A 181860-nucleotide genomic window follows, 5' to 3' on the forward strand; every position below is an offset into this window, starting at 1 on the left:
TGCTGATGTTCGTCTTCTACTGGCTCTACCACGTCGAGTACGCCCGCCGGACCGGCCAGACGCTCGGCAAGAAGGTGATGAAGCTGCGCATCGTCCCGCTCGACCCGACCGCGCCCCTGACCCGGGGCGTGCTCGGCCGGCGGTACCTCGTGGAGTTCGTCGCCGGCTCCCTGGTGCCCTTCGCCAACTACCTCGACGGGTTCTGGCAGCTCTGGGACAAGCCCTGGCAGCAGACCCTGCACGACAAGGTCGCCGGAACGGTCGTCGTTAAGGTTGCACCGTGAAGCACAGCGAGGCACGGCCGTGAGTGTGCAACCCGGCTGGTACGTCGACCCCGCCGACACCGAGACCCGCCGGTACTGGGACGGCGAGGGGTGGATCGGCGCGCCGATCCCGGTCGACGCCACCCCACCTGACGGCCCACCGCCGCCCGAGCCGACCCCCGTCTCCGCACCGGCCGCCACCGCGGCCGCGCCGCAGTCGGGCCAGCCGGCCCCGGCGCCCGGCACGCACCCCGGCGCGCCGGCCCCCGGGCCGTACCCGGGCCCGCCGGCCGGTGGCCCGGGACAGGTGTGGCCGGGGCAGGGTGGCCCGTGGCCCGGACAACCGGGACAGCCCGGACAGGCGGGACAGCCGGGGCAGCCGGGACAGCCCGCCCCGTGGGCGGGACAGCCGGGCCAACCGGGCCCGCAGGGACCGCCGCCGGGCTGGCCGTACCCCGGCTGGCCGGGGCGGCCGCCGGCGCCGCGCCCGCACGGGCTGCCGCTCGCGTCGTACGGCGCCCGGCTGGTCGCCCGCCTGATCGACTTCGGCGTCGTGTTCCTGCTCAACGCCGTGGTCAACGGCTGGTTCGTCTGGCGCTACGTCGAGGAGATCTCGCCGTACCTGCGCGAGTCGCTGCGCCGGTCGCTGGCCGGGGACACCTCCACCGAGGGGCTGCCCCAGCCGGGCGAGCAGGCCGCCGGGCTCCAGATCGCCATCCTGCTCATCGCCACCGCGCTCTGGTTCGCCTACGAGGTGCCCTCGATGGCCGCCCGCGGGCAGACCTTCGGCAAGCGGCTCGTCGGCATCCGCGCCCTGCCGGTCGAGGCGGACCAGCCGCTCGGCTTCGGCCGGGCCACCCGGCGCTGGAGCACCCTCGGCCTGCCCACCCTGCTCTGGTACTGCTGCGGCCTGGGCCTGCTGCTCCAGTTCGTGGACGCGGCCTCACCGCTCTTCGACCAACCGCTGCGCCAGGCTCTGCACGACAAGCGGGCGCAGACCGTGGTGGTCCAGCTCCCCCGCGTCCGGCCCGACACCCGTACCACCACGCGCGACCGCGCCAACCCCCCGGGAGACACCCCATGACCGACACCGGACGTCACCAGCCTCCGCTGCGGCTCACCCGCGCCGACCTGGACGCGCTGCCCAACTACGTGCCCGGGCGCAGCCCGGCCGACCTGGCCCGTGAGCTGGGCCTGCCCGAGGCGATCAAGCTGGCCAGCAACGAGGTCCCGTACGGCCCGCTGCCCGGCGTCGTGGAGGCGGTCGCCGAGGCGGTCGCCGGTTCGCACCGCTACCCCGACATGGGCGTGGTGGCGCTGCGGCAGGCCCTCGCCGAGCGGTACGGCGTGGACGCCGACCGGATCGCCACCGGCTGCGGCTCGGTGGCGCTGGCCGAGCACCTGGTGCGGGCCACCTGCCTGCCCGGCGACGAGCTGCTCTACTCGTGGCGGTCCTTCGAGGCGTACCCGATCATCGCGGCGACCAGCGGCGCGACCAGCGTGCGGGTGCCGAACGACGCCGGCCACGGCCACGACCTGGCCTCGATGGCGGCGGCGGTGACCGACCGGACCCGGATGATCCTGGTCTGCAACCCGAACAACCCGACCGGCACCGCGGTACGGAAGGCCGAGCTGGACCGCTTCCTCGACGCGGTGCCGGACGACGTGCTCGTGGTGATCGACGAGGCGTACCGGGAGTTCGTCACCGACCCCGAGGTGCCGGACGGCCTGAGCTACCTGGACCGGCCGAACGTGGCCGTGCTGCGCACCCTGTCCAAGGCGTGGGGCCTGGCCGGCCTGCGGATCGGCTGGCTGGTCGCCGAGCCGACCGTGGCCGCCGCCGTGCGCAAGGTGGTCACCCCCTTCTCCACCAGCATGGCCGCCCAGGCGGGCGCGCTGGCCGCGCTCGCACAGGCCGACGAGGTCGAGCGGCGCTGCGCGCTGGTCGTCGCCGAGCGGGACCGGGTCACCGAGGCGCTGCGCAAGTTCGTCCCGGACGTGCCGGACAGCCAGGCCAACTTCGTCTGGCTGCCGCTGGGCGACCGGGCCGTCGAGTTCGGCCGGGCGTGCGAGGCGCGCGGCGTGATCGTGCGGCCGTTCCCCGGCGACGGGGTGCGGGTCACCATCGGCACGCCGGCCGAGAACGACGCCTTCCTGGCCGCCGCCGAGGCCGCGCTGGCCTGACGGCGCAGGTCCGGGGCCGGTCCGTCAACCCCCTACGGACCGGTCCCGGACACCTCACCCTTCGGTGATATGGTCACTCTAATACCGTTTTGTCCGTTTTGTTGCCTGTTTGCCGGTCAGGTACGCGCAAGGAGCACCGACTCGGCCATCAGGAAGTACCCCTGGTCGTCGTCGTCCGCGCGGGCCCCCTCGCGCAGCCGTTCCACCGCCACGTAACCGTCCGCCGCGTGCGCCCGGCCGGGTTGCCAGCCGACCCCGTCCCGGCCGATGTCCAGGACGAACCGGGACCGCTCCGCGCCGGTGGCCGGGTCCAGCGTGATCAGGTCCCGTCCCTCGGTCAGCAGGTACACCCGGCCCGGCTCGACCGCCAGGATCCGGACCGCACCGAGGTCGGCCCGGCGCCACAGCTCGGCGCCCGTCCGGGCGGACCGTCCGGTGACGACACCTCCGGCGGCGGACACCGCGTGCTCGCCGTCCAGCTCGGCGTCCGGGCCGTCCAGCGCGGGGGCGGCCACCGGCTCACCCTCGCCCGGGACCAGCCAGCCCCGGCCGGTGTCGTCGCCCCGCCCCGACGTACGCAGCCCACGGCAGGCCGAGTGGCCGTCCCGACAGCCGACCGGGGTCACCACGAGCTGCTCCGGGGCGTCCGGCGGTCGCCAGCGGGTCCGTACCGCGCCGGTCGCGGCGTCCCGGAGCTCGACAGTGGCCGGCCCGGCGCAGGAGTCCACCCCGACCAGTTCGCCGGCGGCCGTGGTGCCCACGTCGGCACGGCAGTCCCCTGCCACCTCCGCCCGCCACAGCCGGCGGCCGTCCGCCAGCTCGTACCCGCCGATCGCGTCGGGGCCCGCCGCGACCAGGACGGCACGGCCGTCGGCGGCCCGGGTGACGTGCAGGCCCGCCGGATCCCAGACCGTGGCGGCGTAGGTGCGGCGGGGCTTCGGCACCGCGCCCGGCTCCGGGCCCACGGCCCGCCAGGCGACCCGTCCGGTACGCGCGTCCAGCGCCACCAGCTTCCCGTCCGACCAGCGGCTGACCACCGTGGTCCCCTCGGCGAGCACCCCGACCAGCCTGGCCGGCCAGCGGCGGTACGACCAGAACGGGGTGACCCGGTGCTTCCCGGAGACGGGCTGGTCCGCGTACACCTGGCGGGTGCCCGCGTAGACGCGGAGGCGGCCGTCCACGACCAGCGGCGCCACCGGCAGCCGGCCGATCACGCCGACCGGCGGGGTCGGCGCGGCCGGGTACGCGCCCCGGGCGACCGTCTCGACCTCGGCGGGCGCGAGGACCCGGAGGACCACGGCGACCGACGCCGCGACGGCCAGCACCGCCACGACCGCCACCAGGATCCGCCGCCCCGCGGGCTTGCCCATGCCGCACCTCCGCCCGGCACCCTACCCAGCGGCGGCCCCCGTCGACCGCGCGGCGTCAGCCACGTCGGGGTGGAGTCGCGGCGGCCTGCGCGGGCGCCGACGGACGAGGCCCCGTTCCCGCTGCCCGGATCGGCTCAGGCGGCCTCGGCGGACCGGGTGGGCCCGACGGCCAGCGCCAGGTCGGCCAGGTCGCGGCGGATGGCGCCCTCCACCGCACGGGCGGCCAGGCCGCCGAGAATCAGGGCCAGCACCCGGCCGTACGGGCGGGTCGGCGCGGCCTCGTGCTCGACCGTGACCTCCGTGCAGCCGCGCCGCCGGCGCTCGACGGTGCGCAGCGTCCAGGTGATCCGGTAGTCCGCGCCCGCGCCCCGCGAGCTGAGCACCAGCCGGGCCGGGGCGGCCGCCTCGACCACCAGGAACTCCTCCGGCTCGGCGACGCCGTCGGGCCGGACCCGGGTCTCCCGCCAGGCGGTGCCGGGCCCGAAGTCGCCCGGGCTGAGAACGTCGACCGTGCCGACCGCGGAGAGCCAGTCGGCCCGCGCCGGGAGGTCGGTGAGGAGCCGCCAGACGTCGACGTCCTGCGCTTCGATGAATGCGGAAACCGTCACCGTCGACATGGGCACCTCCCGTGTCGTCCACGGTACGGGCCGTCACGGGGTAAGGGGAGCCTTGCGGTGACATTTCCACCACCGGTGCCCCGAACGGGGCACCGGGCGCCCGGTGAGCGGTCAGGAGCGGAAGGCGTCACCCCGGATCGCGGCGACGAACGCCGTCCAGCCCGGTGGGCTGACCGCGAGCGCCGGACCCTGTGGGTCCTTCGAGTCGCGTACGCCCACCACGCCGTGCGCGGCGACCACGTTGGTCGCCACCTCGACGCAGAGGCCCTGATCGTTGGAGCGGCTGCTGGTGCGCCAGACGGCGCCGGTCAACTCGGTCATCCTCGCGGTCCTTCCTGTTCCACTCGGGTGCGCCCCGGCCCGCACCGCCGGGGCGTACGTAATCCGCGACGATCAACGGCCAAGGAAACGTCCCCGGTCGCACAGCGGGTGCGACCGGGGACGGAGAGTGAGCAGAAGCGACTCAGCGCGCCGGCAGGATGGTGCCGGTGACCTCGCCGAGGGCGACCGTGGTGCCGTCCGGGCCGGGCGCGGTGGCGGTGATCGTCACCGTGTCGCCGTCCTCCAGGAAGGTGCGGGCGGCGCCGTCGGCGAACTTGACCGGCTCGGCCCCGCCCCAGGTCAGCTCCAGGAACGAGCCGACCTGCCCGCGCTCCCGACCGGAGACGGTGCCCGAGGCGTAGAGGTCGCCGGTCCGCAGCGAGGCGCCGTTGACGGTGAGGTGGGCGAGCTGCTGGGCCGGGGTCCAGTACATGGTGGCGAAGGGCGGTTCGGCGACCCGCTCGCCGTTCCACTCGACCGACAGGGTCAGGTCGAGCCCGAGGTGCGGGGTGTCGCGCAGGTAGTCCTGGACCGGCGGATCCTGGTCGGGCGCGGGCACGAAGGCGTCGGCCAGCGCGTCCAGCGGGGTGACCCAGGCCGAGACCGAGGTGGCGAAGGACTTGCCCAGGAACGGCCCGAGCGGCTGGTACTCCCAGGCCTGGATGTCCCGCGCCGACCAGTCGTTGACCAGCACCACGCCGAAGACGTGGTCGGCGAAGTCCGCGATCGGCACCCGGTCACCGAGCCGGCTCGGCACCCCGACCACGAAGCCGACCTCGGCCTCGATGTCCAGCCGGACGGAGGCGCCCGTGGTCGGGCCCTGCGCGGTGGCCCGCTGGCCGGTGGGGCGCACGACGGGGGTGCCCGAGACGACGACCGTGCCGGCCCGGCCGTGGTAGCCGATCGGCACGTGCTTCCAGTTCGGCAGCAGCGGCGGCTGACCGGGGCGGAAGATCTGCCCGACGTTCGACGCGTGGTGCTCGGACGAGTAGAAGTCGACGTAGTCGGCGACCTCGAACGGGAGCTGCAGCTCCACCTCGCGCAGCGGCACCAGCAGCGGCTCCACGGCCGGCCGGTGCGCCGGGTCGGTGAGCAGCTCGGTGACCCGCTGCCGCACGGCGGTCCACTGCGGACGGCCGAGCGCCATGAAGTCGTTGAGGGTGTGCCGGCCGAGCGCGCCGGCGGCCAGCACCAGCCCGGCGGCCTCCGCGCCGGCCAGGTCCAGCACGAAGTCGCCGATGCGTACGCCGATCCGCGGCTCGCGGTCGCCCTGCCGGAACACCCCGTACGGCAGGTTGGTCACCCCGTACGCGGAGCCCGCCGCACCCGTCACCCAACTCATTCCTCAAAGCCCCCGTTCACCAGCCCCAGCCGGATCAGATCGGTCAGTGGTTCGGAGATGCTGCACGAGCCGTAGCCGACCCAGAGCGGGCGCTCGGCCTCCTGGTGCGACCGGGCCGGCTCGACCAGCCGGAGCGGGTCCGTGGCGGCGAGCAGCTCGGCCACCCCGTCGACCTCGGCGCCCCCGGTCGCGGCCAGCGTCGCCGCCAGCACGTTGACGAACCCGTGGTGGGTGAAGCCGGTCTCCGGGTCCCGGTGCCGGATCGCCTGGTGCAGCCCGGCGGTCAGCTTGAACGGCAGCTCCCGGTCCCGGCAGGCGCAGATCACCGCGGCCAGCTCGACCGGGGTCGGGAAGAGTTCGGCGGCCAGCCCGCCGGTGCGGAACTTGGCGGCCACCGGCAGCCCGCCGGCCCGCGCCCCGGCGAGGGTGTCGAGCGCGCCCATCAGCCCGAAGGTCAGCGGGATCTCGGCGTAGACCGTGGTGCCGCCGAGGCGCTCGGCGAGCTTGAGCAGGTCGGCCAGGCCGGGCAGCGGGTCCTCGCCGCGCTTGGCGACGGGCGCCTCGACCTGGCGGACGGCCAGCCGGGCGTCCGCCTCGGCGAGGGCCGCCTCCAGCCGGCCGACCGGCACGTCGCCGATCACGCCGACCGCCAGGGTCGCCTCCGGGGCGAGCAGGTCGGGCAGGTCGGGCAGGGTCGAGGCGGGCAGCAGCAGCGGGCCGACCAGGTCGGCGTACCACCCGGTCCGGTGCTGGTGATGCGAGGTCACGGCGTCCGGCAGCGCGGCGCTGCCGGGCGGGAAGACCGCCGCGTCGTCGACCAGGCCGGCGAAGAGACGAGGCACCTGCGTTGACACGAGACAAGAATCTACGGGACGCTACAAGGAACGGACAACAGCGTCCGATTATCGGACGTCACCGGCCGGAGAACGGGACATAACGGGAGGCGAGATGCCGTACTACCGCAGCGTCGGCGAGGTGCCCCGCAAGCGCCACACCCAGTTCCGCCAGCCCGACGGCAGCCTCTACGCCGAGGAACTGGTCGGACAGGAGGGCTTCTCCTCCGACTCGTCGCTGCTCTACCACCGGCACGCGCCCACCGCGATCGTGGCCGCCGAGGAGTTCGCCCCGCCCGCCTTCACCCGGGTGCCCAACCTGCCGCTCAAGCCGCGGCACCTGCGCACCCACAAGCTCGACGGGCCCGGCGCCGACCCCGTGCTCGGCCGGCAGTACCTGCTCGCCAACGACGACGTCCGGATCGCCTACGTGCTGGCCGACCGGCCGTCGCCGCTGTTCCGGGATGCCACCGGCGACCACTGCCTCTACGTCGAGTCCGGGACGCTGCGGGTGGAGTCCCCGTTCGGCGTGCTGGAGGCGGTGGCCGGCGACTACGTCGTCATCCCCACCTCGACCATCCACCGCCTCGTGCCCACCGGCGACGAGCCGACCCGGCTGCTCGCCATCGAGGCCGCCGGCCACGTCGGCCCGCCCAAGCGCTACCTCTCGGTACGCGGGCAGTTCCTGGAGCACTCCCCCTACTGCGAGCGGGACGTCCGCGGGCCGGACACCCCGCTGCTGGTCGACGAGACCGACGTCGAGGTGCTGGTCCGGCACCGGCGGGGCTGGACCAGGTACGTGTACGCCAACCACCCGTTCGACGTGGTCGGCTGGGACGGGCACATGTACCCGTGGGCGTTCTCCATCCACGACTTCGAGCCGATCACCGGCCGGATCCACCAGCCGCCGCCCGTGCACCAGACCTTCCAGGGCCCGAACTTCGTGATCTGCTCGTTCGTGCCGCGCAAGGTGGACTACCACCCGGGCGCCATCCCGGTGCCGTACAACCACCACAACGTCGACTCCGACGAGATGCTCTTCTACACGGGCGGCAACTACGAGGCCCGGCGCGGCTCCGGCATCGAGCAGGGCTCGATCTCGCTGCACCCGTCCGGCTTCACCCACGGCCCCCAGCCGGGCGCCGCGGAGCGGTCGATCGGGGCGGAGTTCTTCGACGAGCTGGCGGTCATGGTGGACACCTTCCGCCCCCTGGACCTCTGCGACGCGGCGACCGCCTGCGAGGACGACGCGTACGCCTGGACCTGGGCGCGCCGCGCCTAACGCCGGGGGTGGTGGCCGGTCCGGGCGAGCACGATGAACTCGGCCACCACCGTCACGGTGATCCCGGCGACCAGCGGCCACGGGCCGCCGGCCAGCGCGTAGAGCACCAGCAGCGCCGGGGCGACGGCCACCACGCACACCGCCAGGGCCAGCCCGCGGTCGGTGCGGAACAGCCCGGGCAGGACGGTGTCCAGCAGGCCGGGCAGCCGGGCCGCCCGCCGCCAGGCCAGCAGGGCCCCGCCGAGCGCGGCCAGCACGGCGAGGACCCGGGACGGGCCCGGCGCGACCGGGGCCAGGAAGGCGACCAGCACGGTGGCCACCAGCGACCAGCCCGCCCCGTGGACGACCAGCTCGCGCAACCCGTCGCCGACGGTCCGGCGGGTGCCGCCGCCCGCCGGGTCCAGGGCCGCCGACTCGACCAGCTGCTCCAGCGCCGCCGCGTAGCGGCGCTGCTCCAGCCGGATCACGCCCATGTCGTGCCGCGCCCCGGCCAGCTCCGGGTCCAGCCGCAACGCCTCCCGGTAGGCCCGCTCGGCCAGGTCGTACAGCTCCAACCGGGCCGCGACCAGGCCGAGCACCAGATGCGCCTGGGCAGTCTCCGGAGCCAGTTCCACACCGCGCCAGGCGGCGTTGAGCGCCGGCTGCCCGTTGCGCGCGCCGGCCAGGATCGCGGCGGCGCTCCGCTGGGCGTACGCGTCGTCGGGGCCGCGCGCCAGGATGTCGTCACCGGCGCTCGCGGCGGCCTTCCACCGCCCCAGGTCGGTCAGGGCGAAACCGCGCGCCACCAGCGGCGACAGCGCCCCGGGGGCGGCGGCCACGGCGGCCTCGGCGACCGGCAGCGCCTCCGCCGGGCGGCCGGCGGCGAGGTGCACCCGGGCCAGCATGGTCAACGCCTCGGCGTTGCCCGGATCGGTGGCGAGCGCGCCGTCGAGCTCCTCGGCGGCCTCGTCGTACCGGCCCAGCTCGGCGAGGAGCTGCGCGCGCTGGACGTAGCCGTCGGCGGCGGACTGGTCGGGGGCGGCGTCGTTCGGCATCCCGGCGAGCGTAACCGCCGGCCGCCGCCCCCGCCGCCTGGCGCGAACGCCGGTCAGGCGCTGTGGCAGCGGGACCGGTCCAGCGAGCGTCCGCAGGTCCCCAGGCTGCACCAGCGCCGCAGCCCGCTCTCGTCCAGGAACAGCCAGCCGCACCGCTCGTCCGGGCAGGTCCGCAGGGTGAGCCGGCGCGGATCGGCGAGCAGTTGGGCGGCGCTCCACGCGACCGCGTGCAGGGGCATCCGGAGCCCGGCCGCGAGCTCCGGCCACCAGCGCCCGCGACCGTCGGTCTCGCGCCGGAACACCAGCTCCTTCGCGGCGGCCTCCGCGTGCCGGGCGACCACCTCGAACGCGGGCCGGTCGTCCGGGTCGGTCAGGCATCCGTACAGCGCCTGTCGCAGGCCCCGGGCCTCGGCGAGCACCGCCTCGGCCTCGCCGGGGCGCCGCCGGCCCAGGTGCAGCAGCCGGCTCACCGAGACGTCGTCGACAAGCCCCACGTGCCCGGCCCACACGGCCAGGGTGCGGTAGCCGCGCAGCCACTCGGCGCCCGGCAACGGCGGTTCGTGCCCCCACCCGGCGAAGGTGTTGCAGAAGTCCAACGCCGGGTGACCCCCGACGCTCCAGGGCAGGCACTCGTCGCGCACCCGGACCTCGTAGACGGGCCGCCCGGGCCGGTCCAGCCGGTCGTCGCCCCGCAGGATGCGGCGGTGCACCTCCCGCAGGCGCGGCCCCGGTTCGACGCCCAGCTCGTCCACGAGCAACTCCCGGGTGGTCCCGTACAGGCGCAGCGCGTCGGCCTGACGGGCACCCCGGTACAGCGCGGTCATCAGCACGGCGACGAGCTGTTCCCGGGCCGGATGCCGGGCGGCCAGGGGCATCAGCTCGGCGATCGCCCGGGCGTGCTGGCCCAGCGCGAGCTGCGCCTCGGCGCGCAGCTCGACAGCGACCAGCCGGAGCTCCTCGACGGTGCCGTGCAGCCGGTCCCGCAGTTCGCCGTCCGCCGCGTCGGCGAGCAGCGGCCCCCGCCAGAGGGCCAGCCCCCGGTCGAGCAGCCGCACCCGCTCGGCGGGGTCGGCGGCGGCGCCGGCAGCCCGCACCAGCTCGCCGAAATCGTCGACGTCGACGCGGTGCCCGTCCGCCTCGACGAGGTAACCCTCCCCCCGGGTGCTGATCCGCACCCCGTAGGGCGCCAACGCCCCCCGCAACCGACCGATGTACGTCTGCACGGCGCCGCGCGCCGACACCGGCGGCCGGCCGTTCCACAGCAGGTCGATGAGGCGGTCGGTGCGGACCACCCGTCCCGCGTCGAGCAGCAGCACACCGAGCAGGCAGCGCTCCTGGCGGCGGCTGCCGACCTCGACCGGCCGGCCCTGGTGGCGGGCCTCGAAGGGTCCGAGCAGGCGAAACTCCATACCGAACAGACAGCCTGGCGCGGGCCGCCGGTTGTCATCAGGGGGTGAGCGCATGGTGAGTGCCCGGGCGACCGGCCCGGCGACCGGGCGGGCTCGGCCCCGCCGGAGCGGGACGCGTGGTGAGTCCGTGGTGAGCGCGGCCGGCGATCCTGGTCCCGCCCTGACCAGAAGCACGGATGGAGTGACCATGCGTTTCAAGATGAGCGTCGCGGTGGCGTCGGTCGTGGCCGCGATCGTCACGGCCCTGCCCGGCCCGGCGTCCGCCGCGAGCGGCGGCGGCGCCCCCGGCGCCTGGGAACCGGCCCCGCAGGAGGCGTTCGAGCTGCCCGCCGGAGCCCGGTGCGACTTCGCGGTGCGGGTCGAACCGATCGTCGACGAGGTCCGGAAGCTGACCCTGGCGACCTACCCGGACGGCTCACCGAAGCGGGAGCTGTTCACCGGGGCCCTGATCGACCGGGTGACCAACCTGGAGACCGGAGCCACGTCCACGGCGGACGCGAGCGGCACGTCGCTGGTCGTCTACGGCACGGACGGCTCGATGACCTGGTACGTGACCGGGCCGGTGCTGCTCGGCTTCCGGGAGAACGCGGGCTCGCTGCCGAAGGGGCTGTGGATCGTCGACGGCCAGTTCGCCGTGGAGTTCACGCCCACCTTCGAGAAGACCATCACGATGCTCCACGGCACGACCCACAACGTCTGCACGGACGTCGACTGATCGGGCGCGGCGACCGGGCCACCCCGGTCGCCGCGTCACACCGCCGGCGCCTCGTACACCAGCGCCACCGCGATGCCGGTGAGCCCCTCGCCGCGTCCGGTGAAACCCAGGCCGTCGGTGGTGGCGGCGGAGACGGTGACCGGCGCCCCGACCGCCGCGGAGAGCACCCGCTGCGCCTCCTCCCGGCGCGGGCCGATCTTGGGCCGGTTGCCGACCACCTGGACCGACACGTTGCCGATCTCGAAGCCGGCCGCCCGGACCCGCCGGGCGCTCTCGGTCAGCAGGGCCACCCCGGACGCACCCGCCCACTCCGGCTGGTCCACCCCGAAGTTGGCGCCCAGATCGCCGAGGCCGGCCGCGGAGAGCAGGGCGTTGCAGGCGGCGTGCGCCGCCACGTCGGCGTCCGAGTGCCCGGCCAGGCCGTCCTGGTCGGGCCAGTGCAGGCCGGCCACCCAGCAGGGCCGCCCGGCCGCGAAGGCGTGCACGTCGGTGCCGATGGCCACCCGAGGAACGATCATGGCCCGAGGGTACGCGGCACGAGGCTGTCGGAGTCGTGCCGCGTCCTTGACTGCCCGGTCGAGCCGAGCTAACTTTCTGTCGTACGCCCCAGTGTCGCCTCTGCCTCGTGCACGCGCCTGGGGCTCCTTTCGTTGCGGCGTGTGCTGCCGCCATCACGCTCCGGCTGCGCCTAGCATCCCTCCGTGACGCTCCACCCCTACGCACGAACGATCCGCCACTGGCTCTCGCCGGGGCGCTTCCAGACCTACCTGGCAGCCGCGGGCGGCGACGACAGCAAGGCCTGCGAGCTCTACGAGTGGAGCGCCGCCCTGACCGCCGCTTCCTTCGAGGCCTTCCACTACGTCGAGGTGGTCACCCGCAACACGATCGACCGGGTGCTGCGGGAGCACCTGAACGAGGCCGAGCGCGGCATCCCGTGGTTCCTTCTGCCAATGGGCGGCAGAAAGGAGACGCAGGAGCGCATCGATCGGAACGTGAGCGAGGTCCGCACCCGGCTCCGCCGGGAACATCCCAGGAAGGAGACCCGCGACCAGATCATCGCGGGGCTGAGCTTCGGATTCTGGGTCGGCCTCTTCGGCTCGGAGCACGAACAGTTGTGGCGCGACGCGCTGCACCGCGCGTTTCCCCACTCCTCCGGCAAGCGACACGACGTCGCCAGCGCGCTGAACGCCCTCCGGGTGTTCCGCAACCGGCTCGCACACCATGACTCGCTCCTGGCGACGGACGTACCGTTCCGCCTGACCCAGATGCTCGACGTGGTGCGCTGGGCCGACCCGGATGCCGCCGCCTGGCTCGCGGCGAACGAGCGGGTCACCGAGGTGCACGGCCGTCGACCCGCCGCGCGGAACGACACCGTCGTGGTGCCCGCCCGGGACGCCTGGGGCCTCTACCAGTCGGCACGCGCCTACGTCTGCCAGCCGGGTCGGTCGTTCCAGCCGGTCGACCACCTGGCGTTCTACTCGCAGCGACAGATCCACCCCGAGGTTCCGAAGATCCTCTTCCGGTTGGACAACGTCGACTGGACGGCCGGTGAGGTGAACCGGCTACGCACCACCGGGCTGACCCGGGACGCGCAGTTGGCCGACATCATCGAGACCAGCTGGAAGCATGGTTGGACCGAGGGCCGGTACCAGGTGTTGGGACTCAGCGCGCCAGGCTCGGCCGGCCATCTCACCCTGCCCGCACCGGTCCCACACCACGCGCGAGGCAGGGGCAGCGCCTTCACGCAGGGACAGCGCTACGTCGTCCGGGACCGGCTGCGCCGGGCGTCCTCGACAGCCGACCTGTGAACGCCCGGGTACGCGTCAGGCGCCGGTGGCCAGCAGGTGCTCGGCCAGGGCCAGGTCGAACGGGCGGGTGATCTTCAGGGCCAGCTCCGACCCGGGTACGCAGACCACCGGGACGCCCAGCTTCTCGACGAGGCCGGCGTCGTCGGTGAGCGGATCGCCGGCCGCCTCGTGGGCGGCGGTCAGCACCGACCGGCGGAAGCCCTGCGGGGTCTGCACGGCGCGCAGGGCGGCCCGGTCAACCGTGCCGAGGACCCGCTCGCCCGCGTCGACCTCCTTGACGGTGTCGACCACCGGCAGCACCGGGATAACCCCGTCGTGGCCGCCGCGGACCGCCGCGGCCACCGACTCGACCAACTCGGGTGGGGTGAGCGCTCGCGCCGCGTCGTGCACGAGGACGATCTCCGGCCCGGCGGGGACGGCGGCCAGCGCGGCCGCCACCGAGGCCTGGCGCTCGGCGCCGCCGGGGACGACGGTCACCGGGGCAACCGGCGCGAGCAGCAGCCGGACCGACTCGACATCGGCGGCCGGGGCGGCCACCACGATCGTGTGCACCGAGGGTGCGGCGGCGACCCGGCGGACCGTGTGCACCAGCAGCGGCTCCCCGGCGAGCAGCCGGAGGGCCTTGGGAGCACCCGGGCCGAGGCGTACCCCGGCTCCGGCCGCAGGAACGAGGACCGCGACGTCACCGCGCGGGTTGAGCTGCGCGGTCACGTCGCGGTCCTCGGATTCGTTTGCTACGGGGTGGGTACGACGACTGCTGTGGATCAGGCCTCGGTCAGCACCTTGTCGAGCAGCGTCTCCGCCTCGTCCTTCGTGCTCTTCTCGGCCAGCGCGACCTCGCCGACGAGAATGTCGCGTGCCTTGGCCAGCATGCGCTTCTCACCCGCGGAGAGACCCCGCTCCCGCTCCCGGCGCCACAGGTCGCGGACGACCTCGGCCACCTTCAGCGGGTTACCGGAGGCCAGCTTCTCCAGATTCGCCTTGTAACGCCGCGACCAGTTGGTCGGCTCCTCGGTGTGCGGTGCACGGAGCACGTCGAAGACCTTGCCCAGGCCCTCTTCGCCGACCACCTCTCGCACACCCACGATCTCGGCGTTCTCGGCGGGCACCCGGACCGTCAGGTCACCCTGCGCGACCCTCAGGACGAGGTACTGCTTAGGCTCGCCCTTGATGACCCGAGTCTCGATTGCCTCGATGAGTGCGGCCCCGTGGTGGGGGTAAACAACGGTCTCGCCGACACTGAAAACCATAGGTTCGAAACCCCTTTCGCTGTGTCTAGGGTAACACGCTCAGGCACCGATGTCTCACCGCTGTCCTGACCGTTGGCGCAGCTCAGGGGCCCTGTGAGAGGTATTTCTTCAGCTTGACAGGCGGTCAAGCCGATGGTTTCGACACGCTCCGTGACCATCGGATGACAACCCGGTAAGAGTGACGGAAGCGTTCATATCTAGGGCTATGCGCTCCTTCCATGGTAGCTCCGGAATTCCACCTCCGCCCAGGTGTGGCGGTACGACGACCGGTGCGGGACCCTTGGAGTGGACTGACGTCCGCTCACCGAGACGGTTCCTGGGGGTCCGATGGGCATGCCTGACGCTGAGGGCCACGGGCCACCGGAAGGGCTTCCCGACCTGCCTCCGGAGTGGGGCCGGGTGGTCGTACCCGACGACGCCTCGGCGCTGGCCGAGGAGGCCCGCCAGGTCCGCCGCGAGCTGCGCCGGGCGGACCGCCGGGGCAGCCAGGGGCCACGCCTCGGTCCGGCCGTTCGGCCGTCGGTCGGGCTGCCGGTGCTGGCCCTCCTGGTCGCCGTGCTGATCACTCTCACCGGGCTGGCCGCCGTCACCTGGCCCCGGGCGAGCCGCTCCGGGGGCGCGCCCACCGTGCTGCCGTACCCGACGGCCCCCGTCGGGCCGCTGCCCGCGCTCGACCTGGTCGGCCCCGACGACGCACCGGTGCCGCTGCGCAGCCTGCTGCCCATCATGATCATCCTGGTGGACGCGTGCGCCTGCCCGGAGCAGGTCCGCACCGCGGCGGCCGCCGCGCCGCCGGGCGTGACCGTGGTCACCGTCACCGAGGACCGCGCCGCCGGGGCCGCCGCCGCACCGGGGGTACGCCCGCTCGCCGATCCGGCCGGCGGCCTCCGCTCCTACGTGCACCTGTCCGCCCATCCCGGCACGGCCGCCGCCCTGCTGGTGGACCGGCAGGGCGCCCTGGTGCGGGTGGTGCCCGAGCTGGGGCCGGTGACGGACTATCGCGACGACCTCGCCCGGTTGGCGGGCTGACCGCCGTTCAGCCCAGCGCGTCCAGCCGGGCGTCGAGGTCGACCTGGTCGCGGACGGCGACAAAGCGCACCAGGAGGGGCCCGCCGCGGGCGTCCACCACCGAGAACGAGACGGCGTCCGGCCCCTCGCAGTTCAGCATCCGCTCCGTCTCGTCGTCGGACGAGCCGGTGAACCGGACGGCGACCGCGCCCGAGCCGGAGCAGCGGACCGCGAGCAGGAACTGGGCGCCGTCCGACGCGCTCGCGCGGCGGGTCACCGGTGCGCCGTCCGGCATCAGGAGGGACTTTTCCCGCCACACCGTCTGCCAGACCTCGAGACGCCGCGCCACGCCGCCGGGATCCTCGTGGACGACCACCGGCGCGTCCGGATCCGCCTCGGGGCCCGGCAGCACCCGCCCGGTCTCCGCGTCGAGCGTCACCCGGAGGCCGGGTTGGCGGAAAGCGCCGGTGGACGGGGCGGGGTCCGGCCCGGTCCGCCCCAGCGCCGGCGCCGCCGCCCGCCACCAGGCCACGCCGGCCGCCAGCACCACCACCGTCAGGCCGGCCAGGACGGTGCGCCGGATCCGCTCGTCGGGAGCCACGCGCAGAGCGTATCGGCGCGGGGCGGCGGCCACCGTCCCGTCAGGCGGTGCGCTCCAGCAGGGCCGCGTAGAGGGTGAGGCCCGGCCCGAAGGCCAGCATCACCACCCGCTCCGGGGGCGTCTCCGCCCGGTGCAGCCGGTCCAGGATCAGCAACACCGTCGGCGACGAGCAGTTGCCGTGCTCGTCCAGCGTGGCGCGGGACGCCGCGAGCGCCGCCGGCGGCAGGGCCAGCTCCCGCTCCACCACGTTGAGGATGCGGGGGCCGCCCGGGTGCACCGCCCAGCCGTCCACCTCGTCGCGGTGCCACCCGTGCCGGGCCAGCAGGTCGTCCACCAGGCCCCGGACGTGGTGCGAGAGCACCTGCGGCACCTTCGGCGACAGGCCCATCCGGAAGCCGGTGTCGGTGACGTCCCAGGTCATGTGGTCGGCCGTGGAGGTGTCGGTGACCGAGGTGACCTCGCGCAGCGCGTACCCCCGGCCGCCGGGGACGACCACGGCGGCGACCGCGGCGTCCGAGAAGAGCGCGTGCGAGACGATCTGCTGGGTGTCCACCCGGGAGCCGGGCGGCTGGATGTGCAGGCTGGTCAGCTCCGCGCAGAGCAGCAGCGCGGGGCGGCCCCGGGCCGTGACGAAGTCGCTCGCCGCGCCCAGCCCCGGCAGGGCCGCGTAGCAGCCCATGTGCCCGACGAACATGCGCTGGGTGTCCGGGGCCATGCCCAGGTCCCGGGCGAGCAGGATGTCCAGCCCCGGGGTGGCGTACCCGGTGCAGGAGCAGACCACGAAGAGGCCGACGTCACCGGCGTCCAGGCCGGCGGCCGTCAGCGCCCGGCCGACCGCCTCCTTGCCCAGCGGCAGCGCCTCGACCTGGTAGCGCCGCATCCGGCGTTCGGTGGGCCACTCGGAGACGTCCTCCAGCAGCGGGTTCACCGCCGCCTGGCGCCGGGACACGCCGGAGTTGGCGAAGATCCGCTCGGCCAACGCCCGGGTGGTCCCCGAGAAGTGCTTCGCGAAGAAGCCCGCCCACAGCTCGTCCTGCGCGGCGGACGGCGGCTGCGCCGTACCCAGGCCCGCGATCACCGGCACGCCCATGTCCCCCACCTCTCGTCCCCAACCCCACGCTTCACCAACGAGCACCGTCCGTTCGCGACTGCGGGGCTCGTAAGCCGATTCACCAAACCGCCCGTCGTTCGCGACCGCGGGGCTCGCAAGACCGGCTCACTTCTCGCACTCACCAACGAGGCGTCGAGCCGTCGCGGTCCGGGTCGCCGCCGAGCGCGGCGATGCCGAGCCAGTCGGCGCAGACGTCGGAGGTGGCCGGGTGCAGCGAGCCGCACCGGGCGTCCCGGTAGAGCCGCTCCAGCGGATGCCCCCGCCGGGTGGCGGAGGTGCCGGCGGCCTCCAGCATGGACGCCGCCACGTCGGCCGCGGTGGTGCCGGCGAGCAGCTTCGCGCGCCACACCCAGCGGTTCGTCTCCGCGTCGCCGGGCGCCTCGTCGACCTGGCGCGCCGCCTCGGCCACCACCAATTCGGCCGCCGCGACGGCCGCGTCGGCCCGGCCCAGCCTCGCCCGGACCGCCGGCAGGCCGGCCAGGTTGCGGGCGTTCAGGTGCTCGGCGGCGGCGTCGATCGAGGCCCGGGCCACCCCGACGTAGACGGCCGCGTAGCTGGCCACCAGCCAGTGCGGCATGAGCTGGGCGACCACCAGGGCCAGCCCCTCCACCCCGCCGAGCAGCCGGTCGGCCGGCACGGTCACGTCCAGGTGCAGGTCGTGCGAGGAGGTGGCGCGCATGCCCAGCGAGTCCCAGGTGGGCTCGACCGTGATCCCCTCCCCGGCCGGGACCAGGAACTGGGAGACCACCGACTGGTCGGTGGCGCTGCGGGCGGCCACCAGGTAGCCGTCCGGGTGGCCGGCGCCGGAGCAGAACGTCTTGCTGCCCTTGAGGTGCCAGCCGCCCTCGGCCGCCTCGTAGACCGTGCTGAGCTGCGACAGCCGGGCACCGGCGCCGCGTTCGCTCATGGCCACGGCGTACCAGGCGCCCTCGGCCGCCGCGCGGAGCAGCCGGTCCCGGGCGGCCAGCGCCTCGTCCGGTACGCCCAGAGCCTCGGCCAGCTCCTCGGTCACCGCGCCCAGCGCGCCGGTGACCGAGGCGTGCATGTTGAACACCAGTGCCGTCGCGCCGTTGCCCCGGGCCAGCTCGGTGGCGACCGCCGCGTACTCGGCGAAGGTGGCTCCCAGGCCGCCCAGCTCGCGCGGCACCATCAGCCCGAAGAGGCCGGCCTCCCGGAGGTCGGCGAAGTCGTCGACCGGGAACGAGCCGTCCCGGTCGTGGTCGGCCGCGCGGGCGGCCAGTCGCGGCGCCAACCTGCGGGCCGCCTCCAGCGCGTGCACAGTCATGTAGCCCCCTTCTCGGCGTCCCCTTTACCCCGGGCGGCCCCCGCTACCCGCTCCGGTGCCCGCGGCCCTGGTAGAGCACCGCGGTCGACCAGGTCGGCACGATGCGCGGTTCCGTCCCCACGGGACGGTCACCGCCGCGCAGCCGACGCAGCAGCCACGTCAGCGTCCCACCCAGCTCGGGACGGACCCCGCGAAGCCGCAGCGCCACGCCGTGCCGGGCGCACTCGGCCACCAGTGCGCGGGCGTCCACGAACAACTGTGGATCGTGGATGCCGCGCGGCACGGTGGGCAGCCGCTCGCCGAGCTCCACGGCGATCAGCCGGGCCAGCAGGGTGTCGTTGAGGGTGTCGAGCACCAGCAGGCCGCCGGGCCGCAGCAGCCGGCAGGCCTCGGCCACCGCGCGCCGCCAGTCCGGCACGTGTTCCAGCAGCTCACCGGCCGAGACCACGGCCGCGCAGCCGTCCGCGAGCGGGACCGCCGTGGCGTCGCCCTGGACCACCGTCACGCCGTGCCCGGCGGCCTGGTCGAGGGCGGAGCGGGTCAGGTCCACCCCGACGTGCCGGTAGCCCTTGCCGGCCAGGTGCGGGGCGAGCAGCCCGGCGCCACAGCCCAGGTCGACCAGCAGTGCGTCCGGTTCGGACGCCGGTGGCACCAGGGCCGCGCGGGCCCGGGCCAACCAGTGCAGCATCGCGAACGCGCCGTCCGGTCGCCACCACTCGCCGGCCAGGTCGTCGTACTGGCGGGGATCGTTGGGCGGCAGCACCCGGGGCGGGGTGGACACCGCTGCCGCGTCTCGCATGGACCGAGCGTGGCACGACTCCCCGGTAACGACCAGACTTCCCTTATGTCGATGTCGGTGTTAGGGCTGGTCAGGGCGAGCCACCCGGAACCGGCCGCCGCGGTGACCGTGGTGGCCGGACTGCTCGCCCGGGCCGTCGGGCACGGTCCGGGCGGGATCGCCGCCGTGTCGCTCACGGTGCTGGCCAGCCAGCTCGCCGTGGGCTGGAGCAACGACCTGATCGACGCCGACCGGGACGCCACGGTGGGGCGTACCGACAAGCCGGTGACCACCGGCGTGGTCTCGCGGCGGGTCCTGGCCCGCGCCACCGTGCCGGCCGCCGCGGCCACCCCCCTGCTGGCGCTGACCGCCGGTCCGGCGGCGGCGCTCTGCGCCACGCTCGGCCTGGTCTCGGCACTGCTCTACAACTGGCCGTTGAAGTCGACCCCGGTCTCGGTGCTGCCCTACGCGGTCTCGTTCGGCGCCCTGCCGGCCTTCGTGGTGCTGGCGCTGCCGGGCGCGCCCGCGCCCCCGGTGTGGCTGGTCGCGGCCGCCGCGCTGCTGGGCGCCGGGGCGCACTTCGCCAACGTGCTGCCGGACCTGGCCGACGACGCGCGGACCGGGGTGCGGGGCCTGCCCCACCGGCTGGGGGCGGCGGGCAGCCGGGTGGCGGCCGCCGGGCTGCTCCTCGCGGCCACCGTCGCCCTGGTGGTCGGGCCGCCCGGGCCGCCGTCGTGGGCCGGCCTGTCGGCGATCGCCGCCGCCGTCGCGGTGCCGGCCCTGGGTTGGTACGCCGGCCGCGCCGCGACCCGGGCCGCCGCCCGGCCGGTGGCCGCCTTCCGGGCGGTGATGGTCGTGGCGCTGATCGATGTGGTGCTGCTGGTGGCGAGCGGTCGGGTGGTCTGACCGGTCCCCTCGTAGGTGGCATTACCGGGTCGGCGTGCGGCCCTCGATCAGCTCCAACTACCCTGGAGCGCGGTCTGCGCGGGTATGGCCACCCCGTGTCCGGCGTCCGGCCGGGTGGGGATCGTGACGAGGAGGACCGACGTGACGCGCTCGATCAGGGGTTCCCGGCGGGCGGCCCTGTTGCTGGCCGGTACGGCGGCGGCGGGCCTGCTGCTGAGCGGGTGTGGCGCCGGCCAGGTGGCCGAGACCGCCAACAAGATCCCGTCGGTGCAGGGCATCAACGTCCAGACCCCCGACAACCTCTACAAGGTGCGCGGCCTCTACCTGGAGTTCCCCGGCCCGGAGGGCTACAAGGCGGGCGCCGACGCGCGGGTCAACGTCGTGCTCTACAACGACAGCCAGCAGCCGGTGACCGTGACCGTCACCACCGACAGCGCCCGCGAGGTCCTGCTCAGCGGCGCCGGTGCGGGCAGCGACGGGGCCACCCCGACCGGCTCGCCGACCGAGCCGGCCTCCGCGTCGCCCACCGCGACCGACCCGAGCGCCTCGCCGAGCCAGTCGCTCGGCACCGAGGAGTCGCCGTCGGCCAGCGGCTCCGCCTCGGCCAGCGGCTCCGCCTCGGCCAACCCGTCGCCGTCCGCCAGCTCGGCCCCGGCCGGTCAGCCGGCGCGGTTCGAGATCCCGGCCCTGGGCTACGTGCAGCTCACCGGCTCCAGCCCGCGGTTCCTCCAGCTCGTGGGCCTGAACCAGGACCTGCGGGTCGGCGAGCCGGTCAACCTGACCTTCGACTTCGGCGACGGCAAGGTGATCAAGACCGGTGCGGCCGTCGGCGTCCCGCTGACCCCGGCCGCGCCGCCCTCGCCGGTGGTCCAGCCGCGCGAGGAGGGTGGCGCCGGGCACCCCGGTGGCCTCGAGGAGGGCGGCAACGAGGGCGGCGGCCACAGCTGACCGACCCCGCGATCGTCGTCGACACCGCCGCCGTGGCCAGCGCCACGCCGGCGGTGTCGCCGTTTCCGGGTGGGCTTTCGTCGTACCGTCCGGTTAGCGTCCTGGGGTGAGCACGCCCCGATCGACCTCGCCCCGCGCCGCCGCCGGCCGCGGCCGCGCCGCCGCCCGTGAGCCCCGCCCGGCCTACGAGTGCGACGCCTGCGGCCACCAGCCCCCCAAGTGGGTCGGCCGCTGCCCCGAGTGCGGCGAGTGGGGCTCGGTGGTCGAGTGCACGGTGAGCGGCCCGCTGGTCTCCGGCCGGGTGGTCAGCTCCCGGATGCCCGCCGAGCCGGCCCGCCCGATCGCCACCATCAGCGCCGCGCCCGCCCGGGCCCGGGCCACCGGGGTCAGCGAGCTCGACCGGGTGCTCGGCGGCGGCCTGGTCCCCGGCGCCGTGGTGCTGCTCGCCGGCGAGCCGGGGGTCGGCAAGTCCACCCTGCTGCTCGACGTCGCCCAGCAGTGGGCGGCCAACGCGGGCAGCCCGTCGCTGGTGGTCAGCGGTGAGGAGTCGGTCAGCCAGGTGCGGCTGCGCGCCGAGCGGATGGGCACCCTGCACGACCAGCTCTACCTCGCCGCCGAGAGCGACCTGTCGGCGGTGCTCGGCCACCTCGACGCGGTCAAGCCGGGTCTGCTGGTCCTCGACTCGGTGCAGACCATCTCGACGACCGGCACCGAGGGCGTTCCCGGCGGGGTCACCCAGGTCCGGGCGGTCACCGCGGCGCTGGTCGCGGTCGCCAAGGAGCGCGGCGTGGCCACCGTGCTGGTCGGGCACGTCACCAAGGACGGCCAGGTCGCCGGTCCCCGGGTGCTGGAGCACCTGGTCGACGTGGTGCTGCACTTCGAGGGCGACAAGCACTCCTCGCTGCGCATGGTCCGCGGGGTGAAGAACCGGTTCGGCGCGGCCGACGAGGTGGGCTGCTTCGAGATGCACGAGGGTGGCATCAGCAGCCTGGCCGACCCGTCCGGCCTCTTCCTGACCCGCTACTCCGAGCCGGTGCCGGGCACCTGCGTGACGGTTGCCATGGAGGGGCGGCGCGCCCTGGTCACCGAGGTGCAGGCGCTGATCGGCGCCACGGTCGCCGGCTCCCCCCGGCGCACCGTCTCCGGGCTGGACGGCGCCCGGCTGGCCATGGTGCTCGCGGTGCTCCAGCGGCGCACCGAGCGGCTGACCCTGCACGACCGCGAGGTCTTCGCCGCCACGGTGGGCGGCATCCGGGTGGTCGAGCCCGCGGCCGACCTGGCCGTGGCGCTGGCGGTCGCCTCCGGCGGGCTCAACCTGGCCCTCAACCCGCAGCTGGTGGCCATCGGCGAGGTCGGCCTCACCGGCGAGGTGCGCCGGGTCGGGGCGGTGCCCCGCCGGCTGGCCGAGGCGGCCCGGCTCGGCTTCCGGGTGGCCCTCGTGCCGCCCGGCTGCGGCCCGGGCAGCAGCGGAGTGGGCGCCCCGGAGAACATGCGGGTGACCGAGGTCACCGACGTGCGGGCGGCCCTCCAGGCTGCCGCGCGCGCGTCGGCGGAGTGACGGTCCGTAGGCGTGGGGCGGGACCGGCCGGGCGATTCCGGACAGCCGGCGCAACCGGTCGCCGATCGGGGGAGCCGGACATCGTGACACATCACAGTAACCACGAGAGCACCCACCGCACCGCAGTCCGTAGACTGTGCCCGTGCCGATCGACCGCGATGCCACCAAGCCCGCCGCGACGACGCCGCACGCCCGCACCGGCGCCGTGGGCTCCCCCGCCCGTGCCATCAGCGTGAGCGTCACCGGAAGCGTCGGCGGGGCCGGCGGCGACCCGTTGCGGGCCAACCTCGCCCTCATGGCGCCGGGCACCGCGCTGCGCGACGGCCTGGAGCGGATCCTGCGCGGCCGCACCGGCGCGCTGATCGTGCTCGGCTACGACAAGATCGTCGAGCAGATCTGCACCGGCGGCTTCCCGCTCGACGTCGAGTTCTCCGCGACCCGGGTCCGTGAGCTGTGCAAGATGGACGGCGCCGTGGTGCTCTCCAGCGACGGCACCCGGATCGTCCGGGCCGCGGTGCACCTCATGCCCGACCCGTCGATCCCCACCGAGGAGTCCGGCACCCGGCACCGCACCGCCGAGCGGGTGGCCCGGCAGACCGGCTACCCGGTGATCTCGGTCAGCCAGTCCATGCGGATCATCAGCCTCTACGTCAACGGCCAGCGGCACGTGCTGGACGACTCGGCGGCGATCCTCTCCCGGGCCAACCAGGCGCTGGCCACCCTCGAGCGTTACAAGCTCCGGCTGGACGAGGTCTCGGGCACGCTCTCCGCCCTGGAGATCGAGGACCTGGTCACCGTCCGCGACGCCGTGGCCGTGGTGCAGCGGCTGGAGATGGTCCGCCGGATCGCCGACGAGATCGCCGGCTACGTCGTGGAGCTGGGCACCGACGGCCGCCTGCTCGCCCTCCAGCTGGACGAGCTGATGGCGGGCGTCGACGCCGACCGCACCCTGGTCATCCGGGACTACCTGCCGGTGGGCCGGAAGTCACGCACCCTCGACGAGGCGCTGGTCGAGCTGGACCTGCTCAGCGCCACCGAGCTGATCGACCTGGTCGCGGTGGCCAAGGCGATCGGCTACCCGTCCGCCTCCGACGCGCTCGACGCCGCCGTGAGCCCGCGCGGCTTCCGCCTGCTGGCCAAGGTGCCGAGGCTTCCCGCGGCCGTGGTCGACCGGCTGGTGGTGCACTTCGGCAGCCTCCAGCGGCTGCTGGGCGCGACCGTGGAGGACCTCCAGGCGGTCGAGGGGGTGGGCGACGCCCGCGCCCGGGGCGTCCGCGAGGGGCTGTCCCGGCTCGCCGAGGCGTCCATCCTGGAGCGCTACGTCTGACCGCGGTCAGCCGGTGATGGTGAGCTTCACCGGCTCGCTGAGCTTGGTGCCCACCCGGGCGAAGAGCTGGTACGTGCCGATCGGGGCGTACGGGCCGGCGGCCACGCCGTTGGCGCAGCGACTCACGTCCCGCCCGTTCCAGCCCAGCTCGTAGGAGCGCTCGAAGTCCGGCGTGAACGACTGCGGGTCGGAGCCCTTGCCGGTGCCGCAGGTGTCCGAGGACCAGACCTTCGCCGCCCCGGCCTTGATGTAGAGCTCCTGCAGGTCGGCCCCGACGTCCCGGGTGCACGTGCGCTCCGAGATGTTCTTGACCTTGAGACGCAGGGTGACCACCGTGCCCCGCTGCGCGGAGGCCGGCAACGCCACCGGGGTCACCTGGAGCTCCGAATCGGCACAGGTGCCCTCGTCGACGACCGGGTTGACCGGCGCGCCACCGTCGTTCGTGCCGCCGCCGTTCTGGCCGCCGCCGTTGTCGGTGCCCGTGCCGCCGCCGTCGCTCGTCCCGCTGCCCCCACCCGAGTCACCCGGGGTGGGCGACGGGCTGGTGGACCGCGGAGTCAGCAGCGAACCGGTCGGGCCGGGAGCGGCCGCCGACGGCGAGCCGCCCGCATTGCCCCCCGACTTGCCCGACGGGCTGTCGTTGCGGTCCGTGCCGGTGCACGAATAGAGCAGGACAATCAGGAAAAGCAGCCCGGCTCCGAAGACGACGGCTCGACGCCGCCAGTACACGGCGGGAGGCAGCGGGCCGACCGTCATACGCATGATGCGTTCACCGTAACGGCGCGACGCCCGGCCCGCCGGTCCGACGCGCCGATGGCCCTTCGGCCCGCCGTCCCGCCGATCCACAGTGGACGCACCAGGTAACCGAGCGGCACCGCCGGACCACTTCCCGTCAGAGGTAGACCTTGCGCTGGTAGACGGCGTGCGCCCCGGCCACCCGGTCGAGGAAGAGCAGGCCGGCGCAGTGGTCGATCTCGTGCTGGAGCGCCCGCGCCTCGAACCCGTCGGTCACCAGCCGCACCGGGTCCCCGCTGCCCGGCAGCACACCCTCGACCACCAGGCGGCCGGCCCGCTTCACGTCACCGGTCAGGTCGGGCACCGACATGCAGCCCTCCCGCCCGGCCTTCCAACGGCTCGCCTCCACCACCGTGGCGTTGCAGAGCACGAAGGCGCCGTGCACGGTGACCGCCTTCGGGTGCCCGGTCACGTCCACCGCGAACACCTGGGCGCTCACCCCGACCTGCGGCGCGGCCAGACCGACGCAGCCCGGCGACACCCGCATGGTGGCGACCAGATCGGCGGCCAGCTGGACCACCTCGGCCGAGGTCGGGTCGACCGCCGGACCGGGCCGGCTGAGCACCGGGTCGGGCGCGGCCACGACCGGGCGTACCGCCCCGGGGAGGCCGAGCTTCTCCGGCGTCCAGCCGCCCAGGCCGGCGTACTCCTCCGCCGTCACAGCAGGTCCGTGTCCGCCGGGCGGAGGCTGACCCCCACGCCCAGCTCCGCGGCGGTACGGGCGAGCCGGCCGGCCACCTCGTCGGCGCTGCCCGGCGGCAACTCGACCTCGGCGACCACCACGTACAGCGAGCCGGTCAAGCGGGTGCTCAGGTCGGTCACGTTGCCGCCCGAGTCGGTCAGCACCCGGGTCATCGCCGCGACGATGCCCATCCGGTCCGCGCCGTGCACCGCCATCACGTACGGCTCGCCGCCGGGCGCGGCCTGCCCGTCGGGGGTGACCGCGCGTACGGTGGCCAGGAGCTGCCCCTCGGCGGCGAGCGGGGCCAGCGCGGCCTCGACGTCGGCGGCGGCCGGGCCCACGCAGATCAGGGTCATCGCGAAGTGTCCCCGCAACCGGGTCATCGTCGAGTCGGTGAGGTTCGCGCCGAGCCGCGCGAGGACCTCGGCGACGTCGGCCACGATGCCCGGCCGGTCCCGGCCGATGACGGTGATCGCGAGCTCGTTCATCCGGACATTCTGCCCCGTCACCGCCGGCCGGCCGCGGCGGCCCGCCCGCCCCGCCCAACCCGCGGGAAAGCCGCCCGTGACATCCTTGGCGGCGCGATGTCTGAGCCCACCTTCGCCACCCAGGTCAGCCGGTGGTACGAGCGCAACGCCCGCGACCTGCCCTGGCGCCAGCCGGGGATCGGCGCCTGGGCGATCCTGGTCAGTGAGGTCATGCTCCAGCAGACACCCGTGGTCCGGGTGCTGCCGGCCTGGGAGGCGTGGCTGTCCCGCTGGCCGACGCCGGCCGCGCTGGCGGAGGACACGCCCGCCGAGGCGATCCGGATGTGGGGCCGGCTCGGCTACCCCCGCCGGGCCGTACGCCTGCGCGACTGCGCGGTGGCCGTCGTGGAACGGCACGGCGGCGAGGTGCCGGAGCGGCTCGACCAGCTGTTGGCGCTGCCCGGGGTCGGTACGTACACGGCCCGGGCGGTGGCGGCCTTCGCGTACGGGCAGCGGCATCCGGTGGTCGACACCAACGTCCGGCGGGTGGTGTGCCGGGCGATCGCCGGCGAGCCGGACGCCGGGCCCGCCACCCGCCCCGCCGACCTGGTCGCCACCGAGGAGCTGCTGCCGATCGAGCCGGCCGCGGCGGCCCTGGCCAGTGCGGCGTTCATGGAACTCGGCGCGGTGGTCTGCACCGCCCGGGCCCCGCGCTGCGGGGTGTGCCCCGTCGAGTCGAGCTGCGCCTGGCGGGCCTCCGGCCAGGCGGCCCCGGCCGGCCCGACCCGCCGACCCCAGCGCTACGCCGGCACCGACCGTCAGGTGCGCGGCCTGCTCCTCGCGGTGCTCCGCGACGCCACCGGGCCGGTGCCGCACCAGCGGCTGGACCAGGTCTGGCACGACGACGTGCAGCGGGCCCGGGCGCTCGCCGGGCTGGTCACCGACGGCCTTGTAGAGCCGGTCGGCGAGGAGTCGTTCCGGCTCGCGGGCGACGGCCCTCCGGTCCCGCTGCCCCGCCCCTGACCCGGCCCCGCTGGGCACCAGCTCACCGAGGCGGTCGCCAGCTCGCCGACCTGGCGGTATCCCGGCCGCTCGGATACCGCCACTTCGCCGAGGCGGAGTCGATCCTGCACGGGAAAGGCGACGGCCCCGGCGGCTCTCGCCTGCCGGGGCCGTCGCCCTCGATCTGTTGCCCGAACCTACGCCGCGTCGTCCGCGCCCGTGGCGGCGGTGCCGCCGAGGTCCGCCGGGACCGCGTCCGGCACGGCCACCGGCCGGTCGGCGCCCCGGAAGACGAGCTTGGACTTGTCGATGTCGCTCGGGTCGCCCTCGCAGTCCACCACCACGATCTGACCCGGGGTCAGCTCGTTGAAGAGGATCCGCTCGGACAGGTTGTCCTCGATGTCGCGCTGGATCGTGCGACGCAGCGGCCGCGCGCCCAGCACCGGGTCGAAGCCCTTCTTCGCCAGGTACTTCTTGGCGTTGTCGGTCAGCTCCAGGCCCATGTCCTTGTTCCTCAGCTGCGTCTCGATCCGGGCGATCATGATGTCCACGATCTGGAGGATCTCGTTCTCACGCAGCTGGTGGAAGACGATGGTGTCGTCGATCCGGTTGAGGAACTCGGGCCGGAAGTGCTGCTTGAGCTCGTCGTTGACCTTCTGCTTCATCCGGTCGTAGTTCGACTCGGAGTCGTCAGAGGCCTGGAAGCCCAGCGACACCGCCTTGGCGACGTCCCGCGTGCCGAGGTTGGTGGTCAGGATGATGACCGTGTTCTTGAAGTCCACGATCCGGCCCTGGCCGTCGGTGAGACGCCCGTCCTCCAGGATCTGGAGGAGCGTGTTGAACACGTCCGGGTGGGCCTTCTCGATCTCGTCGAAGAGGACCACCGAGAACGGCCGACGGCGCACCTTCTCGGTCAGCTGCCCGCCCTCGTCGTAGCCGACGTAGCCGGGAGGGGCACCCACCAGCCGGGACACCGTGTACCGGTCGTGGAACTCGGACATGTCCAGCTGGATGAGGGCGTCCTCGCTGCCGAACAGGAACTCGGCGAGCGCCTTGGAGAGCTCGGTCTTACCGACGCCGGACGGGCCGGCGAAGATGAACGAGCCGGACGGGCGCTTCGGGTCCTTCAGGCCGGCCCGGGTGCGCCGGATCGCCTTCGAGACCGCCTTGACCGCGTCCTCCTGGCCGATGACGCGCTTGTGCAGCTCGTCCTCCATGCGCAGCAGGCGCGAGGTCTCCTCCTCGGTCAGCTTGTAGACCGGGATGCCGGTCCAGTTGCCGAGCACCTCGGCGATCTGCTCGTCGTCGACCTCGCTGACGACGTCCAGGTCACCGGCCTTCCACTCCTTCTCCCGCTGGGCCTTCTGCCCGAGGAGCTGCTTCTCCTTGTCACGGAGCTGCGCGGCCCGCTCGAAGTCCTGCGCGTCGATCGCGGACTCCTTGTCGCGGCGGACCTGGGCGATCCGCTCGTCGAAGTCACGCAGGTCTGGCGGCGCGGTCATCCGGCGGATGCGCATCCGGGCACCGGCCTCGTCGATCAGGTCGATCGCCTTGTCCGGCAGGAAGCGGTCGGAGATGTAACGGTCGGCCAGGGTGGCAGCAGCAACGAGAGCCGCGTCGGTGATGCTCACCCGGTGGTGCGCCTCGTAGCGGTCCCGCAGGCCCTTGAGGATCTCGATGGTGTGGGCCAGCGAGGGCTCACCCACCTGGATCGGCTGGAAGCGGCGCTCGAGAGCGGCGTCCTTCTCCAGGTGCTTGCGGTATTCGTCGAGGGTGGTGGCGCCGATGGTCTGCAGCTCGCCGCGGGCCAGCATCGGCTTGAGGATGCTGGCGGCGTCGATCGCGCCCTCGGCGGCACCCGCACCCACCAGGGTGTGGATCTCGTCGATGAACAGGATGATGTCGCCGCGGGTGCGGATCTCCTTGAGCACCTTCTTGAGGCGCTCCTCGAAGTCACCGCGGTAGCGGGAACCGGCGACCAGGGCACCGAGGTCGAGCGTGTAGAGCTGCTTGTCCTTCAGCGTCTCGGGCACCTCGCCCTTGATGATCTTCTGGGACAGCCCCTCCACCACGGCGGTCTTGCCGACGCCGGGCTCACCGATCAGGACCGGGTTGTTCTTGGTGCGGCGGGACAGCACCTGCATGACCCGCTCGATCTCCTTCTCGCGCCCGATGACCGGGTCGAGCTTGCCCTCGCGGGCGGCCTGGGTCAGGTTCCGGCCGAACTGGTCCAGCACGAGGCTGGTCGACGGCGCGGCCTCGCCCGGCGCGGCGCCCGCCGCGGCCGGCTCCTTGCCCTGGTAGCCGGAGAGCAGCTGGATCACCTGCTGGCGGACCCGGTTGAGGTCGGCGCCGAGCTTGACCAGCACCTGGGCGGCGACGCCCTCGCCCTCACGGATCAGGCCGAGCAGGATGTGCTCCGTGCCGATGTAGTTGTGGCCGAGCTGCAGCGCCTCGCGCAGCGACAGCTCCAGCACCTTCTTGGCCCGCGGCGTGAACGGGATGTGCCCGCTCGGCGCCTGCTGGCCCTGGCCGATGATCTCCTCGACCTGCTGACGGACGCCCTCGAGGGAGATGCCGAGGCTCTCCAGGGCCTTTGCCGCGACACCCTCACCCTCGTGGATCAGGCCCAGCAGGATGTGCTCCGTACCGATGTAGTTGTGGTTGAGCATCCGGGCCTCTTCTTGGGCCAGGACGACAACCCGTCGCGCTCGGTCGGTGAACCGCTCGAACATGCCCTCGTGCTCCTCACGTGCCGTGCGCCTTGATGGTCAGATCTCGGCGGGGCCGGTGCGCGGACGTCCGGGACGGGCGTCCGTGCCTCCTTACTCTATCGCCGCGGACCGACTCCGCTGAGGTCGTGTGTCCCCGCGAATGGCCGTTCACGCGTCGTTTCTGACAACCGTCCGCGCTCAGGAGGTGTTCCGGTACCCCTGCCTGTACGCGCAGAGCGAAATTCGACCGCCGGTGGAAAAGCCCGGTCGAGGGGCTGGAGCGGGGGCGTCGGCGCCCGGCCGCGGTCTTCCACAACCTGTGGACAGAATCTCCACCGCCTGTGGACAACGGCCCCGGGCGCCGGTTTCTTCCCGCGCCCGGCGGCGCCGCGCCACCCCCCGGGCGCGGACCGGACAGACGGCACAGGCGGGCGGAAACGGCGACGCCGGCCCGGAGTGGCACTCCGGTCCGGCGTCGTGTCGCCCGCTGCGGGGTCGTCGGGGTCAGTGCCCCGCCTTCGCGTGGTACTCGTCCACGATCTCCTGCGGGATGCGCCCCCGGTCGGAGATGTCCTTGCCGTTGTTCTTGGCCCAGGTCCGGATGGCCTTGTTCTGCTCGCGGTCGGCGGTCGCGCCGCCGCGACCGCGGGCCGCCCGGCCACCCACGACCACACCGCCACGGCCGACCTTCGTGCCGTTGGCGATGTACTGCGCGAATACGTCGCGCAATTTTTCAGCGTTGGAAGCCGAGAGGTCGATCTCGTACTGCACACCGTCGAGCGCGAACTTGACGGTCTCGTCAGCGTCCCCGCCGTCCAGGTCATCGACCAGCTTGTGAATGATCTGCTTGGCCACGTCCCACATTCCTTTCGAGCAGGGTTGTGCTCCTGCAATACAAGAGCACAATAGCCCGCCCGCCGCTCGCTCCGTCAATAGGACGCGGTAACGACCCGGAGAAGCTTGTGTGCTACTCGGGCCGGACCAACGGGAACAGGATGGTTTCCCGAATTCCCAGGCCGGTCAACGCCATCAGGAGCCGGTCGATTCCCATTCCCATACCGCCGGCCGGCGGCATTCCGTACTCCATCGCCCGGAGAAAGTCCTCGTCCAGCCGCATGGCCTCGTCGTCGCCCCGCGCCGCGAGCTGCGCCTGGGCCACCAGCCGCTCCCGCTGCACCACCGGGTCGACCAGCTCCGAGTACGCGGTGCCCAGCTCGAAACCGAGCACGTAGAGGTCCCACTTCTCGGCCAGGCCCGGCTCGCTGCGGTGGCTCCGGGTCAGCGGGCTGGTCTCCTCCGGGTAGTCGCGGACGAAGGTGGGCGCCTGGAGCGACGGGACCACCAGCTCCTCGAACAACTCCTCGGCCAGCTTGCCCGGGCCCCACTTCGGGTCGACCGAGAGGCCGACCTTGTCCGCGTACTCGACCAGGCGTGACCTTTCGGTGCGGACGGTGACCTCCTCACCGAGCGCTTCGGAAAGAACACCGAACAGCGTCACCGAGCGCCACTCGCCGCCCAGATCGAACTCGCGGCCGTCGGCGTGCGTGACCACCGTCGAGCCGGCGACGGCGAGAGCGGCCTGCTGGACGAGATTTTGGGTCAGCTCCGCCATGGTGTTGTAGTCGCCGTACGCCTGGTAGGTCTCGAGCATCGCGAACTCCGGCGAGTGCGAGGAGTCGATGCCCTCATTCCGGAAGTTGCGGTTGATCTCGAAGACCCGGTCGACGCCGCCGACGACGGCGCGCTTGAGAAACAGTTCCGGCGCGATTCGCAGATACAGATCGGTGTTCAACGCATTGCTGTGGGTCACGAATGGGCGGGCCGCCGCGCCGCCGTGCAGCAACTGGAGCATCGGCGTCTCGACCTCGATGAAGTCCTGCCCGTGCAGGGTGTCCCGGAGGCTCCGCACGGCGGCGGCGCGGGTGCGGACCATCTGCCGGGCCTGCGGGCGGACCACCAGATCCACGTAGCGCTGGCGGACCCGCGCCTCCTCGCTGAGCGGCTTGTGCGCCACCGGCAGCGGGCGCAGCGCCTTCGCGGTGACCGCCCACTCCTCGACGAGCACCGACAGCTCGCCGCGCCGGCTGGTGATCACCTCACCGGTCACCCCGACGTGGTCGCCGAGGTCAACCAGGCGCTTCCAGTCGTCCAGCCGCTCCGCGCCGACCCGGTCCAGCGAGAGCATCGCCTGGAGTTCGGTGCCGTCGCCGTCCCGCAGGGTGGCGAAGCAGAGCTTGCCCGTGTTGCGCACGAAGATCACCCGGCCGGTGACCGAGACCCGGTCGCCGGTGGCCGTGTCGGTGGGCAGCTCGGCGTACCGCTCGCGGATCTTCGCCAGCGTGCTGGTCCGCGGGAAGCCGATCGGATACGGCTCGACGCCCTCGGCGAGCATCCGGTCCCGCTTCTCCCGGCGGACCTTCATCTGCTCCGGAAGGTCGTCGGCGGGGTCTACTGGCAGGGCGTTCTGCTCGGTCACGGCACGCTTCCTCAGAAGGAGAATTCGGGCGGGGTCAGGCCCCGAGCGTACTCAAGGGGCTGCCGGGGCGTTACGGGATAACCTGCCCGCCATGACCGACCCCACTGAGGCCCTCTCGTTCGGCGCGGCCGCCGCCGACTACGACCGCTACCGGCCCCGCTATCCGGAGGCCGCGCTGCGCTGGGCGCTCGACGACCTCACCCCGCCGGCCCGCACCGTCGACCTGGGCGCCGGCACCGGGATCGTCAGCCGCGGCCTGCTCGCCCTCGGGCACGAGGTGACCGCCGTCGAGCCCGACCCGGGGATGCGCGCCCAGTTCGAGGCCGCCACGCCCGGCGTCGCCGCCCGGGCCGGCAGCGCCGAGTCGGTCCCGCTGCCCGACGGGTACGCGGACGCGGTGCTGGTCGGCCAGGCGTACCACTGGTTCGACCGGGAGCGGGCGCACCCGGAGCTGGCCCGGGTGCTGCGGGCCGGCGGGATCTTCGCGGCGGTGTGGAACCTCCGGGACGACCGGGTCGGCTGGGTGACCGAGCTGAACCGGATCGCCGAGATCGGCGACACCGTCGACCACCTGCGCGAGAGCGTGACCGGCTTCGGTACCCGGTTCGCGGCGCCCGAGTGGGCCGAGTTCGACCACGCCACGCCACTGACCCCGGACGAGCTGCTCGGCATGGTGCGCACCCGCTCGCACTACCTGACCGCCGGGCCGGACCGCCGCCGCGAGGTCGACGCGGAGCTGCGCGACCTCCTCGCCGGCCACCCGGACCTGGCCGGCCGGGACACGATCGCCCTCCCCTACCGCACGCTGGTCGCCCGGGCGCGACGTAGCTGACCCCTCGCGCGACCGGGCCGCCGCAGCGCCAGCGGAACGGGCAGGAGCACGTGCACCCTGGTCCGCCCGGTGCGGCGCCGCCGGCCCCCCGCGCGGCCGGCCGCCGCACTAGCCTCACCTCATGGCCGACGTCATCCCGGCACTCTCCTTCGGCAGCGCCGCCGCCGACTACGACCGGTTCCGCCCCCGCTATCCGCAGGAGGCGCTGCGCTGGGCCCTGGACGGGCTGGTCGCCCCGGCCCGGGTGGTGGACCTGGGCGCGGGCACCGGCATCCTCACCCGCGGGGTGCTCGCGCTCGGATGTCAGGTCGTACCCGTGGAGCCGGATCCGGGGATGCGGGCGCAACTGGCGGCCGCCACCCCGGGCACGACGGCGCTGGCCGGCAGCGCCGAGTCGCTGCCGCTGCCGGACGGGTCCGCCGACGCGGTGCTCGTGGGCCAGGCCTACCACTGGTTCGACCGGGAGCCGGCGCACGCCGAGATCGCCCGGGTGCTGCGGCCGGGCGGCACGTTCGCGCCGATCTGGAACGTCCGCGACGAGCGGGTGGCCTGGGTGGCGGAGCTGACCCGCATCGCCCGCCTCGGGGACAACGCCGGCGACGTGACCGAGAAGTACGGCGACTTCGGCCCCACCTTCGCGCCGGTCGAGCTGGGCGAGTTCGCCCACGCGACCACGCTCACGCCCGACGAGGTCATCGGCATGCTGCACACCCGCTCGTACTGGCTGACCGCCACGCCGGACGAGCGGGCGCGGATCGACGGTGAGCTGGGCGAACTCTTCGCCACCCACCCCGAGCTGGCCGGCCGGGCCACGGTCGAGCTGCCCTACCGCACCTTCGTCCTGCGCTCCCGGCGACGCTGAGGCTCAGGTGTTGCGCTCGTAGACCATCCGCAGGCCGATCAGGGTGATCATCGGCTCGTGGTGGGTGATGGTGTGGCACTCGCTGAGCACCAGCGAGGCCAGGCCGCCGGTGGCGATCACGGCCTTCACCTCGCCCAGCTCCTCGGTCATCCGCTCGACGATCCGGTCCACCTGACCGGCGAAGCCGAAGTAGAGGCCGGCCTGGAGGCACTCGACGGTGTTTTTGCCGATCACCGAGCGGGGCCGGGTGGCCTCCACCTTCCGGAGCTGGGCGGCGCGGGCGGCGAGCGCGTCGAAGGAGATCTCGATGCCCGGCGCGAACGCGCCGCCGAGGAACTCGCCCCGGTCGCTGATCACGTCGAAGTTGGTGGTGGTGCCGAAGTCCACCACGATCGACGGCCCGCCGTAGAGGGTGTACGCGGCCAGGGTGTTGACCACCCGGTCCGCGCCGACCTCCTTGGGGTTGTCGATGGCGAGCTGCACGCCGGTGCGCACGCCGGGCTCGACGATCACGCTGGGCAGGTCGGCGTAGTAGCGGGCCAGCATGGTGCGCAGCGAGCGCAGCGCGGCCGGCACGGTCGAGCAGGCGGCCACCCCGGTGATCTCCACGGCGTCGCCGGCCAGCAACCCGCGGAACATGAGACCCAGCTCGTCCGCGGTGGACCGGGCGTCGGTCTTGATCCGCCAGTTGTGCACCAGCTTGTCGCCGTCGAAGGTCGCCAGCACGGTGTTGGTGTTCCCGATGTCGATGCAGAGCAGCACGATCGCAGCCTAGACAACCGCCGTGCGGGCGGGCGCGCAGCGGCGGCCGAACCGTATCCTGAACACATCGCGGCATGAACATGGTTCTATCCACGGCACGGCCGGACGGGGAGCGGACATGTCGAGGACGTGGTGGGTCCGTCAACGCAGCGCCCTGCTGCGACGACGCCGGCACGTGCTGGTGCTCGCGGTGCTGGCGGGTGGGGCGCTCTGGATGATCGTCCAGGCCAGGCTGTCGTGGCAACGCCACGGGCAGACCTTCCGCGGCGACCTCTACCTCAACATCGGCGCCGCCCTGATCATGACGCTCCTGACCTATCTGGTGCTCAACCCGCTCTTCCGGGAGCTCAGGACCGCCACCATCATCGAGCACCCGCGGCTGGACCGGGACGCGCTCATCCAGCGGGTGGCGCAGTCCCGCGAGGTGGTCGCCATCCTGGAAACCTTCACCAGCATGTTGGAGGGCCCGTACACCACCCGGTTCCTCGCCGCGCTGCGCTTCGCCCTGGCCAACGGCGCCACGGTCAAGGTGCTGCTGCTCGACCCGGACTCCCCCGCCGTCCGGCTACGCGCCGAGGAACTCCGCCGCGCCGACACGGCCGTCGCGATCATGAACAACCTCTACCATTTCGGCTGGCTCCAGCAGCAGCTCGCGCCGGCCGCCCGCTCGCGCCTCCGGGTACGGATCTACGCCACCGCCCCGTCGGTCCAGATGTACCGGTGGGACGACAAGGCGTTCATCTCGTTCTTCCCCGTGCACGGCAAGACCTTCGACGCGCAGCAGCTGGAGGCCTTCGTCTCCACCCCGCTCGGGGAGTTCGTCGACGACCGGTTCGGCGAGCTGTGGGAGACCGCCCCCGTACGCGACCTCGACGCCTGCCTCACGCTCAACGTCTGCCTCCGCCGCGGCGACACCGAGCTGGAGTCCTGCGACGCCCGCTACGTCCGGCTGGACGGCACCTGGTACATCGCCGGCGGCGACCTGGTCCGCAACGTCGCCCGGCACGGGCTGGCCGGGCTGACCGTGGTGCTGCTGGACCGGCCGGAGACGGCCGGCCAGGCGTTCGCCCTCGCCGAGGCCGACGAGCTGGAGGCCGAGATCTACCACCGGGCGCTCCAGCTCTTCCGCGCCAAGTACGGGCTGGACGCCCGGGACGACACCGAGAGCCAGGTCATCTTCAACCTGGTGCCGGCCACCGCGCTCACCGCCCGGCTGGCCTGACCGTCACTCCTCCCGCAGGTCCAGCGCGACATCCAGGATCGGCGAGGAGTGGGTCAGCGCGCCGACCGAGAGGAAGTCGACGCCGGTCGCCCCGTACTCGGCGGCCACCGGCAGGGTGAGCCCGCCGGTCGCCTCCAGCTCCGCCCGGTCGCCCACCGCGGCCACCACCTCGCGCAGCTGCGCCGGGGTCATGTTGTCCAGCAGCAGGAACACGGCGCCCGCCTCGACCGCCTCCACCGCCTCGGCCAGGGTGTCCACCTCCACCTGGACCGGCACGTCCGGGAACGCCTCCCGGACCCGGCGGAAGGCGGCCCCGATCCCGCCCGCGGCCACCTTGTGGTTGTCCTTGATCATGGCGACGTCGTGCAGGCCCATCCGCTTGTTGGTGCCGCCGCCGGCGCGGACCGCGTACTTCTCCAGCGCGCGCAGGCCGGGGGTGGTCTTGCGGGTGTCGAGCACTGTCGCCTTGGTGCCGGCCAACGCGTCCGCCCAGGCCCGCGTGTGGGTGGCAACCCCGGACATCCGGGAGAGCAGGTTCAGCGCCGTCCGCTCGGCGGTGAGCAGCAGCCGGGTCGGGCCGGTCACCGTGGCCAGCACGTCGCCGCGCGCCACCCGCTGCCCGTCGTGGGCCACCAGCGACACCTCGACGGTACGGCCCGCCCCGGTCACCTCGCCCACCAGCTCGAACACGGCGGCGGCCACCGGCAGCCCGGCCACCACGCCGTCGGCGCGGGCGACCAGGTCGGCGGTGTCGTTCTGCGCGTCCGGGATGGTGGCCACACTCGTCACGTCGAGGAAGTCCGGGCCCAGGTCCTCGGTGAACGCGTCGACGATCACCCGCCGGACCTGCTCCGGGTCCAGGCCACCGTCCCGCAGCACCCGCTCCGTCGACTCCCTCACTGGTCCTCCTTCGTTCGCGACTGCGGGGCTCGCAGAACCGGCTCACTCCTCGCGCTCACTGCTGTTCCTCCCAGCGCTCGGTAAGCAAACCCTCCGCCCCGACCGCCGCCACGAGGTGGCCCCGCCACCGCTCGTCGGCCGTCGGGAAGTCCTCCCGCCAGTGGCAGCCCCGGGTCTCCCGGCGGGCGTACGCGGCGGCGACCAGCGTCGACGCCACGGTGATCAGGTTCGTCGCCTCCCAGTCGGCGGTGCGCGGCACGCCCCGGGCCTGGGCCAGCTCGATGAGGGCGCCGGCGGCCCCGGCGAGGGTCGGCGCCGACCGGAGCACGCCCGCGCCCCGGGTCATGGCCCGCTGCAGGGTCGGCGTGACCCCGGCCGGCACCAGCCAGCCCTGGCCGCCCACCCACGCGCCGACCTCGGCCGGCTTCGCCTGCTCGGGCAGCCCGGCGGCGATGTCCTCGGCGATCCGGCGGGAGAAGACCAGCCCTTCCAGCAGCGAGTTGCTGGCCAGCCGGTTGGCGCCGTGCACGCCGGTGCAGGCGACCTCGCCGCAGGCGTACAGGCCGGGGATCGAGGTGCGCCCGCGCAGGTCGGTCCGGACGCCGCCGGAGGCGTAGTGGGCGGCCGGGGCGACCGGGATCAGGTCGGTGGCCGGGTCCACCCCGATGGCCAGGCAGGAGGCCACGATGGTCGGGAAACGCCGGGCCAGGAAGTCGCCGCCCAGGTGGCGGGCGTCCAGCCAGACGTGATCGGCGCCGGTGGCCAGCAGCACCCGGTGGATGCCCTTGGCCACCACGTCGCGGGGAGCCAGCTCGGCCAGCTCGTGCTGGCCCACCATGAACCGCTTGCCGTCGCCGTCGACCAGGTACGCGCCCTCGCCGCGCAGCGCCTCGGAGACCAGCGGCTGCTGGGCGAGGCCCGCGCCCGGCTCACCCGCCGGCACGATCAGCGCGGTCGGGTGGAACTGCACGAACTCCAGGTCGGTGACCGCCGCGCCGGCCCGCAGCGCGAGCGCCACGCCGTCGCCGGTGGAGACCGCCGGGTTGGTGGTGGCCGCGAAGATCTGCCCCATCCCGCCGGTGGCCAGCACCACGGCCCGGCCCAGGATGGCCCCCACGCCGTCCTCGCTGCCCTCACCGAGCACGTGCAGGGTGATCCCGCAGGCCGGGCCGAGCCCGTCCGGCCCGTCACCGGGGGCGCGCAGCAGGTCCAGCACCAGGGCGTGCTCGACCAGCCGGATCCACGGGTCGCGCTGCACCGCGGCGTGCAGCGCCCGCTGCACCTCGGCCCCGGTGGCGTCGCCGCCGGCGTGCACGATCCGGTCGGCCCGGTGACCGCCCTCCCGGGTGAGCATCAGCGAGCCGTCGAGGTTGCGGTCGAACTCCGCTCCGATCCGCATGAGCTCGCGCAGCCGGGTCGGCCCCTCCTCCACCAGCACCCGGACCGCTGCCGGGTCGCAGAGGCCGACGCCGGCCACCTCGGTGTCGTACGCGTGCGCGGCCGGCGTGTCCGCCGGGTCGAGCACGGCCGCGATGCCGCCCTGCGCCCAGCGGGTCGAACCCTCGTCGATGTTGACCTTGGTGACCACGGTGACGTGCAGGCCGGCCTCGCGCAGGTGCAGCGCGGCGGTCAGCCCGGCGACCCCGGAGCCGACGACGATCACGTCGGTGGTCTCCACCCAGCCGGGTGCGGGCGCGGCGAGCAGCCTCGGCAGGGCCGGCAGGTCGAGGGTCGGAAGGTCCATGAGCACAGTCAACCCGAAGGGCTCTCGTCCCGGGCAGCGGGGGCGGGACGAGTGGTTTCGGCTACCTCGTCCGGACCGGGAGGCCCTTCGGGCCGGCCCCCTTGAGCGAGGCGGTCACCGTGCGGTCGCTGAGCCAGAGGTAGCAGCGCACGCCCCGGTCGCCGACCGCCCACCGGCCGGCACCGGGCGGGCGGACCACCACGCCGCTGCGGAACCGCAGCGTCGGGTCGTCGGGCACGCCGGCGTACGCCGCCAACACCGTGTTGCAGCCGGTGTAGAGGGGCGCCCAGTCGGCGTCCTTCCGGGGGTACGGGCGGTCCGGCGCCGCCCACACCCCGACGAACTCGGCGTCGTGCGCGGTGCGGCAGTCGACCGGGGTGAGCGTCTGCACCCGGCGCGCGTCCCGGCCGGTGCGCTGGCAGCCCAGCCGCAGCGGCGACGGGCCCTTGAGCGCGTCGCGCAGGCTGCCCGTCCGGGTCACCACGGTCGCCGCCGCCTCGACCGTGGTCACCTCGGTCAGGTCACAGCGGTACCAGCGGGAACCGGCCGCCCAGCCGGGCCCGGTGGGCAGCGCCACGGCCAGCCGCAGCCGGCCGGCCCGCCAGTTGTCGCCGACGTAGCCCCCGGCCCGGGTGTCGCAGTCGCCGAACGCGGTCCGCAGCTCGGGCGAACCGAGCGCCGGCGGGGTCGACCGCTCCACGGCGAACGTCCCCACGTGCACGGTCTCCACCCGGTGCGGCAGGTCGCAGCCGACCGGGTCGTAGCCGGACAGGCCCACGGTGGGGGTGAAGTCGGCGACCTGGCAGACCCCGGCGGCCGGGGTGAACGCGCCGGCCGGCGGCAGGGCGCCCCAGTCGTCGGTGAGATCCCCGTCCAGCCCGCCCGGCGGGGCACACCCGACCAGCGCCGCCCCCGCGACCAACACGGCGACGACGCTCCGCATCGCCCGGCCCATCGCGCCTCCCCCAGCCCGACGACCGTCGATTCCGACGGTCCGACCAGGGTAGCGGGAAATGACCTTCCGGTGACAGACCGTACGTGCGGCCCCGGGTCAGTTGAGGGCGGCGGCCAGCGGGTTCGGGACGGGGTCGCCGGCGGTGCCCGGGGCGGCCGTCGTCGGGTCCGCGTTCAGGTCGACGACCCGGTTGTCGGCGTCGACGTGCACCACCCGGGGCTGGTAGGCGCGCGCCTCGGCGTCGTCCATCTGCCCGTACGAGATGAGGATGACCAGGTCACCCGGGTGCACGAGATGCGCCGCGGCGCCGTTGATGCCGATCACGCCGCTGCCCCGCTGCCCCGGGATCACGTACGTCTCCAGCCGGGCGCCGTTGGTGATGTCCACGATCGCGACCTGCTCGCCGGGGATGAGATCGGCCGCGTCGAGCAGGTCCTCGTCCACGGTCACCGAGCCGACGTAGTGCAGGTCGGCCTGGGTCACCGTGGCCCGGTGGATCTTCGACTTGAGCATGGTGCGGAGCATCGGGGTGCCTTTCCGAGGGATCTGGTCGGGTCAGGAACGCGGGGCGAGGTGGATCGCCGTGTTGTCGATCAGGCGGGTGGCACCCACCCAGGCGGCGACCAGCAGCCGCGCCGCGCCGGAGACCGGGCCGGGCTCCAGGTCGGCGTCGGTGAGCACCAGGTAGTCCAGGCGGGCGCCGGGCGTACCCGAGTCGAAGGCCCGGTGGGCGGCGGCCAGCACCGCGCCGGCGTCCGCGCCCCGGTCGGCGGCCTCGACGCCGGCCCGCAGCGCGGCGGAGAGGCTCAGCGCGGCCCGCCGCTCTTCCGACGACAGGTAGCGGTTGCGGCTGGACAGGGCCAGCCCGTCCGGCTCGCGCACGGTCGGGACGCCGACGATCTCCGTCGGCACGTCCAGATCGCGGACCATCCGCCGGACCAGGGTGAGCTGCTGGTAGTCCTTCTCGCCGAAGAAGGCCAGGTCGGGGCGGGTGAGCTGGAGCAGCTTCATGACCACGGTCAGGACACCGTGGAAGAAGCCGGGCCGGCTCAACCCCTCCAGGTCCTCGCCGAGCGGGCCGGGGTTCAGCCGCACCTTCGGCTGGCCCTCCGGGTACATGTCCGCCACGGCGGGGGCGAAGACCACGTCCGCGCCGGCCCGCCGGCAGATCTCCAGGTCGGCGTCCAGCGTGCGCGGGTAGCGGTCGAAGTCCTCGTTCGGGCCGAACTGAAGCGGGTTCACGAAGATCGTCACGAGCACGTGGTCGGCCCGCTCCCGGGCGGCCCGCAGCAGGGTCTCGTGCCCCGAGTGCAACGCGCCCATGGTCATCACCACACCCACCGTGCCGGTGAGACCCTCGCGGGCCGCCGCCAGCTCCTTGCGGGTGTGCACCAGCTCCGTCATCAGTGCCTCCTCAGTTCGGGACTGCGGGGCTCGCGAAATCGGCTCACTCCTCGCCCTCACGCGGACACCTGCATCCCGTCCAGCACGTCCAGCAGCGGCGCCGCGTCGGCCGGCCGCAGCCGGCCCGACGCGATCGCCCGGTCCGCCGTCCGTCGGGCCAACGCCAGGTAGGGGGGTACGGATTCCGGGGCGGTCGCGGCCAGCCGCTCCAGGTGCCGGCGTACGGTGCCCGCGTCGCCCCGAGAGACCGGGCCGGTGAGCGCGTCGTCGCCGAGGTGCAGCGCGTTCTCCAGGGCGGCCCGGAGCAGCGGGGCCAGCACCTTCTCCGGCCGGTCCACCCCGGCGTCGCGCAGCCGGTCGGCGGCCTCGTTGACCAGGGTCACCAGGTGGTTCGCGCCGTGGGCCAGGGCCGCGTGGTAGAGCGGCCGGTCGCCCTCCGCCACCCACTCCGGCACGCCGCCCAGGTCGGCCACCAGCCGGGCGGCGAACGCGCGCAGCTCGGCCGGCGCGGTCACCCCGTAGGAGATGCCGGCGAGGCGGGTCAGGTCGTCCGGCGTACCCGTGAAGGTCATCGCCGGGTGCAGCGCGAGCGGCCGGGCGCCGGCGGCCGCGGCCGGCGCCAGGACGGCCAGCCCGTGCGCGCCGGACGTGTGCGCGACCACCTGGCCGGGGCGCAGCGCGCCGGCCTCGGCCAGGCCGGCCACCACGCCGGCGAGGGCGTCGTCGGGGACCGCCACGACCAGCAGGTCGGTGGCCGCGCGGGCCACGGCGGCGGCGGAGCGGGTCGGGGTCTGCGGCAGCAGCAGGGCCATCCGGGCCCTGGTCGCACCGGGGGCGCCGGCGGCGGCGACCACCCGGTGGCCGGCGGCGGCGAGGGCCGCGCCGAGCACGGCGCCGACCCGGCCGGCGCCGAGCACGCCGACCGTGAGGGTGCGCGGGGAGACGAGCGGGGCGTCGGCGGCCCGGGGCGGGGCTGCCGGACGCGAACGCAGGGGTGCGCTCATGGCAATCGATCCAGTCCTCGAAGGGGGTACCGGTCGATCGCAAGTATGCGCCGGGGCCACAGAGCCGAAACAAGGATGTGTGAAAACCTTCACCGACGGCGCGAAGGGGTCGCTCCGGCGGCGCCGAGCGGCCCCTTCTGGTACGCCGGCGCACGTCACCGGAGCGCCGACCGTAGGGTCGGCACGGTGACGCCCCCTGACCGTCCGCTCCGCTGGCGCGAGGCCATGTCTTCGGCCCTCTACGGCCCGGCCGGCTTCTTCGTCTCCGGCCCGGGGCCGGCCGCCCACTTCCGCACGAGCGTCCACGCCTCCCCGGTCTTCGCGTCGTGCCTGCTTCGGCTGCTGTCTTCTCTCGATGCCACCCTCGGCCATCCCGCCCGGCTCGACGTGGTGGACGTCGGCGCCGGTCGGGGTGAGCTGTTGCGGTCGTTCTCGGCCGCCGTGGGCGTTTCGGGGGAACCCGCCCGCTCCGGGCGGTCCGGCTTGATCCCTCCGCCGGCGGGCTCCCCCGAGACCCTGACCACCACGGCCGCCGCCCGCCCGTCGCCGGTTCCGCTGGCCGAGCGGGTACGCCTCATCGCGGTCGAGAAGGCGCCCCGGCCGGATGACCTGCCGACGGAGATCGAGTGGGTGGACGAGATCCCCCAGGGCGTCACGGGGCTGCTGGTGGGCACCGAGTGGCTGGACAACGTCCCACTGGACCTTGCGGAGTACACCCCCGCGGGCTGGCGGTACGTGCTGGTGGACCCGGCGACGGGTGAGGAGTCGACCGGTGAGCCGGTGTGCGACGAGGACGCCGAGTGGCTGGCCCGGTGGTGGTCTCCTGCCGATCCAGAGGCGACCACCGAGGGGTTACGGGCCGTCCGGCCGGCGGAGGGAGCACGCCTGACCGCCCGGAGCCGGTCGGGCCGCCCGGAACCCCCCACCGGCACAAGAGCCGAGATCGGCCGGACCCGCGACGACGCCTGGGCGGAGGCAGTGGGACAACTCGACCGAGGGCTCGCGTTGGCCGTGGACTACGGGCACCTGCGGGCGGACCGGCCGGTCGGCGGGACGTTGACCGGGTATCGGGACGGGCGGCAGGTGCCGCCGGTGCCGGACGGGTCGTGTGACGTGACGGCGCACGTGGCCATGGACTCGGTCGCCTCTGCCGGTGAGCGGGCCGCGCGGTGTGCGTACACCCTGGTGTCGCAGCGGGAGGGGCTGCGGGAACTCGGGGCCGACGGCGGGCGACCGCCGCTGAGCCTGGCCTCCCGGGACCCGGCCGGCTACGTGCGGGCGCTCGCCGCCGCGTCGGCGGTGGCCGAGCTGACCGACCCGGCCGGCCTCGGCGGGCACTGGTGGCTGCTGCAGCCGGTCGATGTGGGGCCGTGATCGTTGACGGACCGGCTGCGGCTCACGCGGCGTGTCGAGCCGCTGGGCTGCCAACGATCACCGCTGGGCCTGCCGGCGCGATCGCCGCCCGTGGCACGATGACGGACATGACCACCGACGCCGGCGACCTCCGCGAACTGACCGTCGGCACCGGGGCCGGCGGGGAGCAGCTCGGCACCGACATGGTGCTCAACATCGGGCCGCAGCACCCGTCGACGCACGGCGTGCTCCGGCTGAAGCTGGTGCTCGACGGCGAACGGGTCGTCTCGGCCGAACCGATCGTCGGCTACATGCACCGCGGCGCGGAGAAGCTCTTCGAGGTACGCGACTACCGGCAGATCATCGTGCTGGCCAACCGGCACGACTGGCTCTCCGCCTTCTCCAACGAGCTGGGCGTGGTGCTCGCCGTCGAACGGCTGATGGGCATGGAGGTGCCGGAGCGCGCGGTCTGGCTGCGGATGGCGCTCGCCGAGCTGAACCGGGTGCTCAACCACCTGATGTTCCTCGGCTCCTACCCGCTGGAGATCGGCGCGATCACGCCGATGTTCTACGCGTTCCGGGAGCGGGAGACCATCCAGGCGGTCATGGAGGAGGTCTCCGGCGGCCGGATCCACTACATGTTCAACCGGGTCGGCGGGCTCAAGGAGGAGGTGCCGGCCGGCTGGACCGGGCGGGCCCGGGCCGCGATCGGCGAGGTCCGCCGCCGGATGCCCGACCTGGACAACCTGATCCGGCGCAACGAGATCTTCCTGGCCCGCACCGTCGGCGTTGGCGTCCTGTCCGCGGCCGACGCCGCCGCGTTCGGCGCCTCCGGCCCGGTCGCCCGGGCCTCCGGGCTCGACCTGGACCTGCGCCGGGACGAGCCCTACCTGGCGTACGACCAGCTCGACGTGCCCGTGGTCACCAAGACCGCCGGGGACTGCCACGCCCGCTTCGAGGTGCTGCTCGACCAGGTGTACGCCTCGCTCGACCTCGCCGAGCAGTGCCTGGACCGGGTGGACCGCCTCAGCGGGCCGGTGAACACCCGGCTGCCCAAGGTGGTCAAGGCGCCCGAGGGGCACACCTACGCCTGGACCGAGAACCCGCTCGGCATCAACGGCTACTACCTGGTGTCGCGGGGCGAGAAGACCCCGTGGCGGCTCAAGCTGCGCACCGCCTCGTACGCCAACGTGCAGGCACTGGCGACCCTGCTCCCGGGCTGCCTGGTGCCGGACCTGATCGCCATCCTCGGCTCGATGTTCTTCGTGGTCGGCGACATCGACAAGTAGCCCGCGGGCTCAGCGCCAGCGGTCGGTGGCCCCGGCGCCCCCGGCCCGGGGGACGTCGTCGCGCGGCGGGTAGCCGTAGCGGGCCGGCTCGGGCTCGACCTGGCGCCACTCCGGCTGGCCGCTGCGCTGCGTCGGCGGCCGCCACTCGTCCGGCACCGGCACCCCGCCGGCCGGGAGCGCCGGCCGGCCCTCCTCCGCCCAGCCGCCGCCCACCTCGCCACCGGCCCCGCCGCGGACGGACGCCCAGCGGTCCTCGATCCGGTACTCGGTGCCGCCGCCGTCGGCGTGCACCGCGGCCCGGCGCTCCCCGACCCGGATCTCCCGGCCGTGCTCGTCGTCGCGGACCGCGGCCCACCGGTTGCCGGTGCGCAGCTCGGACCAGTAGTCACCGTCCGGGTCGTCGGCCACCGCCCGGCCGGGCTGCTCCGGCGCCCGGCCCGCATCCGTCCCCGCCCAGCCGTCGGCCGACCGCTCGCCGTAGCCGCTCCGGTCGCCCCGATCGGCCCAGGCGCCCGGCCCGGTCCGGTCGCCCTGGCCCGCCCAGCCGACCTGGCCGCTGCGGACGGCTTCGTCGCGCGGAGTGGCTCCCCAGCCCGCCTCCTCGCGGCCGCCGGGTACCGGCGGCCAGGACCGGTCGCCGGCCGGCCCCTCCTGGCCCGATCGCCAGGACCGGTCACCGGCCGGTCCGGACCGCTGCTCGCCCGGGCCTGCCGACCAGGACCGGTCGTCGGCCGGGTCACCGGACCAGCCCCGGTCGCCGGCTTCCCGCGCGGACCAACCACGGTCCTCGCCCTCCCGCGCCGACCAGCCACGGTCCTCGCCCTCGCGGGCGGAGCGGCCCCGGGAGTCGTCCTCCCGCGCGGACCTGCCACGGTCCTCGCCCTCGCGGGCGGAGCGGCCCCGGGAGTCGTCCTCCCGCGGGGACCAGCCACGGTCGTCGCCGGATGCGCGGCCGACACCCGCCCACGGGTGCTCGCCGCCCGGCGTCCCGGGCCAGGAGGCGTCGTCCCGGGAGCCGGTCGGCCCGGACCAGCCGGCGCCGGCCTGCCCGGATCGGGAGCGCTCGTCCCGACCGGGCCGGATGTGTTCGTCGTCGGCGTTCCGGTACCCGGCGCGGGGGCGCTCCTCCGGCTCCGCCCCGCTCCACGAACGCTCCTCCGGCGCCGGATTCCAGCGGCCGGCGTAGCCGCCGTAGCGGGTGCCGGCCGGGTCGGCGCCACCGTCGACGATGGTGTGGCGGGTGGTGACGTGCACGGTCTCGGTGTGGTGCACCACCCCGACCTGCCGGGGCTCGGCCCGGACCTCCGGCTCGGGAGCGCGGGGCGCACCGTAGACCCCGGCCTGGGGACGGTCGGCGCCGTAGACGCCCGCCTGGGGACGATCGGCGCCGTAGGCCCCGGCCTGCGGGCGGTCCGCGCCGTAGACACCCGCCTGCGGGCGGTCGGCTCCGTAGACCCCGCCCTGCGGGCGGTCGGCGGCAGGGCCGGGGTGGTCGTCGGCGGGGTCGGCGGCGTAGCGGGCGGCGGGCTGCGGGCGGCGGACCGCCTCGTCCTCGTCCCGGGCGGGCTGCGCCCGGCCCGGCTCGGTGCGGGCGCGCCCCTCGTCGTAGGCCTCGGTGGCCGGCACCCGGGCGCGGCCGCCGGCCGGCTCCTCGGCGGCGGCCGTGGTCAGGCCCGCGGCGGCGGCGATGCCGGCGGCCGCGGCGTCGAGCCGTCGGCGCATCGCGGCGACCGACTCCTGGGTCCGTTGGGCCTGGTCGAGCGCCTGGTTGCCGCGCTGGGCGGCGGCCACGATCTCGCCGCGCAGCTCCCGGCGGAGCTGCTCGATCTCGTCACGCAACTCCTCGGCGCCGGCCGCCCCGCCGCTGCTCTCCGCCCGCAGCGCCACGGAGAGGCCGATCAGCACCACGGCCAGGATGGCCAGCACGGCGCCGAACCGGAGCGGGCCGTTGCCGTCGGCGACCAGCAGGATGAGTGCCGCCAGGGGCGCGAGCGCCACTCCGATCCAGAACAGGACGGTCAGCAGTTGCGGACTGCGTTTTTCGGCGGGGGCGACCGAGGCGGGCATGGCTGAGCAGAGTACCGAGAGTTGTCCCGGTAGGGAACGGGCCGAAAGCATCGATGTAGAGCCGGTGACCAGGGCTTCCCTCCCGGCCACGGCGGCTGCCCCCGAAGCGCCGGCGGACCCGGGGGTCCGCCGGCGCGGCGGCGGTGGTCAGCTCGCGGCGAGCGCGGCGTCCGACGAGAACACCAGGCCGACGCTGGCCGCGCCGGTCTTCAGGGCGTTCTTGGTCTGCGGGCCACCCGCGTCGAGCGAGCTGAACGAGCCGGCCTTGAAGTCGTAGACCTCGACGAGGCCGGCCTGGCACTTCGGCCGCTGCGGGCACTCGGGCGGGCCGGCCAGCACGGTGGCCGTGCCGGAGCACTTGGCCGCCAGGTCGGAGAGGCTGGCGACCTGGTACTTGTCGGCGAACGCCGTGGTGACCGCGAAGGCGTTCTGGTCCTGCGCCTGGGCGGGCTGGCCAAAGCTGATGCCGACCTTGTCGCCGGCCGCCTTCAGCGCGCCGACCGTCTTGTCCAGCTCCGGCGAGGAGACCGGCTGGGCGTCCTTGCCGTTGGCCTTGGTGTTGAGGAACTCGGCCATCGTCGCCGCGTATTCGGGAACGACCTGGACCTGGCCCTTCTCCAGGGCCGGCTCGTAGAGCTCGCGGTTGCCGATGGTCTGCACCTTGACCTGGTAGCCGGCCGCGGTGAGCGCGATCTTGTAGAGCTCGGCGATGGTCTGGCTCTCGCTGAAGTTGCCGGCGCCGACCGTCACCTGGCCGCCGGGGCCCTTCTCGACGCCGTCGGTCACACCGTTGGCGTCGGCGAACTCCTTCGCCGCGACCTGCGGGGTCTTCCGGTCGACGTCGACCGCCCGGTTCAGCTCGATCAGCTTGGGCGTGTCGAGCTTCGCGGAGACCTTGTCGAGCGCGGCGACGAGCTGCGGCGTGGCCGCCTTCGCGTTGACCGCGGGGATGACATTGTCGGTGTTCTGGAGCTTCTTGTCGTCGGTGAGGACGACCAGCTTGTCGCCGGCCACCGGGGCGCAACCGGCCCCCGAGGCGCCCTGCTGGGGCGCGTCGGTGCCGGAGGAACCGGCGCCACCGCAACCGGTGAGGAGACTCGCCGCGGCGAGGGCGCCGAGCGCCCCCACGGCCAAACGTGAACGTGCGTGCATCAGTGCCCGCCTTCCGTGTCCCGGCGCGACCCGTGTCGGGCCGGCCGCGTGTCCGACGGGCGATCCGATCGAACGCCCGCGACTTCCAGCCAATATCTTCCGGACCCAACCGACAAACTCCGAGCGAGATTCGTCACCGGATCGTCACCGGTGGGACTCAGGTGCCCGCCGTGGCGTCGGCCGCGCGGCGATTCGCCGCCCGCCGGGCCCGGCGCAGCGGGCGCGGCGTGACCGCCCGCTCGACCAGCGCCAGCACCCCCTCGACGAGCAGCGCCAGCCCGGCCACCAGGACGCCGCCGGCGATGATCTGGCCGCCGCCGGCCGCGATGTCCAGCCCGAAGCCGGCCCGGATGATCTGCCCGAGCCCGCCGCCGTTGACGAACGAGGCCAGCGCCGCGGTGGCCACCACCTGCACGGCGGCGGTGCGGAACCCAGCCGCCAGGTAGGGCACCGCGAGCGGCAGCTCCACCCGGCGCAGCACCTGCCTGCCGGAGAGCCCCATGCCGCGCGCCGCGTCCCGGGCCTCCGGATCGGCCTGCCGCACCCCGGTGTACGCGGTGGCGAGCAGCGGCGGCACCGCGAAGACGGCAAGCGCGACCACCACGGCCGGCCGCCCGAAGCCGAGGAAGGTCAGCGGCAGGATGGTCAGCAGGGCCAGGGTCGGGATGGCGAGAGTGACGTTGGACACCAGCAGCACCAGGCCGCCGCCCCGGCCGGTGTGCCCGAGCCAGAGCCCGATGGGCCAGGCCACCAGGCAGCCGAGCAGCACCGCCAGCCCGGACAGGCTCAGGTGCTCGCCCAGCCGGTCCAGGATGCCGCCCGGGTTCGTCCAGTTCAGCGGATCGTTCAGCCAGACGACCGCCTGCTGCACCGGGTTCATGAGCTCCGCCCTCGCAGCCAGGGGGTGAGCACCCGGCCGATGCCCGCCAGGATCAGGTCGAGCACCAGCGCCAGCAGCACGCAGAGCACCGTGCCGGTCATGATCTGGGCCTTGTAGAAGTTGTTCTGGAAGCCGGCGAAGATGAGCTGGCCGAGGCCGCCCCGGCCGACCACCACGCCGACCGTGACCAGCGCGACCGTGGAGACCGTGGCCAGCCGGAGGCCGGTGAGGATGCCGGGCAGCGCCAGCGGCAGCTCGATCCGGAACAGGCGGCCCCAGCGGCCGTAGCCCATGCCCTCGGCGGCCTCCCGCACCTCGGGAGGCACCTGGTTCAGGCCCGCCAGCGCGTTGCGCACGATGACCAGCAGCGCGTAGAGCGCCACCACGGTGAGCACGGTGATCGCGCCGATGCCCAGGTAGGGCGCGAGGAAGGCGAACAGCGCCAGCGAGGGGACCGTGTAGAGCACCCCGGTCAGCGCCAGGATCGGCCCGGCCAGCGAGCGGAACCAGTACGCGGCCACCGCCAGCGGCAGCGCCACGAGCGCCGCGATCAGCACGGCCCGGGCGGTGAGCCAGGTGTGCTCACGCAGCGCGGCCAGGATCGTGTCAGAGTTGTCCCGCACGTACTGCCAGGAGAACCACGGGTTACCAGGCGCGGCCCGGTAGCTCAGGTGGAGGGACACACGTGGACGTTACCCCGGCTGCCGGACACGGCGCGGCCTCGATCACCCTGGAGCGCATCCGCAAGCGCTACCCGGACGGCACCGAGGCGGTGCGGGAGCTGAGCCTGGAGGTGAAGGCCGGCGAACTGGTGGTGCTCATCGGCCCGTCCGGCTGCGGCAAGTCCACCGTGCTGCGCATGATCAACCGACTGATCCAGCCCACCGGCGGGCGGATCCTGCTCGGCGACGAGGACGTCACCCAGGTCGACCCGGTGACGCTGCGCCGCCGCATCGGGTACGTCATCCAGAACGTCGGCCTCTTCCCGCACCAGACGGTCGCCGCCAACGTGGCCACCGTGCCGGGGCTGCTCGGCTGGTCCCGGGAGCGGACCCGGGCCCGGGTGGACGAGCTGCTGGAGCTGGTCGGCCTCGACCCGGGGCAGTTCGGCCGCCGCTACCCGCACGAGCTCTCCGGCGGCCAGCGGCAGCGGGTCGGTGTGGCCCGCGCGCTCGCCGCCGACCCGGTGGTGCTGCTCATGGACGAGCCCTTCTCGGCCGTCGACCCGATCGTCCGGACCCGCCTCCAGGAGGAGTTCCTCCGGCTCCAGGCCGAGGTCCGCAAGACCATCGTGCTGGTCACTCACGACCTCGACGAGGCGGTCCGGCTGGGCGACCGGATCGCGGTGCTCTCCGAGGGCGGCCGCCTGGAGCAGTACGACGTCCCGGCCGCCCTGCTCGGGTCGCCCGCCTCGCCGTTCGTCCGCGAGTTCGTCGGCGCCGACCGGGGCATCCGCCGGCTGGCGGTCACCCCGGTGACCCGCGAGGTGCTCGACCCGCTCCCGGCCGACGGCGGGGCCGGCCTGCCGACCGTGCCGCTGGGCGGCTCGGCGTACGACGCGCTGGGCGGGCTGCTCACCTCGGGCGCCGAGCACGCGGTGGTCACCGAGGACGGCCGGCCGGTGGGGCTGCTCAGCCGGGCCCGGGTGCTCGGCCTCGGCGTGCTCGACTGAGCGGTGCGGCCCGGCCGCGGGGCGGACCGGACTGGCCAGGCCGGCGGTCCGGCGGCGGTCAGGCCCGTCCCCCCAGGCTGGCCAGGCCGACGATCCAGCCGGCGAAGAAGCCGTAGGTGACGCCGGTGCTGGCGGACTGGAAGGCGGCGAAGAGCGAGCCGTGCGGCCCGAGGAGGGTGGCCAGCAGGGCCGTGCACCCGGCGGCCAGGGCGTACGCGCCCCAGCCGGAGAAGAACTGGCTGCCCGAGCTCTCCACCCGGGCCACCTGCGGGCCGGGCAGCAGGTAGAGCAGCGCCGCTGCCAGCACGATGAGCAGGATCGCCCGCAGGTTGGTGGCGAGCACGCCCTGCGACGGGTCGTCGGCGTGCAGCCGCCAGGCCGGCCAGGCGAGCAGCCGGAGGAACCAACCACCGGCCCCGGTCGGGTCGGTGTGGTCCTGCACCCAGCCCACGTACATGGGGCTGCCGCAGACCGCGACGAGCAGGAGCACGGCGAGCGTGCCGGTGCCGGCGGCCGTGCCGTACGAGGCGACGGTGCGGGGGCGGTTGGTGAGGGCCATGGAGCGGTCAGTTCCCGGCCCACCGCGCCGGGCAAACCTGCGTACCCGGTCCACCGCCGAGGGCCGGCGGGCGGGCATCGCTCAGTGCTTCATCAGGTAGTCGATGAAGGCGGCCCGCAGCAGCGGTGTGGACTCCGGCTCCTCGTAGCCGTGCCCGGTCATCTCCCGCCACAGGGCGTTGGCCTCGTCGACGATCGGCCCGATCGAGTTGGGGGCGCCGTCCAGGATCGCGGCCTCGTCCGCGTTGGGCATGTGGCGCAGCACCGACCAGAAGAACTCGACGTCGCGGCGCTCCCGGGCCAGGTGGAACGCCTGCTCGCGCAGGTCCTCGGTGGAGAGCTTGTCCAGCTCGTCGAAGGTACGGCCGCCGGGGGCAGGAGTGTCCGTCATGCCGCCGAGCCTAACCGGCGAGATCAGCTCCGGCCGGACGGACGCGGCGCAGGCGCCGGTCGGGCCGATCAGCGGTCTCCGGCGTCCCAGCCGCGCGGCTCGCTCTCCCAGCGCGGCGACTCCCACGAATCGACGGTGTCGTTGTTCCGCACGGGCAGCACCGACGGCCAGGCGTCGGCCGGCTCGGGCGACGGGGTCAGCGCCCAGCCGGTGCTGGTCGCGCCGTCGCCGCCGGGACCGGTCGGGCCGGCCGGGAGCGCGTTCGGTGGCGCCGGCCGGGGCCGGCCGAACGTCTCGACCAGCCGGGTGACCAGCAGCCCGGCGCCGAGGGTGGCCCCGCCGACGGCCCACCGGCTGATCGTCCAGTCCTGTGCCACGGCCCAGGCCAGGAAGACCTCCACGGTGCAGACCGCCAGCAGGGTGCCGAAGATTCCGCCCCGCCGCCCGTACGCGCTGGTGCCACCGAGCATGACCGCGCCGATCGCCAGCACCGACCAGTCGAGGCCCGTGCTGGGTGCCACCGGGCCGTCCCCGTTGGCGGCGATGAGCACGCCGCCGAGGACGGCCAGGACCGTCGAGCCGATCAGCGCCAGCGCGGCCACCGTGGCGGCCGCGGCACCCCGCCGCCGGGCCGGGTCGGCGATCGGCCGGAACCGCCCGACCAGCCGGCGGACCGGTTTGATCGCGCCGAAGAGCCCGCCGAGGACGGCGACCGCGGCGAACCCGACGAAGAGGTAGAGGGCGGTGCCCCGGGGGTCGTAGCCGCCCTGCACCACGACCGGGGTGGTCCGCCGCTCGATGTACACGATCACGCCGGCCGCACCGGCCAGGCTGGCCGCCCAGGCGGGCACGTGCAGCACCACCACGGCCAGCGCGAGCGCCAGCCCGCCGAGCGCCGCCACCGCCAGCGCCGGGAGCAGCGCCTCCCGTACGCCGCGGTCGCCCTGCTCCGCGAAGTGCAGCGCGGCGGCCAGCGCGACGGGCCCGACCGCCAGGTTCACGGCGGCGGTCCGCATGCTGAGCCCGGCGGCCAGGGTGAGCAGCCCGAGCCCGGCCACGTCGACCAGCAGCGTCTTCAGCGCGGCGCCGCGCAGCGCGTCCGCGTCCTCGCGCCAGAGCAGCCAGGTCACCGCGCCCAGCCCGAGCAGCAGCAGGAACTCCCAGACCACGTGAACGGCGATCCGGTCCCGGCCGGGCTCGCCGTGGGAGGGGTCGTCGAAGACGTTCTCCAGCACGGCCGCGGGCACCCCGGACGACGTCTCCACCGGCGCAGTCCGGCCCGTCTCGTCGTACCCCATGGCCCGCGCCTCCCACATGGCCGGCCGTGGTCCGACGCGCGGGCGGACCGGCGGCGGCCGTTGCTCTCCGGTCGCCAGGCACGGTACCTGCGGGGGGAGGTGCTGGGAACCCCCTGATCAGAGGCGGCCGCGCGGAGTCTCCCGGTCGCCGGGCTCGCGGTCCTCGTCGTCCTCCTGCTCGGGAACCCGGCAGGCCCGCTCCAACCACAGCGCCGCCGCGACCAGGGCGAGCGAGGCGAGCAGGCCCGCCCCGGCGGCCGGCCGGTCGTCCATGGCGGCGTTGGTCGGCTCCAGGAACAGCCAGCCGGTCAGCCCGGCGTAGAAGCCGGCGAAGATGGCCCCGGCCAGCGCGGACGCCTTGGCCAGCGCCACGAACCGGGCGACCAGCAGCGGGTTCACCGGGTCCCGGCCGGGGCGCCGCTCGATCCGCCCCCGGGTGTTGACCGCCGCGTACCCCTCCAGCACGGCCAGGCCCGCCAGGGTGACCACCGGCAGCCAGGGCAGGTCGGGGGCCGCCCCGTAGAAACTGCTGATCAGCAGCCAGGCCAGCGCGGCGGCGGCCAGCGCGGCCACCACCAGCGTGGAGATCCGGGTCGGACCCATCCGGAAACGGTCGGGGTCGCGCGGGGGCTGCGCCTGGCTCATGCCGTCCGGCTCCACAGGGTCATGTGTCCGACTCTAACGCCAGATCGGGGCGCGGACCGAGTTCCAGCGCGTCGGAGGCCAGCGGCTCGGCGTTGAGCAGGTCGGTCAGCCAGCCGTGCCCGGGCAGCCGGCCGTGCGGTTCGATGTCGATCCACGGCCGCAGCACGAAGGCGCGCAGGTGGGCCCGGGGGTGCGGCAGCGTCAGCTCCGGATCCGCGCTGAGCACCGGCTCACCGGCCGCGTCCCAGACCGCGATCACGTCCACGTCCAGGGTGCGCGGCCCGTACCGCCGCTCCGGGTCGCGCGTGCGCCCGGCCGCCGCCTCGGCGGCCCGGGCCCGCGCCAGCCAGTCGCGCGGGGTCGCCGCCGCGTCCCGCACCAGCACCGCGGCGTTGAGGTACGCGGGCTGGTCGGCGTCCCCCCACGGTGGAGTCTCGTAGACGCCGGAGACCACCAGCACGGTGTCGCCGAACGAGGCCACCGCGGCGCGCAGGTGGGCGAGGCGGTCGCCCAGGTTGCTGCCGATCGACAGGACGGCCCGGCTCATCGGGTACGCCGCATGGTCACGGCCACGTCCCGGAAGGTGTGCGGGATCGGGGCCTCCGGCTTGTGCACGGTGACCGTCGCGGCGGTGACCAGCGGCTCGGCCAGGCAGACCGCGAGCAGCCGGTCGGCGAGCGTCTCGATGAGGTTGACCGGCTCGCCGGTGACCACCGCGACCAGCTTCTCCGCCAGCTCGCCGTAGTGCACGGTGTCGGCCACCTCGTCCGAGCGGGCGGCCGGGGCCAGGTCGAGTTCGAGCACGGCGTCGACCACGAACTCCTGCCCCTGGGCCCGTTCGAAGTCGTAGACGCCGTGCCGGCCGTGCGCGCGCAGGCCGGTCAGCTCGATCCGGTCGGTCATTGCTCTCCCTCGTGCGTGGTGGGCCGGGCCAGGCGCTCTCCCTCATGCGTGGTGGGCCGGGCCAGGCGCGGGCGGCCGGTGGCCCGCCAGACGGCGAGCGCGTCGGCGGTGCCCCGGACGTCGTGCACGCGGACCCCCCAGGCGCCGGCGGCCACGGCGAGCACGCTGGTGGCGACGGTGGCGGCCTCCCGCTCCGCGGTCGGGCGGGGGTTGCCCTCGTGGTCGGCCAGCAGCCGGCCCAGGTAGGACTTGCGGCTCGACCCGAACAGCAGCGGGAAGCCGAGGTCGACCAGCTCGGGCAGGCGGGCGCTCAGCTCCCAGTTGTGCGCGGCGGTCTTGGCGAAGCCCAGCCCCGGGTCGACGATGATCCGGTCGGCGGCCACCCCGGCGGCCAGGGCCTCGTCGACGCGCCGGCTCAGCTCGGCCCGCACGTCGGACACCACGTCGGCGTACCGGGCCAGGTCCCGCATCTCGCGCGAGTGGCCCCGCCAGTGCATCAGCACCCAGGGGCAGCCGGCGTCGCGGACCACCCGGGCCATGTCCGGGTCGGCGAGGCCCCCGGAGACGTCGTTGACCACGTCCGCGCCGGCGGCGAGGACCGCCTCGGCCACCCGGGCCCGGCTGGTGTCGATGCTGACCGGGATGCCGGCGGCGCTCAGCTCGCGGATCACCGGCAGCACCCGGGCGATCTCGGTCTCGGCGTCGATCCGGTCGGCGCCCGGCCGGGTCGACTCGCCGCCCACGTCGACGAGGTCCGCGCCGGCCGCCCGCAGTCGCACTCCGTGTGCGACTGCGGCGTCCAGGTCGGCGTATCTGCCGCCGTCGGAGAAGGAGTCGGGCGTGACGTTGAGGACGCCCATCACCACCGGGGCCTCCGCCCGTACCAGATCGGTCACGGACCCGACAGTACCGGTCGCCAGCAGGGCTTCCGGCGGCCCGGGCGACCCCACCGGACGACGGCCCTGACGTGCCGATTGGAACAGGTGTACGATCGGTCTTCGGGCCCGTTCCGGGTCGACTCTTCGCGGGTTGTCGCAAAGGTGGCCGGGCCGTACGCTTTGGAATTGCCCAGCATCGAGATGGCGAAGCCTGGAGGGAGGGCCGAAGCGGGACAGATCCCCCCAAAGCTCACCACCCTCCGTGGTGGGTGACGAACGCAGCGTCGCCGACGCTGTGTGCAGCGAGCACCATCCCGCCAGGCTTTGCCCACATGCACCACCGCGGCGCCGCCGGCCGCGACCTTGGGGAGGTTTTCCAGTGATCGCCATCGAGCTCATGGGAACGGCGTCCGCCGCCGTCGACCACGCGCTCCACACCCTGGCGTCGACTCCACTCGCCGAGCCGGCTCCGAAGGGCATCGACACCAACAATGTCGTCTCCTTCTTCGCCAGCAAGATCGCGCCGATCCTGCTCGCGGTGCTCGGCGTGATCTTCATCGGCCGAGCCAGCCGGGGTGAGATCTCCAAGGTGCTGACCAGCTCAGCCATCGCGATCATCGGGCTGGCCTTCATCGCCGGCGCGGCCACACTCTTCTTCGTCGGCGACTACCTGATCAACCTGATCTTCGAATAGGCGTTGGGCGACGATGCGGCTGCGCACCGACGACGACATCTACCGGGCACGCCTCGTCTACCTGGGGCCGCCCGGGTACACCCTTCCCGTCCACCTGCCGTACGCCCAGTACGGCCTGTTCATGCTGCTCGTACCCCTCTACATGTTCATCCACTGGTTGTTCACGCTCCAGGTCGAGCTCTTTCCCGCCTGGGAGATCTCGCTCGCCATCGTGACGACCTCGTTCATCTTCCGGTACGTCGACCCGGACCGGCCGGCGCGCATGGTCATCCGGACCGCGCTGACGGACTGGCGACGCACCCGGGAGCCGGCCGCCGAGCTGCGCGACCCGCGCCTCGTCGCGAGCCGGATCAGGATCCGGGAGGAACTGGCATGACCGGGCGTACGCAGACGGCGCAGACGAACGACGCGGGTGAGGCGGTCGCATGAGTCGCTCTTCCACGCCGGGTTCCCCGGCCGGGCGCCCGGCCGGACCCCACGGTAACCGTGCGCGATCGTTCGACTACCCACCGGACGAGGAGCTGGGCGAGGCCACCCTCGACCCGGCCCTGGTGACCAGCCCCCAGCACGGTCGCGTCGGGGTCTTCCAGCCGCCCCGGCCGCTGGCTCCCCGCGGCACCGAGCAGCGGGAGCCGGTGGTCGCCGACGGCGGCGACATCGACTCTCCCTTCCTCGACCTCTTCGGCGGCGCGCAGCCCCGGGTCCGCCGGCCGGCGAGCCCGCCGGCCGGCCCGCCCGTCCCGGTGGAGCCCGTGGTGGCGCCGCCCCGGCGCGGCATCGGCCGCGAGGCGCCGCCGATCCCGCACCAGCACGCGGCTCCGGTCGAGCCGGCCCTGCCGCCTCGGACGGTCCCGTCCCAGCACACCGGCCCGGTCGAGCCGGTCGAGCCGCCCGGGGCTGTCCCGCCGCAGCACGCCGCTCCGGTCGAGCCGCCCCTGCCGATCCCGCACCAGCACGCCGCTGCGGTGGAGCCGGTCGAGCGGCCCCTGCCGCCACCGGCCCTGCCCGCCCGGCCCGAGGACGAGCCTCCGGCCGCCCGATTCCGGGAGAGCGCGCCCGGCGTCCGCCCCGTGGGCCGGCCCCGCGAGGCGGTCGAGGCCGCCCGCCCGGCGGCGCACGTCGTCCCCGAAGCGCCGGAGCAGCCCGCCCTCGAACCGCCGCCGGCCACCCGTACCCGGGTGCCGCACCAGGTCGGCGACCGGCTCCCGGCGCTCCGGTCCACCGTCGAGCCCGAGCTGGCCGAGCCCGAGGCCCCGGTCGAGCGCCCCGCCCGCCGGCGCGACCGGCGGCCGGCGGAGCCCCGGCTGGAGACGCGCGAGCTGGCCACCCCGTCCGGCCGGGAGGTGGCTGCGCCCCGGCAGCGGTCGCCGGAGCGCGGCGGCAAGCCCGCGAAGCCGGTCCGGGTCCGCGCCCCGAAGATCAAGTTCGGGGATCGGGACCCCGCGGTGGAGCTGGCCATCACCGAGATCGCCGGCCACCTCACCTTCACCCCCAACACGGTCACCGCGTGGTACTGGCTGCCCGAGGTGCGCTGGGCGTTCCGCCCCGACGCCGAGCGCGAGGCGCTGCTCTCGGCGATCTCCGAGCAGTACGCCGGCCTGGCCGGCTTCCGGCTGCACCTGCGCCGCACCACCCGGCCGTTCCCGGCCGACGAGTGGGCCCGCACCATCGACGCGCACACCGCCGCGCCGCTGCCCGACGTGCCCGGCACCACCGGCTGGGCCGACCACCTGGTCGCGGCGCAGCGGCACCTCATGGCGGTCAACCACGCCGAGGGGCAGACCTACCTCGGCGTCACCTTCGCCCGCCGATCGCTCGGCGACTCGCTCACCGAGCGGCTGTTGCGCACCTTCGGCCGGGGCACCGCCGACGGCGAGCGGCGCCGGCTGGGCCGCACCGTCGAGCAGTTCGACGAGGTGCTCGGCGCGTTCGGCATGCGCGGCCGCCGGGTCACCGCGCAGGAGTTGGAGTGGCTCCTCTACCGCTCGGTGGCGCTCTGCATGGCGCCGCCCGGCGTGCTGTCCCCGATCACCAACGGGCGGTGGGAACGCGGGGACCTGCTGGCCCTCACCGAGCAGGTCGAGCGCTACCGCACCCCGTACGGCTCGACGGTCAAGCTGGTCAACCGGATGACCGGCGAGGAGCGGCACGTGGCCGTGCTCGCGGTCGGCCGGATGGAGCCGCTGGAGATCCCCGAACGGCACGAGCCCTGGCTGCACTTCCACGAGCGGCTGCCGTGGCCGATGGAACTCTCCACCCGGGTCGACATCCTCGGCCCCGGCGACTCCTTCCGGAACCTCGAACACCGGCTCCGGATGATCCGCTCCCAGCAGCTCGACTACGCCGAGCACGGCATCGACGCCCCACCCGAGCTGGAGCGGCTGGCCAAGCGGGCACTGGTCATCGGCGACGAGATGACCACCGGCCTGCCGGTCGACTCGGCCCGCGCGCACGGCTGGCACCGGATCGCCGTCGGCGGCCGCACCCGCGAGGAGTGCCTGGAACGGGCCCGCCGGCTCATCCAGCTCTACTCGCGTGAGCTGCGCATCTCGCTTCAGCATCCGAAGAACCAGGACTGGCTGGCCCGCGAGTTCATCCCCGGCGAGCCGATCGCCAACACCGGCTACGTCCGGCGGATGCCGGTCAACCTGCTCGCCGCCGCGCTGCCCCAGGCCGCCTCCACGGTCGGCGACCGGCGCGGCGACCTGATCGGCCGGACCGCCGGCACCTGCCGCCGCCCGGTCTTCCTCGACCTGCACTTCCCCATGGAGGTCCGCGAGCGCTCCGGCCTCGCCGTCTTCGTGGCCGAGCCGGGCGGCGGCAAGTCCACCCTGCTCGGCGCGCTCGGCTACCTGGCCGCCCGGCGCGGCGTGCAGGTGACCCTGCTCGACCCGTCCGGCCCGCTCGCCCGGCTCTGCGCCATGCCGGAGCTGGCGCCGTACTCGCGGGTGCTCAACCTCACCGGCTCGGAGCAGGGCACCCTGGCACCGTACGCGCTGATCCCCACGCCGCTGCGCAGCGAGTTCGGCGCCGGGGCTGCCGGCGACCGGGAGTTTGAGATCGCGGTCTCCAACGCCCGCGCCGAGCGCCGGATGCTGGTGCAGGACATCTGCATGATGCTGGTGCCGCCACAGGTCGCCCGGGAGGCGTCCACGGCCACCCTGTTCCGCCACGCCGTACGCCAGGTGCCGGCCGAGGAGACCTCCACGCTGGACGACGTAGTCGCCTGCCTCCAGGGGCTCGACGACGACGCCGGCCGGGAGCTGGCCAACCTGCTCCTCGACACCGCCGAGATGCCGCTGGCCATGCTCTTCTTCGGCCGGCCGCCGGAGGGGCTGCTCGGCGCCGACGCGGCGCTCACCGTGATCACCATGGCCGGGCTCCGGCTGCCCGACCTCAAGATCGAGCGCGAGTACTGGTCGGCCGAGGAGGCGCTGGCCCTGCCGATGCTGCACACCGCGCACCGGCTGGCCGTCCGCCGCTGCTACGGCGGCTCGATGTCCTCCCGCAAGCTGGTCGGCCTGGACGAGGCGCACTTCATGGAGGGCTGGCGCTCCGGCCGGTCGTTCCTGGTCCGCCTCGCCCGCGACTCCCGCAAGTGGAACCTGGCCGCGCTCGTCGCCTCGCAGAACCCGAAGGACATCCTCGGGCTCGACGTGCAGAACCTGGTCTCCACCGTCTTCGTGGGCCGGATCGCCGAGGACACCGAGATCGCCTCCGAGGCGCTGCGGCTGCTCCGGGTGCCGGTCAACGACGGCTACGAGGCCACCCTCGCCTCGCTGTCCCAGGCCGACAGCGGGTCGGCCGCCCGGCTCGGCTTCCGCGAGTTCGTCATGCGCGACGTCGACGGCCGCGTGCAGAAGGTCCGGGTCGACGTGTCGTACGTCGACGGGCTGCTGGAGCACCTGGACACCACCCCCGCCGCGGTCGCCCAGGCCGCCGGGCAACTGCCGACCGTCCTGGCTGATCTGGAGGCGTGACATGGCGAGGGCCCGGGCACGGATCGCGGCGCTCCTCCTCGCACTCGGCCTACTAGCCGGGGCCACCATCGCCTGGCCGCTGGTCGGGGCGACACCCGCGTACGCCGCCGTGCCGGCCGCCCAGGCCCGGGCCGAGCTGTGCAGCACCAAGCAGTGGCAGGCCGACTTCCGCGCCTGCGTCGCCAAGCTCAAGGCCGTGAGCGAGGACCAGGTCGAGTGCCGCAACGCGCCGGTCCCCGGCGCGCCCGACTCCGGATTGGCCGGCTGGTTCGCCTCCCGCCCCGACTCCGCCAAGGAGCCCGGCCCCAAGGGCCTCTACAGCGACTACGGCTACGCCGGATACAGCTACACCACGTACGACGTCGACGGCGGCTGCGCGTCCTCGGTGCTGCATCCGGACTACCGCTTCACCACGATGGTCGCGAACGGCGAGTTCATGTTCGCCAACGCGATCATCGGCGCGTCGAACGCCCTGCGCGAGCGCGCCTGGGATCCGCGGACGATGTGGCGCTGGGCCGACCCGCTGGTGGAGCAGGCCACCAAGGCCGTCTACCAGAAGGTGTTCAGCGTCTTCGGCATCATCACCATCTGCGTGGTCGGCCTCTACCTGCTCTGGCGCTCGCGCCAGTCGGACATGAGCAACGCCATGACCACGGCCGGCTGGGCGATCCTGGTGATGGTGGCGGTGACCGCCCTGGCCGCCTGGCCGGTCAAGTCGGCGAACATCGCCGACAGCACCCTGATCACCACCCTCGGCGTGGTGCACGACGCCGTCGGTCCGGCTTCCAAGGACATCCCCCCGGACAAGTGCGCTCTGCCGAATCCGAACGCCTGTGTCGACAAGCGCCCGCCGGCCGTGCGGGCCAGCGACACGGCGACCGAGACAATGCTCTACCGCAACTGGTTGCGCGGCGTGCTCGGCTCCGCCGACAGCGAGACCGCCAAGAAGTACGGCCCGGCGCTCTATGACGCCAAGAGCCTCTCCTGGGAGGAGGCGGAGAAGCTCCGGCAGAACCCGGCGACGCGCGAGGCCACCATCAAGGCCAAGCAGCAGCAGTGGGCCCGGGTGGCCGAGCAGATCAAGTCGGAGGACCCGGAGGCGTACGAGTACCTCCAGGGCGTCCGCGACATGGATCGGATCGGGGCCGGGTTCATCGCGGTGCTGGCCTCGCTGCTCTTCGCGATGTTCGACCTGACCGCGTCGGTGCTGGTGCTGCTCGGCTTCCTGATCTTCCGCTGGGCGGTGATCGCCGCGCCGATCCTGGGCACGGTCGGGCTGATGCGCCCCGCGAGCGCCGGCCTGCGGCGGCTGGCCAACGCCGTGGTGGCCGCGGTGTTCAACATCGCCATCTTCGGCACCGGCGCGGCCATCTACCTGTTCGCCGTGGATCTGATCATGAACACGCCGACCCTGCCCGGCTGGCTCCAGGTGGTCCTGGTCTGGCTCTGCGGCGTGGTGGGCTGGCTGCTGCTCCGCCCGTACCGGCGGATCACGCAGCTCGGCGGAAAGGACAGCAGCGAGGCGGTCAGCTCGGCCGGCTCCTGGCACCGTCGGTTCTTCCGTGACATGCGTGTCGCGGCCCGCCTCGACGTGGCCGAGCCGGGTGGCACCGCCGAGCCGGCGATGGGGCGGCGGCGCGCCGTGACGGCCGACCAGCGCAGCCTGCGGCCGGAGGCCCGGCACGAGGATCCGGCGCACACCGTCACGGTGATCGAGCGGGAGCGGCCCGACGGGCGGGTCCGGCCCGAGGACGCCCCACCGGCCGAGCGCGGATCCGGCCGCACGGCCGCGCCCCGGCCCCGCCGCGCGCCGGGGAGCTGGACCGGGCCGGAGGTGCCCGAGGAGGCCCCCTCCTTCGCCGTCTACCGGCCGGACTCGGCCGAGCGCACCGCCGCGCCGAAGCCGGCGCCGCGGATCCGCTCCGAGGCACGGTGAGGCCGGTGCGGCGGGCACTGGAATTCCTCGTCACCCGGGTACTGCGGTCCCGCCTCGGTGTCGCGCTGGTGATCGCCGTCCTGGTCTTCGGCGTGATCGGCGCGGCCCGGCTGGTCTCCGGCCCGGTCGACTCGACTCTCGGTCTGAGCACCCGCCCGAGCCAGCCGATCAGCACGGTGGACCCGCACGCCGGTGACGACGGGATGCTGTCGAGCCCTCCGGCGGCGGTCTCACCGAAGACCCGGCCGGGCGAGGCCACCCCGGAGCAGACCGCCAGCCGGTTCACCACCGCCTGGCTGACCGGCCCGGGCAGCAGCGGCGAGGCGTGGCAGTCGCGCCTGCGGCCACTCTCCACACCCGCCCTCGTCGAGAAGATGACCGGCGCCGACCCGGAGAGCGTGCCCGCCGGCCGGGTGGCCGGCGCGGTGACCCTCCGCCCCCGGACGGAGTCCTTCGTGGAGGTGCTGGTCCCGCTCGACGACGGCCGCCTCCGGCTCGAACTGGTGGCCACCGACGGCCGGTGGCTGGTGGACGCCGTCGACTGGGAGCGGCAGTGAGCGCCGGCTCCGGCGTCGCCGCGCCGGTCCGTCGCAAGCTGCGGGTCGGCGTGCTGCTCACCGCGGTCACCACGGTGCTCACCCTGCTCTGCTGCGTCGGCGGCGCGGGCGCGTTCCTCCTCACCGAACTGGGCGGCGACCAGAAGGACGGCGCGCTCGCCGGCCTCAACTGTGACCCGGCCTACCAGGTCAACCTCACCGGGGACATGCCGCGCTTCACCGAGTACGGCGACGGCCAGCTCCGCAACGCCGCCGTCATCATCAAGGTCGGCCAGGACCTGAAGGTGCCCGCCCGCGGCTGGGTGATCGCGCTGGCCACCGCGATGCAGGAGTCCGGGCTGCGCAACCTCGCCAACAGCAAGGTGCCGGCATCGCTGGCCCTGCCGCACGAGGGCGTCGGCGCCGACCACGACTCGCTCGGGCTGTTCCAGCAGCGGCCGGGGTGGGGCAGCGTCGAGCAGCGGATGACGCCCTCGTACACGGCCCGGAAGTTCTACGAGAAAATGGTCAAGGTGCGGAACTGGCAGGACCGGCCGCTGACCGTGGTGGCCCAGCGGGTGCAGGTCAGCGCCTTCCCGGACGCCTACGCCAAGCACGAGGACCTGGCCGGCCGGATCGTGGACGCGCTTGCCGGCGGGGCCGCCCGGACCGTCGAGATCGCCGGCAAGGCGGTCTGCGACGCCGCCGCCGGTGCCAGGATCGCCGCCTCCGGCTGGACCGCCCCGCTTCCCGGCGGCGTCGTCTCCGGCTTCCGCACCACCCAGCGGCCCAGCCACAACGGGGTCGACCTCGCCGCGGACAAGCGCACCCCGATCCACGCCGCCTCGGCGGGCCGCGTGCTGGTGGCCCGCTGCGACCCCGACCACTCGGGGAAGCGCGACTGCGACCGTGACGGTTGGCCGGACAAGGGCGGCTGCGGTTGGTTCGTGGACATCCTGCACGCGGGCGGCTACATCACCCGTTACTGCCACATGATCGAGCGCCCCCGGGTGGTGCCCGGCCAGTCCGTGGAGGCGGGCGAGGTGATCGGACTCTCCGGCACCAGTGGCAACTCCTCCGGCCCGCACCTGCACTTCGAGGTGCATGTGGACAGCGACCGGTCCAGCCGGGGCGCGATCAACCCGGTGCCGTTCATGCGCGAGCGGGGTGCGCCCGTGGACGGGACCGCGTGAGGCGCACCGGCCCATGAGCGACCCGCTGCCCGACCCCTTCGCGGACCGGCCCGACTGGGCCCCGCAGCCACCCCGCCCGGTCGAGATCGTGCCGGCCACCGGCCGGATCGAGCTGCGCGGCCGCCGCGTGCTGGTCGGCCTGCCCGGTCTCGGTTGGCGCGGTGACCTGCGCGCCGACGAGCGGGTGGTGCAGGGCAGCCGGACCTACGTGCCGGTCATCCCGGAGCACGAGTGGTACCGCGCCGAGTCCGAGCAGGTGGAGGTCTTCGCACCGCTGGTGCCGGTGGAGCGGGTCTGGGTGGAGACCGTGGGCGAGCGACGGCCGACGACCGGGCCGGCCGAGTCGGGCATCCGGCTGGTCTCGCTCGACGCGCCCACCCGCCGCCCGCCGACTCCGGTCTTCGAGGCCGACTCCGTCACCGGCCGGCGCGTGGTGCAGATGAACGGGTCGGCCGAGCAGCGCGACCTGCGCGCGGTCACCGAGACCTACTCCGGCACGGACGGGGACATCTGCGTCCGGGTGGCCCCGGAGCTGGAGTGGTACCGCTGGGCCTGGCGCGGCCAAGCGCCGACCACCATGGAGGTGCCGGTGCACCTGCTCTGGCTGGAGTAGGAAACGCCTTACTGGGCGCGCTCGGCCGCGCAAACTCCCCAGCCGTCGCTCCGCCTCGTCTCGAACACCCAGCCCTGGCGATCGCTCTGGGAGATCCCGTCGACGTAGGCCGAGATGATGAGATCGACCTCGACCTTGGCCACGTCACCCGCCTGCTGAGCGCGGAGTGCGCCCCAACTTACCGAGATCGTGGCGTCGAATTTCTTCTCCCGTGCGACCAGATCGTCACGGAGGGCGCGAAGGCCGTCGAGGTCCGTCCGGCCCGAACAGCCGAACTCCTGCGCCTTCGTGTCGTCGCGGTCTACCAGTAACGCCCGGAGATAGTTGTCCACCACCACGTCCGGCGCGCTGCGGTCGGGAGCGGTGGCGCGGTCGTACAGCACGAATCCGACGATGCCGCCGCCCGCACAGACAAGTGCCAGCACTCCGGCGACCACCGCGAGGACGGTCCGCAGCCGCCGCTTCGGGCGTACCGGCGCCGGAGCGGGCGCGGGCGGCGCCAACTGCTCGGGCGGGGTCCGCTGCGCCGGTACGCGGGAGACCTGGGAACCGGCGGGGGGCTGCACTGATTCCACCTCCTGAGGCTATCGGCTGCGCGCCGCGTACCCAATGCCTCAGAACTGGCGGATCTGCGGCATAATTCGGCCTCTCCGGCGCCGGGCGGCGCTCGGTCCGAACGGAGGCCGTGGCGAACCGCCGGCCGGTGAGGCTGCTCACCGCCGAGCCGGTCACCGCGCCGACCGACATCCCGGAGGACGGCCCCCGGCTGGGATACCGTCACCACCGGGGAGGAGATGTCAGCCTCGGGAAGAGAGGTGGACGGGTGGCGAGTCCGAAGGCGCGCGCCGGCCGGGCCGCCGCGCTGCACCGCAGGGCCGAGGCCACCGCGACCGCGGCGGCCGGGATCCTCGACGAGATCCGGCCCGCCCCCGCCGACCACCACCGGCAGTACGAGCTGGCCGAACGGCTCCGCGCCGCCGCGGCCGTCGCGGCGCCGGGCTGGGCCGGCGAGCCCATCGAGACGCTGGCCCCGACGGCCCCGCCCGGGGACGGCCCGCCCGCCTTCGTCCGGGTGGGTGCCGCCGCGCCGCTGGACGACGCCCGGTTCCCCGCGCTGGTGCCGCTGCTCGGCAGTGGACATCTGAGCATCGACGCCGACGCCGGCGACCCGCGGGTGGCCGGCCTGCTCCGGGCCCTGCTGCTACGGCTGTTCGCGGCCAGCCCGGCCGGCGCCCTGCTGGCCCGCGCCGTCGACGGCGGCCCGGGCGACGCCTTCGCCGGTTACGCGGCGCTGGCCGACGCGGGCCTGCTGCCGCCGCCCGCCACCGACCTGGCCGGGCTCCGGGCGGTGCTGGCCGAGGCCGAGCAGTGGGTGGCCGCCGGCACCGCGCGCCAGCGCGGGCACGACCGCACGCTGCTGCTCGTGGTGGCCGCCCTGCCCGACGGGGCCACACCGTCCGATCTGGACCGGCTCGCCGAGCTGGCCGCCCAGGGGCCCCGGGCCGGGCTGCACCTGGTGCTGGCCGGCTGGCCCGCCGGCTCGCCGCTGCCGCAGGCCACCCCGCTCGCCGTGCGGACCGCGTACGCGCTGGTCGGCGACCCGCCCGCCGCCGGGTTCAGCAGCCCCGGGGCGGAGTCGCCGGGCGGGTTGAACTGCCCGGTCTTCCTCGACGAGGATCCGCCCGCCGAGCTGGTCGCCGGGGTGTGCCGGCGGCTGGTCCGGCAGATCGAGGACGGCTCCCGGCTGGCCCTCACCGACCTGCTGCCCGAGGGTGACCTCTGGGCGGAGGGCTCGGTCGACGGGCTCACCACGACGGTCGGTGACGCCGCCGGCCGGCCGGTCAGCCTGGGCTTCACCGAGCTGACCCCGCACTGGCTGGTCAGTGGCCGGTCGCAGGCCGGGCGGTCGGCGTTCCTCACCGACGCGCTCTTCGGCCTGGCCGCCCGCTACGGCCCGGACGAGCTGGTCCTCTACCTGGCCGACCTCGACGACGGCGAGTCCTTCGTGGAGTTCCTCCAGACCGAGCGGGACCGGTCCTGGGTGCCGCAGGTCCGGGCCGCCGGGATGGCCGCCGACCGGGAGTACGTGGCGGACCTGCTCGGCGAGTTGGAGGCCGAGCTGCACCGCCGGGAGGAGGCGGCCCGGCGGGCCGGCGGCCAGCGCTACGCCGAGCTGCGCCAGCACCAGTCGCTGCCCCGGATCGTCTGTGTGATCGACAACTTCCCGCTGCTGCTGCGGGAGCGGGACCGGCTCGCCGCCGACCTGCTGGCCCGGCTCGACGGGCTGGCCCGCGCCGCCCGGTCGTACGGGATCCACCTGGTCCTGGCCGGCGAGGGCGACCTCGGCATCGGCGGCCCGCGCGACCCGCTGCTCGGCCAGTTTCCGGTCCGGGTGGCGCTGCCGGGCGGTTCGGCCGTGCTGGAGCCGACGAACGACGCGGCCGCCGGCCTGCCGGTGGGCAGCGCCGTGGTGAACACCGCCGGCGGGTTGGGCGGCCCGCGTGGCGCGACCCGGGGCCACGAGCGGATGATCCGGTTCCCCGACCCGCACGAGGACCCCGCGGTCCTCGCCGACCTGCGGCACCGGCTCTGGTCGGCCCGGCCCGAGGGCGCCGGCCCGCCGGTGGTCTTCGCCGGGTTCGCCCGCCCGCTGCTCGCCAACGATCCTCGGCACCGGGCGGCGCTGGCCGGCCGGGCGCACGCGCCGGCCGCGCTGCTCGGCCGGGCGGTGGACGTCCGGCGCTCCACGGTGGCCGTGCCGCTCGGGCCGGCCGCCGGCCGGAATCTCGCGGTGCTGGGCCGGGACGAGGAGGCCGAGCGGCTGCTGGTCACGGCGGTCCGCAGCGCGGCGGCGGCCCACCCCGGCGCGGCGCGGTTCGTGCTGGCGCCGCTGGCCAACGGGTCGGCCGAGCCGGCGGGTGTGCTCGCCGCCGAACTGGCCGGGCGGCACCGCGTGGAGACGGTCGACGTGACCGGGCTGCGGGCGGCGATGGCGGCGGACGAGCCGGGCTACCTCGTGGTGTTCGGATTGGACGTGCCGGACGGGACCGAACTGCCGCCCGAGTTGCTGCGCGCGCTGCTGCTGGAGGGTCCGCCGGCCGGCCGGCACCTGCTCGGCTGGTGGCGCACGGTGGCGCCGCTGGCCGGGCTGCTCGGCCCGGAGGGCGAGGTGGACAAGCTGACCGCCGTGGTGGTCACCGACGTGCCCGGCGGCCGTCTGGAGCAGCTCTTCGACCGGCCGGTGCTCTGGCGGCCCCGGCCGGGCCGGGCCGTGCTCTGGGACGGCCCGGGCGAGCAGGGCACGGTGCTGGTGCCGTTCGGGGAGGACCCGTGAGGGGTGAGCCGGTCTTGCGAGCCCCGCAGTCGCTAACCGGGGAGTCAGCATGAGCGAGACCGGCACGGCTGTGCCCGCGCCCCGGTCCGGCGGCCCGACGGTCGACGCGGATCCGGCCGGCGCCGCCTGGGCGGACTACGTGGCCGCCGCCCGGCAGCTCGACGGCGTACGCCGGGCCGCGGCGACCGCCGCCGGTGAGCAGGCCCGGTCCGTGGCGGCCGCCCGGGAGGAGCTGACCGCGGTTCGCGAGCGGCTCGCCCCGCAGCAGTCCCGGCTCCGGGAGCTGGGTGTGCCGGCGATCTCGCTGGTGCCGACGCCCCCGGAGGTGTCCGAGGCGGCCCGGCCGATGGCGGCCGGGCCGGCGGCGGTGCTGGCGGCCCTGCGGACCGCCCGGGGTTGGGCGGACGCGGCGGACGACAGCCTCGCCGCGCGCGGCCTGCCCCGCCTGGCCCGCTGGCCGGCGTACCCCCGCAACCTGCTGGTCTACGGGCCGCTGGCGCTGGTGGTGCCGCTCATCCAGCTCGCGCTCCTCCTCGCCACGGGCACCGGCCCGGTGACGGTGGTCGCGCTGGTGGTGGGGCTGCCGCTGCCGGCGGTCGCGTTCATGCTGGGCTGGCTCGCGGTGGGGCGGCTGTTCCGGCCGCGCCCGGCCGACCGGGTGGACCGGACGCCCCGCTTCGGCGCGCTGGTCTGCCTGGTCCCGGCGGTGCTGACCACGGCCGGTCTGCTGCTGGCCTTGCTGGCGGGCTGAGCCCCGGACACACTACGGGCCCCTCCCGTGAGGGAAGGGCCCGGTGGCGGTGCGGTCAGCGCGGGATGATCAGGGCCATCGCCTCGGCGCGCGACTTGGGGTCGTGCTGGAGGGTGCCCCGGACCGCCGAGGTGATCGTCTTGGCGCCGGACTTCTGGATGCCGCGCATCGCCATGCACATGTGCTCGCACTCGAGCACCACGACGACGCCGCGCGGCGCCAGCTTGTCCATGAGCAGGTCGGCGACCTGAGAGGTGAGCCGCTCCTGCACCTGGGGGCGCCGGGCGAACACCTCGACCAGCCGGGCCAGCTTGGACAGGCCGGTGATCCGGCCGTCCGGCCCGGGGATGTAGCCGATGTGCGCGCTGCCCCGGAACGGGAGCAGGTGGTGCTCGCAGAGGCTCATCACGTCGATGTCCCGGACGAGCACCAACTCCTCGTGGTTGGCCTCGAAGGTGGTGCTGAGCACCTGCGCCGGGTCCACGCGCAGGCCCGCGAAGAGTTCGGCGTACGCGCGGGCGACCCGGGCCGGCGTCTGCTGGAGGCCGTCCCGGTCCGGGTTCTCCCCGACCGCGATGAGGATCTCCCGGACCGCCTTCTCGATGCGGGCCAGGTCGACGCTCTCCTCCACCGGCCGCCCGGTCAGCTTGCCGCTGATCAGGCGCGCGGCGACGTAGTCGAGCGCGTCGTCCCCGTCGGGCTCGGTCGCGGAGACGGCCAGCTCCCGGTCGCGGGAGCTGGCCGTCGGGTCGGTGGTCAGTGGGTACCGTCCGAGTTGTTCGAGGGGGACCCGCCGACCGAGGCGCCGTCGGCCTGGGCCTGCGCCTTGAGGGTCTCCTTCTCGGCGGGCGTGAGCACGGGCGGCTCGGTGGAGGGCTGACGCTTGCCGAAGCCGTGGTAGGGGGCCATCGGCGGGCGCTTCGCCACCCGGGCGCAGATCCTGGCCATGTCGGCCGTGGAGAGGGTCTCCTTCTCCATCAGCTCGAGCACGATGTTGTCCAGGACGTCCCGGTATTCCACCAGGATCTCCCAGGCCTCGTCGTGGGCCAGCTCGATCAGTGCCCGCATCTCGCCGTCGATCTCGGCGGCCACCGCGTCCGAGTAGTCCCGCTCGTGGCCCATGTTGCGGCCGAGGAACGGCTCGTCGCCGCTGGTGCCGTACTTGATCGCGCCGAGCTTGGAGCTCATGCCGTACTGGGTGATCATCGCGCGGGCCAGCTGGGTGGCCTTCTCGATGTCGTTGCCGGCGCCCGTGGTGGGCTCGTGGAAGACAAGCTCCTCGGCGGCCCGGCCGCCCAGCGCGTACGCCAGGGTGTCGATCATCTCGGCCCGGGTCTGGGTGTACTTGTCCTCGGTCGGCAGGACCAGGGTGTGGCCCAGCGACCGGCCCCGGGACAGGATGGTCACCTTGTGCACCGGCGCGGCGTGCGGCAGCGCCCAGGCGACCAGCGCGTGCCCACCCTCGTGGTACGCAGTGATCTTCTTCTCCTGGTCGCTCATCACCCGGGTCCGGCGCTGCGGACCGGCGATCACCCGGTCGATCGACTCCTCCAGGGAGTCGTTGGTGATCGCCCGCTGGTCCTTGCGGGCGGTGAGCAGCGCGGACTCGTTGATCACGTTGGCCAGGTCGGCGCCGCTGAAGCCGGGGGTGCGCCGGGCGACCGAGTCGAGGTCGACGTCGGGCGTGAACGGCTTGCCCTTGGCGTGCACCCGCAGGATGGCCTTGCGGCCCTCCATGTCGGGGGCGTCGACCGGGATCTGCCGGTCGAAGCGGCCCGGGCGCAGCAGCGCCGGGTCGAGGATGTCCGGCCGGTTGGTGGCGGCGATCAGGATGACGCCGCCCTTGGTGTCGAAGCCGTCCATCTCGACCAGCAGCTGGTTGAGGGTCTGCTCCCGCTCGTCGTGCCCGCCGCCCATGCCGGCGCCGCGGTGCCGGCCGACCGCGTCGATCTCGTCGACGAAGACGATGGCCGGCGCGTTCGACTTGGCCTGCTCGAAGAGGTCGCGGACCCGGCTGGCGCCGACACCGACGAACATCTCCACGAAGTCCGAGCCGGAGATGGAGTAGAACGGCACGCCGGCCTCGCCGGCGACCGCGCGGGCGAGCAGGGTCTTACCGGTGCCGGGCGGGCCGAAGAGCAGCACGCCCTTCGGGATCTTGGCGCCCAGGGCCTGGTACTTCGCCGGGTTCTGCAGGAAGTCCTTGATCTCGTGCAGTTCCTCGACGGCCTCGTCCGCCCCGGCCACGTCCGCGAAGGTCGTCTTCGGCGTGTCCTTGGTGATCATCTTCGCCTTGGACTTGCCGAAGTTGAGCACCCGCGAGCCGCCGCCCTGCATCTGCGACATGAAGAACAGCAGCAGGAGCACGAGCAGCGCGATGGGCAGGAGGTTGACCAGCAGGCTCACCCAGATGCTGTCCGAGGAGACCTTGGTGTCGGCCGGGCCGGTGACCCGGTTGGCCGCCTTGGCGTCCAGGACCTCGTTCCAGACCTGGCCGCCCACCTCGTAGGGGAACTGGGCCTCGATCCGGTCGGTGGTCGTGTCGCCGAACTTCGTCTTCTGGGCCAGGTCGAGCTGGAGCGTCTGCTCCTTGTCCTGGAAGACCGCCTTGTTGATCTTTGCGGTGTGGAGCTGGTCGAGCGCCACCGACGTGTCCACGCGGTGGTAGCTCGGGCCAGCCGTGAAGAGTTGACTGAGCACAACGGCGCCGAGGATGACCAGGATGATCCAGACCACCGGTCGGCGGAAGAAACGCGTACGTTCCATACTGTTGTCGGGCACCGAGGCGCCCGCATCCTCCTGATCGACGTCCTGACCGTCTGATTGGTGTCGCCGCCTCGGGCGGCGGCCGCAGCCGCCGTGCGGGCCGGCCCCGACCCCGAGGCGCCTCAACTGCCGCGCCGCGGTCATTCGACGGTACACCGTTCGCGCCAGATGTGAGCTTGCGAGCCCGGCACTTACGCGTACGGCGAACCCGGGTTTGAGCCGGCGTGGCGGGGAGCTCCCCACCCGGCCACCCGACCGCCCGGTCACGCGGTTCGAGGGGTCGGGCGTGGAGAGTGCCTCCACGTCACCGGCCTCTACCGTAGACCGGAAGGCTGAGAGCCCGCTGAACGTCGGCTGACGACCGGCCGGGCGCCGGGGTCAGGCCCGGGCGTAGACCTCGGGCTTGAGCACCCCGACGTAGGGCACCTCGCGGTAGCGCTCACCGAAGTCGAGGCCGTAGCCGACCACGAATTCGGTCGGGATGTCGAAGCCGACGTACTTCACCGGGACCGGCACCTTGACCGCGTCCGGCTTGCGGAACAGGGCGACCACCTCGACGCTGGCCGCGGAGCGCGACTCCAGGTAGCGCAGCAGCCAGGAGAGGGTCAGACCGGAGTCGACGATGTCCTCGACGACCACGACGTGCCGGCCGGCGATGTCCCGGTCCAGGTCCTTGAGGATCCGCACCACGCCGGAGGAGGTGGTGCCCTGGCCGTACGACGAGATGGCCATGAAGTCCAGCTCGGCGGGCGGGCCCTGGCGGCCCAGCGCGCGGGCGAAGTCGGCCATGAACATGACCGCGCCCTTGAGCACGCAGACGAGCAGGAGACCGTCGTCGACGTGGGCGTAGTCCGCCGAGACCTGCTTGGCCAGTTCCGCGGTCTTCTCGCGGATCTGCGCCTCGGAAATGATCACGTGGTCGATGTCGGCGTCGTACCAGGAGCCGTCAGCCATGCTCCTAGCCTGCCGTACGCCGGATGGCCTCCGTCGGCGGGGCCGCCCCTTTTGGCGCGGTCCCGCCGAGGATTAACGGCGCAGACGGAGCAAATCACCTCAGCAGGTACGGGAGTGCCAGCGGCGCCCGTCCTCGGTCGGCTTCCAGTCGGCCGAGTCCCGGGTGTCGGCGGTCAGCCCGAAGGCGCTGGCGCCGACGAGGAGGAGCAGGAAGAGCAGGAGCAGCAGAACGGTCATGGCGGCGCTCGCTTTCGCGTGGTTGATGTGGTTTTCGCCGCCGGTGCGCACCGGACACCATCAAGTTTGCGACCCGCCGTACGGTTCGGACAGTGGCAGGAATGCCAGTGGGCCTCGATTTCCTGCCACCTGTCGGGTTACCCTCGTCACATGCTTCGATCCGTCGCCGTCGTGGCCCTCCAGGAGGTCGCGGCGTTCGAACTCGGTGTGGTCGCCGAGGTGTTCGGCACCGACCGCACGGCCGACGGCTTCCCCGGCTACCGGTTCGACGTCTGCACGGTGGACGGCGGGCCGGTCCGCAGCCGCTCCGGCTTCCTGATCACCCCCACCGCCGACCTGGCCCCCATCGAGGACGCCGACCTGGTGGCCGTGCCCGCACACGGCGACGGGACGACGCCGGTCCCCGAGCCGGTGCTGGCCGCGCTGCGCCGGGCCGCCGGCCGGGGCGCCTGGCTGCTCAGCGTCTGCTCCGGTGCGTACGTGCTCGGTGAGGCGGGGCTGCTCGACGGGCGCGACTGCACCACCCACTGGCGGCACGTCGACGACCTCCAGGAGCGGTTCCCGGCGGCCCGGGTGCAGTGCAACTCGCTCTACGTGCAGGACGGGCGGCTGCTCACGAGCGCCGGCACCGCGGCCGGCATCGACGCCTGCCTGCACCTGGTCCGCCAGGCGCACGGCTCGGCCACGGCCACGCGGCTGGCCCGCCGGATGGTCGTGCCGCCGCACCGTGACGGCGGCCAGGCCCAGTACGTCGAGGCCCCCATTCCGAAGGCGCCCGAGGCGCCCACCCTGGAGCCGGTGCTGGAGTGGCTCATGGGGCACCTGGACCGGACCGTGAGCGTCGACGAGCTGGCGGCGCGGGCCGGGATGGCGCCACGGACCTTCGCCCGCCGGTTCCGGGCCGAGACCGGCACGACGCCGCACGACTGGCTGACCAACCAGCGGGTGCTGCTCGCGCGGCGGCTGCTGGAGGAGACCCGGCTGAGCGTGGAGAGCGTCGCCGACCAGGCCGGATTCGGCGACGCGGCGGCGCTGCGGCACCACTTCACCCGCCGGGTCGGCACCACCCCGCTCGCCTACCGGACCACGTTCCGGGAGCGGGTCGACGCCTGATCACCAACCCAGCATCGCCCCGTCGACCCGGGACTCCGACCCGGCCATGTAGCCGCCGCCGGGCGCCCGCCAGATCGCCTGGCCGTACCCGAAGACCGACGGCTCGGCCGCGACGGTGATCTCGTGCCCGCGCGAGCGCAACCCCGCGACCAGCTCCGGGTCCAGATCCGGCTCGACCAGCACCGTCCGGCCGGCGTGCCAGTACCAGCGCGGGGTGTCCAGGGCCGCCTGCGGGTCGCGCCCGGCGTCGACGGTGGCCGAGACGAGCTGCACGTGCCCCTGCGGCTGCATGTGCCCGCCCATCACCCCGAACGGGCCGACGGGCGCCCCGTCCCGGGTCAGGAACCCCGGGATGATCGTGTGGAACGGCCGCTTCGCCGGCCCCACCACGTTGGGGTGGTCCGGGTCGAGGCGGAAGCCGAGGCCGCGGTTCTGCAACGCGAAGCCGTGCCCGGGGACCACCACGTGCGAGCCGAACGCCAGGTAGGTCGACTGGATCAGGCTGACCATCATGCCGCCGGCGTCGGCGGTGCAGAGGTAGACGGTGCCGCCGCGCTCCGGCTCACCGGCCACCGGCTCGCCCGCGCGCCCGGTGACCAGCGCCCGCCGGGCCGCCGCGTAGCCCGGGTCGAGCAGCGCCGCCGTGGGGACGTCGGCACGCTCCGGGTCGGCAACGTGGGCGTGCGCGTCGGCGAAGCCGAGCTTCACCGCCTCGATCTGCCAGTGCACCCGCTCCTCCGGTGACAGCGCGGCCAGGTCCACCCCGTCGAGCACCTGGAGCGCCAGCAGCGCGGCGATCCCCTGCCCGTTGGGCGGCAGCTCCCACACCTCGTGCCCCCGGTAGCGCACCGGGACCGGGTCCACCCAGGTCGAGGCGTGCCGGGCCAGGTCGTCGCCGGTCAGGAACCCGCCGGTCCGGGCCGCGTGGCCGTCGATCGCCGCCGCGATCCGCCCCCGGTAGAAGTCCGCCGCCCCGCTCTCCGCGATCCGCCGCAGCGTGCCGGCGGCAGCCGGGTTGCGCCACCACTCGCCGGGCCCCGGGGCGCGCCCGTCCACGGTGAACGCCCGGCGGAACTCGGCGTGCTCCGCCCCGGCCAGCCCGTCGTGGGCGGCGACACCACGGGCCCAGGCGGCGGCCGTGCCGGGGGCCACCGGGTAGCCGTGCTCGGCGTAGCCGATCGCGTCGGCGAACAGCTCGGCGAAGGGCAGTGAGCCGAACCGCTCGTGCAGGTCGCGCCAGCCGGCCGGGGCGCCCGGCACGGTCACCGGCAGCCAGCCCCGGGCCGGCACGGCGGGCCCCCGGCCCTGCGCCCCGCCGAGCGCGTCGACCGGCGCCGCGCCGCGCCCGCCCGTCGCGGCCAGCACCAGCTCGCGCGTGAGCGCCGCCGGGGAGCGGCCGGAGGCGTTCAACCCGTGCAGCCGCTCGCCGTCCCAGACGATGGCGAACAGGTCGCCGCCGATGTCGTTGGACGGCGGCTGCACCACGGTCAGGGTGATCGCGGTGGCCAGCGCCGCGTCGACGGCGTTGCCGCCGCGCCGCAGCACGGCCAGGCCCGCGGCCGCCGCGAGCGGCTGGCTGGTCGCGACGGCGCCGTGGGGGGCCAGCAACGGCTGTCGGGGGTACGCCATGAGCCCTGTCTACCGCCTCCGGCGGCTCCCGGCGACCCCTCGGCCCTCCCCCTGCCGCCGGCTCGGCGACCTGGCGGCAACCCGTGCTGTCGGATGCCGCCACCTCGGCGAAGTGGTGGCGGGCAACGCCAGCCCGGCGATGTGGCGGCATCCCGCGCGGCCGGCACCGCCATCCCGGCGAGCTGGCGATTCGACGCGGGGCCATTGGGGGTCAGGTGGTGAGGCGGCCGTACCGGCGACAGACCGGGAGGCCGCCCGGCAGGTGCGCCGGGCCCTGCCCGTGCCAGTCCGTGACGAGGGCGTCCAGCGCCGCCACGTGCCGGTGCGACAGGGCGGCCGGCGAGGCGCCCAGCTCCCGGGCCCACGCGTGCAGCACCCGGGTGCGTACCGCCGCCGGCAGCGCGGCCAGGCCGTCGACCGAGAGCCCGCCCTCGGCCGCCCGGACCTCGGCGAGCGCGGCGGCGGCCAGATCGTCCAGCGCGGCGGTGTCGGCGGCCAGCAGGCGGGCGGTCCGGGCCAGGTTGCCCACCACCCCGGGGCCGAGCGCCTCGACCAGGGCCGGCAGCACGTCGGCGCGGACCCGCGAACGGGCGTACGCCGGGTCGGCGTTGTGCGGGTCCGCCCAGGGCGTGAGCCCGAGCGCGGCGCACGCCCCGCGGGTGTCGTCGCGGGAGACGTCGAGCAGCGGGCGCAGCAGCGGCACCCCGTCCCACTCCCGGTGGGGCGTCATGCCGGACAGGCCGCGCGGGCCGGCGCCCCGGGCCAGCGCGAGCAGCACCGTCTCGGCCTGGTCGTCCCGGGTGTGCCCGAGGAGCACCCCGGCGGCGCCGTGCCGGCGGGCGGTGGCCAGCAGGGCGGCGTACCGGGCCTCGCGGGCGGCCGCCTCCGGGCCGCCGGGCCGGCCGGCGACGGTCACCGGAACCACCTCGACGGGGTCGAGACCGGCCTCGCCCGCCCAGCGGGCCACCCGCTCGGCACGCTCGGCCGAGCCGGGTTGCAGGCCGTGGTCGACGGTCACCAGGCCGGCCCGGCGGCCGAGCCGGGGCGCCACGAAGGCCGTGGCGGCGGCCAGGGCCAGCGAGTCGGCGCCGCCCGAGCAGGCGACCAGCACCGGCCCGGCCCCGGGCAGCCCGGTCAGCGCCCGGCGTACGGCCAGCCGCACCGCGGCCACCGCCGGGGCCAGCGCGGCCACCAGGCTCAGCCGGCCGGGGGGATGTTCGCGGGCCCGCCGTGCACCCGGGCCACCCAGGCGTCCGGGTCGCCCAGCTCGTCGAGCCGGGGCAGGGTCAGCGGCGAGGAGAAGATCTTGTTGAAGCCGGCCATGCCGACCCGGTCCACCACCCCGTGCACGAACTTGCGGCCCTCGGCGTACTGGCGCATCTTGACCTCGATGCCGAGCACCCGGCGGATCGCCTTCTCCAGCGGGTTGCCGGACTCGCGGCGGCGGTTGAACGCCGCCCGGATCGACTCGACACTGGGGATGACCTGCGGGCCGACGCCGTCCATGACGAACTCGGCGTGCCCCTCCAGCAGGGTCATGAGCGCGGTGAGCCGGTCCAGCACGGCCCGCTGGGCCGGGGTCTGCACGATGTCCAGCACGCTGGCCCGGCTGTCCGGGTCCTTCACCGCGTCGGAGAGCGTGGCCACCCCCCGGCGCAGCCGCTCCAGCAGGTGCTCGCCGCCCTGCGACGCGTCCACGAACGCCTGCACCTCGCTGAGGAAGTACGCCCGCATCCACGGCACGGCGGTGAACTGGGTGCGGTGGGTCACCTCGTGCAGGCAGACCCAGAGCCGGAAGTCCCGGGGGTCGGCCCCCAGCTTGCGTTCCACCTCGACGATGTTCGGGGCGACCAGCAGCAGCTGGCCGGGGTCACCGGCGAAGACCTCGTACTGGCCGAGCACCCGGCCGGACAGGTACGCCAGCACGGTGCCGGCCTGCACCCCGGTGAGCCGGGAACCGATCGCCTCGGTGAGCGGCCCGGGCCGCTTGTCGCCGGAGAGCCGGTCCACCAGCGGGGTGATCACCTCGCGGAGACCCGCGATGTTGGCGGCCGCCCAGTCCCGGCGGTCGACCACGCGGACCGGCGGGTGGCTGACCTGGGAGCGCAGGCCGGTGTAGTCGGCGACGTGGCCGGCGGCCTCCTCGGTCAGCCGGCGCAGCTCGCCCACCACGTCGGTGGCCTCGGCGTACGACACCCGGGGGCCCGACTTGCCCAGTGCCCCCGCGGTCGCGGCGGCCAGATCCCAGTCCACGAACTGCGCCATGAACCCACCGTACCCGCGCCGCGACACCCCCACCCGGGCTCACGAGCGCCGATCGACGCCGGTCGCAGCGGGCGGGACGGTCAGCGGCAGCCGCAGCCGGCCAGCGCGGAGGAGATCCGGTCGAGGGCCTGCCGGGTCTCGTCGAGGGTGTCCGGCGTGCGGTCGGTGAGGACGGCGAAGGTGAGCAGCCGGCCGTCGGCCGTGCTGACCAGCCCGGCGATGGCGTTCACCCCGCTGAGCGTCCCGGTCTTGGCCCGGACCACGCCGGCGCCGGCCTTCGTCGCCGCCGCCTGGTAGCGCTCGTCCAGGGTGCCGGACCAGCCGCCCACCGGCAGGCCGCCGAAGATCGCGGCCAGGTCGGGATGGCTGCCGTTGCCGGCGAGCGTGATCAGGTCGGTGAGCAGGGACGGACTGATCCGGTTGGTGCGGGACAGCCCGCTGCCGTCGGCCAGGCTGATCTCGTCGGCCGGCAGGCCCAGCTCGCCGAGCACCTGGTCGGTGGCTGCCGCGCCGCCGGCGAACGAGCCGGGCTTGCCCTTGGCGAGCGCGACCTGGCGGGCCATCGCCTCGGCGATCACGTTGTCGCTGTCGCTGATCATGATGTCGACCAGTCGGACCATCGGCAGCGACTGGACCTTGCCCAGCTCGGCGCCGGGGGCGGGCGTGCCGGTCGCCGTGGCACCCGTGTCGGCGGGCGCGGTGCCCCGCTTCACCTCGGCGGCGGCGCCGGAGAGCCCCAGGAGCTTGGCGAACTGCCGGCCGGCCGTGAGGTCCGGCTGGGGCACCCGCTCGGCCGCGTGGTTCATGGCCTCCTCGGTGCGCCGGGCCTCCGCCGCGTCCCGCCGCGCGCCGTCGGTCATCAGCGCGGTGATCGCCGCGCCGAACCCGCCGGTGGGGATGTCGGAGTCCCAGCCCGGCTCGTACACCGGGCCGCTGAACAGGGACGAGTCGACCGTGACCCTGGTCGGGGCGGTGCCACCGAGCGCCTTGCGCACCTGCGCGGCGAGGTCGTCCAGCCGGGCCGCGCCGGGATAGAAGCCGTTCTTGTCGACCGCGAGGGTCGGGTCGCCGCCGCCGACCAGAACCACCTCGCCGGGGGCCGCGCCGGCGACCGCCCGGGTGGGGATCCGGTACGCCGGGCCGCGGGCCGCCAGCACGGCGACCCCGGTCGCCAGCTTCGTCACCGAGGCGGGCACGGTCGGGCTGTCCTGCCCGCTGCCGTAGAGCGCCTGGCCGGTGGCCACGTCGGCCACCGAGACGTTCACCCGGTCGCCGAGCGCGGCGGCGCGGACCAGAGGTTCGAGCGCGGCGCGCACCCCCTCGGGGGTGGGCAGCGGCGCGTTGCCGTCCGCGCCGGCCAGCACGGCGGGCGGCGCCGGCTCGGGCGACTGCGCGGCGGCGGTCGGCGAATCTCCGCCGCCCAGCCAGCCGGCCACCGGGCCGGGACGGACGACAGCCAGCCCGACCACGGCCAGGGCGAGGACCAGCACGCCGGCCAGCACCGCGATCAGCGGGGGCCGGCGCCGGCGTGGTGGCGGGGGCGACGGCGGCGGCGGGGCCGCGCCGATCGGGGGCACCGGCGGGCTCACCGGAATGCCGCCGGGCGCGTCGTACCCGGGCCAGCTCACCGGTGCGGCCGGACCCGGGCCGTGGTCCTGCGGGCCGGCCTGTCCGTAGTCGCGCGGGGCGGCGCGGCCGTGCTCCCGTGGGGCGGCCTGGCCGTACTGCCGGGGTTCGGCCTGGCCGTACTGCCGAGGGTCGGCGTGACCGTACTGCCGGGGTTCGGCCTGGCCGTGGTCGCGTGGGGCGGCCTGGCCGTACTGGCGGGGGTCGGCGTGACCGTGGTCCCGCGGCGCGGTGCGGCCGTATTCCACCGGGCCGGGGCGGCCGTACTCGCCGGGGTTGGCGCGGCCGACCGGGGCGGACCCGGCGGCGGGCCCGGGGCGGTGGGCGGGGTTGGTGCCGGGGACCGAGACGCGGCCGGTGGCCCCGCCGGAGGCGGAACCGGCGGATGCGCGCCCGTCAACTCCGTCGGGGCGGTAGTGTGAATCTTCCCTCCCCACGACCCCCTCCTCCCCCGCTCAAAAGCGCCTTGGGTGACACTACTTCGGTCCGAACACTATGCGGCGGCCGGAGCCGGCGGGGGGCGTTCACCCCGTCCGGTGGGCGGCGCCACTGGTTTCCGTCAGCCAGCGTGGGCAAACGAGGGAGCGTGGAAGATGGATTTCGACGTCACGGTTGAGATCCCCAAGGGTCACCGCAACAAGTACGAGGTGGACCACGCGACCGGCCGGATCCGGCTGGACCGCACCCTCTTCACCTCCACGCAGTACCCGGCCGACTACGGCTTCATCGAGGGCACCCTGGGCGAGGACGGCGACCCGCTCGACGCGCTGGTGCTGGTCCCCGAGCCAACCTTCCCTGGCTGCCTGATCCGCTGCCGCACCATCGGCATGTTCCGGATGACCGATGAGAAGGGCGGCGACGACAAGGTCCTCTGCGTGCCCTACGAGGACCCGCGCCAGGAGCACCTGCGGGACATCCACCACCTGGGCGAGTTCGACCGGCTGGAGATCCAGCATTTCTTCGAGGTCTACAAGGACCTGGAGCCGGGCAAGTCGGTCGAGGGCGCGACCTGGGTGGGTCGCACCGAGGCCGAGGCCGAGATCGTGGCCTCGTACCAGCGCGCCAAGGAGGCCGCCGAGCGCGGCGAGACCCTGCACTGACCTGATCCGCGCCGACGGGCCCGGGCCGCTCCACCGAGCGACCCGGGCCCGCGTGCGTGCGGGTCAGCCGAGCAGGCCGCGGGCCCGGTCGTAGAGGTCGAGCACCGCGCAGGCCACCGGGACCACCGCCACCACCAGCGCGGTGTCGGTCAGGTCGGCCAGCCGGCCGAGGTACGGGGACACCGGCCGCCGGGCGTACGTGGCGCCGGCCGCGACGGCGACCAGGGCCAGGGCCAGCCCGCCGACGGTCAACGCCAGCCGGCCGGCGGGACCGGCCCGGTCGGCGAGCACCGCCCCGAGCAGGGCGTACCCGGCCAGCCCGGCGGCGACGGCGGGCACCCGGTGGCGGACCGCCACGAAGAGCCGGGAGCGCAGCAGCAGCACCCCGCAGCCCACCGCCACCAGCAGCCGACCGGCGAGCCCGCCGGTGGCGGCGAGCACCGCGGTGGCCGCGACGGCCAGCACCGCGTGCCCGAGCAGCATCCCGGTCAGCATCTCCTCGGTACGGGCCACGGCCGCGTGCACCCGGCCCCGGTCGGGCAGGTCCCGGACGCCGGGCGGGTTGCCGGCCGGCGCGGGCAGGGTGATCGGCGGCAGCGGCACCTTGCCGAGCCGGATGGCCAGCAACGGCAGCCCGCCGAGCGCGAAGACCAGCGCGCACAGCAGCACGGCGGCGGTGCCGGCCGGGTCGAGGAACAACCCGCCGAGGCCGGCCGCCGCGCCGGCCGCGCCGGTGGTCGCGCCGGCCAGGAAGACCCGGGACCGGCTGGCCACCCCGAGCAGGCCGAGCACCGACACCAGCAGCAGCGCCGCCGCGCCGGCGAGCAGTTCGGGCGCGCCGACCCAGGGCAGCGGACCGACCGGGCCGACCGGGTCGCCGGAGCCGACCGCCAGGGCGCCGGCCGCGGCGGCCCAGGGCAGCGCGTAGGCGCCGAGCGTGGCGCCGATCGGCCCGTCGCCGTAGGCCCGGGAGGCGGCGGTGGCGGCGAGCACCAGGAGGAGGGCCACCACGGCCGCGACCGGCCAGCCGCCGCCCGGCCCGGGGCCGGCGGCCAGCACGGCGAGCAGTCCGACGGCCAGCGGCACCCCGGCGCCGGCCAGGGCGGCGGCCCGGGTGGCCCGGGGCGACCAGGCGGCGCCGCGCCGGCGGGCGGCGTCGGCGATCGCCTCGATCACGTCGTCGTACTCCAGCTCGGGCCACTGGGCGCGGGCCGGGACGAGGTGCAGCACCTCGCCGTCGCGGACGCCCTGGGGCAGCAGCGCCTGCGCGGTGGCCAGCACCGCGCCGTCGGTCCGCCGCAGCACCCAGCCGCCGTGCCGTTCGCCGTCGTCGGCCAGTCCTTCCCCGGCGTGCCGGAGCACCTCGGGCAGCAGCTCGGCGAGGGGAACCTGCTCCGGCAGGGCCACGTCGACCCGCCGCCGGGGGGCGCTGATCGTGACCCGGGCCAGCCCGCTTGTCATCGATGTTTCTCCATATCGAGCGGGAACGGTGGCTGACGGACGAGTGGACTTTACCTACGATGAGCCAGGCTCGGGTTACCGAGAGCCATGGGGAGGCCGAGTGTCCACTGTCGTCATCAAGCGGCCGCCGCGCCGCCCGGCGCCGGAGATCCCGGCCGGTGAGCTGCCCGTGGAGGCGCCGCCGGAGATCCCCGCGGTGGCGGGCGGGCGCTGGCAGCAGGCGCTGATGGTGCTGCCGATGCTCGGCGGGACGGTGGCCATGGCCATGATGTTCGGCCGGGGCGGCGGGGCCTACTCGTACGTGGTGGGCGGCATGTTCGGCCTCTCCTCGGTGGCGATGCTGGTGACCTCGTGGGGCGGCGCCGGCCCCAGGAAGTCGGAGATGATGGCCGCCCGCCAGGAATACCTCCGGCACCTCGCCGCGCTGCGCCGCCGGGTCCGGGAGACCGCCGGGGCGCAGCGGGCCGGGCTCTACTACCGGCACCCCGACCCGGGGCGGCTCTGGTCGACGGTGGACAGCCACCGGGTCTGGGAACGCCGGCCGGGCGACCCGGACTTCGCCGTGGTCCGGGTGGGGGTCGGGCCGCAGACGCTGGCCACCCCGCTGCTCCCGCCGGTCACCCGGCCGCTCGACGAGCTGGAGCCGATGACCGCGGGGGCGCTGCGGCGTTTCCTGGACGCGTACTCGGTGGTGCCGGACCTGCCCGTGGCGCTCTCGCTGCGCAGCTTCGCCCGGGTCTTCGTCCGCGGCCCGGCCGGCGACGTGCGCGGGGCCGGCTCCCCGGCCGCCCAGGCGCTGGCCCGGGCGGTGCTCACCCAGCTCGCCGTCTTCCACGCCCCGGACGAGCTGCTCGTCGCGGTCTGCGCCGGGCCGGAACGCCGGGCGGGATGGGAGTGGGTCAAGTGGCTGCCGCACGCCCACCACCCGGCGCGCACCGACGCGCTCGGCCCGGTCCGGCTGGTCACCAGCTCCGCTGCCGAGCTGGAACGGCTCCTCGACGACGTGCTGGGCAGCCGGCCCCGGTTCAGCCCGGCCGGTCCGGCCACCGACGGGCCGCACGTGGTGGTGGTGCTCGACGGCGGCGACCTGACCGGCGCCACCGACCTGGCCGGCGACGGCGGGATCGACGCGGTCACCGTGCTCGACCTGGACAGCCCGCCACCGCGCCTGCTCGACCGGTACGCCCTCCTGCTCGACCTGGTCGACGGCCGGCTGCACTCGCACTCCGCCGACGGGCACGCCGAGGTGGGCGCGGCCGACGCGCTGGAGCCGGCCGACGCCGAGGCGGTCGCCCGCCGGCTCGCCCCGCTGCGGCTGGCCGGCACGGCACGCGGACCCGACGCCCCGCCCGGCGCCGAGCCCGGCCTGCCCGAGCTGCTCGGCCTCGGCGAGCCGGAGAGCTTCACCGCCGAGCAGGGCTGGACGCCCCGGGCGGCCCGGGACCGGCTCCGGGTGCCGATCGGGGTGGGCGCCGACGGCGGGGCGATCGAGCTGGACCTCAAGGAGTCGGCGCAGGACGGGATGGGCCCCCACGGGCTGCTCATCGGCGCCACCGGGTCGGGCAAGTCGGAGCTGCTCCGCACGCTGGTGCTCGGGCTCGCCGCGACACACAGCTCGGAGCAGCTCAACTTCGTGCTCGTCGACTTCAAGGGCGGCGCCACCTTCGCGCCGTTCGGACGGCTGCCGCACACGGCCGCGGTGATCACCAACCTGGCGGACGCGCTGCCGCTGGTCGACCGGATGGTCGACGCGATCAACGGCGAGCTGATGCGCCGGCAGGAGCTGCTGCGGCGGGCCGGCAACTTCGCGAGCGTGCGCGACTACGAGCGGGCCCGGGCGGCCGGCACCCCGCTCGCTCCCCTGCCGTCGCTGCTGCTGATCTGCGACGAGTTCTCCGAGCTGCTCTCCGCCAAGCCCGACTTCATCGACCTCTTCGTGCAGATCGGCCGGCTGGGCCGCTCGCTCGGCGTGCACCTGCTGCTCGCCTCGCAGCGGCTGGAGGAGGGCCGGCTGCGCGGGCTGGACACGCACCTGTCGTACCGGATCGGGTTGCGCACCTTCTCGGCGCTGGAGTCCCGGACGGTGCTCGGCGTGCCGGACGCGCACGAGCTGCCCCGCAGCCCGGGGCACGGTTACCTGCGCTCGGGCACCGACCCGCTGGTCCGGTTCAAGGCCGCGTACGTCTCCGGGGCGGTGCGCCGGCGCGGCGGCCCGGCGGGCGCGGCCGGCGCTCCCGGCCCCCGGCTGCTCGCCTTCTCCACCCACCTCGTGCCGGTGCCCGAGCCGGTCACCCCGGCCCTCCCCGCCGAGGAGGAGACCGGCGAGACCCTGCTCGACCTGATGGTGGGGCGGCTGGCCGGGCAGGGGCCGCCGGCGCACCAGGTGTGGCTGCCCCCGCTGGACTCCGCGCCCTCGCTCGACGAGCTGCTCGGCCCGGTCGGCGCCGACCCGGCGCGCGGGCTCACCGTGGCCAACCCGGAGCTGCACGGCGCCCTCCAGGTGCCGGTGGCCGTGGTGGACAAGCCGTTCGAGCAGCGCCGTGACCTGCTCTGGCTGGCGCTGGACGGGGCGGCCGGGCACGTCGCGGTGGTCGGCACCACGCGCAGCGGCCGGTCCACCCTGCTCCGCACCCTGGTCTGCGCGCTGGCGCTCACCCACACCCCGGCGGAGGTGCAGGTCTACTGCCTGGACCTCGGCGGCGGGACGCTCGGCGCGCTGCGCGACCTGCCGCACGTCGGTGGGGTCAGCGGCCGGACCGACGACACCGCGGTACGCCGGACCGTCGGCGAGATCGCCACCCTGCTGGCCGAGCGGGAGCGGCGGTTCGCCGAGGCGGGGGTGGAGTCGATGGCGGCCTGGCGGCGGCGACGGGCCGCGGCGCCGGCCGGGGGCCACCCGGCCACCGACCCGTTCGGCGACGTGTTCCTGGTGGTCGACGGCTGGAACACCCTGCGCGGCGAGTACGAGGACCTGGAACCCCTGGTCACCGAGCTGGCCACCCGGGGCCTGGCGTACGGGGTGCACGTGGTGGCGAGCGCGCTGCGCTGGTCGGACTTCCGGCCGGCGATCCGCGACCTCTTCGGCTCCCGGCTGGAGCTGCGCCTCGGCGACCCGGCCGACTCGGTGGTGGTCAAGCGCGCCCTCGCGGCGACCGTGCCGGATGAGCGGCCGGGGCGGGGGATCACCGCGGGCGGGTTGCACTTCCTCGCCGCCGCGCCCCGGGTCGCCGGCCTCGGCGACGAGACCGGGGACCTGGTCAAGGCGGTCGCGGGGGCCTGGGCGGGGCCGGCCGCGCCCCGGGTGCGGCTGCTCCCGCCGGTGCTGCCCTACGCCGAGCTGGACCAGGCGGCGACCACCGGGCTGGCCTTCCCGATCGGCGTGGCCGAGGCGGATCTGCGCCCGGTGGTGCTGGACTTCGCCGCCGAGCCCAACTTCGTGGTCTTCGGTGACGCCGAGTGCGGCAAGTCCTCGTTCCTGCGCGCGCTGGCCACCTCGATCGTCCAGCGGTTCACCCCGGAGCAGGCCCGGGTGATCCTTGTCGACTACCGGCGCAGCCTGATGGGCACGATCGAGACGGCGCACCTGATCGGTTACGGGACCGCCGCGCCGCACACGGCCGAGCTGGTCGAGTCGGCGGCCAGTTACCTCCAGGGACGGCTGCCGGGGCCGCACGTCACCCCGGCCGAGCTGCGTACCCGGTCGTGGTGGACCGGGCCGGAGCTGTTCGTCCTGGTGGACGACTACGACCTGGTGGCCGGCGGGCCGACCAACCCGTTGCGGGCGCTGGAGGAGCACCTGCCGCACGCCCGGGACGTGGGCCTGCACCTGGTGCTGGCCCGCCGCTCCGGGGGCGCGGGCCGGACCTCGTTCGAGCCGATCATCCAGCGGCTGCGGGAGCTGTCCACGGCCGGGCTGGTGATGTCGGGCGGCCCCGAGGAGGGACCGCTCGTCGGTCAGGTGAAGGCCGGCCCGCTGCCACCGGGCCGCGGCCGGCTGGTGACCCGGCGCGAGGGCGTACGCCTGGTCCAGTTGGCTCATCTCCCATCGGGGTGACCGGAGTTGCACCGTGGCGCGCGGGAAAACCGGTAATCTCCGAGCAGCATGTGTCTGACGCGATGAAATGGCTGGGGAATGTGACCAGGGATCGGCAGGGAGTTCCCACCGCGCCTCCCCGGCGTCTCGCCGGCCGCGGGCTGCTCGCCGCGGTGGCGGTCGCGGCCGCCGTGGCCGGTCCGCTCGCCCCGCCCGCTCACGCCGCGCCGGCCACCACCGTGCCGGAAGCCGCCCGGCTGGCACCGGCGGACGAGTTCACGGGGGCCGACCCGACCCGCGACGGCCAGTGGCAACTCGCCGCGTTGCGGGCACAGGCGGCGTGGCAGACCTCCACCGGTCGCGGTGTCATCGTCGCGGTGGTCGACTCCGGAGTGGACGGTTCCCACCCTGACCTGGCCGGCCAGGTGCTGCCCGGCGTCGACCTGGTCTCCGGCGGCGCCGACGGGCCCGACCCGGTGGGGCACGGCACCACGGTGGCCGGCCTCATCGCCGGGCGCCGGGACGACGACCGCGGCGCGGTCGGGCTGGCGCCGGACGCCAAGATCCTTCCGGTCCGGGTGCTCGACCAGGAGAACCGGTACGACGACGCGGGCACCGTCGCCGACGGGGTGCGCTGGGCGGTCGACCACGGCGCCCGTGTGATCAACCTTTCCCTGGGTGGCAGCGACACCAGCGACTCCCTTGCGGCCGCCATCGACTACGCCTTCGCCCGCAACGTCGTGGTGGTCGCCTGCTCGGGCAACCTGGCCACCTCGAAGAGCCGCGAGGTCTGGTACCCGGCCCGTGAGCCGGGCGTCCTGGCGGTCACGGGGCTGGACGGGAACGACAACCTGTGGTCCGGCGCCATCACCGGTCACGAGACGGTGCTCAGCGCCCCGGCCACCGCGATCAACGGGGCCCGCCCCGGCGGCTACTGGCTGGTGCAGGGCACGAGCTTCGCGGCGCCGCTGGTCGCGGCGACGGCGGCCCTCATCCGGGCGAAGTACCCGCAGATGTCGGCCGCCGACGTGGTCAACCGGATCATCACGACCGCTCGGGACCTCGGGCCCACCGGCCGCGACGACCGGTTCGGCTACGGCATGGTGGATCCGGTGGCGGCGCTGACCTCCGACGTGCCCCCCGTGCAGCGCAACCCGCTCGACGACAACGACACCCCCGGCACCGTGGGCTTCGGCTGGGCGCCCGGCCTGGGCCCGGACACCAGGGCCGCCGCCGGGGCGGGCGGCGATCCCTTCAGTGTCGCCGCACCGGAGCAGCAGACGCCGTGGGCGGCCCACCCGGCCGGTCAGGTCGCCGACTCGGCGCGGGAGCGGCTCTGGCCCGGGCTCGCCCTGTTCGTCGCCCTGTTGACCAGTGCCGCGCTGGCGGTCCGCCGGCTACGCCAGTCCCGCCGCTGACCGGCGACGGCGCCAGGTCGCGGCGCGGCGAGGACGCGCCGCGCGGGAGTCGTCGATCCGCCGGTCTGACGGGGCCCCACCGTGGGTAGGGAACAGCGCATGAACACGCCCGGCGGCCTGATCTCCACCCGTGAGCGGTCCTGGCGGCGCCGCCGCCTCGACCCGGACCATTCGCTGGGGCTCCGGCTTACCCTGGCCGCCACCGCCGCGTTCCTGGTGCTGGTGCCGTTCGCCCTGCTCGCGCTGCTGGTGCTGGGCGCGTGGTCGCCGCTGTCCCGGCTGGACGCCGCGATCACCGACGCGCTGCACGGGTATGCCGTCGACCACCCGGCCTGGGTCCGGGTCACGGAGGTCTGGACCCACGTCTTCGGGCCCGGCCCGCTCCGGGTGGCCGCCGCCGGGGCGGTGGTGTGGCTGCTGTGGCGCGGCGCGCCCCGGCTCGCCCTCTGGGTGGTCACCACCATGACCGTCGGTGGGCTGCTCGGCGCGCTGCTCAAACTGCTCGTCGGCCGGCACCGGCCGGACCTGCTCGACCCGGTGGCCCGGGCGGCCGGCTACTCCTTCCCGTCCGGGCACGCGCTGAACGCCACCCTGGCCGCCGGGGTGCTCCTGCTGGTCTTCCTGCCGTTCGCCCGGCACAGCCGGGCGTGGCGCGGGGCGCTCTGGGCGGCCGCCGTGCTGATCGCGGTGCTGACCGGGCTCAGCCGGATCGCGCTGGGCGTGCACTGGACCAGCGACGTGGTCGGCGGCTGGCTGCTCGGCGTGGCGGTGGTGGCCGCCACCGCGGCCGCGTTCTCCACCTGGCGGACCCGGGTCGGCCGGCGGCCGGCGCGTACGGTCCGGGAGGGCGTCGAGCCGGAGGTGGCCGAGCCGGGGCCGGACGGCCGCCACGCGTAGTCCTGCGCCGGCTGGGGTAAAGGGCGGCTCATGTCCGATGTCGCGGTCCAGATCGCCCGGCGGGTGCTGCTGCCGGTCGCCCTGCTCTTCGCCCTCCTGGTGGCGTTGGGCCTGCTGGTCACCCGGGTGCTGTCGACGACCTGGCCGTTCACCGTGGAGGACACGGTCAACCGCGAGTTCGCCGCGCACCGGAGCGCCGGCTGGAACGACGTCTCGCTGGTGTTCAGCACGCTGGCCAGCACCCAGCTGATCGTCGTGGTGACCGTGCTCGTGGCGCTGGTGCTGCGGCTGGTGCTGCACCGCTGGCGGGAGCCGCTCTTCCTCTGCGCCGCCGTGAGCGCGCAGGCGCTGATCTTCCTCTTCACCACGATGGTCATCGACCGGCACCGGCCGGCCGTCGAGCACATGGACGACTCGCCGCCGACCTCCAGCTTCCCCTCCGGGCACACCTCGGCCGCGATGGCGCTCTACGTCGGCATCGCGGTGCTGCTCGCGCTGCGGGCGCGCAGCACACCGGCCAAGGTCAGCTGGTGGGCCCTCCTCGTGCTGGTGCCGGTCGGTGTCGCGCTCACCCGGATGTACCGGGGCATGCACCACCCGAGCGACGTGGTGGCGTCCTTCCTCAACGGCGGCGCCTGCGTGGCCATCATGGCGCGGGCGGTGCTGGACCGCACGCTCACCTGGGGCCGGGCGAAGCTGCCGGTCGGCCGCTCCGGCGACGATGTGACCCCGGCGAGCACGGCCGCCGGCTGACCGCCGGTGGCTCAGGTGCAGTCGCCGGTGGCCACTCCCCGGGTGCGTTCCGCGCCGGCCAGCGCCACCGACCGGGCTTCGGCGGCGGTCACCGCGAAGCCGGTGTTCGGGTCGTCCGCGGCGGCCGCGAAGATCACGCCGAGCACCAGCCCGTTCGAGGAGACCAGCGGGCCGCCCGAGTTGCCGCTGCGGACCAGCGCCCGGATCGTGTAGATCTCCCGGGTCACGTCACCGGACGAGTAGATGTCCGGCCCGGTGATCCGGTCGACGTCCCGGATCCGGGCCGGGCGGGCGTCGTACGGGCCGTCGAGGGGGAAGCCCAGCACGATGGCGTCGGCCCCGCTGCCGGCCTCACCGGCGGCGAAGCGCAGCGACGGCCCGGGCAGCCCCGGCACGTGCAGCACGGCCAGGTCCCGTGCGGGGTCGTAGACGACGACCTCGCCGTCGTAGCGCTCGCCGCGCAGTTCCACCGCCACCGACCGGGTGCCCGCCACCACGTGCGCGTTGGTCATCACACGGTCGTCGGCGTACACGAAGCCGGAGCCCTCGATGCGGCGGGCGCAGCTCGGCGCGGAGCCGAGCACCTTCACCACCGCCCGCTGGCTGTTCTTCACCACCTGGGAGTTGGCCAGCGCCGGGTCGGGCGGGGAGACCTGCCGGGCCCGGGTCGGCGCGAGGTCGCCGAAGACGTCCGGGAAGCCGTTGGTGTCGACCGTGTCGCGCAGGGCCGTGGACAGCTCCTGCGCCTGGTCCGGGAGCACCCGGTCGACCACGGTGAGCACCGCGCTGTTGCGCACCGAGGAGGCCAGCCAGGGCACCGACGAGGAGCCCAGCGGCACGGCGACCAGCCAGGCCACCAGCATGACCGCGAAGACCGAGATGATCGCGCCGCCGACGTCGTCGATCTTCCGGCCGGCCGGATCGGTGATCGCCGCCCGCAGGTTGGAGCCGAGCCAGCCGGCCAGCGCCTGCCCCAGCACGGCCAGCCCGAAGATGGCCGCCAGGGAGATCAGCACGCGGGTGCCGCTGTCGGTGAACTGCCGGGCGATCAGCGGCCCGACCTGGAGGCCGAGCAGCGCGCCCAGGAAGAAACCGGAGAACGACAGCGCCCCGATGACGAAACCCTGACGGTATCCGCTGATCGCGAACACGAGCATGAGCAGGAGCAGTACGAGATCCACGGCGGACACGCCCCCAGGGTACGGGCACCGTGCCCGCCAGAGGCTGACCGCTCGCTGAACGTGACCTTCGGATCCGCGCCGGTGATCGGCGCCGGCTCAGCGGACCGGGCTCTCGTCGACCGCGTCGGTGCCGGCGGAGGGGGCCGGGGCGGCGCCGGGCGGCGGCAGGTCCACCACCCGGGAACGCGGCCACGGGCGGGCCCAGCCGCCCATCTCCAGCAGGGTGTTCAGCACCCCGGCGGTGAAGCCCCAGACCAGCATGCCGCGCACCGAGAAGGCCGGGCCGATCCAGCCGCTCGGGTGGCGTACCCGCATCCGGTTCGCCGGGTCGACCAGCTCGGCGACCGGCAGCCGGGCGACGTGCGCCACCTCGGCCGGCTCGCGCGGGTGCACCGGGTGCGGGTCGTGCCACCAGGCGAGCACCGGGGTGACCAGGAAGTCGCTGACCGGGATCCACAGCTTGGGCAGCTCGGCCAGCACGGTCACGCTGGCCGGGTCGAGGTCGACCTCCTCGTTCGCCTCGCGCAGGGCGGTGGCTCTGGCGTCGGCGTCCTCCGGGTCGGCCGCGCCACCGGGGAAGGCCGGCTGCCCGGCGTGGTTGCGCAGGGTGGCCGCGCGCTGGAGGACCAGCACGTCCGGGCCGGTGCCCGGCTCCTCGCCGAGCAGCACCAGCACGGCGCTCTCCCGGCCGCCGCTCTCCGGGGTGGTGAGCCGGGTGAAGTCCTCGGCCCGCGCGGTGCCGAGCCGGCCGAGCAGCGGGTCGAACCAGTCGGGCGGCCGTCGGGTCACAGCCGAACCCCGAGATGGGTACGGACCAGCTCGGCCAGGCGGGCGTCGTCCAGCGCGCCGGTCGAGTCGGTGTGCCGGATCCGCCCGTCGGCGTCGACCAGGACGGTCAGCGGGAAGGCGTTGCGGCCGAGCGCCCGCTCGAAGGCGTCCCCCTGGTCGACCAGCATGGGGAACCGGACGCCGAAGTCCTCGCCGATGGACTGGGCGCCGCCGCGGCTGTCCCGGCTGTTGACCCCGATCACCTGGAACCGGCCGCCGGCCCGCTCGCTGAGCCGCTGGAAGGCGGGCAGCTCCTTGCGGCACGGCGGGCACCAGGACGCCCACACGTTGATCACGGCCGGCCCCCGGATGTCGCGCACGTTCACCGGGGCGCCCCCGGTGAAGCAGGAGAGCGCCAGGTCGGGCAGCGGATCGCCGGGGGTGCCGGACGGGGCCGGGCCGGAGGCCGGCGCGGCGGTCAGCGGGGCGCAGTCGGCGAACGGCGAGGGGCGTTCGGCGCGGGTGGCCGGCGCCGGGCCCGCCGGCGCCTCGGTCGTGCCGGTGCAGCCGGCCACCGCGAGCAGCAGCGGGACGAGCAGGTAGGCGAGCCGGCGGGTCACGGCACCTCCGCCGCGACCGCCTGCTGCGGCACCAGGTCGGGGTCGATGCCGACGGCCGCCGCCAGATCCCGGGCACGGGGCCCCTTGAGCAGCTTGGCTGCGGCCACCGGATCGGTCGGCCCGGTGCCGTACGACGGGCAGAGCTTCGCCAGCGTGCAGGCGCCGCAGGCCGGCTTGCGGGCGTGGCAGACCCGCCGGCCGTGGAAGATGATCCGGTGCGACAGCATCGTCCAGTCGCGCTTCGGGTAGAGCGCGCCGATCGCGTGCTCGATCTTGACCGGGTCGGTCTCGGTGGTCAGCCGCCAGCGCTGCACCAGCCGCTGGAAGTGGGTGTCGACGGTGACGCCGGGGACGTCGAAGGCGTTGCCGAGGATCACGTTGGCGGTCTTGCGCCCGATGCCCGGGAGGGTGACCAGGTCGGCCAGCCGGCCGGGGACCTCCCCGTCGTAGCGTTCGCAGAGAGCCTGGCCCAGGTTGATCAGTGAGCTGGTCTTGTTGCGGTAGAAGCCGGTGGGCCGGATCAGCTCCTCCAGCTCCCCGCGGTCGGCCCCGGCGTAGTCCGCCGCGGTGCGGTAGCGGGCGAACAGCTTCGGGGTGACCTCGTTGACCTTCTTGTCCGTGCACTGCGCCGACAGGATCGTGGCGACGGCCAGCTCCAGCGCGTTGGAGTGGTCGAGTTCACAGTGCGCGTCGGGGTGGGTCTCGGTGAGCACCCGGCCGATCCGCCGGGCACGGCGCGTGCGACCGAGGTCGGTCTCGGGGGAGGGCGTGGTCACGCCGGTCAGCCTACGTCGCGGGGACGACGTCCCGTCGGGCCCCACGCGGGCGGCGGTGCCCCTCAGCCGCCCGCCGGAGCGCTGATCTTGCCGCTCCCGTCGAGCTTGGCGCCGGTGGTCGGGAAGTCGGCCCGGCTCACCTCGCGGACCAGCCCGAGGCCCCGGTCCTGCCCGTCGACGGCCGGCCGGCCCACGCTGTTCATCGCGGTCGAGGTGAACTGGCCTCCGACGAAGCGGCCCTTCGCGGTCAGCGAGACCTTCAGCACGCCACCCCAGCCCAGCCGGCCGGAGCTGTTCAGCGACTTCCCGCCGCCGGCGAAGTTGCCCAGGCTGTAGGCGATCAGCCGCCCCTTGTAGAACTCCATGCCGCGCAGCACGTGCGGACCGTGCCCGATCACCAGGTCGGCGCCGGCGTCGATCACGGCGTGCGAGAAGCGGATGGGGTCGCCCCGGTTCTCCCCGAAGAACATCTCGGTGCCCGGCTTCACCCGGGTGCGGTCGGCGCCCTCGGCGCCCATGTGCACCTGCACCACGACCAGGTCGGCCATGCCCTTGGCCATGGTGATGACCTGCTTCGCGGCGTTGATGTCGACCAGGCTGTTGGACCACGGGTACGACGAGAAGCCCGCCACGGCGACCTTCACGCCCTTGACGTCGACCACGGTGATCTCGCCGGGGGCGCCGGTGTGCTTGAGCCCGTGCGCCTCCAGCGCCGACTGGGTGTTCTCGTAGCCCTGCTGGCCGTAGTCGTAGCCGTGGTTGTTCGCCTGGTTGAGCAGCTGGAACCCGGCCGAGCGCAGGTGCGCCGCCCAGCCCGGCGGCGCCCGGAACTGGTAGCAGTTCTTCGGCTTCGGGCCGCACTTGCCGGCGCCCGTGTCGTCGGTGAGCGGTTCCTCCAGGTTGCCCATCACGAGGTCGCCCTTGAGCGCCGCCTTGACGTCGTCGAAGAAGCCCTTCCCGCCGTTGGCCGGGAGCCGGGACGGGGCGTTGCCCATGATCACGTCACCGGTCGCGGTCAGCGAGATGGACTTCTCGGTCGACCCGCCCGGCTCGGCGGCCTGGTCGCCCTCGGCCGGCTCCCCGGATGCGGCCGATCCCCCGCCCTGGCCCGCCTGCCAAATGGGCCCGTCGCCGGAACCGGCGTCACCGCAGCCGGCGGCGAGCAGGACGACGAGCAGGGCGCCGAGGGCGCCGGCCAGGCGCGCGCGGAGGCCGGCGGAGCGGCGGCGTCGGGGACGAGGCACGAAGAGGGCGGGAGCGTACATCGGGGGCGACGCTACCGTCCCGGGAACGCGGCGACGAGGGCCGATCGGTCGGAAACCCGTCGGCCGGGCGGGGGCCGGTCCACGCTCAGCCCTCCCGCCGGTGGGACCAGGGCACGACGGTGCCGGCGCCGCCGGCCAGGACGGCCGCGTGCACGGCCCGGGCCAGCGGCGCGCCCCAGGCCGAGCGGGGGCCGCCGTACGGGGCCGGCTCGCCGTCGGCCGGGCAGAGGACGGTGACCGCGTCGGTGGGGGTGCCGGTGGCCGCCAGTCCCAGCTCCCAGATCGCCTGAGCCTTCGCCTCGGTGGCCGTGGCCACCGCGTTGACCAGAGCGGCGTCGCCGAGCCGGGCCGGCACGTACACCACGATGTTGACCGTGCCGACCCGCTGGGCGGGGGCGGCCGGCGCGGGCGCGGCGGCCCAGACCGGCATGCCGAGGCCGACGGTCGCCCAGACCCGCACGCCGCCGTCCGTCCGGGCCACCACCTCGGTCACGTCGACGCCGGTCAGCAGCCCGACGCCGGGCCCGGCCAGGCCGAGGCCGTCGGCCAGCTCGGCCAGGTGCGCGGCCGGGTCCTCCCGGTCGTACGACATCGGCACGGTCGCGTTGACCACCCAGCCGCGTACGCCGATCCCCCCGCCCAGCGGGGCGGAGCCGACCGCCAGCAGCGGCGCCTCGGCCCGCCAGACCAGCAGCGGGATGTCCGACCCGTCCTCGGGCCGGCTGGTCAGGAACGGCTCGCTCAGCACGCCGGTCACCCTACGATCACAGGTAGGGGCGGGTGGCGCCCACCCGCACCGGAGGCGGGATCCTAGTCGTCGACCGGGTCGGGCAGGTTACGCCCAACGATCAAGATTCCAGGGGTGCACCTCTGATTCGTGCTCATGTGCGCCTAGACTGGCGGCGCGCGAGGGATCAGCGGACGGCGGACCCGGCCGACGGACGGCACGCGCAAGCGGAGGTGCGCGATGGACGAGGTACTGGCCCGCAGCGGGATCTTCCAGGGTGTCGACCCGGAGGCTGCCGAGGCGCTCGCCAAGGAGATGGAGACGATCGAGGTCCGTAAGGGCGAGGTCGTGTTCAACGAGGGCGAGCCCGGCGACAGTCTCTACATCCTCCTGTCCGGCAAGATCAAGGTGGGTCGCCGTGCCGCGGACGGCCGGCAGAACCTGATCGCCGTGATGGGCCCGTCGGACATGGTCGGCGAGCTGTCGCTCTTCGACCCCGGCCCGCGTACGGCGACGGCCACGGCGGTCACCGACACCCGGCTGGTCCGGCTGCGCAAGCAGGCCCTGCGGCCCTGGCTGAACAACCGGCCCGAGATCGCCGAGCAGCTGCTGCGGGTGCTGGCCCGCCGGCTGCGCCGGACCAACGACTCGCTGGCCGACCTGATCTTCACCGACGTGCCCGGGCGGGTCGCCAAGAACCTGCTCCAGATGGCCGGCCGGTTCGGCACCCGCGACGGCGGCGTGCTGCGGGTGACCCACGACCTGACCCAGGAGGAGATCGCCCAGCTCGTCGGCGCCTCCCGGGAGACCGTCAACAAGGCCCTGGCCGACTTCGCCTCGCGCGGCTGGCTGCGGCTCGACGGCAAGAGCATCATCATCCTCGACCCGGAGCGCCTGGCCCGCCGCGCGCGGGTCTGACCCCTGCGCCAAACGTCCCGGCCCGGCCCGGCCCGCTCACGCGGTCCGGGCCGGTTCCGTTCTGGAGCCGGGCGTAGAGCCCGGCCCGGCGCGGTGACACCGCGATCCGGGCCGGTTTCCGTCTCTGCCCGGCGCAGAATCGCTGGACCAGCCGGCCGGCCCGGCGGAGGCTGGGCCGATGATCGAGCGGGTAGCTGTTCTCTCCGACATCCACGGCGCGCTGCCGGCGCTGGAGGCCGTCCTGGCCGAGCCGGACGTGGCCGCCGCCGACCTGATCGTGCTCACCGGCGACATCGCGGCCGGCCCGCAGCCGGTCGAGGTGCTCGACCTGCTCGCCTCGCTGGGCGACCGGGCCTGCTGGGTGGGCGGCAACGCCGATCGCGAGCTCGTCGAGGCGCGGGCCGGGCGACCGGCCCGGATCGAGGTGTCCGACTGGGCCGCGACCCAGCTCCGCGACGACCAGGTGGCCCGGCTCGCCGCGCTCCCGCCGACCGTCACGCTGCCGGTCGCCGGCCTGGGCGACGTGCTCTTCTGCCACGCCACACCCCGGGACGACGAGGAGGTGGTGCTGGTCGACTCCCGGCTGGAACGGTGGGCCGAGGTCTTCGCCGGGCTGCCGGCCGAGGTGGGCACGGTGGTCTGCGGCCACACCCACATGCCGTTCACCCGGCTGGTCGACCGCCGCCTGGTGGTCAACCCGGGCAGCGTCGGCATGCCGTACGGGGGCGCGGGCGCCTGGTGGGCGCTGCTCGGGCCGGGCGTGCAGCTGCGCCGGACCGGTTTCGACGTGGACGCCGCGTGCGCCCGGGTGGCCGCCGAGTCCGGCTTCCCGGACGCCGCCGCCTGGGCCGACGAGTACCTGCGCTCCCGCCACTCGGACGCGGACGCCCTCACCGTCTTCGGCCCGCGCGACGGCCGCTGACCGGGCACGCCCGCACAAAATCCTGAAGTTTGTGAATACATTTCGACGGCGGCGCCGCGGGCGGCGGGACCGGCCGGGGAAGACCCGGCCGGCCCCTGCGCCGGTCAGCGGTGGGTCAGGTAGTGGCGGGCCGTCTCCCGCAGCCGGGCGTGCACCCCGCCAAACGCGGCGACGCCACCCAGGTAGCGCTTGTCCACCTTCGCCAGCATCGTGTAGTTGGTGTCGCACACGTTGCCGACCGGCGCCTCACCGGCCTGGCTGACCAGCTGGTACGCGTCGAGCTGGTCCAACCCCACCAGCTCGGCCGTCCAGGTCACCAGGTCGTGCTGGCTGATCCGGTAGGCGTCCTCCAGCGGGCGGGCCGAGCCGGTGGACATGAGCGCGTCGTCCGACTCCAGCCGGGGCCACGGGGTGCCGACCCCCTTGACGACGTCGACCACGACCGTGGTGTTCATGGCCGCCTCGATGCCGGTGCCGCACACCTCGCCGTGGCCCTGCCGACAGTGCCCGTCACCGAGGGCGAAGAGCGCCCCCGACACGTTCACGCCGAAGTACGCGGTGACTCCGGCCCGCAGCTCCGGGGTGTCCATGTTGCCGCCGTGCGCGTCCGGGGTGATCGTCATCCGCGCCTCGAAGGCGCCGGGTGCCACCCCGGCGGTGCCGTGCATCGGGTCCAGCGGCAGCGCCACGGTGTAGTCGCCCCGGCGGGCCCGGTACGTCGCCGTGCCGGCGGCGACGTCGACGTCGTACCGCCAGACCAGTTCGTCGAGCGGGGGTTGCAGGGTAGCCGTGGTGTGGGTGCCGGTGAGCGCGCCGAAGTGCGGGAAGGTGGTGGACACGGCCCAGTCCCGGGCCGGCTCGATGGAGATGAAGTGCACGGCGAGGGTGTCACCGGGTTCGGCGCCCTCGACGTGGATCGGCCCGGTCACCGGGTTGAGGTAGGGGAACTGGCAGACCTGCGACGGCAGGTCGTCGGTGCTCCGGACCCGGCCGCCGAAGCAGTCCTCGGTGTACAGCTCGAGGATCGTGCCCGGGCGCACCCGGAGCACCGCCTCGCGGCCACCGAAGGTGTAGGAGAGCTCGTCCGGCTCCGGCCGGTACTTCACCACGTCCGTGTTCACTGCGGCTCCTTCACCGGCTCGTCGGCGCTCTCGTGGGCGACGTCGGCGAGCGCGGCGAGCTCGGGACGCCGGCCCGTCAGGTAGAAGGCCAGCAGGACCAGCAGCCCGACGCCCAACCAGACGAAGCCGAGCACCTGGGCGGCGACCTTGGCGTTGATCACGACGTAGAGCAGGATCAGGAACCCGATCACCGGCACCACCAGGTGCCGCAACCAGTCCCGGCTGCCGTTGCGCACGACGTAGTGGGTGACCACGGAGACGTGCAGCGCCAGGAACGCGGTCATGGCGCCGAAGTTGACCAGTGTGGACAGCAGCGAGATGCCGTCGTCCCGGCTGGCCATGTAGAGGCCGAGCGCCAGGGAGATGGCGGCGACGAGCAGGGTGGCGTTGGCCGGCACCTTGTGTTTCGGGTTGATCCGGGCGAGGAAGCGCGGCATCTGCCGGTCGCGGGCCATGGCGTACAGCAGGCGGGAGGTCGCGGCCTGCGCGACCAGGGAGTTGGCGAAGCCCCAGGCGATCGCGGTGGCCAGGGCGGTGAGCGCGGCCAGCCAGCCCCCGCCGGCGGCGCGGGCCGCGTCGTAGAACGCGGTCCCCTCGGGGTCGCCGTTGGCGAGCAGGTCGGGCGCGTCCGGCACGAGCAGGGCCGCGACCCAGGTCTGCACGACGAACAGGGCGCCGGCCAGCAGCAGCGCCGCGACCATCGCCCGGCCGATCTGCCTTGCCTCCTCGCGGCTCTCCTCGGCCAGCATGGAGATCCCGTCGAAGCCGAGGAAGGAGAGCACGGCGATCGACACCGCGCCGAAGACCAGCGGCCAGGAGAAGGTGCCCGCGTCGAACAGCGGGCGGAGCGAGAAGCCGGCGCCCTTGCCCTGCGCCAGCGCGACCACGCCGACCACCAGGAAGATCGCGAGGATGACCAGCTCGGCGGCGAGCATCACCCGGTTGACCCGGGCGGTCATCCGGATGCCGAAGTAGTTGACGGCGGTGTTGAGCACGACGAAGGCGGCCAGCCACGCCCACACCGGCACGCCGGGCACGAGGGAGTGCATGGCCACGCTGGCCACCAGGTAGAGCAGGCCGGGCACGAGGACGTAGTCGAGCAGGATCACCCAGCCGGCGAGGAAGCCGACGGGCGGCGCGATGCCGCGACCCGTGTAGCTGTAGACGGAGCCGGCCATGGGGAACGCGCGGACCATCTGCGCGTACGACAGGGCGGTGAACATCATCGCCACCATGCCGATGATGTAGGCCAGCGCGACCATGCCGCCGGAGCCGGCGTAGACGCTGCCGAAGATGCCGAAGGGCGCGATCGGCACCATGAAGATCAGTCCGTAGATGAGCAGGTCGGTGAAGCTGAGGCTCCGGCTCAGTTCCTGCCGGTAGCCGAACCGTTCGACCTGGGTGACTGTCTCGGATGGGTCGGGAGGTTGAGTCACGGCACGCCTCCTTGATCTGGTGAGGCCGCACGTTAGTCCTGCGCCCGACGGACAGCTAGATCCATGTGCCTGAATTGCCAACATCGACAAAGCGGCTCAGAAAAAGTCAGGCTTGACTGTTTGTTTCGGGGGCGGCACGCTGTCACCGTGCCCGCCGCATCGACCCGCGTCCCTCAGCAGGAGCGCAGCCGCGCCACCCAGGCCCGGCTGCTGGAGGCGACCGTCGAGTGCCTGGTGGAGCACGGCTGGTCCGGCACGACGACGACCGTGGTGGCGGCCCGGGCCGGCGTCTCCCGCGGCGCCCAGCTGCACCACTACCCGACCAAGGCGGCCCTGGTCACCGCCGCCGTCACCCACCTCACCGAGCGCCGGGCCGTGGAGCTGCGCACCGAGGCCGCGGCCCTGCCGGCCGGCTCGCGGCGCCTCGACGGGGTGGTCGACCTGCTCGCCGCCGCCTTCACCGGCCCGCTCTTCGTCGCGGCGCTGGAGCTGTGGGTGGCCGCCCGCACCGACGCCGAGCTGCGCGACGCCCTGGTCCCCCTCGAAGCCCGCGTCGGCAGGGAGATGCACCGGCTGACCGTCGAGCTGCTCGGTGTGGACGAGCGGCGACCCGGCGTCCGCGAGGCGGTGCAGGCGACCCTCGACCTGCTCCGCGGCCTCGGCGTGGCCAACCTGCTCAGCGACGACTCGACCCGCCGCACCGCCCTGCTGCACACCTGGAAGCGCCAGCTCGCCGCCCTGCTCACCCCCGACACCGGAGCACCGACGCCCGGGAGCGCACGGCCGCACTGATTCCCCCCGGAGGCACCATGGTCGACCTGACAGCCCTGCTCGCGGACCTGGCCGCCGAGTCCGAGCAGCTCGACGCCCTCGTCGCGCCGCTGCCGCCGGAAGCCTGGGAGCGGCCGACCCCGGCGCCCGGGTGGACCATCGCCCACCAGATCGCCCACCTGGCCTGGACCGACCACGTCGCCCACCTCGCGGCGACCGACGCGGCGGCGTTCTTCGCCTCGGTCACCTCCGCACCGGACCCGTCCCGGCTGGTCGAAGACGGCGCCGAATCGTTCCTCGCCCCGGCCGCCGCGCTGCTGGCCCGCTGGCGGGCCGGCCGGGCCGCGCTCGCGACGGCGCTCGCCGCCCTCCCGGCCGGGGAGAAGCTGCCCTGGTACGGCACCCGCATGTCACCCGCCTCGATGGCGACCGCCCGGCTCATGGAGACCTGGGCGCACGGCGCGGACGTGGCCGACGCGCTGGGCGTCCGGCGTGCCCCGACGGCCCGCCTGCGGCACATCGCGCACCTGGGCTTCCGTACCCTCGGGCACAGCTTCGCGGCCCACGGCCGGGCGGCGCCGACGGCGCCGGTCCGGGTCGAGCTCGTGGCGCCAGACGGGGACACCTGGGCCTTCGGACCGGCGGACGCGGCCGACCGGGTCACCGGCCCGGCGCTCGACTTCTGCCTGCTGGTCACCCAGCGCCGGCACCGCGCGGACCTGGCGCTGGTCGCCACCGGGCCGGTCGCCGACGAGTGGCTGGACGTGGCCCAGGCGTTCGCGGGGCCGCCCGGCGGCAAGCGCGAGGCGGCGGGCAGCGGGGTGGTCCGGTGACCGTGCTGCGGGTCGGCAACGCGTCCGGCTTCTACGGCGACCGCCTCACGGCCTGGCGGGAGATGCTCGACGGCGGCGAGCTGGACGTGCTGACCGGCGACTACCTGGCCGAGCTCACCATGCTGATCCTCGGCCGGGACCGGATGCGCGACCCCTCGCTCGGCTACGCCAGGACGTTCCTCCGCCAGCTGGAGGGCACCCTCGGCACCGCGCTGGAGCGCGGGGTCCGGCTGGTCACCAACGCGGGCGGGCTCAACCCGGCGGGGCTGGCCGCCGCGATCGGCGCACTCGCCGACCGGCTCGGCCTCACCGTCCGGATCGGGTACGTCGAGGGCGACGCCCTGGCCCGGCCGGACGCGTTGACCGCGAACGCGTACCTGGGGGCGTTCGGGATCGCGGCCTGCCTCGACGCCGGGGCGGACGTGGTGGTCACCGGGCGGGTGACCGACGCCTCGCTGGCCGTCGGCCCGGCCATTTCCCGCTTCGGCTGGACCCGGGACGACCTCGACGCGCTGGCCGGGGCCACCGTCGCCGGGCATCTCATCGAGTGCGGGGCGCAGGTCACCGGCGGCAACTTCAGCTTCTTCACCGAGCTGCCCGACGGCGGGCACCGGCCCGGCTTCCCCATCGCCGAGATCCACGCGGACGGCTCGTCGGTGCTCACCAAGCATCCGGGCACGGGCGGCGCGGTCACGGTCGAGACGGTCACCGCCCAGCTGCTGTACGAGGTGGGCGGGCCGGCCTACCTGGGGCCGGACGTGGTGACCCGGCTGGACACGGTGGAGCTGGCGCAGGAGGGGCCGGACCGGGTGCGGGTCTCCGGTGTCCGGGGCAACCCCCCGCCGGACACCCTCAAGGTGGGCGTCAACAACCTGGGCGGCTTCCGCAACTCCATGACGTTCGTGCTCTGCGGGCTGGACATCCCGGCCAAGGCGGCCCTGGTCCGGGGCCAGCTGGAGGAGGCGGTCGGCAAGGAGGGGCTGGAGTTCACGCTGGCCCGGACCGACCACCCGGACGCCACCGACACCGAGGCGGCGAGCGCGCTGCTGCACGTACACCTGCGGGACGGCGACAAGGCGCGGGCCGGGCGGGCCTTCTCGGCGGCCGCCGTCGAGCTGGCGCTGGCCTCCTATCCGGGCTGCACGCTGACCACGCTGCCCGGCGACGCCACCCCGTACGGGGTGTTCACGGCCGACGCCGTGCCGCAGGACGCGGTCGCGCACGTGGCCGTGCTGCCGGACGGGACCCGGGTGCCGATCCCGCCACCCGCCGTCACGTGTGTGCCGGGGGCCCCTGCACAACCCGAGGCGTCAACAGGGGGCCCGTCCTCGCACCCGACCCGGCGGGCGCCGCTCGGCGAGCTGGTCGGGGCGCGATCGGGCGACAAGGGCGGGGACGCGAACCTCGGCGTCTGGGCCCGGTCGGACGCCGGCTGGGCCTGGCTGCGCGGCTGGTTGACCGTCGCGCGGCTGGCCGAACTGCTGCCGGAGACCGCCCCGCTGACCGTCGAGCGGTACGAGCTGCCGAACCTGCGCGCGGTCAACTTCGTGATCCGGGGGCTGCTCGGCCAGGGTGTGGCCGCCTCCACCCGTTTCGACCCGCAGGCCAAGGCGCTCGGTGAGCTGCTCCGCTCCCGGCCGGTCGACCTGCCCGCCGACCTCGACCCGGGGGTGCCGTCATGACCATCGTGGACACTCCCGAGCGGCGGCAGCTCCGCGAGCTGACCCGGGCCTTCGTGACCAGGGAGGTCCTACCCCACCTGGACGACTGGGAGCGGGCCGGTGCGGTGCCCCGCTCGCTGCACGAGACCGCCGCGAAGGTCGGGCTGCTCGGCATCGGCTTCCCGGAGTCGGTCGGCGGCAGCGGCGGCGACCTGCTCGACTCGATCCTGGTCACCGAGGAGATCATCCGCTCGGGTGGCTCGTCCGGGCTGATCGCCGCGCTCTTCACCCACGGCATCGCGCTGCCCCACATGGTCGCCTCCCATGACGACGGCCTGATCGACCGGTACGTGCGGCCCACGCTCGCCGGCACGATGATCGGCGCGCTGGCGATCACCGAGCCGGACGGCGGCTCCGACGTGGCGGGCATCCGCACCTGCGCGCGGCTGGACGGCGACCACTACGTGGTGAACGGGTCGAAGACCTACATCACCAGCGGGATCCGGGCCGACTTCGTGACCACCGCGGTCTGCACCGTGCTGCCGGGCAGTGGCGCGCTCAGCCTGCTGGTGATCGACAAGGGCACGCCCGGGTTCACGGTCGGCCGGCGGCTGGAGAAGCTCGGCTGGCACTGCTCGGACACCGCCGAACTCTCCTTCGTCGACGTCCGGGTGCCGGTGGCGAACCGGGTCGGCCCGGAGGACACCGGCTTCCTGGCGATCATGCAGCAGTTCGCCACCGAGCGGCTGTCCCTGGCCACCCAGGCCTACGCCACCGCGCAGCGCTGCGTGGAGCTGGCCACCCGCTGGTGCCGGGACCGGTCCACGTTCGGCCGCCCGCTGGCCAGCCGGCAGCTCGTCCGGCACCGGCTCGCCGAGATGCACACCCGCGCCGAGGCGGCCCGGTCGTACGTGCACGACGTGGCCGAGCGCGTGGTCGCGGGCCAGCCCGTCGTGACCGAGGTGGCGATGGCGAAGAACGTGGCGGTGGCCGCCTGCGACTTCGTCGTCGACGCGGCGCTGCAACTGCACGGCGGCTTCGGCTACCTGCGCGACGCCGAGGTGGAACGGCACTACCGCGACGCCCGGATCCTCGGCATCGGCGGCGGCACCACGGAGATCATGAACGAGATCATCGCGAAGGGCATGGGCCTTTGACCAGACTCGACAGCGGGCTCGACCCGTCCTCGCCGGCCTACCGCGCCAACCGGGAGGCGCTGCTGGAGCGCCTCGCCGAGCTGGAGACCGCGCTCGACCAGGCCCGGGCGGGCGGCGGCGAGAAGTACGTGACCCGCCACCACAAGCGGGGCAAGCTGCTCCCCCGGGAGCGGATCGAGCTGCTGCTCGACCAGGACAGCCCGTTCCTGGAGTTGTCGCCGGTGGCCGCGTACGGCACCGACTTCCCGGTCGGCGCCAGCACGGTGACCGGCATCGGGGTGGTCGAGGGCGTGGAGTGCCTGGTCGTCGCCAACGACCCGACGGTACGCGGCGGCGCCGTGAACCCGTGGGCGCTCGCCAAGACCCGCCGGGCCGGCGAGATCGCCCTGGCCAACCGGCTGCCCATGGTCAACCTGGTGGAGAGCGCCGGTGCGGACCTGCCCACCCAGGCCGAGATCTTCATCCCGGGCGGCCGGGTGTTCCGCGACCTGACCCGGCTCTCCGCGGCGAAGATCCCCACGGTCAGCGTGGTCTTCGGCAACGCCACGGCGGGTGGCGCGTACGTGCCCGGCATGTCGGACTACACGATCATGATCCGGGACCGGTCCCAGGTCTACCTGGCCGGGCCGCCGCTCGTGAAGATGGCCACCGGCGAGGTCACCGACGACGAGTCGCTGGGCGGGGCGGTCATGCACTCCGCGAAGTCCGGCCTGGCCGACTTCCTCGCCGAGGACGAGCGGGACGGCATCCGGCTGGCCCGGCAGTGCGTACGCCGGCTCAACCGGCGCAAGCAGGGGCCGCCGCCGCGCAACCCGGCCCCCGCGCCACCCAGGTACGACCCCGACGAGCTGCTCGGCATCGCCAGCGCCGACCTCAAGGTGCCGTTCGACCCGCGCGAGGTGCTGGCCCGGGTCCTGGACGGCAGCGAGTTCGACGAGTTCAAGCCCACCTACGGCACCGCCCTGGTCACCGGCTGGGGCGAGCTGCACGGCTATCCGGTCGGGGTGCTGGCCAATGCCCGGGGCGTGCTGTTCAGCGAGGAGGCGCAGAAGGCCGCCCAGTTCATCCAGCTCGCCAACGCGGCCGACACCCCGCTGGTCTTCCTCCAGAACACCACCGGCTACATGGTCGGCACGGAGTACGAGCAGCGGGGCATCATCAAGCACGGCGCCCTGATGATCAACGCGGTGTCGAACTCGACGGTCCCCCACCTGACCGTCAACCTGGGCGCCTCCTACGGGGCCGGCAACTACGGCATGTGCGGCCGGGCGTACGAGCCGCGGTTCCTGTTCACCTGGCCGAACGCCAAGTCGGCGGTGATGGGGCCGGCGCAGCTCGCCGGGGTGCTGTCGATCGTCGCCCGGCAGGCCGCCGCCGCCCGGGGGCGCGACTACGACGAGGAGTCCGACGCCGCCATGCGGATGATGGTCGAGCAGCAAATCGAGTCCCAGTCCGGAGCGCTCTTCCTCTCCGGCCGGCTCTACGACGACGGGGTGATCGACCCCCGGGACACCCGTACCGTCCTCGGGCTCTGCCTGTCGGCGATCCACAGCGGACCGGTGAGGGGCGCCGACGGCTTCGGCGTCTTCCGGATGTGAGAGGGGCCACTATGATCAATCGACTGCTGGTGGCCAACCGGGGCGAGATCGCCCGCCGGGTCTTCGCCACCTGCCGGGCGCTCGGCGTGGAGACGGTCGCCGTGCACTCCGACGCGGACGCCGACGCGCCTTTCGTGGCCGAGGCCGACCAGGCCGTCCGGCTGCCCGGCAACGCGCCGGCCGAGACGTACCTGCGGATCGACCTGGTCCTGGACGCGGCCCGCCGGTCCGGCGCGGACGCGGTCCACCCGGGTTACGGGTTCCTGGCCGAGAACGCGGAGTTCGCCGCCGCGGTCACCGACGCGGGGCTGACCTGGGTCGGCCCGCGCGCCAAGGCGATCGCCGCGATGGGCGACAAGATGGCGGCCAAGGCGCTGCTCGCCGACGCGGGCGTGCCGATGCTGCCGACCTGGACCGACGCCGACCAGGTGACCGACTTCCCGGTGCTGGTCAAGGCCGCCGCGGGCGGCGGTGGCCGGGGCATGCGGGTGGTCCGCGAGGCCGCCGGGCTCGCCGAGGCCGTCGCGGGCGCGCGCCGCGAGGCGGCCGCCGCGTTCGGCGACGGCACGGTCTTCATCGAGCGGTACGTCGAGCGCGGCCGGCACGTCGAGGTGCAGATCTTCGGCGACAGCCACGGCACGGTGGTGGCCCTCGGGGCGCGCGACTGCTCGATCCAGCGCCGACACCAGAAGATCGTCGAGGAGGCGCCGGGCGTCCTGCCCCCGCAGGTGCGCGAGCGGCTGTACGAGGCGGCGGTGGCCGCGGGCCGGGCGGTCGACTACGTGGGCGCGGGCACCGTGGAGTTCCTGCTCGCCCCCGACGGGCAGGTCCACTTCCTGGAGATGAACACCCGCCTGCAGGTGGAGCATCCGGTCACCGAGCTGACCACCGGGCTGGATCTCGTCCGGCTGCAGCTCCTGGTCGCCGAGGGCGAGCCGCTGCCGCTGGACGCCACCCCGCCGGCCGACGGCCACGCCGTCGAGGTGCGGCTCTGCGCCGAGGACCCGGCCCAGGGCTACCGCCCGTCCACCGGCACGCTGCACCGGTTCGCGATTCCGGGGGTGGCCGCCGAGTTCGCACCGGCGAAGGGCCTGCGTCTCGACTCCGGCGTCGTCGACGGCTCGACGATCGGCGTCCACTACGACTCGATGCTCGCCAAGCTGATCGCCTGGGCGCCCACCCGGGCCGAGGCGGTCCGTGCCCTGGCCGGCGCGCTGGCCCGGGCCGAGCTGCACGGCGTCGCCACCAACCGGGACCTGCTGGTCCGGGTGCTGCGCAGCGCCGAGTTCGGCGCCGTCGACCTCGACACCGGCTTCCTGGAGCGGCACCCCGAGGTCTTCGCTCCGCTGCTCCCCGACGATCAGCTCCCCCTGGTCGCGCTGGCCGCCGCGCTCGCGTCGGCCGCGCGGCGGCGCGCCGAGGCCACCGTGCTGGCCGGGCTGCCGTCCGGGTGGCGCAACGTGCCGGCGTTCCCGCAGGTCGCCCGGTTCACGGGGGCGGACGGCGGCGAGATCGAGGTCCGGTACCGGCTGGACCGCGCGAGGGCGCTCGCCGACTGGTCGGTGTCGGCGGCGGGGGGCGGCAACGGGTCCGGCGGCGAGTCGGTGACCCTGGTCGAGGCCGCCCCGGACCGCGTCGTGCTCGACGTCGACGGGGTGCGGCGGGCCTACCGCGTACACCGGGCGGGGTCGGAGGTCTTCGTGGACGGCCCGGACGGGGCGGCGAGCCTCACCGAGCTGCCCCGCTTCCCCCTGCCCACCGCGGAGCTGGCGGCCGGGTCGCTGCTCGCGCCGCTGCCCGGCGCGGTGACCCGGGTGCACGTCGAGGTCGGCCAGCGGGTGACCGCCGGCGACCTGCTGCTGACCCTCGAAGCGATGAAGCTCGAACACCCCGTGCTCGCCCCGACCGACGGCGTGGTGGCGGAGCTGCCCGTGCCGGCCGGCGGCCAGGTCGACACCGGGGCCGTGCTGGCCGTTGTCGACAACTCCAGCTCGGCGCGCCGCGACCTGGAGCCGTCGAATCCAGAGGAGGACCCGCGATGAACTTCGACCTCACCCCCGAGCAGGACCAGCTCCGCGACGCCGTCCGCGCACTGGGCCGCAAGTACGGTCACTCCTACTTCGTGGCGAAGGCGAAGTCGGGGGGACACACCACCGAGCTGTGGCAGGAGGCCGGCCGGCTCGGCTACCTGGGCGTCAACATCCCCACCGAGTACGGCGGCGGGGGCGGCGGCATCACCGAGCTGGCCATCGTCTGCGAGGAGCTGGCCGCGGCCGGCTGCCCGCTGCTGCTGCTCGTGGTCTCGCCCGCCATCGCGGCCACCGTCATCAACAAGCACGGCACCGACGAGCAGCGCAAGCGCCACCTGCCCGGCCTCGCCGACGGCTCGCAGAAGATCGTCTTCGCGATCACCGAGCCGGAGGCCGGCTCGAACTTCCACCGGCTCGGCACGGTGGCCCGCCGCGACGGCGACGACTGGCTGCTCACCGGCCGCAAGTGCTACATCTCCGGCGTCGACGAGGCCGGGCACGTGCTGGTCGTGGCACGTACCGAAGACTCTTCCACCGGCAAGTTGAAGCCGGCCCTGTTCATCGTGCCGACCGACGCCGCCGGGCTGGAGCGGTCGAAGCTGGACATGGAGATCCTCTCCCCGGAGAACCAGTTCCTGCTCTACCTGGACGACGTCCGGCTGCCCGCCGACGCGCTGGTCGGCGAGTCCCTGGACGCCGGGCTGCCGGCGCTGTTCTCCGGTCTCAACCCCGAGCGGATCACGGTCGCCGCGATGGGCGCCGGCACCGGGCGGTACGCCATCGAGCGGGCCAGCGAGTACACCGCCAAGCGGACGGTGTGGGGCGGAAAGAGCATCGGGTCGCACCAGGGCGTCGCCCACCCGCTCGCGCACGCGGCGGTGCAGGTGGAACTGGCCCGCCTGATGATCCACAAGGCGGCCACCCTCTACGACGCCGGCCGCGACCTGGAGGCCGGCGTCGCCGGCAACATGGCCAAGTACGCGGCCGGCGAGGCCGCCGCGCTCGCCGTGGACACCGCCGTCCAGGCGCTCGGCGGCGCCGGCATGACCACGGAGTACGGCGTGGCGACCCTGCTCGGCGCGGTCCGGGCGGGCCGGATCGCCCCGGTCAGCCGCGAGATGATCCTCAACTTCGTCGCCCAGCACGTCCTCGGCCAGGACAAGTCCTACTGAAAACGCCGTTGCCCGGCACCCCTCGTCGGGGCGCCGGGCAACGGCGGCGGTTCAGGAGGTGGCGATCCGGTCGAACTTCTCCCACGGACCGACCGACGTGCGGTTGGCGATCAGCGGCAGGGTGCCCGCGCTCTCCGCCGTCACGTACCGGCCGTTGGCGTTGGCCCGGAGGCTGATGGTGCCGTCCGAGTTGTCGACCACCGTGAACTTCTCCCAGGCGCCGACCGACGTGCGGTTGGCGATCAGCGGCTGCGAGCCCGCGCTCTCCGCCGTCACGTACCGGCCGTTGGCGCGAGCCCGGATGGCCACGAAGCCGCCGCCCGCGTCGACCAGGTCGAACTGCTCCCACAGCCCGACCGAGGTCCGGTTGGCGATCAGCGGCTTGGCGCCGGCGTTCTCGGCCACCACGTAACGGTTGTTGGCACGGGCCCGGATCGCGATCGGGGCCGCGGCCGCCGGAGCGCCGGTGAGCCGGGTGAGGGCCGCGTAGTCGCCGTTGAACACGTTCTGGCTGTAGTTCCCCGGCTTGCTGGCGTCACCGGCGGCGTATTGCCAGATGGTCTCCGTCGTCCAGCCGGCCGGCAGGGGCGGGCGGGTCTCGGTGTAGCCGGCGATGTCCAGCGGGTTGGCGCCGAAGGACGCGTCGCTGCCGGTGCACGGGTTCCAGTAGTTGGTGTTCGTGTAGATCATCACCGGCCGGCCGATGCGCGCCTTGACCTGGTCGGTGAAGGACCGGATCCAGCTGGACATCTCCGTCGGGGTGAGCCCGTAGCAGGTCGGCGCGCCGGACCAGTACGGCCACTCGATGTCCACCATGGGCACGAGCGTCTGGCTGTCCTTGGCGAACTGGGCGTTGTCGACGAAGAAGTTCGCCTCGGTGACCGGGTCACCCCCGTCCGGGCGGGCGAAGTGGTAGGCGCCGACGAGCAGGCCGGCCGCCTTGGCCGCGGCGTAGTCCTCGGCGAAGTAGGGGTTGAGGTACGTGTGCCCCTCGGTGGCCTTGACGTACGCGAACTTGTAGCCACCGGCCGCCACCGCCGGCCAGTCGATCGGGCCGAGGTTGTGGTCGTGGCTGGAGACGTCGATGCCGCGGATCGTGTAGCCGGGCGGGGTCGCGGCGCTCGTGGACGCCGAGCTGGTGCGCGCGCCCGGCTTGATGCCGGCGTTCGCCCGGCCGTCACCGTCGGGTGCGGAGCCGGCCGCACTGACCGGCTGGGCCATGCCGAGCGCGCCGAGCGCGAGCCCCGCGGACATCAGGGCAGAGATCCATCTACGAGACATGGAAGTGGAGAGCTCCTTGGTCGGGAGGTCGAGGGCCACCGTTCGCCAGGGGGCGGATCACGGCGGCGCAGCGCCCCCGCATTCGGGCCGGGATCGGCGGGAGCGGGGTGCGGCCGTACTCTAACCCGCCGAACCGGCCGCACGCTGCCCCGATCGCTCCGTCCGCGGCCCGGGGTACGGCGGGCGCCCGATCGCCCGCCGTACCCCGGGGGTCCGTCAGCGGACGGTCAGCGTGCCGACCGCCGGCAGCGGCGCCACCACCGGCGGCAGCCGCTTCGGCTCGCCCCGGCCCGGCTCACCGGCCCGGGCCAGGTCGCTCTTCGAGGCCTTCGCCCGGGTGGCCGCCGGCTCGTCCTGGAACGGCTGCGCGTCACCGGTGCAGAGCGTGCCCCTGGCGGGCAGCGTCCCGCCGAGCAGGTACGCGTCGACCGCGCCGGTCACGCAGGCCGAGGTGCCGTAGGCGGTGTGCCCCCAGCTGTCGCTGCTCAGCAGCCGGCTGTTCGGCAGCAGCCGGGCCGAGCTGACCGCGCCCTGGTAGTTGGTCGCCGGGTCCCAGTAGTTGCCGACCACCAGCACCGGGGCGGCGGTGGTCCGGTCGAACGGGCCGGTGAAGGCGTCGGAGTCCCGCACGGTCCAGGTGTTGCGGGCGCAGGGCGCGGTGCCCCAGGCCCAGGCCCGGCCGAAGTACGGGGCCCGCTTGTCCTCCCTGGCCGACAGCGCCGGCCAGGCGTCCGCGCTCTTCGGGTGGTACGCGTCGGTGCAGTCCACCGTCAGGAACGTCTCCAGCCCGTTGTCGTACGGGAAGTCGTAGCCCCGCTGCCGGCGGGCCTGGGCGGCCCGCTGTGCCACGGCGGTGCGCGCCTCCGCCCGGTCGGGCGCGGCGGCGGCCGGGTCGGTCAGCACCAGCAGCTCGCCGGTCAGGTCCACGATGTACTGCCAGCCGCTCGGGTCGTAGAGGTAACTGAGGGTGGCGCCGACGAAGTCGGCGTAGGTGACGGTGAACCGCCCGGCGTCCGGGTCGTCCACCACCAGCGGCTTCTTGCGCAGCCGCTGCGCCACCGTCTCGTAGGCGACGACCGGGTCGCCGCCGGACGCCAGCGTGCACTTCTCCGCGCCGGCCTTCGCGCACCGGGCCAGGATCTCGTGCAGCGCGCGGTACGCGCCGTCGGCGCTGCGCAGCCGGGTCTCCTGGAGCTGGTTGCGGGCCTTGCCCTGCCCGATCCAGGCGTCGGGGTTGAGCACCCCGTCGACCACCAGGGCGCGGAACCGGTCCGGGAACATGTTGGCGTAGTACTGCCCCAGCGCGGTGCCGTAGCTGAAGCCCAGGTAGCTCAGCTTCCGGTCGCCGACCGCACGGCGCAGCACGTCCATGTCGCGGGCCACCTCGGCGGTGGACGCCGCGCCGGTCAGGGGCTTGCCGGTCGTCGAGCAGCCCTTGCCGACCGCCTTCGACGCCGCGACGTACGCCTTCTCCTCGGCCTTCGTGAACGGGAAGGCGAGGTTCAGCCCGGCGTACGCCCGGGTCTGCTCCTTCACCGACGGGAAGCACCTGACGTTGTCGCTGGCGGCGACCCCGCGCGGGTCGACGCCGACGATGTCGAAGCGGTCGAGCAGGTCGTCGCCGAGGAAGTACGGTGCGGCGAGCGCGATGCTGGTGCCGGAGCCGCCCGGGCCACCCGGGTTGAGGAACAGGCTGCCGATGCGGTGCTGCTGGTCGCGGGCCTTGACCCGGAGCAGCGCGACCTCGGTGGTGGCGCCCTTCGGGTTGTCGTAGTCCAGCGGGAGCCGGACCGTGGCGCACTCGGCGTAGTCGTAGCAGGCGTACCAGTCGAGCTTCGGCGTGGGCACGCGGTCGACCCGGCGCGCCTCGGCGGCGCTGGTCCGGTCGTACGCCGGCGGCTGCGGCGTCGCGGCCGCGGCCGCGGCGGGCGCGACCGCCGATCCGGCGAGGACGAGGCCGGCGATCCCTGTTGCGGTGAGGGACCGGATTGCACGTGGCATGTGGCTGCCTTCCGGTGGGGAACGGGGTCCGTCGAGGAGACCTCGACATCCGTCACTTTAGGGATCAAGGCCCACCGGAGTGGCCCGTCAAACGCGGACGGAAGCGACAGATTGCCGATTGATGTAACGAAAGTTTATTGATCGACGCTTTTAGCGGCTCTCCGGAGTGGAGGGTGACCGGCCTGGCGAACCTACTGACGGGAAGCCGTCCGGGTCCGGCGGTTGACAGTTCGACGCCCTGAGCCATGCTTGTCGGGTGAGTTCGTTCCCGAAGCCCGATGCGCGGGTCAAGGCCGTCGTCGCGTCGGTGGCGGCGGTGGCGGCGCTGGTGACGTTGGTGGTGTGGCGGCCGGCCGGCATCCTGTCGGTGGTGCTGGCCCTGGTCTGCGTGCTGCTCGGCATGATCGCCGGGGTGACGGTCACCGCCGCCCGGCAGGCTCCTCCCCGCGCCGACGCCCCGGCCGACGAGTGGCCGCTCCCCACCGCGTACGGGGTGGACGCCGACACGCTGGAGGCGATCGACCCCCGGGCGGTCCGGCAGCTCCGCACGCCGGTCGGCGGCTACGCGGGCGACGCCGACACGTTGGAGGCCCTCGACCCGCGGGCGGTCCGGGACCTGCGGGCGACCGCCGGCGGTTACCCGGGCGACGCCGACACCCTGGGCGCGCTCGACCCGCGGGCGGTGCGGCAGCAGCGGACGGCGAACGGCGTCAGCGACCGATGAGGGTCGGCACGGCCAGCGCGTCCACGCCCCGCCCCGCCAGGCACCGGTAGGTGCGGTCGGCGCCGGCCGGCGGCAGCACCTCCAGGTTCCAGCCGGCCATCTTCCGGACGCCGCTGGCCAGTTGGAACGTGCGCACGCTGCAGACCTGCTGGACGGCCGGGTCGGCGACCACCGCGTCGTGGCCCGCACCGACCAGCGCGGCCGGCAGGTCACCCTCGGCGTAGGTCTCCCAGGTGTGCCGGCCGTCGCAGGGCACCCGGGTGGCCTCGGCCCGGTCGCGGCGCAACCGCACCGGGCCGTAACACTCCAGTTCGGACGCGCAGTGGGCGCCCGCCGGCAGGCGGACGTCACCCGCCGCGCAGCCGGGCGCCACCCTCGCCCCGGAGGGCTCGACCGCCTCGCTGGCCACCGGCGTCGGCGACACCACGGCGGGCGCGCCGTCGGCCAGCCAGGCACCGGCCCCGGCCGAGGCGGCCAGCGCGAGCACCCCCGCCCCGCCGAGGAACCAGCGCCGCGGCCAGCGCCGGCCGCGGGTCGGCACGGTCGGGTGGGCGTCCTCGGCCGGCGGGCGCGGGCTCGGCTGGCCGGCGCGGGCCAGCGGATGGCCGCCGGTGGTCGGGCCGCCGCTGACCGGAGCCCCCGGATAGGGCGCGCCGCTCACCGGCACGGCGCCCGGGTCCAGCGGGATGGCGGCGAGCATGCCGCCCAGCTCGACGGCGGAGGGCCGCTCGCCCGGGTCGTTGGCCATGCCCAACCGCAGCACGTCGATCAGCTCGTCGGGCACGCCGGGCAGGCCGGGGATCGGCTGCTGGAACATCTCCAGCACGGTGACCAGGCTCGGGTTGCGCTCGGACTGCCAGCGCGGCGGGCGGCCGTGCATCACCGCGTAGAGGGTGGCGCAGAGCGCGTAGACGTCGACGGCCGGGCTGGGCGGGCTGTGACTGAACATCTCCGGCGGCGCGTAGGCCGGGGTGAGCACCTCCAGGGTGACCGAGGCGTCGCGCACCTCGGCCAGCACCGCGAGCCCGAAGTCGGCCAGCACCGCCGAGTTGAAGTGGGAGTAGAGGATGTTGGCCGGCTTGACGTCGCGGTGCAGCACCCCGGCCGCGTGCGAGTGGGCCAGCGCGTCGGCGATCTTCACGCCGAGGTCGCGGGCCTCCACCGCGCCCAACGGGCACCGGCGCATCCGCTCCGCGTACGAGCCGTCGCAGAGCTCCATGATCAGGTAGGGGTGCTGGTCGACGGTGACCCCGACGTCGAAGAGGTCCACCACGTGCGGGTGGGAGGACATCTTGCCGGCCGCCCGCGCCTCGCGCAGGAAGCGCGCCTGGTCCCGGTCGCTGTCCAGCGTGCGGTTCTCCACCTTGACCGCGACCTCGCGCCCCACCGAGATCTGGGTGGCCCGGTAGACGGTGGCGTAGCCGCCCCGGGCGAAGACCTCCAGGTCGGTCAGACCGGGCACGATGGGCAGCCGCAGGGCGCCGGGCGGGGTCTCGGTCACGACTCGAAAATACCCAACGGTCCCGGTCGCTCAGTGCACCGCGTCGGTCGCCGGAACCGGGCCCGAGCCCGGAGCGGTGTCGTCCGCCGCAGCCGGCCGGCCCGGCCCGGCGGCCGCCCGGCGGGCGTCCCACCACAGGCCGACGGCGGTCGCGACCGCGCCCAGGCCCTCCCAGGCGGCGACCCCGAAGAACCGGTCCGGGGCGACGTCGGAGAGCACCGCGATGCTGAAGACGGTGAACGTGACCAGCCGGAACCAGACGGTGAACCGGTAGAACGGCCGCCACTCGGTAGCCACCGCGAGCAGGTAGTAGACCCCCATGTTGAACGAGGCCATCGAGGACGCCGTGAGGAACGTGCCGGTGTAGTCACCCGGGGCGCGCTCGGCGGGCACCTCGAAGCCGAGCAGGCGGAGCTGGGTCTCCGGCCAGATCAGCCCCAGCGCGCCGAGCAGCAGCGCCAGGAGCCCGAAGACCGCGATCGTCCAGCCGGCGCCGGAGCGCGGCAGCCTCATCGTCCCTCCCCAACCGTGGCCGCCGGCGTGGACGGCCCTCACCCCCCACGCTAACCGCCCCCTCCGACGGGCACATCCCCGGAACCGGCAGAACCGGCCGGGGATCGATCAGCGCGCGGCGAGGCGGGCGCGGAGCGCGTCGGCGGCGGCCCGCTCACTACGCTGCTCGGTGGCGTACGCCAGGCGCACCGCCTCCTCGGCGCTGGCCAGCGCCTCGGCCGGGCGGCCGCAGGCGGCGAACGCCTCGGCCAGCACCATCCGCGCGATGACCTGGCTGCGTACGTCCTCGGCCGGGGCGGACACCGCCCGCTGCGCCCAGTCCAGCGCCTGCTCGCGCTGGCCGTGGGCGAGCAGCGCGGACGCGTACCGGGCCATGGTCTGGCGGCGGGAGAAGAGCAGCGACGGGGTGTTGGCGGCGGCGGTGGCGACCGGGGCGAGCAGCCCCACCGCGGTCGCGGAGTCGCCGGCGGCGAGCCGGGCCACGGCGAGCAGCACCCGCGGCGCCACCTGGGCGGGGGCCTGCGGGTTGTGGGGCTCCACGGTGGTCAGCACCGACCGGGCCTCCCGCTCTGCCGTCTCGGCGTCGCCCATGTCCATCGCCAGGAAGCCGCGCAGTGTCCCGGCCATCCCGGTGAGCAGCGGGTGCGCGGTGCGGTCGGCGTACGCCAGGGCGTCGGTGAGCAGGTCGGCGGCGTGCTCCGGCTCGCCCAGCCCGCGCGCCACCACGCCGCGCACCACCAGCGCGAAGCCCTGCCCCCAGTCGTCGCCGACCTCGGCGAACTCCCGGTACGCCCGGCGCGCCGCCCGGTCCGCCTCGGCCAGCTCGCCCAGCTCCGCGGTGGCGTACGCCTCGACGGCGCGCAACGTACCCACCGCCCACGCCTCGCCGACCCGCTCGCCGAACGGCAGGAACACCTGCGCCATCCGGCACGCCTCGCGGAGCCGGCCGGCGAGCAGCCGCGCGAACGCGGTGGTGCCGCGCAGCCAGGCCCGCCCGTACGGGTCCTTCAGCTCGGCGAAGAGCCGGGCCGCCCGGCCGAGCACCGCGTCGGTGCCGGCGAAGTCGCCCCGGGTGGTGGTCACCCAGGCCAGGTTCTGCAACGACCAGGCCTGCCCGCGCGGGTCCTTCGCCGCGAGGCTGACCTGGTAGGAGGCGGCCAGCCGGCTGCTCGCCTGGCCCAGCCGCCCGGCGATGAAGTCGGCCATCCCGAGCCGGCGCATCGCCGAGGCGCGCATGGTCGGCAGGTTGGCCGCCGTGGCCACCTGCAACGCCTCCTGCCAGCTCCGCTCGGCCCGGGCCGCGTCACCCAGCGTCTGGTGGGCCTGCCCGGCCAGCAGCAGCGCGCTGGTCCGGGTGGCCGCCGCGTCCCCGGCGTTCGCGGCGATCTTCTCGGCGAAGGCGAGCGCGTCGGCCGGGCGGCCGATCTGGAGCAGCGCCCGGGCATGCACCACCCGGTCGGCCAGCGGCACCCCGTCACGGGCCAGCTCGGCGGCGCGTTCGGCGTACTCGACGGCCATCGCCGGCTCCCCCGACCGCAGCGCGCGGCGGGCGGCCCGGCCCAGCGCGGCCACGCCCAGCGGAGCCACCGCCCGGGCCGGCGCGTCCGGGCGGAGCTTGACCGCGTCGGCGAGCGCGGCGGCCCGCTCGACGTGCTCGGCCACGAAGTCGTCCCGGGCGGACTCGGTGAACCCGCCGGCCGGCGTGCCGGCGCCGCCGGTGCTCTCCGGTGCGGCCCAGCGGGCCAGCGCGGCGTGCCGCTCGGCCAGCTCGGCCTTGCTCACCCCGGCGTACGCGGCCTCCCGCATGAGCGGGGTGGCGAACGCGAACCCGGTGCGGGTGCGGTGCAGCATGCGGCGTTGCAGCAGTTCTTCCACGGCCCGGTCCAGCTCGACCGCGGCCACCGCGGCCGGCCGGCCGTCCCGCCCGACGCGCTGCTCGCGCAGCGCCTCCAGCGCACCGTCGGGCACGATGTCGCCGACCACCGCGGCGTCCCGCAGGACCGAGCGGGCGTCCGGCGGCAGGGCGTCGATACGCGCGGCGAGCACGGCGGCCAGGTCGCGGGAGAGCAGCCGGCTGCCCAGCGAGCCGGGCGCGAGCCGCCAGCCGACGTTGGCGTCCCGCCCCGGGCCGGCCGTCAGCGCGCCGCGCTCCATCAGCAGGGTGACCAGCTCGGCCAGGTAGAACGGGTTGCCCTGGGCGGTGGCGAGCAGCCGGTCGGCGTCGGCCGTGGACAGCTTGCCGCCGCTCAGATAGCTGGTGAGCAGCCGGGAGGCGTCGGCGCCGCGCAGCGGGGGCAGCGCGTGCACCTCGGCGTCCGCGACGCGGGTCAGCGCGCCGGCGGTCCGCACCAGCTCGGGCCGGCCGAGCAGCAGCACCAGCACCGGGCCGCTGAGCCGGTTGAGGGTCAGCGCGAGCGCCTTGATCGTCTCGGCGGTGGCGTCGTGCAGGTCGTCCACCACGATCACCAGCGGCGCCTCCAGGGCGAGCGCGCTGAGCAGCTCGGCGACGGCGTTGGGCACCGCCTCGGCGTCCGGCGGCGGGGCGGCGGCGTTCCACTCGCCGTTCTCGGTGGCGGCGGGGAGTTCGGCGTACCCGAGCAGGGCCAGGAGCTGGTCCACGGCGAGCGGGGGCAGGTCGCCGGGGAGCCGGCCGAGGCGCTGCCCGAGCCGGCGCAGCCGCTCCTCGACCGCCGGCCGGGTGAGCGCCGTGGCGGCGTCGTTGGGCAGGCCGACCGCCGCCCGGACCAGGTCGGCGAGGGGTGCGAGCCGGCGCCGCTCGCCGAAGGCGGCGCAGCGCACGGAGAGCACCCGGGCGCCGGTGTGCGCGGCGTACCGGCCGGCGCCGACGTCGTAGCCGGCGGCGAGGCGTTCCACCTCGGCGGCGAACCGGGACTTGCCGATCCCCGCCTCGGCGGTCATCAGCAGCACCCGGGGCTCACCCCGGTCGATCACCTCGGCGAGCCGGCCGGCGACCCGGCCGATCTCGGTCTCCCGGCCCACGAAGGGCGCCTCGTCGCCGAGGCCCGACCGGGTGCCCGGCGCGTCCAGCAGGCCCAGCAGCTCGTACGCCTCGACCGGCTCGCGCTTGCCCTTGAGCCGCAGCGGGCGCAGCGCCCGCCAGGAGGCGACGTGCCGGGTGGCCGCGGAGGTGCGCCCGCCCGCGTAGACCGCGCCGACGGCGGCGGCGTCGGCGAGCCGGGCGGCGGTGTTCACCGTGTCGCCGATGACCGTGTATTCGATCGCCGCCTGGATGCCGGCGATCACGTCGCCGGTGTTCAGCCCGACCCGCAGGCCGAGCGGCGCGCCGCCGCCCCGCTCGTCGTCGAGCACCCGGCGGACCGCACGCTGCATGGAGAGCGCGGCCCGGACGGCGCGCTCGGCGTCGTCCTCGTGCGCCACCGGCGCGCCGAAGACCGCCATGATCCCGTCGCCGGTGAGCTTGTCGACGTGCCCGCCGAAGGTCTTGACCGCGCCGGCCAGGGCGGCCAGCACCCGGTCCGTGACGGCGCCGACCCGTTCCGGGTCGAGGTCCTCGGACCACGAGGTGAAGTCGGAGAGGTCACCGAAGAGCACGGTCACCACCCGCCGCTCGGCGGCGGGCAGCGTGGCGGCGGCCGGCAGGGCGGCTCCGCAGTTGTGGCAGAACCGCGCGCCGGGTACGGCGACGGTTCCACACACCGGGCAGGTCACGGCTGCTCCAACCCCGTACCCCCGGCGCCGGATTCCCGGGTGCTCACCCCGAGGTACTCCAACTGGGCCCGGACCGACCATTCGGCGGCCCACCACAGCGACCGGTCGACGTCCGCGTAGACCCGCTCGACGACCTCCGGCGCGGTGGTCGCGCCGGCGGCGACCGCCGCGCGGACCTGGTCGAGCCGCGCCCGCCGGTGGGCCAGGTAGAAGTCGGCCGCCACACCGCAGTCGGCCAGCGCCGGGCCGTGCCCCGGCAACGCCGGGATCCCCCGGTACGTGGCGAGCAGCTCCAGGCTCGACAGGTAGTCGCCGAGGTGCCCGTCGGGGTGGGCGACCACGGTGGTGCCCCGCCCGAGGATGGTGTCACCGGTGAGCACGACCCGCTCGTCGCCGTGCCCCACGAGGAAGCAGACCGAGTCGGCGGTGTGCCCGGGGGTGCTCAGCAGGCGGATGTCCAGGCCGGCGTCGAGCGCGGTGTTCGGGGTGAGCGGCGCGCCGCCCACGGTGTGGGCCGGGTCGACGGCCAGGACGGGCGCCCCGCCGAGCAGTTCACTGAGCCGGGGCGCGCCCTCGGTGTGGTCGGCGTGCCCGTGGGTGATCAGCACGAAGCCGACCGGGCCGTGCGCGGTGAGCGCGGCCAGGTGCTCCTCGTCGGCCGGGCCGGGATCGACCACCACGGCGTGCTCGGCGCCCGGGGCGCGCAGCACCCAGGTGTTCGTGCCGTCGAGCGTCATCGGCCCCGGGTTCGGGGCACGCACCAGCGTCACCCACCCCGGCAGCTCGTCCGCGAGCGCCCCTGCGGCTCCGGTCACAGGCCCCATGGCAGCGATCGTACGACCCCGCCCGCCACTCCCCGCGATCTTGCGGTGCCGCCAGGGGTTATGTCCCCTTGCGAGCCCTCTGCCCCACCGACACCGGCAAGATCACGGGTACGCAGCGTCAGGCAACCTCGACGATGACCTCGACCTCGACGGGGGCGTCGAGGGGAAGCTCGGCGACGCCCACCGCGCTGCGGGCGTGCCGGCCGGCCTCGCCGAAGACGGCGCCGAACAGCTCGGAGGCGCCGTTGACCACGCCGGGCTGGCCGGTGAAGCCCGGGGCGCTGGCCACGAAGCCGCTCAGCTTGACGATCTTGACCACGTTCTCCAGCCCGACCAGCGCGTCGACCGCGGCGAGCGCGTTCAGCGCACACCGCTGCGCCAGGTCCTTCGCCTGCTCGGCGGAGACGCCGTTGCCGACCTTGCCGGTGGCGAGCAGCTTGCCCTCGACGATCGGGAGCTGGCCCGAGACGTAGACGTGCTGCCCGGACTGGACGGCCGGCACGTAGCTGGCCAGCGGCGACGCCACCTCGGGCAGGGTCAGGCCGAGCTCCGCGAGCTTCGCGTGCGGTCCGTTGCTCATGCCGCCCCGCCCTTCGGGCGCTTCAGGTAGGCGACGAGCTGCTCCGGATTCGGGCCGGGAACCACGGAGACCAGCTCCCAGCCGTCCTCGCCCCAGTTGTCGAGGATCTGCTTGGTCGCGTGGACCAGCAGCGGGACCGTGGCGTATTCCCACTTCTGCATCGAGTCAAGGCTCCCTTGCCTGGCATGGACTTCGGTCAGGCACAGCCTACGGTCCGGCGCCGCTACGGGGACGCGGGACGCTGCTCGGGCGCAGCGGGCGGCTCGCCGCAGGGGCCCTCGTGCTCGTACCGCTGGGGGCACCGGGTGCGGTCGGGCAGCAGCAGGTCGCAGAAGACCCGGTGCCGGTTGTTCTGGTCGTCGGCGGTGGAGACCGTGGTCTCGCCCGCGTCCAGCTCGCCGAGGAAGCCCAGCGAGGTGGCCACGGTGCCGGCGAGCGCGGTGGCCGCCGCCAGGTCGGGGACCCGGACCGGCAGGTGGATGATGTAGCCGGGCTCCTCCTCGTCGCGGCCCCGCCCGGCCGGCCGGACCAGGGTGCGCACCACCTCGGTCGGCGGGCGGTAGGACCGCTCGTTGAACGGCACTCCCGCGCCGGACCCCTCGGCGTCGCCGGGCCGTCCGGCCCGCTCGCCGGGGAACTGGGCTCGGGGAGTGTTCTCCTCGTCGCGCATCCGCTGCCTCCGGGCCTCGTACCTGTTCACAGTCACCACCATTCGGCTCGGGACCGTCCCCGGTCCGGCCCCCGCGTCGCGACGAACGTAGGACCTGCGGGGAGTCCCGGCAACGGGACGCGCACAACCGGTCACCTGCAGTCACATATGCGACACATTCCCGATCCGGAAGGCGGCGGCGGGCTCACGTCCGGCCCGGCGCGGCGCGGCGTACGCGGGGCTGGCAAGCCGTCCGCCGACCGCTACCCTTCCGGTCTGGATGAGTGCCCGTGCTCGCCCGCCACGCTCGATCACGTGTCCGTCGCCTGGGGCGGCGTCGGCGCGCCGCACCCCGGGGGAACGACATGACCCAACCGCCCATCGGCGGCGCCGCCGGCTCGCCCGGAGGTCCCGCCCACCCGGAGCCGCCCGCCGGCGCCGCGCCGGCCCCCGGCGCCCTGCCCGCACCGGCGCCCGGCTACCCGCCGTACCCGCAGCCGGCCGCCCCGAAGAAGCGGCGCGGCCTGCTGATCGCCTCGATCGTGCTGGCCGCGGCGATCCTGCTCTGTGGCGGTGGCGGCACGGCCGCGTTCCTCGCCCTGCGCCAGGCCGAGGACGGCCAGGGCGCCAAGGAGCCGACGGTCGCGGTGGACGGGTTCCTCACCGCCGTCTACAAGGACCGGGACGCCCGCGCGGCGGCCACCTTCGTCTGCTCGGCGTCCCGCGACGACGAGAAGATCGCCGCCAAGGTCGCCGAGGTACGGAAGTACGCCGGGCAGTACCAGAACGCGCGGTTCCGCTGGACCACCCCGAAGGTGGACAACCAGACCGGGGACCGGGCCACGGTCAGCACCCGGGTCACCATGACCACCGCCGACGAGAAGATGGCCGACCAGGAACTGCGTTTCACCGTGGTGCGGAAGACGGGTTGGTGGGTCTGCGAGGTCGCCTGACCGCGGCGGCTGGATAGGCTCGACGGGTGGCAGCGACTGAGCAGCCGGCCGAGTCCGCCGGCAGATGGCCGGCCCGCCTGCACGTGGTGACCGGCAAGGGCGGCACGGGCAAGACCAGCGTGGCGGCGGCGCTGGCCCTCGGGCTGGCCGCCGGCGGCCGGCGCACCCTGCTCGTCGAGGTGGAGGGGCGGCAGGGCATCGCCCAGCTCTTCGGCACCGACCCGCTGCCCTACGAGGAGCGGCACCTGGCCGACGCACCGGGCGGCGGCGAGGTACGCGCCCTGGCGGTCGACGCCGAGGAGGCGCTCCTCGAGTACCTGGACATGTTCTACAAGCTCGGCGCGGCCGGCCGCGCGCTGCGCAAGCTGGGCGCCATCGACTTCGCCACCACCATCGCCCCGGGCCTGCGGGACGTGCTGCTCACCGGCAAGGTCAAGGAGGCGACCACCCGGACCAGCGGGCAACGCCGGGCGTACGACGCGGTGGTGCTGGACGCGCCGCCGACCGGGCGGATCGGCCGCTTCCTCAACGTGACCGCGGAGACCGCCCGGCTGGCCAAGGTCGGCCCGATCAAGACCCAGAGCGAGGGGGTCTCGGCGCTGCTCCGGTCGCCGATGACCGCGGTGCACGTGGTCACGCTGCTGGAGGAGATGCCGGTCCAGGAGACCGTCGACGCGATCGCCGAGCTGACCAACCTCGGCTTCCCGGTCGGCCGGGTGATCGTCAACGGGGCCCGGCCTCCGGTGCCCGCCGACCGTCCGGTGACCGCCGCCGAGCTGAAGCGCGGGCTGGCCGCCGCCGGCCTGCCGACCGACGCCCGGACCGTGGCCGGCCTCGCCTCCGAGGCCCGTGACCAGCAGGTACGCCGGGAGCTGGAGGACTCGCTCCGCGCCGACCTGGAGGAACTGGGCCGGCCCCTGACCGAGCTGCCGCTGCTGCCCGGCGGGGTCGACCGGGCGGGGCTGGAGACGCTTGCCGAGACGCTCGTCCGGGCGGATTGACTCACACCTGCGGCCGGCACGGAGCAGAGAGACCCTCTCGACCGATACGCTCGATTGGTGCCTTCCGAAGACGCGGCGCCACCGCTGGACGTCGACCAGATCCTCGCCGATCCGGGCGTACGGATCGTGGTCTGCTGCGGGGCGGGCGGAGTGGGCAAGACGACCACCGCGGCGGCGCTGGCGCTGCGGGCGGCCGAGCGGCACGGCCGGCGGACGGTGGTGCTCACCATCGACCCGGCCCGCCGGCTGGCCCAGTCGCTCGGCCTGACCGAGCTGGACAACACCCCACGCCAGGTCAAGGGCATCGACGTCGAGTCCAGCGGCGGTCAGTTGCACGCCATGATGCTCGACATGAAGCGCACCTTCGACGACGTGGTGCTCCAGCACACCGATCCGGCGAAGGCGGCGGAGATCTTCGCCAACCCCTTCTACCAGGCCATGAGCTCCACCTTCGCCGGCACGCAGGAATACATGGCGATGGAGAAGCTGGGCCAGCTGCACGCGCGGGGCGAGTGGGACCTCATCGTGGTGGACACCCCGCCGTCCCGCTCGGCGCTCGACTTCCTGGACGCGCCGGCCCGGCTCTCCCGCTTCCTCGACGGGCGCATGCTGCGGCTGCTGCTCGCCCCGGCCCGCAGCGGCGGGCGGAGCATGTTCAGCCTGGTGACGGCCAGCTTCGGGATGTTCTCGAAGGTGGTGCAGAAGGTGATCGGCGCCCAGTTGCTCACCGACCTGTCCGGCTTCGTCGCCGCGCTGGACTCGATGTTCGGCGGGTTCCGCCAGCGGGCCGAGCAGACGTACCGCATCCTCCAGGCGCGGGAGACGGCGTTCCTGCTGGTCGCGGCACCGGAGCCGGACGCGGTCCGGGAGGCCGCCTACTTCGCCGGCCGGCTGGGCGCCGAGCGGATGCCGCTCGCCGGTCTGGTGCTCAACCGGGTGCACCGGCCGGCGGTGCCGGACCTGTCCGCGGCGGACAGTCTGGCCGCCGCGGAGCGGCTGGCCGGTGCGGGCGGGCACGAGCGCACCGCCGAGGTGCTGCGGGCGCACGCCACGCTCGCCGAGCAGGCGGCACGTGAGGAGCGGGTGGCGGCCCGGTTCACCGAGGCGTTCCCGGCGGTGCCGGCGGTGTCGGTGACGGCGCAGCCCGCCGACGTGCACGACGTCGACGGGCTGCGGACGATCGGCGAGGCGATCAGCCGGCGCTGAGCGGCGCGGCCGACCGGCGCGTCGGTCAGTTGGCCGTGGTCACGAGGACCTTGTCCCGGCCGGCCTTCTCCTTGGCGTTCTTCTTCATGGCCGCCTCGAACATCTTGCGCCAGCTGGTGACCTGCGGGTGCCGCCGCAGCAACGCCCGGCGCTCGCGTTCGGTCATGCCACCCCACACACCGAACTCGATCCGGTTGTCGAGCGCGTCGGCCAGGCACTCGTACCGAACTGGGCAGCTCCGGCAGATCCTCTTCGCCACGTTCTGTTCGGCGCCCTGTACGAACAACGCGTCCGGGTCCCCGTTCTGACACGCCGCCAGTGACGGCCAGTCAGTGATCATGCCCATCTGTACACGTCCCCCCTTGCTGTGCCTACCGACTTCGCGCGACCAGCCGTCCGGTTCCCCCCGGTCGTCCGGGCCGGCCTCCCCAGGGCGGCGCGGACGACGTGTGGCTGCTGTCGCCGCCACCATCATGCTGTGTAGTCGCCTGATTACGCAACGTTGTCGGCGAAATCCATCATTCCGGACACTCCCGGCTTCCCGGGCTTTCGCCCGCCGTCTACCCCGGCGGAGTAGGTGAAAACGCTGCGCCACTCCCCCGTTCGGGGGAGACTTCTGCCAGGTTTCACGCAACCACGCACCGGGGTTCGTGCGTTTAGCACAACGAGGCCAGCGCGCGCAGGAAATGGGGAAACTTCCCCGCGCGCCCCTCGTTCCCTACTCGCGTACCCTGTCGAGGTGACCTGGATGCGGAAACGTGACCACAACGTGCTGACCAACGCCGCATCGCTACTCATCTGTGGCCTGTTGGCCGGCGTGGTGGTCGCCGCGGCGGCCTTCCCCGCGGTGGCGATGTCCGGACTTGCCGCCAAGGCGGGGGCCGAAACCTTCGGCGCGCTCCCCACCGAACTGACGGTGGCCCGGGCCCCGCAGATCACTTACCTGCTGGCCTCCGACGGCAAGACGCCGCTGGCCACGATGTACGACGAGAACCGGCGCGACGTGAAGCTCAAGGACATCGCGCCGATCATGCAGAAGGCCATCATCGCGGCCGAGGACCACGACTTCTACAAGCACAACGGCGTGGACCTCAACGGTGTGGCCCGGGCGTTCGTCAACAACCAGTCCGGGACGAACTCGCGGCAGGGCGCCTCGACGCTCACCATGCAGTACGTCCGGCTGGCCATCTCGTACTCGGCGACGCACCCGGCCGACGTGGTGGCCGCGACCGAGGACACCAGCGCCCGCAAGCTGCGCGAGATGCGCTACGCGCTGCAGATCGACAAGGAGCTCTCCAAGGACGAGATCCTGGAGCGCTACCTGAACATCGCCGCCTTCGGCAACGGCGCGTACGGCATCTACGCCGCCAGCCAGGTCTACTTCAACAAGCCGCCGAGCAAGCTCGACATCCAGGAGTCGGCGATGCTCGCCGGTCTGGTGAAGGCGCCGACCGCGTTCGACCCGACCACCACGGCCGGCTACGACGACGCGGTCGGCCGGCGTGACTACGTCATCGACAACATGGTGCAGATCGGCGCCATCACCAAGGAGCAGGCCGACCAGGCCAAGCAGATCAAGCTCAAGGTGGCGAAGAAGCGCACCCCGAACGGCTGCGTCGCCACCAACACCCGGTCCTGGGGCTTCTTCTGCGACTACTTCTACCGCTGGTGGCTCCAGCAGGAGACCTTCGGCTCCACCTCGTACGACCGGGAGCGGCGGCTGAAGAGCGGTGGCTACACCATCACCACCTCCCTCGACGTGCAGGCACAGAAGGGCGCCGACAAGGCGGTCCGCAACCAACTGAGCGAGTCGGCCACGGCCGCCCGGATGGTGGCCGTCGTCGAGCCGGGCAGCGGGCGGGTCCGCGCCGTCGCGGTCAACCGGAACTTCAAGCTCGACGACCCGGACCACCCGCAGAACAAGATCTCCAGCGACCCGAAGAAGGCCAAGAAGAACATCCGGGGCAACCGCCCGAACACGGTGAACCCCCTGGTCACCGGCGGCGGCGGCATCACCGGCTACCAGGCCGGCTCGACGTTCAAGATCTTCACGCTGGTGGCGGCCCTGGAGAAGGGCTACCCGCTCAGCTACACCATCAACGCGCAGCACCAGTTCAAGTCGGAATACATCATCGACTCCGGCAACCCGGCGGCCTGCAAGGGCACGCACTTCTACTGCCCGCAGAACGCCGGGAAGTCGATGGCGGGCGTGCACACCATGTGGAGCGGCTTCGGCGCCTCGGTCAACACCTTCTTCGTCGAACTGCAGCAGCGGGTCGGCGCGGAGAACGTGGTGAAGGCCGCCGAGAAGCTCGGCATCACCTTCCGGGCCTCCAACGACGCCAGCTTCGCCGCGAACAAGGACGCCGCGCACCAGTGGGGCGCGTTCACCCTGGGCGTCTCGCAGACCACTCCGCTGGAGCTGGCCAACGCGTACGCCACGCTGGCGGCCGACGGGAAATACTGCGAGCCGATCCCGGTGCAGGAGATCCGGGGCCCGGACGGCGAGAAGCTGGACATCGCCAACCCGCGCTGCGAGCAGCGGATCAGCACGCAGGTGGCCCGGGCCGCCGTGGACGCGGCGCGCTGCCCGCTGGGTGACCGCTCGTCGACGTCCAAGTGCAAGAACGGCACCGCGAGCAACGTCCGGGGCATCGTCAACGCCCCGGTGGCCGGCAAGTCCGGCACCACCGACGGGGACAAGACCTCCGCCCTGGTCGCCATGACCAAGCAGTACGCGGTGGCCGGCATCGAGGCCGACCCGGACTGGCCGCAGACCAACCAGCGGATGAGGCACAACGAGGTGCCCTGGGGCATCAACCCGGCGGTCTACCAGACGCTGCGCGACGCCATGAAGGGCAAGGAACGGATCAACTTCACCCCGCCCAGCGGGAAGATCATCGAGGGCGATCAGCGCTCCATCCCCGGCGTGAAGTGCGAGTCCGTCGACACCGCCAAGTCGCGGCTGCGCGGCGCCGGCTTCGAACCGGTGGTCTCCGACAGCAAGGTCCCGTCGGAGTGCCCGGTGGGCACCGCGGCCGGCACCAGCCCGGACGGGCGCACCATCAAGGGCGGCGTGGTGATGATCGAGGTGAGCGCCGGCGGCGGCCAGCCGAAGCCCGGCACCGGCACCGGCACCGGCCCCGGCGGGCCGGTGGTCCCACCGCCGGCCAACCAGGGCCGCCCGGGCCGACCGCGCGGCTGACCCGAGCAACGCCAGCGGGCGGGCACCCCACCGGGTGCCCGCCCGCTTCGTCGTCTGAGGGGTGCGGTCAGAGACCGAGCTGGCGGCGTACCTCCGCGGCGACCCGGCCGCCCTCGGCGCGGCCCGCCACCGCGGCCTGGGCCGCCTTCATGGCCGGGCCCATCTGCGCCTTGCCGGTGAAGCCGCCCGCGGCGAGCGCCCCCGAGACCAGCCCGGCCAACTCGTCGTCGGAGAGCTGCTTCGGCAGGTAGCGGTCCAGCACCTCACCCTCGGCGGTCTCCTTGCCGGCCTGCTCCGCGCGACCCGCGTCGGCGAAGGCGGTGGCCGCCTCGCGGCGCTTCTTCGCCTCCTTGGTCAGCACCGCGAGCACCTCGTCGTCGCTCAGCTCGCGCTTCTCCTTACCGGCGACCTCGGCGTTGCCGACGGCCGCGAGGGCCATCCGCAGCGTGGAGGTGGTCAGCTCGTCGCGGGCCTTGAGGGCGGCGCGCATGTCTGCGGTGAGGCGGTCCTTCAGCGTGCTCATGGACGGTCAAACTACCCTGAACGCCATGCGAAAGCGCACACTATTCCGGCTCGCGGCCGGCACCGTCGCCGCCGGGGCGGCCACCCTGGCGTACGCGTCGCTCATCGAGCGCAACATGTTCACCCTGCGCCGGTACGACGTACCGGTGCTCCCGACCGACGCCGAACCGCTGCGCGTACTGCACCTGTCGGACCTGCACATGATGCCCGACCAGCGGCGCAAGCAGGACTGGGTGGCCTCGCTGGCCGCCCTCGACCCCGATCTCGTGGTGGTCACCGGGGACAACATGGCCCACCCGGGCGCGGTGCCGGGTGTGCTGCGCGCCCTGCAACCGCTGCTCGACCTGCCCGGCGCCTTCGTCTTCGGCTCCAACGACTACACCGGGCCGGTCCTGAAGAACCCGTTCACCTACTTCCTGCCCGACCGGGAGTACACCGAGGGCGTGCCGCTGCCGTACGAGGAACTGCGCGACGTCTTCACCGGCGCCGGCTGGGTGGACCTCAACAACGCGCGGACCACCGTCAAGGCCGGGGGCCGGGAGATCGAGCTGGCCGGCGTGGACGACCCGCACATCGAGCGGGACGACTGGGCGGCCGTGGCCGGGCCGGTCAGCGCGGGCACCGCACTTTCCATCGCCCTGGCCCACTCCCCGGAGCCGGCCGTGCTGGACCGGATGGCCGCCGACGGCTTCGGGCTCCTGCTCGCCGGGCACACCCACGGTGGACAGGTCTGCGTGCCCGGCTACGGCGCGCTGGTCACCAACTGCGGGCTGCCCCGGTCGATGGCGCGCGGGCTGCACCGCTGGCCCGGCTCCGACTCGTGGCTGCACGTCTCGGCCGGCCTGGGCACCCATCCCACCGCGCCGGTGCGCTTCGCCTGCCCCCCGGAGGCGACCATCCTCACCCTGATCCCCCGCTGACCTCCACCGCGCAGATCTTGGTACGAAACGGCCCCTGGCGGGGCCCCTAGCTACCAAGATCTGCGGCCGGGTCAGCGCGGGGGGTACCGAGTTTGACCATCGGAGCGGGTGGGCTACTATTTGTCGGCACGCCTCGGGGTGTGGCGCAGCTTGGTAGCGCGCTTCGTTCGGGACGAAGAGGTCGTCGGTTCGAATCCGGCCACCCCGACCAGAGGCCAAAAGGCCAGGTGAGAAGTAGTCTCACCTGGCCTTTTGTCATGCCCTGGGCCCTCTCCTGCGCCGCGGGATGGCGGCCCGCCCTCCGCCGGTCAGGCCAGTCGCTGGGAGCGGGTCGCGGTCACCGTGGCGACGCCGCTGGTGGAGATACTGCGTGTGGCTGAGCGAACCGGTGCCGTCGCCGTTGTCGACCAGGCTGACCCCTTCTGAGCCCCGTAGCCGAACCGGTGACAGATCACAAGCGTCCCGCCACGGGCAGTTGATCGTTCTTCCTGGCAAGGTTGATGTCATGGCCGCCATGATCCGATCCCGCCTGACCGATTGGACCACCCTCCTACCCCTGATCGCGGTCCTGGTGCTCGCGGCCACCTGGGGCCGGGAGCTGCCCGGTCCGCTGATCGTGGTGGTGGCCGCGCTGCTCGCCGGGGCGGTGCTCGCCGCCGTGCACCACGCCGAGGTGGTGGCGCACAAGGTGGGCGAGCCGCTCGGCTCCCTGGTGCTCGCGGTGGCGGTCACCGTGATCGAGGTCGGTCTCATCGTCACTTTGATGATCAGCGGCGGCGACAAGACACAGGCGCTGGCCCGGGACACCGTCTTCGCCGCCGTGATGATCACCTGCAACGGGATACTCGGCCTGTCGCTGCTGCTCGGCGCGCTGCGCCGGCGGGTGGCGGTGTTCAACCCGGAGGGTACGGGTGGGGCGCTGGCCACCGTGGCCACGCTCGCCACCCTCAGCCTGGTGGTGCCGACCTTCACCAGCCGGCCCGGCCCGCAGTTCTCCCCCGCACAGCTCGCCTTCGCCGCGGTCGCTTCGCTCGCCCTGTACGGCCTGTTCGTGATGGTGCAGACCGGCCGGCACCGCGACTACTTCCTGCCGGTGACGCAGGAGGGCAGCATCATTCCCGAGGACGCCGACGGCGACGGGCACGCCGACCCGCCGTCGGGGCGTACCGCCCTGGCCAGCCTGGTGCTGCTGGTCGTGGCGCTGGTCGCGGTGGTCGGCGACGCGAAGACCATCTCCCCGGCGATCGAGGCGGGCGTCGAGGCGGCGAACCTGCCGCAGGCGTTCGTCGGCGTGGTCATCGCCCTGCTGGTGCTGCTGCCGGAGACCCTCGCCGCCGCTCGGGCGGCCCGCCGGGACCGGGTGCAGATCAGCCTCAACCTGGCGCTCGGTTCGGCCATGGCCAGCATCGGCCTGACCATCCCGGCCATAGCGCTGGCCTCGATCTGGCTGGAGGGCCCGTTGTTGCTGGGCCTCGGCGGCACCCAGATGACGCTGCTCGCGCTGACCGCGGTGACCGGCGTGCTCACCGTGGTGCCGGGTCGCGCGACCGTGCTCCAGGGCGGGGTCCACCTGGTGCTGCTCGCCGCGTTCGTCTTCCTCGCCGCCAGCCCGTGACCGCCGCCAGCCCGTGACCGTCGCCAGCGGCGGTCAGTCGTGCAGCTCGGTGCGGGCGACCTCGGCGAACGCGGCCGTCAGGTAGTCGGCCAGGGGCCGGCCGGTGGCCGCCAGCAGGTCGGCGACGAGCAGCGGGGCGTGCCGGGCGATCGCGGCCGGATCAGGCGGCGCGTCGTCGTCGCCCGGGTCGTAGACGCCGAGCGCGCTGGCCAGCAGCACCAGCAGCACGTGCGGGTCGACGTCGGGCCGCCAGGCCGCGGTGGACCGGACGCACCGCTCCAGCACCTGTCGGACGTCGTCGCCGTCCAGCCCGTCGGGGTGGCTCTCCTCCAGCAGCAGCCGGACCACCCCGCCGAGCACCAGCCCGGCCCGGTCGGCGGAGGTGAGCCGCTCCACCGCCGGCTCGTACGCCGCACCGTCGCGCTCGACGGCAGCGGTCACGGCCTCCGTGGCGGCCTCGGCGATCTCCCGGGCGGATGCGGGGAGGTGGCGCCAGGTCGTGGTCACCGGGCCAGCATGGCAGACCGCACCGACAGGTCGCCGGTGAGCCGCACCAGCGGCGCCCTGCCGGGCCGGCCGGGATGTTTCGACCCCGAATATCCGGGGCACCGAGATCCGCACTGTTGATCGAGCGGCACGCGGCGCCCGAGATGCCGGATGCGCTCGGTCGTACGTCATGACAGGACCGTGGCACGCGACGCGCGTACCGGAATTGGAGCTGACCGTGAGCACACCGGAACTCACACCGTTGTCCCTCGACGAGCTGGCCGCAGAGGCGGCGACCGCACTGCCCACGAAGGAGGTGATCTCCCTCCTCGACCTCAACGTGGACCTCGACCTCGGGCTGGATCTCGCGGCGCCGATCGACCTCGCGGTGGCCGCCAACGCCAACGTCGCCGCCCCGATCGACGCCGCCGTGGGTGCCAACATCCTCTCCACGGGCTCGACCGCGGCCGCCCTGTCCGACCAGGGCGTCCTCATCGACCAGACCATCTCCGGCCACGCGATCGCCACCGCTCCGCAGGACAGCGCGATCGACCAGTCCAACGACGTGATCGACGACGGCACGACCGACCCGGGCACCACGGACCCGGGCACCACCGACCCCGGCACCGGTGACACGACCGACGGGGACGTCACCGTCCCGACCGACCCGGCCTCGATCCTCGACGGCGACCTGCTGAACGTCGACGTCAACGTGGCCCTCGACGCCGACCTCGCCGCGCCGGTCGCCGGCGCGGTCGCCGCCAACGCCAACGTCGCGGCCCCGATCGACGCCGCCGTCTCCGCAAACGTCGCGTCGGTGGACTCCAGCGCCACCGCCATCTCCCAGCAGGACGCGATCATCACCCAGCACCTCGACGACGTGACGGCGCGGGCCACGGCCGACCAGCAGGCCGAGATCACCCAGTAGCGCGATGACTGTCATCTCGCCGTCCGGCCCGATCACCTCGCCGGGGCGGGGCACCGTCAGCACGGTGCTCCGCCCCGCGGGGGGTCCCCGACCGGACCCGGACACCGCCGAGGCCGCCGGATCCGGCGCGCGGGAGGTCGTGCCCGCCCATGCGCCCGGACTGGAACTGCTGGGCGAACTGCCGGGCTCCGGGTACCGCCAACCACCCGGGCTGGTACGGCGGGCCGACGGCCAGACCTGCCAGCTCACCCGGCTGCTGTACCTCGTTCTCGAGGCGATGGACGGCCGGCGCGGCTACCCGGAGGTCGCGGCGGTGGTCAGCCGGAGGATCGACCGTCTGGTCACCGCGGACAACGTCCGGATGCTGACCGAGCAGAAGCTGCGCCCGCTCGGGCTCATCCGGCGATCCGACGGCTCCGCGCCGACGGCACGTAAGGCCAATCCGCTGCTGGCGCTGCGGTTCCGGCTCGTGGTCTCCAACCCCCGGGTGACCCGACGGATCACCCGGCCGTTCGCGGTCCTGTTCCGCCCCCTGGTCGTCGCCCTCGTCCTGGTCGCCTTCCTGCTGTCCACCGGATGGGTGCTGTTCGAGAAGGGGCTCGCCTCCGCGACCCACCAGGTGTTCGACAGGCCGGGTCTGCTGCTGCTGGTTTTCGCGATCACCATCGTCTCGGCCGGCTTCCACGAGTTCGGGCACGCCGCGGCCTGCCGGTACGGGGGCGCCACCCCCGGCACCATGGGTGTCGGCCTGTACCTGGTCTGGCCCGCCTTCTACACCAACGTCGACGACAGCTACCGCCTGGGACGGGCGGGCCGGATCCGCGTCGACCTCGGCGGCCTGTACTTCAACGCGATCGTCGCGGTGGCGATCTTCGCCACCTGGGCGGTCACCCGGTGGGACGCGCTGCTGCTCGTCATCGTCGCCCAGGTCCTGCAGATGCTCCGGCAACTGGCACCGTTCGTCCGCTTCGACGGCTATCACATCCTGGCGGACCTGACCGGGGTGCCGGACCTCTACGCCCGCATCAAGCCGACGCTGCTCGGCCTGCTCCCGACCCGGTGGAACCGCCCGGAGTCCAAGGTGCTGAAGCCGTGGGCCCGGGTGGTGGTGACCCTGTGGGTGCTGATCGTGGTGCCCCTGCTCCTGATCACGCTGGTGCTGATGGTGACGGCCCTGCCCCGTGTCGTGGCGACCGCCTGGCAGGGCCTGCAGCGCCAGTCCGTGCTCCTGGTCGCGAACTGGGTGGACGGGGACGTCCCCAGCATCGGCGTCCGGCTGCTGTCCGTGCTCGCCATCTGCCTGCCCCTGCTCGGCACGGCGTACCTCCTGATCCGGCTGGTGCGGCGGACGGTCCGCTCGGTCTGGCGGGCCACGGCGGGCCGGCGGCTGCACCGCGTCGGCGCGGTGGTGGCCGGCGGCGCGCTGGTGGCGGCGCTGGTCTGGGCCTGGTGGCCGGACCCGGCGACGTACCGGCCGGTGCAGGAGCACGAGCGCGGCACCGTCGCCGACGCACTGCCCGCCGGGCAGCGGCATTCCGCCGTGCCGGCGGTCGAGCCGACGCTCCGGGTCGGGGAGCGGCGGACGGTGACCACCGTCTGGCCCGGCGCCACCACGCCACCCACCCCGGGCGAGCAGCGACTGGCGCTCGTCCTGGTGCCCCGGGAGCCCGCCTCGCCCGCCGCCGGCGGGCATCCGCGATCGACCTGGGTGTTTCCGTTCAACCCGCCCGAGGCGCCGGGCCCGGGAGACAACCAGGCCCTGGCGGTCAACACCCGGGACGGCTCCACCGTCTACGACGTGGCGTTCGCTCTCGTGTGGGCCGACGGGACCGAGGGCGACGTCGACAACCGCAACGAGGCGTACGCCCTGGCGAGCTGCCGGGACTGCCGCACGGTGGCGGTCTCGTTCCAGGTGGTGCTCGTCGTGGGGCCCGCCGACGTGATCGTGCCGGAGAACGTGTCGGCGGCCGTGAACTACTCCTGCCGGGACTGCCTGACGTACGCGGTGGCCTCGCAACTCGTGTTCACCGTGCCCGAGGGGCTGAGCGACGACACGAAGGACCGCATCACCGCGCTGTGGCGGGAGATCGAGCGGTTCGGCCAGCACGTCCGGGGGCTCGGTCCGCAGGAGATCCAGGCCCGCCTGGAGGGGTTCAAGGCGCAGATCGTGGCGATCATCGGGTCGGACCCGGCAGTCGCGGCGACGGCCGGCGGCACGCCCTCCCCGACCGCGGCGGTCCCGAGGCCCGCCACCGGCCTGACCCCCGATCCCACCGACACGCCGTCCGTCGCACCGTCGGCGCCCGCCGGCTCCACCACGCCGGCGGCCGAGACCCCGTCGCCCGCGGACTCCGCGTCCACCGTGCCGGGAGCCACTTCGTCGGGTACGGCCCCGGAGGCTGCGCCGTCGCCCACGCCGGTCGAGGGGTCACCGTCGACCGCCACGGCCGAGGAGTCGCCGTCGGCCGCCACGGTCGAGGGGTCGGAGATGCCGGCACCGACGCCGATCGGCTGAGACCCACCTCACCCCGTGAGCAACGGGGTGAGGTGGGCCACCCGAAAACCGTTCGCCGCCTGTCGTACCCCGGCAACAGAATCCAGGCATGCTGCGCCGCGCCCTGCCCGCCCGTCCCGAAGCCCGCCGGATCCTGATCGGCACGCTGCTGTCGGCCGTCGGGCGCGGCCTCACCCTGCCGTTCCTGTTCATCTACCTCACCGACGTACGCGGGCTGAGCGACGCCCGCGCCGGTCTGGTGATCGGCTGGTTCGGCGCGGTGACGCTGGCGCTGTCGCCGCTGGGCGGCACGCTGATCGACCGGTTCGGCGCGCGTCGGGTGGTGCTGCCCTGCCTGGCGATCGAGGCGGTCGGCACCGGCTCGCTGGCGCTTGTCGACTCGACGGCGTCGGCGTTCGGCGTGATGACGCTGATCGCCATCGGCAGCTCGGCGATCTGGTCCGGCCAGAACACGATTCTCGCCTCGCTCACCGGCGACGGTGAGCGGCAGCGGGTGTTCGGGTTGAACTTCGCGCTGCTCAACCTGGGCATCGGCGTGGGCGGCCTGATCTCCGGCGCGGTGATCGACGTGGCCCGGCCGGTCACCTTCCAGGCCATCTACCTGCTGGACGCGCTGAGCTACCTGATGCCGGGCCTGATCCTGCTGACCCTGCCGCATGTCGGCCACCGCCTGGTCGAGGACCGGTCGGCGGATGCCGCACCGGGGGCCGGGGGCTACCTCGCCGTGCTGCGGGACCGGCCGTTCCGCCGGCTGGTCATCTTCGGCCTGGTCCTCACCACCTGCGGCTACGCGCAGATCGAGGTGGGCTTCGCCGCGTACTCGGTGCGGGTGGTGGAGGTGTCACCTCGGGTGGTGGCGTGGGCGCTCGCCGGCAACACCGTGATGATCGTGCTCTCCCAGCTGCTGGTGATCCGCCGGATGGAGGGCCGGAGCCGGACCGGTGCCCTCGCGGCGGTGGGCGCGGTCTTCGCGACCGCCTGGCTGGTCCTCGGCGCGGCCGGCCTGGTGGGCACGGGCAACGCGCTGCTCGCGGCGCTCGGCGTGGTGGCCTGCTCGGCGATCTTCGGGTTCGGCGAGACGATGCTGTCGCCGGTGATGCCGGCGCTGACCAACGCGCTCGCCACCGACGAGCTGCGCGGCCGTTACAACGCCATGAGCTCGATGATCTTCGGGATCAGCGGCGTCATCGGCCCGGTCACCGCGGGGCCGCTGATCGGGGCGGCGCACGGCCGGCTCTGGGTGGCGGTCGTGGTGGGCGGGTGCCTGACCGCCTCGGTGCTGGCCCTGTCGCTGCGCCGGCTGCTCACCGGCGCCCAGGACGGCCGCGTCGCCGCCGTGGTCCCCGAGCCGGAGCCGGCGCACGCCTGAGCGCCTGTCGCGGCACACGAACGGGCCCCGGAGCATCCGCTCCGGGGCCCGTCGGTTGTGCGGGTCGGCCGTCAGGCGGCCGGGACCTCCGCGGTGGTCTGGATCCGGTCCAGCGCCGGCGCGGAGACCGGCGACTTCTCGGTCAGGTACGCGGTGAAGGCGTCCAGGTCGATCAGGCCGGTGACGGCGTTCGTGCCACCGGTGAGGACGCTGAAGCCGTCGCCACCGCCGGCGAGGAAGTTGTTCACCGTGACCCGGTAGGTCGCGGTGTCGGTGACCGGGGTGCCGTTGATGGTGAGGCTGCCCCGGACCACGCGGGTGCCGGTGCACGGCGACGCGGCCGGCGCGGTGGTGCCGTTGACGTCGACGACGTAGTGCACGGTGGAGGACGCGTACAGCACCTTGGCGGTGGTGAACTGCTGCTCCAGCATGCAGTAGAGCTGGGCGCCGGTCAGGTCCAGGGTCACCAGGTTGTTGGCGAACGGCTGGACGGTGAACGCCTCGGCGTAGGTGACGGGGCCGGCGTCGAGGTCGGCGCGGACACCACCGGGGTTCATGAACGCGGCGACCGCGTTCTGCTCGTTGTCGGTGGCGGCGAGCTGGGCGTCGGCGATCACGTTGCCGAGCGGCGACTCACCGGTCTGGTACGTCGGCTTGCCGTTGACGTCGACCCCGGTCTGGTACAGGTTCTCCTGGGTCTTGGTGAGCACGCCCGTGGTCTCGCCGACCACCTTGTCGGCCACCGGGCCGAGGGCGGTCTTGTAGCGGGTGATCAGGTCGTTCGTGGCCTCGTCCGGGTCGACGGTCCGGGTCACCACGACGTTGTTCGCCGAGGCGCTGACGATGTCCCTGCTCCGCCGGTCGATCTTCAGGTCGATGTCGGTGACCAGGCGGCCGAAGGAGCTGGCGCTCGTGACGAGCTTGCCGTTGATGTTGCAGTTGTAGGCGGCGTGGGTGTGCCCGCTGACGATCACGTCGATGGACGGGTCCATCCGGTTCGCGATGTCAACGATCGGGCCGCTGAACCCGGTGCAGTCGTTGATGCCGCCGCCGTTCTGCACGCCACCCTCGTGCAGCAGCACGACGATGGCCTCCACGCCCTGCTTGCGCAGGATGCGGGCGTACTTGTTGGCGGTGTCCGCCTCGTCGGCGAAGGACAGCCCGGCGACGCCCTGCTGGCTGACGATCTGCGGGGTGCCCTCCAGGGTCATCCCGATGAAGCCGATCTTTACGCCGTCGATCTTCTTGATGCCGTACGGCGGCAGCAGCGGCTTGCCGGTGGCGGTCTTGAAGGCGTTCGCCGAGAGGTACTGGAACTCGGCGCCCTTGAACGGGGTGCCGTCGGCGCAGCCGTCGACCGGGTGGCAGCCGCCGTTCTGCATCCGGAGCAGCTCGGTGGCGCCCTCGTCGAACTCGTGGTTGCCGACGCTGGTGAACTCGAGCCCGGCGAGGTTCATCTCCTCGATGGTGGGCTCGTCGTGGAACGCGGCGGAGAGCAGCGGGGAGGCGCCGATCAGGTCGCCCGCGGCGACCGTGACGGTGTGGTCCCGCTCCTTCTTCGTGGTGCCGCGCAGCGCGTCGAGGTGAGCGGCCAGGTATGCCGCGCCACCGGCGAGCTGCCCGTCGATGGTGCCGCTGGAACCGGTCGGCGGCTCCAGGTTGCCGTGGAAGTCGTTGATGGCGAGCAGCTTGACGTCGATCGGCTTCGGGCGGGCCTCGGCCTGGTCGGGGTGTACGGCGACCGCGGTGAACGCGGTGGCGGCGAGTGCGGCCAGGCCGACGGCGGCCCGGCGGCGCATCCCGGGGACGGACATGGAACTCCTCGTGAGATACCGGCGCGTGGTGTCCGGACGATGGTTCGCCCGGTGACCCTGATCCGTGCCGTGACAGGGGTCGATCGCGGAAGGCGGCAGTCGGGGGACACCGCCCCGCCGGGGGCAAGCTTCTCATCCGCGGGACGAGAGGTCGACCGGAGCGGCACAAGGAATGGTGAATATGGACGGCGACCTGTACCGGTCTGCCCGACGAGTCGGACATGACGGGCAGGTGAAATCCTTCACGGCTCTCCGCTGTCACCGGCGTGCAGTAGGAAAGGAGCCATGACGTCGAACGGCACCACCTGGACCGTGGACTCGGTGCGCTCCGCGGACGGCACCACGATCGCCTACGAGACGGCGGGCGACGGGCCGCCGATCATCCTGGTCGGCGGGGCCTTCAACGACCGGGGCACCACCCGCCCGCTGGCCGCCGCGCTCAGCGCCGACTTCACCGTGTACGGCTACGACCGCCGGGGTCGCGGCGACAGTGGTGACACCGGGCCCTACGCGGTGCAGCGCGAGATCGAGGACGTGGCGGCCCTGATCGACCGGGCGGGCGACGGGGCCCACCTCTACGGCCTCTCCTCCGGGGCGATCCTCGCCGCGTACGTGGCGGCGGAGGGGGTCCCGGTCGCCGGGCTGGCCCTCTTCGAGCCGCCGTTCCAGGCCGGTCCGCACGGCGGCCGGAAGGCGGGGCTGGCTGAGCGGCTGAGCGAGCTTGTGTCGGCCGGCCGGCGCGACGACGCGGTCGCCCTCTTCCTGACCGACGCGGTCGGCGTGCCCGCCGAGGCGGTCGGCGGGATGCGCGACGCCCCCGAGTGGGGCTGGATGGCAGGGCTGGCGCACACCCTGGCCTATGACACCACGGTCACCGGCTACGGGGGCCTGCCCGCCGACCGGCTCGCGGCGATCGCCGCCCCCACCGTGGTGGTGGACAGCACCGGCAGCCCGCCGTGGCTGCGGGACGCCGCCGTGGCGACCGCCGAGGCGATCCCCGGGGCCACCCACCTCAGCCTGGCGGGTGGCTTCCACGAGGTGCCGCCGGAGGTGCTGGCTCCCGCGCTGCGCGACGCTCTGCTCGGCTGAATCCGCTCGGGCTGACGGGACGGCGTCGAGGGACCCCCTTCACGCCCACGGCGCCGGCTCCCAGGGACCAGGGAGCCGGCGCCGTGCGCGGGGCGGACCAGCAGGAGGGTGCGGCACCTGCTGATCCACGATCAGGTGTCGGGCGGGCACGCCGTCGACGCTGCCAATGTCACCGAGAAACGCTTGCGTCGACAACCTCTGCGCAGGCAAATACAACCACCGGGTGGCTGATCCCGACCGAACGGTGACCGGTTCTGCCGGTCCGCCCGGTAGCGCTCCCGGCCGACGCTCCGGCGCCTCGACGTTCAGAACCAGCAGGTCCGCCCGGCGGCGTGGCTGACCTGGACGGTGTGCGTCACGCAACCGCCGTCGGCCACCCGGTGCAGCAGGAAGGCGGTCGGCTCGGCGACCCAACCGATCTCCTCCTCCTCCGTCATGGCCAGGCTGACCTGCATCCAGGTGCTCGGTGCGGTGGTCAGCACCGTCCCGGCGAACGCGCTGGTCACCGGCCGGTGCAGGTGCCCGGCGGCAACCCGGACCACATGGGGGTGGCGCCCGATCACCTCGGCGAGGGCGGCGGCGTCGGTGAGCCCCATGGCGTCCATGGCCGGGACGCCGACCGCGACCGGCGGATGGTGCAGGCAGACCACGGCGGGCACCTCGGCACGGCCGGCGAGCACGCCGTCGAGCCAGCCGAGCTGCTCGTCGCCCAGCCGCCCGGCATCGCTGCCGGGGGCGAGCGAGTCGAGCACCACGAGCGTGCCGTCCGGCTGGTCCACGTGGTAGTAGGCCGAGAATCCGCCACCCAGGTACGGGGTGCCGCCGAAGGTGTCGAGCAGCGACTCCCGGTCGTCGTGGTTGCCCGCGGCGAGATGGACGGGCAGCGGGAAGCGTCCGATGATCTCGCGCAGCGCGAGGTACTCGTCCGGCCGGCCGTTGTTCACCAGGTCGCCGGTGATGACCACACAGTCCGGCCGGGGGCGCAGGGCGAGCACCCGGCCGAGCGCCCGGTGCAGCCCCGACGCCGGCTCGGCCGCGAGCGGGCCGGTGGTCACGTGCGGGTCGCTGAGCTGGGCGATGAGCATCGGCGCCTCCTGACGAGCCCGGGACCCTCACGCTATCGCCGCCGCACCCCACCGCGGGGCCCCGTCACCCACAGGTCGCGTCCACAGCCTGTGGATAGCACATGTGTACGAAGGTCGCCGGCTGGCCCGCTGGGTACCCTTGATCGCGCCCCGCCCCCTCCGAGCAGGAACGACGTGGATCACGAGCGAGTCGTCCGGGACGTCACGGTCCGCCTTCCGATGGCGTCGACCGCGCTGGAGGCGTGCCAGTGGACCGTCGCGGCGCTGGCCCGGCACACCCCGGCGACGATCTCGATCCTGCTCCAGGTCCACGACCGGCTGCGCTGCGTCGCGGCCACCGGAGCGTGGCAGGTCTTCTCCACCGTGCCGCTGAGGAACCCGAGCGACAACTCCGGCCCGCCGCGCCGGGACCAGGAGCGGTCGATCGTGGCCCGGGTGTACGACTCCGGCGAGCCCGCCACCGTCCCCGACGTGACCGCCGACCCCGACTACCTCCCGGTGCGCCCCGACGTCACCGCCGAGATCTGCGTGCCGGTGCGGGACCGGGCCGGCCGGCCGCTCGGCGTGCTGGACCTCCAGTGGAGCGGCCCGGTCGAGATCGACCGGTGGCGGAAGACCGCGCAGCGGCTGGCCGACCGGCTCGGCGCCCGGATCGCCGCGCTCGACGGCCCGCCGGCCGAGAGCCGCAGCGAGAAGCTGCTCCGGCACGCCGCCGCGATGACCACCGCACCCACCGACTGGGACCTGATGACCGCCGCGATCGCCGCGGCCCGGGACGTCTCGGCGCTCTCCGCCGCCGTGCTGATCCTCCCCGGCCCGCGCGAACCCCGGCTGGGCACGCCGACGGGCACCCCCGGAGCGCTGGAGGCCCGGATCCGGGCCGAGCTGGCCGAGGCCGGGCCGGCGGCGCTCGCCCGGATGATCGCCCGCGCCCACCGGCACGGCTCGGCGTACACGCTGGGCGAGGAGGGGCATCCGCCGACCGAGGACTACCTGCCGCTGACCCGGGCCGGCGCGCGCACCCTCGTGGCGGTGCCGGTCGGCCCGGCGGAGGGCGGCGGCGTGCTGCTGGTCGCGGACGAGCGGCTGCTGCGCCCGGACCCGACCACGGTCAACCTCATCGAGCTGCTGGCCGGGCAGGCGTGGATCTGCCTCGACCGGCTGCGTACGCTCGCCCGGCTGCGCGAGCAGGCCAGCTCGGATCCGCTCACCGGGCTGCGCCACACCGGGCCGTTCGGGCAGCGGATCGCGAGCGCCACGCCGGGGCGTACCGCCCTGCTGGCCATCGACGTGGACGGCTTCAAGGACGTCAACGACACGTACGGCCACCAGGCCGGCGACCAGCTGCTGGTGGGGCTGGCCCGGGCGCTGGAGGGTGCGTTGCGCCAGGGCGACGAGCTGTACCGGACCGGCGGCGACGAGTTCGTCGCGGTGATCGAGGTGAGCCGTCCGGAGGAGGCCGTACGGATCGCCGAGCGGCTCACCGAGGCCGCCCGCCGTACCGGCCGGACGATCAGCGTCGGCGTCGCCCTGCCACGGCCGGGCGAGACCCCGGAGCGGACCCTGCGCCGCGCCGACCAGGCCCTCTACGCCGTCAAGCGGGACGGCCGCGACGGCGTGCACCTCTCCGCCGCCTGACCGGCGCGGCCACCCGCACCAGGTTGGCGGAGCGGACGCCGGCCGGCGATCAGCGGGTCAGCTCCCTGGCCAGCAGTTCGGCGATCTGGGCGGTGTTCAGGGCGGCGCCCTTGCGCAGGTTGTCGCCGGTGACGAAGAGGTCGAGGGCGCGCGGGTCGTCGACAGCGCGGCGGATCCGGCCGACCCAGGACGGGTCGGTGCCCACCGCGTCGATCGGCATGGGGAACTCGCCGGCGGCCGGGTCGTCGACAAGGATCACGCCGGGCGCGTTGCGCAGCACCTCACGGGCGCCCTCGGCGTCAACCTCGGTGGCGAAGACCGCGTGCACGGCGACCGAGTGACCGGTCACCACGGGCACCCGGACGCAGGTCGCGGAGACCTTGAGGTCGGGCAGCCCGAGGATCTTGCGCGACTCGTTGCGCATCTTCAGCTCCTCGGACGACCAGCCGCCGTCCGCGAGCGAGCCGGCCCAGGGCACCACGTTGAGCGCGAGCGGCGCCGGGAACGGGCCCAGCTCGTCGCCGACCGCCTGCCGGACGTCGCCCGGCCGGGAGCCGAGCGCCCGGTCCCCGGCGATCTTGCCGAGCTGGGCGTGCAGCGCGTCCACGCCGGCCTGCCCGGCCCCGGAGACCGCCTGGTACGAGGCGAGCACCAGCTCGCGCAGCCCGTACTCGCGGTGCAGCGGAGCGATCGCCACGATCATCGCCAGGGTGGTGCAGTTGGCGTTGGCGATGATCCCCTTCGGCCGGTTGCGCACCTGCTCGGGATTGATCTCGGGGACGACCAGCGGCACGTCGCGGTCCATGCGGAACGCGCCCGAGTTGTCCACGGCGACGGCGCCCCGGCCGACGGCGACCGGCGCCCACTCGGCCGAGACCTCGTCCGGGACGTCGAACATCGCCACGTCCACCCCGTCGAACGCCTCGGGGGTGAGCGCCTGGACGGTCAGCGACTCGCCCCGGCACTGGATCTGGCGGCCGACGGAGCGCTCGGAGGCGAGCAACCGGATCTCGCCCCACACGTTGCGCCGGGAGGAGAGGAGCTGGCACATCACCGTGCCGACGGCGCCGGTCGCCCCGACCACGGCGAGGGTGGGCAGCGACGACATCCGCGCTACCGCCCGGTGCCGGCGTAGACGACGGCTTCGGTGTCACCGCCCAGTTCGAAGGCGTCGTGGATGGCCCGGACCGCCTTGTCGAGGTCGGTGTCCCGGCAGACCACGGAGACCCGGATCTCCGAGGTGGAGATCATTTCGATGTTCACCCCGGCCGCGCCGAGGGCGGCGAAGAAGCCGGCCGCGACACCCGGGTGCGAGCGCATGCCGGCGCCGATCAGGGAGACCTTGCCGACGTGGTCGTCGTAGAGCAGGCCCTTGAACTTGACCTGCTCCTGGATCTTGCTGAGCGCGGCCATGGCCGTCGGGCCGTCGGTCTTGGGCAGCGTGAAGGAGATGTCCGTGCGGCCGGTGCCCTCGGTGGACACGTTCTGCACGATCATGTCGATGTTGATCTCGGCGCCGGCCACGGTGTCGAAGATCCGCGCGGCGGCGCCCGGCTCGTCGGGCACCCCGACGATCGTGATCTTCGCCTCGCTGCGGTCGTGGGCGACCCCGGTGATCAGTGCCTGTTCCACAGGAAGGTCCTCCATCGATCCGGTGACCATCGTGCCGGTGTTGGTCGAGTATGACGAACGGACGTGGATCGGCAACCCTGCGCGCCGGGCGTACTCGACGCTGCGCAGGTGCAGCACCTTGGCGCCGCAGGCGGCCAGTTCCAGCATCTCCTCGTAGGTGATGTGCTTGATGTGCCGGGCGTTCGGCACGATCCGCGGGTCGGCCGTGAAGACGCCGTCCACGTCGGTGTAGATCTCGCAGACGTCCGCGTCGAGCGCCGCGGCGAGGGCCACGGCGGTGGTGTCCGACCCGCCCCGGCCCAGCGTGGTGACGTCCTTGGTGTCCTGCGAGACGCCCTGGAAGCCGGCCACGATGACCACCGCGCCCTCGTCCAGCGCGCCCTTGAGGCGGCCCGGGGTGACGTCGATGATCCGCGCCCGGCCGTGCACCGAGGTGGTGAGCACGCCGGCCTGCGAGCCGGTGAACGAGCGCGCCTCGTACCCCAGGTTGTGGATGGCCATGGCGAGCAGCGCCATGGAGATCCGCTCGCCGGCGGTGAGCAGCATGTCCAGCTCGCGGCCGGGCGGCAGCGGGCTGACCTGGTTGGCCAGGTCGAGCAGCTCGTCGGTGGTGTCTCCCATGGCGGAGACCACCACGACCACGTCGTCGCCGGCCTTGCGGGCGGCCACGATGCGCTCGGCCACCCGCTTGATCCGCTCGGCGTTGGCGACGGAGGACCCGCCGTACTTCTGCACCACGAGTGCCACGACGGTGCACTCCCTCCCAGCGACGACCCTGAGCGTGCCGGCGCCGCCGGTTTCTTCGGTCCGGCGGCGCGTGTCAGACCTCCCCAGGGTATCGGGCGGCGGTTGGCGCCGGGTCGGGTGATCCCACCATCCGGCCCGGCGTGGGCCGGTCACCGGCACCGGCCCGGCCGCGCGACACGCCGGCCGGAACACCCGCCCGGAGGGCTCCCGGTAGCCCGGCCGGCACCGCAGAATGTCCCGGTGCACGCACACCGACGCGCGGCCCGGCGACTGACCGGCGCCCTGGCGCTCACCCTGCCCGCGCTCCTGGTCGCCTGCACCGCCGACCCGCCGAGCCCGGCCCCGACCAGCACCGCCGACCCGGTCCCGGTCGAGGCGGACGCGGCCCGGGACGAGCTCGCCGCGCTGGCCGCCGCCGCCCAGGACCGGCACCTCACCGCCACGTACGCCTTCGAAGCGGCCGACGGGGCGACCCGGACGGTCACGGTGACCAGCGCGAACGACGGCACCTGGCGGGTGGACGTGCCCGGTTGGGGGCAGGGCGGCACGGTCGACGTCTCGCTCGCCGCCACCGGCGACGGGCTCTTCCAGTGCGCCCTGCCCTCGGCCGGTTGGGCACAGCCGGCGGGCTGCGTACGCCTCGGCGACGCCGACGACGCCGTGCCCCGCAGGCTGGATCCTCGGGTGCAGCACCCGTTCACCGACTGGCTGGACGTGCTCACCGACCGGCGCGCCCCGCTCGCCGTCTCGCCGGCCGCCCCGCTGCCGGGGGTGAGCGGCGAGTGCTACTCGGTCGAGTCGACCTCGGCCTCGCTGAACGCCCCGCTGGACGTGGGGATCTACTGCTACCTGCCGGACGGCACCCCGGCCGCGGTCCGGGCCGCCTTCGGCACGCTGAAGCTGGCCGGCGAGCCGGGCGCGGCGCCGGCCACCGTGCCGCTGGCGGGGCCGGTCACCGAGGGCGAGCCGGTGAGCCGGGACGCGCCGTCGCCGACCGACAGCCCGGGCGCGGGAACGTCCTGACCCTCATGTCCGTTACGGGTGCTCTTGACCACATCTGCCGAGGCGGCTGGTGAGGGCAAAACGCCCATCTGGGATGCTTCCCCGCATGCCCGACCTCACCCCGCTGCTCGCCTTCCGCTGGAGCCCGCGCGCCTTCGACCCGGCCGCCGAGCTGACCGGCGACGAAGCCACCTCCCTGCTGGAGGCCGCCCGCTGGGCGCCGTCGGCCGGCAACGCCCAGCCGTGGCGCTTCGCGCTCGGCCACCGGCAGGACGAGACGTGGAAGCGGGTCCTGGTCAACCTGCCCGAGGGCGACCAGCGCTGGGTGCGGCACGCCGCCGCCCTGGTCGTCGGCGCGCACACCGGCGGCGACCCGGAACGGGCCGCGTACGACCTCGGCCAGGCCGTCGCCCACCTGACCGTGCAGGCCACCGCGCTCGGCCTGCACGTGCACCAGCTCACCCGCTTCGACCGCGCCGGCCTCGCCGCCGAGCTGGACCTGGCGGTCGAGATCCGGCCCCTGGTGGTGGCCGCGGTCGGCCGGCTCGGGGACCCGACCGCGCTCCCCGAGGACCTGCGGGACCGGGAGACCGCCCTGCGCCGCCGCCGGCCGCTCGCCGCCCTGCTGCTGCGCTGACTCCGTGCGGCGGGCGCGGCCGGGTCAGATGCCGCGCGCGGCGCGGAGCAGGGCGGCGCCCACCTCGGTGTTGCGGTAGAGCACGTGCCGCCCGGCCCGGGACCGGGCGATCAACCCGGCGGCGTGCAGCGCGGAGAGGTGCTGGGAGACGTTCCCGGCGGACATCCCGGTGAGCCGGGCCAGGTCGGTGGTGGTCACCGCCGAGTCGAGCAGGTGCAGCAGCGCGGCCCGGCCGGCGCCGACCACCCGGACCAGCGGATCCCCGGGCGGGGTCGGGGCCTGCTCCCAGAGCGTCCCGACGGCCCGGACCGGGTACGCCCCGGCCGGCAGCGAGTCCTCCAGCAGGTTCCACAGCACCCGCCGGTCGGTGAACACGCTCGGGTTCAGCGCCAGCCCGCGCCCACGGAGGTCGAAGTCCCGCTCGAACGGGTCGTCGCTGACCACCCGGTCGCCCAACCAGCGCAGGCTCGGGTGGAGCTGCGCGAACAGCCGGCCGGCGCCGCCCTCGGCGAGCTGGGTGGCGCGGTACGCGACGTCGGCGTCCAGCAACGCGCGCATCCGCGTCCAGTCCGGGGCGATCGCCTCGTCGTACCAGATCCGCATCGCGTCGACGACCTGCGGCAGCAGCCCGCGGGGATCGGCGAGCAGCGCCAGCCCGAACGGGCTCAGCGGCCCTCGCGGGGTGGTCGCCAGCAGGTCCTGGACCACCACGTCCGGCGGCGTCGACGCGATCTGGTCGAGCTGGTCGGTCATCTCCATGCCCGGCCGGGCCGCCGGCGTGAGGAAGTCGGGCAGCCAGCGGCGCGGCCGGGTCAGCTCCACCAGCGGGCGGACCCGTTCGGCGACGTCCGGACGGCGCAGCGTCAGCCGGGCCCGGTCGATCCAGGGCAGGTGCACGGCGTAGCGGACCGGATCGGCCAGCGCCCACATGCTCATGACCGTCTCGTTGGCCGGCGAGACGGCGAACCGCACTCCCGCGACGTCGGCCAGGCTGAACCGCAACTCGGACACGCGCACCCCCGGACGCAGGATTCGGCCCAGCCTAAAAGGCTCGACCGGAACGTGGGGGGCGCGGTTCACTCACCGGCCATGGGGGCCAGAGACACCATCCGCACCGCCGTCCGGCACGTCGTACCGCCGGCCGGTCTGACCCGCGCCCTGGCCGTGCAGGCCATGGTCTACGCCGTCGGCAACGGCCTGTTCCAGGCCGGCAGCGCGGTCTTCTTCACCCGGGCGCTCGGGCTCAGCGCCGCCCAGGTCGGGCTGGGCCTGTCCATCGCGGCCGGGGTGTCGCTGCTGGGCACGGTGCCGCTGGGCGGGCTCACCGACCGGTACGGGCCGCAGCGGGTCTGGGTGGTCGCGCTGGTGCTGGACGGGGCGCTCTTCGCGACGTACCCGTTCGTGGGCGGGTTCGCCGGGTTCCTCGCCGTGGTGGTGGCGCTGGCCGCCGTGGACGCCGCGGCCGGCGTGGCGCGGCAGGTCTACTCGATCAACGCGCTCCCCCCGGGTGAACGGGTCACCGCGATGGCCTACCAGCGCTCGTTGCTGAACGTCGGGTTCGGGCTCGGCGCCGCGATCAGCGGCCTGGTGCTGGCGGTGGACACGATCGCGGCGTACCGGGGGATGGTCTGGTTCATCGCGGCGGTGTTCCTGGTGACGTCGCTCTTCGTGCGGCGGCTGCCCCGGCTGCCCGAGGTGGCCCGGCCGGCCGAGCCGATGAGCCGGCTCGCCGTGCTTCGCGACCGCCCGTTCATGGCGGTGTCCCTGCTCTCGGGGCTGCTCACCGCGCACCAGACGCTCTACCTGACGGTGATGCCGCTCTGGATCCTCACCCACACCGATGCGCCGAAGACGGTGATCGCCGGGCTGGTGCTGCTCAACACGGTCCTCATCGTGCTGCTCCAGGTACGCGCCAGCCGGGGCGCCGACACCGCGCCGGGCGCCGCCCGGGCGTCCCGCCGGGGCGCCCTGCTGATCGCCCTGTTCTGCCTGGTCCTGCCGGTGTCCGGGGTGACCCGGGGCACGCTCACGCTGGTGGTGCTGGTGGCCGCCGCGATGCTGCTGATCGTGGCCGAGCTGGTCGAGTCGGCGGGCACCTGGGGGCTCACCGCCACCCTGCCGCCCGCCACCCAGCGCGGCGCGTACGTGGGGGCGTTCCGGCTCGGCACGCAGTTGCAGTACCTGATCGCCCCGGCGGGGCTCACCGCCCTGGGGGTGACCACCGGCGGCTGGGGGTGGTACCCGACTGCCGCGGTCTTCGCGCTGGTCGGGCTGGCGATCGTGCCCGTGGTGGCCTGGGCCGGCCGGACGCCGCGGCTGGGCGCCGTGGCGCCGGAAAAGACCGTGACACCGGTCCCATAGTCCGGACCTGCCTTCCCACCACCCGTCCCACCACGTAGGGTGACCCTGTCATGTGGCGCGCGTACCTTCTTCTTGGCTGCCGCGACGAGGCCTGACCGGCCGGCACCTCGTCGCGGAGTTGAACCGCGCCGTCCAGCACATCCGAACTTCTTCTCGGCACCGCCGCGCACCGTCGCCCGGCATCTCGCCGACACCTTCCGATCTGCTGACGCCACATGTTCCCAGGGAGCACTCCGAGATGGCTCAACCTGTCACCGACGCCGAGACCGATCCGATCGCCCGCCAGCGCCCCAGCCGGATGCCGTTCCAGCGTTACCTGCCTTATGACCAGCAGTTCCGCTTCGAGCTGCCCGACCGCGCCTGGCCCACCCGCCGCGTCGAGGCCGCGCCCCGCTGGTGCGCCGTCGACCTCCGCGACGGCAACCAGGCCCTGATCGACCCGATGTCGCCGGAGCGCAAGCGCCGGATGTTCCAGCTCCTGGTGCAGATGGGCTACAAGGAGATCGAGGTCGGCTTCCCCTCGGCGAGCCAGACCGACTACGACTTCGTCCGGCAGCTGATCGAGCAGAACCTCATCCCGGAGGACGTCACCATCCAGGTGCTGACCCAGTGCCGGGAGCACCTGATCGACCGGACCTTCGAGTCGCTGCGCGGCGCGCGCCGGGCCATCGTGCACTTCTACAACTCCACCTCGACGCTGCAGCGCCGGGTGGTCTTCGGCCTGGACCGGGACGGCATCACCGACATCGCCACGACCGGGGCCCGGCTCTGCCAGAAGTACGCGGAGATCCACACCCCGGACACCGACATCCACTACGAGTACTCGCCGGAGTCGTACACCGGCACCGAGCTGGAGTACGCGCTGGAGGTCTGCGCCAAGGTCATCGAGGTGGTCGACCCCACCCCGGACCGGAAGCTGATCGTCAACCTGCCGGCCACCGTCGAGATGGCCATGCCGAACGTCTACGCCGACTCGATCGAGTGGATGCACCGGCGCCTGCCCCGCCGGGACAGCCTGGTGCTGAGCCTGCACCCGCACAACGACCGGGGCACCGGGGTGGCCGCCGCCGAGCTGGGCCTGCTGGCCGGCGCCGACCGGATCGAGGGCTGCCTGTTCGGCAACGGCGAGCGCACCGGCAACGTCGACCTGGTCACCCTGGGGCTGAACCTGTTCTCGCAGGGCATCGACCCGATGATCGACTTCTCGAACATCGACGAGGTCAAGCGCGCCGTCGAATACTGCAACCAGCTGCCGGTGCACGAGCGCCACCCGTACGCGGGCGACCTGGTCTACACCGCCTTCTCCGGCTCGCACCAGGACGCGATCAAGAAGGGCTTCGACGCGCTGCACACCGACGCGGCGGCGGCCGGCGTGCCGGTCGACGAGTTCACCTGGGCCGTGCCCTACCTGCCGATCGACCCGAAGGACCTGGGCCGCACCTACGAGGCGGTCATCCGGGTCAACTCGCAGTCCGGCAAGGGCGGCGTCGCGTACATCATGAAGTCCGAGCACCAGCTCGACCTGCCGCGCCGCCTCCAGATCGAGTTCTCCGGCGTGGTCCAGCAGGTCACCGACCACGACGGCGGCGAGGTCGAGCCGGGCACCATGTGGGAGATCTTCGCCCGCAACTATCTGGTCGACCACCAGGTCGACCCGGCGGTCACCCTGGCCGGCTACGCCATCGGCACCGCCGAGGGCAAGGTCGAGATCGAGGCCCGGGTCGGCTACGACGGCGAGGTCCACCCGCTCACCGCGGTCGGCAACGGCCCCATCGACGCGTACGTCAACGCGCTCCAGTCGCTGGGCGTGGCGGTACGCGTGCTCGACTACCACGAGCACGCGCTCTCCTCCGGCGGGGACGCGCAGGCCGCCGCGTACGTGGAGTGCGAGGTGGACGGCCGGACCGTCTGGGGCGTCGGGATGGACGCCAACATCGTGACCGCCTCCATCAAGGCGGTCACCAGCGCGGTCAACCGCGCCCGCGCCTGAGTTCGTCGAGTGAGAGGCCCCCCGTCGACGGGGGGCCTCTCACTTGTCCGGCGGCGTCGAGGCGGGCAGCGACGGGCAGGGCTGGGCGCCGGGTGCGGTCCGCTCCGGCCGGTGGATCAGCAGCCCGGCCAGCACCGCCCCGGCCAGCAGCAGGCCGGCGCACCAGAGCATCGCCCCGCGGAACGCGCCGGCCAGCGCGGCCTTCTGCTCGTAGCCGCCGCCGGAGAGGCCGACCAGCAGCGGCAGCGCGGCCACCGCGAGCAGGCCGCCGGCCCGGGCGGCGGCGTTGTTGAAGCCGCTCGCCACCCCGGCGAACCGGTCCGCCACCGCGGCCAGCACGGACGCGGTCAGCGGGGCGACCACCAGGGTGAGCCCCGCGCCGAACAGGAGGACCCCGGGCAGCACGTCCACCCAGTACGACGCCCCGGGGCCGACCCGGCGCAGCAGCAGCAGGCCGGCCGCGGCCACCACCGGGCCGACGGTGAGCGGCAGCCGGGGGCCGATCCGCGCGGCGAGCGCACCGGCCCGGGCCGAGCCGACCAGCAGCAGCAGGGTCATCGGCACGGTGGCCAGGCCGGTGAGCAGCGCCGACCAGCCGACCACGTTCTGCAGGTAGACGGCGAGGAAGAAGGTGAAGCCGCCGAGGGCCGCGTAGACGACCACCGTGAAGATGTTCAACACCGAGAAGAGCCGGCTGCCGAACAGCCCGGTGGGCAGCATGGCGGTGTCGCCGCGGCGCCGCTCCACCAGCACGAAGACCACCGCGCCCAGCACCCCGACCACCGCCGCGGCCAGCACCGCCGGGGAGCCGGCGCCACGCGCCGGCGCGTCGATGAGGGCGTACGTGACGCCGCCGAGGGCCAGGGCGCCGAGCAGCGTGCCCGCCACGTCGAACGTCCGGCCGGCTCCGGTACGCGAGGCGGCCTCGTCCCGGCTCTCCGGCACCCAGTGCAGCGCGGCGAACACCACCCCGACGGCCAGCGGCAGGTTGACGAAGAAGATCCACCGCCAGGAGAGCGTGTCGATCAGCCAGCCGCCGAGGAGCGGGCCGAGCGCGGTGGACACCCCGGAGAGCCCGGACCAGGTGCCGATCGCCCGGGCCCGGTCGTCCGGGTGGAAGCTGGCCTGGAGCACGGCGAGCGAGCCGGGGGTGAGCAGCGCCCCGCCGGCGCCCTGGAGGAACCGGGCGGCGATCAGCCAGCCGGTGCCCTGGGCGAACCCGCAGAGCATCGACGCCACGGCGAACCACACCACCCCGAGCAGGAAGATCCGCCGCCGCCCGAACCGGTCACCGAGCGCGCCGCCCAGCAGCACGAAGGCGGCCAGCATGAGCAGGTACCCGTTGACCGTCCACTGAAGACCGGCCACGGTGGCGTCGAGTTCGGCGCCGAGCCGGGGCAGCGCCACGTTGACGACGGTGCTGTCCAGGAAGACCATGCCGGAGGCGAGGATCGCCGCGAGCAGGGTGCCGCGCCCGGCGGCGGTGCCGATACGCAGCGCGGGAGCGGGAGCGGTCATGGGTAACCACTCTGCCGGGCCCTCCACTTCCGACGCCACGAATCTGGGAAACCGTCGCCGGGTACTGTGCGGACTCGCCGGGAGCACGCAAGCTGGAGAGGTGTCGTCTGTGCGTACGAGATCAGGAGCCCGTGCCGGGATGGCCGCCGCGCTCACCGCGGTGCTCGCCCTCGGCGCCACCGGATGCGTGCCGGTCGACGAGCCGGACACGCCGCCCAGCAGCGCCGGCAACGTCGACCAGCAGCTCGGTGAGCTGACCGTCGCCGCCGCCGGTTCGATGAAGGGCTACAGCCGGACCCGCTTCCCGCACTGGCGGGACACCGGCAAGAACTGCGACGTGCGGGACAGCGTGCTGCAGCGCGACGGCGAGGGCATCAAGCTCTCCGGCTGCAACGTGGTGGGCGGCCGCTGGGAGAGCGCGTACGACGGGCTCACGCTGGCCGATCCGGCCGACGTGGACATCGACCACATGGTGCCGCTGGCCAACGCCTGGCGCTCCGGCGCCGACGAGTGGGACGACTCGAAGCGCGGCGACTTCGCCAACGACCTGACCCGGCCGCAGCTCATCGCGGTTTCCCTCCGTTCCAACCGGGCAAAGGGTGACCAGGACCCGTCCCAGTGGAAGCCGGCGAACCGGTCGTTCTGGTGCCAGTACGCCGCGGACTGGGTGACGGTCAAGCACTACTGGCGGCTGACGGTGACCACTGCCGAGAAGGCCGCCCTCACCGACATGTTGGAGGGCTGCACATGGGCGAACAAGCCGTGACCGGGGCCGGCGGCGCGCCGGCGCCGGAGGGAACGCCGGACACCACCGGCGGGGACGCCGCGGCGGCCGCCGGCGGCGCGACCGCGCCCGGCCCGACCTCGGCCGGCATGACGGCCGACGGCACGCCGGCCGCCCCCGCCGACGTCTCCGGGGCCGGGATGTCCGCCGACGCCACCCCGACGGCGCCCGCGGCGGCCCCGCCGGCGCCCGGCGCCCCGGAACGGACCAGCGACATCACCGCCGGCCCGGGCGGGGTGATGACCGACGAGGTCGGCGTGGTGACCGGCGACCTGACGCTGCGCACCGAGTACGCCGACGGGCACGTCACCCTGCGGGTGCAGTACAAGGACGCCGACGAGTGGTACGCGGTGACCGGTGGCCGGGTGCCGCTGGCCGACCCGGCCGCGCTGGACGCCGTGCACACCGTCGCGGTGGCCCTGCTCCACCGTCCCGAGGGCTGACCCGCTCCGAACGCGACGAGGCCCCTTCCCCGCCCGGGGAAGGGGCCTCGCGTCGTCACGTCACGGCGTCGGGATCAGCTGCCCGGCGCGGCACCACTCACGTCACGGCGTCGGGATCAGCTCCCCGGTGTCGCCCGGCGCGGCGCCGTCGTCGGGCCGGACCAGTTCCGGCTCCACCTCGTGCGGCCGGATCCGGCCGGCCGCGATGTCCTCCGCGTAGTGGCAGGCCACCTGGTGCCCGCCCAGCACCTCGCGCAGCGCCGGCCGTTCCTCGGCGCACCGGGTCGGCTGGGCCCACGGGCAGCGGGTGTGGAAGCGGCAGCCGGCCGGCGGGTTCGTCGGCGAGGGCAGGTCGCCGGCGAGCAGGATCCGCTCCCGCCGGTCCTCCACCTGCGGGTCCGGCACCGGCACCGCCGACATGAGCGCCTTGGTGTACGGGTGCATCGGCTCCCGGTAGAGGTCGTCGCTGGACGCCTCCTCCACCAGGCCGCCGAGGTACATCACCCCGACCGTGTCGGCGATGTGCCGGACCACCGCCAGGTCGTGGGCGATGATCAGGTACGTCAGGCCGTGCTCGTTCTGCAGTTCCTCCAGCAGGTTGATCACCTGCGCCTGGATCGACACGTCCAGCGCGGAGACCGGCTCGTCGGCGACGATCAGGTCGGGGTCGAGCACCAGCGCCCGGGCGATGCCGATCCGCTGCCGCTGACCGCCGGAGAACTCGTGCGGGTACTTGCTCAGCGCCGAGGCGGGCAGGCCGACCGCGGCGAGCGCCTCCCGGAGCCGCTTGGCGGTGGCCGCCTTGTCCTTGGCCAGGCCGTGCGCCTTGAGCCCCTCGACCAGCAGCGACTCCACCGACTGGCGGGGGTCGAGGCTGGACAGCGGGTCCTGGAAGATCATCTGGATCCGGCGGCGCATCCGGCGCATCGACTCGCCCTTGAGCGCGCGGATGTCGGTGCCGTCGAAGACGATCTCGCCGTCGGTCGGTTCGACCAGCCGCAGCAGGCCCCGGCCCAGGGTGGACTTGCCGCACCCCGATTCGCCCACCAGCCCGTACGTCTCGCCCTTGTTGATGGAGAGCGAGACGCCGTCGACGGCGTAGACGTGACCGACGGTGCGGTCGAAGAGCACACCGCTCTTGATCGGGAAGTGGACCTTGACGTCGCGCAGTTCGACAAGTGGTCCGGTCCGCTCGGTCGACTCGGTCACGGCACCGCCACCTCCTCGGAAACGGGGTTGTTGCAGCGCAGGTCGCCGCCGGTCGCGGTGGGTTCGAGCGGAGGGGTGCCCTCCAGGCAGGCGTCCACCACGTTGTCGCAGCGGGGGGCGAACGCGCAGCCCTCGACCCACGGGATGTTGTCGGCCACCGAGCCTCGGATGGCGTGCAGCCGCTCGCCCCGCGGCGAGTCCAGCCGTGGCACCGAGTTGAGCAGCCCGTGCGTGTACGGGTGCCGCGGCCGGGCGAACAGCTCGTGCCGCGCGGCCCGCTCGACCACCTTGCCGCCGTAGAGCACGTTGACGGTGTCGCAGAGGCCGGCCACCACGCCCAGGTCGTGCGTGATCATGATCAGGGCGGTGCCGGTCTCGTCGACGAGCTGCTTGAGCAGGGTGAGGATCTGCGCCTGGATGGTCACGTCCAGCGCGGTGGTCGGCTCGTCCGCGATCAGCAGCCGCGGCTTGCAGGCCAGCGCGATGGCGATCAGCGCGCGCTGCCGCATGCCGCCGGAGATCTGGTGCGGGTATTCCTTGAGCCGCCGCATCGGGTCCGGGATGCCGACCGCGTCGAGCAGCTCCCGGGCCTCCTTCATGGCCGCCTTGCGGTCCATCCCGCGGTGCCGCTCCAGCACCTCGGCCACCTGGATGCCGATCGGGATGACGGGGTTCAGCGAGGACAGCGGGTCCTGGAAGATCATGCCGATGTCCCGGCCGCGCCGGTCCCGCATGTCGTCCGGGCGCAGCTTCAGCAGGTCGGCGCCGTCGAAGTTGACCTCGCCGGTGACCTTGTTGCCCCGCCGGGGCAACAGGCCCATGATCGCCAGGCTGGTCACGCTCTTGCCGCAGCCGGACTCGCCGACCAGGCCCACGGTCTGCCCCGGCTCCACGCTGAAGCTGACCTTGTCGACCGCGGTGAACGGCCGCTCACCGCGACGCTGGAACACCACGCTCAGATCGCGTACGTCGAGCAGGCTCATCGGGTCACTTCCTCACGGTGCTGGTCCTTGGTCCGCATCGCCGTCACCGCCGGCTCTTCGGGTCGATCGCCTCGCGCATGCCCTCACCCAGCAGGGTGAAGCCCAGCGCGACCACGATGATCGCGACGGCCGGGAAGTAGGCCAGTTCCGGCCGGACCTCGAAGTAGCGCTGCCCGTCCACACCGAGCATCAGGCCCCACTCGGCGCGGTTGATGTCGGGGTCACCGAGACCGAGGAAGGAGAGCGACGCCGCCTCCAGGATCGCGGTGGAGAGGGTCAGCGTGGCCTGGACGATCACGGCGGTCATCGCGTTGGGCAGCATGTGCCGGAGCACGATCGACCCCTGCTTGACGCCGAGCGCCCGGGCGGCCAGCACGTGGTCGCTCTCCCGTTGGGCGAGCATCGAACCGCGTAGCAGCCGGGCGAAGATCGGCACGTTGACGATGGCCACCGCCAGGATCACCGTCCACTGGCTGGACCGGCTCGCCATGGCCACCAGGCTGATCGCCAGCAGCAGGGCCGGCAGCGCCAGCATCACGTCGGTGAAGCGCATCAGGATGTTGTCGACCCAGCCGCCGAAGGCGCCGGCGATCGCGCCGACCAGCACACCCAGGGCCAACCCGATGAGCGTGGCGAGCACGCCGACGAAGAGGGTCTGCCGGCTGCCGTGGATCATGCGGGACAGGAAGTCCCGGCCCAGCGGGTCGGAACCGAGGGGGAACTCGCTGCTGGCCCCGGGGATGTTGTCGACGGTGAGGTTCTTCGTCAGCTCGTCGAAGCGCTGCGCGGGGTCGTGCGGCGCGAGCAGCGGCGCGAAGATCGCGATCAGGATGAAGAGCGCCACGATGGACGCGCCGACGATCGCCGTCGGGTTGCGCCGCAGCCGGCGGAACGCGTCCCGGACCAGGCTCACGCCGCCCTTGTCGGCGGTGGCCTGGGCCAGTTGCTCCAGCCGGGCGCGCTTGCGCTCGCCGAGCCGGTCGATGCCGCGCGGCAGGGTCCCCTCGCGCTTCTCCTCGACGGCGGCGGGGTCCACGCTCTCGCGTGGGGTGCCCACCGTGGGCCGGGTGATCGGGTCACTCATCGCACACGCACCCTCGGGTCGATGAAGGCGTAGGAGAGGTCGACCAGGAGGTTGACCAGCACGAAGACCAGCGCGGCCAGCAGGATCAGCGCCTGGAGCACCGGGTAGTCGCGGCCGCCGCTGATCGAGTTGTAGATCAGCGTGCCGAGGCCGCCCCAGTTGTAGACCCGCTCGGTGAGCACCGCGCCGGAGAGCAGCGCGCCGGTTTGCAGGCCGATGGTGGTGACCACCGGCAGCAGGGCGTTCCGCAGGATGTGCCGGCCCCGGATGGTCTTGTGCCGCAGGCCCTTCGCCTCGGCGGTGCGGACGAAGTCCTCGTTGAGCACGTCGAGCACGCTGGCCCGGGTGATCCGGACGATCACCGCGAGCGGGATGGTGGCCAGGGTGAGCGCCGGCAGGATCAGGTGCCACAGCGCGTCGCCGACGGCGTCGAACTCCCGCGTGAGCAGCCCGTCGAGGATGAAGAAGCCGGTCACGTCGGTGTTGTCCACCCCGGTGCTGATCCGGCCCGAGGGCGGGAACCAGTGCATGTTCTGGGTGAAGACGTCCTTGAGCAGGTAGCCCAGGAAGAAGATCGGGATCGAGATGCCGAGCAGGGTGCCGGCGATGCTCATGTTGTCCAGCAGCCGGCCCCGGTGCCGGGCGGCGAGGTAGCCGAGCGGCACGCCGAGACCGATGGCGATGATCATGGCGGCCGCGGCCAGCTCGATGGTGGCCGGGAAGGCGCGGCCGATCACCTCGGTGACCGGGTCGCCGCTCCGGATCGAGTTGCCGAAGTCGCCGGTCAGCAGGCGCTGCATGAACTTGGCGTACTGCACCAGGATCGGCTGGTCGTAGCCGAGTGCCTTGATCAGCAGGGCGCGCCGCTCCGGCGTGGCCCGCTCACCGAGCAGCGCCTCGACCGGGCCGCCGGGGAGGTTCCGCAGCCAGATGAAGACCAGCGCGGACAGCCCTATCAGGGTCACCACCAGCTGCAGCAGGCGGCGGACTATGACTCGCAACATCTCTCACACACCAGATTCTCGGTAACAGCGGGTCGGCCCGGGCCGGGAGAGAGAGCCCGGCCCGGGCCGATTCCGCGTACGGCGTCAGCGGTCAGTAGCGCTTCAGCCGACGCTGACGGTGTTGAACCGCTCGTCGGTCAGGGGGCTGGCGACCAGACCCTTGACGTCCTTGGTGACCACGATGGCCGGCGGGGCGTGCCAGACCGGCACGGCCGGCAGCCACTTGGCGGCGATGTCGCGGTTGACCTGCTCCCACGCGGCCTTCTTGCCGGCCTCGTCGACCGTGCCGTCGGCCTTGGTGATGGCGTCGAACATCTCGGTCATCGCCTGGTCGCCGAACTCGACCTTGGCGCGGCCGAAGAAGGTGCCGACGAAGTTGCCCGGGTCGTTGTAGTCACCGGTCCAGCCGAGGATGTGCAGGTCGTGCTTGCCGAACTGCTGCACGTCGTCCTTGTAACCACCGTTCCACGGGCGGGCCACACCGTTGACCTTGATGCCGACGGCCTGCAGGTCGTTGGCGAGGACGGTGAAGATCTCCTGCGGGTTCGGCATGTACGGCCGGGAGACGTCGGTCGGGTAGTAGAAGTTGAGCGTCAGGTTCTCGGCGCCCGCTTCCTTGAGCAGCTGCTTGGCCTTGTCGACGTTGTAGTCGTACTTCTGCACGTCCTGGGCGTAGCCGAGCACGGTGTCCGGCATGAACTCGTCGGCGACCTTGGTGCCACCCGGGCCCTTGGTCTGGACGAGCTGCTGGCGGTTGAGGGCGTAGGCGATCGCCTGGCGCACCCGCAGGTCCTTCAGCTTCGGGTTCTTCTGGTTGAAGCCGAGGTAGAGGATGTTGAACGCCGGGCGGTCGAGGACCTGGAAGCCCTCGCCGGAGAGCGCCTTCCGGTCGGCCGGGGCCGGGAAGTCGATGCCCTGGACGGTGCCCGCCCGCAGCTCCTGCTTGCGGGTGTTCTCGTCCTCGATGATCTTGATGACGAGCTTGTCGACCTTGGCCTTCTCACCCCAGTAGTCGGGGTTCCGGTTCAGGGTGATCTCACCCTTGGCCTTGTCCCAGCCACCGAAGGTGAACGGGCCGGTGCCCACCGGGTGCTCGTTGGCGAACGCGCTGTACTCGAACGAGTCGCCGTTCTGCTTCACCGTGTCGGCGTCGTACTTCTTGAGCGCCTCGGGGCTGGCGATCGAGAGCGCGGTCAGCGCGAAGGCGCCGGGGAAGGCACCCTTGTACCGGTTCATCGTGACGACGGCGGTGCCGTCGTCCTTGGCCTCGCACTTGTTGTAGACCGGCTCGCCGACACCCTCGGCCTCGTTCTTGGCGAAGCCGCCGAAGACGTCCGAGTAGTAGATCATCTGGGACTGCGCGGCGGCGCCCTTCATGTTGAACCAGCGGTCGAAGTTGAAGCAGACCGCGGCGGCGTTGAACGGGGTGCCGTCGTGGAACTTCACGTTCTTGCGCAGGTGGAAGGTCCAGACCTTGCCGTCGGGGTCGTGCTCCCAGCTCTCCGCCAGGGCGCCCTGCAGATCGGCCGTACCCGGCTTGTTCTGCACGAGGGTGTCGTACATCTGGCGGATCGGCCGGAAGGACTCACCGTCGTCGTTGAAGATCGGGTCGAAGTTCTTGGGGTTACCGGCGCCCGCGAAGACGAACGTGCCGCCGGTCTTGGCCCCACTGCTGTCGTCGTCGCGCTCGCTCTTCGCGCAGCCGGACGCCCCGACCGCCAGAGCGGCGGCGGCCGCGAGGGCCACGGCCGCTTTAAGCCTGCTCGCCTGCATCTCTCACCTCTGTCATGCGCATGTGTCCACGCCGAGCTGTGACTCAGTCCGTGTGCGGGAGGCTATGACACGACACACAGAATGCGGAACGCCCGCGAGGCAATCGCTATCAAGCCGACACCAAGTGGCCGGGTCTGACAGCTTCCGATCTCCCGACAAACAGGACTGTCACAGCCGAGAGCAGATAGTGGGATCGGACGGACCACCGCAAAACCGGCCAGTCGCCGGCCGGGTGGCGTGCACGTGGCGAATCGCACGCATCCCACATTCCGGATACGCGAACAAGGCCGGCCGGCCCCTCCACGGGACCGGCCGGCCTTGTTCGTTCGCTCCGGTCAGATCGCCCGGCGGCCCTCGAACGCGCGGCCCAGGGTGATCTCGTCGGCGTACTCCAGGTCGCCGCCGACCGGCAGGCCGCTGGCGAGCCGGGTCACCGCGATGCCCATCGGCTTCACCATCAGCGCCAGGTAGGTCGCGGTCGCCTCGCCCTCGGTGTTCGGGTCGGTGGCGAGGATCAGCTCGCGGACCGCGCCCCCGCTCAGCCGGGTCATCAGTTCCCGGATCCGCAGGTTGTCCGGGCCGATGCCCTCCAGCGGATTGATGGCGCCGCCGAGCACGTGGTAGCGGCCGCGGAACTCTCCGGTCCGCTCGATCGCCACGACGTCCTTCGGCTCCTCGACCACGCAGAGCACCTCGTCGGTGCGCCGCGGGTCACGGCAGATCCGGCACTGCTCCGACTCGGCCACGTTGTAGCAGGTCGTGCAGAACCGCACGAGCTCCTTGACCTTGCGCAGCGCGCCGGCCAGCCGGTTCACGTCGGCGGGATCCGCCGACAGGACGTGGAAGGCGATCCGCTGGGCACTCTTCGGGCCGACGCCCGGCAGCCGGCCCAGCTCGTCGATCAGGTCCTGGATGGCACCCTCGTACATCTGCCGGCTCAGAAACCGGGCAGGCCGAGGCCGCCCATCCCGCCCGCGACCGGGCCCATCTTCTTCTCGGTCAGCTCCTTCGCCGCCTCGGCGGCGTTGTGCACGGCGGCGACGACCAGGTCCTCCAGCGTCTCCACGTCCTCCGGGTCGACCGCCTTCGGGTCGATCTTGATCGCCTTCAGCTCACCGGTGCCGGCGACGGTGGCGGTGACCAGGCCCCCACCGGCGGTGCCGGTCAGCTCGGTCTCGGCCAGCTCGGCCTGCGCCTTGGCGATCTGCTGCTGCATCTTCTGCGCCTGCTTCAGCATCTGCTGCATGTTCGGCTGTCCACCTGGGCGCACGGATGGCTCCTTCTCGCACTCGTCTGATCGGCCGCGCCCAGCCTAGTCGGGCGGCGGCACTGCTCCTTCGCGGTCGGCGCGCGCTCAGCGCGCGTCGACCTCGTCGATCTTCTCGGCCCCGAACGCCTCGCGGAGCAACTGCACCGCCTGCTCCTCGCTGGACTGCCGGGCGGTCCGCTCGTCGATCACGTCGTCCAGCGGTTCGTCGCCCGGGTCGAAGCCCTCGTAGGCGGGCACCGCCGGGGCGGGGGCCGCCGGCCGGCCGCCGACCGGACCGTCGTAGTCGGGGTCGTAGGGCGGCTCCCCGGCCCAGTCGGCGTCCGCGGTCTTCCGGGTCGCCTGGGCCGCGCGCGGACCCTTGCCCGGCCCGCCACCGGCGGCGGCCGCCGCGGCGGCCGCCCGGGCGGCCGCGATCGCGCTGTTCTTCGGCGTGCCACCGCCCGCCGGCGACGGCGCCGTGCCCGGCGGGCGGGCCGGCTTCGGTACGGCCGGCGTCGCGACGCCCGGCGCCGTGGCGGCCGTCGAGCCGGCGGCCGGCGCGGTGGCCGTGGCCACGGCTGCCGCCCCGCCCGGACGGGCGGGCTCGGGCCAGTCGTCGCCCGTGCCGGCCGGCGAGGCCGCGTCGTTCCCCGCCGGCTGTCCGACGCCACCGGGTCGGGCCGGCTCCGGCCAGTCCTCCTCGTCGTCGTCCCCGCCGGCGCCCGTCCCGGGCGTAGCCGGGCCGGCCGGCCGGCGGGCCGGACCACCGGACGGCTCCGACCCGCGGGCGGCCCCACCGGACGGGCCGGCGGCCCCGCGCCGGCCCTGCTCCGACCGCTGGGCGGCTCCGCCGGACGGGCCGGCGGCGTTCCCGGCCGAGCCACCGGCAAGGCTCGCCGCGGAGCCGGACGGGCCCGCGGTGTCCCCGGACCGATCCCCGGCGTGGTTCCCAGGTGCGTCGGCCGGGTCGGCCGAGCGGGCCGGGCCAGCGGCGGAACGGGCGGGTGCGGCATCCACCCCGGCCGCCGGAGCCGGGTCGGAGGACGCCGCGCGGGACGAGCCCGAGGGCCGGGCCGGGCCGCCGAGCGAGGCCGCGCCCCGCTCGCCGGCCACCTCGCACCGGATCTGCCAGCGGCCGCCCAGCTCCTCGTAGAGCGCGTCGGTGAGCACGGCGGCGTGGTCGGCCATCATCTTCGCCAGCACCGTCGACTTCACGGTCAGCACCAGCGTGTCGCCGTCCAGGTCGCGGACCACCGCGTCGCGCATCAGCGCCGCGATCCGCTTGTTGCTCCGGTTGACCTTGCCGACCACCTCGGGCCAGACCCGGCGCACCGCAACGGCGTCCAGCGCGCCGGCCGGGGCCGCGCCGGGGCGCGGCGGCTCCGGGGTGGCCGGATCGGGCAGCACCGCCGAGGCGGGGACTGGACGCCGGGCGGGAGCACCGGACGCCGGGCCGCCGGCCGTCGGGCCACCGGGCACCCGGTCGGTCGGGCCCGGGGCCGGCTGGGCCGGGCCGGGCCGGGCCGCGGGGCGGGCCTCCGGACCGGGCTGGGCGGGACCGCTCTCGGCCGGGTCGGCGGGGCGGGCCGCCGGGGTCGAGCGGGCACCGGCCGCCGCGGCGGCCGCGCGGGCGGCGGCCGCCCCGCCGGGAGCGCCGGCAGCCGCCGGCGTGCCGGCGGACTCCGGGTCGGGCGTGGCGGCAGCCGCGGTCGGGGCGGGAGGCGCCGGGCGTACCTCCGGGGCGACAGCGGCCGGCGCGGAGCCGGCGGCGGCCGGCGGCGGCTCGGCGCCACCCAGGGTGAGCCGGCGCTCCATGCGCTCCAGACGCTGGAGCAGGCCACCGGACGAGTCGTCGACGCCGGGCAGCAGCATCCGGGCGCAGATCAGCTCCAGCAGCAGCCGGGGCGCGGTGGTGCCGCGCATCTCGACCAGACCGTTGTGCACGATGTCGGCGCAGCGGGACAGGGTCGCCGGGCCGAGCCGCTGGGCCTGGGCGGCCATTCGCTCGATCTGGTCGTCGGGGCCGTCGATCAGGCCCTTGGCGGCGGCGTCCGGCACCTGCTGCATGACCATCAGGTCGCGCAGCCGTTCCAGCAGGTCGGAGGCGAACCGGCGCAGGTCGTGCCCGGCCTCGGCGACCCGGTCGACGGTGGCGTACGCGGCGGCGCCGTCCCCGGCGGCGAGCGCGTCACACATCTCGTCGATAAGCGCGGCGTCGGTGACCCCGAGCAGCGCGGCGGCCCGTGCGTAGCCGACGCCCTCGGGGCCGGCACCCGCGATGAGCTGATCGAGCACGGAGAGGCTGTCCCGCATGCTGCCGCCGCCGGCACGCACCACCAGCGGGAAGACCGCCGGCTCGACCTTGACCCCCTCCGCCTCGCAGAGCTGCTCCAGGTAGGGCCGGACCACCTTCGGCGGGAACAGCCGGAACGGGTAGTGGTGGGTCCGCGACTTGATCGTGCCGAGGACCTTCTCCGGCTCGGTCGTGGCGAAGATGAACTTGACGTACTCCGGAGGCTCCTCGACCAGCTTGAGCAGGGCGTTGAAGCCGGCCGACGAGACCATGTGCGCCTCGTCGATGATATAGATCTTGAAGCGGCTGCGGGCCGGCGCGAAGAACGCCTTCTCGCGCAACTCCCGGGCGTCGTCGACGCCGCCGTGGCTGGCCGCGTCGATCTCGATGACGTCGATCGACCCGCCGCCGTCGGGGGCCAGCGAGCGGCACGAGTAGCACTGCCCGCACGGCTCGGGGGTGGGGCCCTGATCGCAGTTGAGCGAGCGGGCCAGGATCCGGGCGCTGGAGGTCTTGCCGCAGCCTCTCGGACCGGAGAAGAGGTAGGCGTGGTTGAGCCGGCCGCTGCGCAGCGCCTGTGACAGCGGCTCGGTGACCTGCTCCTGGCCGATCATCTCGGCGAACGTACGCGGCCGGTACTTGCGGTAAAGGGCCAGTGCCACCCGTCCCGCCTCCTCTCGACCGAGCCATTCTGCGCCGGTCGGCCCCGGGTGACCACCCACCACCCCGTGACCCGACCTGCAGCGACGTTACCGGGACCCGGAGACAGAAAGGCCCCCCGTGCACCCGTCAGAGCCCGCTTATCCTTGCTGCCTTCCGGCCCTGGGGAGGTTCACGAGATGCACGCCGCACGGGGGGTGCCGCCAAGCCTACCCGACGCGGGGTGGATCTTCAGGGGGTGGTGGGGTGGCTCGCCGGTCGGAGACCTGTATCCTGGCTCGCGGAGGATTCGCCTAGAGGCCTAGGGCGCACGCTTGGAAAGCGTGTTGGGTTAACACCCTCACGAGTTCGAATCTCGTATCCTCCGCCGTCGACGAAGGGCCGGCCCCGCTCAGGGCTGGCCCTTCGTCGTTCTCCCGGTCGCTCAACGCGGCGTCTGATCGCCGCCAGACTCTCCGTCCGCCGCCGACCAGGCTTGTGGCATGAACGGAGTTCTGGACGGAAAAGTGGCATTGGTGACCGGCGGCAGCCGGGGTATCGGGGCGGCGGTGGCGCTGCGGCTCGCCCGGGAGGGCGCCGACGTGGCGCTGACCTACGAGCGGCGCGCCGACCGGGCGGCCGAGCTGGTGGAGCAGATCAAGGCGGTGGGCGGGCGTGCCCTGGCGGTGCCGGCCGACAGCGCCGACCCGGCGGCGGTGCGGGCGGCGGTCGACCGCGTGGCCGGGGAGTTCGGCCGGCTGGACGTGCTGGTCAACAACGCCGGGGTGTTCCTGACCGGCCCGCTGGGCGAGCTGGGCACGGACGAGGTCGAGCGGACGATCGCGGTCAACGTGCGGGCGCCGTTCGTGTTCGCCCAGGCGGCGGTCCCACACCTGACCGACGGCGGGCGGATCGTGAACATCGGCAGCAACGTGGCCGAGCGGGCGGTCTTCCCCGGTCTCGCGCTCTACTCGATGAGCAAGACCGCCCTGCTCGGCCTGACCCGGGGCCTCGCCCGGGAGCTGGGCGGCCGGGGGATCACCGCGAACCTGGTCAACCCCGGGCCGACCGACACCGACGCGAACCCGGCGGACGGGCCGAACGCGGAGACGATCCGGGGCTTCACGGCCCTGGGCCGCTACGCTGCCCCGGCCGAGATCGCCGCCGTCGTGGCCTTCCTGGCCGGGCCGGACGGCGGGTACGTGACCGGCGCGACGATCAACGCGGACGGCGGCTTCACGAGCTGACCGGCGTCGCGGCAGGGGCCGGCTCCACCTCGGCCGGCCCCTGCCGGGGTACGCGCAGCGCCCAGCCGGCGACCAGCACCGCGCCGGCCGCCGCGGCCGACAGGACCACCCGGTGGTCGACCAGTTCCAGCAGGCCGGCGCCGGCCAGGACGGCGAGCGTGCCGGGGCCGAAGGTCAGCGTGTTCACCGTCGCGGAGACCCGCCCGACCAGCACGTTCGGCGTCTCCCGCTGCACGGCGGTCCAGACGGTGATCAGCACGAGCGGCACGCCGAACCCGACCGCCAGGGTGCCGGCGGCCACCGGGACGAGGGCGGGCACCGCGCGCAGCGCCAGCCCGGCGGCGAGGGCCGCGACCGCCACCGCGGTCAGGCGCCGGTCGCCGAGCCGGCGCAGCAGCGTCCCGGCGGACAGGCCACCGGCCAGGGCCCCGACGCCCTGCACGGTGGCGAGCACCCCGTTGAACTCCGGCGGCCGGTGCAGGCCGGCGTCCACGACGGCGTACGCGACGGCGCCGTTGATCCCGGTCAGCAGCAGCGTCGCGCCGGCGCAGGCGACGAGGTGGCGCAGGGCCGCGTGCCGGCGCAGGTGCCCGAGTCCTTCGGCGAGCTGGCGGGTCCAGGGTTCGGGCGGCGGTGGGGGCGCCTCGCGTACCCGGAGGAGGGCGAGCAGCAGCGCGGCGAGGGCGAAGGTGGCGGCGTCGAGCAGCACCACGGGCGGCCCGCCGTACGCGGCGAAGAGGCCGGCGCCGGCCAGCGGAGCGACCAGCTTCATGCCCTCGTTGACCGTCGTCCGGAGCCCGTTGAAGTCGCCGAGCAGCTCGCCGGGGACCACGGCCGGCACGAGCGCCGCCTCGGCCGAGTCGATCAGCACGAAGCTCACCCCGTACGCGACCATCACCGCGAAGATCAGCCAGACCCGGGCGGCGGAGTCGACGAGCAGCAGCACCGGCAGCAGGGCGGCCATGGCCAGGTGCAGGGCGATCAGCAGCGGCCGGCGGCGGAACCGGTCGGCGAGCATGCCGATGAGCGGGGCGACCAGGGTGGGCCCCCAGGTGCCGAGGGTGACCAGCCCAGCGAGGCTGCTCGACCCGGTCAGGTCCTTCACCCAGATCCCGGCCACCAGGAGCATGGCGGCCGTGCCGAAGCCGGACACCAGCACGCCGGCCAGGTAGCGGCCGGCGTCGCGGTTGCCCAGCACCCTGGTCGTACCCCAGCTCATGGCACCTCCCCCGTGCGGTGCGATTCTGTCCACACCCGACCCCCAAGTCAATGCTTGGGGGTGGGCGCGGTGGGTGGGTGCGGTTCAATGGCGGCCGTGAGCACCACCGATCCGCGCCTGCGCGCGCTGGCCCACCCGGTACGACTGCGCATGCTCTCGCTGCTGTGGAGCGCGCCGCTCTCCGCCGCCGCGCTGGCCCGGGAGCTGGCCATCTCGCACGCCCTGGCCAGCCAGCACCTGCGCCGGCTGGACGCGGCCGGCCTGGTCGAGCTGGCCGACGTGCGCGCCCGGCGCGGCGGCCGGGAACGCCGCTACCGCGCGGTGCGCGGCCCGTGGCTCACCGAGCAGCAGGAGGGGCAGCCGCTGCTCGCCGAGTCGCTGGCCCGCAACCTGCTCGACCGGGTGGCCGGTCGCGCCCCCGGGACCTCCGGCGTCACCACCGACGCCGAGCTGTGGGTGTCCCCCGACGCGTGGGCGGCGGCGCGCCGGCGGCTGCACGCGATCATGACCGAGCTGCACGACGCCGCCCAGCCGCCGCACGCTCCCGGTACGGTCCGGGTGGGCGCCACCCTCATGGCCTTCGAGATGACCGACCCGACGCCGGCCACCGAGGACTGACCGACCGTCGTACACATGTTCCATCCACAGCCTGTGGACGCCGAGGGGATCGGATGAGTTACCAGCTCAGCGCGGTGGTCGCCGACGTCGAGCTGCTGCGCGAGCAGACCGCCGGGCTGGACCACGCGGTGCTCGCGGCGCTCCGCCAGGACTTCGCGCTGCTGCCGGTCACCCCGCAACTGGTCGAGGAGCTGACCGGCCGGCTGCCCGACTTCGCCACCGGGGAGCCGTCGGCGGAGCACCCGTTCCAGCTCGTCCTGGCACCGGCTCTGGACGAGCTGCTGGCCCGCTGGTCCCGGCGGGGGCCGGTGGCCTACCTGGAGGCGGAGTTCGCCGGCGGGCTGGGCCACCAGGCCGCGGCGGTCTGGCTGGGCGGCGGGCCGAGCTGGGGGCCCTGCTTCGACGACCGGCTGGACCGGCCGCGCGCCGAGTGGCCGATCAACGCGGCGCTCGCCCGGCTGGGCGCCGAGCCGGGGCCGTGGATCGACCCGTTCGCCGAACTGGGCCTGCACCTGGAGCGCGACACGGCCGGCTGGCTGGCGCACGGGCGGCGCGGGCTGTCCGCCGACTACTGGGACGAGCTGGCGGAGGAATGGGAACTGCGCCAATCCGACCAGCACCAGCAACCCAATCGCCCCGGTCCCGTTGGGGACTGGGGGATTGCATGAAACTGCGACAATTCGGATTCATCGCCGCGCTGATGACGGCCGCCTCGATCGCCGGCAGCGGCGTCCGTCCACAGGGGCCGGACGTGCCGGCCCGGCCGGTCGGAGCCGCCGAGGTGGTCAGCCTCCACGGGCTGGGCAACGCCGAGTTCGGCGCCACCGAGGAGGACCTGACCCGGCGCGGCGTGCTGCGCACCGACGAGGACGCGTGCGGGCCGACACTGGCCGGGCACGGCGCCGTCAGCCCGATCTTCGTCGACGACCGGCTCGTCCTGCTCTGGCTCGACGACCCGATGAGCACCCCGGAGGGGATCACTGTCGGCACCCCCGTCGACGCCGTGCACGCGGCGTATCCGGAGGTGGTCCCGCTCGACGCTCCACAGGAGATGCACCGGTTCGACGGGCTGCTCGCCCGCAGCGGCGACCGGGCGTACCTCTTCCTGCACGACGGCGCCACGGTCCGGAAGATCATCGCCGGGTACGCGGACTGGGCCCGCCGCCTCTTCGACGAGGGCTACGGCCCCTGCTGACCGGACACTGGCGCGCCGACGTCGCACCTGCGCCCGAGACGCTTCGGCGTGAGCCGAAGGATCTCCGACCTACGGTCGGGCCCCATGAACACCGCAACGCCCACCAGCGCGCTCGATCATCCGCCGGCCGGTCATGTCGCCATCACGCCGAGCATCCTGTACTTCGGCACACCGGTCGTGCTGCTCTCGACCGAGAACGAGGACGGTTCGGTGAATCTGGCGCCGATCTCCTCCGCCTGGGCACTCGGCCAGGTGGTCGTCCTGGGCCTGGGCCCGGACGGGCAGAGCGCACAGAACCTCCTCAGCCGGCCCGACCTGGTGATGAACCTCCCCGCACCCGCCCAGTGGCCGGCGGTGGAGCGGCTGGCCCCGTTGACCGGCCGCGACCCGGTACCCGCCCACAAGCGCGGCGCCTTCCGCTTCGAGCCGGACAAGTTCGCCGCCGCTGGCCTGCGACCCGAGCCCGCCGAACTGGTCCGGCCACCCCGGGTCGCCGAATGCCCGCTTCAGTTGGAGGCACGCGCCGCCCGCGTCCAACCCGACGCCTCCGGAACGTTCCTGATGGTCGAGGCCCACGTGCTGAGGGTCCATGCCGATCCGCGGATAGTCATTCCCGGCTCCCAGCACATCGACCCGGTCGCGTGGAGCCCGTTGATCTACAACTTCCGCCACTACCACGGGCTCGGCCCCGAGCTTGGGCGTAGCTTCCGCGCCGAGACGCCCCGGCGGAGCCGCTGACCACGAGGCCGTACGCGGAACGCCCGGCCCGAGGTGACGGCCGAGCCGAACCCCGCGCTGCCTTGTCGGCCCTCTTCCTGACCTGGTGCGCCAGGATCGGTCGCTCCCGTCAGGGATGGCCGCGCGGATGCTCCGGGGGCGTTGGCTCGTCCGGTGGTGGCGATGGTGGTTGCTTCCAGCCGGACCCGTAAACCACAACCCAGTACACGATGAACGCCCCGAGGATGACGGCCAGAAAGACGCATGCAATTCCCCCGGTGATGCCCATATCGTCAAATTATCGTGTTGGCCCAGCGGGCGACTCGGTTTCGAGACCTGCTCGATCAGGCGCGCGACCACCCGGGCCGGTCGTACGTTTGGTCGACCAGATTGTTGCCGGTGGAGGTACGCCCTTGAACCCAACTGAGACCGGAACCGAGACCAGAAGCGGAACGCCCGACCGATCCTCACGGATCGACCGGGCGTTCTCGCGTCTCACGAGCGGTGGCGGCGGGATTTGAACCCGCGGAGGGCGTAAACCCTCACACGCTTTCGAGGCGTGCTCCTTAGGCCACTCGGACACGCCACCGCCGAGTAGGGTACAGGACCCCGGGTCTGGACGCCGAACCGGTATCCCCGTGCCCGGCCTGGCAGGATCCTTGCCATGAGTACGCACATCGGCGCTGAGCCGGGAGAGATCGCCGAGCGGGTCCTGATGCCGGGTGACCCGCTGCGGGCCAAGTGGATCGCGGAGACCTACCTCGAGGACGCCCGCTGCTACACGACGGTTCGCGGCATGCTGGGCTTCACCGGCCGCTGGAACGGCGTCGAGGTCTCCGTCCAGGGCTCCGGCATGGGCATGCCGTCCGCCTCCATCTACGCCCACGAGCTGATCAACGAGTACGGCGTGAAGACGCTGATCCGGGTCGGTTCCTGCGGCGCCCTGACCGAGGACCTCCAGCTGCGCGACGTGGTGGCGGCAATCGGCTCGTCCACCGACTCGAACATGAACCGGATGCGGTTCGACGGGTTGATCGACTATGCCCCGGTGGCCGACTTCGGGCTGCTGCGCACCGCGGTCGAGGTGGCCGAGCGGCGGGGCATCACCATGCGGGTCGGCCCGATCCTGGCCGCGGACGCCTTCTACACCGACCGGCCGGATCTCTACGACGCCCTCGCCGACTACGGGGTGCTCGCGGTGGAGATGGAGTCGGCGGCGCTCTACACCATCGCGGCCCGGTTCAAGGCTCGCGCGCTGACCGTCCTGACCGTCAGCGACCACATCAAGACCGGCGAGAAGACCACGTCGCAGGAGCGCGAGCAGACGTTCGGCCAGATGGTCGAGATCGCCCTCGACACCGCCGTCGCCTGACCCGACCCGATCCACGACCGCCCCGCCACCGCTCGGTGGCGGGGCGGTCGGCGTTACCGGGGTCACATCAATAAATACGACCGGTCGTTCTTATTTCCGTTACGCTGCCCGCATGACCTCCGACGGCCGCGTCGCCCGCGGCGACCGCACCCGCACCGCGGTGCTGGACACCGCCGTGTCGCTGGCCACCGAGGTCGGCCTGGACGGGCTCTCCCTCGCCCAGCTCGCCGAGCGGCTCGGGGTCAGCAAGTCCGGCCTCTTCGCGCACTGGCGCTCGAAGGAGTCGCTGCAACTCGCCACCGTCGACCGCGCCGTCACGCAGTGGGAGGAGCTGATCGTCGCCCCCGCCCTGCGCGCTCCCCGGGGCGTCCGCCGGCTGCGCGCGCTGCACGAGGCACGCATCGGGTTCTACGCCGCCCGGGTCCTCCCCGGCGGCTGCTTCTTCGCCAACACCGAGTTCGAGTACAACGCCCGCCCCGGCCCGGTCCGGGACCGGCTCGCCGAGGCGTTCAGCCGGTGGAGCACGTTCCTCGAACGCCTCGTCCGGGAGGCCGTCGAGCTCGGCGAACTCCCCGCCGACCTGGACGTGCCGCTGCTGGCGTACGAGATCGACGCGCTGGGGATCAGCGCTGCCATGCGGTCCCGGCTGCTCGACCCGGACATCACCTACCGGCACGCCCGCCAGGGCCTGCTGAACCGGCTGCGGGCACTCTGCCCCGACCCGACCCTGCTAGCGGAAGGCCCGTCATGAGCCAGACCACCGTCGAGTTCGGGCACGTCGAGCACGTCCCGGTGCACTTCGACGACCTCGACGCCATGGGCATCCTGCACAACGCCCGCTACGCGGTGCTGCTTGAGCGCGCCCTGACGCCGTACTGGGCCGACCGCGGCGTCGCCTTCCGCGGCGACGTGCACGCCGCCCCCGACGTGTTCCACGCCGTCCGGGAGTTCACCATCACCTACCGCGCCCCGGTCACCGGGGTCGGCCCGGTGGCGGTGCACTTCTGGCTGGACCACTTCGGCACCAGCAGCGCCCGCTACGCCTTCGAGTTCCGCTCGATCGACGGCACGGTCCTGCACGCCGACGGCACCCGGTCGATCGTCCGGCTGGACCCCGCCACCCTGCGCCCGACCGCGTGGACCGGGGCGGCCCGGGCGGTGGCCGCGACGCTGCTGCGTCCCGCCCCCCTGCCAGCCTGAGCCGGCGCGGGCGTGTCAACAGGGGGCCCGTGCCCTACCTGAGGCGTCCGGAAGGGGCCTCTCCCTACCGGAAGAAGGCCCGCAGCAGGGCGGCGCTCTCCGCCTCCCGCACCCCGCCGTACACCTCGGGGCGGTGGGTGAGGCGGCGGTCGCGCAGCACGTCCCAGAGCGAGCCGACGGCACCCGTCTTCGGCTCCCACGCGCCGAAGACCACCGTCGAGATCCGGGCCAGCGCGATCGCGCCCGCGCACATGGTGCACGGCTCCAGGGACACCACCAGGGTGCAGCCCTCCAGCCGCCAGCGGCCCAGCCGTTCGGCGGCCCGGCGCAGCGCCAGCACCTCGGCGTGCGCCGTGGGGTCGCCGGTCAGCTCCCGCTCGTTGCGGCCGATCGCCAGCTCGGCGCCGTCCGGGCCGTAGACCACGGCGCCGACCGGGACGTCCTCGACCGCGTCCTCGCCGTCGCCGGGGACCCCGTCCGGACCGGTCACCGCGACCTCCAGGGCCCGGCGCATCCACAGCTCGTGCCGCTGCCGGCGGCCCACGCCGCCCGGGTCGGCCAGGCCCTCGTCCGCGCCCGGTCCGACCCGTGCCGGGCGGCCGGGGGTGGGCTGCCCCGGGCGTACGGTCTCCAGGGCCGGGTCGGTGGCGTCGGCCGGCTCCGCCCCGCCGGTCCACTGCGGGCCGGGCGGCTCAGACCTCACGCAGCTCCTCGACCTCGTCGGCGCAACCGAGCACCTGGCAGACCTCGGCGGTGACGTCGGCCGGCATCATCCCCTCGTGCCCGCACAGCGCGAGCAGCTTCGGTGCGGGGATGCCCAGGTCGGCGAGGAGGTCCGCGTCGCCCACCGGGTCGGCCTCCGGGTCCACGGCGGGCTGCTCGCTCTCCTCGTCGCCACCGGTGGCCGGCCGCGGCTCGTCGGCGTCCTCCAACCCGGTGACCGAGGTCTTCAGGTCCCCGACCAGCAGCGCGCCCAGCCGGGACTCCTCCGCGTACGCCGAGTCGGAGCCGAAGACCCGCAGGTCCTCCCCCTCGTCCAGGCGCAGGATCACCAGGTACGTGTCGTCGGCCTCGACGAACAGCAGGGAGAGGTCGGCGTCCGGCTCGACGTCGCGCAGCCGGTCGGCCACCTCCTCGATGTCGGTGACCCCCCGCAGGTTCACCTCGTCGGCGGTCCAGGCGCCCTCGACGCGCGCCACGGCAGCAGCGAAGTACGACACGGTCCCCCCAAATTGGCCTCGGCAGCACGCCGACTCGTCACGCGATGCACGTTAACCGGTCGGGTCGGCAGGCGACCGGTCAACGCCCCGAAGGGCCGGTCGAACCTGGAGAAAGTCGGTCAGCCGGCGATGCGCCGGCGGGTCGCGATGAGTTCGCGCAGGCGCTCGGAGCGGGCCCGCTGCTGCGGCCGTTCCCGCTGCCGGACCGTGCGGGCACCGGCCAACTCGGCGAGGAGTTGCAGGCGGCGGCGGCTCCGTTCCGGGTCGAGCCGCGGCGGGGTGATCCAGGCCATACCGCGAGCGTGGACCGTCACCGCGCGTACGTCAAGACGGTCTTCGCTACGCAGCGAAACCGGCACTCACCGTCACCAGAGCGGCCAGTCGCCACTCTGCGCCCAGCGCACCGCGACGATCGCGGCGGCGATGCTCCAGCCACCCGCCGTGACGATCGCGACCCCCGTGGCCACCCCCCGATCGCCGTGGCGGACCAGCACCGCGGCGGACAGCCAGGCCAGCCCGCCGGCGAGCAGCGTCCACCAGGCGTAGCCGGGCACGTCCCGCCCGAGCAGGCCGAACAGCAGCAACCAGACGAACGCGGTCGCCGCGCCGGTCGCGACACCGGCACCGGTCACCGGGTGCGGCTCGCGGTAACTCGGCCGCATCGGCGCACCGGACGGGAAGAGCCCCGACGGCGTCCGCGGCAGCGGGCGCACCGGACCCGCGCCGGGCTCACCGGCCACGTCGTGCCACCCGTTCGTCACCGCTGCCCCCTTCACGGACCGTAGACGTACCGAGGTCACGCAGAGCGACGGACCCGGACCGAGCCGTCGCAGCGTTCGTCCCTACGGTAGTGGTCTGCCAGGATGACCGGATGCGCTCGTCATCGATCGGACGCCGCGCGCGCCCGGCGTACCCGGTCCTGCTGCTCGTGGCGGCGCTGGCCGCCGGCTGCGCCACGGACGCCGGCCCCACCGCGGCGCCGGGCAACTCGTGGCAGAGCCCGAGCGCGCCGGCCACGGGGGCCCAGCCGACCGGTCCCGCCACGTCGGCCGCCCCGCCCACGCCGTCCCCGTCACCGAGCCGCACCGCGTCACGGCACGTCTTCCCGGTCCGCGCCGGCAACGTCGACTACCACCCCACCCACTCCGCGTACCCGGGGACGGACATCTTCGCCGACTGCGGCGAGCCGGTGGTGGCGGTCACCGACGGCGTGATCCTGGAGGTGAGCCGGGTGGACCGGTTCAGCAAGCGGGGGCCGCTCGGGCCGAACAACGGCGGGCTGTCGGTGTCGCTGCTCGGCGACGACGGGGTCCGCTACTACGGCTCGCACCTGAGCGCGATCGCCACCGGCGTCGACGCCGGCGTCCGCGTCCGGGCCGGCCAGCAACTCGGGAAGGTGGGCCACACCGGCAACGCCAACAACGTCTGCCACCTGCACTTCGGGCTGTCCCCGAAGTGCACGGGCCACGACGACTGGTGGATCCGGCGGGGCGTCGTCTGGCCGGCGAAGTACCTCGACTCGTGGCGCAAGCGGGGCAACCGGGCGCCGGCCGCCGAGGTGACCGCCTGGCAGCGCCGGCACGGCTGCCCGAAGGCGCCGAGCGGCTCCGCGGCCGCCGGCTGACCGGCGTCCACTCCCGACACCCCCGGGCGACACCGCGCGGCGGACGACGCGGGCGCGTAGGTTGCAGGGCATGACTGCCCGGGACCCCATCGCCGACCTGCGGCGGATCGCGTTCCTGCTGGAACGGGCGAACGAGGCCACCTACCGGGTCCGGGCGTTCCGGTCGGCGGCCAACGCGCTCGGCGCCCTGCCGGCCGGCGAGGTGGCCGAGCGGGCGCGCACCGGCAAGCTCACCGAGCTGTCCGGGGTCGGCGACGTCACCGCCCGCTGCGTGGCCGAGTCGCTGGCCGGCGAGGAGCCGGTCTACCTGCGTCGGCTGGTCGCCACCGAGGGCACCGACCTGGACGAGGCCGCCGCGAAGCTGCGGGACGCGCTGCGCGGCGACTGCCACACCCACTCGGACTGGTCCGACGGCGGCTCACCGATCGAGGAGATGGCCCTGGCGGCCGTCGAGCTGGGGCACGAGTACGTGGTGCTCACCGACCACTCGCCCCGGCTGAAGGTGGCCCGGGGGCTCACGGCGGACCGGCTGCGCAAGCAGCTCGACCACGTGGCCGCGGTGAACGAGGCGCTGCCGAAGGGCTTCCGCATCCTCACCGGCATCGAGGTGGACATCCTGGCCGACGGCTCGCTGGACCAGGACGAGGAGCTGCTGGCCCGGCTCGACGTGGTGGTCGGCTCGGTGCACAGCGGCCTCAGCGACGACCGGGCGAAGATGACCCGCCGGATGCTGGCCGCGATCGCCAACCCGCACCTGGACATCCTCGGGCACTGCACCGGGCGGATGGTCTCCTCCCGGCCGGCCGGGGTGACCGGCCCGGGCGACCGGGGGCACCGGGCGCGTACCCGCAAGGAGAGCGACTTCGACGCGGAGGCGGTCTTCGCGGCCTGCGCGGAGCACGACGTGGCCGTCGAGATCAACTCCCGGCCGGAGCGGCAGGACCCGCCGAAGCGGCTGATCCGCCGCGCCCTGGAGGCGGGCTGCCGGTTCGCCGTCAACACCGACGCGCACGCCCCCGGCCAGCTGGACTGGCAGCGCTTCGGCTGCGAACGGGCCGCGCTCTGCGGCGTGCCGGCGGAGCGGGTGGTCAACACCTGGAAGGCCGACCGCCTGGTGAAGTGGACGGCCGGCCGCGGCTGAGCCGCCGTGGTGGCGGCATCCGGGAGCTCCGGACCCCGCCAGCTCGCCGATGCGGCGCTCAGCGGCCCGCCGGCACCGCCGGACGGGTGGCCGCGGCGGGGGTCCGGGCGGGCCGGCGCCGGCCCAGCATGCCCTGCGCGACGGCCACGCCGAGCAGCACGACCAGGGCGCCCGCCGGCTGGTGCCAGTTCATCCGCTCACCGAGCACCACCGCACCGACCAGCACCGCGAACACCGGGATCAGGTACGTGACGGTGGACGCCGTGCTCGCTCCCGCGACGCGGATGTTGCGCAGGTTGATCACGAAGGCCAGCCCGGTGCCGAGCGCGCCGAGCGCCAGCACGGAGCCCACGACCTTCGCGGAGAGCCCGGTGGGCGCCGGCGGCGCGCCCGCCACCAGCGGCGCGACCACCGCGAGCTGCGCCGTCGCCACCAGCAGCTGCGCCGCCGACAGCGACAGCCCGGAGTACGAACTGCCCGCGATGAACTTCTTCTGGTACGGGATCGCCACCCCGTAGCAGGCCGCCGCACCGAGGCACATGAGCTGGCCGGTGAAGTGCGAGCCGCCCACGCCCTCCCAGACGCCGAGCACCACGAGCACACCGGCGAAGCCCAGCCCCAGCCCGACCGCTCGCCGCACGGTCAGCCGCTCGGTGCGGAACACCAGCACCGCCAGCGGCAGCACGATCAGCGGCGTGGTGGCGTTCCAGATGCCGGCGAGCATCGACTCGACCCGCTGCTCACCGAAGCCGAACAGGGTGAACGGCAGCGCGACGCCGAAGGCGGCCACCACCAGCAGGTGCGCCCAGACCCGGGGCTCGCGGGGCAGCCGGTCGCGCAGCACGGCCAGCACCACCAGCAGCGTCGCCGCACCGGTTGCCACCCGGTAGAGGGTGAGGTGCAGCGGGTGCAGCTCGGCCACTCCCACCTTGATGAAGAGGAAGCTGGAACCCCAGATCACGCCGAGTGCGACGAATCCGGGCAGCCAGCTCCGCAGAGGTGCCCGGTCAGGAGTGATATCCGCTGTCACCCCTGACACTCTGCCGCAGGGGTACGACGAAGTCCCGCGAAATTCGGACGCCGTGTCGACCGCCACAGCCGCCCGACCACACCGGACCTGCTCCCTCGAACTCGGCGAACAGCGTCGACAACGGGGTGGTGCGGTCACGTAGGGTCGCCTGGTGGGACGAATCGATGACCTCGCCAACCGATATGTGGCCGACTGGGCTCCGCTGAGCCCGACCGGGGCCACCTACGTCGGCATCGCCGGCTACGACGACCAGCTCGACGACCTCTCCCCGGAGGGCTACACGGCCCGCGCCGACCTGACTCGGCGCACCCTGGCCGACCTCGACGTGACCGAGCCGGACACGGAGGCGGAGCGGACCGCCAAGGAGGCGATGCAGGAGCGCCTCGGCCTGGAGCTCGCGCGCTACGAGGCCGGCGAGACCGGCAGCGAGGTCAACGTGATCGCCAGCGGGCTGCACGACCTGCGGATGGTCTTCGACCTCATGCCGACGGAGGGCGACGACGCCAAGGCGAACGTGGCCGCCCGGCTCAACCGCTTCGCCGGCGCGCTGGAGGGCTACAAGCGCACGCTGCGCGAGGCCGCGGCGGCCGGCCAGGTCAGCTCGCAGGTGCAGCTGGTCGAGGTCGCCAAGCAGTGCGACATCTGGGTCGACCCGAACGGCGACAACTTCTTCCACGGCCTGGCCGAGCGGCTCGGCGCCGAGGGCTCGCTCGGTGCGGAGCTGCGCAAGGGCGCGGCCGCCGCGACGGCCGCCACCGCCGAGTTCGGGCAGTTCCTCCGCACCGAGTTGGCCCCGCGGGGCCGGCAGAAGCAGGCCGCCGGCCGCGAGCGCTACGAGCTGGCCTCGCAGTACTTCCTCGGCGCCCGGGTCGACCTCGACGAGACGTACGCCTGGGGTTTTGCCGAGCTGGCCCGCCTGGAGAGTGAGATGCGCACGGTCGCCGGGCGCATCGTGGGTCCGGGCGCCACGGTCGATGAGGCCGTGCGCGCGCTGGACGCGGACCCGGCCCGGACCATCCAGGGCAAGGAGGCGTTCCGGGACTGGATGCAGGCGCTCGCCGAGAAGGCGATGAGCGAGCTGCACGGCACCCACTTCGACATCCCGGAACAGGTCCGCCGGATCGAGTGCTGCCTCGCCCCCACCAGCGACGGCGCCATCTACTACACCGGCCCGAGCGAGGACTTCTCCCGGCCCGGGCGGATGTGGTGGGCGGTGCCGCAGGGCATCATCGACTTCTCCACCTGGCGCGAGGTGACCACGGTCTACCACGAGGGCGTGCCGGGCCATCACCTCCAGGTCGCCCAGACCGCCGTCCGGGCCGACCTGCTCAACCGGTGGCAGCGGCTGCTCTGCTGGGTCTCCGGGCACGGTGAGGGCTGGGCGCTCTACTCCGAGCGGCTCATGGACGAGCTGGGCTACCTGGAGGACCCGGGCGACAAGCTCGGCATGCTCGACGGGCAGGCGTTCCGGGCCGCCCGGGTGATCGTCGACATCGGCATGCACCTGGAGCTGGAGATCCCCGCCGACAACCCGTTCGGCTTCCACCCGGGCGAGCGCTGGACGCCGGAGCTGGGCTGGGAGTTCATGCGCGCGCACTGCCGGGTGCCGGACGAGAACCTGCGCTTCGAGCTGAACCGCTACCTGGGCTGGCCGGGGCAGGCGCCCTCGTACAAGGTGGGCGAGCGGATCTGGCTCCAGGCCCGGGAGGAGGCGAAGGCCCGTAAGGGCGCCGACTTCGACCTCAAGGAGTTCCACCGCCAGGCGCTCGACCTGGGCTCGCTGGGGCTCGACCCGCTGCGTCGCGCGCTGGCCCGGCTCTGAACGACGACGACGGCCGGGAGTCGGAGGGGATCCTCCGGCTCCCGGCCGTTTCGCTTGGCTGTCCGGGTCAGGTCAGGTCGAGCTTGAGCACCGGCCGGGCGGTGAGCGACTTGGAGTTCTCGTAGGCCAGGTCGATCACCGGGTCGGTGAAGTCGAGCGGGATCGGCGAGGTGATCGGAAGGCCGTCGGGGAACGGGAGGTCCGGGGTGAGCGTGATCTTGATGCCGAGGAAGCGCCCGACGAACCGGGTCGCGTAGAAGGCGACGTCGCCCTCGACGGTGAGCCGGTCGGTGACGTACCGCTGGTGCTTGCCCGCCGGACCGCTGGCCAGGAGGGTGAAGTCCTCCGTCACGGCCTTGTCCATGGTGAACTTCAGGCACTTGAGCGTGCCGTCCCGGGTGGGCAGCTCGACGATCCCCTCGAACCGCAGCCCGGTCATGGTCACCTTGGAGCCGGTGAGCTTGGAGGGCGGGTCCGCGACGATCGGCTGGTCCGGGTCGGCGGCCAGCTTCGGCAGCGGCTTGCCCTCCTCGACCGGCTTCGGCTTGGTCGGCGCCGGCTTGTCGCAGTCGGCGTCCGGCTTCGCCGGGGCGGACGGCTTCGTCGTTGCGCTGCCGCTCGGCTTCGGCGTGGCGGTGGCGCTCCCGGTCGGGGCAGCCGCCGGCGCCTCGGCCGCGGCCGGGGCGGACGAGGTGCTCGGGCTGGGCGACGGCTCGGGGTCGTCGCCCCCGGTGAACAGATTGGTGATGCCGTCGACGATGTCGGTCAGCAGGTTGCCGTCCGAGTCCTTCTTCTCCTCGGCCGGCGGGGTGCTCGGGGTGGCCGACGGCGACGCCGAGGCGGAGGCGGAGGCCGACGCGCTCGGGGCCGGGGCCGTTGCGGTCGGGCAGGCGGACGGCGCGGCGACCGCCGGCTCCTGACCGCGGAGCGCGAACAGGCCGGCCGCGGAGACGGTGGCGACCACGAACAGGATCGCGTACGCCCTGGGGTCCCGGTGGCTGCCGCCCTGCGGCGTGTCCGGTCCGACGGCCGGCAGCACCTGGGTGCTGTCGGTGGCGCCGGGCGGGTCCGCCGGGGCGGCCTCGCGCAGCGGGTTACGCGGCTCGGGCAGGGTGTCGGTCAGGACGCCCGTCGTCTCGTCCTCGCGCTGCCGGGGCAGCAGCTCGTCGACGAGGGCCGGCTCCGGCTCCCCGGTCGCGTCGTCCTCCTCCGCCGGCTCCACCGGCGCGACGGGCTCGGCGGCCGGCTGCTTCTGCGGCACCCAGGCGAAGCCGAGGGCGCTGCCGACCATGCCGAGCAGCAGGCCGATGAAGAAGCCGCCGAGGTTCACCCCGATCATCGAGTAGAGCGCGGTGACCGCGGCGACCACCGCGTAGAACATGCGCTGCGGCGGGCTGAACCAGAGCAGCATGCCGCAGGTGAAGAGGATGACCGGGATCAGCCAGGACAGGAAGCCGGTGGGCCCCATCTGGAAGGTGAGGCCGTGGAGGCTCATCTGGGTGGTGCCGAAGATCTCGAGACCGGCCAGCGCGGTGAAGAGCCCGCCCCAGAACGGCCGCGTCCGCCGCCACCGGCGGAAGTTACGCCACGCCTGGCCGGCCCGACCGGGCTCGGCCTGCTGCGTCTCGGCGGTTGTCACGTACTCCTCCTGGCGGTGCTGACGGCGTGAGACAAGGACGAGGCCCGCGGAGGGCGCCCTCCGCGGGCCTCGACATCAGATCAGAAGCATTCCTTGGCGTCCTTGCCCACGTTGACCTTCAGCTTCAGGCCGTTGAGGGTGAAGACGCCGGCGCTGGTGGACCGCGCCACCTGCTCCAGGTCGGTGATGGTCACCTTGTCCGCGCTCTGCCCGAAGGACTTGGGCAGGACGGGCTGCGCCGGGTTCATGTCGCCCGCGTCGCGGCCGATCTTGATCTTCTCGAACGTGGCGTCACCCTCGAGCGAGTCCATGTCGATCAGCAGGTCCGTGGCGGTCGCCGGCTTGCCGTTGCCACCGGCGTTGATGGTCAGCACGATCGGGATGCCCGGAAGGCTGGCGTTGACCGACTGGCAGAGGTCGTAGAGCTTGGCGTCGGCGATCTCGGAGACGGCCACCGGGTGCTGGGTGCCGTCGCTCTCCTTGACCAGGCCGCCGTACTGCTTGAAGCCGTTGCCCTCCAGCTTCGAGGCGCCGACCTTGAAGGTCGAGCCCGAGACGGCGAACGAGGCCGCGATGGCGCCGTTGGCCATGCCCAGCACGATGCCGCCGGCCACGACGGTGGCGGGCACCATCACGGCGGCGAAACGACGCCAGCGGGTGCCGCCACTCAGCTGGCGGTTCTCCGATTCACTCACAAGGTCCTCCTCGACGGGGGGTGCGTCACCGGCGCGGGACGCGACGCGGGACGGGGGAAAGCTGCGGGGCGGCGCGGGCCCGTTGTGCCGACGGACTGCGCGGTACGCGGATTGGATGCTCTCGCGAAGCGACAGACCTCACAAGCCCCTTGCTACTGACGGGTAACACAGTCGTGGTATCAAGATCGCCCACGGTTACCATCGGTTAACATCCCGACAGCAAGGGGCTCAGGGCAAAACGGCCCTATTACGACAGGAAGACAGAGACGTTTCACCTGTGGTAGCCGTCACGGGCCTAAGTCACAGTTCAGTAACGGACAGCTGACAAGCCGCTGAGGGTGATGCCCCGCTCACCCGTCCGGCCGGCCCGGCTGACCGTCCGGCGGCCAGTCAGCTCCGGCCGTCCAACCAGGACCGCAGCAGATGGTGGTCGATCGAGTCGATCCGGCCCAGCGGGCGCCCCGCCGCCACCCGCTCCCGCAGCTCCGCCCGGGTGAACCAGCGCGCGTCCACCAGCTCCTCGCCGTCGACCCGCACCTCCGTCGAGGCCGCCGTCGCGCGGAAGCCCACCATGAGCCCGGCCGGGAACGGCCAGGCCTGCGAGCCCTGGTACGCCACGTCGACCACCGCCACCCCGGCCTCCTCGGCCAGCTCCCGGCGGACCGCGTCCTCCAGGCTCTCGCCGACCTCCACGAAGCCCGCCAGGGTCGACCAGGAGTCCTCCGCCGCGCCCCGGTGCCGGGCCAGCAGGCAGCGCTCCGGCTCACCGGGCGCCTCGACCAGCACGATGACCGCCGGCTCGATCCGGGGGAAGAGCAGCCGGCCGCAACCGGGGCCGGTGCAGGACCGGGTGTGCCCGCCGTCGCCCGCCACCGTGGCCGCCCCGCAGCCGCCGCAGAACCGCTGATCCCGGTGCCAGTGCAGCAACCCCTTCGCGTACGCCTGGACGGCCGCCTCGGCCGGCGCCAGGCCGCCCACCAGCGCCCGGACGTCCACCGCCCCGGCCGCGCCGGCGAGCTCGCACGCCTCGGCCTCGCCCCAGCCGGAAACGTCCACGGCGAACACCGCCCGGCCGGCGTCCAGCCCGAGGAACACCGTCTCGTCGGCCGCGGCGACCAGCCCGGCCGCCTCGGCCACGGAGCGGCGCACCGGCACCCGGTCGGCCGAGACCAGGCAGCGGTCCCGCCACAGCGGCAGCAGCGCGCTCTCCGGGTCGGTCAGCCGTGCGGCGACCCACCCCGGGTCGGCGCGCAGCGCGCTCGCCCGGTCCAGCCAGCCACCGCCGTACGCCAGGGTCCGCTCATCCGTCCGCACCCGGCCACCGTCCCACGATCCGGACCGGAGCGGGGGCCCGGCCAGGGGTGATGACCGCGACACCCGGGAACGGCGGACGGCACGGTCCCGACGACCCCCGGGGCGGAGACTCCCGGCCGGCTCGGGCGTTGGTTACCGTAGGTGTCTCCCGTGGGGGAAGCGGTCCCCACGTGGTACTTCCGATCGAGGTTGCTGTGACGCTGTACGGCGAAAAAGTGCCTTCCGCCGACGACCGGCCCACCGTGAAGGTGGCCGCGGTGAGCTGGCCGGACGTCGAGCCGGAACCGGCCGCCGCACCCGCCGCGGGCGGGCCCGGGAAGTCGGGGCGGTCCCGGGGGCGGATGCTGCTCGCCGGCGGGATCGTCGCCGCCGTGCTGGCCGCCGGCACCGGTCTGGGCGCCTACGCGTACGCCGGCGACGTGCCCCGGGGCACCACGGTCCTCGGCGCCGAGCTGGGCGGTCGGAGTCGGGCCGAGGCGGCCCGGGCGCTCCACGCCGAGCTGGCGCGCCGCGCCGCGACGCTGAACGCACCGGTCACCGTCACCGTGGGGGAGAAGAAGGCCGAGCTGAAGCCGGCCGACGTCGGGCTCGCCATCGACGTGGACGCCACCGTGGCGGCCGCGGCCGCCGCCGAGGCGCACCCGGTGAGCCGCCTCGTCGGCTCCCGCACGGTCGAGCCGGTGGTGACCGTCGACACCGCCCGCCTGGAGACCGCGCTGCGCACGGCGATGGGCGACCAGGGCCGCGAGATGACCATGCCGGCCATCATCTTCACCGGCACCACCCCCAAGCCGGTCTACCCGAAGCCGGCGCTGACCGTCGACGCGGCCGGCGCGGCCCACGTCGTGAAGGCCGGCTGGCTGGCCGGCGAGCCGGTGACCGTGCCGCTGGTCGAGAAGTGGCCGGCGACCAGCCGGGAGGAGGTCGACGGGCTCGTCGCCGAGCTGGCCCGGCCGGCGGTCGCGGCGCCCGTCACGCTCACCACCGATGGCGGCAAGGTCACCATCCCGCCCACCGCCATCGCCCGGGGCCTGCGCTTCGCCGCCGACGACACCGGCAAGCTGACCCCCCGCGTCGACGTCAAGCGGCTGCGGACCGCGCTCGGCGACGGGCTGGCGAAGCTGGAGGTCGCGCCGAAGGACGCTGGGCTGACCATCAGCGGCGGCAAGCCGAAGGTGGTGCCCGGCCGGGCCGGCCGGCAGGTCGACGCCGCGGCGCTCGGCCGGGACCTGCTCGCCGTGCTGCCCAGGGCGGACGGTCGCACGGTGACCGCCGCGCTGAAGCCGGCCGAGCCCGAGCTGACCGAGGCCAAGCTCGCCGAGCTGGGCATCAAGGAGCGGGTCTCCACCTTCACCACCCGGTTCCCCGGCGGTCTCTCCTCGCCGCGCAGCCAGAACATCGTCCAGGCCGCCAAGGACGTGGACGGCACCATCGTGCGGCCGGGGGAGACCTTCTCGCTCAACGCCCACACCGGCGAACGCGGCTACGACCAGGGCTACAAGGACGCGCCGACCATCGTCGGCGGCAAGCTGGTGCCCGGCGTGGGCGGCGGGGTCTCGCAGTTCACCACGACGCTCTTCAACGCCAGCTACTACGCCGGGCTGCAGGACGTCGAGCACAAGCCGCACTCGTTCTACTTCAGCCGCTACCCCGCGGTCATCGAGTCGACCATCTTCTGGCCGCAGCTGGACTTCAAGTTCCGCAACAACACTCCGCACGGCGTCCTGATCGACACGTCCTACACCTCCAGCACAATCACCGTGTCGATGTGGAGCACCAAGATCTACGACAGCGTCAAGACGGAGTACGGGCCGCGCCGGAACATCACCCAGCCGAAGACCGTCTACCTCGATCCCGGCCCGAGCTGCATCTCCGCTGCGGGAAGCGTCGGCTTCGCCCAGGACGCCTACCGGGTCATCAAGAAGGACGGCAAGGTGGTGAAGCGGGAGAAGTTCAGCTGGCGCTACGACCCCGAGCCGCGCTTCATCTGCGCCAAGCCGCCCGCCTGACGCCCGTCGAGCGCACGCACGGGAAAGCCCCGCCGGGCCACCTGGCCGGCGGGGCTTTTTCCTGTCGTACGCCCGCTCAGGGCCGCGCCGCGGCCAATCCCTGCCGTACGCCGTCCGCGTCGCGGTCGGTGCCGTAGACCGGGGTGCCCGGCTGCTGCCGCCAGCTCTCGTCGAGCGTGCCGGCGTCGACCGGGTCGAACCCCAGCTCGTCCACGAGTTCCATGACCACCCGCTTGGCCTCGGCGTCGTCCCCGGCCACCGGCAACGCGATGCGGTCCGGCATGCCCGCCGGCTTGCCGCTGTCCATCAGGTACGCGGCCTGGATGTTGTTGAAGACCTTCACGACGCGGGCGCCCTTGAGGTGGTCCGCGGTCCAGCGGCTGGAGCTGAGGCTGCGATCGAGCAGCTCGGGGATGTCGCCGTCCCGCTCGGGGTAGTAGTTGTCCGCGTCGACGACCAGCTTGCCGTCGAAGAGCGCCGCCGGCAGCTCCGGCACGGCCTTGAGCGGGATGGCGATGACGACCAGCTCCGCGCCCTGGACGGCCTCCTCCAGGGTGCCGGCCGTGGCACCGGACTCCGCGGCGAGGTCGGTCAGGCTCTGCGGTCCGCGCGAGTTCGCCACCGTGACGTCGTGGCCCAGGGTGCGCAGCCGCCGGGTGAGGGTGCCTCCGATGTGCCCCGACCCGATGATTCCGATCTTCATGACCACTCCTGCCTCCGCCAGCGCCTGGCGGTCAGTTCCGGCCGAACCATCAGCAGGTACCCCCAGCGGTCCGTCCCGATCATGGACGGCGGGTACACCACGTCACGTTTTCCGCCCGCCTGACGGGGCAGGCGCGGGCGGTTCCCGCACCGACGGTACGAGACGCGGCGGCGTGCCCGGGGCGATTCACCGAAGCGGGCCACAAACGCAGTCAGGGCCACCCCGAAGGGTGGCCCTGGCTGGAAGATTGTCCGGCGGTGTCCTACTCTCCCACACCCTCCCGAGTGCAGTACCATCGGCGCTGGAGGGCTTAGCTTCCGGGTTCGGAATGTGACCGGGCGTTTCCCCTCCGCCATGACCGCCGTAACTCTATGAACATGTCAAAACAACCAACAGGTTGTTCGCTCGTTCAGAGTTGCACAGTGGACGCGTAGCAGCTTAGTAGTCAAGTCCTCGGCCTATTAGTACCGGTCAACTGAACCCGTTACCGGGCTTACATTTCCGGCCTATCAACCCAGTCGTCTAGCTGGGGGCCT

At 74.0% G+C, this 181860-nt stretch carries 164 protein-coding genes, 3 tRNA genes, 2 rRNA genes and 1 other RNA gene (1 of these 170 only partly in view); 74 read left to right on the forward strand and 96 right to left on the reverse strand.

Features of this window, described 5'->3' with window-relative positions; genetic code table 11:
* The 3 genes in view from ABZ452_RS12100 to hisC are tightly spaced (at most 19 nt apart) and all read left to right on the forward strand, a layout consistent with a single transcriptional unit that may run on beyond the window.
* Positions 1 to 284 carry the 3' portion of an RDD family protein gene (locus ABZ452_RS12100; RefSeq protein WP_357941664.1) on the forward strand. Its footprint begins 430 nt before the window's first position, so only the last 284 of its 714 coding nucleotides appear in the window; its start codon lies off the left edge, out of view; it ends in the stop codon at positions 282 to 284.
* 19 nt (positions 285 to 303) lie between these two features.
* Entirely contained in the window at positions 304 to 1347 is a 1044-nt protein-coding gene (locus ABZ452_RS12105) for an RDD family protein (RefSeq protein ID WP_357941666.1), read from the forward strand.
* Complete coding sequence (gene hisC, locus ABZ452_RS12110; RefSeq protein ID WP_355346367.1) at positions 1344 to 2447, forward strand: histidinol-phosphate transaminase; 1104 nt, start codon at positions 1344 to 1346, stop codon at positions 2445 to 2447. The genes ABZ452_RS12105 and hisC overlap by 4 nt, the downstream gene beginning before the upstream one ends.
* 116 nt (positions 2448 to 2563) lie before the next feature.
* Here hisC and ABZ452_RS12115 read toward each other — a convergent pair whose 3' ends face one another.
* The 5 genes from ABZ452_RS12115 to ABZ452_RS12135 all read right to left on the reverse strand — a co-directional run bounded on the left by ABZ452_RS12115 (position 2564) and on the right by ABZ452_RS12135 (position 6951).
* Positions 2564 to 3817 (reverse strand): PQQ-binding-like beta-propeller repeat protein, encoded by a 1254-nt coding sequence (locus tag ABZ452_RS12115; protein ID WP_357941669.1) that lies wholly within the window; start codon positions 3815 to 3817, stop codon positions 2564 to 2566.
* A 134-nt stretch (positions 3818 to 3951) separates the two neighbouring features.
* Complete coding sequence (locus ABZ452_RS12120; RefSeq protein ID WP_357941671.1) at positions 3952 to 4434, reverse strand: SRPBCC family protein; 483 nt, start codon at positions 4432 to 4434, stop codon at positions 3952 to 3954.
* Positions 4435 to 4545: 111 nt separating this feature from the next.
* A complete protein-coding gene (locus tag ABZ452_RS12125; RefSeq protein ID WP_357941673.1) occupies positions 4546 to 4755 on the reverse strand; it encodes a DUF397 domain-containing protein in 210 nt (69 codons plus the stop codon).
* Positions 4756 to 4897: 142 nt separating this feature from the next.
* Complete coding sequence (gene fahA / locus ABZ452_RS12130; protein ID WP_357941675.1) at positions 4898 to 6097, reverse strand: fumarylacetoacetase; 1200 nt, start codon at positions 6095 to 6097, stop codon at positions 4898 to 4900.
* Positions 6094 to 6951, reverse strand: a complete 858-nt coding sequence (locus ABZ452_RS12135; protein WP_357941677.1) for a hypothetical protein — start codon at positions 6949 to 6951, stop codon at positions 6094 to 6096. The genes fahA and ABZ452_RS12135 overlap by 4 nt, the downstream gene beginning before the upstream one ends.
* A gap of 94 nt (positions 6952 to 7045) precedes the next feature.
* Between ABZ452_RS12135 and ABZ452_RS12140 the strand changes: the two genes are divergently transcribed.
* Positions 7046 to 8212, forward strand: coding sequence for a cupin domain-containing protein (locus ABZ452_RS12140; protein ID WP_357941679.1), 1167 nt, complete (start codon positions 7046 to 7048; stop codon positions 8210 to 8212).
* Here ABZ452_RS12140 and ABZ452_RS12145 read toward each other — a convergent pair.
* Together ABZ452_RS12145 and ABZ452_RS12150 are read right to left on the reverse strand one after the other, a co-directional pair.
* Positions 8209 to 9246, reverse strand: coding sequence for a tetratricopeptide repeat protein (locus ABZ452_RS12145; RefSeq protein WP_357941681.1), 1038 nt, complete (start codon positions 9244 to 9246; stop codon positions 8209 to 8211). The two genes, ABZ452_RS12140 and ABZ452_RS12145, sit on opposite strands and share 4 nt — an antisense overlap.
* Before the next feature lie 53 nt (positions 9247 to 9299).
* On the reverse strand, positions 9300 to 10655 hold the full coding sequence (locus ABZ452_RS12150; protein WP_357941683.1) for a BTAD domain-containing putative transcriptional regulator: 1356 nt from the start codon (positions 10653 to 10655) through the stop codon (positions 9300 to 9302).
* 187 nt (positions 10656 to 10842) lie between these two features.
* Here ABZ452_RS12150 and ABZ452_RS12155 point away from each other — a divergent pair, with 187 nt between their 5' ends.
* The gene (locus ABZ452_RS12155; RefSeq protein ID WP_357941685.1) at positions 10843 to 11370 is read left to right on the forward strand and encodes a hypothetical protein; all 528 of its coding nucleotides are present in this window, start codon (positions 10843 to 10845) and stop codon (positions 11368 to 11370) included.
* A gap of 35 nt (positions 11371 to 11405) precedes the next feature.
* Here the strand turns inward: ABZ452_RS12155 and ispF are convergent, their stop codons facing one another.
* Complete coding sequence (ispF, locus tag ABZ452_RS12160) at positions 11406 to 11888, reverse strand: 2-C-methyl-D-erythritol 2,4-cyclodiphosphate synthase (protein WP_357941687.1); 483 nt, start codon at positions 11886 to 11888, stop codon at positions 11406 to 11408.
* Between the two features lie 183 nt (positions 11889 to 12071).
* On the opposite strand from ispF, the gene ABZ452_RS12165 reads away from it, so the two are divergent.
* Positions 12072 to 13178, forward strand: coding sequence for a hypothetical protein (locus ABZ452_RS12165; protein ID WP_357941689.1), 1107 nt, complete (start codon positions 12072 to 12074; stop codon positions 13176 to 13178).
* A gap of 15 nt (positions 13179 to 13193) precedes the next feature.
* Here the strand turns inward: ABZ452_RS12165 and ispD are convergent, their stop codons facing one another.
* Both ispD and ABZ452_RS12175 read right to left on the reverse strand, forming a co-directional pair.
* Positions 13194 to 13889: a 2-C-methyl-D-erythritol 4-phosphate cytidylyltransferase gene (ispD, locus tag ABZ452_RS12170; RefSeq protein WP_357941692.1), complete on the reverse strand. Its 696-nt coding sequence runs from the start codon at positions 13887 to 13889 to the stop codon at positions 13194 to 13196.
* A 53-nt stretch (positions 13890 to 13942) separates the two neighbouring features.
* Positions 13943 to 14428, reverse strand: coding sequence for a CarD family transcriptional regulator (locus ABZ452_RS12175; protein WP_007073334.1), 486 nt, complete (start codon positions 14426 to 14428; stop codon positions 13943 to 13945).
* Positions 14429 to 14755: 327 nt separating this feature from the next.
* Between ABZ452_RS12175 and ABZ452_RS12180 the strand changes: the two genes are divergently transcribed.
* A complete protein-coding gene (locus ABZ452_RS12180; RefSeq protein WP_357941694.1) occupies positions 14756 to 15457 on the forward strand; it encodes a hypothetical protein in 702 nt (233 codons plus the stop codon).
* Between the two features lie 7 nt (positions 15458 to 15464).
* On the opposite strand, the gene ABZ452_RS12185 is transcribed toward ABZ452_RS12180, so the two are convergent.
* From ABZ452_RS12185 to ABZ452_RS12200, 4 genes are all read right to left on the reverse strand, one after another.
* On the reverse strand, positions 15465 to 16037 hold the full coding sequence (locus ABZ452_RS12185) for a hypothetical protein (protein ID WP_357941696.1): 573 nt from the start codon (positions 16035 to 16037) through the stop codon (positions 15465 to 15467).
* Positions 16038 to 16077: 40 nt separating this feature from the next.
* Positions 16078 to 17127 (reverse strand): type III polyketide synthase, encoded by a 1050-nt coding sequence (locus tag ABZ452_RS12190; RefSeq protein ID WP_357941698.1) that lies wholly within the window; start codon positions 17125 to 17127, stop codon positions 16078 to 16080.
* A 139-nt stretch (positions 17128 to 17266) separates the two neighbouring features.
* Entirely contained in the window at positions 17267 to 18433 is a 1167-nt protein-coding gene (locus tag ABZ452_RS12195; protein WP_357941700.1) for an acyl-CoA dehydrogenase family protein, read from the reverse strand.
* Between the two features lie 43 nt (positions 18434 to 18476).
* Positions 18477 to 19232, reverse strand: coding sequence for a methyltransferase domain-containing protein (locus tag ABZ452_RS12200; protein WP_357941702.1), 756 nt, complete (start codon positions 19230 to 19232; stop codon positions 18477 to 18479).
* A 45-nt stretch (positions 19233 to 19277) separates the two neighbouring features.
* Between ABZ452_RS12200 and ABZ452_RS12205 the strand changes: the two genes are divergently transcribed.
* The 4 genes from ABZ452_RS12205 to disA all read left to right on the forward strand — a co-directional run bounded on the left by ABZ452_RS12205 (position 19278) and on the right by disA (position 23950).
* A complete protein-coding gene (locus ABZ452_RS12205) occupies positions 19278 to 20117 on the forward strand; it encodes a UbiA family prenyltransferase (protein ID WP_357941704.1) in 840 nt (279 codons plus the stop codon).
* Positions 20118 to 20258: 141 nt separating this feature from the next.
* Positions 20259 to 21065, forward strand: a complete 807-nt coding sequence (locus ABZ452_RS12210) for a hypothetical protein (RefSeq protein ID WP_357941706.1) — start codon at positions 20259 to 20261, stop codon at positions 21063 to 21065.
* Positions 21066 to 21171: 106 nt separating this feature from the next.
* Complete coding sequence (gene radA / locus ABZ452_RS12215) at positions 21172 to 22623, forward strand: DNA repair protein RadA (RefSeq protein WP_357941708.1); 1452 nt, start codon at positions 21172 to 21174, stop codon at positions 22621 to 22623.
* A 142-nt stretch (positions 22624 to 22765) separates the two neighbouring features.
* Positions 22766 to 23950: a DNA integrity scanning diadenylate cyclase DisA gene (disA, locus tag ABZ452_RS12220; protein ID WP_091267634.1), complete on the forward strand. Its 1185-nt coding sequence runs from the start codon at positions 22766 to 22768 to the stop codon at positions 23948 to 23950.
* Positions 23951 to 23956: 6 nt separating this feature from the next.
* Here disA and ABZ452_RS12225 read toward each other — a convergent pair whose 3' ends face one another.
* The 3 genes from ABZ452_RS12225 to ABZ452_RS12235 form a co-directional block, all read right to left on the reverse strand.
* Positions 23957 to 24712, reverse strand: a complete 756-nt coding sequence (locus ABZ452_RS12225; RefSeq protein WP_357941711.1) for a hypothetical protein — start codon at positions 24710 to 24712, stop codon at positions 23957 to 23959.
* Positions 24713 to 24842: 130 nt separating this feature from the next.
* Positions 24843 to 25406: a peptide deformylase gene (locus tag ABZ452_RS12230; protein WP_357941713.1), complete on the reverse strand. Its 564-nt coding sequence runs from the start codon at positions 25404 to 25406 to the stop codon at positions 24843 to 24845.
* Positions 25403 to 25915: an ACT domain-containing protein gene (locus tag ABZ452_RS12235; protein ID WP_357941716.1), complete on the reverse strand. Its 513-nt coding sequence runs from the start codon at positions 25913 to 25915 to the stop codon at positions 25403 to 25405. Before ABZ452_RS12235 ends, ABZ452_RS12230 begins: the two co-directional genes overlap by 4 nt.
* A 96-nt stretch (positions 25916 to 26011) precedes the next feature.
* Between ABZ452_RS12235 and ABZ452_RS12240 the strand changes: the two genes are divergently transcribed.
* Positions 26012 to 26917: an A/G-specific adenine glycosylase gene (locus tag ABZ452_RS12240; protein WP_357941718.1), complete on the forward strand. Its 906-nt coding sequence runs from the start codon at positions 26012 to 26014 to the stop codon at positions 26915 to 26917.
* 176 nt (positions 26918 to 27093) lie between these two features.
* On the opposite strand, the gene ABZ452_RS12245 is transcribed toward ABZ452_RS12240, so the two are convergent.
* From ABZ452_RS12245 to lysS, 3 genes are all read right to left on the reverse strand, one after another.
* Positions 27094 to 29631, reverse strand: coding sequence for an ATP-dependent Clp protease ATP-binding subunit (locus ABZ452_RS12245; RefSeq protein WP_151462168.1), 2538 nt, complete (start codon positions 29629 to 29631; stop codon positions 27094 to 27096).
* A gap of 483 nt (positions 29632 to 30114) precedes the next feature.
* Entirely contained in the window at positions 30115 to 30465 is a 351-nt protein-coding gene (locus ABZ452_RS12250; protein ID WP_357941720.1) for an Lsr2 family protein, read from the reverse strand.
* 112 nt (positions 30466 to 30577) lie between these two features.
* Positions 30578 to 32086: a lysine--tRNA ligase gene (gene lysS, locus ABZ452_RS12255; RefSeq protein ID WP_357941722.1), complete on the reverse strand. Its 1509-nt coding sequence runs from the start codon at positions 32084 to 32086 to the stop codon at positions 30578 to 30580.
* A 91-nt stretch (positions 32087 to 32177) separates the two neighbouring features.
* Between lysS and ABZ452_RS12260 the strand changes: the two genes are divergently transcribed.
* Both ABZ452_RS12260 and ABZ452_RS12265 read left to right on the forward strand, forming a co-directional pair.
* Positions 32178 to 32918, forward strand: coding sequence for a class I SAM-dependent methyltransferase (locus tag ABZ452_RS12260; protein WP_357941724.1), 741 nt, complete (start codon positions 32178 to 32180; stop codon positions 32916 to 32918).
* Positions 32919 to 33039: 121 nt separating this feature from the next.
* Positions 33040 to 33780: a class I SAM-dependent methyltransferase gene (locus ABZ452_RS12265; protein ID WP_357941726.1), complete on the forward strand. Its 741-nt coding sequence runs from the start codon at positions 33040 to 33042 to the stop codon at positions 33778 to 33780.
* 3 nt (positions 33781 to 33783) lie between these two features.
* On the opposite strand, the gene ABZ452_RS12270 is transcribed toward ABZ452_RS12265, so the two are convergent.
* Positions 33784 to 34542, reverse strand: coding sequence for a type III pantothenate kinase (locus ABZ452_RS12270; RefSeq protein ID WP_357941728.1), 759 nt, complete (start codon positions 34540 to 34542; stop codon positions 33784 to 33786).
* Positions 34543 to 34660: 118 nt separating this feature from the next.
* Here ABZ452_RS12270 and ABZ452_RS12275 point away from each other — a divergent pair, with 118 nt between their 5' ends.
* Positions 34661 to 35764: a hypothetical protein gene (locus ABZ452_RS12275; RefSeq protein ID WP_357941730.1), complete on the forward strand. Its 1104-nt coding sequence runs from the start codon at positions 34661 to 34663 to the stop codon at positions 35762 to 35764.
* A gap of 3 nt (positions 35765 to 35767) precedes the next feature.
* Here the strand turns inward: ABZ452_RS12275 and nadC are convergent, their stop codons facing one another.
* The 6 genes from nadC to ABZ452_RS12305 all read right to left on the reverse strand — a co-directional run bounded on the left by nadC (position 35768) and on the right by ABZ452_RS12305 (position 41771).
* The gene (gene nadC, locus ABZ452_RS12280; protein WP_357941732.1) at positions 35768 to 36664 is read right to left on the reverse strand and encodes a carboxylating nicotinate-nucleotide diphosphorylase; all 897 of its coding nucleotides are present in this window, start codon (positions 36662 to 36664) and stop codon (positions 35768 to 35770) included.
* 55 nt (positions 36665 to 36719) lie between these two features.
* The gene (locus tag ABZ452_RS12285) at positions 36720 to 38408 is read right to left on the reverse strand and encodes an L-aspartate oxidase (protein WP_357941734.1); all 1689 of its coding nucleotides are present in this window, start codon (positions 38406 to 38408) and stop codon (positions 36720 to 36722) included.
* Between the two features lie 61 nt (positions 38409 to 38469).
* Positions 38470 to 39363, reverse strand: coding sequence for a septum formation family protein (locus ABZ452_RS12290; RefSeq protein ID WP_357941736.1), 894 nt, complete (start codon positions 39361 to 39363; stop codon positions 38470 to 38472).
* Positions 39364 to 39459: 96 nt separating this feature from the next.
* Positions 39460 to 39888: an aspartate 1-decarboxylase gene (panD, locus tag ABZ452_RS12295; protein WP_357941738.1), complete on the reverse strand. Its 429-nt coding sequence runs from the start codon at positions 39886 to 39888 to the stop codon at positions 39460 to 39462.
* A 30-nt stretch (positions 39889 to 39918) separates the two neighbouring features.
* On the reverse strand, positions 39919 to 40767 hold the full coding sequence (gene panC, locus ABZ452_RS12300; protein ID WP_357941740.1) for a pantoate--beta-alanine ligase: 849 nt from the start codon (positions 40765 to 40767) through the stop codon (positions 39919 to 39921).
* A 56-nt stretch (positions 40768 to 40823) separates the two neighbouring features.
* Entirely contained in the window at positions 40824 to 41771 is a 948-nt protein-coding gene (locus ABZ452_RS12305; RefSeq protein ID WP_357941742.1) for a Rossmann-like and DUF2520 domain-containing protein, read from the reverse strand.
* Positions 41772 to 41996: 225 nt separating this feature from the next.
* Here ABZ452_RS12305 and ABZ452_RS12310 point away from each other — a divergent pair, with 225 nt between their 5' ends.
* Both ABZ452_RS12310 and ABZ452_RS12315 read left to right on the forward strand, forming a co-directional pair.
* Positions 41997 to 43145, forward strand: a complete 1149-nt coding sequence (locus ABZ452_RS12310) for an SAM-dependent methyltransferase (protein WP_357941993.1) — start codon at positions 41997 to 41999, stop codon at positions 43143 to 43145.
* Between the two features lie 98 nt (positions 43146 to 43243).
* Entirely contained in the window at positions 43244 to 44413 is a 1170-nt protein-coding gene (locus ABZ452_RS12315; protein ID WP_357941744.1) for an NADH-quinone oxidoreductase subunit D, read from the forward strand.
* A gap of 9 nt (positions 44414 to 44422) precedes the next feature.
* Here the strand turns inward: ABZ452_RS12315 and ABZ452_RS12320 are convergent, their stop codons facing one another.
* The 4 genes from ABZ452_RS12320 to ABZ452_RS12335 all read right to left on the reverse strand — a co-directional run bounded on the left by ABZ452_RS12320 (position 44423) and on the right by ABZ452_RS12335 (position 49195).
* Complete coding sequence (locus tag ABZ452_RS12320) at positions 44423 to 46480, reverse strand: hypothetical protein (protein WP_357941746.1); 2058 nt, start codon at positions 46478 to 46480, stop codon at positions 44423 to 44425.
* 147 nt (positions 46481 to 46627) lie between these two features.
* Positions 46628 to 47632, reverse strand: a complete 1005-nt coding sequence (locus tag ABZ452_RS12325; protein ID WP_357941748.1) for a glycine betaine ABC transporter substrate-binding protein — start codon at positions 47630 to 47632, stop codon at positions 46628 to 46630.
* A gap of 157 nt (positions 47633 to 47789) precedes the next feature.
* Entirely contained in the window at positions 47790 to 48512 is a 723-nt protein-coding gene (locus ABZ452_RS12330; protein WP_357941750.1) for an ABC transporter permease subunit, read from the reverse strand.
* A complete protein-coding gene (locus ABZ452_RS12335; RefSeq protein ID WP_357941752.1) occupies positions 48509 to 49195 on the reverse strand; it encodes an ABC transporter permease in 687 nt (228 codons plus the stop codon). The genes ABZ452_RS12330 and ABZ452_RS12335 overlap by 4 nt, the downstream gene beginning before the upstream one ends.
* Positions 49196 to 49197: 2 nt before the next feature.
* Here ABZ452_RS12335 and ABZ452_RS12340 point away from each other — a divergent pair, with 2 nt between their 5' ends.
* Positions 49198 to 50184: an ATP-binding cassette domain-containing protein gene (locus tag ABZ452_RS12340; protein ID WP_357941754.1), complete on the forward strand. Its 987-nt coding sequence runs from the start codon at positions 49198 to 49200 to the stop codon at positions 50182 to 50184.
* A gap of 58 nt (positions 50185 to 50242) precedes the next feature.
* Here the strand turns inward: ABZ452_RS12340 and ABZ452_RS12345 are convergent, their stop codons facing one another.
* The 7 genes from ABZ452_RS12345 to folP form a co-directional block, all read right to left on the reverse strand.
* Positions 50243 to 50743, reverse strand: a complete 501-nt coding sequence (locus tag ABZ452_RS12345; protein WP_357941756.1) for a hypothetical protein — start codon at positions 50741 to 50743, stop codon at positions 50243 to 50245.
* A gap of 81 nt (positions 50744 to 50824) precedes the next feature.
* A complete protein-coding gene (locus ABZ452_RS12350; RefSeq protein WP_151465377.1) occupies positions 50825 to 51133 on the reverse strand; it encodes a hypothetical protein in 309 nt (102 codons plus the stop codon).
* 68 nt (positions 51134 to 51201) lie between these two features.
* Entirely contained in the window at positions 51202 to 52431 is a 1230-nt protein-coding gene (locus ABZ452_RS12355) for an ABC transporter permease (protein WP_357941759.1), read from the reverse strand.
* Between the two features lie 117 nt (positions 52432 to 52548).
* Entirely contained in the window at positions 52549 to 53076 is a 528-nt protein-coding gene (locus ABZ452_RS12360) for a DUF3180 domain-containing protein (RefSeq protein ID WP_357941761.1), read from the reverse strand.
* A 19-nt stretch (positions 53077 to 53095) separates the two neighbouring features.
* Complete coding sequence (gene folK, locus ABZ452_RS12365; RefSeq protein WP_357941763.1) at positions 53096 to 53623, reverse strand: 2-amino-4-hydroxy-6-hydroxymethyldihydropteridine diphosphokinase; 528 nt, start codon at positions 53621 to 53623, stop codon at positions 53096 to 53098.
* Positions 53620 to 53979 carry a dihydroneopterin aldolase gene (gene folB, locus ABZ452_RS12370; protein ID WP_357941765.1) on the reverse strand — a complete coding sequence of 120 codons (360 nt, stop codon included), beginning with the start codon at positions 53977 to 53979 and terminating at the stop codon, positions 53620 to 53622. Before folB ends, folK begins: the two co-directional genes overlap by 4 nt.
* Positions 53976 to 54875, reverse strand: coding sequence for a dihydropteroate synthase (folP, locus tag ABZ452_RS12375; protein ID WP_357941767.1), 900 nt, complete (start codon positions 54873 to 54875; stop codon positions 53976 to 53978). The genes folB and folP overlap by 4 nt, the downstream gene beginning before the upstream one ends.
* A gap of 361 nt (positions 54876 to 55236) precedes the next feature.
* On the opposite strand from folP, the gene ABZ452_RS12380 reads away from it, so the two are divergent.
* The 7 genes from ABZ452_RS12380 to ABZ452_RS12410 are packed head-to-tail and all read left to right on the forward strand — an operon-like array spanning position 55237 to position 63809.
* A complete protein-coding gene (locus ABZ452_RS12380) occupies positions 55237 to 55551 on the forward strand; it encodes a hypothetical protein (protein WP_151465372.1) in 315 nt (104 codons plus the stop codon).
* Between the two features lie 13 nt (positions 55552 to 55564).
* A complete protein-coding gene (locus ABZ452_RS12385; RefSeq protein ID WP_091317037.1) occupies positions 55565 to 55927 on the forward strand; it encodes a hypothetical protein in 363 nt (120 codons plus the stop codon).
* A 49-nt stretch (positions 55928 to 55976) separates the two neighbouring features.
* On the forward strand, positions 55977 to 59531 hold the full coding sequence (locus ABZ452_RS12390) for an ATP-binding protein (protein WP_357941769.1): 3555 nt from the start codon (positions 55977 to 55979) through the stop codon (positions 59529 to 59531).
* A 1-nt stretch (position 59532) separates the two neighbouring features.
* A complete protein-coding gene (locus ABZ452_RS12395; protein ID WP_357941771.1) occupies positions 59533 to 61467 on the forward strand; it encodes an MFS transporter in 1935 nt (644 codons plus the stop codon).
* Positions 61464 to 62024: a hypothetical protein gene (locus tag ABZ452_RS12400; protein WP_357941773.1), complete on the forward strand. Its 561-nt coding sequence runs from the start codon at positions 61464 to 61466 to the stop codon at positions 62022 to 62024. The genes ABZ452_RS12395 and ABZ452_RS12400 overlap by 4 nt, the downstream gene beginning before the upstream one ends.
* Entirely contained in the window at positions 62021 to 63196 is a 1176-nt protein-coding gene (locus ABZ452_RS12405; RefSeq protein WP_357941775.1) for a M23 family metallopeptidase, read from the forward strand. Before ABZ452_RS12400 ends, ABZ452_RS12405 begins: the two co-directional genes overlap by 4 nt.
* 13 nt (positions 63197 to 63209) lie before the next feature.
* Positions 63210 to 63809, forward strand: coding sequence for a hypothetical protein (locus ABZ452_RS12410; RefSeq protein WP_357941777.1), 600 nt, complete (start codon positions 63210 to 63212; stop codon positions 63807 to 63809).
* A gap of 8 nt (positions 63810 to 63817) precedes the next feature.
* Here ABZ452_RS12410 and ABZ452_RS12415 read toward each other — a convergent pair whose 3' ends face one another.
* Positions 63818 to 64375, reverse strand: a complete 558-nt coding sequence (locus tag ABZ452_RS12415; RefSeq protein WP_357941995.1) for a hypothetical protein — start codon at positions 64373 to 64375, stop codon at positions 63818 to 63820.
* A 257-nt stretch (positions 64376 to 64632) separates the two neighbouring features.
* On the opposite strand from ABZ452_RS12415, the gene ABZ452_RS12420 reads away from it, so the two are divergent.
* Both ABZ452_RS12420 and ABZ452_RS12425 read left to right on the forward strand, forming a co-directional pair.
* Positions 64633 to 67143, forward strand: a complete 2511-nt coding sequence (locus ABZ452_RS12420) for an FtsK/SpoIIIE domain-containing protein (protein ID WP_357941779.1) — start codon at positions 64633 to 64635, stop codon at positions 67141 to 67143.
* Positions 67144 to 67192: 49 nt separating this feature from the next.
* Positions 67193 to 67894 carry a hypothetical protein gene (locus ABZ452_RS12425; RefSeq protein WP_357941781.1) on the forward strand — a complete coding sequence of 234 codons (702 nt, stop codon included), beginning with the start codon at positions 67193 to 67195 and terminating at the stop codon, positions 67892 to 67894.
* A 55-nt stretch (positions 67895 to 67949) separates the two neighbouring features.
* On the opposite strand, the gene folE is transcribed toward ABZ452_RS12425, so the two are convergent.
* The 4 genes from folE to ABZ452_RS12445 all read right to left on the reverse strand — a co-directional run bounded on the left by folE (position 67950) and on the right by ABZ452_RS12445 (position 71851).
* Positions 67950 to 68615: a GTP cyclohydrolase I FolE gene (folE, locus tag ABZ452_RS12430; RefSeq protein ID WP_357941998.1), complete on the reverse strand. Its 666-nt coding sequence runs from the start codon at positions 68613 to 68615 to the stop codon at positions 67950 to 67952.
* A gap of 35 nt (positions 68616 to 68650) precedes the next feature.
* Positions 68651 to 70660, reverse strand: coding sequence for an ATP-dependent zinc metalloprotease FtsH (ftsH, locus tag ABZ452_RS12435; protein ID WP_091267614.1), 2010 nt, complete (start codon positions 70658 to 70660; stop codon positions 68651 to 68653).
* A 378-nt stretch (positions 70661 to 71038) separates the two neighbouring features.
* Positions 71039 to 71614, reverse strand: a complete 576-nt coding sequence (gene hpt, locus ABZ452_RS12440; protein ID WP_357941784.1) for a hypoxanthine phosphoribosyltransferase — start codon at positions 71612 to 71614, stop codon at positions 71039 to 71041.
* Between the two features lie 99 nt (positions 71615 to 71713).
* Positions 71714 to 71851 carry a hypothetical protein gene (locus ABZ452_RS12445; protein ID WP_357941786.1) on the reverse strand — a complete coding sequence of 46 codons (138 nt, stop codon included), beginning with the start codon at positions 71849 to 71851 and terminating at the stop codon, positions 71714 to 71716.
* A gap of 150 nt (positions 71852 to 72001) precedes the next feature.
* On the opposite strand from ABZ452_RS12445, the gene ABZ452_RS12450 reads away from it, so the two are divergent.
* Positions 72002 to 72964, forward strand: a complete 963-nt coding sequence (locus ABZ452_RS12450; RefSeq protein WP_357941788.1) for a helix-turn-helix domain-containing protein — start codon at positions 72002 to 72004, stop codon at positions 72962 to 72964.
* On the opposite strand, the gene ABZ452_RS12455 is transcribed toward ABZ452_RS12450, so the two are convergent.
* The 4 genes from ABZ452_RS12455 to dacB all read right to left on the reverse strand — a co-directional run bounded on the left by ABZ452_RS12455 (position 72965) and on the right by dacB (position 78435).
* Positions 72965 to 74593, reverse strand: coding sequence for a gamma-glutamyltransferase family protein (locus ABZ452_RS12455; RefSeq protein ID WP_357941790.1), 1629 nt, complete (start codon positions 74591 to 74593; stop codon positions 72965 to 72967).
* 211 nt (positions 74594 to 74804) lie between these two features.
* On the reverse strand, positions 74805 to 75785 hold the full coding sequence (gene tilS / locus ABZ452_RS12460; protein WP_357941792.1) for a tRNA lysidine(34) synthetase TilS: 981 nt from the start codon (positions 75783 to 75785) through the stop codon (positions 74805 to 74807).
* Positions 75786 to 75790: 5 nt separating this feature from the next.
* Positions 75791 to 76858 (reverse strand): zinc-dependent metalloprotease, encoded by a 1068-nt coding sequence (locus tag ABZ452_RS12465; protein ID WP_357941794.1) that lies wholly within the window; start codon positions 76856 to 76858, stop codon positions 75791 to 75793.
* Between the two features lie 80 nt (positions 76859 to 76938).
* Positions 76939 to 78435, reverse strand: coding sequence for a D-alanyl-D-alanine carboxypeptidase/D-alanyl-D-alanine-endopeptidase (gene dacB, locus ABZ452_RS12470; RefSeq protein WP_357942000.1), 1497 nt, complete (start codon positions 78433 to 78435; stop codon positions 76939 to 76941).
* Positions 78436 to 79077: 642 nt separating this feature from the next.
* Here dacB and ABZ452_RS12475 point away from each other — a divergent pair.
* Complete coding sequence (locus ABZ452_RS12475) at positions 79078 to 79584, forward strand: inorganic diphosphatase (protein WP_091266984.1); 507 nt, start codon at positions 79078 to 79080, stop codon at positions 79582 to 79584.
* Positions 79585 to 79647: 63 nt separating this feature from the next.
* Here ABZ452_RS12475 and eccD read toward each other — a convergent pair whose 3' ends face one another.
* Complete coding sequence (gene eccD, locus ABZ452_RS12480; RefSeq protein ID WP_357941796.1) at positions 79648 to 81045, reverse strand: type VII secretion integral membrane protein EccD; 1398 nt, start codon at positions 81043 to 81045, stop codon at positions 79648 to 79650.
* Positions 81046 to 81145: 100 nt separating this feature from the next.
* Between eccD and eccCa the strand changes: the two genes are divergently transcribed.
* From eccCa to ABZ452_RS12500, 4 genes are all read left to right on the forward strand, one after another.
* Positions 81146 to 85099, forward strand: coding sequence for a type VII secretion protein EccCa (gene eccCa / locus ABZ452_RS12485; protein WP_357941798.1), 3954 nt, complete (start codon positions 81146 to 81148; stop codon positions 85097 to 85099).
* Between the two features lie 62 nt (positions 85100 to 85161).
* A complete protein-coding gene (gene mycP, locus ABZ452_RS12490) occupies positions 85162 to 86496 on the forward strand; it encodes a type VII secretion-associated serine protease mycosin (protein WP_357941800.1) in 1335 nt (444 codons plus the stop codon).
* A gap of 99 nt (positions 86497 to 86595) precedes the next feature.
* The gene (locus ABZ452_RS12495; RefSeq protein WP_357941802.1) at positions 86596 to 87393 is read left to right on the forward strand and encodes a phosphatase PAP2 family protein; all 798 of its coding nucleotides are present in this window, start codon (positions 86596 to 86598) and stop codon (positions 87391 to 87393) included.
* 30 nt (positions 87394 to 87423) lie between these two features.
* Complete coding sequence (locus ABZ452_RS12500; RefSeq protein WP_357941804.1) at positions 87424 to 88146, forward strand: phosphatase PAP2 family protein; 723 nt, start codon at positions 87424 to 87426, stop codon at positions 88144 to 88146.
* An 11-nt stretch (positions 88147 to 88157) separates the two neighbouring features.
* Here the strand turns inward: ABZ452_RS12500 and ABZ452_RS12505 are convergent, their stop codons facing one another.
* The 6 genes from ABZ452_RS12505 to ABZ452_RS12530 all read right to left on the reverse strand — a co-directional run bounded on the left by ABZ452_RS12505 (position 88158) and on the right by ABZ452_RS12530 (position 93504).
* A complete protein-coding gene (locus ABZ452_RS12505; protein ID WP_357941806.1) occupies positions 88158 to 89336 on the reverse strand; it encodes a MarP family serine protease in 1179 nt (392 codons plus the stop codon).
* 87 nt (positions 89337 to 89423) lie between these two features.
* Positions 89424 to 90116 (reverse strand): CoA pyrophosphatase, encoded by a 693-nt coding sequence (locus tag ABZ452_RS12510; protein ID WP_357941808.1) that lies wholly within the window; start codon positions 90114 to 90116, stop codon positions 89424 to 89426.
* Entirely contained in the window at positions 90113 to 90715 is a 603-nt protein-coding gene (locus ABZ452_RS12515; RefSeq protein WP_357941810.1) for a TlpA disulfide reductase family protein, read from the reverse strand. Before ABZ452_RS12515 ends, ABZ452_RS12510 begins: the two co-directional genes overlap by 4 nt.
* On the reverse strand, positions 90712 to 91491 hold the full coding sequence (gene nth / locus ABZ452_RS12520; RefSeq protein WP_357941812.1) for an endonuclease III: 780 nt from the start codon (positions 91489 to 91491) through the stop codon (positions 90712 to 90714). The genes ABZ452_RS12515 and nth overlap by 4 nt, the downstream gene beginning before the upstream one ends.
* A 62-nt stretch (positions 91492 to 91553) precedes the next feature.
* Positions 91554 to 92756 (reverse strand): CapA family protein, encoded by a 1203-nt coding sequence (locus ABZ452_RS12525; protein WP_357941814.1) that lies wholly within the window; start codon positions 92754 to 92756, stop codon positions 91554 to 91556.
* Between the two features lie 85 nt (positions 92757 to 92841).
* Positions 92842 to 93504: an adenosylcobinamide amidohydrolase gene (locus tag ABZ452_RS12530; RefSeq protein WP_357941816.1), complete on the reverse strand. Its 663-nt coding sequence runs from the start codon at positions 93502 to 93504 to the stop codon at positions 92842 to 92844.
* A gap of 219 nt (positions 93505 to 93723) precedes the next feature.
* Between ABZ452_RS12530 and ABZ452_RS12535 the strand changes: the two genes are divergently transcribed.
* Together ABZ452_RS12535 and ABZ452_RS12540 are read left to right on the forward strand one after the other, a co-directional pair.
* Positions 93724 to 94401 carry a Crp/Fnr family transcriptional regulator gene (locus tag ABZ452_RS12535; RefSeq protein WP_007073398.1) on the forward strand — a complete coding sequence of 226 codons (678 nt, stop codon included), beginning with the start codon at positions 93724 to 93726 and terminating at the stop codon, positions 94399 to 94401.
* A 178-nt stretch (positions 94402 to 94579) separates the two neighbouring features.
* Positions 94580 to 95323, forward strand: coding sequence for a metallophosphoesterase family protein (locus ABZ452_RS12540; RefSeq protein ID WP_357941818.1), 744 nt, complete (start codon positions 94580 to 94582; stop codon positions 95321 to 95323).
* 104 nt (positions 95324 to 95427) lie between these two features.
* Here ABZ452_RS12540 and ABZ452_RS12545 read toward each other — a convergent pair whose 3' ends face one another.
* Together ABZ452_RS12545 and ABZ452_RS12550 are read right to left on the reverse strand one after the other, a co-directional pair.
* Positions 95428 to 96444 (reverse strand): acetamidase/formamidase family protein, encoded by a 1017-nt coding sequence (locus tag ABZ452_RS12545; protein WP_357941820.1) that lies wholly within the window; start codon positions 96442 to 96444, stop codon positions 95428 to 95430.
* Positions 96441 to 97880, reverse strand: a complete 1440-nt coding sequence (locus ABZ452_RS12550) for an APC family permease (protein WP_357941823.1) — start codon at positions 97878 to 97880, stop codon at positions 96441 to 96443. The genes ABZ452_RS12545 and ABZ452_RS12550 overlap by 4 nt, the downstream gene beginning before the upstream one ends.
* 147 nt (positions 97881 to 98027) lie before the next feature.
* On the opposite strand from ABZ452_RS12550, the gene ABZ452_RS12555 reads away from it, so the two are divergent.
* The 7 genes from ABZ452_RS12555 to ABZ452_RS12585 are packed head-to-tail and all read left to right on the forward strand — an operon-like array spanning position 98028 to position 107102.
* Complete coding sequence (locus tag ABZ452_RS12555; protein WP_357941825.1) at positions 98028 to 98672, forward strand: TetR/AcrR family transcriptional regulator; 645 nt, start codon at positions 98028 to 98030, stop codon at positions 98670 to 98672.
* A gap of 17 nt (positions 98673 to 98689) precedes the next feature.
* The gene (locus tag ABZ452_RS12560) at positions 98690 to 99484 is read left to right on the forward strand and encodes a TIGR03084 family metal-binding protein (RefSeq protein ID WP_357941827.1); all 795 of its coding nucleotides are present in this window, start codon (positions 98690 to 98692) and stop codon (positions 99482 to 99484) included.
* Positions 99481 to 101166, forward strand: a complete 1686-nt coding sequence (locus ABZ452_RS12565) for an acyclic terpene utilization AtuA family protein (protein ID WP_357941829.1) — start codon at positions 99481 to 99483, stop codon at positions 101164 to 101166. The genes ABZ452_RS12560 and ABZ452_RS12565 overlap by 4 nt, the downstream gene beginning before the upstream one ends.
* Positions 101163 to 102302 (forward strand): acyl-CoA dehydrogenase family protein, encoded by a 1140-nt coding sequence (locus tag ABZ452_RS12570; protein ID WP_357941831.1) that lies wholly within the window; start codon positions 101163 to 101165, stop codon positions 102300 to 102302. The genes ABZ452_RS12565 and ABZ452_RS12570 overlap by 4 nt, the downstream gene beginning before the upstream one ends.
* Positions 102299 to 103900 carry a carboxyl transferase domain-containing protein gene (locus tag ABZ452_RS12575; RefSeq protein ID WP_357941833.1) on the forward strand — a complete coding sequence of 534 codons (1602 nt, stop codon included), beginning with the start codon at positions 102299 to 102301 and terminating at the stop codon, positions 103898 to 103900. Before ABZ452_RS12570 ends, ABZ452_RS12575 begins: the two co-directional genes overlap by 4 nt.
* An 11-nt stretch (positions 103901 to 103911) precedes the next feature.
* Positions 103912 to 105942: a biotin carboxylase N-terminal domain-containing protein gene (locus ABZ452_RS12580; RefSeq protein WP_357941835.1), complete on the forward strand. Its 2031-nt coding sequence runs from the start codon at positions 103912 to 103914 to the stop codon at positions 105940 to 105942.
* Positions 105939 to 107102 (forward strand): acyl-CoA dehydrogenase family protein, encoded by a 1164-nt coding sequence (locus ABZ452_RS12585; protein WP_357941837.1) that lies wholly within the window; start codon positions 105939 to 105941, stop codon positions 107100 to 107102. Before ABZ452_RS12580 ends, ABZ452_RS12585 begins: the two co-directional genes overlap by 4 nt.
* 51 nt (positions 107103 to 107153) lie before the next feature.
* Here the strand turns inward: ABZ452_RS12585 and ABZ452_RS12590 are convergent, their stop codons facing one another.
* Positions 107154 to 108356: a GH25 family lysozyme gene (locus ABZ452_RS12590; RefSeq protein WP_357941839.1), complete on the reverse strand. Its 1203-nt coding sequence runs from the start codon at positions 108354 to 108356 to the stop codon at positions 107154 to 107156.
* Between the two features lie 243 nt (positions 108357 to 108599).
* Positions 108600 to 110384: an alpha/beta hydrolase gene (locus ABZ452_RS12595; RefSeq protein ID WP_357941841.1), complete on the reverse strand. Its 1785-nt coding sequence runs from the start codon at positions 110382 to 110384 to the stop codon at positions 108600 to 108602.
* A 256-nt stretch (positions 110385 to 110640) separates the two neighbouring features.
* Between ABZ452_RS12595 and ABZ452_RS12600 the strand changes: the two genes are divergently transcribed.
* Positions 110641 to 111108, forward strand: coding sequence for a hypothetical protein (locus tag ABZ452_RS12600; protein WP_357941843.1), 468 nt, complete (start codon positions 110641 to 110643; stop codon positions 111106 to 111108).
* Here the strand turns inward: ABZ452_RS12600 and ABZ452_RS12605 are convergent.
* The 7 genes from ABZ452_RS12605 to ABZ452_RS12635 all read right to left on the reverse strand — a co-directional run bounded on the left by ABZ452_RS12605 (position 111095) and on the right by ABZ452_RS12635 (position 118886).
* Positions 111095 to 112609 (reverse strand): protein kinase, encoded by a 1515-nt coding sequence (locus tag ABZ452_RS12605; protein WP_357941845.1) that lies wholly within the window; start codon positions 112607 to 112609, stop codon positions 111095 to 111097. The genes ABZ452_RS12600 and ABZ452_RS12605 overlap by 14 nt on opposite strands.
* Positions 112610 to 112639: 30 nt before the next feature.
* Positions 112640 to 113122 carry a hypothetical protein gene (locus ABZ452_RS12610; RefSeq protein WP_357941847.1) on the reverse strand — a complete coding sequence of 161 codons (483 nt, stop codon included), beginning with the start codon at positions 113120 to 113122 and terminating at the stop codon, positions 112640 to 112642.
* Positions 113123 to 113230: 108 nt separating this feature from the next.
* Positions 113231 to 116812: an adenylate/guanylate cyclase domain-containing protein gene (locus ABZ452_RS12615; protein ID WP_357941849.1), complete on the reverse strand. Its 3582-nt coding sequence runs from the start codon at positions 116810 to 116812 to the stop codon at positions 113231 to 113233.
* On the reverse strand, positions 116809 to 117636 hold the full coding sequence (locus tag ABZ452_RS12620; protein WP_357941851.1) for an MBL fold metallo-hydrolase: 828 nt from the start codon (positions 117634 to 117636) through the stop codon (positions 116809 to 116811). Before ABZ452_RS12620 ends, ABZ452_RS12615 begins: the two co-directional genes overlap by 4 nt.
* A gap of 118 nt (positions 117637 to 117754) precedes the next feature.
* Positions 117755 to 118216, reverse strand: a complete 462-nt coding sequence (locus ABZ452_RS12625; RefSeq protein WP_357941853.1) for a RidA family protein — start codon at positions 118214 to 118216, stop codon at positions 117755 to 117757.
* A complete protein-coding gene (locus ABZ452_RS12630; RefSeq protein ID WP_357941855.1) occupies positions 118213 to 118377 on the reverse strand; it encodes a hypothetical protein in 165 nt (54 codons plus the stop codon). Before ABZ452_RS12630 ends, ABZ452_RS12625 begins: the two co-directional genes overlap by 4 nt.
* 62 nt (positions 118378 to 118439) lie before the next feature.
* Positions 118440 to 118886 carry a hypothetical protein gene (locus tag ABZ452_RS12635; protein ID WP_357942002.1) on the reverse strand — a complete coding sequence of 149 codons (447 nt, stop codon included), beginning with the start codon at positions 118884 to 118886 and terminating at the stop codon, positions 118440 to 118442.
* A gap of 344 nt (positions 118887 to 119230) precedes the next feature.
* Between ABZ452_RS12635 and ABZ452_RS12640 the strand changes: the two genes are divergently transcribed.
* The 3 genes from ABZ452_RS12640 to ABZ452_RS12650 are packed head-to-tail and all read left to right on the forward strand — an operon-like array spanning position 119231 to position 122025.
* Positions 119231 to 119818 (forward strand): hypothetical protein, encoded by a 588-nt coding sequence (locus tag ABZ452_RS12640; RefSeq protein WP_357941858.1) that lies wholly within the window; start codon positions 119231 to 119233, stop codon positions 119816 to 119818.
* A 26-nt stretch (positions 119819 to 119844) separates the two neighbouring features.
* Positions 119845 to 120819 carry an ArsA-related P-loop ATPase gene (locus ABZ452_RS12645; protein WP_357941861.1) on the forward strand — a complete coding sequence of 325 codons (975 nt, stop codon included), beginning with the start codon at positions 119845 to 119847 and terminating at the stop codon, positions 120817 to 120819.
* A 54-nt stretch (positions 120820 to 120873) separates the two neighbouring features.
* A complete protein-coding gene (locus ABZ452_RS12650) occupies positions 120874 to 122025 on the forward strand; it encodes an ArsA-related P-loop ATPase (RefSeq protein WP_357941863.1) in 1152 nt (383 codons plus the stop codon).
* A gap of 25 nt (positions 122026 to 122050) precedes the next feature.
* Here ABZ452_RS12650 and ABZ452_RS12655 read toward each other — a convergent pair whose 3' ends face one another.
* Positions 122051 to 122371 (reverse strand): WhiB family transcriptional regulator, encoded by a 321-nt coding sequence (locus ABZ452_RS12655; protein WP_091266889.1) that lies wholly within the window; start codon positions 122369 to 122371, stop codon positions 122051 to 122053.
* Positions 122372 to 122773: 402 nt separating this feature from the next.
* On the opposite strand from ABZ452_RS12655, the gene ABZ452_RS12660 reads away from it, so the two are divergent.
* Entirely contained in the window at positions 122774 to 125230 is a 2457-nt protein-coding gene (locus ABZ452_RS12660; protein ID WP_357941865.1) for a transglycosylase domain-containing protein, read from the forward strand.
* A gap of 67 nt (positions 125231 to 125297) precedes the next feature.
* On the opposite strand, the gene ABZ452_RS12665 is transcribed toward ABZ452_RS12660, so the two are convergent.
* Positions 125298 to 125753 (reverse strand): GatB/YqeY domain-containing protein, encoded by a 456-nt coding sequence (locus tag ABZ452_RS12665; RefSeq protein ID WP_357941867.1) that lies wholly within the window; start codon positions 125751 to 125753, stop codon positions 125298 to 125300.
* Positions 125754 to 125778: 25 nt separating this feature from the next.
* On the opposite strand from ABZ452_RS12665, the gene ABZ452_RS12670 reads away from it, so the two are divergent.
* The 3 genes from ABZ452_RS12670 to ABZ452_RS12680 all read left to right on the forward strand — a co-directional run bounded on the left by ABZ452_RS12670 (position 125779) and on the right by ABZ452_RS12680 (position 128287).
* Positions 125779 to 126672: a metallophosphoesterase gene (locus tag ABZ452_RS12670; protein WP_357941869.1), complete on the forward strand. Its 894-nt coding sequence runs from the start codon at positions 125779 to 125781 to the stop codon at positions 126670 to 126672.
* A gap of 134 nt (positions 126673 to 126806) precedes the next feature.
* Positions 126807 to 126883 (forward strand) — tRNA-Pro (locus ABZ452_RS12675).
* A gap of 303 nt (positions 126884 to 127186) precedes the next feature.
* Positions 127187 to 128287, forward strand: coding sequence for an ionic transporter y4hA (locus ABZ452_RS12680; RefSeq protein ID WP_357942004.1), 1101 nt, complete (start codon positions 127187 to 127189; stop codon positions 128285 to 128287).
* 33 nt (positions 128288 to 128320) lie between these two features.
* On the opposite strand, the gene ABZ452_RS12685 is transcribed toward ABZ452_RS12680, so the two are convergent.
* A complete protein-coding gene (locus tag ABZ452_RS12685) occupies positions 128321 to 128794 on the reverse strand; it encodes a hypothetical protein (RefSeq protein WP_357941870.1) in 474 nt (157 codons plus the stop codon).
* A gap of 217 nt (positions 128795 to 129011) precedes the next feature.
* Here ABZ452_RS12685 and ABZ452_RS12690 point away from each other — a divergent pair, with 217 nt between their 5' ends.
* The 3 genes from ABZ452_RS12690 to ABZ452_RS12700 all read left to right on the forward strand — a co-directional run bounded on the left by ABZ452_RS12690 (position 129012) and on the right by ABZ452_RS12700 (position 133585).
* On the forward strand, positions 129012 to 129701 hold the full coding sequence (locus ABZ452_RS12690) for a hypothetical protein (RefSeq protein ID WP_357941872.1): 690 nt from the start codon (positions 129012 to 129014) through the stop codon (positions 129699 to 129701).
* Positions 129702 to 129705: 4 nt separating this feature from the next.
* Positions 129706 to 132216 carry a hypothetical protein gene (locus ABZ452_RS12695; RefSeq protein WP_357941874.1) on the forward strand — a complete coding sequence of 837 codons (2511 nt, stop codon included), beginning with the start codon at positions 129706 to 129708 and terminating at the stop codon, positions 132214 to 132216.
* Between the two features lie 88 nt (positions 132217 to 132304).
* Entirely contained in the window at positions 132305 to 133585 is a 1281-nt protein-coding gene (locus ABZ452_RS12700) for an MFS transporter (RefSeq protein WP_357941876.1), read from the forward strand.
* A gap of 71 nt (positions 133586 to 133656) precedes the next feature.
* On the opposite strand, the gene ABZ452_RS12705 is transcribed toward ABZ452_RS12700, so the two are convergent.
* Positions 133657 to 135399 carry a bifunctional metallophosphatase/5'-nucleotidase gene (locus ABZ452_RS12705; protein ID WP_357941878.1) on the reverse strand — a complete coding sequence of 581 codons (1743 nt, stop codon included), beginning with the start codon at positions 135397 to 135399 and terminating at the stop codon, positions 133657 to 133659.
* Between the two features lie 285 nt (positions 135400 to 135684).
* Here ABZ452_RS12705 and ABZ452_RS12710 point away from each other — a divergent pair, with 285 nt between their 5' ends.
* Positions 135685 to 136488, forward strand: a complete 804-nt coding sequence (locus tag ABZ452_RS12710; RefSeq protein WP_357941880.1) for an alpha/beta hydrolase — start codon at positions 135685 to 135687, stop codon at positions 136486 to 136488.
* Between the two features lie 305 nt (positions 136489 to 136793).
* On the opposite strand, the gene ABZ452_RS12715 is transcribed toward ABZ452_RS12710, so the two are convergent.
* A complete protein-coding gene (locus ABZ452_RS12715; RefSeq protein WP_357941882.1) occupies positions 136794 to 137573 on the reverse strand; it encodes a phosphodiesterase in 780 nt (259 codons plus the stop codon).
* 174 nt (positions 137574 to 137747) lie between these two features.
* On the opposite strand from ABZ452_RS12715, the gene ABZ452_RS12720 reads away from it, so the two are divergent.
* The gene (locus ABZ452_RS12720; protein ID WP_357941885.1) at positions 137748 to 139211 is read left to right on the forward strand and encodes a diguanylate cyclase; all 1464 of its coding nucleotides are present in this window, start codon (positions 137748 to 137750) and stop codon (positions 139209 to 139211) included.
* 49 nt (positions 139212 to 139260) lie between these two features.
* Here the strand turns inward: ABZ452_RS12720 and ABZ452_RS12725 are convergent, their stop codons facing one another.
* Both ABZ452_RS12725 and ABZ452_RS12730 read right to left on the reverse strand, forming a co-directional pair.
* Positions 139261 to 140319, reverse strand: coding sequence for an aspartate-semialdehyde dehydrogenase (locus tag ABZ452_RS12725; RefSeq protein ID WP_357941887.1), 1059 nt, complete (start codon positions 140317 to 140319; stop codon positions 139261 to 139263).
* A 5-nt stretch (positions 140320 to 140324) separates the two neighbouring features.
* Positions 140325 to 141590, reverse strand: a complete 1266-nt coding sequence (locus ABZ452_RS12730) for an aspartate kinase (protein WP_151462326.1) — start codon at positions 141588 to 141590, stop codon at positions 140325 to 140327.
* A 240-nt stretch (positions 141591 to 141830) separates the two neighbouring features.
* Here ABZ452_RS12730 and ABZ452_RS12735 point away from each other — a divergent pair, with 240 nt between their 5' ends.
* On the forward strand, positions 141831 to 142613 hold the full coding sequence (locus ABZ452_RS12735; protein WP_357941890.1) for a hypothetical protein: 783 nt from the start codon (positions 141831 to 141833) through the stop codon (positions 142611 to 142613).
* 85 nt (positions 142614 to 142698) lie between these two features.
* Positions 142699 to 143229 carry a nitroreductase family protein gene (locus ABZ452_RS12740; RefSeq protein WP_357941892.1) on the forward strand — a complete coding sequence of 177 codons (531 nt, stop codon included), beginning with the start codon at positions 142699 to 142701 and terminating at the stop codon, positions 143227 to 143229.
* A 24-nt stretch (positions 143230 to 143253) separates the two neighbouring features.
* Here the strand turns inward: ABZ452_RS12740 and ABZ452_RS12745 are convergent, their stop codons facing one another.
* Positions 143254 to 144240, reverse strand: a complete 987-nt coding sequence (locus ABZ452_RS12745; RefSeq protein ID WP_357941894.1) for an ArsR family transcriptional regulator — start codon at positions 144238 to 144240, stop codon at positions 143254 to 143256.
* A 78-nt stretch (positions 144241 to 144318) separates the two neighbouring features.
* Between ABZ452_RS12745 and ABZ452_RS12750 the strand changes: the two genes are divergently transcribed.
* Positions 144319 to 145590 (forward strand): MFS transporter, encoded by a 1272-nt coding sequence (locus ABZ452_RS12750; protein WP_357941896.1) that lies wholly within the window; start codon positions 144319 to 144321, stop codon positions 145588 to 145590.
* Between the two features lie 238 nt (positions 145591 to 145828).
* Entirely contained in the window at positions 145829 to 147580 is a 1752-nt protein-coding gene (leuA, locus tag ABZ452_RS12755) for a 2-isopropylmalate synthase (protein ID WP_357941898.1), read from the forward strand.
* Positions 147581 to 147619: 39 nt separating this feature from the next.
* On the opposite strand, the gene ABZ452_RS12760 is transcribed toward leuA, so the two are convergent.
* Positions 147620 to 149098 carry an MFS transporter gene (locus ABZ452_RS12760; protein WP_357941901.1) on the reverse strand — a complete coding sequence of 493 codons (1479 nt, stop codon included), beginning with the start codon at positions 149096 to 149098 and terminating at the stop codon, positions 147620 to 147622.
* 139 nt (positions 149099 to 149237) lie between these two features.
* Between ABZ452_RS12760 and ABZ452_RS12765 the strand changes: the two genes are divergently transcribed.
* Entirely contained in the window at positions 149238 to 149864 is a 627-nt protein-coding gene (locus ABZ452_RS12765) for an HNH endonuclease family protein (RefSeq protein WP_357942006.1), read from the forward strand.
* A complete protein-coding gene (locus ABZ452_RS12770; protein WP_357941904.1) occupies positions 149846 to 150325 on the forward strand; it encodes a hypothetical protein in 480 nt (159 codons plus the stop codon). Before ABZ452_RS12765 ends, ABZ452_RS12770 begins: the two co-directional genes overlap by 19 nt.
* Before the next feature lie 102 nt (positions 150326 to 150427).
* On the opposite strand, the gene ABZ452_RS12775 is transcribed toward ABZ452_RS12770, so the two are convergent.
* The 9 genes from ABZ452_RS12775 to ffs all read right to left on the reverse strand — a co-directional run bounded on the left by ABZ452_RS12775 (position 150428) and on the right by ffs (position 160780).
* Positions 150428 to 151534 (reverse strand): oligopeptide/dipeptide ABC transporter ATP-binding protein, encoded by a 1107-nt coding sequence (locus ABZ452_RS12775; protein WP_357941906.1) that lies wholly within the window; start codon positions 151532 to 151534, stop codon positions 150428 to 150430.
* A complete protein-coding gene (locus ABZ452_RS12780; RefSeq protein WP_357941908.1) occupies positions 151531 to 152517 on the reverse strand; it encodes an ABC transporter ATP-binding protein in 987 nt (328 codons plus the stop codon). Before ABZ452_RS12780 ends, ABZ452_RS12775 begins: the two co-directional genes overlap by 4 nt.
* A gap of 43 nt (positions 152518 to 152560) precedes the next feature.
* Complete coding sequence (locus ABZ452_RS12785; protein ID WP_357942008.1) at positions 152561 to 153502, reverse strand: ABC transporter permease; 942 nt, start codon at positions 153500 to 153502, stop codon at positions 152561 to 152563.
* A 95-nt stretch (positions 153503 to 153597) separates the two neighbouring features.
* Positions 153598 to 154605 carry an ABC transporter permease gene (locus ABZ452_RS12790; protein ID WP_357941911.1) on the reverse strand — a complete coding sequence of 336 codons (1008 nt, stop codon included), beginning with the start codon at positions 154603 to 154605 and terminating at the stop codon, positions 153598 to 153600.
* Positions 154606 to 154707: 102 nt separating this feature from the next.
* The gene (locus ABZ452_RS12795) at positions 154708 to 156378 is read right to left on the reverse strand and encodes an ABC transporter substrate-binding protein (protein ID WP_357941913.1); all 1671 of its coding nucleotides are present in this window, start codon (positions 156376 to 156378) and stop codon (positions 154708 to 154710) included.
* A gap of 335 nt (positions 156379 to 156713) precedes the next feature.
* A complete protein-coding gene (gene recR, locus ABZ452_RS12800; RefSeq protein WP_357941916.1) occupies positions 156714 to 157307 on the reverse strand; it encodes a recombination mediator RecR in 594 nt (197 codons plus the stop codon).
* 8 nt (positions 157308 to 157315) lie between these two features.
* A complete protein-coding gene (locus tag ABZ452_RS12805) occupies positions 157316 to 157624 on the reverse strand; it encodes a YbaB/EbfC family nucleoid-associated protein (RefSeq protein WP_357942010.1) in 309 nt (102 codons plus the stop codon).
* A 108-nt stretch (positions 157625 to 157732) separates the two neighbouring features.
* On the reverse strand, positions 157733 to 160582 hold the full coding sequence (locus tag ABZ452_RS12810) for a DNA polymerase III subunit gamma and tau (RefSeq protein WP_357941918.1): 2850 nt from the start codon (positions 160580 to 160582) through the stop codon (positions 157733 to 157735).
* A gap of 107 nt (positions 160583 to 160689) precedes the next feature.
* Positions 160690 to 160780: signal recognition particle sRNA small type (gene ffs / locus ABZ452_RS12815), an RNA gene on the reverse strand.
* An 82-nt stretch (positions 160781 to 160862) separates the two neighbouring features.
* Here ffs and ABZ452_RS12820 point away from each other — a divergent pair.
* Positions 160863 to 160947 (forward strand) — tRNA-Ser (locus ABZ452_RS12820).
* Positions 160948 to 161062: 115 nt separating this feature from the next.
* Positions 161063 to 161806, forward strand: coding sequence for a 3-oxoacyl-ACP reductase family protein (locus ABZ452_RS12825; protein ID WP_357941920.1), 744 nt, complete (start codon positions 161063 to 161065; stop codon positions 161804 to 161806).
* On the opposite strand, the gene ABZ452_RS12830 is transcribed toward ABZ452_RS12825, so the two are convergent.
* Positions 161796 to 163025 carry an MFS transporter gene (locus ABZ452_RS12830; RefSeq protein ID WP_357941922.1) on the reverse strand — a complete coding sequence of 410 codons (1230 nt, stop codon included), beginning with the start codon at positions 163023 to 163025 and terminating at the stop codon, positions 161796 to 161798. The genes ABZ452_RS12825 and ABZ452_RS12830 overlap by 11 nt on opposite strands.
* 96 nt (positions 163026 to 163121) lie before the next feature.
* On the opposite strand from ABZ452_RS12830, the gene ABZ452_RS12835 reads away from it, so the two are divergent.
* The 4 genes from ABZ452_RS12835 to ABZ452_RS12850 all read left to right on the forward strand — a co-directional run bounded on the left by ABZ452_RS12835 (position 163122) and on the right by ABZ452_RS12850 (position 165576).
* Positions 163122 to 163643: a winged helix-turn-helix domain-containing protein gene (locus ABZ452_RS12835; RefSeq protein ID WP_357941924.1), complete on the forward strand. Its 522-nt coding sequence runs from the start codon at positions 163122 to 163124 to the stop codon at positions 163641 to 163643.
* Between the two features lie 53 nt (positions 163644 to 163696).
* Entirely contained in the window at positions 163697 to 164311 is a 615-nt protein-coding gene (locus ABZ452_RS12840; RefSeq protein WP_357941926.1) for a hypothetical protein, read from the forward strand.
* Positions 164312 to 164343: 32 nt separating this feature from the next.
* Positions 164344 to 164838 (forward strand): hypothetical protein, encoded by a 495-nt coding sequence (locus ABZ452_RS12845; protein ID WP_357942012.1) that lies wholly within the window; start codon positions 164344 to 164346, stop codon positions 164836 to 164838.
* 84 nt (positions 164839 to 164922) lie between these two features.
* Positions 164923 to 165576, forward strand: a complete 654-nt coding sequence (locus ABZ452_RS12850) for a flavin reductase family protein (protein ID WP_357941928.1) — start codon at positions 164923 to 164925, stop codon at positions 165574 to 165576.
* A 481-nt stretch (positions 165577 to 166057) separates the two neighbouring features.
* Here the strand turns inward: ABZ452_RS12850 and ABZ452_RS12855 are convergent.
* Positions 166058 to 166144, reverse strand: a tRNA-Ser gene (locus tag ABZ452_RS12855).
* 75 nt (positions 166145 to 166219) lie between these two features.
* Here ABZ452_RS12855 and deoD point away from each other — a divergent pair.
* The 3 genes from deoD (at position 166220) to ABZ452_RS12870 (ending at position 168127) form a co-directional block, all read left to right on the forward strand.
* A complete protein-coding gene (deoD, locus tag ABZ452_RS12860; RefSeq protein WP_357941931.1) occupies positions 166220 to 166927 on the forward strand; it encodes a purine-nucleoside phosphorylase in 708 nt (235 codons plus the stop codon).
* 112 nt (positions 166928 to 167039) lie between these two features.
* The gene (locus ABZ452_RS12865; RefSeq protein ID WP_357941934.1) at positions 167040 to 167678 is read left to right on the forward strand and encodes a TetR/AcrR family transcriptional regulator; all 639 of its coding nucleotides are present in this window, start codon (positions 167040 to 167042) and stop codon (positions 167676 to 167678) included.
* Positions 167675 to 168127, forward strand: a complete 453-nt coding sequence (locus ABZ452_RS12870) for a thioesterase family protein (protein ID WP_357941936.1) — start codon at positions 167675 to 167677, stop codon at positions 168125 to 168127. Before ABZ452_RS12865 ends, ABZ452_RS12870 begins: the two co-directional genes overlap by 4 nt.
* Positions 168128 to 168191: 64 nt before the next feature.
* Here the strand turns inward: ABZ452_RS12870 and ABZ452_RS12875 are convergent, their stop codons facing one another.
* The 4 genes from ABZ452_RS12875 to ABZ452_RS12890 all read right to left on the reverse strand — a co-directional run bounded on the left by ABZ452_RS12875 (position 168192) and on the right by ABZ452_RS12890 (position 170009).
* Positions 168192 to 168641 carry a nucleoside deaminase gene (locus tag ABZ452_RS12875; RefSeq protein ID WP_192580001.1) on the reverse strand — a complete coding sequence of 150 codons (450 nt, stop codon included), beginning with the start codon at positions 168639 to 168641 and terminating at the stop codon, positions 168192 to 168194.
* A 178-nt stretch (positions 168642 to 168819) separates the two neighbouring features.
* Positions 168820 to 169347 carry a tRNA adenosine deaminase-associated protein gene (locus ABZ452_RS12880; RefSeq protein ID WP_357941938.1) on the reverse strand — a complete coding sequence of 176 codons (528 nt, stop codon included), beginning with the start codon at positions 169345 to 169347 and terminating at the stop codon, positions 168820 to 168822.
* A 119-nt stretch (positions 169348 to 169466) separates the two neighbouring features.
* A complete protein-coding gene (locus tag ABZ452_RS12885; protein ID WP_167364313.1) occupies positions 169467 to 169640 on the reverse strand; it encodes a hypothetical protein in 174 nt (57 codons plus the stop codon).
* Between the two features lie 72 nt (positions 169641 to 169712).
* Positions 169713 to 170009 carry a hypothetical protein gene (locus ABZ452_RS12890; RefSeq protein WP_357942015.1) on the reverse strand — a complete coding sequence of 99 codons (297 nt, stop codon included), beginning with the start codon at positions 170007 to 170009 and terminating at the stop codon, positions 169713 to 169715.
* A 209-nt stretch (positions 170010 to 170218) separates the two neighbouring features.
* On the opposite strand from ABZ452_RS12890, the gene ABZ452_RS12895 reads away from it, so the two are divergent.
* Together ABZ452_RS12895 and ABZ452_RS12900 are read left to right on the forward strand one after the other, a co-directional pair.
* Positions 170219 to 170971: a M23 family metallopeptidase gene (locus ABZ452_RS12895; RefSeq protein WP_357941941.1), complete on the forward strand. Its 753-nt coding sequence runs from the start codon at positions 170219 to 170221 to the stop codon at positions 170969 to 170971.
* A 70-nt stretch (positions 170972 to 171041) separates the two neighbouring features.
* Complete coding sequence (locus tag ABZ452_RS12900) at positions 171042 to 172112, forward strand: PHP domain-containing protein (RefSeq protein ID WP_357941943.1); 1071 nt, start codon at positions 171042 to 171044, stop codon at positions 172110 to 172112.
* 58 nt (positions 172113 to 172170) lie between these two features.
* Here the strand turns inward: ABZ452_RS12900 and ABZ452_RS12905 are convergent, their stop codons facing one another.
* Complete coding sequence (locus ABZ452_RS12905) at positions 172171 to 173142, reverse strand: DMT family transporter (protein ID WP_357941945.1); 972 nt, start codon at positions 173140 to 173142, stop codon at positions 172171 to 172173.
* A gap of 151 nt (positions 173143 to 173293) precedes the next feature.
* Between ABZ452_RS12905 and ABZ452_RS12910 the strand changes: the two genes are divergently transcribed.
* A complete protein-coding gene (locus ABZ452_RS12910; protein WP_357941947.1) occupies positions 173294 to 174964 on the forward strand; it encodes a DUF885 domain-containing protein in 1671 nt (556 codons plus the stop codon).
* A 67-nt stretch (positions 174965 to 175031) separates the two neighbouring features.
* Here ABZ452_RS12910 and ABZ452_RS12915 read toward each other — a convergent pair whose 3' ends face one another.
* From ABZ452_RS12915 to nudC, 3 genes are all read right to left on the reverse strand, one after another.
* Positions 175032 to 176603 carry a DUF6114 domain-containing protein gene (locus ABZ452_RS12915; RefSeq protein ID WP_357941949.1) on the reverse strand — a complete coding sequence of 524 codons (1572 nt, stop codon included), beginning with the start codon at positions 176601 to 176603 and terminating at the stop codon, positions 175032 to 175034.
* An 80-nt stretch (positions 176604 to 176683) separates the two neighbouring features.
* Entirely contained in the window at positions 176684 to 177235 is a 552-nt protein-coding gene (locus ABZ452_RS12920) for a DUF6230 family protein (protein ID WP_357942017.1), read from the reverse strand.
* Between the two features lie 453 nt (positions 177236 to 177688).
* Complete coding sequence (nudC, locus tag ABZ452_RS12925) at positions 177689 to 178612, reverse strand: NAD(+) diphosphatase (protein WP_357941951.1); 924 nt, start codon at positions 178610 to 178612, stop codon at positions 177689 to 177691.
* 194 nt (positions 178613 to 178806) lie between these two features.
* On the opposite strand from nudC, the gene ABZ452_RS12930 reads away from it, so the two are divergent.
* On the forward strand, positions 178807 to 180621 hold the full coding sequence (locus ABZ452_RS12930) for a VanW family protein (RefSeq protein ID WP_357941953.1): 1815 nt from the start codon (positions 178807 to 178809) through the stop codon (positions 180619 to 180621).
* Positions 180622 to 180697: 76 nt separating this feature from the next.
* Here ABZ452_RS12930 and ABZ452_RS12935 read toward each other — a convergent pair whose 3' ends face one another.
* From ABZ452_RS12935 to ABZ452_RS12945, 3 genes are all read right to left on the reverse strand, one after another.
* Complete coding sequence (locus tag ABZ452_RS12935) at positions 180698 to 181324, reverse strand: NADPH-dependent F420 reductase (protein WP_357941955.1); 627 nt, start codon at positions 181322 to 181324, stop codon at positions 180698 to 180700.
* 249 nt (positions 181325 to 181573) lie between these two features.
* A 5S ribosomal RNA gene (gene rrf, locus ABZ452_RS12940) occupies positions 181574 to 181690 on the reverse strand.
* Positions 181691 to 181765: 75 nt separating this feature from the next.
* Positions 181766 to 181860 (reverse strand): 23S ribosomal RNA (locus ABZ452_RS12945); the annotation flags it as partial.

It is taken from the genome of Micromonospora sp. NPDC005707, from assembly GCF_040631005.1.
Lineage (GTDB): Bacteria > Actinomycetota > Actinomycetes > Mycobacteriales > Micromonosporaceae > Micromonospora.

Excerpts from the sequence above, each read along its gene's own strand:
- hisC (WP_355346367.1), top strand. The coding sequence starts at position 1,344 with ATGACCGACACCGGACGTCACCAGCCTCCGCTGCGGCTCACCCGCGCC.
- ABZ452_RS12115 (WP_357941669.1), bottom strand. The coding sequence starts at position 3,817 with ATGGGCAAGCCCGCGGGGCGGCGGATCCTGGTGGCGGTCGTGGCGGTG.
- ABZ452_RS12120 (WP_357941671.1), bottom strand. The coding sequence starts at position 4,434 with ATGTCGACGGTGACGGTTTCCGCATTCATCGAAGCGCAGGACGTCGAC.
- ABZ452_RS12125 (WP_357941673.1), bottom strand. The coding sequence starts at position 4,755 with ATGACCGAGTTGACCGGCGCCGTCTGGCGCACCAGCAGCCGCTCCAAC.
- fahA (WP_357941675.1), bottom strand. The coding sequence starts at position 6,097 with ATGAGTTGGGTGACGGGTGCGGCGGGCTCCGCGTACGGGGTGACCAAC.
- ABZ452_RS12140 (WP_357941679.1), top strand. The coding sequence starts at position 7,046 with ATGCCGTACTACCGCAGCGTCGGCGAGGTGCCCCGCAAGCGCCACACC.
- ABZ452_RS12145 (WP_357941681.1), bottom strand. The coding sequence starts at position 9,246 with ATGCCGAACGACGCCGCCCCCGACCAGTCCGCCGCCGACGGCTACGTC.
- ABZ452_RS12150 (WP_357941683.1), bottom strand. The coding sequence starts at position 10,655 with ATGGAGTTTCGCCTGCTCGGACCCTTCGAGGCCCGCCACCAGGGCCGG.
- ABZ452_RS12155 (WP_357941685.1), top strand. The coding sequence starts at position 10,843 with ATGCGTTTCAAGATGAGCGTCGCGGTGGCGTCGGTCGTGGCCGCGATC.
- ispF (WP_357941687.1), bottom strand. The coding sequence starts at position 11,888 with ATGATCGTTCCTCGGGTGGCCATCGGCACCGACGTGCACGCCTTCGCG.
- ABZ452_RS12175 (WP_007073334.1), bottom strand. The coding sequence starts at position 14,428 with ATGGTTTTCAGTGTCGGCGAGACCGTTGTTTACCCCCACCACGGGGCC.
- ABZ452_RS12180 (WP_357941694.1), top strand. The coding sequence starts at position 14,756 with ATGGGCATGCCTGACGCTGAGGGCCACGGGCCACCGGAAGGGCTTCCC.
- ABZ452_RS12190 (WP_357941698.1), bottom strand. The coding sequence starts at position 17,127 with ATGGGCGTGCCGGTGATCGCGGGCCTGGGTACGGCGCAGCCGCCGTCC.
- ABZ452_RS12195 (WP_357941700.1), bottom strand. The coding sequence starts at position 18,433 with ATGACTGTGCACGCGCTGGAGGCGGCCCGCAGGTTGGCGCCGCGACTG.
- ABZ452_RS12200 (WP_357941702.1), bottom strand. The coding sequence starts at position 19,232 with ATGCGAGACGCGGCAGCGGTGTCCACCCCGCCCCGGGTGCTGCCGCCC.
- ABZ452_RS12205 (WP_357941704.1), top strand. The coding sequence starts at position 19,278 with ATGTCGATGTCGGTGTTAGGGCTGGTCAGGGCGAGCCACCCGGAACCG.
- ABZ452_RS12225 (WP_357941711.1), bottom strand. The coding sequence starts at position 24,712 with ATGCGTATGACGGTCGGCCCGCTGCCTCCCGCCGTGTACTGGCGGCGT.
- ABZ452_RS12235 (WP_357941716.1), bottom strand. The coding sequence starts at position 25,915 with ATGAACGAGCTCGCGATCACCGTCATCGGCCGGGACCGGCCGGGCATC.
- ABZ452_RS12240 (WP_357941718.1), top strand. The coding sequence starts at position 26,012 with ATGTCTGAGCCCACCTTCGCCACCCAGGTCAGCCGGTGGTACGAGCGC.
- ABZ452_RS12245 (WP_151462168.1), bottom strand. The coding sequence starts at position 29,631 with ATGTTCGAGCGGTTCACCGACCGAGCGCGACGGGTTGTCGTCCTGGCC.
- ABZ452_RS12260 (WP_357941724.1), top strand. The coding sequence starts at position 32,178 with ATGACCGACCCCACTGAGGCCCTCTCGTTCGGCGCGGCCGCCGCCGAC.
- ABZ452_RS12265 (WP_357941726.1), top strand. The coding sequence starts at position 33,040 with ATGGCCGACGTCATCCCGGCACTCTCCTTCGGCAGCGCCGCCGCCGAC.
- ABZ452_RS12275 (WP_357941730.1), top strand. The coding sequence starts at position 34,661 with ATGTCGAGGACGTGGTGGGTCCGTCAACGCAGCGCCCTGCTGCGACGA.
- ABZ452_RS12285 (WP_357941734.1), bottom strand. The coding sequence starts at position 38,408 with ATGGACCTTCCGACCCTCGACCTGCCGGCCCTGCCGAGGCTGCTCGCC.
- ABZ452_RS12290 (WP_357941736.1), bottom strand. The coding sequence starts at position 39,363 with ATGGGCCGGGCGATGCGGAGCGTCGTCGCCGTGTTGGTCGCGGGGGCG.
- panD (WP_357941738.1), bottom strand. The coding sequence starts at position 39,888 with ATGCTCCGCACCATGCTCAAGTCGAAGATCCACCGGGCCACGGTGACC.
- panC (WP_357941740.1), bottom strand. The coding sequence starts at position 40,767 with ATGACGGAGCTGGTGCACACCCGCAAGGAGCTGGCGGCGGCCCGCGAG.
- ABZ452_RS12305 (WP_357941742.1), bottom strand. The coding sequence starts at position 41,771 with ATGAGCGCACCCCTGCGTTCGCGTCCGGCAGCCCCGCCCCGGGCCGCC.
- ABZ452_RS12310 (WP_357941993.1), top strand. The coding sequence starts at position 41,997 with ATGTCTTCGGCCCTCTACGGCCCGGCCGGCTTCTTCGTCTCCGGCCCG.
- ABZ452_RS12315 (WP_357941744.1), top strand. The coding sequence starts at position 43,244 with ATGACGGACATGACCACCGACGCCGGCGACCTCCGCGAACTGACCGTC.
- ABZ452_RS12320 (WP_357941746.1), bottom strand. The coding sequence starts at position 46,480 with ATGCCCGCCTCGGTCGCCCCCGCCGAAAAACGCAGTCCGCAACTGCTG.
- ABZ452_RS12325 (WP_357941748.1), bottom strand. The coding sequence starts at position 47,632 with ATGCACGCACGTTCACGTTTGGCCGTGGGGGCGCTCGGCGCCCTCGCC.
- ABZ452_RS12330 (WP_357941750.1), bottom strand. The coding sequence starts at position 48,512 with ATGAACCCGGTGCAGCAGGCGGTCGTCTGGCTGAACGATCCGCTGAAC.
- ABZ452_RS12345 (WP_357941756.1), bottom strand. The coding sequence starts at position 50,743 with ATGGCCCTCACCAACCGCCCCCGCACCGTCGCCTCGTACGGCACGGCC.
- ABZ452_RS12350 (WP_151465377.1), bottom strand. The coding sequence starts at position 51,133 with ATGACGGACACTCCTGCCCCCGGCGGCCGTACCTTCGACGAGCTGGAC.
- ABZ452_RS12355 (WP_357941759.1), bottom strand. The coding sequence starts at position 52,431 with ATGGGGTACGACGAGACGGGCCGGACTGCGCCGGTGGAGACGTCGTCC.
- ABZ452_RS12360 (WP_357941761.1), bottom strand. The coding sequence starts at position 53,076 with ATGAGCCAGGCGCAGCCCCCGCGCGACCCCGACCGTTTCCGGATGGGT.
- folK (WP_357941763.1), bottom strand. The coding sequence starts at position 53,623 with ATGAGCCGGGCCGTCCTGTCGATCGGCAGCAACCTGGGCGACCGCCTC.
- folB (WP_357941765.1), bottom strand. The coding sequence starts at position 53,979 with ATGACCGACCGGATCGAGCTGACCGGCCTGCGCGCGCACGGCCGGCAC.
- ABZ452_RS12385 (WP_091317037.1), top strand. The coding sequence starts at position 55,565 with ATGCGGCTGCGCACCGACGACGACATCTACCGGGCACGCCTCGTCTAC.
- ABZ452_RS12390 (WP_357941769.1), top strand. The coding sequence starts at position 55,977 with ATGAGTCGCTCTTCCACGCCGGGTTCCCCGGCCGGGCGCCCGGCCGGA.
- ABZ452_RS12395 (WP_357941771.1), top strand. The coding sequence starts at position 59,533 with ATGGCGAGGGCCCGGGCACGGATCGCGGCGCTCCTCCTCGCACTCGGC.
- ABZ452_RS12410 (WP_357941777.1), top strand. The coding sequence starts at position 63,210 with ATGAGCGACCCGCTGCCCGACCCCTTCGCGGACCGGCCCGACTGGGCC.
- ABZ452_RS12425 (WP_357941781.1), top strand. The coding sequence starts at position 67,193 with ATGAGCGAGACCGGCACGGCTGTGCCCGCGCCCCGGTCCGGCGGCCCG.
- ftsH (WP_091267614.1), bottom strand. The coding sequence starts at position 70,660 with ATGGAACGTACGCGTTTCTTCCGCCGACCGGTGGTCTGGATCATCCTG.
- hpt (WP_357941784.1), bottom strand. The coding sequence starts at position 71,614 with ATGGCTGACGGCTCCTGGTACGACGCCGACATCGACCACGTGATCATT.
- ABZ452_RS12445 (WP_357941786.1), bottom strand. The coding sequence starts at position 71,851 with ATGACCGTTCTGCTGCTCCTGCTCTTCCTGCTCCTCCTCGTCGGCGCC.
- ABZ452_RS12450 (WP_357941788.1), top strand. The coding sequence starts at position 72,002 with ATGCTTCGATCCGTCGCCGTCGTGGCCCTCCAGGAGGTCGCGGCGTTC.
- ABZ452_RS12455 (WP_357941790.1), bottom strand. The coding sequence starts at position 74,593 with ATGGCGTACCCCCGACAGCCGTTGCTGGCCCCCCACGGCGCCGTCGCG.
- ABZ452_RS12465 (WP_357941794.1), bottom strand. The coding sequence starts at position 76,858 with ATGGCGCAGTTCGTGGACTGGGATCTGGCCGCCGCGACCGCGGGGGCA.
- ABZ452_RS12475 (WP_091266984.1), top strand. The coding sequence starts at position 79,078 with ATGGATTTCGACGTCACGGTTGAGATCCCCAAGGGTCACCGCAACAAG.
- eccD (WP_357941796.1), bottom strand. The coding sequence starts at position 81,045 with ATGACAAGCGGGCTGGCCCGGGTCACGATCAGCGCCCCCCGGCGGCGG.
- mycP (WP_357941800.1), top strand. The coding sequence starts at position 85,162 with ATGAAATGGCTGGGGAATGTGACCAGGGATCGGCAGGGAGTTCCCACC.
- ABZ452_RS12495 (WP_357941802.1), top strand. The coding sequence starts at position 86,596 with ATGAACACGCCCGGCGGCCTGATCTCCACCCGTGAGCGGTCCTGGCGG.
- ABZ452_RS12500 (WP_357941804.1), top strand. The coding sequence starts at position 87,424 with ATGTCCGATGTCGCGGTCCAGATCGCCCGGCGGGTGCTGCTGCCGGTC.
- ABZ452_RS12525 (WP_357941814.1), bottom strand. The coding sequence starts at position 92,756 with ATGTACGCTCCCGCCCTCTTCGTGCCTCGTCCCCGACGCCGCCGCTCC.
- ABZ452_RS12535 (WP_007073398.1), top strand. The coding sequence starts at position 93,724 with ATGGACGAGGTACTGGCCCGCAGCGGGATCTTCCAGGGTGTCGACCCG.
- ABZ452_RS12540 (WP_357941818.1), top strand. The coding sequence starts at position 94,580 with ATGATCGAGCGGGTAGCTGTTCTCTCCGACATCCACGGCGCGCTGCCG.
- ABZ452_RS12560 (WP_357941827.1), top strand. The coding sequence starts at position 98,690 with ATGGTCGACCTGACAGCCCTGCTCGCGGACCTGGCCGCCGAGTCCGAG.
- ABZ452_RS12570 (WP_357941831.1), top strand. The coding sequence starts at position 101,163 with ATGACCATCGTGGACACTCCCGAGCGGCGGCAGCTCCGCGAGCTGACC.
- ABZ452_RS12580 (WP_357941835.1), top strand. The coding sequence starts at position 103,912 with ATGATCAATCGACTGCTGGTGGCCAACCGGGGCGAGATCGCCCGCCGG.
- ABZ452_RS12585 (WP_357941837.1), top strand. The coding sequence starts at position 105,939 with ATGAACTTCGACCTCACCCCCGAGCAGGACCAGCTCCGCGACGCCGTC.
- ABZ452_RS12590 (WP_357941839.1), bottom strand. The coding sequence starts at position 108,356 with ATGTCCGCGGGGCTCGCGCTCGGCGCGCTCGGCATGGCCCAGCCGGTC.
- ABZ452_RS12595 (WP_357941841.1), bottom strand. The coding sequence starts at position 110,384 with ATGCCACGTGCAATCCGGTCCCTCACCGCAACAGGGATCGCCGGCCTC.
- ABZ452_RS12610 (WP_357941847.1), bottom strand. The coding sequence starts at position 113,122 with ATGAGGCTGCCGCGCTCCGGCGCCGGCTGGACGATCGCGGTCTTCGGG.
- ABZ452_RS12620 (WP_357941851.1), bottom strand. The coding sequence starts at position 117,636 with ATGGGGCCTGTGACCGGAGCCGCAGGGGCGCTCGCGGACGAGCTGCCG.
- ABZ452_RS12625 (WP_357941853.1), bottom strand. The coding sequence starts at position 118,216 with ATGAGCAACGGACCGCACGCGAAGCTCGCGGAGCTCGGCCTGACCCTG.
- ABZ452_RS12630 (WP_357941855.1), bottom strand. The coding sequence starts at position 118,377 with ATGCAGAAGTGGGAATACGCCACGGTCCCGCTGCTGGTCCACGCGACC.
- ABZ452_RS12635 (WP_357942002.1), bottom strand. The coding sequence starts at position 118,886 with ATGCGCGACGAGGAGAACACTCCCCGAGCCCAGTTCCCCGGCGAGCGG.
- ABZ452_RS12640 (WP_357941858.1), top strand. The coding sequence starts at position 119,231 with ATGACCCAACCGCCCATCGGCGGCGCCGCCGGCTCGCCCGGAGGTCCC.
- ABZ452_RS12655 (WP_091266889.1), bottom strand. The coding sequence starts at position 122,371 with ATGGGCATGATCACTGACTGGCCGTCACTGGCGGCGTGTCAGAACGGG.
- ABZ452_RS12660 (WP_357941865.1), top strand. The coding sequence starts at position 122,774 with ATGCGGAAACGTGACCACAACGTGCTGACCAACGCCGCATCGCTACTC.
- ABZ452_RS12665 (WP_357941867.1), bottom strand. The coding sequence starts at position 125,753 with ATGAGCACGCTGAAGGACCGCCTCACCGCAGACATGCGCGCCGCCCTC.
- ABZ452_RS12670 (WP_357941869.1), top strand. The coding sequence starts at position 125,779 with ATGCGAAAGCGCACACTATTCCGGCTCGCGGCCGGCACCGTCGCCGCC.
- ABZ452_RS12680 (WP_357942004.1), top strand. The coding sequence starts at position 127,187 with ATGATCCGATCCCGCCTGACCGATTGGACCACCCTCCTACCCCTGATC.
- ABZ452_RS12695 (WP_357941874.1), top strand. The coding sequence starts at position 129,706 with ATGACTGTCATCTCGCCGTCCGGCCCGATCACCTCGCCGGGGCGGGGC.
- ABZ452_RS12700 (WP_357941876.1), top strand. The coding sequence starts at position 132,305 with ATGCTGCGCCGCGCCCTGCCCGCCCGTCCCGAAGCCCGCCGGATCCTG.
- ABZ452_RS12705 (WP_357941878.1), bottom strand. The coding sequence starts at position 135,399 with ATGTCCGTCCCCGGGATGCGCCGCCGGGCCGCCGTCGGCCTGGCCGCA.
- ABZ452_RS12710 (WP_357941880.1), top strand. The coding sequence starts at position 135,685 with ATGACGTCGAACGGCACCACCTGGACCGTGGACTCGGTGCGCTCCGCG.
- ABZ452_RS12715 (WP_357941882.1), bottom strand. The coding sequence starts at position 137,573 with ATGCTCATCGCCCAGCTCAGCGACCCGCACGTGACCACCGGCCCGCTC.
- ABZ452_RS12725 (WP_357941887.1), bottom strand. The coding sequence starts at position 140,319 with ATGTCGTCGCTGCCCACCCTCGCCGTGGTCGGGGCGACCGGCGCCGTC.
- ABZ452_RS12740 (WP_357941892.1), top strand. The coding sequence starts at position 142,699 with ATGCCCGACCTCACCCCGCTGCTCGCCTTCCGCTGGAGCCCGCGCGCC.
- ABZ452_RS12750 (WP_357941896.1), top strand. The coding sequence starts at position 144,319 with ATGGGGGCCAGAGACACCATCCGCACCGCCGTCCGGCACGTCGTACCG.
- leuA (WP_357941898.1), top strand. The coding sequence starts at position 145,829 with ATGGCTCAACCTGTCACCGACGCCGAGACCGATCCGATCGCCCGCCAG.
- ABZ452_RS12760 (WP_357941901.1), bottom strand. The coding sequence starts at position 149,098 with ATGACCGCTCCCGCTCCCGCGCTGCGTATCGGCACCGCCGCCGGGCGC.
- ABZ452_RS12765 (WP_357942006.1), top strand. The coding sequence starts at position 149,238 with ATGGCCGCCGCGCTCACCGCGGTGCTCGCCCTCGGCGCCACCGGATGC.
- ABZ452_RS12770 (WP_357941904.1), top strand. The coding sequence starts at position 149,846 with ATGGGCGAACAAGCCGTGACCGGGGCCGGCGGCGCGCCGGCGCCGGAG.
- ABZ452_RS12780 (WP_357941908.1), bottom strand. The coding sequence starts at position 152,517 with ATGAGCCTGCTCGACGTACGCGATCTGAGCGTGGTGTTCCAGCGTCGC.
- ABZ452_RS12790 (WP_357941911.1), bottom strand. The coding sequence starts at position 154,605 with ATGTTGCGAGTCATAGTCCGCCGCCTGCTGCAGCTGGTGGTGACCCTG.
- ABZ452_RS12795 (WP_357941913.1), bottom strand. The coding sequence starts at position 156,378 with ATGCAGGCGAGCAGGCTTAAAGCGGCCGTGGCCCTCGCGGCCGCCGCC.
- recR (WP_357941916.1), bottom strand. The coding sequence starts at position 157,307 with ATGTACGAGGGTGCCATCCAGGACCTGATCGACGAGCTGGGCCGGCTG.
- ABZ452_RS12805 (WP_357942010.1), bottom strand. The coding sequence starts at position 157,624 with ATGCAGCAGATGCTGAAGCAGGCGCAGAAGATGCAGCAGCAGATCGCC.
- ABZ452_RS12825 (WP_357941920.1), top strand. The coding sequence starts at position 161,063 with ATGAACGGAGTTCTGGACGGAAAAGTGGCATTGGTGACCGGCGGCAGC.
- ABZ452_RS12830 (WP_357941922.1), bottom strand. The coding sequence starts at position 163,025 with ATGAGCTGGGGTACGACCAGGGTGCTGGGCAACCGCGACGCCGGCCGC.
- ABZ452_RS12840 (WP_357941926.1), top strand. The coding sequence starts at position 163,697 with ATGAGTTACCAGCTCAGCGCGGTGGTCGCCGACGTCGAGCTGCTGCGC.
- ABZ452_RS12845 (WP_357942012.1), top strand. The coding sequence starts at position 164,344 with ATGACGGCCGCCTCGATCGCCGGCAGCGGCGTCCGTCCACAGGGGCCG.
- ABZ452_RS12850 (WP_357941928.1), top strand. The coding sequence starts at position 164,923 with ATGAACACCGCAACGCCCACCAGCGCGCTCGATCATCCGCCGGCCGGT.
- deoD (WP_357941931.1), top strand. The coding sequence starts at position 166,220 with ATGAGTACGCACATCGGCGCTGAGCCGGGAGAGATCGCCGAGCGGGTC.
- ABZ452_RS12865 (WP_357941934.1), top strand. The coding sequence starts at position 167,040 with ATGACCTCCGACGGCCGCGTCGCCCGCGGCGACCGCACCCGCACCGCG.
- ABZ452_RS12870 (WP_357941936.1), top strand. The coding sequence starts at position 167,675 with ATGAGCCAGACCACCGTCGAGTTCGGGCACGTCGAGCACGTCCCGGTG.
- ABZ452_RS12875 (WP_192580001.1), bottom strand. The coding sequence starts at position 168,641 with ATGCGCCGGGCCCTGGAGGTCGCGGTGACCGGTCCGGACGGGGTCCCC.
- ABZ452_RS12885 (WP_167364313.1), bottom strand. The coding sequence starts at position 169,640 with ATGGCCTGGATCACCCCGCCGCGGCTCGACCCGGAACGGAGCCGCCGC.
- ABZ452_RS12890 (WP_357942015.1), bottom strand. The coding sequence starts at position 170,009 with ATGCGGCCGAGTTACCGCGAGCCGCACCCGGTGACCGGTGCCGGTGTC.
- ABZ452_RS12895 (WP_357941941.1), top strand. The coding sequence starts at position 170,219 with ATGCGCTCGTCATCGATCGGACGCCGCGCGCGCCCGGCGTACCCGGTC.
- ABZ452_RS12900 (WP_357941943.1), top strand. The coding sequence starts at position 171,042 with ATGACTGCCCGGGACCCCATCGCCGACCTGCGGCGGATCGCGTTCCTG.
- ABZ452_RS12920 (WP_357942017.1), bottom strand. The coding sequence starts at position 177,235 with ATGGTGCCCGCCACCGTCGTGGCCGGCGGCATCGTGCTGGGCATGGCC.
- ABZ452_RS12935 (WP_357941955.1), bottom strand. The coding sequence starts at position 181,324 with ATGAAGATCGGAATCATCGGGTCGGGGCACATCGGAGGCACCCTCACC.